This window comes from Stenotrophomonas indicatrix, from assembly GCA_041545745.1.
GTDB lineage: Bacteria > Pseudomonadota > Gammaproteobacteria > Xanthomonadales > Xanthomonadaceae > Stenotrophomonas > Stenotrophomonas indicatrix_A.
In genome coordinates this window covers 880,793-1,106,547 of record CP168152.1, presented here as the reverse complement: position 1 = coordinate 1,106,547, position 225,755 = coordinate 880,793, and the positions used below count along the sequence as shown (strand labels likewise).

At 66.1% G+C, this 225,755-nt stretch carries 216 protein-coding genes, 13 tRNA genes and 1 other RNA gene (2 of these 230 running past the window's edge); 104 read left to right on the top strand and 126 right to left on the bottom strand.

Annotation, left to right across the window (positions count from 1 at the left end; translation table 11 throughout):
• Together ACEF39_RS05115 and ACEF39_RS05110 are read left to right on the top strand one after the other, a co-directional pair.
• A protein-coding gene (locus tag ACEF39_RS05115; RefSeq protein ID WP_500287174.1) for a glycoside hydrolase family 97 protein crosses the window boundary here: on the top strand, positions 1-381 show its final stretch. It extends 1,677 nt beyond the left edge of the window; the window shows 381 of its 2,058 coding nt (coding positions 1,678-2,058); its start codon lies beyond the left edge, outside the window; the stop codon is at positions 379-381.
• A 225-nt stretch (positions 382-606) separates the two neighbouring features.
• The gene (locus ACEF39_RS05110) at positions 607-3,366 is read left to right on the top strand and encodes a TonB-dependent receptor (RefSeq protein WP_500287173.1); all 2,760 of its coding nucleotides are present in this window, start codon (positions 607-609) and stop codon (positions 3,364-3,366) included.
• Positions 3,367-3,717: 351 nt separating this feature from the next.
• Here ACEF39_RS05110 and ACEF39_RS05105 read toward each other — a convergent pair whose 3' ends face one another.
• Positions 3,718-5,331, bottom strand: a complete 1,614-nt coding sequence (locus ACEF39_RS05105; protein WP_500287172.1) for an alpha-glucosidase family protein — start codon at positions 5,329-5,331, stop codon at positions 3,718-3,720.
• 215 nt (positions 5,332-5,546) lie between these two features.
• Between ACEF39_RS05105 and ACEF39_RS05100 the strand changes: the two genes are divergently transcribed.
• Positions 5,547-6,545 (top strand): polyprenyl synthetase family protein, encoded by a 999-nt coding sequence (locus ACEF39_RS05100; protein WP_483022942.1) that lies wholly within the window; start codon positions 5,547-5,549, stop codon positions 6,543-6,545.
• A 62-nt stretch (positions 6,546-6,607) separates the two neighbouring features.
• On the opposite strand, the gene ACEF39_RS05095 is transcribed toward ACEF39_RS05100, so the two are convergent.
• Positions 6,608-7,393 (bottom strand): dienelactone hydrolase family protein, encoded by a 786-nt coding sequence (locus tag ACEF39_RS05095; RefSeq protein WP_500287171.1) that lies wholly within the window; start codon positions 7,391-7,393, stop codon positions 6,608-6,610.
• 128 nt (positions 7,394-7,521) lie between these two features.
• Between ACEF39_RS05095 and ACEF39_RS05090 the strand changes: the two genes are divergently transcribed.
• Entirely contained in the window at positions 7,522-8,109 is a 588-nt protein-coding gene (locus tag ACEF39_RS05090; protein ID WP_500287170.1) for an SMI1/KNR4 family protein, read from the top strand.
• A gap of 112 nt (positions 8,110-8,221) precedes the next feature.
• On the opposite strand, the gene murD is transcribed toward ACEF39_RS05090, so the two are convergent.
• The 3 genes from murD to ACEF39_RS05075 form a co-directional block, all read right to left on the bottom strand.
• A complete protein-coding gene (gene murD / locus ACEF39_RS05085; protein ID WP_500287169.1) occupies positions 8,222-9,631 on the bottom strand; it encodes a UDP-N-acetylmuramoyl-L-alanine--D-glutamate ligase in 1,410 nt (469 codons plus the stop codon).
• Positions 9,612-10,964: a UDP-N-acetyl-alpha-D-muramoyl-L-alanyl-L-glutamate epimerase gene (gene murL, locus ACEF39_RS05080; protein WP_500287168.1), complete on the bottom strand. Its 1,353-nt coding sequence runs from the start codon at positions 10,962-10,964 to the stop codon at positions 9,612-9,614. The genes murD and murL overlap by 20 nt, the downstream gene beginning before the upstream one ends.
• A 90-nt stretch (positions 10,965-11,054) precedes the next feature.
• Complete coding sequence (locus ACEF39_RS05075; RefSeq protein WP_500287167.1) at positions 11,055-13,649, bottom strand: bifunctional aspartate kinase/diaminopimelate decarboxylase; 2,595 nt, start codon at positions 13,647-13,649, stop codon at positions 11,055-11,057.
• Between the two features lie 75 nt (positions 13,650-13,724).
• Between ACEF39_RS05075 and ACEF39_RS05070 the strand changes: the two genes are divergently transcribed.
• Entirely contained in the window at positions 13,725-14,597 is an 873-nt protein-coding gene (locus ACEF39_RS05070) for a PhzF family phenazine biosynthesis protein (RefSeq protein WP_500287166.1), read from the top strand.
• Between the two features lie 94 nt (positions 14,598-14,691).
• Positions 14,692-15,570, top strand: a complete 879-nt coding sequence (locus ACEF39_RS05065; protein ID WP_500287165.1) for a PhzF family phenazine biosynthesis protein — start codon at positions 14,692-14,694, stop codon at positions 15,568-15,570.
• Positions 15,571-15,652: 82 nt separating this feature from the next.
• On the opposite strand, the gene ACEF39_RS05060 is transcribed toward ACEF39_RS05065, so the two are convergent.
• Positions 15,653-16,084, bottom strand: a complete 432-nt coding sequence (locus ACEF39_RS05060) for an OsmC family protein (protein ID WP_019659396.1) — start codon at positions 16,082-16,084, stop codon at positions 15,653-15,655.
• Positions 16,085-16,454: 370 nt separating this feature from the next.
• Here ACEF39_RS05060 and ACEF39_RS05055 point away from each other — a divergent pair, with 370 nt between their 5' ends.
• The 4 genes from ACEF39_RS05055 (at position 16,455) to ACEF39_RS05040 (ending at position 18,742) form a co-directional block, all read left to right on the top strand.
• The gene (locus tag ACEF39_RS05055) at positions 16,455-16,853 is read left to right on the top strand and encodes an HU family DNA-binding protein (protein WP_500287164.1); all 399 of its coding nucleotides are present in this window, start codon (positions 16,455-16,457) and stop codon (positions 16,851-16,853) included.
• Between the two features lie 304 nt (positions 16,854-17,157).
• Positions 17,158-17,466, top strand: coding sequence for a DUF3861 family protein (locus ACEF39_RS05050; protein ID WP_500287163.1), 309 nt, complete (start codon positions 17,158-17,160; stop codon positions 17,464-17,466).
• 170 nt (positions 17,467-17,636) lie between these two features.
• A complete protein-coding gene (locus tag ACEF39_RS05045; protein ID WP_500287162.1) occupies positions 17,637-18,065 on the top strand; it encodes a hypothetical protein in 429 nt (142 codons plus the stop codon).
• Between the two features lie 80 nt (positions 18,066-18,145).
• On the top strand, positions 18,146-18,742 hold the full coding sequence (locus tag ACEF39_RS05040) for a YceB family lipoprotein (protein ID WP_500287161.1): 597 nt from the start codon (positions 18,146-18,148) through the stop codon (positions 18,740-18,742).
• Between the two features lie 72 nt (positions 18,743-18,814).
• Here the strand turns inward: ACEF39_RS05040 and ACEF39_RS05035 are convergent, their stop codons facing one another.
• Entirely contained in the window at positions 18,815-19,357 is a 543-nt protein-coding gene (locus ACEF39_RS05035; RefSeq protein ID WP_500287160.1) for a type 1 glutamine amidotransferase domain-containing protein, read from the bottom strand.
• Positions 19,358-19,529: 172 nt separating this feature from the next.
• A complete protein-coding gene (locus ACEF39_RS05030) occupies positions 19,530-19,997 on the bottom strand; it encodes an SET domain-containing protein (protein WP_500287159.1) in 468 nt (155 codons plus the stop codon).
• 210 nt (positions 19,998-20,207) lie between these two features.
• On the opposite strand from ACEF39_RS05030, the gene ACEF39_RS05025 reads away from it, so the two are divergent.
• The 5 genes from ACEF39_RS05025 to ACEF39_RS05005 all read left to right on the top strand — a co-directional run bounded on the left by ACEF39_RS05025 (position 20,208) and on the right by ACEF39_RS05005 (position 25,508).
• Positions 20,208-20,663, top strand: a complete 456-nt coding sequence (locus ACEF39_RS05025) for an SUF system Fe-S cluster assembly regulator (protein ID WP_025873978.1) — start codon at positions 20,208-20,210, stop codon at positions 20,661-20,663.
• A 17-nt stretch (positions 20,664-20,680) separates the two neighbouring features.
• A complete protein-coding gene (gene sufB, locus ACEF39_RS05020) occupies positions 20,681-22,156 on the top strand; it encodes a Fe-S cluster assembly protein SufB (RefSeq protein ID WP_500287158.1) in 1,476 nt (491 codons plus the stop codon).
• Between the two features lie 72 nt (positions 22,157-22,228).
• Positions 22,229-22,993, top strand: coding sequence for a Fe-S cluster assembly ATPase SufC (gene sufC, locus ACEF39_RS05015; RefSeq protein ID WP_025873980.1), 765 nt, complete (start codon positions 22,229-22,231; stop codon positions 22,991-22,993).
• Entirely contained in the window at positions 22,993-24,255 is a 1,263-nt protein-coding gene (gene sufD, locus ACEF39_RS05010) for a Fe-S cluster assembly protein SufD (RefSeq protein WP_500287157.1), read from the top strand. Before sufC ends, sufD begins: the two co-directional genes overlap by 1 nt.
• Complete coding sequence (locus ACEF39_RS05005) at positions 24,252-25,508, top strand: cysteine desulfurase (protein ID WP_089239368.1); 1,257 nt, start codon at positions 24,252-24,254, stop codon at positions 25,506-25,508. Before sufD ends, ACEF39_RS05005 begins: the two co-directional genes overlap by 4 nt.
• 68 nt (positions 25,509-25,576) lie before the next feature.
• Here ACEF39_RS05005 and ACEF39_RS05000 read toward each other — a convergent pair whose 3' ends face one another.
• The gene (locus tag ACEF39_RS05000) at positions 25,577-26,227 is read right to left on the bottom strand and encodes an REP-associated tyrosine transposase (RefSeq protein WP_500287156.1); all 651 of its coding nucleotides are present in this window, start codon (positions 26,225-26,227) and stop codon (positions 25,577-25,579) included.
• Positions 26,228-26,438: 211 nt separating this feature from the next.
• On the opposite strand from ACEF39_RS05000, the gene ACEF39_RS04995 reads away from it, so the two are divergent.
• From ACEF39_RS04995 to ACEF39_RS04935, 13 genes are all read left to right on the top strand, one after another.
• Positions 26,439-26,978: a GNAT family N-acetyltransferase gene (locus ACEF39_RS04995; RefSeq protein ID WP_500287155.1), complete on the top strand. Its 540-nt coding sequence runs from the start codon at positions 26,439-26,441 to the stop codon at positions 26,976-26,978.
• Positions 26,975-27,307, top strand: a complete 333-nt coding sequence (locus tag ACEF39_RS04990; protein ID WP_230112789.1) for a non-heme iron oxygenase ferredoxin subunit — start codon at positions 26,975-26,977, stop codon at positions 27,305-27,307. The genes ACEF39_RS04995 and ACEF39_RS04990 overlap by 4 nt, the downstream gene beginning before the upstream one ends.
• Before the next feature lie 160 nt (positions 27,308-27,467).
• Positions 27,468-27,875: a hypothetical protein gene (locus tag ACEF39_RS04985; protein WP_500287154.1), complete on the top strand. Its 408-nt coding sequence runs from the start codon at positions 27,468-27,470 to the stop codon at positions 27,873-27,875.
• 154 nt (positions 27,876-28,029) lie between these two features.
• Positions 28,030-30,312: a TonB-dependent receptor gene (locus ACEF39_RS04980; RefSeq protein ID WP_500287153.1), complete on the top strand. Its 2,283-nt coding sequence runs from the start codon at positions 28,030-28,032 to the stop codon at positions 30,310-30,312.
• Positions 30,313-30,382: 70 nt separating this feature from the next.
• Positions 30,383-31,102, top strand: a complete 720-nt coding sequence (locus ACEF39_RS04975; protein WP_500287152.1) for a tetratricopeptide repeat protein — start codon at positions 30,383-30,385, stop codon at positions 31,100-31,102.
• 10 nt (positions 31,103-31,112) lie between these two features.
• Positions 31,113-31,790, top strand: a complete 678-nt coding sequence (locus tag ACEF39_RS04970) for a Fe2+-dependent dioxygenase (RefSeq protein ID WP_500287151.1) — start codon at positions 31,113-31,115, stop codon at positions 31,788-31,790.
• A 172-nt stretch (positions 31,791-31,962) separates the two neighbouring features.
• Positions 31,963-32,358 carry a hypothetical protein gene (locus ACEF39_RS04965; protein WP_500287150.1) on the top strand — a complete coding sequence of 132 codons (396 nt, stop codon included), beginning with the start codon at positions 31,963-31,965 and terminating at the stop codon, positions 32,356-32,358.
• A 148-nt stretch (positions 32,359-32,506) separates the two neighbouring features.
• Entirely contained in the window at positions 32,507-34,927 is a 2,421-nt protein-coding gene (locus ACEF39_RS04960) for a TonB-dependent receptor domain-containing protein (RefSeq protein ID WP_500287149.1), read from the top strand.
• 329 nt (positions 34,928-35,256) lie between these two features.
• The gene (locus ACEF39_RS04955; RefSeq protein ID WP_100551751.1) at positions 35,257-35,895 is read left to right on the top strand and encodes a PepSY-associated TM helix domain-containing protein; all 639 of its coding nucleotides are present in this window, start codon (positions 35,257-35,259) and stop codon (positions 35,893-35,895) included.
• Between the two features lie 41 nt (positions 35,896-35,936).
• Positions 35,937-36,455, top strand: coding sequence for a DUF2271 domain-containing protein (locus ACEF39_RS04950; protein ID WP_500287148.1), 519 nt, complete (start codon positions 35,937-35,939; stop codon positions 36,453-36,455).
• A 120-nt stretch (positions 36,456-36,575) separates the two neighbouring features.
• Positions 36,576-37,379: a DUF4198 domain-containing protein gene (locus ACEF39_RS04945; RefSeq protein ID WP_500287147.1), complete on the top strand. Its 804-nt coding sequence runs from the start codon at positions 36,576-36,578 to the stop codon at positions 37,377-37,379.
• A gap of 55 nt (positions 37,380-37,434) precedes the next feature.
• Positions 37,435-38,406, top strand: a complete 972-nt coding sequence (locus ACEF39_RS04940; protein WP_500287146.1) for an FAD:protein FMN transferase — start codon at positions 37,435-37,437, stop codon at positions 38,404-38,406.
• Complete coding sequence (locus ACEF39_RS04935) at positions 38,403-40,007, top strand: sulfite reductase subunit alpha (RefSeq protein WP_500287145.1); 1,605 nt, start codon at positions 38,403-38,405, stop codon at positions 40,005-40,007. Before ACEF39_RS04940 ends, ACEF39_RS04935 begins: the two co-directional genes overlap by 4 nt.
• Before the next feature lie 206 nt (positions 40,008-40,213).
• Here the strand turns inward: ACEF39_RS04935 and ACEF39_RS04930 are convergent, their stop codons facing one another.
• The 4 genes from ACEF39_RS04930 to ACEF39_RS04915 all read right to left on the bottom strand — a co-directional run bounded on the left by ACEF39_RS04930 (position 40,214) and on the right by ACEF39_RS04915 (position 43,335).
• Entirely contained in the window at positions 40,214-40,822 is a 609-nt protein-coding gene (locus ACEF39_RS04930; protein WP_500287144.1) for a HutD/Ves family protein, read from the bottom strand.
• Between the two features lie 34 nt (positions 40,823-40,856).
• Positions 40,857-41,585, bottom strand: a complete 729-nt coding sequence (locus ACEF39_RS04925) for a murein L,D-transpeptidase catalytic domain family protein (RefSeq protein ID WP_500287143.1) — start codon at positions 41,583-41,585, stop codon at positions 40,857-40,859.
• Positions 41,586-41,602: 17 nt separating this feature from the next.
• On the bottom strand, positions 41,603-42,670 hold the full coding sequence (locus ACEF39_RS04920; protein WP_500287142.1) for a L,D-transpeptidase: 1,068 nt from the start codon (positions 42,668-42,670) through the stop codon (positions 41,603-41,605).
• Between the two features lie 338 nt (positions 42,671-43,008).
• Positions 43,009-43,335, bottom strand: a complete 327-nt coding sequence (locus ACEF39_RS04915; protein ID WP_265953371.1) for a ComEA family DNA-binding protein — start codon at positions 43,333-43,335, stop codon at positions 43,009-43,011.
• 198 nt (positions 43,336-43,533) lie between these two features.
• On the opposite strand from ACEF39_RS04915, the gene ACEF39_RS04910 reads away from it, so the two are divergent.
• From ACEF39_RS04910 to murU, 4 genes are all read left to right on the top strand, one after another.
• Entirely contained in the window at positions 43,534-45,027 is a 1,494-nt protein-coding gene (locus ACEF39_RS04910) for a M20 family metallopeptidase (protein ID WP_500287968.1), read from the top strand.
• Between the two features lie 69 nt (positions 45,028-45,096).
• Entirely contained in the window at positions 45,097-45,366 is a 270-nt protein-coding gene (locus ACEF39_RS04905; protein WP_089239335.1) for a GlsB/YeaQ/YmgE family stress response membrane protein, read from the top strand.
• Between the two features lie 63 nt (positions 45,367-45,429).
• A complete protein-coding gene (locus tag ACEF39_RS04900) occupies positions 45,430-46,455 on the top strand; it encodes an aminoglycoside phosphotransferase family protein (protein WP_500287141.1) in 1,026 nt (341 codons plus the stop codon).
• Positions 46,456-46,466: 11 nt separating this feature from the next.
• A complete protein-coding gene (gene murU, locus ACEF39_RS04895; protein ID WP_500287140.1) occupies positions 46,467-47,177 on the top strand; it encodes an N-acetylmuramate alpha-1-phosphate uridylyltransferase MurU in 711 nt (236 codons plus the stop codon).
• Positions 47,178-47,746: 569 nt separating this feature from the next.
• On the opposite strand, the gene hda is transcribed toward murU, so the two are convergent.
• From hda to ACEF39_RS04880, 3 genes are read right to left on the bottom strand one after another with little or no spacing between them, the layout of a single operon-like run.
• Positions 47,747-48,454: a DnaA regulatory inactivator Hda gene (gene hda / locus ACEF39_RS04890; protein WP_500287967.1), complete on the bottom strand. Its 708-nt coding sequence runs from the start codon at positions 48,452-48,454 to the stop codon at positions 47,747-47,749.
• Positions 48,454-49,626, bottom strand: coding sequence for an AI-2E family transporter (locus ACEF39_RS04885; protein WP_500287139.1), 1,173 nt, complete (start codon positions 49,624-49,626; stop codon positions 48,454-48,456). The genes hda and ACEF39_RS04885 overlap by 1 nt, the downstream gene beginning before the upstream one ends.
• Positions 49,623-50,768: a DUF2066 domain-containing protein gene (locus tag ACEF39_RS04880; RefSeq protein WP_500287138.1), complete on the bottom strand. Its 1,146-nt coding sequence runs from the start codon at positions 50,766-50,768 to the stop codon at positions 49,623-49,625. Before ACEF39_RS04880 ends, ACEF39_RS04885 begins: the two co-directional genes overlap by 4 nt.
• A gap of 99 nt (positions 50,769-50,867) precedes the next feature.
• Here ACEF39_RS04880 and purM point away from each other — a divergent pair, with 99 nt between their 5' ends.
• The 7 genes from purM to ACEF39_RS04845 all read left to right on the top strand — a co-directional run bounded on the left by purM (position 50,868) and on the right by ACEF39_RS04845 (position 55,776).
• Positions 50,868-51,926 (top strand): phosphoribosylformylglycinamidine cyclo-ligase, encoded by a 1,059-nt coding sequence (gene purM, locus ACEF39_RS04875; protein ID WP_500287137.1) that lies wholly within the window; start codon positions 50,868-50,870, stop codon positions 51,924-51,926.
• A gap of 22 nt (positions 51,927-51,948) precedes the next feature.
• Positions 51,949-52,446 carry a hypothetical protein gene (locus ACEF39_RS04870; protein ID WP_500287136.1) on the top strand — a complete coding sequence of 166 codons (498 nt, stop codon included), beginning with the start codon at positions 51,949-51,951 and terminating at the stop codon, positions 52,444-52,446.
• Positions 52,443-52,865 carry a hypothetical protein gene (locus ACEF39_RS04865; RefSeq protein ID WP_500287135.1) on the top strand — a complete coding sequence of 141 codons (423 nt, stop codon included), beginning with the start codon at positions 52,443-52,445 and terminating at the stop codon, positions 52,863-52,865. The genes ACEF39_RS04870 and ACEF39_RS04865 overlap by 4 nt, the downstream gene beginning before the upstream one ends.
• 94 nt (positions 52,866-52,959) lie before the next feature.
• Positions 52,960-53,571: a DUF2238 domain-containing protein gene (locus ACEF39_RS04860; protein ID WP_500287966.1), complete on the top strand. Its 612-nt coding sequence runs from the start codon at positions 52,960-52,962 to the stop codon at positions 53,569-53,571.
• Positions 53,568-54,224: a phosphoribosylglycinamide formyltransferase gene (gene purN / locus ACEF39_RS04855; protein WP_500287134.1), complete on the top strand. Its 657-nt coding sequence runs from the start codon at positions 53,568-53,570 to the stop codon at positions 54,222-54,224. The genes ACEF39_RS04860 and purN overlap by 4 nt, the downstream gene beginning before the upstream one ends.
• Positions 54,225-54,292: 68 nt before the next feature.
• A complete protein-coding gene (locus ACEF39_RS04850; RefSeq protein WP_500287133.1) occupies positions 54,293-55,090 on the top strand; it encodes a DUF3108 domain-containing protein in 798 nt (265 codons plus the stop codon).
• Positions 55,091-55,092: 2 nt separating this feature from the next.
• On the top strand, positions 55,093-55,776 hold the full coding sequence (locus ACEF39_RS04845) for a DUF3108 domain-containing protein (RefSeq protein WP_500287132.1): 684 nt from the start codon (positions 55,093-55,095) through the stop codon (positions 55,774-55,776).
• Positions 55,777-55,882: 106 nt separating this feature from the next.
• Here ACEF39_RS04845 and ACEF39_RS04840 read toward each other — a convergent pair whose 3' ends face one another.
• Genes ACEF39_RS04840 through ACEF39_RS04830 form a run of 3 tightly spaced genes read right to left on the bottom strand, consistent with a single transcriptional unit; the run spans position 55,883 to position 57,720 of the window.
• The gene (locus tag ACEF39_RS04840) at positions 55,883-56,197 is read right to left on the bottom strand and encodes an EF-hand domain-containing protein (protein ID WP_500287131.1); all 315 of its coding nucleotides are present in this window, start codon (positions 56,195-56,197) and stop codon (positions 55,883-55,885) included.
• Complete coding sequence (murA, locus tag ACEF39_RS04835) at positions 56,194-57,468, bottom strand: UDP-N-acetylglucosamine 1-carboxyvinyltransferase (RefSeq protein ID WP_500287130.1); 1,275 nt, start codon at positions 57,466-57,468, stop codon at positions 56,194-56,196. The genes ACEF39_RS04840 and murA overlap by 4 nt, the downstream gene beginning before the upstream one ends.
• A 21-nt stretch (positions 57,469-57,489) precedes the next feature.
• A complete protein-coding gene (locus tag ACEF39_RS04830) occupies positions 57,490-57,720 on the bottom strand; it encodes a BolA family protein (protein ID WP_025874014.1) in 231 nt (76 codons plus the stop codon).
• Between the two features lie 54 nt (positions 57,721-57,774).
• On the opposite strand from ACEF39_RS04830, the gene ACEF39_RS04825 reads away from it, so the two are divergent.
• From ACEF39_RS04825 to ACEF39_RS04745, 17 genes are all read left to right on the top strand, one after another.
• Complete coding sequence (locus tag ACEF39_RS04825) at positions 57,775-58,776, top strand: KpsF/GutQ family sugar-phosphate isomerase (RefSeq protein ID WP_500287129.1); 1,002 nt, start codon at positions 57,775-57,777, stop codon at positions 58,774-58,776.
• Between the two features lie 66 nt (positions 58,777-58,842).
• The gene (locus ACEF39_RS04820; RefSeq protein WP_500287128.1) at positions 58,843-59,391 is read left to right on the top strand and encodes a KdsC family phosphatase; all 549 of its coding nucleotides are present in this window, start codon (positions 58,843-58,845) and stop codon (positions 59,389-59,391) included.
• Complete coding sequence (gene lptC, locus ACEF39_RS04815) at positions 59,388-59,963, top strand: LPS export ABC transporter periplasmic protein LptC (protein ID WP_089239303.1); 576 nt, start codon at positions 59,388-59,390, stop codon at positions 59,961-59,963. The genes ACEF39_RS04820 and lptC overlap by 4 nt, the downstream gene beginning before the upstream one ends.
• Positions 59,964-60,068: 105 nt before the next feature.
• Positions 60,069-60,599 (top strand): lipopolysaccharide transport periplasmic protein LptA, encoded by a 531-nt coding sequence (gene lptA, locus ACEF39_RS04810; protein ID WP_500287127.1) that lies wholly within the window; start codon positions 60,069-60,071, stop codon positions 60,597-60,599.
• The gene (gene lptB / locus ACEF39_RS04805) at positions 60,599-61,318 is read left to right on the top strand and encodes an LPS export ABC transporter ATP-binding protein (RefSeq protein WP_025874019.1); all 720 of its coding nucleotides are present in this window, start codon (positions 60,599-60,601) and stop codon (positions 61,316-61,318) included. Before lptA ends, lptB begins: the two co-directional genes overlap by 1 nt.
• Before the next feature lie 40 nt (positions 61,319-61,358).
• A complete protein-coding gene (locus tag ACEF39_RS04800) occupies positions 61,359-62,798 on the top strand; it encodes an RNA polymerase factor sigma-54 (RefSeq protein WP_500287126.1) in 1,440 nt (479 codons plus the stop codon).
• Between the two features lie 58 nt (positions 62,799-62,856).
• Positions 62,857-63,174, top strand: a complete 318-nt coding sequence (gene hpf / locus ACEF39_RS04795; RefSeq protein WP_004147311.1) for a ribosome hibernation-promoting factor, HPF/YfiA family — start codon at positions 62,857-62,859, stop codon at positions 63,172-63,174.
• A 21-nt stretch (positions 63,175-63,195) separates the two neighbouring features.
• Positions 63,196-63,648, top strand: coding sequence for a PTS sugar transporter subunit IIA (locus tag ACEF39_RS04790; protein ID WP_032977285.1), 453 nt, complete (start codon positions 63,196-63,198; stop codon positions 63,646-63,648).
• The gene (hprK, locus tag ACEF39_RS04785) at positions 63,645-64,595 is read left to right on the top strand and encodes an HPr(Ser) kinase/phosphatase (protein ID WP_500287125.1); all 951 of its coding nucleotides are present in this window, start codon (positions 63,645-63,647) and stop codon (positions 64,593-64,595) included. The genes ACEF39_RS04790 and hprK overlap by 4 nt, the downstream gene beginning before the upstream one ends.
• A 27-nt stretch (positions 64,596-64,622) precedes the next feature.
• Positions 64,623-65,507 (top strand): RNase adapter RapZ, encoded by an 885-nt coding sequence (gene rapZ / locus ACEF39_RS04780; protein ID WP_500287124.1) that lies wholly within the window; start codon positions 64,623-64,625, stop codon positions 65,505-65,507.
• A gap of 401 nt (positions 65,508-65,908) precedes the next feature.
• On the top strand, positions 65,909-66,301 hold the full coding sequence (locus ACEF39_RS04775) for a PTS sugar transporter subunit IIA (protein ID WP_500287123.1): 393 nt from the start codon (positions 65,909-65,911) through the stop codon (positions 66,299-66,301).
• Positions 66,294-66,563, top strand: coding sequence for an HPr family phosphocarrier protein (locus tag ACEF39_RS04770; RefSeq protein WP_025874024.1), 270 nt, complete (start codon positions 66,294-66,296; stop codon positions 66,561-66,563). Before ACEF39_RS04775 ends, ACEF39_RS04770 begins: the two co-directional genes overlap by 8 nt.
• Before the next feature lie 2 nt (positions 66,564-66,565).
• Positions 66,566-68,335 (top strand): phosphoenolpyruvate--protein phosphotransferase, encoded by a 1,770-nt coding sequence (gene ptsP / locus ACEF39_RS04765; RefSeq protein ID WP_500287122.1) that lies wholly within the window; start codon positions 66,566-66,568, stop codon positions 68,333-68,335.
• Positions 68,336-68,517: 182 nt separating this feature from the next.
• A complete protein-coding gene (mgtE, locus tag ACEF39_RS04760) occupies positions 68,518-69,879 on the top strand; it encodes a magnesium transporter (protein ID WP_025874026.1) in 1,362 nt (453 codons plus the stop codon).
• Positions 69,880-69,890: 11 nt separating this feature from the next.
• Positions 69,891-70,157 carry a hypothetical protein gene (locus ACEF39_RS04755; protein WP_089239293.1) on the top strand — a complete coding sequence of 89 codons (267 nt, stop codon included), beginning with the start codon at positions 69,891-69,893 and terminating at the stop codon, positions 70,155-70,157.
• A 70-nt stretch (positions 70,158-70,227) separates the two neighbouring features.
• A complete protein-coding gene (locus ACEF39_RS04750) occupies positions 70,228-71,025 on the top strand; it encodes a carboxylesterase family protein (protein ID WP_500287121.1) in 798 nt (265 codons plus the stop codon).
• A 132-nt stretch (positions 71,026-71,157) separates the two neighbouring features.
• A complete protein-coding gene (locus ACEF39_RS04745) occupies positions 71,158-71,649 on the top strand; it encodes an REP-associated tyrosine transposase (RefSeq protein WP_500287120.1) in 492 nt (163 codons plus the stop codon).
• An 81-nt stretch (positions 71,650-71,730) separates the two neighbouring features.
• Here the strand turns inward: ACEF39_RS04745 and ACEF39_RS04740 are convergent, their stop codons facing one another.
• Genes ACEF39_RS04740 through ACEF39_RS04730 form a run of 3 tightly spaced genes read right to left on the bottom strand, consistent with a single transcriptional unit; the run spans position 71,731 to position 73,724 of the window.
• Complete coding sequence (locus ACEF39_RS04740; protein ID WP_500287119.1) at positions 71,731-72,681, bottom strand: aspartate carbamoyltransferase catalytic subunit; 951 nt, start codon at positions 72,679-72,681, stop codon at positions 71,731-71,733.
• Between the two features lie 16 nt (positions 72,682-72,697).
• Positions 72,698-73,165, bottom strand: a complete 468-nt coding sequence (ruvX, locus tag ACEF39_RS04735; protein WP_025874031.1) for a Holliday junction resolvase RuvX — start codon at positions 73,163-73,165, stop codon at positions 72,698-72,700.
• On the bottom strand, positions 73,158-73,724 hold the full coding sequence (locus ACEF39_RS04730) for a YqgE/AlgH family protein (protein ID WP_025874032.1): 567 nt from the start codon (positions 73,722-73,724) through the stop codon (positions 73,158-73,160). Before ACEF39_RS04730 ends, ruvX begins: the two co-directional genes overlap by 8 nt.
• Positions 73,725-73,805: 81 nt before the next feature.
• Here ACEF39_RS04730 and ACEF39_RS04725 point away from each other — a divergent pair, with 81 nt between their 5' ends.
• Together ACEF39_RS04725 and ACEF39_RS04720 are read left to right on the top strand one after the other, a co-directional pair.
• On the top strand, positions 73,806-75,593 hold the full coding sequence (locus tag ACEF39_RS04725) for a DUF4153 domain-containing protein (protein ID WP_500287118.1): 1,788 nt from the start codon (positions 73,806-73,808) through the stop codon (positions 75,591-75,593).
• Complete coding sequence (locus ACEF39_RS04720; RefSeq protein ID WP_500287117.1) at positions 75,590-76,135, top strand: DNA-3-methyladenine glycosylase I; 546 nt, start codon at positions 75,590-75,592, stop codon at positions 76,133-76,135. Before ACEF39_RS04725 ends, ACEF39_RS04720 begins: the two co-directional genes overlap by 4 nt.
• 82 nt (positions 76,136-76,217) lie before the next feature.
• Here the strand turns inward: ACEF39_RS04720 and ACEF39_RS04715 are convergent, their stop codons facing one another.
• On the bottom strand, positions 76,218-76,925 hold the full coding sequence (locus tag ACEF39_RS04715; RefSeq protein ID WP_165780962.1) for a YitT family protein: 708 nt from the start codon (positions 76,923-76,925) through the stop codon (positions 76,218-76,220).
• Positions 76,926-77,249: 324 nt separating this feature from the next.
• Positions 77,250-77,462 (bottom strand): DUF4287 domain-containing protein, encoded by a 213-nt coding sequence (locus ACEF39_RS04710; protein ID WP_500287116.1) that lies wholly within the window; start codon positions 77,460-77,462, stop codon positions 77,250-77,252.
• Positions 77,463-77,674: 212 nt separating this feature from the next.
• Here ACEF39_RS04710 and ACEF39_RS04705 point away from each other — a divergent pair, with 212 nt between their 5' ends.
• Entirely contained in the window at positions 77,675-78,574 is a 900-nt protein-coding gene (locus ACEF39_RS04705) for a LysR family transcriptional regulator (protein ID WP_089239281.1), read from the top strand.
• 49 nt (positions 78,575-78,623) lie between these two features.
• On the opposite strand, the gene ACEF39_RS04700 is transcribed toward ACEF39_RS04705, so the two are convergent.
• The 3 genes from ACEF39_RS04700 to ACEF39_RS04690 all read right to left on the bottom strand — a co-directional run bounded on the left by ACEF39_RS04700 (position 78,624) and on the right by ACEF39_RS04690 (position 82,029).
• Complete coding sequence (locus ACEF39_RS04700) at positions 78,624-79,607, bottom strand: aldo/keto reductase (protein ID WP_127564924.1); 984 nt, start codon at positions 79,605-79,607, stop codon at positions 78,624-78,626.
• A 141-nt stretch (positions 79,608-79,748) separates the two neighbouring features.
• A complete protein-coding gene (locus ACEF39_RS04695) occupies positions 79,749-80,912 on the bottom strand; it encodes a PilT/PilU family type 4a pilus ATPase (protein WP_049467229.1) in 1,164 nt (387 codons plus the stop codon).
• Between the two features lie 79 nt (positions 80,913-80,991).
• On the bottom strand, positions 80,992-82,029 hold the full coding sequence (locus ACEF39_RS04690; RefSeq protein WP_004147099.1) for a type IV pilus twitching motility protein PilT: 1,038 nt from the start codon (positions 82,027-82,029) through the stop codon (positions 80,992-80,994).
• Between the two features lie 87 nt (positions 82,030-82,116).
• On the opposite strand from ACEF39_RS04690, the gene ACEF39_RS04685 reads away from it, so the two are divergent.
• On the top strand, positions 82,117-82,794 hold the full coding sequence (locus tag ACEF39_RS04685; protein ID WP_500287115.1) for a YggS family pyridoxal phosphate-dependent enzyme: 678 nt from the start codon (positions 82,117-82,119) through the stop codon (positions 82,792-82,794).
• A 16-nt stretch (positions 82,795-82,810) separates the two neighbouring features.
• Positions 82,811-83,632: a pyrroline-5-carboxylate reductase gene (proC, locus tag ACEF39_RS04680; RefSeq protein WP_500287114.1), complete on the top strand. Its 822-nt coding sequence runs from the start codon at positions 82,811-82,813 to the stop codon at positions 83,630-83,632.
• Positions 83,633-83,687: 55 nt separating this feature from the next.
• Here proC and ACEF39_RS04675 read toward each other — a convergent pair whose 3' ends face one another.
• Positions 83,688-84,563 (bottom strand): LysR family transcriptional regulator, encoded by an 876-nt coding sequence (locus ACEF39_RS04675; RefSeq protein WP_500287113.1) that lies wholly within the window; start codon positions 84,561-84,563, stop codon positions 83,688-83,690.
• 98 nt (positions 84,564-84,661) lie between these two features.
• On the opposite strand from ACEF39_RS04675, the gene ACEF39_RS04670 reads away from it, so the two are divergent.
• Positions 84,662-85,264 carry a short chain dehydrogenase gene (locus tag ACEF39_RS04670; RefSeq protein ID WP_340571467.1) on the top strand — a complete coding sequence of 201 codons (603 nt, stop codon included), beginning with the start codon at positions 84,662-84,664 and terminating at the stop codon, positions 85,262-85,264.
• A gap of 37 nt (positions 85,265-85,301) precedes the next feature.
• Here ACEF39_RS04670 and soxR read toward each other — a convergent pair whose 3' ends face one another.
• Positions 85,302-85,736, bottom strand: coding sequence for a redox-sensitive transcriptional activator SoxR (gene soxR, locus ACEF39_RS04665; protein ID WP_500287112.1), 435 nt, complete (start codon positions 85,734-85,736; stop codon positions 85,302-85,304).
• A gap of 29 nt (positions 85,737-85,765) precedes the next feature.
• Between soxR and ACEF39_RS04660 the strand changes: the two genes are divergently transcribed.
• A complete protein-coding gene (locus ACEF39_RS04660; RefSeq protein WP_500287111.1) occupies positions 85,766-87,187 on the top strand; it encodes an MFS transporter in 1,422 nt (473 codons plus the stop codon).
• Positions 87,188-87,290: 103 nt separating this feature from the next.
• On the opposite strand, the gene ACEF39_RS04655 is transcribed toward ACEF39_RS04660, so the two are convergent.
• The gene (locus ACEF39_RS04655) at positions 87,291-89,333 is read right to left on the bottom strand and encodes an esterase/lipase family protein (protein ID WP_500287110.1); all 2,043 of its coding nucleotides are present in this window, start codon (positions 89,331-89,333) and stop codon (positions 87,291-87,293) included.
• A complete protein-coding gene (locus ACEF39_RS04650) occupies positions 89,330-90,307 on the bottom strand; it encodes an Lnb N-terminal periplasmic domain-containing protein (RefSeq protein WP_500287109.1) in 978 nt (325 codons plus the stop codon). Before ACEF39_RS04650 ends, ACEF39_RS04655 begins: the two co-directional genes overlap by 4 nt.
• A 166-nt stretch (positions 90,308-90,473) precedes the next feature.
• On the opposite strand from ACEF39_RS04650, the gene ACEF39_RS04645 reads away from it, so the two are divergent.
• Both ACEF39_RS04645 and ACEF39_RS04640 read left to right on the top strand, forming a co-directional pair.
• A complete protein-coding gene (locus ACEF39_RS04645) occupies positions 90,474-90,878 on the top strand; it encodes a GFA family protein (protein WP_500287108.1) in 405 nt (134 codons plus the stop codon).
• A 377-nt stretch (positions 90,879-91,255) separates the two neighbouring features.
• The gene (locus tag ACEF39_RS04640) at positions 91,256-93,349 is read left to right on the top strand and encodes a TonB-dependent siderophore receptor (RefSeq protein WP_500287107.1); all 2,094 of its coding nucleotides are present in this window, start codon (positions 91,256-91,258) and stop codon (positions 93,347-93,349) included.
• Here the strand turns inward: ACEF39_RS04640 and ACEF39_RS04635 are convergent.
• Positions 93,333-94,847: an MFS transporter gene (locus ACEF39_RS04635; protein ID WP_500287106.1), complete on the bottom strand. Its 1,515-nt coding sequence runs from the start codon at positions 94,845-94,847 to the stop codon at positions 93,333-93,335. The genes ACEF39_RS04640 and ACEF39_RS04635 overlap by 17 nt on opposite strands.
• A 106-nt stretch (positions 94,848-94,953) precedes the next feature.
• Between ACEF39_RS04635 and ACEF39_RS04630 the strand changes: the two genes are divergently transcribed.
• Complete coding sequence (locus ACEF39_RS04630) at positions 94,954-95,850, top strand: LysR substrate-binding domain-containing protein (RefSeq protein ID WP_500287105.1); 897 nt, start codon at positions 94,954-94,956, stop codon at positions 95,848-95,850.
• 463 nt (positions 95,851-96,313) lie between these two features.
• Here the strand turns inward: ACEF39_RS04630 and ACEF39_RS04625 are convergent, their stop codons facing one another.
• From ACEF39_RS04625 to ACEF39_RS04615, 3 genes are all read right to left on the bottom strand, one after another.
• Positions 96,314-97,201 carry a LysR family transcriptional regulator gene (locus tag ACEF39_RS04625; RefSeq protein WP_500287104.1) on the bottom strand — a complete coding sequence of 296 codons (888 nt, stop codon included), beginning with the start codon at positions 97,199-97,201 and terminating at the stop codon, positions 96,314-96,316.
• Between the two features lie 39 nt (positions 97,202-97,240).
• A complete protein-coding gene (locus ACEF39_RS04620) occupies positions 97,241-98,122 on the bottom strand; it encodes an SDR family NAD(P)-dependent oxidoreductase (RefSeq protein WP_500287103.1) in 882 nt (293 codons plus the stop codon).
• 96 nt (positions 98,123-98,218) lie between these two features.
• Complete coding sequence (locus tag ACEF39_RS04615; RefSeq protein WP_500287102.1) at positions 98,219-99,082, bottom strand: DMT family transporter; 864 nt, start codon at positions 99,080-99,082, stop codon at positions 98,219-98,221.
• Positions 99,083-99,215: 133 nt separating this feature from the next.
• On the opposite strand from ACEF39_RS04615, the gene ACEF39_RS04610 reads away from it, so the two are divergent.
• Positions 99,216-100,607: an aminotransferase-like domain-containing protein gene (locus tag ACEF39_RS04610; RefSeq protein ID WP_500287101.1), complete on the top strand. Its 1,392-nt coding sequence runs from the start codon at positions 99,216-99,218 to the stop codon at positions 100,605-100,607.
• A 33-nt stretch (positions 100,608-100,640) separates the two neighbouring features.
• Here the strand turns inward: ACEF39_RS04610 and ACEF39_RS04605 are convergent, their stop codons facing one another.
• The gene (locus tag ACEF39_RS04605) at positions 100,641-101,093 is read right to left on the bottom strand and encodes a hypothetical protein (RefSeq protein WP_500287100.1); all 453 of its coding nucleotides are present in this window, start codon (positions 101,091-101,093) and stop codon (positions 100,641-100,643) included.
• Between the two features lie 138 nt (positions 101,094-101,231).
• On the opposite strand from ACEF39_RS04605, the gene ACEF39_RS04600 reads away from it, so the two are divergent.
• Positions 101,232-101,915 (top strand): class I SAM-dependent methyltransferase, encoded by a 684-nt coding sequence (locus ACEF39_RS04600; protein WP_500287099.1) that lies wholly within the window; start codon positions 101,232-101,234, stop codon positions 101,913-101,915.
• Between the two features lie 15 nt (positions 101,916-101,930).
• Here ACEF39_RS04600 and smqnr read toward each other — a convergent pair whose 3' ends face one another.
• The 19 genes from smqnr to ACEF39_RS04505 form a co-directional block, all read right to left on the bottom strand.
• Positions 101,931-102,578 carry a SmQnr family pentapeptide repeat protein gene (smqnr, locus tag ACEF39_RS04595; RefSeq protein ID WP_500287098.1) on the bottom strand — a complete coding sequence of 216 codons (648 nt, stop codon included), beginning with the start codon at positions 102,576-102,578 and terminating at the stop codon, positions 101,931-101,933.
• A gap of 201 nt (positions 102,579-102,779) precedes the next feature.
• Positions 102,780-104,333, bottom strand: coding sequence for a PepSY domain-containing protein (locus tag ACEF39_RS04590; protein WP_500287097.1), 1,554 nt, complete (start codon positions 104,331-104,333; stop codon positions 102,780-102,782).
• Positions 104,334-104,344: 11 nt separating this feature from the next.
• Positions 104,345-106,483 (bottom strand): TonB-dependent receptor, encoded by a 2,139-nt coding sequence (locus ACEF39_RS04585; RefSeq protein ID WP_500287096.1) that lies wholly within the window; start codon positions 106,481-106,483, stop codon positions 104,345-104,347.
• Positions 106,484-106,601: 118 nt separating this feature from the next.
• Positions 106,602-106,988 (bottom strand): DUF2946 family protein, encoded by a 387-nt coding sequence (locus tag ACEF39_RS04580; RefSeq protein ID WP_500287965.1) that lies wholly within the window; start codon positions 106,986-106,988, stop codon positions 106,602-106,604.
• A 204-nt stretch (positions 106,989-107,192) separates the two neighbouring features.
• Positions 107,193-107,573, bottom strand: a complete 381-nt coding sequence (locus ACEF39_RS04575; RefSeq protein ID WP_500287095.1) for a tautomerase family protein — start codon at positions 107,571-107,573, stop codon at positions 107,193-107,195.
• 400 nt (positions 107,574-107,973) lie between these two features.
• Positions 107,974-108,048, bottom strand: a tRNA-Val gene (locus tag ACEF39_RS04570).
• A gap of 265 nt (positions 108,049-108,313) precedes the next feature.
• Complete coding sequence (locus ACEF39_RS04565) at positions 108,314-108,667, bottom strand: PilZ domain-containing protein (protein ID WP_025874071.1); 354 nt, start codon at positions 108,665-108,667, stop codon at positions 108,314-108,316.
• Positions 108,664-109,620 carry a DNA polymerase III subunit delta' gene (locus tag ACEF39_RS04560; protein ID WP_099819206.1) on the bottom strand — a complete coding sequence of 319 codons (957 nt, stop codon included), beginning with the start codon at positions 109,618-109,620 and terminating at the stop codon, positions 108,664-108,666. The genes ACEF39_RS04565 and ACEF39_RS04560 overlap by 4 nt, the downstream gene beginning before the upstream one ends.
• Positions 109,617-110,282, bottom strand: a complete 666-nt coding sequence (gene tmk / locus ACEF39_RS04555) for a dTMP kinase (protein ID WP_099819205.1) — start codon at positions 110,280-110,282, stop codon at positions 109,617-109,619. Before tmk ends, ACEF39_RS04560 begins: the two co-directional genes overlap by 4 nt.
• The gene (gene mltG / locus ACEF39_RS04550) at positions 110,279-111,340 is read right to left on the bottom strand and encodes an endolytic transglycosylase MltG (protein ID WP_223484770.1); all 1,062 of its coding nucleotides are present in this window, start codon (positions 111,338-111,340) and stop codon (positions 110,279-110,281) included. The genes tmk and mltG overlap by 4 nt, the downstream gene beginning before the upstream one ends.
• A gap of 225 nt (positions 111,341-111,565) precedes the next feature.
• Complete coding sequence (locus tag ACEF39_RS04545) at positions 111,566-112,930, bottom strand: aminodeoxychorismate synthase component I (RefSeq protein WP_500287964.1); 1,365 nt, start codon at positions 112,928-112,930, stop codon at positions 111,566-111,568.
• A 92-nt stretch (positions 112,931-113,022) separates the two neighbouring features.
• On the bottom strand, positions 113,023-114,285 hold the full coding sequence (fabF, locus tag ACEF39_RS04540) for a beta-ketoacyl-ACP synthase II (RefSeq protein ID WP_500287094.1): 1,263 nt from the start codon (positions 114,283-114,285) through the stop codon (positions 113,023-113,025).
• A gap of 145 nt (positions 114,286-114,430) precedes the next feature.
• Complete coding sequence (gene acpP / locus ACEF39_RS04535) at positions 114,431-114,670, bottom strand: acyl carrier protein (protein ID WP_025874077.1); 240 nt, start codon at positions 114,668-114,670, stop codon at positions 114,431-114,433.
• Positions 114,671-114,822: 152 nt separating this feature from the next.
• Complete coding sequence (gene fabG, locus ACEF39_RS04530; protein ID WP_500287093.1) at positions 114,823-115,566, bottom strand: 3-oxoacyl-ACP reductase FabG; 744 nt, start codon at positions 115,564-115,566, stop codon at positions 114,823-114,825.
• Between the two features lie 82 nt (positions 115,567-115,648).
• A complete protein-coding gene (gene fabD, locus ACEF39_RS04525) occupies positions 115,649-116,593 on the bottom strand; it encodes an ACP S-malonyltransferase (RefSeq protein WP_500287092.1) in 945 nt (314 codons plus the stop codon).
• A 148-nt stretch (positions 116,594-116,741) separates the two neighbouring features.
• Positions 116,742-117,524, bottom strand: a complete 783-nt coding sequence (locus ACEF39_RS04520; protein WP_500287091.1) for a BUD32 family EKC/KEOPS complex subunit — start codon at positions 117,522-117,524, stop codon at positions 116,742-116,744.
• A gap of 73 nt (positions 117,525-117,597) precedes the next feature.
• A complete protein-coding gene (locus ACEF39_RS04515) occupies positions 117,598-118,575 on the bottom strand; it encodes a beta-ketoacyl-ACP synthase III (RefSeq protein WP_089239156.1) in 978 nt (325 codons plus the stop codon).
• Between the two features lie 91 nt (positions 118,576-118,666).
• On the bottom strand, positions 118,667-118,861 hold the full coding sequence (gene rpmF, locus ACEF39_RS04510; RefSeq protein ID WP_025879386.1) for a 50S ribosomal protein L32: 195 nt from the start codon (positions 118,859-118,861) through the stop codon (positions 118,667-118,669).
• Between the two features lie 107 nt (positions 118,862-118,968).
• The gene (locus ACEF39_RS04505) at positions 118,969-119,478 is read right to left on the bottom strand and encodes a YceD family protein (RefSeq protein WP_088101178.1); all 510 of its coding nucleotides are present in this window, start codon (positions 119,476-119,478) and stop codon (positions 118,969-118,971) included.
• 114 nt (positions 119,479-119,592) lie between these two features.
• Between ACEF39_RS04505 and ACEF39_RS04500 the strand changes: the two genes are divergently transcribed.
• Positions 119,593-120,165 carry a Maf family protein gene (locus tag ACEF39_RS04500; RefSeq protein ID WP_500287090.1) on the top strand — a complete coding sequence of 191 codons (573 nt, stop codon included), beginning with the start codon at positions 119,593-119,595 and terminating at the stop codon, positions 120,163-120,165.
• 28 nt (positions 120,166-120,193) lie between these two features.
• Here ACEF39_RS04500 and ACEF39_RS04495 read toward each other — a convergent pair whose 3' ends face one another.
• Positions 120,194-122,035: a glycosyltransferase family 39 protein gene (locus ACEF39_RS04495; protein ID WP_500287089.1), complete on the bottom strand. Its 1,842-nt coding sequence runs from the start codon at positions 122,033-122,035 to the stop codon at positions 120,194-120,196.
• 44 nt (positions 122,036-122,079) lie between these two features.
• On the opposite strand from ACEF39_RS04495, the gene ACEF39_RS04490 reads away from it, so the two are divergent.
• Genes ACEF39_RS04490 through ACEF39_RS04475 form a run of 4 tightly spaced genes read left to right on the top strand, consistent with a single transcriptional unit; the run spans position 122,080 to position 126,446 of the window.
• Complete coding sequence (locus ACEF39_RS04490) at positions 122,080-123,033, top strand: AAA family ATPase (protein WP_500287088.1); 954 nt, start codon at positions 122,080-122,082, stop codon at positions 123,031-123,033.
• 2 nt (positions 123,034-123,035) lie between these two features.
• Positions 123,036-123,980, top strand: coding sequence for a DUF58 domain-containing protein (locus tag ACEF39_RS04485; RefSeq protein WP_500287087.1), 945 nt, complete (start codon positions 123,036-123,038; stop codon positions 123,978-123,980).
• Positions 123,973-125,922, top strand: a complete 1,950-nt coding sequence (locus tag ACEF39_RS04480) for a transglutaminase TgpA family protein (protein WP_500287086.1) — start codon at positions 123,973-123,975, stop codon at positions 125,920-125,922. Before ACEF39_RS04485 ends, ACEF39_RS04480 begins: the two co-directional genes overlap by 8 nt.
• Positions 125,919-126,446: a Slp family lipoprotein gene (locus ACEF39_RS04475; protein ID WP_089239146.1), complete on the top strand. Its 528-nt coding sequence runs from the start codon at positions 125,919-125,921 to the stop codon at positions 126,444-126,446. Before ACEF39_RS04480 ends, ACEF39_RS04475 begins: the two co-directional genes overlap by 4 nt.
• A gap of 103 nt (positions 126,447-126,549) precedes the next feature.
• Here ACEF39_RS04475 and ACEF39_RS04470 read toward each other — a convergent pair whose 3' ends face one another.
• The 4 genes from ACEF39_RS04470 to dnaX form a co-directional block, all read right to left on the bottom strand.
• Positions 126,550-126,909, bottom strand: coding sequence for a histidine triad nucleotide-binding protein (locus tag ACEF39_RS04470; RefSeq protein ID WP_089239144.1), 360 nt, complete (start codon positions 126,907-126,909; stop codon positions 126,550-126,552).
• Between the two features lie 66 nt (positions 126,910-126,975).
• Complete coding sequence (recR, locus tag ACEF39_RS04465; protein ID WP_025879377.1) at positions 126,976-127,575, bottom strand: recombination mediator RecR; 600 nt, start codon at positions 127,573-127,575, stop codon at positions 126,976-126,978.
• Between the two features lie 111 nt (positions 127,576-127,686).
• Positions 127,687-128,007 carry a YbaB/EbfC family nucleoid-associated protein gene (locus ACEF39_RS04460; protein ID WP_025879376.1) on the bottom strand — a complete coding sequence of 107 codons (321 nt, stop codon included), beginning with the start codon at positions 128,005-128,007 and terminating at the stop codon, positions 127,687-127,689.
• 6 nt (positions 128,008-128,013) lie between these two features.
• Positions 128,014-130,098 carry a DNA polymerase III subunit gamma/tau gene (gene dnaX / locus ACEF39_RS04455; RefSeq protein ID WP_500287085.1) on the bottom strand — a complete coding sequence of 695 codons (2,085 nt, stop codon included), beginning with the start codon at positions 130,096-130,098 and terminating at the stop codon, positions 128,014-128,016.
• Positions 130,099-130,238: 140 nt separating this feature from the next.
• On the opposite strand from dnaX, the gene ACEF39_RS04450 reads away from it, so the two are divergent.
• A tRNA-Ser gene (locus tag ACEF39_RS04450) sits at positions 130,239-130,331 on the top strand.
• 277 nt (positions 130,332-130,608) lie between these two features.
• On the opposite strand, the gene ACEF39_RS04445 is transcribed toward ACEF39_RS04450, so the two are convergent.
• Positions 130,609-131,403 (bottom strand): isocitrate lyase/PEP mutase family protein, encoded by a 795-nt coding sequence (locus ACEF39_RS04445; protein ID WP_500287084.1) that lies wholly within the window; start codon positions 131,401-131,403, stop codon positions 130,609-130,611.
• A 122-nt stretch (positions 131,404-131,525) separates the two neighbouring features.
• Between ACEF39_RS04445 and ACEF39_RS04440 the strand changes: the two genes are divergently transcribed.
• Complete coding sequence (locus tag ACEF39_RS04440; RefSeq protein ID WP_500287083.1) at positions 131,526-131,969, top strand: GNAT family N-acetyltransferase; 444 nt, start codon at positions 131,526-131,528, stop codon at positions 131,967-131,969.
• Positions 131,970-131,993: 24 nt separating this feature from the next.
• Here the strand turns inward: ACEF39_RS04440 and ACEF39_RS04435 are convergent, their stop codons facing one another.
• A complete protein-coding gene (locus ACEF39_RS04435) occupies positions 131,994-132,311 on the bottom strand; it encodes a DMT family transporter (protein WP_500287082.1) in 318 nt (105 codons plus the stop codon).
• A 299-nt stretch (positions 132,312-132,610) separates the two neighbouring features.
• Between ACEF39_RS04435 and ffs the strand changes: the two genes are divergently transcribed.
• Positions 132,611-132,707: signal recognition particle sRNA small type (ffs, locus tag ACEF39_RS04430), an RNA gene on the top strand.
• A gap of 77 nt (positions 132,708-132,784) precedes the next feature.
• On the opposite strand, the gene ACEF39_RS04425 is transcribed toward ffs, so the two are convergent.
• The 3 genes from ACEF39_RS04425 to ACEF39_RS04415 are packed head-to-tail and all read right to left on the bottom strand — an operon-like array spanning position 132,785 to position 134,687.
• Positions 132,785-133,174 (bottom strand): nuclear transport factor 2 family protein, encoded by a 390-nt coding sequence (locus ACEF39_RS04425; RefSeq protein WP_500287081.1) that lies wholly within the window; start codon positions 133,172-133,174, stop codon positions 132,785-132,787.
• Complete coding sequence (locus tag ACEF39_RS04420; RefSeq protein ID WP_100551683.1) at positions 133,171-133,938, bottom strand: MBL fold metallo-hydrolase; 768 nt, start codon at positions 133,936-133,938, stop codon at positions 133,171-133,173. The genes ACEF39_RS04425 and ACEF39_RS04420 overlap by 4 nt, the downstream gene beginning before the upstream one ends.
• The gene (locus ACEF39_RS04415; protein ID WP_089239126.1) at positions 133,938-134,687 is read right to left on the bottom strand and encodes a 3-deoxy-D-manno-octulosonic acid kinase; all 750 of its coding nucleotides are present in this window, start codon (positions 134,685-134,687) and stop codon (positions 133,938-133,940) included. The genes ACEF39_RS04420 and ACEF39_RS04415 overlap by 1 nt, the downstream gene beginning before the upstream one ends.
• Positions 134,688-134,707: 20 nt before the next feature.
• On the opposite strand from ACEF39_RS04415, the gene ACEF39_RS04410 reads away from it, so the two are divergent.
• The gene (locus tag ACEF39_RS04410; protein WP_500287080.1) at positions 134,708-135,754 is read left to right on the top strand and encodes a glycosyltransferase family 9 protein; all 1,047 of its coding nucleotides are present in this window, start codon (positions 134,708-134,710) and stop codon (positions 135,752-135,754) included.
• A 118-nt stretch (positions 135,755-135,872) separates the two neighbouring features.
• On the opposite strand, the gene ACEF39_RS04405 is transcribed toward ACEF39_RS04410, so the two are convergent.
• Positions 135,873-136,277: a DUF6165 family protein gene (locus ACEF39_RS04405; protein ID WP_032977378.1), complete on the bottom strand. Its 405-nt coding sequence runs from the start codon at positions 136,275-136,277 to the stop codon at positions 135,873-135,875.
• Between the two features lie 222 nt (positions 136,278-136,499).
• A tRNA-Ser gene (locus ACEF39_RS04400) sits at positions 136,500-136,590 on the bottom strand.
• 168 nt (positions 136,591-136,758) lie between these two features.
• On the opposite strand from ACEF39_RS04400, the gene ACEF39_RS04395 reads away from it, so the two are divergent.
• Complete coding sequence (locus ACEF39_RS04395) at positions 136,759-137,463, top strand: PP2C family protein-serine/threonine phosphatase (protein WP_099819184.1); 705 nt, start codon at positions 136,759-136,761, stop codon at positions 137,461-137,463.
• A 100-nt stretch (positions 137,464-137,563) separates the two neighbouring features.
• On the opposite strand, the gene dnaQ is transcribed toward ACEF39_RS04395, so the two are convergent.
• From dnaQ to ACEF39_RS04380, 3 genes are read right to left on the bottom strand one after another with little or no spacing between them, the layout of a single operon-like run.
• Positions 137,564-138,292 carry a DNA polymerase III subunit epsilon gene (dnaQ, locus tag ACEF39_RS04390; protein ID WP_025878156.1) on the bottom strand — a complete coding sequence of 243 codons (729 nt, stop codon included), beginning with the start codon at positions 138,290-138,292 and terminating at the stop codon, positions 137,564-137,566.
• Between the two features lie 4 nt (positions 138,293-138,296).
• Entirely contained in the window at positions 138,297-138,749 is a 453-nt protein-coding gene (rnhA, locus tag ACEF39_RS04385; protein WP_025878155.1) for a ribonuclease HI, read from the bottom strand.
• 12 nt (positions 138,750-138,761) lie between these two features.
• A complete protein-coding gene (locus ACEF39_RS04380; RefSeq protein ID WP_500287079.1) occupies positions 138,762-139,406 on the bottom strand; it encodes a methyltransferase domain-containing protein in 645 nt (214 codons plus the stop codon).
• 11 nt (positions 139,407-139,417) lie between these two features.
• On the opposite strand from ACEF39_RS04380, the gene gloB reads away from it, so the two are divergent.
• Positions 139,418-140,182, top strand: a complete 765-nt coding sequence (gene gloB, locus ACEF39_RS04375; protein WP_500287078.1) for a hydroxyacylglutathione hydrolase — start codon at positions 139,418-139,420, stop codon at positions 140,180-140,182.
• Positions 140,179-141,381 carry a lytic transglycosylase domain-containing protein gene (locus tag ACEF39_RS04370; protein WP_500287077.1) on the top strand — a complete coding sequence of 401 codons (1,203 nt, stop codon included), beginning with the start codon at positions 140,179-140,181 and terminating at the stop codon, positions 141,379-141,381. Before gloB ends, ACEF39_RS04370 begins: the two co-directional genes overlap by 4 nt.
• Before the next feature lie 435 nt (positions 141,382-141,816).
• Here ACEF39_RS04370 and ACEF39_RS04365 read toward each other — a convergent pair whose 3' ends face one another.
• The 17 genes from ACEF39_RS04365 to ACEF39_RS04285 all read right to left on the bottom strand — a co-directional run bounded on the left by ACEF39_RS04365 (position 141,817) and on the right by ACEF39_RS04285 (position 153,022).
• Positions 141,817-143,772 carry a peptidyl-prolyl cis-trans isomerase gene (locus tag ACEF39_RS04365; protein ID WP_500287076.1) on the bottom strand — a complete coding sequence of 652 codons (1,956 nt, stop codon included), beginning with the start codon at positions 143,770-143,772 and terminating at the stop codon, positions 141,817-141,819.
• A gap of 185 nt (positions 143,773-143,957) precedes the next feature.
• Positions 143,958-144,034 (bottom strand) — tRNA-Asp (locus ACEF39_RS04360).
• A 107-nt stretch (positions 144,035-144,141) separates the two neighbouring features.
• A tRNA-Asp gene (locus ACEF39_RS04355) sits at positions 144,142-144,218 on the bottom strand.
• Between the two features lie 89 nt (positions 144,219-144,307).
• Positions 144,308-144,384, bottom strand: a tRNA-Asp gene (locus tag ACEF39_RS04350).
• A gap of 25 nt (positions 144,385-144,409) precedes the next feature.
• Positions 144,410-144,484, bottom strand: a tRNA-Val gene (locus ACEF39_RS04345).
• Positions 144,485-144,495: 11 nt separating this feature from the next.
• The gene (gene hbs / locus ACEF39_RS04340; RefSeq protein ID WP_004146343.1) at positions 144,496-144,768 is read right to left on the bottom strand and encodes a non-specific DNA-binding protein Hbs; all 273 of its coding nucleotides are present in this window, start codon (positions 144,766-144,768) and stop codon (positions 144,496-144,498) included.
• A 218-nt stretch (positions 144,769-144,986) separates the two neighbouring features.
• Positions 144,987-147,440 carry an endopeptidase La gene (gene lon, locus ACEF39_RS04335; protein WP_500287075.1) on the bottom strand — a complete coding sequence of 818 codons (2,454 nt, stop codon included), beginning with the start codon at positions 147,438-147,440 and terminating at the stop codon, positions 144,987-144,989.
• A gap of 142 nt (positions 147,441-147,582) precedes the next feature.
• Positions 147,583-148,872 (bottom strand): ATP-dependent Clp protease ATP-binding subunit ClpX, encoded by a 1,290-nt coding sequence (clpX, locus tag ACEF39_RS04330; RefSeq protein WP_099819177.1) that lies wholly within the window; start codon positions 148,870-148,872, stop codon positions 147,583-147,585.
• A gap of 126 nt (positions 148,873-148,998) precedes the next feature.
• The gene (clpP, locus tag ACEF39_RS04325; RefSeq protein ID WP_025878142.1) at positions 148,999-149,625 is read right to left on the bottom strand and encodes an ATP-dependent Clp endopeptidase proteolytic subunit ClpP; all 627 of its coding nucleotides are present in this window, start codon (positions 149,623-149,625) and stop codon (positions 148,999-149,001) included.
• 76 nt (positions 149,626-149,701) lie between these two features.
• Positions 149,702-150,997 (bottom strand): trigger factor, encoded by a 1,296-nt coding sequence (gene tig, locus ACEF39_RS04320; RefSeq protein ID WP_089239108.1) that lies wholly within the window; start codon positions 150,995-150,997, stop codon positions 149,702-149,704.
• 192 nt (positions 150,998-151,189) lie between these two features.
• A tRNA-Leu gene (locus tag ACEF39_RS04315) sits at positions 151,190-151,274 on the bottom strand.
• A 123-nt stretch (positions 151,275-151,397) separates the two neighbouring features.
• The gene (locus ACEF39_RS04310; protein ID WP_500287074.1) at positions 151,398-151,742 is read right to left on the bottom strand and encodes a hypothetical protein; all 345 of its coding nucleotides are present in this window, start codon (positions 151,740-151,742) and stop codon (positions 151,398-151,400) included.
• A 457-nt stretch (positions 151,743-152,199) separates the two neighbouring features.
• Positions 152,200-152,275, bottom strand: a tRNA-Lys gene (locus tag ACEF39_RS04305).
• 150 nt (positions 152,276-152,425) lie between these two features.
• A tRNA-Lys gene (locus ACEF39_RS04300) sits at positions 152,426-152,501 on the bottom strand.
• Between the two features lie 79 nt (positions 152,502-152,580).
• Positions 152,581-152,657 (bottom strand) — tRNA-His (locus ACEF39_RS04295).
• 173 nt (positions 152,658-152,830) lie between these two features.
• A tRNA-Arg gene (locus tag ACEF39_RS04290) sits at positions 152,831-152,907 on the bottom strand.
• A gap of 38 nt (positions 152,908-152,945) precedes the next feature.
• A tRNA-Pro gene (locus ACEF39_RS04285) sits at positions 152,946-153,022 on the bottom strand.
• Between the two features lie 181 nt (positions 153,023-153,203).
• Here ACEF39_RS04285 and ACEF39_RS04280 point away from each other — a divergent pair.
• Positions 153,204-153,962 (top strand): Bax inhibitor-1/YccA family protein, encoded by a 759-nt coding sequence (locus ACEF39_RS04280; protein WP_089239090.1) that lies wholly within the window; start codon positions 153,204-153,206, stop codon positions 153,960-153,962.
• Positions 153,963-154,058: 96 nt separating this feature from the next.
• Positions 154,059-154,691 (top strand): flavin reductase family protein, encoded by a 633-nt coding sequence (locus tag ACEF39_RS04275; RefSeq protein WP_500287073.1) that lies wholly within the window; start codon positions 154,059-154,061, stop codon positions 154,689-154,691.
• A gap of 4 nt (positions 154,692-154,695) precedes the next feature.
• Here ACEF39_RS04275 and ACEF39_RS04270 read toward each other — a convergent pair whose 3' ends face one another.
• The 6 genes from ACEF39_RS04270 to grxC all read right to left on the bottom strand — a co-directional run bounded on the left by ACEF39_RS04270 (position 154,696) and on the right by grxC (position 159,434).
• Positions 154,696-155,457 carry a sulfite exporter TauE/SafE family protein gene (locus ACEF39_RS04270; RefSeq protein ID WP_500287072.1) on the bottom strand — a complete coding sequence of 254 codons (762 nt, stop codon included), beginning with the start codon at positions 155,455-155,457 and terminating at the stop codon, positions 154,696-154,698.
• 26 nt (positions 155,458-155,483) lie between these two features.
• On the bottom strand, positions 155,484-156,392 hold the full coding sequence (locus ACEF39_RS04265; RefSeq protein WP_500287071.1) for a LysR family transcriptional regulator: 909 nt from the start codon (positions 156,390-156,392) through the stop codon (positions 155,484-155,486).
• A gap of 53 nt (positions 156,393-156,445) precedes the next feature.
• Positions 156,446-157,189: a cysteine hydrolase family protein gene (locus ACEF39_RS04260; protein ID WP_500287070.1), complete on the bottom strand. Its 744-nt coding sequence runs from the start codon at positions 157,187-157,189 to the stop codon at positions 156,446-156,448.
• A 181-nt stretch (positions 157,190-157,370) separates the two neighbouring features.
• Positions 157,371-158,375, bottom strand: coding sequence for an isocitrate dehydrogenase (locus ACEF39_RS04255; RefSeq protein WP_500287069.1), 1,005 nt, complete (start codon positions 158,373-158,375; stop codon positions 157,371-157,373).
• A 379-nt stretch (positions 158,376-158,754) separates the two neighbouring features.
• On the bottom strand, positions 158,755-159,147 hold the full coding sequence (locus ACEF39_RS04250) for a carboxymuconolactone decarboxylase family protein (RefSeq protein WP_005408260.1): 393 nt from the start codon (positions 159,145-159,147) through the stop codon (positions 158,755-158,757).
• Entirely contained in the window at positions 159,144-159,434 is a 291-nt protein-coding gene (gene grxC / locus ACEF39_RS04245; protein ID WP_025878124.1) for a glutaredoxin 3, read from the bottom strand. Before grxC ends, ACEF39_RS04250 begins: the two co-directional genes overlap by 4 nt.
• 146 nt (positions 159,435-159,580) lie before the next feature.
• On the opposite strand from grxC, the gene ACEF39_RS04240 reads away from it, so the two are divergent.
• The 10 genes from ACEF39_RS04240 (at position 159,581) to lpxH (ending at position 176,729) form a co-directional block, all read left to right on the top strand.
• Positions 159,581-161,227, top strand: coding sequence for a M48 family metalloprotease (locus ACEF39_RS04240; RefSeq protein ID WP_500287068.1), 1,647 nt, complete (start codon positions 159,581-159,583; stop codon positions 161,225-161,227).
• Between the two features lie 116 nt (positions 161,228-161,343).
• Entirely contained in the window at positions 161,344-162,033 is a 690-nt protein-coding gene (phoB, locus tag ACEF39_RS04235) for a phosphate regulon transcriptional regulator PhoB (RefSeq protein ID WP_025878121.1), read from the top strand.
• A gap of 105 nt (positions 162,034-162,138) precedes the next feature.
• Positions 162,139-163,470 carry a phosphate regulon sensor histidine kinase PhoR gene (phoR, locus tag ACEF39_RS04230; RefSeq protein ID WP_089239075.1) on the top strand — a complete coding sequence of 444 codons (1,332 nt, stop codon included), beginning with the start codon at positions 162,139-162,141 and terminating at the stop codon, positions 163,468-163,470.
• Between the two features lie 4 nt (positions 163,471-163,474).
• Positions 163,475-165,562, top strand: a complete 2,088-nt coding sequence (gene ppk1, locus ACEF39_RS04225) for a polyphosphate kinase 1 (protein WP_312785686.1) — start codon at positions 163,475-163,477, stop codon at positions 165,560-165,562.
• A gap of 501 nt (positions 165,563-166,063) precedes the next feature.
• Complete coding sequence (ppx, locus tag ACEF39_RS04220) at positions 166,064-167,590, top strand: exopolyphosphatase (RefSeq protein WP_312705687.1); 1,527 nt, start codon at positions 166,064-166,066, stop codon at positions 167,588-167,590.
• Positions 167,591-167,908: 318 nt separating this feature from the next.
• A complete protein-coding gene (locus ACEF39_RS04215) occupies positions 167,909-170,836 on the top strand; it encodes a TonB-dependent receptor domain-containing protein (protein WP_500287067.1) in 2,928 nt (975 codons plus the stop codon).
• A gap of 330 nt (positions 170,837-171,166) precedes the next feature.
• A complete protein-coding gene (locus tag ACEF39_RS04210; RefSeq protein ID WP_500287066.1) occupies positions 171,167-174,091 on the top strand; it encodes a TonB-dependent receptor domain-containing protein in 2,925 nt (974 codons plus the stop codon).
• A gap of 166 nt (positions 174,092-174,257) precedes the next feature.
• On the top strand, positions 174,258-175,403 hold the full coding sequence (locus ACEF39_RS04205; RefSeq protein ID WP_500287065.1) for a glycosyltransferase family 4 protein: 1,146 nt from the start codon (positions 174,258-174,260) through the stop codon (positions 175,401-175,403).
• Complete coding sequence (locus ACEF39_RS04200; RefSeq protein ID WP_025878111.1) at positions 175,384-175,923, top strand: phosphatase PAP2 family protein; 540 nt, start codon at positions 175,384-175,386, stop codon at positions 175,921-175,923. The genes ACEF39_RS04205 and ACEF39_RS04200 overlap by 20 nt, the downstream gene beginning before the upstream one ends.
• Positions 175,924-175,982: 59 nt before the next feature.
• Positions 175,983-176,729, top strand: a complete 747-nt coding sequence (gene lpxH, locus ACEF39_RS04195; protein ID WP_500287064.1) for a UDP-2,3-diacylglucosamine diphosphatase — start codon at positions 175,983-175,985, stop codon at positions 176,727-176,729.
• An 87-nt stretch (positions 176,730-176,816) separates the two neighbouring features.
• Here the strand turns inward: lpxH and ACEF39_RS04190 are convergent, their stop codons facing one another.
• The gene (locus ACEF39_RS04190; protein WP_500287063.1) at positions 176,817-178,070 is read right to left on the bottom strand and encodes a M12 family metallo-peptidase; all 1,254 of its coding nucleotides are present in this window, start codon (positions 178,068-178,070) and stop codon (positions 176,817-176,819) included.
• A gap of 220 nt (positions 178,071-178,290) precedes the next feature.
• On the opposite strand from ACEF39_RS04190, the gene ACEF39_RS04185 reads away from it, so the two are divergent.
• A complete protein-coding gene (locus tag ACEF39_RS04185; RefSeq protein WP_500287062.1) occupies positions 178,291-179,763 on the top strand; it encodes a T6SS phospholipase effector Tle1-like catalytic domain-containing protein in 1,473 nt (490 codons plus the stop codon).
• A 141-nt stretch (positions 179,764-179,904) separates the two neighbouring features.
• Here ACEF39_RS04185 and ACEF39_RS04180 read toward each other — a convergent pair whose 3' ends face one another.
• From ACEF39_RS04180 to ACEF39_RS04150, 7 genes are all read right to left on the bottom strand, one after another.
• Complete coding sequence (locus ACEF39_RS04180; RefSeq protein ID WP_500287061.1) at positions 179,905-180,729, bottom strand: ferritin-like domain-containing protein; 825 nt, start codon at positions 180,727-180,729, stop codon at positions 179,905-179,907.
• A gap of 10 nt (positions 180,730-180,739) precedes the next feature.
• Entirely contained in the window at positions 180,740-182,206 is a 1,467-nt protein-coding gene (purF, locus tag ACEF39_RS04175; protein WP_025878104.1) for an amidophosphoribosyltransferase, read from the bottom strand.
• Between the two features lie 30 nt (positions 182,207-182,236).
• Positions 182,237-183,016: a CvpA family protein gene (locus tag ACEF39_RS04170; protein WP_500287060.1), complete on the bottom strand. Its 780-nt coding sequence runs from the start codon at positions 183,014-183,016 to the stop codon at positions 182,237-182,239.
• 46 nt (positions 183,017-183,062) lie between these two features.
• Positions 183,063-184,082, bottom strand: a complete 1,020-nt coding sequence (locus tag ACEF39_RS04165) for an SPOR domain-containing protein (protein WP_500287059.1) — start codon at positions 184,080-184,082, stop codon at positions 183,063-183,065.
• An 81-nt stretch (positions 184,083-184,163) separates the two neighbouring features.
• On the bottom strand, positions 184,164-185,435 hold the full coding sequence (gene folC / locus ACEF39_RS04160; protein ID WP_500287058.1) for a bifunctional tetrahydrofolate synthase/dihydrofolate synthase: 1,272 nt from the start codon (positions 185,433-185,435) through the stop codon (positions 184,164-184,166).
• Positions 185,436-185,477: 42 nt separating this feature from the next.
• Entirely contained in the window at positions 185,478-186,122 is a 645-nt protein-coding gene (locus ACEF39_RS04155; protein WP_140224725.1) for a histidine phosphatase family protein, read from the bottom strand.
• Between the two features lie 224 nt (positions 186,123-186,346).
• Positions 186,347-188,509 carry a S46 family peptidase gene (locus ACEF39_RS04150; protein WP_500287057.1) on the bottom strand — a complete coding sequence of 721 codons (2,163 nt, stop codon included), beginning with the start codon at positions 188,507-188,509 and terminating at the stop codon, positions 186,347-186,349.
• Between the two features lie 398 nt (positions 188,510-188,907).
• Here ACEF39_RS04150 and tdh point away from each other — a divergent pair, with 398 nt between their 5' ends.
• Positions 188,908-189,930 carry an L-threonine 3-dehydrogenase gene (tdh, locus tag ACEF39_RS04145; RefSeq protein WP_032952044.1) on the top strand — a complete coding sequence of 341 codons (1,023 nt, stop codon included), beginning with the start codon at positions 188,908-188,910 and terminating at the stop codon, positions 189,928-189,930.
• A 186-nt stretch (positions 189,931-190,116) separates the two neighbouring features.
• Here tdh and ACEF39_RS04140 read toward each other — a convergent pair whose 3' ends face one another.
• Positions 190,117-190,809 carry a TorF family putative porin gene (locus ACEF39_RS04140; protein ID WP_089239045.1) on the bottom strand — a complete coding sequence of 231 codons (693 nt, stop codon included), beginning with the start codon at positions 190,807-190,809 and terminating at the stop codon, positions 190,117-190,119.
• A gap of 210 nt (positions 190,810-191,019) precedes the next feature.
• Here ACEF39_RS04140 and kbl point away from each other — a divergent pair, with 210 nt between their 5' ends.
• The gene (kbl, locus tag ACEF39_RS04135) at positions 191,020-192,225 is read left to right on the top strand and encodes a glycine C-acetyltransferase (RefSeq protein ID WP_500287056.1); all 1,206 of its coding nucleotides are present in this window, start codon (positions 191,020-191,022) and stop codon (positions 192,223-192,225) included.
• Positions 192,226-192,312: 87 nt separating this feature from the next.
• Here the strand turns inward: kbl and ACEF39_RS04130 are convergent, their stop codons facing one another.
• From ACEF39_RS04130 to ACEF39_RS04115, 4 genes are all read right to left on the bottom strand, one after another.
• The gene (locus ACEF39_RS04130; RefSeq protein WP_500287055.1) at positions 192,313-192,651 is read right to left on the bottom strand and encodes a hypothetical protein; all 339 of its coding nucleotides are present in this window, start codon (positions 192,649-192,651) and stop codon (positions 192,313-192,315) included.
• An 85-nt stretch (positions 192,652-192,736) separates the two neighbouring features.
• Positions 192,737-193,546, bottom strand: coding sequence for a pseudouridine synthase (locus ACEF39_RS04125; protein WP_500287054.1), 810 nt, complete (start codon positions 193,544-193,546; stop codon positions 192,737-192,739).
• A gap of 20 nt (positions 193,547-193,566) precedes the next feature.
• Positions 193,567-194,073, bottom strand: coding sequence for a hypothetical protein (locus tag ACEF39_RS04120; RefSeq protein ID WP_500287053.1), 507 nt, complete (start codon positions 194,071-194,073; stop codon positions 193,567-193,569).
• 217 nt (positions 194,074-194,290) lie between these two features.
• Positions 194,291-195,379 (bottom strand): OmpA family protein, encoded by a 1,089-nt coding sequence (locus tag ACEF39_RS04115; RefSeq protein ID WP_500287052.1) that lies wholly within the window; start codon positions 195,377-195,379, stop codon positions 194,291-194,293.
• A 358-nt stretch (positions 195,380-195,737) separates the two neighbouring features.
• Between ACEF39_RS04115 and ACEF39_RS04110 the strand changes: the two genes are divergently transcribed.
• From ACEF39_RS04110 to ACEF39_RS04090, 5 genes are all read left to right on the top strand, one after another.
• A complete protein-coding gene (locus ACEF39_RS04110; protein ID WP_500287051.1) occupies positions 195,738-196,757 on the top strand; it encodes a zinc-binding alcohol dehydrogenase family protein in 1,020 nt (339 codons plus the stop codon).
• 141 nt (positions 196,758-196,898) lie between these two features.
• Positions 196,899-197,540: a membrane protein YczE gene (gene yczE, locus ACEF39_RS04105; RefSeq protein WP_500287050.1), complete on the top strand. Its 642-nt coding sequence runs from the start codon at positions 196,899-196,901 to the stop codon at positions 197,538-197,540.
• A gap of 103 nt (positions 197,541-197,643) precedes the next feature.
• Positions 197,644-199,674, top strand: a complete 2,031-nt coding sequence (locus ACEF39_RS04100) for an oxidoreductase (RefSeq protein ID WP_500287049.1) — start codon at positions 197,644-197,646, stop codon at positions 199,672-199,674.
• Between the two features lie 299 nt (positions 199,675-199,973).
• On the top strand, positions 199,974-200,432 hold the full coding sequence (locus ACEF39_RS04095) for a cell wall hydrolase (RefSeq protein WP_025878087.1): 459 nt from the start codon (positions 199,974-199,976) through the stop codon (positions 200,430-200,432).
• 86 nt (positions 200,433-200,518) lie between these two features.
• Positions 200,519-201,130, top strand: a complete 612-nt coding sequence (locus ACEF39_RS04090; RefSeq protein ID WP_500287048.1) for a glutathione S-transferase N-terminal domain-containing protein — start codon at positions 200,519-200,521, stop codon at positions 201,128-201,130.
• A gap of 65 nt (positions 201,131-201,195) precedes the next feature.
• On the opposite strand, the gene ACEF39_RS04085 is transcribed toward ACEF39_RS04090, so the two are convergent.
• The 6 genes from ACEF39_RS04085 to ACEF39_RS04060 form a co-directional block, all read right to left on the bottom strand.
• A complete protein-coding gene (locus tag ACEF39_RS04085) occupies positions 201,196-202,239 on the bottom strand; it encodes a suppressor of fused domain protein (protein WP_500287047.1) in 1,044 nt (347 codons plus the stop codon).
• 46 nt (positions 202,240-202,285) lie between these two features.
• The gene (locus tag ACEF39_RS04080; RefSeq protein WP_500287046.1) at positions 202,286-202,789 is read right to left on the bottom strand and encodes a hypothetical protein; all 504 of its coding nucleotides are present in this window, start codon (positions 202,787-202,789) and stop codon (positions 202,286-202,288) included.
• Positions 202,790-203,012: 223 nt separating this feature from the next.
• Complete coding sequence (gene prpE / locus ACEF39_RS04075; RefSeq protein ID WP_500287045.1) at positions 203,013-204,893, bottom strand: propionate--CoA ligase; 1,881 nt, start codon at positions 204,891-204,893, stop codon at positions 203,013-203,015.
• Between the two features lie 633 nt (positions 204,894-205,526).
• A complete protein-coding gene (locus ACEF39_RS04070; RefSeq protein ID WP_500287044.1) occupies positions 205,527-206,141 on the bottom strand; it encodes an RluA family pseudouridine synthase in 615 nt (204 codons plus the stop codon).
• 124 nt (positions 206,142-206,265) lie between these two features.
• Positions 206,266-207,252, bottom strand: a complete 987-nt coding sequence (locus tag ACEF39_RS04065; protein WP_500287043.1) for a malate dehydrogenase — start codon at positions 207,250-207,252, stop codon at positions 206,266-206,268.
• A 124-nt stretch (positions 207,253-207,376) separates the two neighbouring features.
• Positions 207,377-207,868, bottom strand: a complete 492-nt coding sequence (locus tag ACEF39_RS04060; RefSeq protein ID WP_025879436.1) for a peptidylprolyl isomerase — start codon at positions 207,866-207,868, stop codon at positions 207,377-207,379.
• A gap of 239 nt (positions 207,869-208,107) precedes the next feature.
• Here ACEF39_RS04060 and typA point away from each other — a divergent pair, with 239 nt between their 5' ends.
• Genes typA through ACEF39_RS04045 form a run of 3 tightly spaced genes read left to right on the top strand, consistent with a single transcriptional unit; the run spans position 208,108 to position 212,098 of the window.
• Positions 208,108-209,955, top strand: a complete 1,848-nt coding sequence (gene typA, locus ACEF39_RS04055) for a translational GTPase TypA (RefSeq protein ID WP_312786918.1) — start codon at positions 208,108-208,110, stop codon at positions 209,953-209,955.
• An 11-nt stretch (positions 209,956-209,966) separates the two neighbouring features.
• Complete coding sequence (locus ACEF39_RS04050; protein WP_312106276.1) at positions 209,967-210,434, top strand: DUF2127 domain-containing protein; 468 nt, start codon at positions 209,967-209,969, stop codon at positions 210,432-210,434.
• Positions 210,435-210,475: 41 nt separating this feature from the next.
• Positions 210,476-212,098: an amidase gene (locus ACEF39_RS04045; RefSeq protein WP_500287042.1), complete on the top strand. Its 1,623-nt coding sequence runs from the start codon at positions 210,476-210,478 to the stop codon at positions 212,096-212,098.
• Positions 212,099-212,164: 66 nt separating this feature from the next.
• Here the strand turns inward: ACEF39_RS04045 and ACEF39_RS04040 are convergent, their stop codons facing one another.
• Both ACEF39_RS04040 and ACEF39_RS04035 read right to left on the bottom strand, forming a co-directional pair.
• Positions 212,165-213,304, bottom strand: coding sequence for a mechanosensitive ion channel family protein (locus tag ACEF39_RS04040; RefSeq protein WP_500287041.1), 1,140 nt, complete (start codon positions 213,302-213,304; stop codon positions 212,165-212,167).
• Positions 213,305-214,281: 977 nt separating this feature from the next.
• Complete coding sequence (locus ACEF39_RS04035; RefSeq protein ID WP_500287040.1) at positions 214,282-215,673, bottom strand: class II 3-deoxy-7-phosphoheptulonate synthase; 1,392 nt, start codon at positions 215,671-215,673, stop codon at positions 214,282-214,284.
• 222 nt (positions 215,674-215,895) lie between these two features.
• Here ACEF39_RS04035 and ACEF39_RS04030 point away from each other — a divergent pair, with 222 nt between their 5' ends.
• Positions 215,896-218,022: a TonB-dependent receptor gene (locus ACEF39_RS04030; RefSeq protein WP_500287039.1), complete on the top strand. Its 2,127-nt coding sequence runs from the start codon at positions 215,896-215,898 to the stop codon at positions 218,020-218,022.
• Between the two features lie 151 nt (positions 218,023-218,173).
• Here the strand turns inward: ACEF39_RS04030 and ACEF39_RS04025 are convergent, their stop codons facing one another.
• From ACEF39_RS04025 to rplF, 12 genes are all read right to left on the bottom strand, one after another.
• Positions 218,174-218,680: a disulfide bond formation protein B gene (locus ACEF39_RS04025; protein ID WP_089239011.1), complete on the bottom strand. Its 507-nt coding sequence runs from the start codon at positions 218,678-218,680 to the stop codon at positions 218,174-218,176.
• 193 nt (positions 218,681-218,873) lie between these two features.
• The gene (rplQ, locus tag ACEF39_RS04020) at positions 218,874-219,257 is read right to left on the bottom strand and encodes a 50S ribosomal protein L17 (RefSeq protein ID WP_025879321.1); all 384 of its coding nucleotides are present in this window, start codon (positions 219,255-219,257) and stop codon (positions 218,874-218,876) included.
• 197 nt (positions 219,258-219,454) lie between these two features.
• Entirely contained in the window at positions 219,455-220,453 is a 999-nt protein-coding gene (locus ACEF39_RS04015) for a DNA-directed RNA polymerase subunit alpha (RefSeq protein ID WP_025879320.1), read from the bottom strand.
• Between the two features lie 55 nt (positions 220,454-220,508).
• A complete protein-coding gene (gene rpsD / locus ACEF39_RS04010; RefSeq protein WP_025879319.1) occupies positions 220,509-221,138 on the bottom strand; it encodes a 30S ribosomal protein S4 in 630 nt (209 codons plus the stop codon).
• A 15-nt stretch (positions 221,139-221,153) separates the two neighbouring features.
• Positions 221,154-221,543 (bottom strand): 30S ribosomal protein S11, encoded by a 390-nt coding sequence (gene rpsK, locus ACEF39_RS04005; protein ID WP_004145443.1) that lies wholly within the window; start codon positions 221,541-221,543, stop codon positions 221,154-221,156.
• Positions 221,544-221,554: 11 nt separating this feature from the next.
• Positions 221,555-221,911, bottom strand: a complete 357-nt coding sequence (gene rpsM, locus ACEF39_RS04000) for a 30S ribosomal protein S13 (RefSeq protein WP_025879318.1) — start codon at positions 221,909-221,911, stop codon at positions 221,555-221,557.
• 346 nt (positions 221,912-222,257) lie between these two features.
• Positions 222,258-223,625, bottom strand: a complete 1,368-nt coding sequence (gene secY, locus ACEF39_RS03995) for a preprotein translocase subunit SecY (protein ID WP_025879317.1) — start codon at positions 223,623-223,625, stop codon at positions 222,258-222,260.
• A 7-nt stretch (positions 223,626-223,632) separates the two neighbouring features.
• The gene (gene rplO / locus ACEF39_RS03990) at positions 223,633-224,076 is read right to left on the bottom strand and encodes a 50S ribosomal protein L15 (RefSeq protein ID WP_089239007.1); all 444 of its coding nucleotides are present in this window, start codon (positions 224,074-224,076) and stop codon (positions 223,633-223,635) included.
• Positions 224,077-224,080: 4 nt separating this feature from the next.
• Positions 224,081-224,272, bottom strand: coding sequence for a 50S ribosomal protein L30 (gene rpmD, locus ACEF39_RS03985; protein WP_089239005.1), 192 nt, complete (start codon positions 224,270-224,272; stop codon positions 224,081-224,083).
• On the bottom strand, positions 224,265-224,807 hold the full coding sequence (gene rpsE, locus ACEF39_RS03980) for a 30S ribosomal protein S5 (protein WP_025879314.1): 543 nt from the start codon (positions 224,805-224,807) through the stop codon (positions 224,265-224,267). The genes rpmD and rpsE overlap by 8 nt, the downstream gene beginning before the upstream one ends.
• Positions 224,808-224,967: 160 nt before the next feature.
• Positions 224,968-225,321, bottom strand: a complete 354-nt coding sequence (gene rplR, locus ACEF39_RS03975) for a 50S ribosomal protein L18 (RefSeq protein ID WP_025879313.1) — start codon at positions 225,319-225,321, stop codon at positions 224,968-224,970.
• A gap of 85 nt (positions 225,322-225,406) precedes the next feature.
• Positions 225,407-225,755, bottom strand: partial view of a 50S ribosomal protein L6 gene (gene rplF / locus ACEF39_RS03970; RefSeq protein ID WP_089239003.1) — the 3' portion only. It continues 176 nt past the right edge of the window; only the last 349 of its 525 coding nucleotides appear in the window; the start codon falls outside the window, past its right edge; its stop codon occupies positions 225,407-225,409.

Below are 225,755 nucleotides of genomic sequence, written 5' to 3'. Positions count from 1 at the left end.
GACCTGCCCGAGCACTACCTGCAGCACCGCGACGCGTTCCGCTTCATCGAGGACGTCGCGGTGGACTGGGAGCAGAGCCGCGTGCTCGATGGCGAGGTCGGCGACTACGTGACGATTGTGCGCCGCGACCGCAACAGCCGCGACTGGTTCCTCGGCAGCATCACCGATGAGAACGGCCGCGTGCTGCCGGTGTCGCTGGGCTTCCTGGAGCCGGGCGTGCGTTACCGCGCCGAGATGTACCGCGATGGCGACGGCGCGGATTTCCGCAGCAATCCCTTCGCCTTCAAGCGCGAAACCCGTGAGGTCAGCAGCACCGATTCACTCACCCTGATGCTGGCGCCTGGCGGCGGGCAAGCCATTCGATTCACGCCGTTGGATTGATGAACGCCCCCGCGTGACGTTCGCCGGGCATGGCCCGGCGCTACCGTGGCGGGGATATGAAAGCGATTACATCCCTGCAAACGCCATTGAATACGTATGCAGGGTGATTCCCACGAAGAACGCGCTGCCTACCATAGCGGCGACGACAGCGGCCACCGCGTCGCACGTCCTCGACACCATCGGGACGACCACGAATCGCACTACAACATTGCCTGGGAGGGGAAAATGTTGAACCACAAGCGCAGTGCGCTGAGCATCGCGTTGGCCGTCGTACTGACGCCATCGCTGGCAGCAGCACAGTCCACGCAGACCACCACCACCCCGCCGACCGGCACCGCCGCCACCAACCTGGATACCGTGCAGGTCACCGGCATCCGTCGCGGCATCGAAAGCGCCATCGCGACCAAGCAGGACGCCACCTCGGTGGTCGAAGCGATTTCCGCCGAAGACATCGGCAAGCTGCCCGATGTCAGCATCGCCGAATCGATCTCGCGCCTGCCCGGCCTCGCCGCGCAGCGTGTGGCCGGTCGTGCGCAGGTGATCAGCGTGCGCGGCCTGTCGCCGGATTTCGCCACCACCCTGCTCAACGGCCGTGAAGTGGTCAGCACCGGCGACAACCGTGGCGTCGAGTTCGACCAGTACCCGTCCGAGCTGGTCAACGGCGTGACCGTGTACAAGACCCCGGATGCGGCGCTGGTCGGCCAGGGCCTGTCAGGCACCATCGACATGCAGACCGCACGTCCGCTCAGCTTCCCCGACCGCGTCATCGCCGTCAGCGGCCGCTACCAGAAGAGTTCGCTGGGCCGCGCCGCCGACACCGATCCGTACGGCAACCGCTTCAGCGCCAGCTACATCGACCAGTTCCTGGACAAGACCCTCGGCATCGCCATCGGCTACGCGCACAGCGACATGCCGATCCAGGAAAACCAGGTCGGCCTGTACGAGCCGTGGACCACCGAGCACACCACCAACGGCAACCGCCCGGGTGTTGCCGCTGGCACCTACTTCACCGATGGCATCAAGGCGCTGCGCCGCACCGGCAACAACAAGCGTGACGGTGTTATGGCCACGATCCAGTTCCGGCCGAACAACAGCTGGACCAGCACTTTCGACGCGTTCCATACCGAGGCGGAGCAGATCGACACCGCCAACCAGTTCGAGCTCAACCTGAGCAACTACAACGGCAACTACACCCCCGGCCTGCTGGTCAGCAACCCGCAGGTCAACGCCAATGGCACCTTCACCGGCGGCACCGCCAGTGGCGTGTACCCGCTGGTGCGCGGCATGTACAACAAGCGCAAGGACAAGATCGATGCGTTCGGCTGGAACAACGAGTTCACCTTCGGCAGCGTCAAGCTGGTCGCCGACCTGAACTATTCCAAGGCCACCCGTGACGAGCTGAACCTGGAAAACAACCTGCAGCTGACCCCGATGCCGCAGCTGGATACGGTAGGTGTGCAGTTCCGCCAGGATGGTTTCTCGCAGATCAGCCCGGGCCTGGACTACTCCAACCCGGACGCGCTGTTCCTGACCAACACCATCTACGGTTCTGGTTACGGCAAGGTGCCGAAGGTGGAAGACCGCCTGAAGGGCGGCAAGCTGGCCGCGACCATCGCCCTGCCGGAAGCAATGGCGTCCTGGGCACCGGACCTGGATATCGGCGTGAACTATGCCGACCGCCGCAAGGTGAAGACCCAGTCTGAAGGCAACATCCTGCTCGGCGCGCAGGGCGATGCCAACATCGCATCGGATCTGCAGTACCGCCCGGTCAACCTTGGATTCGCCGGTCTGGGCACCATCCCGGCCTGGAACGTGCCGGGCGCGGTCGGTCGTTACATGACTTTCAATCCGGTCGACAACCTCGACTACCTGATTCCCAAGTCGTGGACGGTGCAGGAAAAGATCACCACCGCCTGGGCGCGCCTGAACATCAACACCGACATCGGCGTGGTCGGCGTGCGCGGCAACATCGGCGTGCAGATGCAGCACACCGACCAGAGCTCGGACTCGCGCTACTGGGACAGCTCGCAGGCGGCCGGCAACAACATCCAGCCGTACTCCGATGGCCGCAAGTACAACGACTGGCTGCCGAGCTTGAACCTGGCCTTCATGTTCCCGCACGAGCAGACCCTGCGCTTTGCTGCAGCCAAGCAGGTCGCCCGCCCGCGCGTGGACCAGATGCGGGCCGGACTGGAGTTCGGCGTGGATACCGGTACCGGCCGCCCCGGCGGCAGTGGCGGCAATCCGCTGCTGGATCCGTGGCGCGCTACCGCGCTCGACCTGTCCTACGAAAAGTACTTCGGCGAGAAGGCCTACGTGGCTGCCGCGATCTTCTACAAGGACCTGAAGAGCTACGTCTACACCCAGTCGGTGGACAACTACGACTTCACCGGGCTGCTGGGCAACTATGTGCCGCCGCCGGGCATGGTGGTACCGGTGCTGCCGACCGGTACCTTCTCGACCCCGCAGAACGGCAAGGGCGGTACGCTGAAGGGCCTGGAGCTGACCGCATCGTTCCCGCTGGACATGCTGACCGACAGCCTGCGTGGCTTCGGCGTGCAGGCCAGCGCGACCTTCAACAAGAGCGACATCCAGATCCTGGATCCGGAAAGCGCGTCCAGCGTGGGCACAGACCCGATCAGCCTGCCCGGCCTGTCCAAGCGCGTGTACAACTTCACGGCTTACTACGAGCGCAGTGGCTTTGAAGCACGCGTCAGCCAGCGCCGTCGTTCGGACTTCATCGGCGAGATCGGTAACTTCAACGGCAACCGCACCCTGCGTTACGTGGTAGGCGAGAACGTGACCGATGCGCAGATCAGCTACACCTTCAGCGACAGCAGCAGCCTGCGCGGGCTGACCCTGCTGCTGCAGGGAAGCAACCTGACCAACGAGCCGTACCGCACCTACGCCGGCACCAAGGATCGCCCGCTGGAATACATCGAGTGGGGCCGCACCTACATGCTGGGCGTGAACTACAAGTTCTGACCTGCACGGTAGTGCCGGCCGCTGGCCGGCAATCCATCGGAAACCCGCTGCGCAGGCAGCGGGTTTTCTTTTGCACGAGTGCCGCGACGGCCTCCGGTGGGTCATCGGCAAGGCCCATCCACGCATGGCGTGGATCCACTGACATCGGTGCACCGTTGCCACGTGTGGATACCGATCACCGCCACGTCGCCCCCGGTGGACCCACGCCATGCGTGTATGCCGATCACCGAAGCATCGCCTCTCCAGTAGATCCACGCCATGCGTGGATGCTCTACACCGGAACCACGCCCACAAAAAAGGGACGGGGCGCTTCGGCCCCGTCCCCGCAAGTACCGCCACCGGAGAAATCGGTCAGCTGCGTCGTGCGCAATACACCGCGCGCGGCGGCAGCTGGAGTTCGTTGCCCTGTACCCTCCCGGCATCCGGGCCCGGTACGGCCACCTGCTGCCAGGTACCCGCCGGCAGCGGATGGGTCACCGCCTCGGCCGACAGATTGAAGGCCAGCAGGAGAGTTTCATCTGCAAGCATACGCTCGAACAGCAGCACTGGCTCGGCACTGTCCAGGAACCGGATATCTCCGTGCAGCAGCGCCGGCTGGGTACGGCGCCAGGCCAGGAAGCCGCGGAAGGCCGACAGCACCGACTGCGGATCCTGCGCCTGCACCGCCACGGCCGCCGCCTGGTGCTCGGCCGGGATCGGCAGCCACGGCTTTCCGGTAGTGAAGCCGGCCAGCGGCGCGTCGATCCACGGCAGCGGCGTGCGGCAGCCATCACGGCCCTTGAAGTTCGGCCAGAATGTGATGCCGTACGGGTCCTGCAGCGCCTCGAACGGCACGTCGGCCTCGGCCAGGCCCAACTCCTCGCCTTGGTACAGACAGACCGAACCACGCAGTGAACACAGCAGCGCCACCAGCATCCGCGCCAGGCGCGGGTCGGCCGGATGGCCACCCCAGCGGCTGACCGCCCGCTCCACATCGTGGTTGGACACCGCCCAGCACGGCCAGCCTTCGGTCATCGCCGCTTCCAGGCGCGAAACGGTGTCGCGGATGTAGGCCGCGCTGTAATCGTTGACCAGCAGCTCGAAGCTGTAGCCCATGTGCAGGCGGCCATCCTGGGTGTATTCGGCGGTGGTCGCCAGCGAATCCTCCGAGGAGATCTCGCCCAAGCTCACCGCCCCCGGGTACTCGTCCAGCAGGGCGCGCAGCTGCTCCAGGAACGGCAGGTTCTCCGGCTGGGTGTTGTTGTAATAGTGGTACTGGTAGGCGTACGGGTTGTCCGCGCTGAAGCCGCGGCCGACGCGCTTGTCGGCCGGCTTGGGCGGGTTGTCGCGCAGCTGCGCGTCATGGAAGCAGAAGTTGATCGCATCCAGGCGGAAGCCATCCACACCCCGGTCCAGCCAGAAGCGCACGTTGTCCAGGGTCGCCTGCTGCACCTGCGGGTTGTGGAAATTCAGGTCCGGCTGGTCCACCAGGAAGTTGTGCAGGTAGTACTGCTCGCGGCGCGGCTCCCACTGCCAGGCACCGCCGCCGAACAGCGACAGCCAGTTGTTGGGGGGCGTGCCGTCTTCGCGCGGATCCACCCACACATACCAGTCCGCCTTCGGGTTGCTGCGGTCCTGCCGGCTCTCGCGGAACCAGGCGTGCTCGATCGAGGTGTGACTGAGCACCTGGTCGATCATCACCTTCAGGCCAAGACCATGCGCCTTGGCCAGCAGCCGGTCGAAGTCGTCCAGGCTGCCGAACAGCGGATCGACATCGCGGTAGTCGGCGATGTCATAGCCGAAGTCGGCCATCGGCGATCGGAAGAACGGCGAGATCCAGATCGCATCCACGCCCAGCGCGGCGATATGGTCCAGGCGCTGGATGATGCCGGGCAGGTCGCCTACCCCGTCGCCGTTGGCGTCGAGGAAACTGCGCGGGTAGATCTGGTAGATGACGGCTCCGCGCCACCATGGATAGTGCGACATCGACAGCCCCCCTCCGGGCATGCGGGACCCGCCAGAAGCGGGCTGAAAACCAACTCCCGCAAGCTTAGCGGCGGCCCGGGACGATGGCGCTGCCTGCATACGTATTCACGCCGGACGCAGTGTTCGGCAGTCCGCAGCGGCGGCCTGGGAACCGGTTTCCTCCCCAATTCACAGGCAACGCCTATAATCAGGGATGAGCCTGAAAGCCTGATCGCATGACCATCACCGAAGACACCCGTCCCGCCCTGGGCCTGTCCCAGATCCAGTCGCTTGCCGCAGCCGACATGGCTGCCGTCGATGCCCTGATCCGCCGCCGGCTGTCCTCGGATGTGGTGCTGATCAACCAGATCGCCGACCACATCATTTCGGCGGGCGGCAAACGCCTGCGGCCGATGCTGGTGATGCTGGCCGGCCATGCGGTCGGCGGCGCCGGCCCCGAGCACCACCAGCTGGCCGCGATCATCGAGTTCATCCACACCTCCACCCTGCTGCACGACGACGTGGTGGACGAATCCAGCCTGCGCCGCGGCCGCAGCACCGCCAATGCGCTGTGGGGCAACGCGCCGAGTGTGCTGGTGGGTGACTTCCTGTACTCGCGCAGCTTCCAGCTGATGGTCGAGCTGGACCGGATGTCGGTGATGCAGATCCTGGCCGACACCACCAACCGCATCGCCGAAGGCGAAGTGCTGCAGCTGCTGCACGTGCACAACCCGGACACCGACGAAGCGGCCTACCTGCGCGTGATCGAGCGCAAGACTGCGGTGCTGTTCGCCGCAGGTACCCGCCTGGGTGCACTGGCCAGCGGCGTCGATGAAGCCACCCAGCAGGCCCTGTACGACTACGGCATGCACCTGGGCTACGCGTTCCAGATCGCCGATGACGTGCTGGACTACTCGGCCAACGCCGACGAGCTGGGCAAGAACCTCGGTGACGACCTGGCCGAGGGCAAGGCCACGCTGCCGCTGATCCACGCGATGGCCCATTCGGACGAGGCCACCCGCCAGCGCCTGCGCGCGATCGTGCAGAACGGCGACGCCTCGGCAATGCCGGAAGTGCTGGCCGCGATCCACGCCACCGGTGGCCTGGACTACAGCCGCCGTCGTGCCGAGGAATATGCCGAAGCCGCCGAGCGCGCGCTCGACGGCCTGGCCGACAACGATGCCGTCGCCGCCCTGCGCGGCCTGGCCCGCTACGCGGTACAGCGCTCGCATTGATGAAGGAGTGCCGACCAACGGTCGGCACGGAAACATCGGTGGGTGCCGACCGTTGGTCGGCACTACATGAAACGCTCCTCGAAGAACTCATCCAGCGCCTTCCAGGCCCGCTTCGCTGCACGCTCGTTGTACTGGCAGCCCGGCGGGCTGTTGGCATCACGCTCGGCAAAGCAGTGCACCGCACCGCTGTAGTTGGTGAACTCCCAGTCCACCTTGGCCGCATCCATTTCCTTCTGGAAGCTGCCGATATCCTCGGCGGTCACGCTCCTGTCGTCGGCACCGTTCAACACCAGCACCGACGGATGGCTGCCGCCGGCCTGGGCCGGCAAGGGCGACCCGAGCCCGCCATGCAGGCTGACCACGCCCGCCAGCGGCGCGCCGGCGCGGGCCAGTTCCAGCACCGTGGTGCCACCGAAGCAGAAGCCCACCGCGCCGATCCGGCTGGGGTCCAGCGGTGCCTTGCCCGCCTGCGCCTTCAGCACGGTCACCGCCTCCAGTGCCCGCGCCCGCAGCAGTGGCCGGTCATTGCGCAGCTTGGTCGCCACCGGCCCGGCCTCGGCATCGGTCTTCGGTCGCACGCCCTTGCCGTACACATCGGCCACCAGCACCACGTAGTCATCGCCCGCCAGTTGCTTGGCCTTCTCGATGGCCGATTCGTTCACGCCCTTCCAGTTCGGCACCATCACCAGGCCGGGACGCTTGTCAGCATCTCCATCGTCATAGACCAGCACGCCACTGAAGGTCGTGCCCTGGTGCTTCCACTCCACCGGCTGCGTCTTCATCGCCGCCCACGCTGGCATCGCTGCCAGCCCCAGTACCATCGCCACACCGCAACGCCAACGGTTCATGCGCCTGCTCCAGAAAAAGGGGACGGAGGGGATTAAGCCGTATTCACCCCTCCCGCGTCGCATTCTGCATTGGCGGCGTGACGCAGGTGTGGTTGGATACGACCTGATCCCCTCCGTTCCTTTTCTGCATGAATCTTGTCGAACGCTTTCTGTCTGGACTGACCGCCCGCTTGCCCGAGGACGATGCGCCGCAATGGGCGTGGACCGAAGGCGCCAGCGAGGCCGACCTGCAACGGCTGCGCGCGCAGTGGCCGCAGGTGCCCGACAGCCTGGTAGAGCTGCTTTCGCGCGTGGACGGCACGCACTTCCGCGACTATCCGAAGGGCGAGGTCTGCGTGCTGATGCTCGGCTCGGACGTGGGCGACTACCCGTACTACCTGCGCTCCATCGCGCAGATCTTCGAAGACCAGCGGCAGTGGGACGACAGCATCCGCTCCATCTACGAAGAGTGGCTGGAAGAGGAACCGGAGATCCTCGGTGCCGGCATCGATGCCGACCTGCCGATGAGCTGTCGCCTGTGTTTCTCGCACTGCATGAACAACGGCGGCACCTCGATGCTGTATCTGGATTTCGACCCGGCACCCGGCGGCAGCGTCGGCCAGGTGGTGCGCTACCTGCACGACCCGGACAGCTACGCGGTGATCGCCCCCAGCTTTGATGCGTACCTGCAGCAGTTGATTGATCGCGATTACGCGTTCATCAACGAAGACGAATGAAGGCAGCCGAGCGTGGGCTCGGCTCTACAGTAGATCCACGCCATGCGTGGATGGATTCACGCGGTATCCCGTTGGGGTCAGAGCCCTTTCCTGCGGAAAGGGATCCGACCCCTCAGCCGATCCCGATCCCCGGAATCGCGCTGATGGTGTCCGGGTCGAACCCGGCCAGTTCGGCGAAATGCCGCCCGCGTGCAACGTAATCCCGGTAGGCGCCATAGCTCGGCGCCCCTGGCGACAGCAGCACCACTCCACCCTGCCGGCCCAGTGCGCGACGCGCCAGCGCCACCGCATCAGGCAGATCAGCGGCCGCATGCAGGCCGAAGCGACCGGCATCGGCCAACGGCTGCAGCATCGCGTGGATGCGCGGGCCGTTGCTGCCCATGGTCACGATTTCCACCGGCGGCACGTCATGCGCCATGTGCTGCATGAAGTCAGTCCAGTCCAGGCCACGATCATGCCCGCCCACCAGCAGCGCGATGCGCTGGCCGGCGAAGCACTCCAGCGCCGCAAGGCTGGCATGCGGCGTGGTGCTGATCGAATCGTTGATGTAGGTGAGGCCATCGGCCTCGCCAATCCGCTGCAGGCGGTTCGGCAGCGGTCGGAAATCCTGCACGGCCGGCGCCAGCGCCACCGCGTCCAGGCCCAGCGCCTCCAGTGCGGCCAGCACCGCGCACAGGTTGCCGCGGTTGTGTCGACCCGGCAGTGGCGTATTGCGGGTATCGAACACCGCCTGCTCGCCGCGATGGACGATGTCGCCGCGCATATGCCAGCCCTGCGGCTGGTTGAACCAGACCACCTCGCTGGCGGGCAGCGACAGCGCGGCCAAGTGCGGGTCTGCGGCATTGAGCACGGCAACGCGCGGTGCGGCGCCGGTCACCAGCTGCAGCTTGTCTTCGATGTAGCGTTGTTCGCTGCCGTGCCAGTCCAGATGTTCCGGGAACAGATTCAGCACCACGGCCACCTGCGGGTGCGCACCACTACGCGCGACCTCGCCGGTCTGGTAGCTGGACAGCTCCACCGCCCAGTACGCGGGCGCCGGTTGCGGGTCCAGCACTTCCAGCAGCGGTAGGCCGATGTTGCCGACCAGACCGGTGCGACGCCCGGCTGCGCGCAGCAGGTGCGCGATCAGCGCGGTGGTGGTGCTCTTGCCCTTGGTACCGGTCACGCAGATCGTGTCGCGCACGGTGCCATCGGCATCGGCATGTTCGGCAAACCACAACGCCGTGCCCCCAATGAAGACGGTACCCTGCTCCGCCGCCGCCAACGCGATCGACAGATACGGACTGATCCCTGGCGACTTGATCACCACCTCGAATGAAGCCAGCGCTTCGGCTGTGGGTTCGCCGCGTACATCCAGCGCGCCCTGCGTTTCCGCACGTGCGGCCTCGACCTCGCCGGCCGGGCAGAACAGGCTCAGGCCAAGCGATGGCAGGCGCGCGCGCAGCACTGCAAACGCAGCACGCCCCTCACGCCCCCAGCCCCATAGCGCTACGCGCTTGCCTTCAAGCTGCGAAATCTTCACGCACCCGTTCCCACAGCGTCGCCGGAATACGATGTTCGCCCTGCAACTGCATCAGCGGTGCCAGCTCCAGTTCGGCCGCATCCAGCTGCGGTCGGATTTCATTGCAGAAACGCTTCACCAGCGCGTCTTCCTTCCACTCCGGGCGCTGCGCCAGGGTCGCCATCGCCGCACGGGATTCGCGGCCTTCGCCCACGCATTCGAACGGCTTGTGGTCCTGGAATTCCAGCAGCGCGTCGAAGCCACCGGCCTGCTCGATGTCATCCAACAGGTTGCGGCCGAAGATGCGCACCAGGCGGGTCTTCGGCATGAACGGGGCCAGCGCCAGGAACACGAAGTGGCATTTCGGGCAGACGCCGCACCAGCGGTTCACCGGGCGCTCGCCAAGGATGTGGAAGTTGCGGTTGCAGCTGGAGAAATGCGCGTCGTAGAAATCGCTCTTGGCGAACTGGCGGGCCACCGCCAGCTCCGACATCGGTCGCAGCAGCGAGTAGTACTGCAGGTCGGCGGCCACCTGGTTCTGCACGTACACGCCGAAGGCCTGCTCGAACGCCCAGCCCTTCGACCACTGGTGGTTGACCTCGCCGGTGCCCGGAATCTGGCTGCCGTAGCTGGCCGAACGTTCGTTGGAGAACACCACCTGGTCCACGCCCTGCAGCAGCGCAGCCAGCACCATGATCGCCGAGTTCACCGCAGTCACCGGGATGTGGCCGTTCCATGCGCCCTGGCGGTTGAGCTCGAACAGCTCCGGCGCCAGCGCGCGACCGAGATTCAGCGTCGGCAGCCCGGTGCGCTCGGCACAGGCACGGATCAACTGCGAACCACCAATCCAGGTCACCGTCTCGTCCACGCCGGCGCGACGCAGTGCTTCGATGCTGACCAGCGAATCCTTGCCGCCACCGATGGCCACCAGCGCATGCGCCTGCAGGCCCAGCACCGGTGCCTGCACCGTTTCGCCCTGCACCGGCAGGCGGAAGCGCCCACGCAGGTTCAGGCCGTTGCGATAGGCGAACTCACCCAGGCCGTTGAGATAGATGGTCTCCACCAACGCAGCGGTATCGGCATCGATGCTGTAGCTGTCGATGCTGACCGTATCGGGCACACCGGCCTTGTAGTAGCTCACACCGGCAATCAGGTGCAGCAGCCGCAGCGCGCGCTGCACGGCGTCGGCACGGGCCGGCTCCAGCACGAACGGGGCGCCGGGCACGGTAACGGTTTCCACCATTTCCGGGCCGTCATCGAAGGCGTAGACCAGCTTGGCCACGCCGGTGTCCGCGGCGAATTCGCAGCGGACGAAGCGGAAGCGGGAAACCTGGTGTTTATCGAAAGCAGTCATGGTGAATCCAGTTCAAGCACGGTCAGGCACGTGCCCGCGCGCAGGCGCGGGACGTGTCGGTGGGCGGGTGCAGGGCGCGGAAGGCGGCGATCATTCGATCACGTCCTCGCGCGGCATCGCCCGTTGGTTGTAGGTGTTGGACATCACATAGCCGTAGGCACCGGCGTCGGCGATCAGCATCACATCGTCCGGCGCGGTCGACACCGGCAGCTTGCGGCGCTTGCCGAACACATCGCTGGATTCGCAGATCGGGCCGACCACATCGAACGCTGCTTCGGCGTAACCGCCCTGGCGGCTGAGGTTTTCGATGTCGTGCCAGGCGTCGTACAGGGCCGGGCGCATCAGCGTGTTCATGCCCGCATCCAGGCCGACGCGGCGTACGCCGTCCTTCTCCACCACCTGGGTGGCATGGGTCAGCAGCACGCCCGATTCGGCCACCAGGAAGCGGCCCGGTTCGATCGCCAGGCGGAATGCCGGATGCAGCGCCTTGACCTCGGCCAGGCCCTCGGCCCAGGCGTCCAGGTCGAACGGCTCGTCTTCGTCGCTGTAGGGAATCGGCAGGCCACCACCGATATCGATGGTGTGCACGCTGCCGATACGGCGCGCGAAGCCAGCCAGCTCGTCACACATCAGGCGCCAGTGCTGGGCGGTTTCCACGCCGCTGCCAAGGTGCGCATGCAGGCCGACCACACGGGTGCCCAGCTCGGTGGCCGCGCGCACGAACTCGTCCACGCGCGCGATCGGCAGGCCGAACTTGGAGTCCTTGCCACCGGTGCGGACCTTGGCGTGGTGGCCTTCGCCACGGCCCAGGTCCACGCGCAGCCACAGCTCGCGGTTGCGGAACAGGTCCGGCCAGCGTTGCAGGGCTTCCACGTTGTCGACGGTGACGGTCACGCCCAGCGCGAACGCCGCTTCGTACTCGCTGCGCGGGCAGAAGCTGGGGGTGAACAGCACGCGCTTGGGCGACAGTTCCGGAATGGCCTGGAACACATGCTTCAACTCACCGTGCGACACGCACTCCAGGCCGAAACCTTCGGCTTCCAGCAACTGCAGGATGGCCGGATGGCTGTTGGCCTTGATTGCGTAATAACGCTGGTCGATCGGCTTGATCGCCGCCAGCGCACGGGCACGCGCCCGCACAGTGGGCAAGTGGTAGACGTAGCGCGGGGTGCCGGCATCGGCCAGCTGCAGCAGGTGCGCACGCTGGCCGCGCCACCAAGGCGTACCACGCGGACGCACGGTGCCGGCGATTTCGCGCCAGCGCGGGCCGAACACTTCGGTCTCTTCCACCGGCATCGCGCCGCTGTCGATCAGCTCGGCGTGCAGGATCGGCAGCAGGCCGTCAGCATCGGCCTCGTCGATGACGAAGGTCAGGTTCAGGTCGTTGGACGACTGCGAGATCATGTGCACGCGCTCACGACCGAAGGTCGCCCACACGTCCGACAGCTTGTGCAGCAGCGAGCGCATGCCCAGGCCGACCAGGGTGATCGCCGCGCACGGCACGATCACCTTGACCTTGCAGATCTGCGACAGATCCGCCGACAGCGCGGCCAGCACATCGGTGTTGACCAGGTTCTCGGACGGGTCCAGCGACACGGTGACGTTGGTCTCGGCCGAACCGATCAGGTCCACCGACAGGCCGTGCTTCTTGAACAGGCCGAACACATCGGCAAGGAAGCCGACCTGCTGCCACATGCCGATGCCTTCCATCGACACCAGCACGATGCCGTTGCGGCGGCTGATTGCCTTCACGCCCGGCACCGGCGCGGCGTTGCCGTCGATGCTGGTACCCGGCAGTTCCGGGCGCTCGGTATCGAGGATCGCCATCGGCACGCCCGCATCGCGGCACGGCTTGATCGAGCGCGGGTGCAGCACCTTGGCGCCGGTGGTGGCGATTTCCTGCGCTTCGTAATAGTCCAGGCGGGTCAGCAGACGCGCGTCCGGCACGTCCTTGGGATTGGCGCTGAACATGCCTGGCACATCGGTCCAGATCTCCACGCGGCTCGCGCCGAGCAGCGCACCAAAGTACGCCGCCGAGGTATCCGAACCGCCGCGACCGAGAATGGCCGTGCCACCGTCGGCATGACGCGAGATGAAACCCTGGGTGATCAGCAGGCGCGTGGGCTGGGCGCGGAAGCGCTGCGCCCATTCCGCATCGGCACGCCACTGGCAGTTCACCGACAGGCGCTGCGACCAGTCGCTCTGGTTCGGCTGCGGCGGCAGCGCGTCCAGCCACTGGCGCGCATCCATCCAGCCGAAATCCAGGCCGCTGGCACGCAGATAGGCCGCGCCCAGGCTGGACGACAGCAGTTCACCCTGGCCCAGCACTTCGGCCTGCCAGTCCAGCGGTCGGCTGGGCGCACGCGGGTCGTCCAGCAGGCCCTGCAGCGCGGCCAGCCGCTCGGCCAGAACCTCCGCGCCCAGGCCCAGCTCGTCCAGGAAGGCCTGGTGGCGTTCGACCAGCGCCGCCACGCGATCGCGGCTGTCCGGCGCGCCATCGGCAATCGCGGTCAGTTCATTGGTGACCCCGGACAGCGCCGAAACCACCACCAGAACGCGCGAACCGGTTTCTTCGGCCCGTTTTTTCGCCAGCTTCCCGATCGTGTCCCAACGGTGGCGACGCGACACCGAGGTGCCGCCGAACTTCAGTACGATCCAACGATCGACAAGGGGGGAAGCTGACATGGATAGGCTATGTGTAATGTGGGGAAGCCGCCCTTGGGGGCGGAACCTTCGATTCTAAGCCCAATACACCCGTCAATGACCGCCTACCGCTACCTGCAGCTCGATGTCTTCGCCCACCACCCCGGTACCGGCAACCCACTCGGTGTCGTGTTCGACGCGGATGGGCTGTCCACCGACCGCATGCAGGCCCTGGCCGCCTGGCTGAACCTGTCCGAGACCGTGTTCTTCCTGCGCCCCACCGCTGCCGGCGCCGACTACCACGTCCGCATCTTCACCCCTGCCAGCGAGCTGCCCTTTGCCGGCCATCCCAGCGTGGGTGCCGCCTGGGCAGCGGTCGCCTGCGGCCTGGTGCAGCCACGCGACGGGGCCCTGGTACAGCAATGCGCGGCCGGCCTGCTGCCGGTGCAGGTCACGGGCCCGGCCAACGCGCCCACCATCCGGCTGGCCAGCCCAGCAGCGCGCCTGCTGCCGACAGCACCGGGTGCCGTCCCGGAAGCGCTGCGCGCCGTCATCGCCGAGGGCCAAGGCGCCGAACTCTGGGAAAACGGCCCGCGCTGGTGGCTGCTGCCGCTGCGCGATGCCGACGCCGTGCGCACGCTGGTACCGGACATGGCGGCCCTGCGCGATTGGAGCATGGCCACCGATGCGCTCGGCGTAGCCGTGTTCGCGCTCGACCCCGGTACCGACCATGATCTGGTGGTGCGTGCGTTCTGCCCTGCGGATGCGCCCAACGTGCCGGAAGACCCGGTGACCGGCAGCGCCAACGCGCTGATCGGCGCCTGGCTTCGGCAGCGTAATGCCCTGCCCGGCAAGAACGGGAGCTATGTGGCCAGCCAGGGCCGCGAGGTCGGCCGCGACGGCCTCGTCCAGGTTACCGTCGACGTGCAGGGCACGGTATGGGTCGGTGGTCAGGTGCAGCCGGTGATCGACGGCCACATCCGCTGGTAGCGCCGGGCCACGCCCGGCGGCCTGCCGCGCTGCGCGCTCGCGGGGCATGGCCCCGCGCTACCCTATGCGGCCTGTTTCCTGGAGTCCCCGCCTGATGTCCGCACGCCGTTTCCTGCAGCTGGATGTGTTTTCCCCGCGCCCGGGCGCTGGCAATCCGCTGGCTGTCGTGCTCGATGCCGAAGGCCTGGACGACGCGGCGATGCAGGCCATCGCCCGCTGGACCCGCCTGCCTGAAACGACCTTCGTGTTCCCCCCGCAGGCCGCCGGCGCCAGCTACCGGCTGCGCATGTTCAGCCCGCAGAAGGAAGTGCCGTTCGCCGGTCATCCCAGCGTCGGCACTGCCCATGCAGCGCTGCAGGCAGGCATCGCCATGCCGGTCGACGGGATACTGATACAGGACGGCATCGCCGGGGCGCTGCCACTGCGCGTGACCGGCGAAGGCGCACAGCAGCGCATCGCCATCCGTACGCCGCGTGCACAGCTGGCCGAGACCGCGGCAGCCAACGATCCGCGCCTGCAGCCCGCCTTGCAGGGCTGGCCGCTGGGTGCGCTGCCGCCGGCCCGCATGCAGGGCGGCCGCAGCTGGTGGGTCGTACAGGTCGCGGATGAGGCAGCGTTGCGCGCCCTGAACCCAGACTGGGATGCGATCGCCACGCTGGCCGAATCGACTGACAGCATGGGCGTGTTTGCCTATGCCTTTGCCGATGGCAGCGAAGGTTACGACCTGGCCGTACGCGCCTTCGTCGGCAATGGACGCCGCTTCGAGGATGCTGCTTCAGGCGCGGCCAACGCCGTGCTGGCGGCTTGGTTGGACCTGCGCGATGCCCTGCCGCGCGGCCGCCAGCCCTTCGAAGTCAGCCAAGGCCGCGAAGTCGGCCACGATGCGCGCCTGACCCTGTTGGTCGATGAAGACGGCGAGGTCTGGTCCGGTGGACAGGTGCAGACGGTGATTTCCGGCACCATCGACTGGTGACTGCCCACACGCCGTAGCGCCGGGGCCATGCCCGGCGTCTTTCCGCTGCGCTCGCCGGGCATGGCCCGGCGCTACCGCCTTCTCAGCCCAGCTCAGCTTCCAGACTGATCGGCACTGCGCTCAGTGCCTTCGAAACCGGGCAGTTCTGCTTGGCGTCATCGGCAATCGCACGGAACTGGGTCGCATCGATTCCCGGCACCACCGCCTTCACTTTCAGCCGGATCTGCGACAGCTGCGGGCCGCCTTCCATCGACAGATCGACCTTGGCTTCGGTATCCAGCGAGGTCGGGGTGAAACCGGCTTCGCCGAGCTTGGCCGACAGCGCCATGGTGAAGCAACCGGCGTGCGCGGCGGCGATCAATTCTTCGGGATTGGTGCCCTTTTCATCACCAAAGCGGCTGTTGAAGCCGTAGCGGGTTTTGTCCAGAAGACCACTCTGCGGCGTGCTCAACTGGCCCTTGCCCGACTTCAGGTCGCCTTCCCAATGCGCCGTAGCGTGTCGCGAGATTCCCATGTCCTGCTCCGTTGTAGCTGTGATGAACCGATACCCTGGCACGCGCCGCGTTAGCCCTGCGTCGCCTCGCCGCATGCGGCGCGCCTGTCCCGAGCCAGCGAGTGGACACTTCTTCACCAGCAATCCGACGATTTTTCCCTTGTTTTCAGTCATTTCGCCCATCCATTCGAAAACAAGGACATCGCGATGCAGTGCACCACGGCGCCTGCTTCCCCCACTGCCGGCCATGTACTGAATCGGCCTGGATATGAAAAAACATGCACTTTCAGCGCTCCAGGCTATTGGCGGCGCCCGAGAGTTGCCCTACATTGCGCTTGCCGACGGGGTTCGGCGCCGACCAAACAACCAACCGTTCACGGAACAGGAAACCATGGCAAAGACCGCTAAGAAGGCTGCCCCGAAGAAGGCAGTGAAGAAAGTCGCGACGAAGGCAGCCGCCAAGCCGGCCGCTCCGAAGCCGATCAAGGAAGTGCTGACCAAGTCGGGCCTGGTTGCACACATCGCTGAAGTCTCCGGCGTTGTCGCCAAGGACGTCCGCGCTGTGCTGGCCTCGCTGGAAGGCGCTGTCGCCGCTTCGGTGCACAAGAAGGGCGCAGGCTCGTTCACCCTGCCGGGCCTGCTGAAGATCAGCACCGTCAATGTGCCGGCCAAGCCGAAGCGCAAGGGCATCAACCCGTTCACCAAGGAAGAGCAGTGGTTCGCCGCCAAGCCGGCCACCACCAAGCTCAAGGTTCGCCCGCTGAAGAAGCTCAAGGACGCTGCGCTCTAAGCGCGCGCCCTGCAGCGGATACCTGACGGGACGGCCTTGGCCGTCCCGTTTTTTTTTGCCCGCACCCACGCACGCACTGCAGTAGATCCACGCCACGCGTGGATGCCGTTCCCTGCGACCCCGCAACACAGCGTTTCCCGCGCCCACGCAATCACCTGCACAGGCCCGTCGCCCATGGCCTCACCGCTGTTTTTCCAGTGCAGCAACGAACCGGGTGGAACACTGCGTGCAGCCCCGGCCATCGCCGCCGGCCAATGCCTTGCCTAAGGTGGACACATTCCTCCCCACCAGCGCGAGCACCCCCATGGCCAGCCCCTCCACCCGCTACCGGATCTCGGTGACCCCGATCGAAAAGGACGGGCACCAGTGCACCGGGCGCTGCACCATCGAACTGGAACATCGCGCCAGCCGCGACCTGATGCGCCTGCTGGAATCAGCCCCGCGCACGGCCGGCCTGAGCGGCGATGAGCGTGCCACCCTGGTGGTGGCCACCCAGTTGCTGCGTGACATCGTGCAGCGCTATGCCGACACAGACGGCCATGCGCTGGCGGCGATCGCCGCACAGGTGCTGCCGGCATTGGATGCATTGGAGCAGCTTCCCTCTTCGCGCTGAGCCGCCCCCGACCGCTACACTGCCGCCTTCCAGGTCGCCTCGGGGAGGAGGCAGACATGCGCGGTTTTATTTCCTTGTTGATCCCACTGCTTGTGGTGGGGTGTTCCAACCCACCCCCTCCAACCGAATCCGCCACCTCGGACTCAGCCGCCGCTGCAACCGCCCCTGCCGTGCAAACGACGAAGGCGGCATCGGAAGCAGCTACAGTCGACGCGATCGCCATCGACCCGCTGTATGGCGCCGTTGCCATCGGCAGCGAATCGCCCGCGGGAATGCTCAACCGCTACATGCTCGACCTGCTCAACCAGAACAAGGCGCGCAGCGATGCGGCCTGGGCCTATGCCCCGGCCGACCCGCGCCATGCTGACGACGCCGTATTGCGCCTGCTGCCCGACGTGCGCAATCTGCGCCTGGACAGTGACGTGGCGGTGCCACGCGACGATGGCCAGCCGCCGCACCTGCTGGAAGTGCCGGTGAAGATCCGCGCGGTAACCGCCGAAGGCACCTTCCGCTACCACGGCTGGTATCGCGTGCAGCCCAGTGCTGACGGTCGCGCCTGGCAGATCCAGTCGGCCAGCCTGCAGCCAACGCTGGACTGAACCGTTGCAGCCGTGTGTACCCGCGATTCAGCGGGCAAAGCTACTCTGTAGGCCTCTTCGATCCTTCTTCGGTCACCGCCATGCGCCTGCGTTCCCTGATGACCCGTCTTGCCGCCTCGACCGTGCTGATTGCTGCCGCGATCGGTGCGCAGGCCGCCCCTTCGATCTCCGGTCGTGAACTGGCGGTTGGCGCCAGCGACGTGCAGCAGTATCTGGACGGCAGCTTCCCGCGCACCCAGGACGCACTGGGCGGCCTGATCGCGCTGACCATGAGCCACCCGCAGCTGAGCCTGCCGGCAGGCGAACGATTGAACCTGGGCATGGACGTGGCGCTGGCCACCGCGGGCGGCAATCCGGCCACGCTGGGCACGGTGAAGCTCAGCAGCGGCCTGCGCTATGACGCGCAGACCCAGGGCTTTCACCTGCAGCAGCCGACCGTGGATGATTTCACCCCGGCCAACCAGGGCGGCCGTCTCGACTCGCGTACCCGCGGCCTGCTGAACGCATGGCTGAGCGACTACGCCCAGCGCGAACCAATCTACAAGCTGGACCCGGCCGTGGCCGGCCTGCTCGGTGCCCTGCAGGTGCAGTCGGCGCAGGTGAAGAACGGCAAGCTGGTGGTGACCTTCAACCAGGACCTGGGCAACCTGGTGCCGGCCGGCGTGCTGGGCAAATAAGGTAGTGCTGGCCGCTGGCCGGCAATACTTTCACGCACGTGCCGGCCAGCGGCCGGCACTACCAGCACAACGTCACGCCGCCAGCGCTTTCACCAGCGCCTCGCTGAAGGCCGGAATGTCGTCCGGCTTGCGGCTGGTGATCAGGTTGCCGTCCACCACTACTTCCGCGTCGCGCCAGCGCGCGCCGGCATTGGTCAGATCCTGCTGCAGCGACGGCCACGACGTTACCTCGTGTCCCTTCGCCAGCCCGCTGTTGATCAGCAGCCAGGGGCCGTGGCAGATCGCCGCCACCGGCTTGCCGGCATCGGCCACGCCGCGGATGAAGTCCAATGCCGCTTCATTGGTGCGCAGGGTATCCGGATTGATCACGCCGCCGGGCAGCACCAGCGCATCGAAGCGGCCGGCATCGGCCTCATCCAGCGGCTGATCCACGGCGACCGGATCGCCCCAGTCCTTGGCCTTCCAGCCCTTGATGCTGGCCTCTTTGGCCGGCGAGACCACGCTCACCCGCGCGCCCTCTGCTTCCAGCAAGCGCTTGGGCTCGATCAGTTCGGATTGTTCGAATCCGTGCGTCGCAAGGATGGCGATCTGCTTGCCGCGTAGACGCTGTGCCATGTCGTGCTCCAGATGAGGGGGAGCGGACAGGGTGGGCGAATGCGCATTGAACGGCGGTGACCCTGCCGTGCACGGCGGGTGCAGAAACGCGCGGGTAGCGCCGGGCCATGCCCGGCGGCTTCTGATTCCGCCCGCGCTTCGCGCTCGCCGGGCATCGCCCGGCGCTACCGGATCAGCGCTTGGGCTGCAGCATCGTGCCGGTGCACTTGGGCGAGCCGCAGCGGCACTCCCAGATCTTCTTCAGCTTGGCGGTATGCCGCTCGGCCAGGGTGATGCCGTAGTTGTAGGTCAGTTCTTCACCGGCCTTGATATCGCGCAGTGCCTCGATGAAGACCTTGTCGCCGCGGCTGTCACCGTCTTCGTCTTCCTCGATCACCGCTTCGCAGTTCGGGTCGCAGCTGTGGTTGATCCAGCGCGCGTCGTTGCCTTTGTAATTGGCATCGATCACCCAGTCATCGTTGAGGGTGAACAGGAAGGTATGGCCACTTTCCACATCGCCACTGTCATCGGCATCGACATCGCCGTGGCTGCGCAGCAGGCCCCTGTACTGGATCACGCGCTCGCCCTGCTTGATCGGGGCCACGGAAAACACACCGTTGCCGTGGATGGCGGACTTGCGGGCTTGGATCTTCTTGGGCATCGGCAAGAGACGTTTGCAGCGAAAGGAACGTTGATTCTCGCCCATTCCGGGTGATTGCGAAAATCACCCCCATGCCCCAGCATGTCGCCCCGTCGGCCGCCCTCGGCCGCCGACCCGCAGCCGGCCCCAAGCGCCCGCTGAATGGCCGGGTTGGATGCCGGCGAATAAAAGCGTACAATTTCAGTCCGCTTTAAGAACCACTCGCATCCCATGTTGCGCGTCACCAAGCTCACCGATTACGCCACCGTCGTACTGACCGTGCTCGCCGCCCGTCCGGGCGAGGTGCTCAGTGCCACCGAGCTGGCCGAATTCACCGGTCTGGAGCCGCCCACCGTCAGCAAGGTGCTCAAGCCACTGGCCCAGGCCGGCCTGGTCGAAGGCCTGCGCGGTGTCCGCGGCGGCTACCGGCTGACCCGTCCATCGATCGAGATCTCGCTGTTTGAAGTGGTCGAAGCCATGGAAGGGCCGTTGGCCCTGACCGAGTGCAGCCACGACCACCACCAGTGCGGCATGGCGCCCAAGTGCGGCGCGCGCAGCAGCTGGCGGCTGATCAACGACGTGGTCTCCGAGGCCCTGCGCGATGTCAGCCTGGCGCAGATCCTGCCCCCTCTTCCCCTTGTCGACGAAGAACAGCGCCGCACCATCGCTGTCGACGTCGTCTCCTGATCCGTAGGCAGCCCCCCATGGCCACCGAAACCATCGAAACCGTCGCCAGCGACGACACCCCCAACCGCGAGATCCATGAGCAGCTCGGGCGCAAGTATGCGGCCGGCTTCATCACGGACATCGAATCGGACTCCCTGCCGCCGGGCCTGGACGAGGACACCATCCGCGCCCTGTCGGCCAAGAAGGAAGAGCCGGAATGGATGACGCAGTGGCGCCTGGACGCCTACCGCCACTTCCTGACCATGCCGATGCCGAATTGGGCCAAGCTGCAGATCGCCCCGATCGACCTGCAGGCGCTCAGCTACTACTCCGCGCCGAAGGGCCCGAAGTACGCCTCGCTGGATGACGTGCCGAAGGAACTGCTGGACACCTACGACAAGCTGGGCGTGCCGCTGCACGAACGCGCCAAGCTGGCCGGCGTGGCCGTGGATGCGGTGTTCGATTCGGTCTCGGTGGGTACCACCTTCCGCAAGGAACTGGCCGAGAAAGGCGTGATCTTCTGCTCGATGTCCGAAGCCATCAAGGAACACCCGGAACTGGTGCGCCAGTACCTGGGCACCGTGGTGCCGGTCGGTGACAATTATTTCGCCGCGCTCAATTCGGCGGTGTTCTCCGATGGCAGTTTCGTGTTCATCCCCAAGGGCGTGCGCTGCCCGATGGAACTGAGCACCTATTTCCGCATCAACGCTGGCCACACCGGCCAGTTCGAACGCACGCTGATCATCTGCGAGGACAAGGCGTACGTGTCCTACCTGGAAGGCTGCACCGCGCCGATGCGTGATGAGAACCAGCTGCATGCCGCCGTGGTCGAGCTGGTGGCGCTGGAAGATGCCGAGATCAAGTATTCCACCGTGCAGAACTGGTACCCGGGCGACGAGAACGGTGTCGGCGGCATCTACAACTTTGTCACCAAGCGTGCCGAATGCCGTGGCGCGCGCAGCAAGGTCACCTGGACCCAGGTCGAGACCGGCTCGGCGATCACCTGGAAGTACCCGTCCTGCGTGCTGCTGGGCGACGACTCGGTCGGTGAATTCCACTCGGTGGCGCTGACCCATCATCGCCAGCAGGCCGACACCGGCACCAAGATGATCCACGTCGGCAAGCGCACCAAGAGCAAGATCATCAGCAAGGGCATCAGCGCCGGCCGTGGCCAGAACACCTACCGCGGCCTGGTGAAGATCGACCGCAATGCCGACGGCGCGCGCAACTACACCCAGTGCGATTCGCTGCTGATCGGCAAGCAGTGTGGCGCCCACACCTTCCCCTACATCGAGGTGAAGAACCCGGGCGCCACCGTCGAGCACGAGGCCACCACCTCGAAGATCTCCGACGACCAGCTGTTCTACTGCCGCGCCCGTGGCATCAGCCAGGAAGACGCGGTGTCGATGATCGTCGACGGCTTCTGCAAGCAGGTGTTCCGCGAACTGCCAATGGAATTCGCGGTGGAAGCCAAGAAGCTGCTGGAAGTCTCGCTGGAAGGTTCGGTGGGCTGATCGCCCGCACTGCCCTCGCACAACGCATTCTTTTTACCGGCGGGCCCCGGCCCGCACCACGGAAACCCCACCATGCTGAAGATCGAAAACCTCCACGCCCGCATCGGCGACAAGGAAATCCTCAAGGGCCTGTCCCTGGAAGTGAAGCCCGGCCAGGTGCACGCCATCATGGGCCCCAACGGCGCCGGCAAGTCCACCCTGGGCAATGTCCTGGCCGGCCGTGACGGCTATGAGGTCAGCGAAGGCAGCGTGCAGTTCGAAGGCGTCGACCTGCTCGACCAGGACCCGGAAGCACGCGCCGCTGCGGGTCTGTTCCTGGCGTTCCAGTACCCGGTGGAAATCCCCGGCGTGAACAACACCTACTTCCTGCGCGCCGCGCTGAATGCACAGCGCAAGGCGCGCGGCGAGGAAGAACTGGATTCCATGCAGTTCCTCAAGCTGGTACGGCAGAAGCTGGCCGTGCTGCACCTGAAGGACGAACTGCTGCACCGTGGCGTCAACGAAGGCTTCTCCGGCGGCGAAAAGAAGCGCAACGAGATCTTCCAGCTGGCCGTGCTCGAGCCGAAGTTGGCGATCCTGGACGAAACCGATTCGGGCCTGGACATCGATGCACTGAAGAGCGTGGCCGACGGCGTCAACGCGCTGCGCAGCGCCGACCGCTCGTTCCTGGTCATCACCCACTACCAGCGCCTGCTGGACTACATCAAGCCGGACGTGGTGCACGTGCTGGCCGATGGCCGCATCGTCAAGAGCGGCGGCCCGGAGCTGGCGCTGGAACTGGAAGCGCACGGCTATGACTTCCTGAAGGACCGGGTCGTGCCCGAGGCGGCGGTCTGATGAGCGCCCTGCTCGATTCCATGGCCCAGGCCTTCTGCGGCAGCGATGCGCGCCGCGAAGTGCTCGACAGCGTGCTGCGCGACGGCCTGCCCGGCGCACGCAGCGAAACCTGGAAGTACACCTCGTTGCGCCAGCTGGAGCGTCGCAGCTTCGCGGCTGCTCCGCTGGCGCCGGCGCTGCTGGATGCCGCCGTGCTGGAGGACATTCCCTCGCCGCGCCTGGTTTTCGTCAATGGCCGCCTCAACGACGCGCTGAGCGACGTGCAGGGCCTGCCGGCCGGCGTGCAGCTGGAGACGTTGTCCTCCGCACTGGCCGCTGGCGAGGATGCCGTACGCTTCCTCGGCCGCCGCTATGAGCGCAGTGACGAAGTATTCGCCCGCCTCAACGCTGCCCTCGCCGATGAAGGCGTGGTGCTGCGCGTGGACGACGGCGTGCAGGTCGAGGCGCCGCTGCAGCTGGTGTTCGCCAGCGTCGCCGGCGACACCGATCTGGCCTGGCACCATCGCCACCTGATCGAACTGCGTGCCGGCGCCAGCCTCGGCGTGGTCGAGCACCGCTTCAGCGTCGGTGATTCGGCGCACCTGGACAACACCGTGCTGCACGCCCACGTCGCCCGCGATGCGGTGCTCAAGCACGCCCGCGTGCAGGCGGGCAGCGCGCGCCAGACCAGCTTCCTGCGCACCGACGCGGTGCTGGCCAAGGACGCGCAGTACCACCGTGTGGACCTGGAACTGGGTGCAGCGCTCAGCCGCCACGAACTGAACGTGCGCCTGGAGGGCGACAACGCCCAGCTGACCGCCAATGGCGTGCTGCTCGGCAACGGCCGTCGCCACGTCGATACCCGCCTGGGCATCGACCACATCGCCCGCGACACCAGCGCCGAGCTGCAGTGGCGTGGCGTGGCGGCGAACCGCAGCCGCGTGGTGTTCCATGGCGGCATCCAGATCCGTGCCGGCGCCGATGGCACCGACGCCAACCTGTCCAACAAGAATCTGCTGCTGTCTGCCGACGCCGAAATCGATACCCAGCCGACGCTGGTGATCGACGCCGACGAAGTGAAGGCTGCACACGGTGCCACCGTCGGCCAGCTCGACGCCAACGCGCTGTTCTACCTGCGTTCGCGCGGCCTGCCGCAGGCCCAGGCACAAGCGCTGCTGAGCGCCGCGTTCTGCCACGAGCCGCTGAGGGTGCTGCCGGAAGCGCTGCGCGAACAGCTGGCACGCCGGCTGGACAAGGCCCTGGCCGAGGCGGGCGTGGCATGAACCTGTCCACCCCGCGTCCGATCGAAGCACCCGCCGACGCGCCCGACTGGGCGCGCGTGCGCCTGGACTTCCCGCTGCTGATGCGCGAAGTGCACGGCAAGCCGCTGGTCTATTTCGACAACGCCAACACCGGCCAGAAGCCAGTGCAGGTGATCGGCGCGGTGGACGAGTTCTACCGCCGCTACAACGCCAACGTCAGCCGTGCGGTGCACGCGCTGGGTACCGAGGCCACCGACGCCTATGAGGGCGCGCGCAACAAGCTGGCCCGTTTCCTCAACGTGCGCAGCAACGATCTGGTGCTGTGCAGCGGCACCACCTTCGCGATCAATCTCGTTGCCTACTCCTGGGCCCTGCCGCGGCTGAAGGCTGGCGACGTGATCCTCATTTCGCGCATGGAGCATCACGCCAACATCGTGCCGTGGCAGCTGGTCGCCCAGCGCACCGGCGCGACCATCCGCGTGGCCGAGATCACCCCCGACGGTGCGCTGGACCTGGATGCGCTGCGCGCGGCGATGACCCCCGAGGTCAAGCTGCTGGCCGTGGCCCACGTCTCCAACGTGCTCGGCACCATCAACCCGGTGCGCGAGATCTGCCGCGAAGCGCGCAAGCGCGGCATCGTCACCGTAGTCGACGGCTCGCAGGCCGCACCGCACCGCAAGGTCGATGTCACCGCCATCGGCTGCGACTTCTACGCCATCACCGGCCACAAGATGTGCGGCCCGACCGGCACTGGTGCGCTGTGGGCCCGTCGCGAGCACCTGGACGCGATGCCGCCGTTCCTGGGCGGCGGAGAGATGATCAAGGAAGTCAGCTTCGACGGCACCGTGTTCAACGACGCCCCGCACAAGTTCGAAGCCGGCACGCCCAACATCGCCGGCTTCATCGGCCTGGGCGTGGCCGCCGACTATCTGCAGAACGTCGGCCTGGACCATGTGGAAGCGCGCGAAGCCGAGCTGCTGGCGCACTTCACCGAAGAGCTGCGCCGGGTGGATGGCCTGCGCATCATCGGCGAGGCACCGGAGAAGGCCGCAGTGGTGTCGTTCCTGATCGACGGCGCGCACGCGCACGACCTGGCCACGCTGCTGGATTTGGAAGGCGTGGCCGTGCGTTCCGGCCAGCACTGCGCGCATCCGCTGCTGCAGTACTACGGCGTGGCGGCGACCTGCCGTGCCTCGCTTGCGTTCTACAACACGCACGAAGAGATCGAGCGGTTCATGACCGCGTTGACGAAGGTGCGGAAGTTGCTGGGCTGAGCCCTCAGCCGGGGTCAGAGCCCTTTGCTCGCAAAGGGATCCGACCCCAGCAGAGCGGCAGACCGGGGTCAGAGCCCTTTCGCACCGCGAAAGGGCTCTGACCCCATCAGCTTCCCAGCGCACCGCCGCTGCGACTGCAGCGCTCCACGTATCTCCGCCAGATCACCCGCAGGAATACCCTGCTCGATGAACTCGGCGTAGCGCCTGCGCCGCTCATCCACTTCAGCCGCAATCAACTCGAACGCCGAATGCGGCACGAGAAGTGCATTCGTCCTGCCCTCCGCGTTTGCCCGATAGCTCGACCAGCGATAGTCCCCGGGATGCTTCACCATCCCTGCACGAACGGGATTGAGTTCGATATAGCGCTGGCAGGCAAGCAGGTAGCGATCCGTGACCACCAGCGTCGAGTGAAAGCGCCCCTCCCACAGAGTTCCCGTGCGGCCGTGCCGATCATTCACACGGCGCACGTAGGCACGATTTACCGCCTGCATCATCCGCGACAGCCCGCCGGAAGCATCGGGCGTGACCAGCATATGGATATGGTTGTTCATCAACACATAGGCGTGGACCCGGCATTGCTGCTGGTCTGCGTGATGACACAGCAGGCGCAGATAGGCGACCCGGTCGCCATCAGCGAGGAACACTACTTGGCGATTGTTGCCACGCTGGACCACATGTTGCGGGTAGCCCGGTGCATCGATGCGACGCGGCCTGGGCATGAGCGTCTCCGGAAGCCAAGGGGTCAGAGCCCTTTGCTGCGCAAGAGGATCTGACCCCGAGCATCTGCCGATTCCGCGCCCGTGCCAGTCGGTCCATGACCCGTCGTTGAGTCGGTAGACGCCGGGGTCAGAGCCCTTCTGCGCCGCAGAAGGGATCCGACCCCGGCAATCCCCCATTTGCGCCCGCCCCCACCCCACCTAAAATGCCCCCATGAGCACCCTGACCTTCCGCGCCGCCACGTCGGCCGACATCCCCGCCCTGATCACCCTGGTCACCTCGGCCTACCGTGGCGACGCCAGCCGCGTCGGCTGGACCACCGAAGCCGACCTGCTGGACGGCGCCCGCGTCGACGCCGAAGGCATCCAGGGCGACCTGGACCGTCCGCGATCGACCATCCTGCTGGCCGAACGCGACGGCCAGCTCGTGGCCTGCGCCCACGTCGCCGACGTCGACGGCAAGGGCTACTTCGGCATGTTCTCGGTTGATCCGGCCCAGCAGGGCGGCGGCGTCGGCAAGCAGTTGATGGACGCCGCCGAAGCCCATGCCGCGCAGGAATGGAACGTGCCGGTGATGCAGATGACGGTGATCGACGTGCGCGACGAACTGATCGCCTTCTACGAGCGCCGCGGCTACCAGCGCACCGGCATCAAGAAACCGTTCCCGTATGGCGACGAACGCTTCGGCATCCCCAAGCGCGACGACCTGCGCTTCGAGATCCTGGAAAAGCCGCTGGCCGGAGCCACCGCGTGAGCGAGGCCTGGACCTTTGTCTGCGCCGGCGCCGACCTGCTGCCGGGCGAAATGAAGAGCGTGTTCGACGAAGTCACCGGTACGCCGATCGTGGTGTTCAACCTCGACGGCGAACTGTACGCGCTGGAAGACCAGTGCACGCATGAGGAATTCGAGCTGTCCTCGGGTGAGTTCAACACCGCCGAAGGCAGCGTCGAATGCGTGCTGCATGGCGCGCGCTTCGACGTGCGTGATGGCCGCGCCCTGTGTGCGCCTGCCTACACGGCGGTGCCGAAGTTTCCGGTGAAGCGCGAGCACGACGCGGTGTGGACGCGCGACGACCGCGATTGAAGCCAGGGGCATCCACCCATGGGGTGGATCTACTGGAACAGCCTGAGGGGCCTTTCAGGGACCCTGCGGGCCACCCGGAACCGGCTGCCCGTCTCGTACATGCGAATCATTATCGTTGATGTTATCCTACGTAACATCTTCGTAACGCCCCGCCTGCGCCATGGCTTCGTCCGCGCCCACCGCCACGCTGTGCCAGCTTGCCCGTCAAGGGTGGCCGTTGCTTGTGGCCGCACTGCTGACGCTGCTGCTGGGCTGGTCGGCGCTGCACGAAGGACGCGGCGGTGGCCACGCCGCCAACGCGGGCTGGCAGGCGCATCTGCACGATATCGAGCAGGTCGCTCCGCTGCCGGCCCCTTCCGGCGACGAATGCCCACACCACGCGGCCCCCGCCCCGGAACCTCCGGTGGATGGTGAAGGCGGCACGCCCTGCGCCAGCACTGCGCCGCCGCGTGCTGCGCTGGTGGCCCACATCCCGTTGTGGCACTCCGATGCCCTGCGCTGGCAGCTGCACGACCCCTCGCTGCGTCTGAATCCCGGCCACGCACCTCCGGCACCGCTCGCCATCTGAGGCGTCCTGCGGCCGTTGCCGTGCGCCTGATTGCGTTTCCGGCCAGCCGAGCATGGCTCGGCTCTACAGAACCCACCTCCTGCCTGCCGCCGCGCGCCCAGCCGTGCTGGCCGGCCCTCGCTCATTCCCTATCCAAGCCATCGCCAACCTACCCATGACCCACATCAAGACCCGCAAGTACGCACCTCGCGTTTCAGTACTGGCCACCGCCACCCTCGCCGCCGGCTTCGCGCCGCTGGCCGCACAGGCGGCCGACGACGCCGGCGCCAGCAAGGCCACCGAACTGGACAAGGTCCAGGTGCGCGGCAGCTGGTTCAACCCGTCCTCGCCGAAGTTCACCGCTGCGCTGCTGGACACCCCGAAGTCGGTCTCTATCGTCTCGGAAAAGCTGATCGCCGAAACCGGTGCGACCAACCTGCAGGATGCGCTGCGCATGGTTCCGGGCATCACCTTCGGCGCCGGCGAAGGCGGCAACCCGACCGGTGACCGCCCCTTCATCCGCGGCTTCGACTCGCAGAGCAACATGTTCGTCGATGGCCTGCGCGACGTCGGTTCGCAGACCCGCGAAGTGTTCGACCTGGAGCAGGTGGAAGTGGTCAAGGGCCCGAGCTCGGCCTACGGCGGCCGTGACTCCGGTGGTGGCAGCCTCAACCTGGTCAGCAAGACCCCGAAGCTGAAGAACGAGACCACTGCCAGCATGGGCATCGGCACCGACAGCTACGCACGCGGCACCGTGGATGCCAACTACGTGCTGGGCGATGGCATCGCCGCGCGCCTGAACCTGATGAAGCACGAGTCGGACATCGCCGGTCGTGACGCGGCCAACGTCAGCCGCTGGGGCATCGCGCCGTCGATCGCGTTCGGCCTGAACGGCCCAGCGCAGCTGATCGCCAGCCACTACCACATGCAGAGCGACGACCTGCCTGACGCAGGCGGCTTCCCGTATGGCAACCCGAACGGTGCGCCGGTATCGAAGTGGGTCGACGGCCGCCCGATGGTGCCCGACCGCAACAACTACTACGGCCTGGTGGACCGCGATTTCCAGCGCACCCGCGCCGACATCAGCACCCTGGACGGCAGCTACGACTTCGGCGACCACAAGCTGCGCAACATCGCGCGCCTGGGCAACACCAGCAACGATTACCTGTGGACCCAGCCGGACGACAGCCAGGGCAACCCGAACAACTACGGCACCTTGTGGCGCCGTACCAACAGCCGCGCCGTCGACGTCAAGAGCTTTGCCGACCAGCTGAGCCTGACCGGTGCGTTCCAGACCGGTGCACTGAAGCACAGCTACAGCGCCGGCCTGGAATACAGCGATGAAAAGATGACCCGCGGCAGCTACCTGATGACCCCGGGCACCAGCAACCCGCTGACCAACAGCAGCAAGTGCCCGACCACCGGCGCTGCCACCGGCTACAACTGCACCAGCTTCGACAACCCGAACCCGAACGATCCGTGGGCGGCCACCCATGCGGTGTACCGCAGCGACAAGGCGCTGGACGTCGAGCAGCGCACCAAGACCAAGTCCGCTTACCTGTTCGACACCATCGAACTGAACGCGCAGTGGATGATCAACGTCGGCCTGCGTTACGACGACTTCTCCACCACCCTGACCACCCCGGTGGCCGGCAAGGCGCCGACGCGCGTGCGCAACGACAATGACTTCCTGAACTACCAGGCCGGCATCGTCTTCAAGCCGACCGCCAACGGCAGCATCTACCTGTCCTACGGCACCTCCTCCACCCCACCTGGCATGGACGGTGGCGATGGCTCGGATGGCCTGAGCGCAACCGTGGCCGACCTCAAGCCGCAGGACACCAAGAACCTCGAACTGGGCACCAAGTGGGACCTGTTCGACAACCGCCTGAACCTGACCGCGGCGATCTTCCACACCGTGATGGACAACGCGCGCGTGACCGTGGACAACGGCACCAGCCAGAACGCCGGCAAGAAGGAAATCAACGGTGTGGAACTGGGCTTCACCGGCCAGTTGACCGACGCCTGGAGCCTGTACGGGGGCTACACCTACCTGGATTCGGAACTGAAGGACAACGGCTTCGTCTGCGCCGTGTCCGGTCGTACCTGCCCGTCCAACATCTACGTGCCCTCGCCGTACAACGGCAACGTGTTCCCGAACACCGCCAAGCACAGCGCCACCCTGTGGACCACCTACCGCTTCCCGTTCGGCCTGACCGTCGGCGCCGGCGCCAACTACTCCGACAAGCAGTACGGTGATGTCGCCAACACCAAGTGGATCCCCAGCTACACCCGCTTCGATGCGATGGCCAGCTACGCGATCCAGGACAACATCAGCCTGCAGTTGAACGTGCAGAACCTGGCCGACAAGACCTACTTCACCAAGGCCTATGCTTCGCACTACGCGAGCATCGCCCCGGGCCGTTCGGCCACCCTGGCACTGAACGTGAAGTTCTGATGTAACCCGCAGCACCCACACGGCGGCAGGATCTCCTGCCGCCGTTTTTGTTTCCGGCGATACTCAGCGCATGGCTTCCAACACCCCGTTTGATTCCGACGCCCTGGCAGACCTGCTGCTGCACGACCCGCAGGCTGCCTTCGTGCGCGTGCGCGATGCAGCTCAGGCCGGGCAGGTCGAGGCGCAGCTGCTGCTGGCGCAGATGTACATGGAAGGCAAAGGCACGCCGGAAGACGCTGCTGCCGCCCTGCTCTGGTACGAGACCGCGGCCAACAACGGCGCGCCGATGGCGATGAACATGCTCGGTCGCTGCCATGAGCTGGGCCAGGGCACCACCGCCAATCCTTCGCTTGCAGCGGTCTGGTACCGGCGCGCGGCCGACACCGGGCTGGACTGGGGCCTGTACAACCTGGCCAACCTGCTGGCCACCGGCCGTGGCGTGCCGCAGGACCGTGTACAGGCACTGGCGCTGTATACCCGCGCCGCTCACATGGGCCACGCCAAATCGATGAACCTGCTGGCCCGGCATCTGGAGGATGGGCTGGACACCGGACGCGATCCGCAGGCCGCGCTGGGCTGGTATCGGCGCGCGGCCGAGGCCGGCGATTTCCGCGGCCAGGCCAACTACGCCTCCATCCTTCTGCAGGCCGGTGAAATCGAACAGGCCATGCATTGGCTGCGGTTGGCACTGCAGCACGGCAGTCCTGCGTTCCTGGCGCATATCGTGCCCGAGCTGGCCGCCTCACCCCACCCGCAGGTGCGCGCCCTGGTCGCACCATCCGCTTGCTGAGGACTTCCGCATGCTGCTGCACATCCCCGACATCCTCAGCGCCGGACAGGTGGCTGACATCCGCCGCAGGCTCGACGCAGCCGACTGGACCGATGGCCGCGAGACTGTCGGCCACCTCGGCGCACAGGCCAAGCACAACCAGCAGCTGCCGGAAGCTGCACCGCTGCGCCGCGAACTGGGCGAAACCATTCTTGTCGCGCTGGCACGGCATCCGCTGTTCTTCAGCGCCGCGCTACCATTGAAGTACCTGCCGCCGCGCTTCAACCGCTACAGCGGCGGCGGCACCTACGGCTTCCACGTCGATGGCGCGGTGATGAACCTGGCCAACGGCGAGCAGCTGCGCTCGGACATCTCCTGCACGCTGTTCCTGTCCGACCCGGACGAGTACGACGGCGGCGAGCTGATCATCAGCGACACCTACGGCGAGCACGAGGTGAAACTGCCGGCCGGTGACCTGATCGTGTATCCCTCCAGCAGCCTGCACAAGGTCAACCCGGTCACCCGCGGTGCGCGCGTGGCCTCGTTCTTCTGGGTGCAGAGCATGATCCGCGACGATGTGCAGCGTCGCCTGCTGTGGGAGATGGATACCTCCATCGAGCGCCTGCGGCAGACCAATGGCGATGCCGACGCGGTGCTGCAGCTGACCGGCGTGTACCACAACCTGCTGCGACGCTGGAGCGAGGTCTGAACCGATCAGGCCACCCCTGCGGCAATTTGGCAATCATTCTCATTTGCAACGGCTAACGGGTCTCATTACAATCACATCCCGTTGACGCCGGATGTCCCGGCCACCCAGGGATCTCCGCTTGCGTCGCCCATTCCGCCCTCGCCCGCTTCGGCTTGTACAGTTCGGCACCGCCATGCGCGGCCGTCGGCCTGCGCTGGCCGGCCTGCTGGCGTGGGTGGCGATGTTGACGCTGTTGCTGGGCACCCTGCCGCTGCTTCCGGCAGCCCATGCTGCCGCGCCCTTGGCGCTGCAGCAGCCGCTGGAGGAGCGCGGCGGCGACGGCCCTTTGCAGGAAGAAGCGCCGGCCAAACTGCGGCGCTGCGCTTCGGCACCGGCCAGGTCCACGGACAAGCCGATCCCGCCGCTGTTGCTGGCCAGCCACTGGCTGCGTACCGAACTTGATCTGGTTCCCTCCGCGTCGGCTCCGTCCGGCGCGCGTCCGCACTGGCCGTTGGCCGCACCAGACATGCCCTGGGCAGATGCGCCCGGGCGCCGCCAGCAACGCGGCCAGGCGCCGCCGCTCGCCTGATCCACGGCACGCCGTGACCGCCTGCGCGGTTGCGACGGCTCGCCGCTGCCTGTTTCGCCCCTGCCGCCCCTGACCGGGCCATCCCTGCCCTGCCGTGCGCGCTCCGCGCCCGGCATCGGGCTGTCTTGCATCCTTCGAGGTATCTGCCATGGCCCAGCGCCATCGTGTCCGTTCGTCCCTGTCCCGCCATCTGTTGACCAGCGCCGTGCTGGCCGCCGTCGCGGCTCCCGCCTACGCCCATGGCGACGCTTCCGGCGCACCCCAGACCCTCGACAAGGTAGTGGTCACCGCCGCTGGCTTCGAGCAGAAAGTAGTCGATGCACCGGCCAGCATCAGCGTGGTCAGCCGCGAAGAGCTGAGCAAGCGCCCCTACACCAGCCTGGTCGACGCCCTGCGCGACGTCGAGGGCATCGACGTCGGCCTGGAAGCCACCGACAAGAACGGCCGCGCCACCATCTCCATGCGCGGCCTGCCGTCCGAGTACACCCTGGTGCTGATCGACGGACGCCGCCAGAGCAACGCCGGTCAGCTGTATCCGAACAACTTCGGTGGTGGCCAGTTCGCCTACCTGCCGCCGCTGGATGCGATCGAGCGCATTGAAGTGGTGCGTGGCCCGATGTCCACGCTGTACGGCTCGGATGCGATGGGCGGCGTCATCAACATCATCACCCGCCGCAACCAGGACAGCTGGCACGGCGCGGTCACCCAGGGCTTCACCGTGCAGCAGGACGATCAGTTCGGCGATGCGCGCAGCACCGACCTGTACCTGAGCGGTCCACTGGTCAAGGATCGCCTCGGCCTGGCCGTGCGCGGCAGCTACTACGACGCCAAGGCATCCAATCCCGAATGGGATGCACTGACCCTGCCCGACGGCACGCTGTGGGAGCGCAGCATCGGTTTCGGCGGCGGCGGCAAGTCGGTGGCCAACACCAACTGGAACACCGGCGTGCGCCTGAACTTCCACGTCAACGACGACCACGAACTGTGGCTGGACTACGACGTCTCGCGGCAGAAGTACGACAACAGCGAGGGCCAGACCGGCACGCTGGACAGCCTGGCCAGCCTGTGGCGCGTGGGCAACGCGGTGATTCCGAACCCGAATGGCAACGGCACCGTCACCCGCCGCGTGGTGCAGCCGCGCGTGGGCTACACCGCCTACCAGCGCTATGAGCGTGACCAGCTGTCGCTGACCCATCAGGGTCGCTACAGCTTCGGCACCTGGCAGACCTCGCTGACCCACAGCAAGAGCAACAACCTCGGCCGCTCGCTGCCGCTGACCCTGGACGAGCGCGCCGGCCTGCAGACCCTGTGGAACGACGTCTGCCGCCGCACCGGTGCCGCCAACAACTGTGCCGCCAGCCGCAACAACGCGCTGGGCGCACTCAACGCCAGCGAACAGGCACGCCTGCAGGCGTTCCTGCCGCGTCCGCTGCGCACCATGGAGCTGGAAGGTTATGTGCTGGACACCATGCTCGATCTGGACTTCGGCGCGCACAAGCTGACCGTGGGTGGCCAATACAACGACACCGACATGGTGGACGGTGTGTTCGGCATGGACGGTGCCGGCTACCGCAGCAACACCAAACAGAAGCACCGCATGTGGGCGCTGTTCGCCGAGGACAACTGGTCGCTGACCGACACCCTGACCGCCACCTTCGGCCTGCGCTACGACGACCACAACATCTTCGGCAGCCACCTCAGCCCGCGCGGCTACCTGGTCTGGAATGCCACCGATGCGTGGACCTTCAAGGGTGGCGTCAGCACCGGCTACAAGACCCCGCGTCCGGACCAGCTGTTCCCGGGCATCACCGGCTTTGGTGGCCAGGGCGTGCTGCCGCTGGTGGGTTCGCCGAACCTGAAGCCGGAAACCAGCACCAACTACGAGCTGGCTGCGTACTACGAGGGCCAGCGCTGGGGCTTCAACGTCACCGGTTTCATCAACAAGTTCGAAGACAAGATCGCCAGCGGCGGCACGTTCCCCAACTGCGAGGTGGCACCTGCAGGCAGCGGCTACTGCGTGGACATCGGCCCGGGCTGGGCGTCGCTGGGCTACAGCACCTTCACCCAGAGCGTGAACATCGACAAGGCCGAAACACGTGGCGCGGAACTGGCCGGCCACGTCGACCTGCTGGACAACCTGCAGCTGCGCGGCAACTACACCTGGACCAAGAGCGAGCAGACCGCGGGTTCCGGCAAGGGCCTGCCGATCACCGGCACCATGCCGGCCAAGCACATGGCCAACGCCAGCCTCAACTGGCAGCTCAACGATGCGATCAGCCTGTCGTTGATCGGCGAAGGCCGCTACGACCGCTACCGCGACACGATCCTCGATGTCGCCGGTGCCAGCCACACCCGCTACTACGAGGACTACACGATCTTCCACCTCGGTGGCAGCTGGAAGGCGACGCAGTGGCTGACGGTCAACGCGCGGGTCAACAACCTGTTCGACAAGAACTTCGTTTCGCAGTCGTGCCTGCTGACCAGCCCCAGCGAATACAACTGCGTGGACGACTACGCCACCAAGGACCAGCGCCGCAGCTACTGGATCTCGCTCAACGCGAAGTTCTGATCGTCGCTCTGGTGGGTGCCGACCTTGGTCGGCACCGCCCTGACTTGGTTGGTGCCAACCTTGGTCGGCACCGCTCCATCCACGCATGGCGTGGATCTACTGCCCATACCGAACCTGGACGGCGCTCCATCAACGCATGGCGTGGATCTGCCGGTCAGCGGTAGTGGTAGTGCCGGCCGCTGGCCGGCAACCGCGCGATGTTTTCAGGTGTCATGGGATTGCCAGCCAGCGGCCGGCACTACCCCTTCAGGGATACACAACGACATCTAATTGCGAGCAATTCTCATCAATGATGTAATGGCCAGTATTCATCCGTCCCGAACCGTGCCGTGAGCCGTCCAGCATCCTCCACCGTGCAGCAGCAACAGAGCCGCGGCTTCTGGCTGCGTACCCTGCACCAGTGGCACTGGATCAGCTCTGCTGTGTGCCTGATCGGCATGCTGCTGTTCGCGGTAACCGGGCTCACGCTGAATCATGCGGCGAAGATCGAGGCCAAGCCGCAGGTGCAGAACCAGCACCTGGAACTGCCGGCCGACGTGCGCGGCCAGCTCGGCACACGCGAGGACGGCAACGCGCCCATCCCGCGCCCGGCCCGGCAATGGCTGGATGAGCAGCTGGGCATTTCCATCGGCGGCCGACCCGCCGAATGGTCAGCCGAGGAAATCTATCTGTCGCTGCCACGCCCCGGTGGCGACGCCTGGCTGAGCATCGACCGCGAAACCGGCGCAGTCGAGTACGAATCGACCTCGCGCGGCGCGGTGTCCTACCTCAACGACCTGCACAAGGGCCGCAATGCCGGCCCCGCGTGGGGCTGGTTCCTGGACGTGTTCGCCGTGGCCTGCCTGGTGTTCTGCATCACCGGTCTGTTCCTGCTGCACCTGCATGCGCGGCAGCGACGCATGACCTGGCCGCTGGTCGGCCTGGGCCTGATGATTCCGCTGCTGATCGCCCTGCTGCTGATCCATTGAACTTCCACCGTGATTTCCATCCGTTTCTCCGGAGCCGCCCCATGCGCGTCACCCTGACCATCGCCCTCAGCGGCCTGCTGGCCACCTCGCCGGCCTACGCCACCACCCTCGACATCAACGTCGAAGTGCCCAAGCTCAACGTGGCCGAGTACCACCGCCCGTATGTGGCGGTGTGGCTGGAAGGCGCCGACCAGAAGGTCGCCGCCAACCTGTCGGTCTGGTACCAGCAGACCAGCAACAGCGAAGGCCATGGCACCAAGTGGCTGCCCGACCTGCGCCAGTGGTGGCGCAAGAGCGGTCGCACCCTGCAGATGCCGGTGGACGGCGTGACCGGCCCCACCCGCCCCGCCGGCAAGCACGCGCTGTCGTTCAACGACAAGCAGCCGGCGCTGAAGCAGCTGGCCCCGGGCAACTACACCCTGGTGGTGGAAGCGGTGCGCGAAGTCGGCGGCCGTGAACTGCTGAAGATCCCCTTCACCTGGCCGGCCACCGCCGCACAGAACGGCCGCGCGCAGGGCGCCACCGAACTGGGCCAGGTCACCCTCGCCGTCAAGCCTTGATTTCCTGACCGGGGTCGGATCCCTTCCGCAGGAGGGGCTCTGACCCGATCGCCATATCCTCGGGGTCAGAGCCCTTTCCTTTGGAAAGGGATCCGCCCCCTTCCAACTGGAGTCTTCCGCATGAAGCGCACGCTCGTCCTCGCCGCCGCTCTGGCCGCTGCCCTTCCCTTCTCTGCCCTGGCCCACAAGGCCTGGCTGCTGCCCTCGCAGACCGTGATCGCCGGCAACGCGCCGTGGATCACCGTCGACGGTGCGGTCTCCAATGACCTGTTCTATTTCAACCATGTGCCGCTGCGCCTGGAATCGGTGGTGATCACCGCCCCGGACGGCAGCACCGTGCAGGCGCAGAACGCGGCCACCGGCAAGTACCGCAGCGTGTTCGACGTCGAGCTGAAGCAGCAGGGCACCTATCGCATCGCCTCGGTCAACGACGGCCTGTCGGCCACCTATGAACTGAATGGCGAGCGCAAGCGCTGGCGTGGCACCGCCGCCACCTTCGGCGAACTGCCCAAGGATGCCAGGAAGCTGGAAGTGAGCCAGTCGGTCGGCCGCGTGGAGACCTTCGTCACCAACGGCGCGCCGAATGACACCGCGCTGAAGCCGACCAACCGCGGCATCGAACTGGTGGCCGTCGGCCATCCAAACGACCTGTTCGCCGGCGAAGAAGCCACCTTCCGCGTACTGGTCGACGGCAAGCCGACCGCGGGCCTGGAGTTTGAGATCGTGCGCGGCGGTACCCGCTACCGCAATGCGCAGGAAGAGCAGAAACTGACCAGCGACGCCAAGGGCGAGATCAAGGTGACCTGGCCGGAAGCCGGCATGTACTGGCTGGAAACCGGCACCGAGGACAAGAAGACGTCGGTCAAGCAGGCCGCAAAGCGTCGCCTCAGCTACGTCGCCACGCTGGAAGTACTGCCGCAGTAAACGCATCGCGGCGATACCCGGCACGCCCGGGTATCGCCGACTGCCACGCACGCCCATGACCTCTACCGCACTCGACATCGCCCGGCTGGGTGGCACCACCATGGGCACCACCTGGAGCGTGTCACTGGTCGCACCGCGTCAGCGCGACCTGCATCCGCTGCACGCTGGCATCCAGGCGCGCCTGGATGAAGTGGTCGCACAGATGAGCACGTGGGAAGCGGGCTCGGACCTGAGCCGCTACAACCGTGCCGACGCGGGCCGCTACTGCGTGCTGCCTGCCGAAACACGCCATGTACTGGCCTGCGCACAGGCCATCGCCGCCGCCAGCGACGGCGCCTTCGACCCCACCATCGGCCCACTGGTGGCGCTGTGGGGCTTCGGTGCGCATGCCGGCGAACGGCGTGCACCCGACACCGCGACGCTGCAGGCAACCCGTGCACGCTGCGGTTGGCAACACCTGCACTGGCAGGACGATGCGCTGCTGCAACCCGGCGGCCTGGAATTGGATCTCTCGGCGATCGCCAAGGGCTTCGGTGTCGACCACGTCGGCGCCTGGCTGCGCGGCCAGGGTATCGATGCCGCACTGATTGAAGTCGGTGGCGAGCTGGCGGGCTACGGCCGCAAGCCCGACGGCCAGCCGTGGCGCGTGCTGGTGGAGTCGGCGCCGGAAGAAGATGCCCACACCGATACGCCACCGCGTGTACTGGCGCTGGAGGGAAAAGCCGTGGCCACCTCCGGCGATCGCTGGCACCAGTATCAGGACGAAGGCGTTGCCTACAGTCACAGCCTCGACCCACGCAGCGGCACGCCGGTGCGGCAGGTCGCAGCCGCCGTCACCGTGGTCGCCGACGATGCGATGCACGCTGACGCCTGGGCAACCGCACTGACCGTGCTCGGTCGCGACGCGGGCATCGCGCTGGCAGAGCGCGAAGGGCTGGCCGCGCGCTTCCTGGAACGCGCCGCTGACGGCCCACGCGAAACCCTCAGCAGCGCCTTCCAGCGGCTGCTGGATGAGCAGGCCGCATGAGCAGGCGTTTCTCGCGCGCGACCTTTGGCAACGTCGTGGTGCTTGCCCTGCTGGCCGTTATTGGCGGGGCGCTGCTGCGCCTGCACCTGGGCGAAGCGTGGTGGCAGGGTGCGCCGTCGTCTCGGCAGTGGGGCATCGCATTGGCCGCCACCGCGCTGTATTCACTGGCGTGCGCGGTGGTGTGGTGGCGCAGCCGTCCACGCGATGACACGACCGAAGGCGAAAACCAACCGATGCTGCTGGTCTGGTCCAGCCAGACCGGCTTCGCCCGCGAACTGGCCGAGCGCAGTGCGCAGGCTCTGCGCTCGGCCGGCATGCCGGTGCGCCTGCGTGGCCTGCACGACGTAGATGCGCCCCTGCTTGCGGACAGCGCGCGTGCACTGTTCATCGTCAGCACCACCGGCGAAGGCGATGCACCCGACCACGCCCTGCCCTTCCTGCGCCGGGTAATGACCACGCCGCCGCCCCTGGGCCACCTGCAGTACGGCGTGCTCGCGCTGGGTGATCGCAGCTACGGCCACTTCTGCGCGTTCGGCCACCAGCTGCACGACTGGCTGCGCCAGCAGGGCGCACATCCGCTGTTCGATGCCATTGAAGTCGACAACGCCGATCCCGCCGCCTTGCGCCACTGGCAGCAGCTGCTCGGCCAGCTCGGCGGCGGCGTCAGCGAACTGCCCGATTGGACACCGGCCGAGTACCAGCCGTGGACACTGCTGCAGCGCATGCACCTCAACCCCGGCAGCGTCGGTGGTCCTGTCTACTGGCTGCGCCTGCAGCCACCGACCGACAGCAGCGCCCACTGGCAGGCGGGCGACATCGCCGAGGTCGGTCCGCAGCATGCCGAACAGAGCACGCGCGACTGGCTGCATGCGCAGGGCTTCGATGCAGGCACGGTATTGGATGACGGGGATACGCTGTTCGCCCGCGTCGCGCGCTCGCATCTGCCTTCATTGGTTGCAGCGGGCGATCTGCCTGGATTATTGGCGGCACTGCAGCCGCTGCCGCATCGCGAATACTCCATCGCCTCGGTGATGGGCGACGGTGCGGTGGAGCTGCTGCTGCGCCGCCAGCTGCGTGCCGATGGCACACCGGGCGTCGGCAGTGGCTGGCTGTGCGACCACGCCGCCATCGGCGAGCCGGTGCGGATGCGCCTGCGCCGCAACGAGAATTTCCACGGTGTCGCCACCGAGGTTCCGCTGCTGCTGATCGGCAACGGTACCGGTATCGCGGGCCTGCGTGCACACCTGCACGAACGCGCACGCGTTGGCGGCGGCCGAACCTGGTTGTTGTTCGGCGAACGCTCGGCCTCGCATGATTTCCACTTCGGCGATGAGCTGCAGGCGATGCTCGCCAACGGCGCGCTGACCCGCCTGGATACGGTATTCAGCCGTGATGGCGGCGCGCACCGCTACGTGCAGGATCGCTTGCTGGCCGAAGCATCCACGCTACAGCAGTGGGTCGATGAAGGCGCAACGATCCTGGTCTGCGGCAGCCTGCAGGGCATGGCCCCGGCAGTGGATGCGGTGATCGAGCAGGTGCTCGGTGCCGCCGGCAAGGAAGCGCTGCTACTGGCCGGTCGTTACCGGCGCGACGTGTATTGAGCGAACGTGTGGGGTAACCCGCCTCCTGGTGGGTGCGAACCTTGGTTCGTACCATGCGCTTTATCGGCCGTCACATCCACGCATGGCGTGGATCTACTGAACGGCTCCGTGCCGCGGTATCGGCTGCCACATCCACGCATGGCGTGGATCTACTGAACGGCTTCACGTCCCGGTATCGGCTACCGCATCCACGCGCCGACGATGGCTCAGCCGCCCGCAGCGCTCACCCGTATCGCCAGCAACTCCCCGCCGCCCTGCAGCGCATGCCGCTGACGCTCACCGGCGGCCAACCACGCGGTATCGCCGGCCTGCATCGCAGGCAATCCGCTGTCCGTGCCAAACGTGGCCTGGCCACCCAACAGGTGCAGGGCCCACGCCACACCTGGTTCGCAGAAGAAGAACATCGGCCCGACCAATGGCCGGTGCAGCAGCTCGGCCTGCAGCAGTCCGCGCTTCCACATCAGGTTGAAATCGTGGGTGGTGCCGTCGACCAGCTCGCCGTGCAGCGCTGCTTCGCCGGCAAAACGCACGCGGCCATGCGGTGGCAGCACCTCGGCCACGTGGCCGTCCTCGAATCGCAGGCGCACGCCATTACCCTGCAGCAGTACCAGTTCGCGCTCGACGCCCGGGAACGCGGAAAACGCGGCGTCCTGTTCGATTTCGGCCACTGACAGGCGCAACGCCCAGTCATCACCCTGCGCTGGCAACCGCAGGATCTCGCGGGTCCAGCCGAGGCCGTTGCGCCAGCGTTCGCGGCGGTAGTCCAGGTTGGAAATAACCTGGCTCGGGGTCTGCAGCAGCGAGTCGATGTTCATGCGCGCATTGCATCATGCCGCGTGCCACAACGCATCACCGCGTTGCAATACCCGCCGCCGTACCGCAATCGCCACCCAGCAGCTGCGAGTGCTTGAGCCAGTCCTGGTCAGGGTAGTACGCGAACACCATCGTGCCGCCCCGCAGCGCGTCGATCAGCGGCTTGGCCACCGACAACCGCACCGCCGGACAGCCGAGACTGCGCCCCAACCGCCCCTGCAACTGTGCGGTGGAGGGATTCACATACGGCGCACCGTGGATGACGATGGCGCGCTCGCGTGCACGATCATTGAAACCCGGCTCCAACCCTGCCAGGCGCAGCGAATAGCCGTTGCCACCCATGTAGGTTTCCTGCGCGGTGAACGCGCCGAGGCTGGACATGAAGCTGCCATCGCGGTTGGAGAAATGCTCGGTGCGGTTCTCGCCACTGTTGCGGCCGTGCGCCACCCACTCCTCGAACAACAGCCGCTGGCGGGCCAGGTCGAAGACCCACATCCGCGGCTCGGTGGACGGCCGCGAGTAATCGATCACGCTCAGGCGCTCACCGCTGACACCCAGTTCCGGTCGCTGCAGCGCGCAGCGCATGGCGTGGGCGGCCAACTGCAGAACCCGACGGTCGGCCTTCGGCGCGGTACGTGCCAACTGCGCAGCGAGATCGTCGGCGCTGATCGCTGTGGCGACACGCGTCCGTGCCCCGGCCGGGGCACTGGCAGTGGTCGCAAGCAGACCAAGGGCGGCCAGCCAGCACAGGCGGAAAGCAGACATGGGCACGCAGGGAGGTCTCAGGATCCCTTGAGGGTGGACGCTGGCGGCTCCGATTCCAAGACCGGCTGCATACCCGATTCAGCCGCGCTTGGGCGCACCGCCGGCAGCGAGGTGACCAGCAGGGTCGTACCCGGCACCAGCACCTGGTACAGCTGGCGGGCGAAATCGGCCGGCAGCGCCATCGGCAGCGATGGGGTGGCCAGCAGGTCCGGCGTGGCCTGGGCGCGGTCCTGGCCCAACAACGGATAGGCCGTCCACTGGTGCAGGCGCTGCTGCGCATCAAGCGGGCTGGGCGTATCGCTGTAGCCCTGGCCCATCACGAACAGAGTGGTGCCCTGGAACGCCGGCAGCGCGTCGGCCTTCAACGGCGACTCACCGATCATCACCCCGTCGCGCAGCACGTACAGGCGCTGGTCGTGCAGGCTGACCAGGATGCCGACCTGACCGCTGGGGGCGGCCGCATCATCCCACCACGCCTTGTCCGGGGCGCCGGCCTCGCCTTCCGGCAGGGCCTGTCCGCGCGCATTCACCGGCGCCAGCACGGCCGGATAGGCCAGCGTCATCGGCGCGCTCTTGGCATCGGCCACCACCACCGTATCGCCGCGTTTGGTTTCGCTGAACAGCTTCTGGGCGAAGGCCTGCGGCAGGCGCACGCAGCCATGCGAGGCCGGGTGCCCGGGCAGGCTGCCGCCGTGAAGCGCGATACCGTCCCAGGTCAGCCGCTGCATGTACGGCATGGGTGCGCTGTTGTAGAGGTTGGAACGGTGGTCCTTGTCCTTCTGCAGGATGGTGAACACACCGGTCGGCGTCTCATGGCCGATCTTGCCCGAGCTGATCGTGGTCAGGCCGATGGCGATGCCGTTGCGGTACACGTAGGCCCGTTGCTCATCCAGGCTCACCACCAGCACGATCGGCCCGGCCGGCGAAACTTCCGGATGCCACAGGTACTCGCCGGGCTTGAGGTCGGTCGGCCCGCGCACTTCGGACGTCGTCGTCGCGACCGGCTTGGAGGGTGCGGCCGCGTGCGCGGCGCAGGGCAGTGCCAGCGCGGCGGCGAGCATCAGGGTCAAACGGTGCAGGTGCATCCAGCAGGTTCCATTCCATGCGAATGGCCTCACCGTACACCATGGGCGCGTGGTGGCTGCGCCAAAAGAAATTGCCCGGCGACACAGCCATGTGTCGTACCGGGCAATCGTCACGTCCCTGTCGGCCTGCTGCCACCCCCTCGCATCCTGCGAAGCGGGGGCGGCGTTGCATCCTGCACGCGGCCGCGTCTGTCCTGTTTGTATCTCAGCCCCTTCCACAGGTCTGTGATGCCACCATCCTGGTGATTGGTGCCGCATCCCTGCGACGGTCGGTGGTTACGGGCATCCTGTCCGCAGCCAGTGGACCTGCATCCTGCCGGTCCCGACGTTTCCTGTTGTCAGCGCCTGGGTACGGTTCGCACCGGTACCGATCCGGGTACCGGATCCGCAGGCAACATCGTGTTGCCAACGGTGATCCGCCGTCGATTCCGTTCGACGATCGATGTCCCTATCCCTTTAACCTGCGTCAGGTCCTCGACGCGGTGAAACGGGCCGTGTCTGCGCCGGTGCTCGACGATCGCCGCGGCCTTGGTGGCCCCGACCATCGTCAATCCCTGCTGCAGCGCCTGGGCATCGGCCCGGTTGATGTCAATCGGCTCGGCAGCTTGCGCTCCCGCGATCCACACTCCCAGCACCAGCGCCCTAAACACGACAAACCAAGGCACGACGTATATCTCCTTGTGGTTCTGACCGTCCCGACCGGCAATCCCGTCGGTCGAAACAGTGTCCGTCACCACATGTACACAGCGTATCGGGTTCACGGATTTCTAAAAGCCAGCCAAATACCCGACGTGATGTAGGGAAAACCCTACCCTTGGCCGAGGCGTAGAATGTCAGGATCAGCCATGCAACCGGAGTTTCAGATGGACAGCGCCAAGCTCGGCCAATTCGTCAATGACAAGTGGGACAGCGAAATCGTCCCGCAGTTGGTCGACTACATCCGCATTCCCAACAAGTCGCCGATGTTCGACGCCAATTGGGTGCAGAACGGCTACATGGAGCAGGCGGTCACCCTGATGGAAACCTGGGCCAAGGCGCAGGAACTGCCCGGCCTGAAGGTCGAGGTGGTGCGCCTGGAAGGCCGTACCCCGCTGATTCTGCTGGAAATTCCGGCTACCGGCGCCGAAACCGGCGACGACACCATCCTGCTCTACGGCCACCTGGACAAGCAGCCTGAGATGACCGGCTGGGACGACGACCTCGGCCCGTGGACCCCGGTCCTGCGCGGCGACAAGCTGTATGGCCGTGGCGGCGCCGATGACGGTTACGCCATCTTCGGCTCGCTGGCCGCGGTGCTGGCGCTGCAGGCCCAGGGCCTGCCGCATGCCCGCTGCGTGGTACTGATCGAAGCCTGTGAAGAGTCGGGCAGCTACGACCTGCCGGCCTACGTCGACCACTTGGCTGACCGCATCGGCAAGCCGTCGCTGGTGGTCTGCCTGGATTCGGGTTGCGCCAACTACGACCAGCTGTGGTGCACCACCTCGCTGCGCGGCCTGACCGGCGGCAACTTCTCGGTGAAGGTGCTCAACGAAGGCGTGCACTCCGGTGATGCCTCCGGCGTGGTGCCGTCCAGCTTCCGCCTGCTGCGCCAGCTGCTGTCGCGCATCGAGGACCAGGACACCGGCCGCATCCTGATCGAGGGCATGAACGTAGAGATCCCGGCCGAGCGCCTGGAGCAGGCCAAGCGCGCCGCCGATGTGGTCGATACCGCGATCTTCGAGAAATTCCCGCTGGTCGACGGCCTCACGCCGATGAACGACGACCTGACCGAGCTGGTGCTCAACCGCACCTGGCGCCCGGCCCTGTCGGTAACCGGCATCGGCGGCATGCCGCCGCTGGAATCGGCCGGCAACGTGCTGCGCCCGCATACCGCGGTGAAGCTGTCGCTGCGCCTGCCGCCGACTGCCGATGGCAAGACCTGCGGCGAACTGCTGAAGGAAGCACTGCTGCGCGATCCGCCGAACGGCGCGCAGGTCACCCTGGACCTGGAAAAGGCCTCCACCGGCTGGAACGCGCCGGCGATGGCACCGTGGCTGACCAAGGCCATCGACGATGCCAGCCAGACCTTCTTCGGCAAGCCGGCGATGTACATGGGCGAAGGCGGCTCGATCCCGTTCATGGGCATGCTGGGCGAGAAGTTCCCGGGCGCCCAGTTCATGATCACCGGCGTGCTCGGCCCGCACTCCAACGCCCACGGCCCGAACGAGTTCCTGCACATTCCGATGGGCAAGAAGGTCACCTCGTGCGTGTCCAAGGTGATCAGCGAGCACTACGCGGCAAGCCTGCGTGGCGAGACCAGCGGTTCGCCGGTGGCCGCCGACAGTGGCACCCGCAACGGCGACCACGGCTGCTGCTGATCCAGCACGCAGTGACGGACGCAGCCCGGCCTTGCTAGGCTGCGTCCATCCTTCGAGAGCACTGATTGCATGAACGGTCTGTTTGGCAGCACCAGCTGGCTCTACATCATCCTGGTCGGCTTCTTCGTCGGCCTGCTGGGACGCTTTTTCATGCCCGGCAACAACCGCATGGGCTGCCTGTTGACCATCGTGCTGGGCATCATCGGCGCGCTGCTGGCCGGCTGGTTCGGCCAGTACATGGGCTGGTACGCACCCGGTGAACCGGCCGGCTTCCTCGGCGCGGTCGTGGGCGCGGTTGTCGTGCTGGCGATCCTGCGCCTGTTCAGCGGCCGCCGCTGAGCCGCCCCCCCTTCCCATTCTGTCCCCGACGTTGGCGCGCCCGGCGCGCCCGGATATGCCTGCATGACCGAACCCGCCTCTGATCCCCAGCGCAGCGCACAACGCCTGCAGTGGGCCCGTACCCAGCTGGACGATGGCAACGCCGTGGTCGAACGCGCTTCGGTCGACGCTGGCATGCGCAGCTACTGGCGCACCACCAGCCAGCTCGGCAGCCACATCGTCATGGATGCCCCGCCGGGGCTGGAAGACCCCACGCCGTGGCTGCGCATGCGCGGCCTGCTGCACGATCACGGCCTGCGCGTGCCCACCTTGCTTGCCCAGGACCTCGACGCCGGCTTCCTGCTGCTGGAAGACCTGGGCGGCCCGACGCTGGCGAAGATCCTCGACGAACGCAATGCCGACGAGTGGTTCAGCCGCTCCATCGAACAGCTGCTGCGCCTGCAGGCGATCCCGGTGCCGGCCGATTTCGGCCAGTTCGGCGAAGCGCTGCTGCAGCGTGACGCCGGCCTGTTCGATGAGTGGTTCCTGCAGCGTCATCTTGGCCTTGAACTGGACTGCGGCGAGATCGAAGGCCTGCAGCTGGTTCACCGTCGACTGATGGGCAACGCGCTGGGCCAGGCGCAACTGATGACCCACCGCGACTACATGCCGCGCAACCTGATGCCGGTGGAGGACGGCCCGGCCGTGCTGGATTTCCAGGACCTGGTGCGTGGCCCGATCGCCTACGACGCGGTGAGTCTGTTCAAGGATGCCTTCCTGAGCTGGCCGCTGCAGCGCGTGGACGAATGGCTGGCGCAGTATCACCAGCGCGCATGCGATGCCGGCCTGCCGGTGCCTGACCGTGCCACCTTCCTGCGCGATGCCGACTGGATGGGCATCCAGCGCCACGTGAAGATCCTCGGCCTGTTCTGCCGCCTGCGCTACCGCGACAACAAGGGCCATTACCTGGACGACGCGCCGCGCTTCATCGCCTACCTGGATGAGGTGTTGCCGCGCTACCGCGAGCTGGCGCCGTTGCAGCAGTTGCTGGACATGCGGATCAAACCGGCACTGGCCGAGCTGGCCGCGCCGATGCGCGTGCTGCGCTGAAGGCCGCATCGATGAAGGCTCTGATTTTCGCCGCCGGCCTGGGCGAGCGCATGCGTCCACTGACCCTGCACACGCCCAAGCCGCTGCTGGCAGTGGCCGGCAAACCATTGATCGTGTGGCACCTGGAACGGTTGGCTGCGTTCGGCATCCGCGACGTGGTGATCAACACCGCATGGCTCGCCGAGCAGTTTCCGGCCACATTGGGCGATGGCCGCCAATGGGGCCTGCAGCTGCATTTCATGCACGAAGGCGATACCCCGCTGGAAACCGGTGGCGGCATCCTCAATGCACTGCCGGCGCTGGGGGACGATCCGTTCCTGGTGGTGAACGGCGATATCTGGACCGATTTCGATTTCGCCACGCTGCCGCGTGAACCGGCCGGCGAAGCGCATCTTGTGCTGGTCGACAACCCCGCGCAGCACCCCGCCGGTGACTACCGGATGGACGCGCACGGCGTGCTGCACCACGACCGCGAAGGTCCGTGCCTGACCTATGCGGGCATCGGCATCTATCGACCGTCGATCGTGGCCGATTGGCGCGCGGTGATCGGCGAGGCAGCGGGCAGCGAGCGTGTGCCACCGAAGTTCTCGGTGGTGCCGTTGCAGAAGCATTTCATGGCACAGGGGCGGATCAGCGGTCAGCATCATCGCGGTCGCTGGACCGATGTCGGGACCGTTGATCGCCTGCGCGCGCTGGACGTTGAGTTGGCCGCGAACGGCTGAGCCCCTCGTGGTTGGACGTCTTCAGAGCAGAAGCCTTGCTTGGCCGGGCGGGATGGGCTGCGCAGGGGGCGCTGCAAGTACGTCCATGTAAGCTCGGTCGCCGCATCCATGCGGCTCACGCCCCTGCGCAACCCACCCCGCCCGGCCTCTGACAGTTTCCGTGTGCGTCCAACCACGGAAGAAAGAGAGAAAAGCAGAAGCGGCTCGCTTCGCTGCGCTTGCTCTGGTGACGACCAACGGTCGTCACCCACCACAAGCGGAGCACGTCAGATCCAAGGCAATTCTTCCCCGGAAAGTCTCATCCACGCATGGCGTGGATCTACGTGTCGACCAAGGTCGACACCTACCCACAGCCGCGGCCAACTGTCGAAGGCGGGGTGGCTCAGGTTGCGGGGGCGTGAGCGCCATGGATGGCGCGACCGAGGCTACATGGACGTACTTGCGCCGTCCCCCGCGACCTGAGCCACCCCGCCATCCCACGGATAGCGAGCTTTTGCTGTTGACGTTGACGTTGACGTTGCTTCGGCTTCAGGGTGCAGGGCGCAGCCCTGCCTAAAACTCAACACCCCTCAGTAACGAGGACGGCCTTCTTCCAGTACCTGGCGCAGGAACGGCACGGTGATCCGCCGCTTCGCCGCCAGCGATTCGCGATCCAGCCAGTCCAGCAGCGTGATCAGCCCACCCAGCTCGCGCCCGGTGTGCGACAGCAGCCACTCGATGGCGGCCTCGTCAATCGCCAGCCCACGGCGCAGCGCGCGCTCGCGCAGCACCGCCGCGCGCCCTTCCTCGTCCAGCGGCTGCAGCAGCACACGCACGCATTGGCCCAGGCGCGAACGCAGGTCCGGCAACACCAGGCCCAGTTCACCGGGCGACTTCTGCGCGGTGTACAGCACCGTCACGTCGGCAGCACGCGCCCGGTTGTGGAAATCGAACAGCGCGATCTCGTCCTCGCGGTTGCCCGCTACCGCATCCAACCCATCCAGCGCCACTAGCTCGCGCAGCTCCAGTCCTTCCAGCGCCACCCGCACCCGGCCAACCACACTGGGCAGGGGCACGTAGGTCGGCAGGCGCCCGGCCTGCTCGGCGCTGGAACACATCGCCAGCGCCTGATGGGTCTTGCCGGTGCCGGCCGCGCCTTCCAGGTAGATCCAATCGTGGCTGGCCCCTACCGCGATGGCACGCAGCTGCGCCAGCGCGCCGTCCGGCGCACCGATGAAGCTCTCCAGACGCTGGTCCCGCGGGTAATGCAGGGCCAGCGGAAGTTGCGGCACACCAATCACTTCAGTTCCGGACCCTTGTCGTTGCCAGGCACGATGATATGGGGCTGGTCGATCACCCCATCAAGCACGATCGCGGGCTTCTCGCCGGCATACAGCTCACTCTGCCGGTAGCGCTGGTGCGCATAGCGCAACAGGACGTTGGTCACCGCCGCCACCGGCAGCGCCAGCAGCATGCCCAGGAAGCCGAACAGCTGGCCACCGGCCATCACCGCGAAGATCACCGCCACCGGGTGCAGGCCGATCTTGTCGCCGACGATACGCGGAGTCAGCACGTAGCTCTCCAGCAGCTGGCCGACGGTGAACACCACGCCCACCAGGATCAGCAGCTTCAGGTCGAACCCCTGCGCCTGCACCAGCGCGGCCACGATTGCCATCACGATGCCGGTGGTCGCCCCCAGGTAGGGGATGAAACTGATCAGGCCGGCGATCAGGCCGATCAGCAGGCCCAGCTTGAGCCCGACCAGCGACAGGCCACCGGCATAGATCACGCCCAGCGCCAGCATCACCAGGAACTGCCCGCGGATGAACGCACCGAGCACTTCATTGGATTCACGTGCCAGCGTGGTGATCGTGCCGATCTGGTTGCGCGGGATCACCGATGCCACGCGCTCGACCAGCTTGTCCCAATCACGCAGGAAGTAGAACGCCAGGATCGGCAGCAGCAACAGGTTGACCACCCAGGTGACCACCGTGAAGCCCGAGCGCGATACGTAGCCCATGAAGGTCGTGGCGAATCCGCCGGCCTGCTGCCAATGGCTGCGCACCCATTCGATAACACGGTCCGGATCCAGCCACTGCATCACTTCCAACCCGGTCTTCTGCTCGAACCAGGGAATGCCCTTCTGCATCAGCCAGGCCTGCGCCTGCGGTGCCGCTGCGATCAGGGTGGTGATCTGGCGCTCGATCATCGGCACCAGCACCAGCAGCAATGCGGTGATGACCAGCACCATCGCCACGAACACCAGCACCACACCGGTCATGCGCGAGCGGCCGGTGGCCTCGATGCGGTCCACCAGCGGATCGCCCAGCCAGGCCAGCGCCAGCGCCAGCACGAACGGGGTCAGGATCGGTGCCAGCAGCCAGACGATCCAGCCGATCAGACCGGCCAGCAGGATGTACTTCAGCCTACGCAGGAACTGCGCGATTTCCGCTTCCGGGGACAGGATCATCGCAGGCGGTACTCGTTGCTGACCGGCGCCGGTACCGGTGCCGGTGCACCGGTCGTATCGTCGATCGGCGTCGGCAGGGCCGGCAGTGTCGCCGACGGCACCAGCACGCCGTTGTCGCCGAGCATGCGGTTGAAACCGGCCAGGCCGGTGGTCATTTCCAGATTCAGTTCCAGATGATCGGCAGTCGCGCGCAGCGGGGTGACGTTGCGCACCACCGCCACTTCACGCAGGCCGGCAGCCAGGCGCAGGTATTCATCCGCGCTATTGATGCCAGTCACCACCACGCGGTAGGTGCCCGCCTGGCCGGTGGCCGCACCGGCCTTGGCGTAACGCTTGACCAGCGCGTCGGCAGCGCCATCGGCACCGGCGGCCATCGCGCGCATCGCGTTGGCGTCCTTGCTGGTCCACTTGTTCAGTTCACGACCGTTGTCGACGAACACCCAGTCCGCCTGCCAGCCGCCATTGGCGCGGTAGAGCTTGCCGATCAGCTGCATCGGCGGCGAATAGCGAGACGAGGCCCGGGCGACAGCGGCGCTGTCCTGGCGCCAGATGGCACCGGCCAGAGCCTGCTCGGCGGCGCCACCACTGGGCAGGCCGAGCTTGTAGCCGCGCTCGATGGCCCGGCTCAGCAGCGGCCGCGCGGCGTTGGCCTGCTGCACGCTGACCAGACGCGGACCGCTGCCATCATCGACGGCAAGCCACAGCACCGGCTTCGGTCGTGGCTGCGGCCACAGCGGCAGGCCCAGGGCCGACACCAGACCGTCCACGTCATCCTCGCGGAAGCGGGCGACCAACAGGGTACGGAAGCTCGGCGCACCGCTGGCGCCCACGCTCTGGTCCTGCTTGTAGTCGTAGCTGGCCACGTAGTCCTTGGCATTACGCAACGCCTGGACCACGCCGGGGCGGGACATGACGCTGCGATCACCGGACAATTTACCCAGTACCACGCTCAACGCGCGGGCAAGTGCGCCGTTGCGGTCAGCCTCGGCTTGGCTGTTGACGGGCACTTCGGCCTCGTACGCACCACTGGCAGTGGCAACATCCCCTTCGGTTCGCATGCCGCTCTGGGCCATCGTGGCCACCGGCAAGCACAGCGCAAGGAGCAGGGTCAAAAACGGGCTGCGGCGCATCAGGACATCCATTGGCTCGACGTATCCGGGGGAATTGTTGCCCGAATACGGCCTTTGCGCCAATGCGGCCTGTTAAAATCGGCGATTCAACCCCTGCCAGCGCCGACGCCCGTGACCAACAGCCCGTCTTCCGCCCCTTCCCCCCTCACCTACCGTGACGCGGGTGTCGACATCGACGCCGGCAACGAGCTGGTCGAGCGGATCAAGCCCCTGGTCAAGCGCAGCTTCCGTCCGGAGGTGATGGGCGGCCTGGGCGGCTTCGGCGCCCTGTTCGACCTGTCCAACAAGTACCGCGAGCCGGTCCTGGTGTCCGGCACCGACGGCGTCGGCACCAAGCTGAAGCTGGCCCACCAGCTGAACCGCCACGATACGATCGGCATCGACCTGGTCGCCATGTGCGTGAACGACGTACTGGTGCAGGGCGCCGAGCCGCTGTTCTTCCTGGACTACTTCGCCACCGGCAAGCTGGACATCGACACCGCCGCGGCAGTCGTGGGCGGCATCGCCAATGGCTGCACCGAGGCCGGCTGCGCCCTGATTGGCGGCGAAACCGCCGAGATGCCCGACATGTACGCGCCGGGCGAGTACGACCTGGCCGGCTTCACCGTTGCTGCAGTCGAAAAGAGCGAGCTGAAGGACGGTGCTCATGTCGCCGCCGGCGACGTGCTGATCGGCATCGCCTCGTCCGGCCCGCACTCCAACGGCTATTCGCTGGTCCGTCGCATCTACGACCGCGCCGGCCGCCCGGCCGAACTGGAGCTGGAAGGCGGGGTCAAGCTGGTCGATGCGCTGATGGCCCCCACCCGCCTGTACGTCAAGCCGATCCTGTCGCTGCTGAAGTCGCATGGCGATGCCATCCACGGTATGGCCCACATTACTGGTGGCGGCCTGACCGAGAACATCATCCGCGTGGTGCCCGAAGGCCTCGGCCTGGACATCCAGGCCTCGTCGTGGACCCTGCCGCCGGTGTTCCAGTGGCTGCAGAAGGAAGGCGCAGTGGCCGACAGCGAGATGTGGCGCACCTTCAACTGCGGCATCGGCTTCGTGCTGATCGTGGCCCCGGACCAGCTGGAGGCCGTGTCCGCTGCGGTCAAGGCGCAGGCCCTGGAGCACTGGACGATCGGCCAGGTGGTCACCGCCCAGGGCGGCGAGCGCGTCCACATCGCCTGATCCACTGGACAAAGGAACCCGCATGGACGCATCCCCTCCCTTGTCGCCGCCACCGGCTCCGCCGGTGCTGCCGCCGAACGCGGCCGTGCCGGTGTTCGGCCCTCAGGACGCCACCCAGCTGCGCCAATTGGCGATCGGCCACTACGTGGTCGCTGGCCTGATGGCGGTGTTCTCGCTGATCTTCATCCTGCACATCGTGCTGGGCATCGCCATGCTGTCCGGCTCGCTGCCGATGAAGCCCGGCGGCGAACCGTCATCGCCGGAAGAGCAGCAGTTCGTCGGCTGGCTGTTCACCGTGATGGGCATCTGCATCGTGCTTGGCGGGCTGACCCTGGCCGGCTTCGTCGCCTATGCCGGCCGCTGCCTGTCGCAGCAGCGCCGCTACCTGTTGTGCATGATCGTGGCGGGGCTGTCGTGCCTGTTCACCCCCATCGGCACCATCCTCGGCGTGTTCACCCTGGTCGTGCTGCTGCGCCCGCAGGTGAAAGCCGCCTTCGCTGGCCAGGCGGGTGTGGCATGAACGATGGACTGAACCCACCGCCGCTGCCCAGGCAGACCCTGGCCGATCTGCAGACCACCAGCCACCTGCACAACCTGAAGATCCTGTTCTACGCACTGGCAGGCTTCCATTGGCTGGCAGCGCTGGTATTCCTCGGTTTTGTCGGCATTGTCGCCTTCGAACGCGGCATGGATGACGGCGCGGTGCTGGCGACGGTGTACGGCGCGGTGTCGCTGCTGGCCATCGGGCTGGGCTTCCTGCAGCTGCGCACCGCGCGCCTGCTTGGCCAGCGCAGCAACCTGCCCTGGTGTCGCGCCGCGGCCTGGGCAGCAGTGCTTGCCGGCCCGCTGGGCATGGCGCTGACTGCCTACGCGGTGTATTTCCTGCGCAAGCCGGAGATCGCTGCACTGTTCGACCGCGGCGACCACGTCAGCGTCTGAGCTGGCAGGCGCATGTTCCGTCCCTTCTGCTGATCGCTCCGACATGTCCATGCCCGCTGCCCCCACGCTCGCCCGCAACCGCGTCACCCACTCACTGTCGGCATCGAAGAAGGCCGCCCTGGTCGCGGTGCTGGGCATATTCGCCGCAACCTGGATCCATCCGCTGTGGCCGCTCGAGCAGACGCTGCACAGCTCGCTGACCGTGATCGGCCTGCTCGCCCTATGGTGGGTGGACCGGCGCTTGCAGCTGGGCAACGGTGCGTTCATTGCCATCTGCGGCTTCATCGCCATCCACTGCGTGGCCGCGCGCTGGCTGTATTCCAACGTGCCGTATGACGCCTGGCTGCAGGCGCTGCTGGGATGGTCGCCGGACGCAGCCTTTGGCTGGCAGCGCAACCACTTCGATCGCCTGATCCACTTCCTCTATGGCGTCTGCTTCACCCCGGCGTTGCTGCAGCTGGCGCGACATGCCTGGCCTGCGCTGCGCATCGGCCAGGCATTCACCCTGGCACTGATGGCGGTGATGTGTTCCAGCCTGGTGTATGAGTGGCTGGAATGGGGCATCGCCCTTGCCCTGTCGCCGGAAGCAGCCGAGGCCTACAACGGTCAGCAGGGCGACATGTGGGACGCGCATGCGGACATGCTGCTGGCGACCCTGGGCAGCCTGTTGCTGTGGCCGTTGGTGCGCCGGAGCCCGGGGCGATGAACATCTACCGCATCGCTGTGCTGGCATCCGGCCGCGGCAGCAACCTGCAGGCCATTGTTGATGCCATCGCTGCAGGGCGGCTGCAGGCCGAGGTTGTCGGTGTGTTCTCTGATCGTCCCGATGCGACCGCGCTGGAGCGGGTGGCAACGGATCGACGCTGGGGACATGCACCGAAGGAATTCAGCGACCGCGCCGCCTACGAGCTGGCACTGGGTGATGCGCTGGCAGCGGCCGCTCCGGACTGGATCGTCTGCGCTGGCTACATGCGCATCCTTGGTGCCGATTTCGTGCAGCGGTTCAATGGCCGTCTGGTCAACATCCATCCCTCGCTGCTGCCGCTGCACAAGGGCCTGCACACCCATGCACGGGCGCTTGAGGCCGGTGACGTCGAGCACGGTGCCAGCGTGCACCTGGTGGTGCCGGAACTGGATGCCGGCACGGTGCTGGCGCAGGCCCGGGTTCCGGTGCTTGCCGGCGATGACGCGCAGACCCTGGCCGAACGCGTGCTTGCGGTGGAGCACCCCCTGCTGATCGCGACCCTGGAGCTGCTCTGTGCAGGCCGCCTGGCTGAACGGGAAGGCCAGCCGACACTCGATGGTCACCCCCTGTTTAGCCCCTTGGCTCTAGATTCCGCCGGAAACCTGAACCGGTAACGCCCGTGCACACGCCCCGCTGACTGCGGGGCTGGCATCCTGCCCCCCTCCTGCGGTTCCTGTCGGCCATGAAGACCTCGTCCCTGCTGCGTACAACTCTGCTGCTGCCGCTTGCCGTCCTCGCCTGTGCGGGCTGGGGCCAGGCAACAGCGCCTGCTGCGCCGGCACCTGCCGAGGTGGCACCGCCGGTGTTGCCTGCCCTGGCCTGGGAGCCGCCGCCGCTGCAGCCGTTCAGCGCGACCTACCAGGCGTTCTACAAGGGCAAGGAAGCGGGCGATGCAACCATGCAAGTCACCCACACCGGCGGCAGCCAGTGGCGGGTGGACATGCAGGTGGTCGGCCGTCGCGGCTTTGCCAGCGTGCTCGGCCTGAACATCGAGCAGAGCACGGTGTTCGAAGAGCGCAACGGTGTCTATGCGCCACTCAGCCAGAGCACGGTACGCAAGGGCCTGTTCCTGGGCAAGAAGGCCGTCGGCACCTACAACTGGCAGGCCGGCACCGCGCAGTGGAGCGGCGACGTGAAGAAGGATCGCGCGCAGCCGATTCCACTGCAGGCCGGCGACCAGAGCGCGCTGCTGATCAACCTGGCGATCATGCGCGACGCGCGTCCCGGCGCGGCCATGCACTATCGCTACGTCGACATGGGCAAAGTGCGCCAGCACGATTACCAGGCCGCGCCGCAGACCGAGAACGTCGAGGTCGGCGACCTGTCCTACAACGCGCTGCGGGTCTATCGGACCAACGGCGGCAACAACGAAACCATTCTCTGGATCGCCAACGGTGTCCCCACCCCGGTGCGCATCCTGCAACGCGAAGACGGCGAAGATCGCGTCGATCTGCGCCTGATCGAATACCAAGGAGTCTGAGCATGAACACCCTGACCCGCCCCCTGACCTGGATCGCCGCTGCCGCATTGTCGGTGGTCAGCCTGCCGGCCATGGCCCTGCAGCCGTTCAAGGCCGACTACCTGGCCAGCTACATGGGCATGCAGGCCAATGGCAGCATGACCCTGGCCAGCGAAGGCACCAACAAGTGGCGCTACAGCCTGCAGGTCAAGAACCAGCTGGCCGACCTGAGCCAGAGCACGGTGTTCGAGGAAGTGCGCGGGCAGCTGCGCCCGCTCAGCAGCCAGGATCGCTCGGCGTTGCTGGTGAAGAAGCGCAATGTGCAGGCGAACTACAACTGGACCAGCAATCAGGCCACCTGGACCGGCGACATCAAACCGGACCGCGCCGGACCGATCGCCCTGAAGGCCGGCGACATGGACGCGCTGCTGATCAACCTGGCCATCGCCCGCGACCTGGCTGCCGGCAAGCCGCTGACCTATCGCATGGTCGACGAGGGCCGCATCAAGAACATGACCTACCGCGTGGTGGGCAAGGAAGCGGTCACCGTCGGCGGCAAGAGCTACGAGGCGACCAAGGTCTCGCGCGTCGACGGCAACAAGGAGCTGATTGCCTGGATCGTGCCGGAGTTCCCGGTGCCGGCGCGCATGCTGCAGCGTGAAAGCGGCCGCGATGCGCTGGACCTGACCATCAAGGCGATGAACTGACGCACGAATCGGTAGTGCCGGCCGCTGGCCGGCATCCATTCGTGGGGTTGCCGGCCAGCGGCCGGCACTACCAAATGAAAAACGCCCGCTTTCGCGGGCGTTTTTTTTATTTCTTCGGCGCTTCCGCCGGCTTGAACTCGGTGCGGCAGTCCACCCGGATCTGCTCGCCCGAGGATCGGCGCACGAACGTGCGGCAATGGCGGTTGCCGTCCTGGCTGTCGTTGACCGCCACCGCGTAGAACGACTGGATGATCTCGTCACGGGTTACCGTGCCATCGCCATTCCAGTCCATGTCCTTCTGCTCGATGCCCTTGGTGATGGCGATGTTGGCGTACCAGGCGTAGCCCAGCCACGCCAGTACGATCAGCACCAGCACCAGCAGCGCCTTGCGGCGACGGCTGAACCTGCCGCGCAGGATCATGCGGCCACGCGCCGGATGGTGGCGCCGAGCGAAGACAACTTCTCTTCGATGTTCTCGTAGCCGCGATCAAGGTGGTAAATGCGATCGATGGTGGTATCGCCATCGGCCATCAGGCCGGCCAGGATCAGCGACGCCGATGCGCGCAGGTCAGTCGCCATCACCGGTGCACCGCTCAGGCGTTCGTGACCACGCACGATGGCTGTGTGGCCTTCCACCTGGATGTCCGCGCCGAGGCGCAGCAGTTCGTTGACGTGCATGAAACGGTTCTCGAAGATCGTTTCGTTGATCACGCCCACGCCGTCGGCTACGCAGTTGAGCGCCATGAACTGCGCCTGCATGTCGGTCGGGAACGCCGGGTACGGCGCGGTGGTCAGGTTGACCGCCTTCGGCCGCTTGCCGTGCATGTCCAGGGTGATGCTGTCTTCGCTGGTCTCGATGGTCGCACCAGCTTCCACCAGCTTGGCCAGCACCGCGTCCATGGTGTTCGGGCGCGCACGGTTGACGGTGACCTTGCCGCCGGTCATCGCGGCGGCTACCAGGAAGGTGCCGGTTTCGATGCGGTCGGGCAGCACTTCATGGCGGCCACCGGACAGGCGTTCGACGCCCTCGATGACCAGGCGGGCGGTGCCCAGGCCTTCAATCTTCGCGCCCAGTGCGATCAGGCACTGCGCCAGGTCGGTGACTTCCGGTTCCATCGCTGCGTTGTCGAGGATGGTGGTGCCTTCGGCCAGCACTGCGGCCATCAGCACGTTCTCGGTACCGGTCACGCTGACCATGTCGAAGGTGAAGTGGCCACCCTTCAGGCGCTTGGCGGTGGCCTTGATGAAGCCGTTCTCGACCACGATGTCGGCACCGAGTGCCTGCAGGCCCTTGATGTGCTGGTCGACCGGGCGCGAACCAATCGCGCAGCCGCCGGGCAGCGATACTTCGGCCGCGCCGAAGCGGGCCAGCAGCGGGCCCAGCACCAGGATCGAGGCGCGCATGGTCCTGACCAGCTCATACGGCGCCACATGCTGGTTGACCGGACGCGGGTCGACCACGATCGCACTGCCACGCGACAGCGTGCCCTGGTCGATGGTCACGTTCGCGCCCAGTTCGCCCAGCAGCTTCACCGTGGTGACCACATCGTGCAGATGCGGCACGTTGGTGATCTCCACCGGCGCGTCGGCCAGCAGGGTCGCGCACAGGATGGGGAGGACGGCGTTCTTGGCGCCGGAGATGCTAACTTCACCGTGCAGCGCAGCGCCGCCGGTCACAACGATCTTGGCCATGTATTGGGGATCTTCTGCGGTTCAGCCGGCTTCGGCCGGGGTCACGGTTTTCAATGCGAGCGCGTGGATCGCGCCGCCCATCAGGTCGCCCAGAGTGGCATACACCATCCGGTGGCGGGCCAGCGGCAGCTTGCCGGCAAAGGCCTCGCTGACCACGGTCGCTTCGAAATGCACGCCATCGTCACCCTGCACGTCGGCGCGGGCGCCGGGCAGGCCGGTTTCGATCAGATTGCGGATGGTGTCGGCGTCCAACGGGCTTTCCTAATAAAATGTGCGTCCATTCTACTTCCGCTGCGTGGCGTCCGCATGGCTGAATCCCTGTTGCCCCCCCGTTCCGTCGACCCTGCCGCCCTGGTCGCCAGTGGCCGCCGCGTGTTCGAGATCGAACGGCAGGCGCTGGACGCCGTGGCCGACCGCCTCGGCGACGCGTTCCAGCAGGCCTGCCGGGCGATCCTGGGCAGCCGCGGCCGGGTGGTCGCCACCGGCATGGGCAAGTCCGGCCATGTGGCACGCAAGATCGCCGCCACCCTGGCCTCCACGGGCACCCCGGCGTTCTACGTGCATCCGGGCGAGGCCGGCCACGGTGACCTGGGCATGATCACCGAGGACGACGTGGTGCTGGCCCTGTCCTATTCGGGCGAATCGGATGAGCTGCTGATGCTGCTGCCGGTGCTCAAGCGCCAGGGCAATGTGCTGATCGCCATGACCGGCCGGCCGCAGTCGAGCCTGGCCAGCGCCGCCGATTTCCACCTGGATGTGAGCGTGCCGGCCGAAGCCTGCCCGCTGGCGCTGGCGCCCACCTCCAGCACCACCGCCTCGCTGGCGATGGGAGACGCGCTGGCGGTTGCCCTGCTGGATGCACGCGGCTTCACTGCCGACGATTTCGCCCGCTCGCACCCGGCCGGCAGCCTCGGCCGCCGCCTGCTGCTGCACATCACCGACGTCATGCACACCGGTGAGGACCTGCCCAAGGTCGATGTCGGCGCCAGCCTCAGCGAAGCGCTGATGGAGATGAGCCGCAAGCGCTTGGGCATGACCGCCGTGGTCGACGACCAGGGCGTGCTGATCGGCCTGTTCACCGACGGCGACCTGCGCCGCGCGCTGGACACCGATCTGGACGTGCGCACCGCCAGGATCGCCGATGTGATGACCCGGCAACCGCGCACCATCAGCGCCGACAAGCTGGCGGTAGAGGCTGCCCGGCTGATGGAAACCCACAAGATCACCGGTCTGATCGTGGTCGACAGCCAGGGCCGCGCGGTCGGCGCCCTGAACATTCATGACCTGTTGCGGGCCCGGGTGGTTTAACCGACAGTCCGTAGACCCCATTCAGTCTGTACCAACGAGCCCGCAACCACCGAGTCCGATGCCCTGATGCCCTGGTCCCCCCTGCCCGCCTTCCCCGCCCACCTGCATGCCGTTGCGGCCGGTATCCGCCTGGCCTGCTTCGACGTGGACGGCACCCTCACCGACGGTCGGCTGTACTACGACAAGGATGGCAACGAGAGCAAGGCGTACTTCGTGCAGGATGGCCTGGGCCTGAAACTGCTGCAGCAGCACGGTATCCACCCCGTGCTGATCACCGCGCGCAACAGCCAGTCCGCGCTCAAGCGCGGCGCCGACCTGGGCATCGACACCCAGATTGCCGTCGGCGACAAGCTGGCCAGCGTGCAGGCGCTGTGCGCGCAGCACGGCATCGGCCTGGAGCAGGTGGCCTTCATGGGTGACGACCTGCCGGACCTGGCGCCGCTGGGCGCGGTCGGCTTGGCCGTGGCCCCGGCCAATGCCCATCCGTGGATCGCCGAGCGCGTGCACTGGATCACCCGCGCCGACGGCGGCCGTGGTGCCGCGCGCGAGCTGTGCGACGTGCTGCTGGCCGCGCAGGGCCGCCTGGACGCCGTGCTGGCGAGGTTCGGCGCATGAATGCCCCCACCTTGAACTGGCGGATGATCCTCGGCGTGGGCCTGCTGCTGGCGGCCCTGCTGAGCAGCTGGGCCGCGCTGCGCAACCGTGAAAAGGCACCTGTCGTCGAGGGCCAGGACGCCGGTGTGGACTACATCCTGCACGACTTCCAGATCGTCGCCCTGGACGAACACGGCAAGGAATCGACCACCCTGCGCGCGCCCCTGCTGGAACGCCAGCGTGGCGACCAGACGCTCAACATCACCACCCCACTGTTCGAAATGCCCGACAAGGACGGCAAGCACTGGACGCTGCGCGCCGAGACCGGCTGGCTCAGTGCCAAGGGTGACGAGATGAAGCTGCGGGGCAACGTCGCCGGCGACAGCCCGGCCGATCCCGGCGTGGTCCCGACCACCTTCCGCACCGACCACCTGGACGTGTTCCCGAAGGACAACCGCGCCCGTACCGATGCCCTGGTGACCATGACCCGCCCGGGCATGGAGCAGTCCGGCGTCGGGTTCGAGGTGGATTCGAAGAACAACACGTATCATTTCCTCAGCCAGTCCAAGGGCCGTTACACGCCCAAGCGCTGATTCCGCCGCCCGCCCGCGACGTCTTCCCGACAGGCGCGAAGCAGGCAGCCCCCACCCGCAGCCCCCGGTCCCGCCGGAGGGCCACCACCGGTAGAACGGACCCCGATGAAGATTCCCTTTGCAGCCGTGCTCGCACTCAGTCTTCTTGTCCCCGCTGTCGCCTTTGCCAAGTCGACCGACCGCAATGAAGCGATGAACATTGATTCCGGCGCGCAGTCCGGCACCCTCACCGGTGATGGCAAGACCGTGCTGTCCGGTGGCGTGATCATCACCCAGGGCACCCTGGACCTGCGTTCGTCCGAGGCCGAGATCTATCTCAAGGGCGGCGAAGCGGTGCGTGCGGTGTTCACCGGCAAGCAGGCCAAGATGAAGCAGCAGCTCGACGATGGCAGCTGGATGGATGCGGTGGCCGACCGGATCGACTACGACATCACCACCGAGATCATCACCCTGACCGGCAACTACAAGGTCACCAGCGCGCGCGGCACCAATGCCGGCCAGCGTATGGTCTACAACACCCGCAGCGGCGAAATGAACTCCGGCGGCGATGGCAGCCGCGTGCGCACCGTGATACCGCCGAAGAACAAGACGCCTGCGGCCGCCCCGGCTGCGACGCCGGCGGGAGGCAAGAAGTAATGCTCGTCGCCACTGGCCTGCGCAAACGCTACAAGCAGCGCGAAGTCGTCAAGGACTTCGGGCTGACCCTGGACGCCGGTGAAGTGGTCGGCCTGCTCGGTCCCAACGGTGCCGGCAAGACCACCTGCTTCTACATGATCGTCGGCCTGGTCGGAGCCGATGCCGGCAGCATCGTGCTGGACGGCAAGGACATCACCGGCGACCCGATGTACACCCGCGCCAAGCAGGGCGTGGGTTACCTGCCGCAGGAACCGTCGGTGTTCCGCAAGCTGACCGTGGCCGACAACCTGCGCCTGGTGCTGGAACTGCGCGAGGATCTGGATTCGGCTGGCCGCGAGCGCGAACTGAACAGCCTGCTCGACGAACTGCAGCTGGGGCACGTTTCAGAACAGCTCGGCGCCAGCCTGTCCGGCGGTGAGCGCCGTCGTTGCGAGATCGCCCGTGCACTGGCCGCCAAGCCGCGCCTGATCCTGCTCGATGAACCCTTCGCCGGTGTCGACCCGATCTCGGTCGGCGAAATCCAGCGCATCGTCACCCATCTCAAGCAACGCGGCATCGGTGTGCTGATCACCGACCACAACGTGCGCGAGACCTTGGGAATCTGCGACCGCGCGTATATCCTCGCTGAGGGCACGGTACTGGCCCAGGGCTCGCCGGAGGCGATCCTGGACAACGCCGACGTGCGCCGCGTCTACCTTGGGGATTCCTTCAAGCTGTAACCGCGGCCGCCGGGCCCTCTCCCTTCCGTTCGGCACAGGCATGAAGACTCGGCTGCAGACATCGTTGGGACAGCAGCTGGTGCTTACGCCCCAGCTGCAGCAGGCGATCAAACTGCTGCAGATGTCCACGACCGAGCTGGAGCTGGAAATCGCCCAGGCGGTGGAGAGCAATCCGCTGCTGGACTGGTCCGACAGCAGCGACGAAGGCGCCGGTGTCGACAATGACGGCAGCAGCGACGACGCGGGCGGCGACAATGACGCCCCGCCTGACAACACTGAAAGCAGTGGCGACGACTGGGCGCCCGCCGAACTGGACTGGAGCAGTGGCGGCAGCGGCGGTAATTTCGATGATGACGACGACAACGGCAGTGCTGCCGAACGCGTCGCCGAAACCGAAACCCTGGCCGATCACCTGCTGTGGCAGCTGCACCTGACCCACCTGTCCAACCGCGACCGCAGCATCGGGGCGGCACTGATCGACTCGCTGGAAGACGATGGCTATCTGCGCGAGCCGCTCTCGGCCATCGCCGAAGCGCTGCTGCCGGCGATCCACGCCGGCGAAGACGAAATCCTGACCGTGCTGCACCAGATCCAGCGCTTCGACCCCGTTGGCGTGGCCGCACGCAGCCTTGGCGAATGCCTGCAACTGCAGCTGGACGTGCTTCCTGCCGATACCCCGTGCCTGGCCCTGGCCCGGCAGGTTGCTGCCGGCCCACTGGAACAATTGCCGCGCTCGGGCGTGACCGGCCTGGCCCAGCAGCTGAAACAGCCGCTGGTCGAGGTCGAGACCGCCGTGGCCCTGCTGCGCTCGCTGGACCCGCGCCCCGGCACCCAGATCGCCCCGCTGGCCCAGGACACCTACGTGGTGCCCGACGTGGTCGTATGGCGGCAGAATGGCATCTGGCGCGCTGCGTTGGCCGCCCATGCCGGCCCCAGGCTGGTGATCCACCGCGGTTACGAGCAGATGATCCGCCGCTGCGGTGACGCCGATGCCGGGTACCTGCGCGGCCAGCTGCAGGAGGCGCGCTGGCTGCTGAAGGGCCTGCAGGCGCGGGGCGAGACGCTGCTGCGGGTAGTGCGAAGCCTGATCCAGCAACAGGCCGGCTTCCTGGAATTCGGCGAACAGGCATTGCGCCCGCTGACCCTGCGCGAGATCGCCGGCGAACTGGGCCTGCACGAATCCACCGTGTCGCGCGCGATCGCCCGCAAGCACGTGCGTACGCCACGCGGCACCCTGCCGCTGCGCGCCTTCTTCGCCTCGGGCATCGACACCGACGGCGGTGGCGAAGCGTCCAGCACCGCCATCCAGGCCATGATCCGGCGCCTGATCGATGACGAGAACCCACGCAAGCCGCTTTCTGACGCCAAGCTGGCTGACCTGCTCAAAACATCGGGAATCCCAGTAGCGCGGCGTACCGTGGCGAAGTATCGTGAGGCCATGAACATCTCCGCCTCGCACGAAAGAGTCAGAATCGTTTGACGCGCCGCCGCGCCCGGCGGAGAGGTTCATTGGCACATCCGATCAAAGGAGAAACCCGATGCGCATCGAAACGTTTGGCAAAGATGTCGAAGTCACCCCGGCCCTGCAGTCCTATGTAGAGGAGAAGCTGGCCCGGATCGGCAAACACTTCGACCAGCACTGCGAAGCGCGGGTGACCCTCAAGCTGCAGAAGACTGAACACCACGTCGATGCCAGCCTCAATATTCCGGGTCAGACCCTGCACGCTGAAGCCAATGCGCAGACCATGTATGCGGCAATCGACCTGCTGGCGGACAAGCTTGACCGCCTGGTGATCAAGCACAAGGAGAAAAAACAGCAGCACGCACCGCTGCCGGTGGGCGACAATGGTGGCTGATCGCCACCGCTCCCCGCAGACATGCCCCTGACTGACCTCCTGGCGGCCGTGCAGACCCAGCTCTGCACGGCCACCGACCGCGACAGCGTCCTGCAGGCCGCGGCCGGATTGCTGGCCTGCCGCCAGGCCAACGCCGAACAGATCTATCTCAACCTGTGCCAGCGCGAAGCGTTGGGCAGTACCGCGATCGGCTACGGCATCGCCATCCCGCATGGTCGTGCGCCGACCCTGGATCGCCCCCGTGGCGCGCTGCTGCGTCTGCAGACCCCGGTCGATTTCGGTGGCGACGAGCCGGTGGACCTGGTGTTCGCCATGGCCGTTCCCGCCCACTACACCCATCAACACCTGATGCTGCTGTCCGAGCTGGCCGAGCTGTTTTCCGCGCCCTGCATCCGCCAGGCGCTGCGCGAAGCCGGCGACGCACGGGAGCTGCGCCAGGCCCTGGACCTGACCCCACCGGCGAGCGCCGCATGAATACCAGCATCACTGCCCGCGAACTGTTCGAACAGCAGCGTGAGCGGCTCGGCCTGCGTTGGGCAGCGGGCAAATCCGGCGAGAAGCGCGAGCTGGAGGCCGGCAATACGGTCTCGCGACGCCCTTCACTGGCCGGCTATCTCAATGCGATCTATCCCAACAAGGTACAGATCCTAGGTACCGAGGAACTGTCCTGGCTGGACGCGCTGGAACCACGCCAGCGCTGGGAGACCATCGAGAAAATCATGCAGTCGCACCCACTGGCGCTGGTGCTGACCCGCAACCAGCCGTGCCCGGAAGACCTGCGCGCGGCCGCCGATGAATCCGGCACGCCGCTGTGGCTGTCGCCCAAGCGCGGCCACGAACTGCTCAACCATCTGTCCTACCATCTGGCCCGGACGCTGGCGCCGCGGGTGATCCTGCATGGCGTGTTCATGGAGATCTATTCCATCGGCGTGCTGATCACCGGTGAAGCTGGATCGGGCAAGAGCGAGCTGGCCCTGGAACTGCTCAGCCGCGGCCACCGCCTGGTGGCCGACGACGCCCCCGAGTTCACCCAGATCGCCCCCGACGTGCTCGATGGCACCTGCCCGGAGCTGCTGCAGGACCTGCTGGAAGTGCGCGGCCTGGGCGTGCTGAACGTGCGCGAGATGTTTGGCGACACCGCTGTAAAGAAGAACAAGTACCTTCGGCTGATCGTCCACCTGACCAAGCCGATGACCGAGCCCACCCCCCATGGTTATGAGCGCCTGACCGGCGACTCGGGCACGCGGCACGTGCTGGACCTGGACGTGCCGCTGATCACCCTGCCGGTGATGCCCGGCCGCAACCTGGCCGTTCTGACCGAGGCGGCCACCCGCCTGCACATTCTGCGTACCAAGGGTATCGACCCGGCGGCGATGTTCATCGCCCGCCACAGCAACCTGCTGGAACGGCGAGCGCCCTGACCTCCCTGCCCTTCGAAGAGCCCGTCCATGAGCACCGTCAGTCCCACCGCCCCGACCCTGATCATCGTCAGCGGCCTGTCCGGCTCGGGTAAATCCGTCGCCCTGAAGACCTTCGAGGACCAGGACTACTACTGCTCGGACAACCTGCCGATCCAGCTGCTGCCGGATTTCGTGCGCAATGTGCTGAGCCACCACGACGGCGCGACATCGCGCCGGTTGGCGGTGGGCATTGATGTACGTGGGCAAAGCGACCTGACCCAGTTGTCCAGCTGGCGGCAGCTGGCTACCGATGCCGGAGTGGACGCCAAGGTGCTGTTTTTCGAGGCCAACGACGAAACGGTGCTCAAGCGCTATGCCGACACCCGTCGCCGGCACCCGCTGAGCCAGCTGGGCCTGTCGTTGCCGGAAGCGATCGCCCGCGAGCGCGAACTGATCGCGCCGCTGCGCCGCGAAGCCGATGCGGTGATCGATACCAGTGCGTTGAACGTGCATCAGCTGCGGCGCCGGATCATCACCGAATTCGCGATGGGCCATGCCACCCGCCTGTCGCTGCTGTTCGAATCATTCGCCTACAAGCGCGGCGTGCCGGCCGAGGCCGACTTCGTGTTCGACGCGCGCGTGCTGCCCAATCCGCACTGGGATCCGGAACTGCGCGCGCTGAGCGGTCGCGAACCCGGCGTGCGCGACTACCTGGAAGCGCAGCCGGATGTGCAGCGCTACCTGGCGCAGCTGATGGATTTCCTGGATACCTGGCTGCCCAAGCTGGGCGATGGCACCCGCAGCTATGTGACGGTGGCCTTCGGCTGTACCGGTGGCAAGCACCGCTCGGTGTTCCTGGCCGAACGACTGGCCCGCCATGCGCGTGAGATGGGCTGGGAAGACGTGGCGACGTACCACCGCGAGCAGGATTGAGGGGGGGTCGGCCGGGCTGCGCCCGGCACCCGCAGAAACCACGGCAACGTCAACGTCAAACGCCTGCATTTCGTGGGATGCGGGGCGGTGTGGGGCTGCAGGACGCGCCGTAAACCCGTCCCTGGGGGCTCGATGGCGCCATCCTTGGCGCCAACGGTCCTGCAGCCCCACACCGCCCCACCTCTGACAGATTTCCGCTGCTGTTGGTGGGTGTCGACCTTGGTCGACACGGTAGATCCACGCCATGCGTGGATGGATCTCTGTCAGGCATCGAAAAACGGATGGGGTCGGAGCCCTTTTTCAACGAAAAAGGGCTCCGACCCGAGCAACACTGAATACGGGACACAGTGCCCCTCTCCTGCTGCTATCGCCAATTCACCTTGACCTGTTAACGTGCAGTAATGACCTGTGGCATTCTCCTCGTAACACATCCTGGGGTCGGGATCGCCCTGCTCGACGTGGCGACCCGGCTTCTGCGGCAGTTGCCGTTGAAAACCGAAGCTTTCGAAGTACCGTTCGACGCAGACCTGGATGCTCTGCTCCCGCCCGCCTCGGCCGCTCTGCGGCGGGTCGATGGGGGTGAGGGCGTACTGATCCTGACCGACCTGTACGGCGCCAGCCCTGCCAACCTTGCCGGGCAGCTGGCCCGGTTGGGAACCCCGGTTCGCCGGGTGTCGGCGCTGAGTCTGCCGATGTTGCTGCGGGTGATGAATTATCCGGAACAGGGACTGGATCAACTGCCTGCCACTGCGGCGGCGGGCACCCGTAATGGAGCGATAGTCGACGATGCTTGAACGAGAACTCACTGTGAGCAACCGCCTGGGCCTGCATGCCCGGGCCACCGCCAAGCTGGTGCAGACCCTGGCGCCGTTCCGCTGCAACGTGACCATGGCCGCCAAGGGCCGTGAGATCAACGCCAAGAGCATCATGGGCGTAATGCTGCTGGCGGCAGGGCAAGGCACACCGGTCACCATCCGCATCAACGGCGAAGACGAAGTCGCGGCGATGGACGCGGTGGTCGACCTGTTCGAGCGCCGCTTCGACGAGGACAACTGAGCGTGCCGCGCGCGCGCGCCGGCCAAGCCCCCACCGGCCAACGGCCGGTACAGCTGCTGGCCGGACACGGCGCCGCCCGCGGTACGGCAATGGGCCGCGCCCGCGTGCGCCTGCCGCATGCACTGGAAGTAGCCGAACAGCGCGTCACCCCTTCCCAGATTGAATCCGAGCTGGCGCGCCTGCACCGCGCCGTGGACGCGGCGCGCACGGAAATGCACGAGCTGCGACAGCGCCTGCATGGTGCGCTGAACCAGGAAGTGGGCGAGTTCCTCGACCTGCATGCACTGCTGCTGGACGATCCCGAACTGCTGTTCGGCCTGGACGAACTGATCCGCAGTGGTCCCTACAGTGCCGGCTATGCATTGCGCCTGCAGCGCGACCGCTTGGCCAAAGTCTTCGATGGCATGGACGATGCCTACCTGAAGAGCCGCATGGACGACCTCGACCATGTGATCGGGCGCATCCATGCCTTCCTGCAGCCCGAGCGCCCGGCAGCGGTAAAGGGCTTGGCCGGCGAAATCCTGGTCTGCGACAACATCGCCCCTTCCGAGCTGGCCCAGCTGCAATCGCACGGTGTGGTCGGCATCGTCACCAGCGCGGGCAGCGCGCTTTCGCATAGTGCGATCCTCGCCCGCAGCCTGCACCTGCCGTTGATCGTCAACGTGCCGCAGCTGCTGAGCAAGGTGATCGACGGCGATGTGCTGATCATCGATGGCGCCGACGGCAGCATCACCGTCAACCCGCAGGCCGACAACCTGCGTGACTACCGCGCACGCCTGAAGGAGCACGCGCGCGAGCAGCGCGAGCTCGGCCGCCTGCGCAGCAAGCCCAGCCGTACCCGCGACCAGGTCGACATCGCCCTGCTGGCCAACGCCGAATCGCTGGAAGATGTGACCCAGGCGCATGCGCTGGGCGCCCACGGCCTGGGCCTGTACCGCACCGAATTCCTGTTCCTGCAGCGCAACGAACTGCCGGACGAAGAAGAGCAGTTCCAGACCTACCGCGATGCGGCACTGGGCATGAGTGGCCGCCCGGTGACCATCCGCACCCTCGACCTGGGTGCAGACAAGGCCGACCGCACCGGCCTGACCCTGAGCAACGAGGAAAACCCGGCGTTGGGTCTGCGCGGCGTGCGCCTGTCGCTGGCCCGGCCCAAGGTGGCCGACACCCAGATGCGCGCGATCCTGCGGGCCTCGGCCTACGGCAAGCTGCGCGTGCTGGTGCCCATGGTCAGCACCCGCGACGAACTGCTGGCGGTACGCCGGCGCATGCTGAAGCTGGGCGAGCAGCTGCGCGCCGAGGGCCACATGGTGGCCGAGCATGTACCGCTGGGTGCGATGATCGAAGTACCCGCCGCCGCGCTGGCGCTGGAGAGTTTCATCGACCTGGTCGACTTCCTGTCGATTGGCACCAATGATCTGGTGCAGTACCTGCTGGCCGCCGACCGCAACAACGAAGCACTGGGCGAACTGTATTCGCCGCTGCACCCGGCCGTGTTGCGCCTGCTGCAGATGGTGATCGAAACCGGCGCGCGCCATCGCATTCCGGTGGCGGTCTGCGGCGAAATCGCGGGCGACGCACGGATGACCCCGCTGCTGCTGGCGCTGGGCCTGACCGAGTTCAGCCTGCACCCGGGCACCCTGCTGGAAGTACGCCGGGCGGTGCGTGATGCCGACCTGGGTGCCCTGCGCGCCCGCGCACCGAAGCTGCTCGGCATGCGTGACCGCCGCGGCATCGAGCGCTGGCTGGCGTTGGTGGCGGACGCGTCCTGACGCGTCGCGCACGTGGGGGTCAGATCCCTTTTCCTGCGGAAAAGGGATCTGACCCCGCACCCGGTGGCCGCAGGCCGCCGGGGTATGCGCTGAAACATCCCCTTGCGATAATGACGCGCTGAACACCCCTGTTGCCGCATCCTTGCAAGGATCGCGGCTTTTCTTATCCCGCGGGAGCTGCGATGGCTGAGGCTGTACGCCACGACAAGACTGCGCGCCAGTTGCGGATGCTGTCCGATGCACTGGACAGCGGTCGGCTGGGACCGGTACGCCGTCTGGTCAATACCCTGGCACCGGCCGAGATCGGCAACCTGCTCGAATCGCTGCCACCGGGCAAACGCGAGATCGTCTGGGGCCTGGTCGATCCGGAAGACGACGGCGAGGTACTGGTCCACGTCGGCGACGACGTGCGCGAGAGCCTGCTCGCGGACATGGACCCGGACGAGATCATCGCCGCGGTCGAAGACCTGGACATCGACGATCTGGCCGACCTGGTCGAAGACCTGCCGGACACGGTCATCGACGAAGTGCTCAAGTCGATGGACCGCGAGAACCGCGAGCGCCTGGAGCAGGTGCTGTCCTACCCCGAGGACAGCGCCGGCCGCCTGATGAACCCGGACGTGGTGACGGTGCGCGCCGACGTCAACGTCGACGTGGTGCTGCGCTACCTGCGCCTGCGCGGCGAACTGCCCGACCACACCGATCACCTGTTCGTGGTCAGCCGCCGCCATCAGTACCTGGGACGCGTGTCATTGGCCTCGCTGGTAACCCACGAAGACACCACGCCGATCAACCGCCTGATCGACGATGAGCAGCCTGCCATCGATGTTGGCGAGAGCGACCAGGAAGTGGCGCGGCAGTTCTCCGACCATGACTGGATCTCCGCGCCGGTGGTGGATGACAACAACATCCTGATCGGCCGCATCACCATCGATGACGTGGTCGACATCATCCGTGGCCAGGCCGAGCACCAGGCGCTGGGCGCCGCCGGCCTGGACGAGGATGAGGATCTGTTCAGCCCGGTCTGGCGCGCAATGCGGCGCCGCCTGATGTGGCTGTCGGTAAACCTGTGCACGGCCTTCCTGGCGTCCAGCGTAGTCGGCCACTTCGAAGGCACCATCGACAAGCTGGTCGCACTGGCCGTGCTGATGCCGATCGTCGCCGGGCTCGGCGGCAACGCCGGCACCCAGGTGCTGGCGCTGATGGTGCGCGGTCTGGCGCTCGGCCAGGTCGGCAGTTCCAACGCACGCACGCTGCTGTGGAAAGAAGTGCGGGTCGCGCTGCTCAATGGCGTGGTGCTCGGCTCGGTACTGGGCCTGATCGTACTCGCCTGGTTCCACTCGCCCGGGCTCTCGGCCGTGATCGCCATCGCGCTGACCTGCAACCTGTTGTTCGCGGCACTGGCCGGCGTGCTGGTGCCCCTGGGCCTGAAGCGCTTCGGCTTCGATCCGGCGCTGGCCAGCGGCATCTTCCTGACCGCGGTGACCGACTCGATGGGCTTCTTCACTTTCCTCGGCCTGGCCACCATGGTCCTGCTGCACTGACTGGAACTGCCATGGCAACGACAATCGAAAACTACTTTGCGCCGGGTTGGCGCGACCAGCCTCACACCTGTGCCGCCTGCGAGTGGAAAGGCAGTTCGCGGGCAATGGTGATGGAACTGGACGAGGACGCCACCGAGTATGTGTGCCCGGTGTGCGAGAACCCATTGCTGGTGGTGCTGCACCCGGACATGGCGCAGGTGCAGGCCGCGGCCGCAGGCGGCAATGCCGAAGCACAGGAGCAGCTGCAGATCATCGCCAGCTTCCCGCGCCCGCAGTGATGCGGCGCACGATGCCGGGCCGGTCGCAGCGCACTACCATCGAGGCGACATCGCCCTCATGGGAATCGCCATGCTTCGATCGTTCTTGCGCTGGCTGCCACTGCTGGCTCTGCTGATGATGGCCGGGTGCGCCAGTACGCCGCCGGGCGCGCGCGGCCACTTCGAGGCACGTGCGGTGAAGGTGGACGGCGAAACCGCCTACTACCAGGTGTTCATTCCAGCCAAAGCCGCACGCGCGTCTGGGCCGCTGCCGGTGGTGCTGTTCCTGCACGGCTCCGGCGAGCGCGGCGGCGATGGCGTGAAACAGACCCACGCGGGCCTGGGCCCGTACCTGCGCCGACACGCCGGCGACTTCCCCGCGCTGGCGGTGTTTCCGCAGGCACCCGGCCGTGAAGAATGGAGCGGCCGCAACAACCGTGTGGCGATAGCGGCACTGGACGCCACGATTGCCGAATTCGGCGCCGACCCTGCAAGGCAGTACCTGACCGGGATGTCGATGGGCGGCTACGGCAGCTGGAACATCGCCCTGGATGACCCGAAGCGCTTTGCCGCGATCGTGCCGGTCTGCGGCGCGGTGCTGGCCCCGCGTGCGGTGCGCCCTACCCTGCTCGTGGAGCAGGTGGCGCGTGAGACCGATCCCTACACGGTGATCGCCCAGCGCCTGCAACGCACCCCGATCTGGATCTTCCACGGCGCGCTGGATGATGTGGTGCCGCCGGATGACGACCGCCGGCTGCATGCCGCGTTCCAGACCGCCGACGCGCGTGACGCACGCTATACCGAATACCCCGACGGCAACCACAACGCCTGGGATGCCACCTACGCCGATGCGGCGATGTGGGCGTGGCTGTTCAAGCAGAAGCGCTGAGCGCTTGCTCCGGTAGAGGCCAACCTTGGTTGGCCCCATTCTGGTAGATGCCATCCTTGGTTGGCACTAGCCTACCCAAGATCAAGCCATTCCCCGATGTCCGTCGCAAGCATGTCCGCCCAAGCTTGCGCCATGCAAAACGTCCGCCTCCTGCTCGGCCGCCGCTCCAGCATCAGCCTCAGCTACATCCTCACTACCGTCGTGGATCGCCGCGCGCCCCTGTTCGCCAACGCCGCCGCCGCAGCCCTGGCAATCCAGGAATTCCAGAGGCTGGATCAGGAAGGCTTCACCCGCTCGATCGCCTACGTGGTCATGCCTGATCACATTCACTGGCTGGTCGAACTGCGTGCGGGAACACTGGAAACCGTCATGAAGCGCTTCAAATCGCGCACGGCGCAGCAGGCAAACCGATTGTTGGGAAGGGGCGGGCGCTTCTGGCAGGCCTGCTACCACGATCATGCGATCCGCTCGGACGAATCGTTGTACCGGCATGCGATGTATCTGATGGGCAATCCGATCCGGGCGGGTCTGACGACGCAGTTGGGGCAGTATCGGCACGCATGGTGCGAGTGGGAGCTCGAGGCCTTGGGTGATCGGCCGGAGGCGTTCAGCACGGACGGATAGTGCCAACCAAGGTTGGCATCTACCAAAGCAGTGCATGTTGCCAACCGAAGTCGGCACCCACCCAATCGGGACCCGGGGCAATCAACCCAGCAGGGTTTCCAGCACGGCCATGCGTACGGCAACGCCGTTGGCGACCTGGCGCAGCACCCACGACTGCGGGCCGTCGGCCACGTCGTCGGTCACTTCCACGCCGCGGTTGATCGGGCCTGGGTGCAGCACGGCGGCATCCTTGCCGGCGCGGGCCAGGCGTGCGGTGTTCAGGCCGTACTGCGCGTGGTACTGCTCCAGCGACGGCACCAGCCCTTCTTCCATGCGCTCGCGCTGCAGGCGCAGCATCATCAGCGCGTCAACGCCTTCCAGCATCGCGTCGAAATCATCACCCACCACGCAGCCCTTCAGGGTGTCGTCGTCCGGCAGCAGCGACTGCGGGCCGCACACGCGGATCTCGCCCACGCCCAGCGTGCGCAGCGCATGCAGGTCGGTGCGGGCCACGCGCGAGTGCTTGACGTCGCCGACGATCACCACCTTCATCTTCGAGAAGTCCGGGCCCTTGGCCTGGCGCAGGGTCAGCATGTCCAGCAGGCCCTGGGTCGGGTGTGAGCTGCGACCGTCGCCGGCGTTGACCAGCGCGGTGCCCTCGCCCGCCACGGCAGCCAGCGCCGCCACGGCGCCGTCGTCCGGGTGGCGCACGACGAAACCACGCACGCCCATCGCTTCCAGGTTCTTCAGTGTGTCGCAGGCAGTTTCGCCCTTGCGCGTTGACGAAGTGGAGGCGTCGAAGTTCAGCACGTCCGCACCCAACCGCTGCGCCGCCAGATGGAACGAGCTGCGGGTACGGGTGGAGGGTTCGAAGAACAACGTGCACACCGCCGATCCGCCCAGCACGTGGCGCTTGTTGCCGACACGACCGACCGCGGCATCGCGGATCTGGCCGGCGCGGTCGAGCAATTGCAGCAGGGTGTCGCGGGGCAGACCTTCAAGCGTCAACAGGTGGCGCAGGCGGCCGGAGTCATCGAGTTGCTGGGCGGTCATGGCGGGGTTCGTATCGTCAGGGAATGGGAATGGCGTCGTCCGGCGACGACAACCAGCGGTCGATGATCACCGCCGCAGCCACGGCATCGAGGGCGGCCGCATCGCGGCGACGCTTGCGCCCTTCGGCGCGCTCGACGGCGAAGCGGCGGGCGGCCTCGACCGAGCTGGAACGCTCGTCGATCATCACCACCGGCAGTTTGAAACGTTCCCGCAGCTGGCGGGCAAAGCCCTGCGCGCGCTTGCGGTTGGGCTGGTCCTGGCCGTCCAGGGTCAGCGGATCGCCAACCACCAGGCCATCGGGCTTCCATTCCTTGAGCAGGCGTTCGATCGCCGCCCAGTCGGGACCATTGCCGTGCACATCGACCACGGCCACCGCGCGCGCATGCGCGGCGAACGCACTGCCGATCGCTACACCGATGCGGCGCGAGCCGACGTCGAAGCCGAGCACGGTGCCATCGCGGCGGATGAGGGCCGGTTCAGACATGGCCGCTGTAATCGGTCAGCCGGAACAGATCAACGCCAATGCGCGAGGCGGCACCCTGCCAGCGCTGTTCCAGCGGCAGCTGGAACACCAGTTCGGCGTCGGCCGGCACGGTCAGCCAGCTGTTCTCGGACAGTTCGCTTTCCAGCTGGCCGGCACTCCAGCCCGCGCAGCCCAGGGTGACCACGGCGTTGGCCGGGCCTTCGCCGCGCGCCATCGCCTCGAGGATGTCACGCGAGGTGGTCAGGTACAGGCCGTCACCGACGACCAGGCTGGAATCCCACGCGCGCGCGTCGTCATGGATGACGAAGCCACGCTCGGGATGCACCGGCCCGCCATTGAGCACCGGACGCGCCTGCAGGACGCCATCGCCGGTAGCGATATCCATCTGCGCCAGCACTTCGCCCAGGGTGTACTCGGAAGGCTGGTTGACCAGCACCCCCATTGCCCCGTTCTCGTCGTGCTGGCAGATCAGCGCGACGGTGCGGGCGAAGGTGGCGTCGATCAGCGACGGCAGCGCCACGAGCAGGTGATTGGCGAGGGAAGTCGGCGTTACTGGCATGGGCGTCATTCTAACCGCTGCGGCCGGATGCGGGCGCGAAGGGATGGGCTAGGATGGTGCGATTCCATGGAGGATTGAGCGATGCAACAGGATGCTCCGCTGCCCTGGTCGACCCGCAGCATGATCGTACTGATCGCGCTGCTGCAGGGTCTGGCCTTGTACGCCGCACAGGAACTGGCGCCGCACTGGCCCTTCCACGATCTGGCCTACCGTTACAGCTGGAACGCCTGGGTACTGACTGTACCGTCGGCCATCGCCCTGACCCTGGGCCACCTGCGTGACCGGCGCCTGTGGCTGCACGCCCTGCTGGCCTCGCTGCTGGTGATCGCGCTGGCCGCATGGGTTGGCTGGAATCTTGCCGGCGTCGAAAACATCTGGGTTGCTTCCCTGCGCGATCCGCTGTCGATCAGCCTGGCCATCGCCGCCTTTGTGCTGTTGCCATGGTGGCAGTTCCGTCTGCAGCACGGGCATTGGCGCGCGGACTACCCGGCGCTGTTCGAGCGGGCGTGGCAGAACGGGCTGATCCTGTTGGTCGCGGCGTTGTTCACCGGCCTGGCCTGGATGCTGTTGTGGCTGTGGGCGGCGCTGTTCTCGGTCGTGAAAGTGGACTTCTTCCATCATCTGTTCAGGGAGCGCGCATTCGTCGCCCTGGCGACCGGTACCCTGGCCGGGTTCGGCGTGCTGATCGGCCGTACCCAGCATCACGCCATCCAGATCATCCGCCAGGTGTTGTTCGCACTTTGCCGCGGGCTGCTGCCGCTGCTTTCGTTCATTGCGGTGCTGTTCGTGATTTCACTGCCGCTGACGGGCCTGGCCTCTCCAGGTGGCTATCGCTCGCAGGCGCAGGAGCTGCTGACTCTGGCAGTGCTGCTGGTATGCATGGTCAACGCGGTCTACCAGCGCAGCGGCATCGACCGCCCCTACCCGGCGATGCTGCGCCGGGTGGTCGAGGCCAGTCTGCTGGTGCTGCCGGTGTACACAGGCGTGGCGCTGTACTCGCTGGCGCTGCGCATCGGCCAGTATGGCTGGACCATCGAGCGCTTCTGGGGCGTGGGTGTTGGCGTGCTCACCGCCGGTTATGCCGCAGGCTATGCGCTGGCGGTGGTGCGCCGGAACGAGCGCTGGTTGCAGGGCATCGAACCGGTGAACCGGGTGATGTGCTGGGCCGTGCTGGCCTTGGCCGTGCTGGGTAATACGCCGCTGTTGGATCCAGCACGCATCGCCGCCCGCAGCCTGGCCGAACGTGTGCGTGCCGATCCCTCCACACTGACGGTCAATGACAGCCGCCAGCTGCGGCAGTACAACGGGCGCCCCGGCGTGGATGCGCTGCGCGCGCTGCAGCAGGACCCAGTCATCCAGGCCAACCGGCGCGCAACGGCGATCATCGCCCAGCAGATGAAGGGGGAACGCGGCGCCAGCTATACCCTGGAGGACTACGTGGAGGCGGGTGTCTACGACCTGCCGACGCTGAAGCAGCGCATCACCCTGGCCAAGGGCAGCGCATCGCCACCGGACACCTGGTGGACGAGCGTGCTGGAGCATATGAATGCAAGCGACTGCGTGAAGGAAGACAACGGCTGCATCGCCCTGCAGCGCGATCTGGATGGCGATGGCCAGCAGGAGGTGCTGCTGTGCAAGGAGGGCCGCAGCCGGGGGCCGGAGTGCGCGCTGCATGTCTGGCAGGACGCCCAGTGGCGGGAGGCGGCCGAGGTAAACTTCCGCGAAGACGATGGCAAGGCGGCGGACCAGGCGCTTCGCGACGGCCAGCTACGCATCGCGCCCAGCCGTTGGCCCGATCTTTCGCTGGGCGACCAACCGGCTGACATCCACCACTCCCATGACTACGGCAGGATGAAGGACAAGCAATGAGCGGATACTGCCGCATCGCCCCGGGCCACCCGGTACACGAGTACTACCATGCCAACGAATATGGTTTCCCGCAGCGCGACGAGCGCGAACTGTTCGAGCGCCTGCTGCTGGAGATCAACCAGGCCGGCCTGAGCTGGGAAACCATCCTGAAGAAGCGTGAGGGATTCCGCGCGGCCTATGACGCCTTCGACGTCGATCGCGTCGCCGCCTATGCCGAGCAGGACATCGAGCGCCTGCTGTCGGACCCCGGCATCATCCGCAACCGATTGAAGGTGCTGGCGGCGATCCACAACGCGCAGGTGATCCAGCAGCTGCGCCAGAGCCACGGCAGCTTCGCCGCGTGGCTGGACGTGCACCACCCTCGCAGCAAAGCCGACTGGGTGAAGCTGTTCAAGAAGACGTTCCGCTTCACCGGCGGCGAGATCACCGGCGAGTTCCTGATGAGCCTGGGCTACCTGCCGGGCGCGCACGCCGAGGACTGCCCGGTGCACGCCAAGCTGCTGAAGCTGGCGCCGCCGTGGGTGCAGGCATCCGCTGGGTAGTGCCGGTCGCTGGCCGGCAGACCTTCGGAGAACGCTAAGGGTGATCGTGTTGCCGGCCAGCGGCCGGCATTACCTTTATCTGTCAGACGCCCATGTAACGGCCCGGGCGGTGGTTGAACATCAGCACCAGGCTGAGCACCACCGCACCGATGGCCGAGTACATCACCTTCGACGGCGACAGCACGAAGAACGCGGCCACCATCAGGCACGCATCGAAGGACATCTGCACCTTGCCGGCACTCCAGCCACGGGTGCGCTGCAGGTACACCGCTAGGATGCCGATGCCGCCGAGGCTGGCGCGGTGGCGGATGAAGAACAGGATGCCCAGGCCGGACAGCGCGCCACCGACCAGCGCCGAGTACAACGGCGCGATATGCGAGAAGTCGGCCCAGCGCGGCAGGATGTCGGTCAGCAGACCGCAGGCGGTGACCGCCGCGAACGTCTTCAGGGTGAATTCCCAGCCCATGCGGCGCACCGCCACCCAGTAGAACGGCAGGTTGACCAGCACGAACACCAGGCCGAAGTTCCAGCCCATCGTGTAATGCAGCAGGAACGCCATGCCGGCCATGCCACCAATCATCAGCCCGCTCTTGGCGAAGATCGCCAGGCCCAGTGACGCCACCAGCATCGCCAGCACCATGCCCTGCGCGTCTTCGGCGACCGAGTGGCGCAGTGCCTTCTCGTCGGCGGGGGTACCGGCAACATCGGGCGGCGGGGTCAGCGGGCCAGCGGTGACCAGGTGGCCGTCAGCGTCGTCGCACGGCGCCGGGCCATGGGATTGGAGGGACATACAGATGGGGGCACTACGGGTGGGGAGCGGTATTAGACACGATCTGCATGACAGTTGCAGATGAAATCGTTCAGTTGGGGATGCCGGCGAACGGCGCAGCCCCTCGTGGCTGGGCGGCGTAATGCAATTCAGTGGCTTGGCCGGGCGGGGTGAGGCTGCGGGGGACGCCGTGAATCCATCCCTGGAGGCTTGTCCGCGGCATCCATGCCGCGGACACCCCCGCAGCCTCACCCCGCCCGGCCTTGGATAGGTTCCGTGCGCGTCCAGCCATGTAAAGAGATAAAAAAGCAAAAGCGGGTCGCTGCGCTCGGTGGAGCGGTGGGTTCAGCGCTGGGTGGCCAGGTGGTGGGCGACCAGGGCGTTTGCGTGGCCATGGCCCAGCCCATGCTCGGATTTCAGGAAGCTGACCAGCTCCATGTGCTTCAGTCCCGGCTGTTTGGCCAGCAGCCCCAGCCAATGCGCCACCGGCTGCCCGTAGGTCTTCTCGATGGAAGGAAAGTAGGACGCTGGGCCCTTGGGTTTGCTGTCGGTGCTCATGTGCTGCTCCCTGTTGTCTGGAAAGTACCCATTCGACGAACCACGGAACCACAAATCGACATGGCGCATCTGCCGACCAGCGCCGGCATCACCGGGCACGCGCATCCACGCATGGCGTGGATCTACGTGTCGACCAAGGTCGACACCTACCAACCGCCTCGGGAACCTGTCGACAGCGGGCGCCGGGCGCAGCCCGGCCGTATCATCCCCTCATGCCGCGTGAAAACCTCAACGACCTGCAAGCCTTCGTCCACGTCGCCCGCGAAGGCAGCTTCACCAAAGCCGCCGCCCAGCTGGGCGTCTCCCAGTCCGCCCTCAGCCACGCCATGCGCGGGCTGGAAGAACGGCTGGGCGTGCGCCTGCTGACCCGCACTACCCGCAGCGTCGCCACCACCGAGGCCGGTGCTCGCCTGCTGGAAACGCTGGCCCCGCGCCTGGCCGAGATCGAAGACGAACTGGCCGCACTGGCCGAATACCGCGAGCGGCCCGCAGGCACCATCCGCATCAACGCCACCGGCCACGCCGCCGAGTACCTGGCGTGGCCAAGGCTGGCACCGCTGCTGCAGCAATACCCTGACCTGAAGGTTGAACTGACCACCGATTACGGCCTGGCCGACATCGTCGCCGAGCGCTACGACATCGGCATCCGTCTCGGTGAGCGCCTGGCACGCGACATGGTGGCGCTGCCGATCAGTCCGCCGCTGCGCATGCGCGTGGTGGGTGCACCGTCGTACTTCCGCCAGCACGTGGCGCCGGTGCATCCGCACGATCTGGCCGGGCACAACTGCATCACCCTGCGCCTGCCCACCCATGGCGGCCTGATGCCGTGGGATTTCGGCCAGGACGGCAACGAGCTGAGCATCCGCGTCTCTGGCCAGTGGACCTTCAACACCATGGGCATGACGCGGGCGGCAGCGCTGGCTGGCAGTGGCCTGGCCTGGCTGCCTGAGGACCAGGTGCAGGCGGCCCTGCAGGAGGGCCGGCTGCAATCAACACTGGATGACTGGTGCCCGCACTTCGACGGCTACTACGCGTACTACCCGTCGCGCCGGCATGTCACCGTGGCGATGCGCACCGTGCTTGATGCGCTGCGCGGGCCGATGATGGATTGAGGAGTGCGGACCAACGGTCCGCACCCACCACAGAACGCACCCACTGCGATCAGCCCTTGGCCTGTGCTGCACGCTGTGCGTTGTAGCGCTCGCCGACGATGGCGATCTCCTGCAGCGTCTGCGCGATACGCTCCAGCTCGGCCGGCGACAACTGCAGGTCGGCGGCGGCCAGGTTCTCTTCCAGGCGGTGGATCTTGGTCGTACCCGGAATCGGCACGATCCACGGCGCCTGCGCCAGCAGCCAGGCCAGCGCGACCTGTGCCGGGGTGGCACCCCGCGCCGCCGCGATTGTGGTGATGCGGTCAACCAGCGCTTGATTGGCGCGACGCGCTTCCACTTCGAAGCGGGGCACGGTGTTGCGGAAATCGTTGTCGGCGAAGGTGGTGTCGGCGTTGATCGCGCCGGTCAGGAAACCGCGACCCAGCGGACTGAACGGGACGAAGCCGATGCCCAGTTCCTGCAGCGCCGGCAGCAGTTCGCGTTCCGGCTCGCGCCACCACAGCGAGTACTCGCTCTGCACTGCAGCCACCGGCTGCACGGCATGGGCGCGACGCACCGTGGCGGCACTGGCTTCGGACAAACCGAAGTGGCGCACCTTGCCCTCGGCGATCAGGTCACGCACGGTACCGGCCACATCCTCGATCGGCACGTTCGGATCCACACGGTGCTGGTAGAACAGGTCGATATGGTCCGTACGCAGGCGCTTGAGGCTGGCTTCGGCCACCGCGCGGATATTCTCCGGACGACTGTCCAGGCCGGTGTCGACCTGTGCGTTCTTGAAGCCGAACTTGGTGGCGATCACCAGCTTGTCGCGGTGCGGTGCCAGCGCCCTGCCGAGCAGGTCTTCGTTGGTATACGGTCCGTAGACTTCGGCGGTGTCGAAGAAGGTTACGCCGCGTTCGACCGCCGCATGCAGCAGGGCGATGCCCTGGCTCTGCTCGACGGCGGGACCGTAGCCGTGGCTCAGGCCCATGCAGCCCAGGCCCAGGGCGGAGACTTTCAGGCCGCTGCGGCCGAGTTCACGTGTCTGCATCGTCGTGCTCCAGTAGGGGAGCGATGACGATACGCCTGCAGGGCCGGCGGATTGAACGACCTGGATGGCAGTCGGTCATGACTGGATTTCATGAATGCCGCCCTGCCACCATCGCACCGGCACCGCTGGCCGGCGCCTTTGTTAACGGACCTCTGAAATCTCCACGCCATCCAGCCCCTGCGACAGGGTGCGGGCATCGCCGCCCTGGCTGAGCTTGATGCGCAGGCGCACTTCGTTCTGCGAGTCGGCGTAGCGCAGTGCGTCCTCGTAGCTGATCTCACCGGCCTGGTACAGCTCGAACAGGCTCTGGTCGAAGGTCTTCATGCCCAGCTGGACCGATTCCTTCATCAGCTCCTTCAGCTTGTGGATCTCGCCGTCGCGGATGTAGTCCTGCACCAGCGGCGTGCCCAGCAGGATCTCCATCGCGACCTTGCGCGAGCGGCCATCCGGCGAAGGAATCAACTGCTGCGCGACCACGCCCTTGAGATTCAGCGACAGATCCATCAGCAACTGGTTGCGGCGATCTTCCGGGAAGAAGTTGACGATGCGGTCCATCGCCTGGTTGGCGTTGTTGGCGTGCAGCGTGCACAGCACCAGATGGCCGGTTTCAGCGAAGGCGATGGCATGGTCCATGCCCTCGCGCGTGCGCACTTCGCCGATCATGATCACATCCGGCGCCTGGCGCAGGGTGTTCTTCAGCGCGGCTTCCCAGCTGTCGGTATCGATGCCGACTTCGCGCTGGGTGATGATGCAGCCCTCGTGCTTGTGCACGAATTCGATCGGGTCTTCGATGGTGATGATGTGCCCGGTCGAATTCTGGTTGCGGTAACCGATCATCGCTGCCAGCGACGTGGATTTACCGGTACCGGTAGCGCCGACGAACAGGATGATGCCGCGCTTGGTCATCGCCAGCGTCTTGATGATCGGCGGCAGGCTCAGCTCTTCCACGGTCGGGATGCGCGTCTCGATGCGACGCAGCACCATGCCGACCTGGTTGCGCTGGTAGAAGCAGCTCACACGGAAGCGGCCGACGCCGGACAGGCCGATGGCGAAGTTGCATTCGTGGGTCTTTTCGAACTCCTCGCGCTGCGCCGGCGTCATCACGTTCAGCACCAGGTCGCGGCTCTGCTGCGGCGTCAGCGGTGTCTGGGTGATCGGCGAGATCTTGCCGTTGACCTTGATCGCCGGCGGCATGCCAGCGGTGATGAACAGGTCCGAGGCGCGCTGGTGCGCCATCAGCTTGAGGAACGAGGTGAAATCGATGGTGGTCGCGGTGGTGTTCACGGCGGGCTCCCAATGGGGCATGTACCAGGAATCGGTCGGTGGAGGAAACAGCTCGGGGCCGGCGGCGTAGTGGTACGCCCCGCTCCGCCATTGCCTCGCCTTACTCGAACAGACGCTTGTCCTTGGCGTATTCGCGGGCCTGGTTGCGAGTGATCAGGCTGCGCTTGACCAGGTCCTGCAGGTGCTGGTCCAGGGTCATCATGCCGTACTGCTGGCCGGTCTGGATGGCCGAATACATCTGCGCCACCTTGTCTTCGCGGATCAGGTTGCGGATGGCCGGGGTGCCGACCATGATTTCCCACGCGGCGGTACGACCGCCACCAACCTTCTTCAGCAGCGCCTGCGAAATGACCGCGCGCAGCGATTCGGACAGCATCGAGCGCACCATCGGCTTTTCGCCGGCCGGGAACACGTCGATGATGCGGTCGATGGTCTTGGCCGCCGAACTGGTGTGCAGGGTGCCGAACACCAGGTGGCCGGTTTCCGCGGCGGTCAGCGCCAGGCGGATGGTTTCCAGGTCACGCAGTTCGCCGACCAGGATGATGTCCGGGTCCTCACGCAGCGCCGAGCGCAGCGCCTCGTTGAAACCATGCGTATCGCGATGCACTTCGCGCTGGTTGATCAGGCACTTCTGCGAGGTGTGCACGAATTCGATCGGATCCTCGACAGTGAGGATATGTCCGTATTCGTTCTTGTTGATGTAGTCGATCATCGCCGCCAGCGTGGTCGACTTGCCCGAACCGGTCGGGCCGGTCACCAGGATCAGGCCCTGCGGCTGCTGGATCACCTCGCGGAACAGCGGCGGGCAGGCCAGGTCTTCCAGGGTCAGCACTTCGGACGGAATGGTACGGAACACCGCACCGGCGCCACGGTTCTGGTTGAACGCATTGACACGGAAGCGCGCCAGCGACGGGATCTCGAAGGAGAAGTCGACTTCGAGGAATTCCTCGTAATCGCGGCGCTGCTTGTCGGACATGATGTCGTACACCAGCGCGTGGACCTGCTTGTGGTCCAGGGCTGGAATGTTGATCCGGCGAACATCGCCGTCCACGCGGATCATCGGCGGCAGGCCTGCGGACAGATGCAGGTCGGACGCTTTGTTCTTTACGGAAAACGCCAACAGCTCGGCGATATCCATGAGCGGCTACTCCCCAATAACGGCTTCGACTGGAAGGATCTTTCCCCGGGCGGCAGTATAGCCTCCTGATTGAACGGAACGCGTTACGTGGCCACTCCCCTGCCCCAGATCCTGAGCAACCTGCACAACGCCGCCGATGCCGCAGGGCGGCCACCGCCGCGCCTGCTGGCGGTGTCCAAGACCCAGCCGGCCGAGGCTGTCGCGGCCCTTGCCGCGCAGGGCCAGACCGCCTTCGGCGAGAACTACGTGCAGGAGGCGCTGGCCAAGATGCAGGAACTGCAGCAGCTGGGCCTGGAATGGCACCTGATCGGCCACCTGCAGTCGAACAAGGCCGAACCGGTGGCCACGCACTTCGACTGGGTGCAGAGCGTGGACCGGCCCAAGCTGGTCGCCGCGCTGGCCCGTTACCGCCCTGCTGAACGTGACCCGCTGAACGTGCTCATCCAGGTCAACATCGACGACGAATCGAGCAAGCACGGTTGTGTGCCGGAGGACCTGGAGGCGCTGGCCACGGCCGTCGCCGCCGAACCCAACCTGCGGTTGCGCGGCCTGATGGCGATTCCTGCGCCATGGCCCGAGGCCGAGCGCCGGCGCGATGCGTTCGTGCGCATGCGCACACTTTTCGAGGCGCTGGCGGCCCGTCATCCGCAGGTGGACACCCTGTCGATGGGCATGAGCAGCGACTACGCTGAAGCCATTGCCGAAGGTGCCACCCTGGTGCGCATCGGCACCGCCCTGTTCGGCGTGCGTCCGCGCCCGGCCTGATTCCAAGGAGATTCCCATGGCAGCTGATTCCATCACCTTCATCGGCGGCGGCAACATGGCCCGCAGCCTGATTGCCGGCCTGATCCGGCAGGGTGTACCGGCCGCGCACATCCACGTGGCCGAACCGGTGGCCGAACTTCGCGAAAAGCTGGCTGCCGATTTTTGCGTGCAGACCCATGACAACGCGACCGACGCGGCAGCACACGGCGATACGTGGCTGCTGGCGGTGAAACCGCAGGTGCTGCGCGATGTCTGCCAGTCACTGCAGGTACTGGCGCAGGCGCAGAAACCCTTGGTGATCTCGATCGCCGCCGGCATCACCAGCCCGCAGCTGCAGCGCTGGTTGGGTGGCTCGCTGCCGGTGGTGCGCGCGATGCCCAACACCCCGGCCCTGCTCGGTGCCGGGGTAACCGGCCTGTATGCCACGCCAGCGGTGGATGCGCAGCAGCATGCGCAGGCCGAGCGCGTGCTGGCCAGCGCGGGACGCACGGTGTGGATCGACGACGAAGCGCAGATGGATTCGGTCACCGCCGTATCCGGTAGTGGCCCGGCCTATGTGTTCCTGCTGGCCGAAGCGATGGAAGCGGCGGGTATCGCACAGGGCCTGCCTGCAGAGGCAGCGCGCACGCTGGTGGTGCAGACGCTGCTGGGCGCCTCGCGCATGCTGGATGAAGCCGGTGAAAGCCCGGCCGAACTGCGCCGCCGGGTGACCTCACCCAACGGCACCACCCAGGCGGCGATCGAGAGCTTCCAGGCCGGCGGGTTTGAAGCGTTGGTGGACAAGGCACTGCGTGCAGCGCAGGTGCGTGGGCAGGAGTTGTCTGCGGCCAATGATTGAAACAGGTGTGCCGACCAACGGTCGGCACCCACCGTCATCCACGCGCGGCGTGAATCTACGTCCCCAGCTTGGCCATGACGAAATCGACGAAACACTGCAGTCGCGGTCGAGGGCGCCGGTCGGGCAGGTAGATCAGGTGCATCGGCCGTGGCTCGGGCAGATGGTCGCGCAATAGTGGCTTCAATCGTCCTGCCGCGATTTCACCGGCAAGCAGCGCGGTCGGCTGCAGTACCAGGCCCGCGCCCGCCACGGCCGCTTCGCGCAGCGCGTAACCGTCATTGCTGGTCAACCGCGCTTCCCAATCGACCTGTTCGCCATTGGCCAGCTGCCAACCGTGACCGCCGCGCCAGGCCAGGTGGCTCAGGCAATCATGTCCTTCAAGATCGGCAGGCGTGCGCGGCGTTCCGCGGCGGCGCAGGTACGACGGTGATGCGCACAGGCTCATCGCATACGGCGGCAGCGGCCGCGCCACCAGTTCCTGCGACGGCAGCGGACCGACGCGGATGGCGGCATCGAAGCCATCCTCGATCAGATCGATGCGGCGATTGCTCAGGTCCAGTTCGAGGTTCAGCAGCGGCTGTGCCCGCAGGAGCTCGGCCAGCAATGGCGCGAGTACACAACTACCCCAGGTTGTCGGCGCACTGACCCGTAACAGTCCGCGTGGCTGCACCTGCAGCCCGGCCACGTCCGCCTCGGCCTGCTGCACCTGTTCCAGCACCTGCCGGCAGCCGGCCAGATAGGCATTGCCGGCCTCGGTCAGGCGTTGGCGCCGGGTGTTCCGTTGCAGCAGCGCGGTGCCCAGGTGCGCTTCCAGCTGCTGGATGTACTTGCCGACCATCACCGACGAGACCTGCAGCTGGCTGGCAGCAGCGGAAAAACTGCCGTACTCGGCCACGGCGATGAAGGCCTGCATGCAACGCAAGGTATCCATTGCAAACCCATGGTTAGGAATATGCGAATCATACGCCCCTTACCAAACCAACCGGCGGCGGCGCAGACTGCGTCCATCCCCTCTCGCAAGGAGCTGTCATGAAGATTCTTCTCGTCGGTGCCAGCGGCACCCTCGGCCAGGCCGTTGCCCGCCACCTGGGCCAGCAGCACGAGATCCTCGCAGCCGGCCGCCGCAGCGGCAGCCTGCGCGTGGACCTCACCGACGACGCCAGCGTGCGCGAGCTGTTCGCGCAGACCGGCCCGGTCGATGCAGTGATTTCCACCACCGGCAAGCTGCATTTCGGCCCCCTGCAGCAGATGACACCCGAACAGTTCAACATCGGCCTGCAGGACAAGCTGCTCGGTCAGGTGCGTCTGGCACTGGCGGCGCAGCACCATCTCAACGCGGGCGGCTCGATCACCCTGACCAGTGGCATCGTCAGCGCGCAGCCGATCCGCGATGGTGCCAATGCCACCGCCGTCAACCATGCACTGGAAGGTTTCGTACGCGCGGCGGCGCTGGAGCTGCTGCCGCGCGGGCTGCGCATCAACGTGGTCAGCCCGAACGTGCTGGTGGAATCGATGGAGGCCTACGGTCCGTACTTCCCCGGCTTTGAAGCAGTAACCGCACAGCGCGCGGCGCTGGCATTCCAGCGCGCGGTGGAAGGCATCCAGAGCGGCGAAACCATCACTGTCTGGTAACGAGCGTGCCGACCAGGGTCGGCACCCACCAGCATGGTCAGCCCCAGCGCATCGGGCCGTCGCCGCGCTCGCCGAGCACATCATCCGGATTGGCCAGGCGGCAACGTTTCAGTGACAGGCAACCGCAGCCGATGCAGCCAGTCAGCTCATCGCGCAGCAGCTGCAGCATGTGGATGCGTTCCTCAAGCTCCACCTGCCAGCGTGCCGACAGCTTGGCCCAGTCGGCCTTGGTCGGCGCCCGCCCCTGCGGCAGGCTCTCGAACGCACGTGCCACCGCTTCCAGCGGCATGCCCACGCGTTGCGCCACGCGGATCACCGCCAACCGGCGCAGCACATCGCGGGCGTAGCGGCGCTGGTTACCCGACGTGCGCAGGCTGCTGATCAACCCCTTGCGCTCGTAGAAATGCAGCGCAGAGATCGCCACGCCACTGCGGCGGGCGACATCGCCGACGCTCATGTCCTGTGCCAGCATCGATTGACCTCAACTTTGGTTGAGGTGGCATGCTGCTACCATCGCCGCCAGATGACAAGCGCGGCCCGTCCGCCACCCGCAGGAACCCGATGCCATCCCCCGCTGCCACGGCCGATCCGGCCGATTCCTCCATCCTGTCCGCGCGCTACCGCGCCACCACCGTGGGCATGGTCGCCCTGGTTTCCCTGCATGCCTTCGAGGCGCTGGCGGTAGCCGCTGCGATGCCGACCGTGGCCGAGGCACTGGACGGCCTGCGCCTGTATGCGCTGGCCTTCGGTGGCACGTTGGCCACCAGCGTGATCGGCATGACCCTGGCCGGCCGCTGGGCCGACCGCCACGGGCCAGCACGGCCGCTGTGGTGGGGCTTGGCCTGCTTCGTACTGGGCCTGCTGCTGGCGGGCTTCGCGATGCGCATGGGCATGCTGGTGGCCGGACGCCTGCTGCAGGGCCTGGGCGCTGGAGCCATCTCGGTCTCGCTGTACGTGATGGTCGGCCGTACCTATCCCGAACATCTGCGGCCGAAGGTATTCGCCGCGTTCTCCGCCGGTTGGGTGGTGCCCTCGATGATCGGCCCGGCACTGAGCGGGGTGATCGTGCAGCATCTGGGCTGGCGCTGGGTGTTTCTGGCGGTGCCGCTGCTGGCGATACCGGCCGGCCTTCTGCTGCGACCGGCGCTGGCGCGCATGCAGGCTGCAGCCACGGATGTTGCCGATGATGGCCGCAGCAATATCGTGCGCTGGGCCAGCGGCGCCTCCCTGGCTGCCCTGCTGCTGTATCTGGGCGGGCAACAACAGGGCGTACCGGCACTGCTGTGCATCGGCGTGGCGATGCTGGCGCTGCTGTTCTGCGTGCATCGCCTGTTGCCCGCCGGCACCTTGCGCCTGCGCCGCGGCCTGCCCAGCGTGATCGCACTGCGTGGCGTGGCCGCTGCCGCGTTCTTCGCCTGCGAGGCCTACCTGCCCCTGCTGCTGCAGCGCGAGCGTGGGCTGTCGCCCAGCTGGGCCGGTGCCGTACTGAGCCTGGGTGCACTGGGCTGGTTCACCGGCTCGTGGCTGCAGGGCCACCAGCAGCGCGGCTGGTCGCGCCAGCAACTGCTGCGCGCCGGCACGCCGCTGATGACCTTGGGCATCGCCGCCACGCTGGCGGTGCTGTTCACTGCGGTACCACTGCCGGTCGCCCTGGTCGGCTGGACGCTGACCGGCTTCGGCATGGGCATGATCTACGCCAGCCTGTCGGTGCTGACGTTGTCACTATCACCGCCGCACGAGCAAGGCGCGAACACCTCGGCCCTGCAGTTGAGCGAAGCGCTGTCGGTGACCACCGCACTGGCGGTATCCGGCGCGCTGTTCGCGTTGTTCGTGGAAAGCGCCCCGCATACCGGTTACATCCTGTGCCTGGCCATCACCCTGGGCCTGGCCGCGTTCGCCAGCGTGATCGCCAGGCGGGTGTAGACGCGCCGGAGAACGGTAGTGCCGGCCGCTGGCCGGCATCATCAGGATGCTTCTACCCACGCGGAGGTTGCCGGTCAGCGGCCGGCACTACCGCGGCGCCCCGTCATGGCGTCGCCACCGTGCCCACTTCATCGATGTCCTGGTGCAGGATGCGGCGCACTTCCAGCACCGCCTGCGGCGTCTCCTGCACGCTGTGGCCGGAAATGATCACCTTCTCCGACAGCGCGCCGGGCAGGTGCGAACTCCAGTACGGCACCAGCCCATCGTCGGATTTCTCCACCGGCAGTTCCGGTTTGCGCTGGGCGATGATCGAGTGGTACTTCAGGCCCGGCGTGATCGGCAGCTGCGCAGCGGCTTTCACGAACGGGTCGCTGGCCTTGAGGTTGTCGATGCTGTTGGGAATCTTCGGCTTGGCCGTGCCATCCACCTGCTGCTCAGCCTGTGCCAGTGCAAGGAACACATCCTCGAACTTGCCGAGGATGGTCAGCGGCAGGCGAACGAGGCGGCCGATCAGGCGGCCGACCTTGTTGCCGGCGATGTCCGTGCCCTGGTGCGGGGCCGCGATGAAGATCGCACGCTCCACGTTCGGTTCGGCCTTGAAGTGCAGCAGCGGACCCAGCTTGGACTGCACCCGCTTCAGGCGTTCGCCCTTCAGGTCATAGCTGGCCAGCAGATCGTTCCACAGCACATCACCCGAGTCGCTGACCAGCAGCCGCGCCAGCACGCCGCCCATGCTGTGGCCGATGTAGACCATGTCCTTGGAAGCCCGCGTGCTGCCATTCGGGTCGAAGTGCTGCAACGTGTCGTTGAATGCGTTGGCGATCTCGTAGCGGTTCAGCGCGATCGGCGCATTGGTCGGGTAGTACACCTGCCACACCTGGAACTGCTGGCGCAGCTCGGGGTCACCCATGATCTCGTTGGCCAGGTTCACCCATGCTTCCGGGCTGCTGCCCAGGCCATGCAGCATGAAGATGATGCGGCGGTTCGGATCCCACGGCTGCATCAGGTAGATATGCGGCTCACCGATGCCCTCGCTCATGCCGAACAAGGTACGCAGCGACTGCGTGGCGAACCCGCTCTGCGCCAGCCATAGGCCGTAGGCGGCAGTGAAGTTGCCCGCCAGCGGCACCTCTTCGCCATGCAGGCTGATGCGCTCGGTCGCCTCGGGCGAATAACCATCCAGCAGCACCTGGCGGGTGCGCATCACATCCTCCAGCGTGCTGCCTTCAAAACGCAGCAATGCCGTGACGTTGATCGAGGACATCTCGCTGTACTCGGGCACCGAATCATCGTGCTGGTGGCGGCGTCCGCGGCGGACACCCTCCTCCTGCTCGTCCCTGGTGGCTTGCGCCTGTGCCGTTTCGGCCTTGGCCCCTTCCGCGGCGACGGCGGGCACCACCAGCTTCGGCGGGTCCATCACCATCACCAGCTCGGCACCGAAACCATCGCGGCGATAGGTGCTGCGCATGCCGACGAAGCTGACGGTGCCCGCCGGCACCAGCTGCTTGGGGATGCTCTTCAGCGACAGCCGCTGGAAATCGGAAGCCAGCGTCCAGCTGCCTGCCGACACCGGCTTGGTGTAGTCCTCACCGGCCAGCGCTGCAGCACGGGCCCGCGCGAACAACACCACGGCGGCCTTCTCGGCAGCGTAGTTGTAGTAATCGCGCACCTGCGTCTGCCGGTCCTCGAACGCGCGATCGGAGGGTGAGCGTCCGCTGTAGAACAGATAGGCGTAGCCATAGCGCGCCGCCTCCAGCCATGCATCAAGCGCTGCATCGCTCATCGGCGGCTCGTTGGCCGCCTGCTTCTTCGGCGTCAGTGCCAGCGCCGCCTTCACCCACAGCTCGGACAGCGTCGACAAGCGCTGCTCGACGTTGAGGTCATCGGTCATCAACAGCGTGCTGCGGCAGACCAGGAAGTCCTTCTCGCACTGCGATTCGTCCAGCCCGGCCGCACTCAGCGTCTCGCGCGAGGCGGGGCTGAGCTTGCCGGTGTTGAGCACGTCGGCACGCTTGTTGACCAGGTAATCGCTGGACGCCACCTGCTTGACGGTGACCATCGCGCAGCCGCTGCCACCCAGCAGCAGGAAGGCAGCCAACAGCGTCGGCAGCACGCGCTGCCAGCGGAACAGGATCATCGGGGTCATTGCGGCGGGTCCTGCTCGGTGCCGGGGATGCCCTGGCGGATCACGGTGGAGAAATCATCGTCGGGGGCCATCTTCAGCGCGCGCTCGGTGATGCGGCCCTTGGCATGCAGTTCGGCGTACGGCACGCCAGGCGTGAGCGCGCCCACCTCCTGCGCGTACTCGGCCAGGTAGCCCGAGGCCAGCAGCCGGTAGTCCAGCGGCAGGCGCGGGGCGATATGCCGCGCCAGATCGAAGACGATCGTGGTGCAGTTGCTGGTCAGCGTGTTGTAGAAGCCGGGCTTGGCATCAAGCTGGCGTGCCTGGTCGATGTAGGCAGCGAACAGGGTCTTGAGCTGGTTGCGGTCCATGCCGTGCAGGCGGTACAGGTAGACATCCTCGCCGCGCGCGTTGGTGCGGGTGCGGATGATGTCGGTTTCCTCGGAGGCGACCAGGGTCATCTCGAACTTGCGGAAGAAGCCGCCCAGCGCCGAGAACGATTCACCGCGCTCCTTGCGGATTTCCAGCGAGAACACCAGGTGGCGCCCGTCCTCGAATCCGAACGAGATCAGGGTGTGGGCGATCGCCGGGCCCATCCAGTACGACAGCACCAGATCGGCCGAACGCAGCTGGTCGAGGTCGTAGCTGCGGCGCACCCAGCGCGCGTCGTAGTCGGTCTCGGTGCGCCAGGTGAAATCGCGCACGTTGTCCAGCACCACGTGGCGGCCATCGAAGGATTCCACGTGCAGGCGCTGCGCCACGTCATCGGCCCAGTCGCGGTCCTGGCGCGGGGTCAGCAGCAGCCACCACAGCCCCGCAAGGGCCAGAGCGCCGGCAAAGCCCGCCCACAGCCTGCGCGTGCCACGGCCGCGCGCCACCTGCCAGGCCGCCCAAGCGGCGGCCAGCAACCACAGCAACGCCACAGCGCCGCCCAGCCAGCCCGGCCCGGGCATCTGGTAGGTCAACAGACCGGCCACCCACAGCGCCAGCAACACCATCACACATCCTGTCATCCATCGTCCTGCGGCTTTCACTGGCATCCTGTCGAGGTCCCGGGGCGGCATAGTTAGCCACAAGCCGCCTCATGGCGACATCTACAACCGGTTCAGGCTGCCCCCGGCAGGGGCCATACTGACACCCACCAAGGGCGCACAGGGAGCAGAGATGGGCATCACCACCGTGGCCGGCGTCGCCGTGCAGGCGCAGCACCGGGCCAGTTGTCATTGCGGCACGGTCGAGCTGCTGCTGGAGCTGCCCGAGGGCATCGTCGACCCGCGCCGCTGCGACTGTTCGATGTGCCGGCGCCGCGGTGCCATCGCCGCCAGCGTGGCACGGGAGGGGCTGCAGATCGTGCGTGGCCAGACCCATCTGCGCCTGTACCAGTTCAATACCCACGTGGCCGAGCACTACTTCTGCGGCATCTGTGGCATCTACACGCACCACCGCCGCCGCTCCAACCCGGACCAGTACGGCTACAACGTGGCCTGCCTGGAAGGCATCGATCCGTTCGCGCTGGGAACGATTCCGGTCAACGACGGAGTGAACCACCCCGCTGACCGTACCGGTTAGTGCCGGCTGCGCCGGGGCGGCGCGATCTTCTGCCACGGCGCCATGCTGGTCCGGCCGACGCGCAACGGACGCTTCAACGGCGTTCGACGCACGGGCGTGTCCGTTGCAGGTGGCAGCGTCTCGGCGGGCATCCCAGAGCGTGGGGGCCTGAGTCGGTCAAGCAACCACATGGCAGGTCTCCGTGGGGGACGGGGACGCTCTACCCTACCGATGCTCAGGCCAAGGCCGGGTGAGGGCGCCGCGGCAGGCAGATGACAACCCCACAATACCCATGACCCCCATGTGCCGGCCACACCCCGATGTAATTGGGAATCATTTGTATTTGACTCTGTGCATCCGGATAATCCGCCGTCACTGCCCATGCCGGATTCCTCACCATGCCCGCCCTGCCGTCGCGCCGCCCGCTGCTGTACACGCTGTTCCTGCCCACCCTGCTGGCGTCGGCCATCGCCCAGGCCCAGGACGGCACTGCGGCCCGGACCCTGGACAAGGTGACCGTGGTGGCCGAGCGCGCCAGCACCGCGACCAAGACCGACACCGCCCTGACCGAGACGCCGCAGGCGATCAGTGTGGTCACCCGGCAGTTGTTCACTGATCGCGGCGCACACAACCTGCAGGAAGTGCTGCGCTACAGCGCCGGCGTCACCGCCGACGCCTGGGGCCTGGACACTCGTAATGACGCCAGTTCGGTACGCGGCCTGGACCCGGTGCAGTATCAGGATGGCCTGCGCCGCAGCTACGGTTTCAGCCCGTTGGCGCGCCCGGAGGTATATGGCCTGGAACGGGTGGAAGTGCTGCGCGGCCCGTCGTCGGTGCTGTACGGCGCGGGTGCCACCGGCGGCATCATCAACGCGATGAGCAAGCGCCCGACCTTCGGCGCCGCCCGCGGTGACGTCGGCCTGCAGCTGGGCAGCTTCGATCGCCGGCAGCTGCAGGGCGACATCGGCAGTGCCTTGAATGACGAGGGCACGGTTGCCGGGCGTATTGTCGGTCTGGTCCGCGAATCGAACATGCAGACCGATGTCCTCAAGGACGACCGCGTCTATCTGGCGCCATCGATCAGCTGGCGCGGCGAACGCAGTACGTTGACCCTGCTGGCCAGCTACCAGCACGACAAGACCGGCTCCAGCCAGCAGTTCCTGCCGCTGGCCGCCACCCTGCACGCAGCGCCCGGTCGCCGCCTGGATCCGACCACCTTCATCGGCGATGCCGGTTTCGACCGCATCGATTCGCGCGTGTACAGCCTGACTGCCCTGTTCGATCATCGCTTCAACGATGCAGTCAGCCTGCGCTCGGCGGTGCGCTACATCGACGGCAAGACCACCCTGCAGCAGTTGTATGTGGACAGCTACAGCAACCCGGAAAACCCCTTCATCGATGCCGACCGGCGCGTAGTCAACCGAACCGCCTACGGCACGCAGCCGGACATCCAGGTGCTCAGCGCCGACAACGCGGTGCAGTTCGACTTCGCCACCGGCGCCTTCCAGCATCTGCTGCTGGCCGGCGTGGACTACAGCCAGTACAAGGAGCAGCTGCAGCGGCTGGATGCCACCGGCACGCCCATCGACGTCTACGCGCCGGTATCGATCGCCCCGACGGTACGTGGCTGGGAGCGCCAGCCGGACCAGGAGTCTTCCCAGCTGGGCGTGTATGTGCAGGACCAGATCCGCTGGGCCGATCGCGTGTCGCTGGTGCTGGGGGCGCGTCGCGACCATGCTCGTTCAAAGACCGAAGGCCAGCCCAGCCAGACCGACAATGCCACCACCTACCGTGCCGGCCTGATCGGTGAGCTCGGCGGCGGCGTGTCGCCATACCTGAGCTACAGCGAATCGTTCCTGCCGGTGTCCGGCCAGGATCTGTTCGGCAGTACATTCAAGCCAATGCGCGGACGCCAGGCCGAAGGCGGCATCAAATGGCAGCCGGCCCGCAACATGCTGTTGACCCTGGCCGCCTACCGCATCACCGAGACCAACCGCCAGACCAACGACCCGGACAACGTGCTGAACGTGGTGCAGACCGGCCAGATCCGTTCCAAGGGCGTGGAGCTGGAAGGCCAGTTCCAGTTCGCCAACGACCTCACCGTCACGGCAGCCTTGGCGCGCAACGAAGCCGAGGTCAGCCGCAGCAACTTCGCACTGGAAGTGGGCGAACGCCTGAACGATACCCCGCAGGACCTGGCCTCCGCCTGGGTGTCCAAGGGCTTCCAGCTGGATGACGCCGCGCGGATGAAACTTGGCCTGGGTGTGCGCCATGTCGGCAACACGGTGTCGCTGGGCAACGGCGGCCGCGTCATCACCCCCAGCTACACCCTGGCCGATGCGCTGGTGGAAGTGCAGGTAACCAACTGGACCTGGGCCTTGAACATCACCAACCTCACCGACAAGCGTTACTACGCGCCGTGCCGCACCTTCGGCGATTGTTTCGCCGGCTACCCGCGTGTGGTCACCGGCACCATCAGCTATCGGTTCTGAGCTCGGCAACGGCCGTTGACCGCCGCAGCAGCATATGCAGCAGCACTGCACTGCCAGCGGTCAGTGCTGACAACACGTGCAGCAGTTGCGCCAGCGCCTCGCTGCTGGCGCGCTGCAACTGCAGGGCCGTTGATCCCGGCAGCAGCGACTGGGCCGAATGCAGCGCGCCGGTAGCCAGATAGGCCGCCGCCCTGCCCAGAGCCGGAGCGGATGCATCCGGCAGGCGGTGGCCGATGAGCATCGCCAGCAGTGCGGTCACCGCGGCCAGTGCGATGCCCTCGCCCGCTACCCGTACCGTGCCGAAGATCCCCGCCGCCATGCCCGCGCGTTGCACCGGCACCACACTGACCGACAACCCGTCCATCAGCCCCCAAGGCAATGCGGTGCCTGCACCGATCAGTACCAGCGGCGGGATCCATTGCACAGGCAGCGGATGTACCGCCTGCCGCGACAGCAGGTACAGACCCAGCGCGCAGAGCAGCAACCCAGCCACGCACAGGCGCGTGCTTCCCATCCGGCCGGCCCAGCGCGCAGCCAGCACTGGCAGCACCAGCATCGGCGCCGACAGCGCCAGCATCTGCACGCCGACGGTGGCGACACCCTGGCCATGCACGCCCAGCAACTGCAGCGGCAGCACCACCAGCAGCACCACATAACCGAAGCAGGTTGCCACCGGCAGCAGCTGCACTCCGACGAATGCCCGCTGTGCGAACAGCGAAAGATCCAGCAACGGCGCCGTCTTCCTACGTTCGATCAGCACGAACGATGCCGCCAGCAGCAGGGTCGCCAGCGATGCCCACCACACCCGCGCTGCGTGCAGGCCGAATTCGCCCAGCCACAACAGCGCCAGGGTCAACATGCTCAGCATCAGGCTGAAAGCCAGCATGCCCGACACGTCCAGCAGCCCGGCCCGACCGCGGCTCTCCGGCAACACGCGCGCTGCCAGCACGCACGCCAGCAGAGCCAGTACACCGCCGGCGGCAAACACGCTTCGCCAGCCCAACGCCTCAAGCAACGCGCCCGCAAGCAGCGGCCCCAGCGCCAAGCCGGCGCCGAAGGTCGTGCCCAGCAAAGCAAACACACGCGTCCGGGCCTGGCCGTGCCACGCCTGCGCCAACGCCGCGCTGCCCGACGCCAATGCTGCAGCAGCGCCCACGCCTTGCAGACCGCGCGCCAGGTCCAGCCAGAACATATCCGGCGCCATGCAGACGAAGAACGTCGCCAACGCGAAGCCACCGCTGCCCAGCAGGAACAACCGGCGCCGCCCATAGCGGTCCGCCAGTCCTCCTGCCGCCAGCAGCAGGCTGCCGAAGCTGAGCATGAAGGCGTTGGTTACCCAGGCCAGCGAAGCGGGCGAACTGGCCAACTGGACGGCCAACACCGGCACCGCGACAGCGCCGGCCGAGAACGACAATGGCAACGCGAGCGCTGCCAGACACACCGACACCAACGCCCAACGCCGTTGTACGGGCTGGGATTCCATCAAGAAACGGGCCATCGGGGTCTCCTGCAAACGGGACCATTGATGATGGCCAGGCTGCGATCCGAGAAAAACAGACTCAAAGGCATTTGATTACGGCCACATGTTCCGCAATCATTCCGCCATGGACTCGATTTCCGCACTGCTCGCCTTCGTCCGCGCCGCCGAGGCCGGCAGCATTGTCGGCGCCGCGCGCATGCTGGGACTGTCCGCTTCGGCAGTGGGCAAGCGGATCGCCCGCCTGGAGCAGGACCTGGGTACGCGACTGTTCCACCGCACCACGCGCCGCATGCACCTTACCGACGAAGGTGACCTGCTGCTGCAGCGCTGCCGCCGGGCATTGGATGAACTGTCCGAGGCCCAGGCTGATCTTGCGCAACGCCAATTCGCTCCGCGTGGCCTACTGCGGATTGGCCTGCCCACCATCGGCTACCGTTTTCTGCTGCCGGTGCTGCCCGACTTCCAGCAGCGTTACCCGCAGGTGCAGTTGGAACTTGATTTCAATGACCGGCTCGTTGATGTAGTGAGCGAAGGACTGGATGCGGTGATACGCAGCGGTGAACTGGCCGACTCCAGCCTGATGTCGCGGCGCCTCGGCAGCTTCCATTTCGTGCTGTGCGCTGCGCCGGCCTACCTGCGAACACACGGCTGGCCGCAGTCGCTGCCGGAACTGCGTCCGCTGCAGGCGGTGCGTTTCCGCTTCCCGACCACCGGCACGCTGCAGCCCTGGAGCCTGCCCGGCGTCGATGGCGACGCCGGCGCCGCTCTGGCGACGGCGATGACCTGCAACAACATGGAAGCGCTGCTGGCCGCTGCAATCGGCGCCATGGGCGTCGCCTGGATGCCCGACTTCCTGGCGGCCGAAGCACTGGCCGATGGCCGGTTGCAGCAGGTGTTGCCGATGATGGAGCCGCAGTGCGGGCAATTCTCACTGCTCTGGCCCGGCAATCGTCACCCCAGCGCGCGCCTGCGGGTGTTCATCGATTACATGGCCGAACATCTGTTCACCCGTCCCCGTTGAGCAGACAGGTGCACCGCCCGCCGCCGCTCCCCATGCACGACGCGCATTGCCACCCCCGAGGCAAGCGCCATCAGCGCATTCGTGGCTGACCACGAACAGGCGGCGGGCGATGCGGGTTGGCGTACCGGACAACTCTGGGACTGACCGGCGGATCATTGCGATCCCCACACATCGCCCACCACGGACAGCGGGTCACGAGATCCGAAGGCGCCATCCGTGCGCCTGCCGATCACGTGCCAGAGTTGATTATGGGACGCCAATCCCAGTCGGCCGATGATGGCCGACGGGGACATGCTGGTCGCTGTCGGCGAGGCGGTATGTAGGGGTTATCCGCGCCTGTGCATCAGGCGTGCTGCGGACACGATTCCCAGCATGGAACTGCGGGCCGAATCACATTCCAGAGGCGCACACGACGCCGGCCGCTGTCCTACCCGCGCGTGCAGCACGGAAGCTCGGCCGGCAATCACGACAGTACTGGTTGTGCTGCCATCGCCAGAAAATTCTGCAGCACCGGCGTCGGCGATTCCGGGCGCATGCAGAACTTCAGTTCGAACGCAGCGTTGCCGCCGTCCAGTGGCCGATAGACGATTTCTTCGGGACGGAACCCGGTCATGCTTGCTGGCACGATTGCCACGCCCGCTTCCACGGCCACCAGCGACAGCACTGCGTGCATGCCCTGCGCTTCCTGCACGACCCGTGGCGTGAAGCCGGCAGCGGTACACAGGCCCAGCACCTGCGCATGGAAGCCGATACCTTCAGCAGAGGGCCATGAAACGAACGACTCGTCCACCAGGGCGGCGACGTCCAGCCGTTGCTGTGCGGCCAACCGATGCGCGCGCGGCAGGGCAATGGCCAGTCGATCATGGTCGAACGCCTGCAGATGCAGCTCTGCGGAAATGATCGGTGGAATCAGGATGCCGAGGTCGATGCGCCCTTCGCGCAGCCACTGTTGCTGCTGCCGCGAGGTGGCTTCGTGCAGATGCAGCTGCACCTGCGCAAACGCATGACGGAACTGGCGGATCAGCGCCGGCAGGCGCCCGTAGAGTGCGCTGCCGACATAGCCTAGGCGCAGGCTGCCGGTCTGCCCTGCCGCCGATTCGCGCGTGCGCTGCAGCGCCTGTTCGGCCTGTTGCAGCGTCGCGCGCGCCTCCACCAGCAGTGTCTGCCCCGCCGCGGTCAGGCCCAGCGTGCGGTTGCCGCGTACGATCAGCCCGGTACCCACCTCGTCTTCCAGGCGCCGCATCGCCGCCGTCAATGGCGGCTGCGACATGTGCAGGCGTGCAGCAGCGCGATGGAAGTGCAGTTCTTCGGCCACCGCCACGAACTGGCGGAGCAGGCGCAGATCGATCATTTCATCGCAGGCAGGTGGAGACCCGCCTAGGGTACGCGTTCAACCGCGCGCGTCGACACTCGGTCGTGCAATGACCGGCCACTGCAAGGCCACCGATTCGATGCTGTCCGCTGCCACCGCATGCAGGTCGCGCGGATAGGTCACGTGTTCGGCTTCCTGCAATCGCAATGCATGGAACTGGCCGTTGCTGGCCCGCAGGGTCCAGCCACCCTGCCGGCAACGCGTGGAAGCAAGGAAGGCGACCCCGGGCGCGACCGCCTCTGGATGCAGTTCATCCGGCTCCCCCTCGATACCCCACATGCGGGTCTTGGCCACCGGCGATACCGCGTTGACGACGATGCCGTGTTCGGCACCTTCCAAGGCCAGCACATTGACCAATCCCTGCGCAGCCAGCTTGGCCATCGCGTAGCCGCATAGGCCTCGCTGCGCATACTGCGGGTACAGCGCGCGATCGGAGGTGGTCAGCACGATGCGGCCGCCGCCAGCAGCACGCATCGCAGGCCATGCCGCCTGTGCCAGCCACAGCGGTGTCTTCGCCGCCAAGCACAGCATCTGCTCCAGCGCATCGTCTTCCACCACTTCGATACCGGCATAGGCCACCCAGCCGGCGTTGTGGATGATGAAGTCCAGGCGACCGTGGCGCCGCAGAATGTCCTGCACGAGCGCATGGCAACCATTGCGCTGGTTGATGGGGCCGCTGGCGGCTTCGACCGGCAGGCCCTGGGCATGCAGTGCTGCCACCGCTTGGGCGATGCGCTGCGGATCGGTACCCGTGCCGTCCGTTGCGGCGCCCACGTCATGCATCACCACGTGCGCGCCACGCTGGGCCAGCAGGCGGCTGTAGGCCAGGCCGAGGCCGCCGGCGGCACCGGTCACCAGACCCACCTGGCCTTCGAACGAGATACTGGAATTGGGTTTCATCCAGCCAGCATCGGCGAGCGGCATCCTCCTGGGCCAATACTGTTTGCACGCCCGCGCGATACGCCAACGGTATCGCACGGCGATAAGGCTGTGCTGTCAGCGGCTGAAGCGGCGGGCACCGGCCACGCAGATCACCGCTGCCACGGTCACCAGCAACATGCCGGCGCTGACGGTCTCGTGCAGCAGCAGCGCCGCCAGCGCCAGGCCGAAGAACGGCTGCAGCAGCTGCAGCTGGCCGACCGCAGCGATACCGCCCTGGGCCAGGCCGCGATACCAGAACAGGAAACCGACCAGCATGCTGAACACCGCCACGTACCCCAGCGCCCACCAGGCCGACGCGGCGACCGCCGTGAACGAGGACGGGCGCATCGCCACCATCAGCGGCAGCATCACCGGCAATGCCAGCAGCAGTGCCCAACTGATCACTTGCCAGCCACCCAGATGCCGGGCCAGGCGGCCGCCCTCGGCATAGCCGAGTCCGCACACCACGATCGCCGCCAGCATCAGCAGGTCGGCCTGCACAGAAGCCTCGATGCCGTTGCGCGCGGCGTAGCCGACCACACAGGCGCTGCCCAGCAGCGAGAACACCCAGAACGCCGGGCGTGGCCGGTCACCGCCACGCAGGACGCCGAATACCGCCGTGCTCAGCGGCAGCAGTCCGAGGAACACAATGGTGTGTGCCGAGGAGGCGTGGCGCAGGGCGAACGCGGTCAGCAAGGGGAAGCCCACCACTACGCCCAGGCTGACCAGCACCAGACCGGGCAGATCACCTCTGACCGGGCGCGGCTGGCGCAAAGCCAGCAGCAGCACCAGCCCCAGCAACGCGGCGATGCTGGCGCGTGCGGCGGTGACGAAGCTGGCGTCCAGCTCCATCACTGCCAGGCGGGTGGCCGGCAACGAGCCGGCGAAGATCACCACACCGATGAAGCCATTGATCCATCCGCTTGCCGACCGTTCCACACCCTGCTCCAGAAATGCCGGGCAATGGCCGGCCGTGCCCGTCATTGGGCCACCAGGCACGGGCGATACACAGCTACAATCCAGTACAGTCACAAGTAACTGTACTGCCCACAATTCCCTTACAGTCACGCGCATGTCCCGACCGCCCAGCCGCATCGACAGCGTCATCCACGCCGTCCGCGCCCGAATCAGTTCGCGCCTGGATGGCCCGGGCAGCCGCCTGCCCTCGGTGCGCGCGCAGGCCACGGCGATGGGCGTTTCCGTGTCCACCGTGGTCGAGGCCTACGAACGATTGGCGGCCGAGGGCGTGATCGCCGCGCGCGCCGGCTCCGGCTTCTACGTGGCCGGCCCGGCAGCACCGCTGGCGCTGGCCGAAATGGAACCGCGCCTTGATCGCGCGGTGGACCCCTTGTGGGTATCGCGGCAATCACTGGAAACTCCGCCCGGCCACCTCAAGCCCGGCTGCGGCTGGATGCCCAGTGACTGGCTGTACCACGATGGCCTGCGCCGTGGCCTGCGCCGCATGGCCCGCGCCGACGCCGCACACCTGGTCGACTACGCGGGGCCGCTCGGCCTGCCGGCATTGCGACAGACGCTGCAGCGACGCGCGGCCACGCTGGGCATCGAAGCATCGATGGAGCAGCTGCTGCTGGCCGAATCGGGGACGCACGCGGTCGACCTGATCTGCCGCTTCCTGTTGAAGCCCGGCGACTGCGTGCTGGTCGACGACCCCAGCTATTTCAATTACCACGCGATGTTGAAGGCCCATCAGGTACAGGCCATCGGCATACCGTACACGCACACCGGGCCGGACCTGCAGGTGTTTGCCAGCGCGCTGCAGGAACACGCGCCGCGCCTGTACATCACCAACGCCGGGCTGCACAACCCGACCGGCGCGGTGCTGTCGGCGACCACTGCACATCGCCTGCTGGGCCTGGCCGAACACAGCGAACTGATCATCATCGAAGATGACATCTTTGCCGACTTCGAGCTGCGTCCGGCGCCGCGGCTGGCAGCGCTGGATGGATTGTCGCGGGTGATCCATGTCGGTAGTTTCTCCAAGACCATCTCGGCGGCATCGCGCTGCGGCTACATCGCCGCACGCCCTGACTGGATCGAGGCACTGACCGATCTGAAGCTGGCCACCAGCTTCGGCGGTGGGCACCTGGCCGCGCACCTGATGCAGATCGCACTCACCGATAGTGGCTACCGCCGCCACATGCAGTCGGTGCGCACGCGCTTGGCCGATGCACGCAAGCACACGCTGCGGCAGGTGCAGAAGCTGGGCATCACGCCATGGCTGCAGCCCGATGCCGGGCTGTTCCTGTGGTGCCAGCTGCCCGACGGTCGTGATGCATCGGCGGTGGCACGGCAGTGCCTGCGCGAAGGCGTGGTGGTGGCGCCGGGCAATGCCTTCAGCCAGTCGCAGAAAGCTGCTGATTACGTGCGATTCAATGTGTCGCAGTGCCAGGACCCGAAGATCTGGCAGGTGCTTGGGAAGGCGTTGCAGACGCGAGAGGGATGACTGGCGATTGACCGGCTGTTGACTACCCCGGGCTCAATCAGCGAGGTAGGTCTCTGCCGGGATGTCCAGAAGCTCCGGACCCGAAAGCGTCGCGCCCTGCAGATCAACTCCGGCGTTCAAGGCGTTGTCGATCGCATTGAGCAACGAACTCCGCTGGCAGATCGCCTTGAATGCAGCGCGCGGACCTTCGTGGTACATGGCCAGGGCGCGCTGCAGGCCATCGACGAATACCGGTTCGCGATCGAGCGGCAGTTCATGCAGCTCACCCTGCGCGTCGGAGGCGGTGAATGTACCGGGCAACTGCACGCCCAGTTCCATATGTCCGATCAAGGCCATGGCGAAGGCTTCAGGCAACCACACCAGCAGGCGGCGCATCGGCCCGTGTTCGCTGCCGAGCGCGAGCAGTGCCCGCTCGGCCTGCTCCTCATCCACGTCCTCCCGTCCGAGCAATGTCAGCGCCAGTTCGAAGGCTTCCGTCGATGGCATCGGGGGTGTGCGAGGGTCCATTCGCGATCTCTGGAATGCAGGCAGGCGCAGACCTTAAGCAAAGGCGGGCGTTCATGCAATCGACACTTGCGCAGCGCGGTAAAGTGGACGTTCGCCATTGCTGCAGGAATGCTTCCGATGTCCTTCTCCGATCCCCACGCCGTCGCCCGCTATGCCGACGGTCCGCTGCGGCAGGTGCCGGGTTTCCTCGGACTGCAGCAGATGACCCACCTGCTGCTGGCCGAACATGTGCCCGACGATGGCCAGGTGCTGGTGCTCGGCGCCGGTGGCGGCCTGGAGCTCAAGGCCTTCGCCGAAGCGCATCCGCAATGGCGGATGCTCGGCATCGACCCGGCCGCGCCCATGCTCGCGCTGGCCGAGCAGACCCTGGGGCCATTGATGGCGCAGGTCACGTTGCTGGAAGGCTACATCGACGATGCCCCGCAGACCGTCTTCGACGGCGCCACCTGCCTGCTGACCCTGCATTTCCTCACCGTTGAGCAGCGCCTGCATACCCTGCGCGAACTGCGGCAACGGCTGCGACCGGGTGCGCCGCTGGTGGTCGCCCACCACAGCGTGCCGCAGGACGCAGACGGCAAGCATCGCTGGCTGCAACGCTACGCCGCATTCGGCGAGGCCTCCGGTATTCCACGTGCCGATGCGCAGCGCGCGGTCGCCGCCATCACCGAGCGTCTGCCGCTGCTGTCGCCCGAGCAGGAAGTGGCGCTGCTGCAGGAGGCTGGCTTCGAGAACGTGGAATTGTTCTACGCCGGCTTCAGCTTCAAAGGATGGGTGGCCTACGCGCCGGCCACACCGGCATAGCACCCCGACGCACGCTCAAGGCACCACAGTAATGCCGATCCGCTGCATCAGCAGCGCCACCTGCTGCACATCCAACGTGGCGCCACGCAGATTGGTGCTGCGCACGTCCAGCTCGCCCAGTTCGGAGTTGGTCAGGTCGCAATCGGTGAAGTTGGCCGTGTTCCAGTCGATGCCATCGAACTGGCCGCCGGACAGATCCGACCCTGCAAAACTGGCACCGCTGACGTTGGCCCCGTCCCAGCGGTTTTCCCACAGCTCGCACTTCTCCAGCGTCACCCGCGAGAAATTGGCATAACGCAGGTTGGTCTTCTTGATGAAGGCGCTGCAGAACCAGCTTCGCGTGGTGATCTGGTTCATGAAACTGGCGTTGCTGAAATCGGCGCCCTGCGCGCGGCACTCGCTGATTTCCAGCCCCAGCGCCTTGATGAAGTTGAAGTTGCACATGCTGATGTCGCACTGGCGGAAGCTGGCTTCCTTCAACGTGGCACCACTGAAACGGCACCCGGTGCGGGTGTCGGCGTCGTAGAAGCCGCAGTTCACGAACTCGGTGGCGGTGAGGTCAGCGCCGGAGAAATCGCACTCGAGGAACTGCTGGTCGACCACCTTCCGGCCGGTGAACTGATCGGCGCCGATGCGCTGCTTGTGGTGAACGGTGGAAGACATGCAGGGTTCCGTGCCGGGAGCCCTGCCATGATGCCGCGCCCGACGGTCCTTTGGTAGGGCGCGGCCACCCCGGTTCACGACTGCTGCAGCCAGGATGTGTACAGCACCAAGGCGGGCTCTTCAGCGGCCCGGCGGATCGGTCGATGCACGCGAGCGCGGCTGACGTCCCTGTCATGTGCTGGAGAGCGCGGGCGTCCACCATCAGAGGAGAGGCAGGTCTCTACGACTGCGCTCAGAGAACGGAGCATGCCAATGACGCTTGCGTCGGAATGTCATCCGCAATCGCCGATAGCCGATCACCGTGGCCGTCGTGCACAGCGCGGTGCCCGCCAGACTGAGCAACAGCAGCACGACCAGGCGGCTGTTCTGCTGCCGCAGCAGCGCGGGTAGATCCCAGCTGTGCAGGAAGGAAAACAGCCAGCGACCCGCACGCTCGCGCTTGCCCATCGTCAACAGCGGATCTCCGGTAGCCAGGTCGACATAGACGCGGGTTGCTTCAGCATCATCGAAGTCAGCCATCGCCACCGGAAAACGACGTACTGCGGCGCCATTCATCGCCTCCGCAGTGCGCGGATAGAAGTAGGCATCGGGCGCCTGCAGTAGGGTGAATCTGCGCAGGCGCGCGTCTGACATCGCCTCTACCCTGCCTTGCAGCCAGTCTGCACCGAATGCAGTGGACACCTGCAGTGCGCCGCCCCGCTCTCTGACCACGCGCGAATCGGCATTGCCATCCAGCACCACCGCGAACAGTTCACCGCCGATGCGTCGCCACTGGATCTCGACCGGCACGAACTGCGCCGTATGTACTGCAGCCAGTACCGCAGCTGGCTGCGCGATGACACCAGTACCCCCCGGCACTTCACCCTGATAGCGCGCAACGTCGAGCGAGGCGCGAGAGCTGCTGAACACTCCAAGCGGGTTCATCGACATCAACCCGCTGAAGATCCAGGTGAACACGAATGCGCTCGCCATCAAGCCGATCAGGTGATGCCAGCGCATCCACGGCTCCTGGTACGGCGTCTTCGACCCAGACCGGTACTGCCCGCGAAATCGCCAGCGCCAGATGCCGGCCACGATCCCGCTGATCGCGGCCACGGTGCACAGCGCCGATAGCACGATCATCGTCCAGGTCCATATCGGGTCCACCGACTGCATGCGCAGGAAGTACAGCCAGTGCAACCACGCACCCACATAGTTCCAGCGCTGCTGCAGGCGCGGTGCATCCAGTACGACTTCGCCGGTACGCGAGGACACGTAGACATCACCAGGCTCTGCGCCACCCACACCGACGCGATACAGCGGTCGATGCGGATCCAGCGCGCGCGAATGCGTCCAGCGGTCTTCGTCCAGCGGCATGGCGCCAACGAAGGCAGGCCCACCGGCGAACTGCGCGGCGGAGACTTCGGCCAGCTGCGCCGATACAGGCGGCAATGCCTGCCCGGTAAGCGCCGACCACGCGCCCATGTTCGCCCCGGAGCGCACCGCGTAGGCGGGTTCGCCACGCAGCGTCGTCAACACGATTCGCTCAGGCTCCTGTCGCACGGCGTCCGGCAGCACGGAAAGTGCCTGCCAACCGCGCGCGTCGGCCAATGCGGGCAGCGCGGCCAACCGCTCCGCTGGCGTCAGCTTCGGGTAGCCCACGAACAGCATCACCATGCCGCTGACGAACCACAGCAACATCAGCAGGCACCCACCGATGCCCAGCCAACGATGCACCAGGTAGGTCCAGCGCTTGGCAGTGGAGCGCAGCGACATGGCGGCCCTCCTCAGAAGCGGTGGTCGAAGGTGAATTCGACGCGCCGGTCGGCGCCCAGCAGCCACTGCGTGCTGGTGTAGTACGCCGTGGCGTAGTACGCCTTGTCGAACACGTTGAACACGCGCGCGGTCAGCCGTGTGCGCGGCGCGGCCTGCCAGGTCAGGGCCAGATCGGTGGTGGCGTAACCCGGAAGCTGCGGCGTGTTGGCATTGTCGGCATAGCGCTTGCCCACGTAACGCACGCCACTGGCCACGCTCCAGTCGGGCTGGAACTGCCAGCTCAACCAGACGTTGGCCAGGCGCTCGGCCACGTTCGGCGGCACGTTGCCATCACGCGAGACGATCACCGCCGGCGTGCCGGTGGCTTCCAGGAAATCCTCGAACTCGGCCTTGAGCACGGTCGCGTTGGCATCCAGCGACCACTGCGGCGCGAAGGCCCAGTTCAACGAGGCTTCGATTCCCTTCGAGGCCTGTGCACCCACCTGCACGCGACGGTCCGGTTGCAAAGGGTCACGGCTGAGCAACCCGGTCTTGCGGATGCGATAGGCCGCCAGCGTCCACTCGCCTCCGTCGAAGGCTTGCTTCATGCCAACCTCGATCTGCTTGCCCTTGGCCAGATCGAACGCGCCGTTGGCCGGGCTGATCATCAACAGACCACTGACCGGGTCGGCCGCCTGCGAGTACTGTGCATAGAGGGTCAATGATGGTTGCAGCGCGAAGACCGTGCCCGCGCGCCAGCCGGTGCTGATGTAGGTCCTGGAGAACGCACGCTGGCCGCTGACCAGGTCATTGCGGTCGATCGTCGCGCGATCGTGGCGCACGCCAGCAAGCACCGACCAACGCTCGCTCAGTTCCAGCCGGTCCTCCAAGAACAACGCGACCTGCTCGGCGCTGTTGCGGTAGCGCGGCAGGTTGGGGGCATCGCTGACGAACCCGCCGGGCACCGGGTTGAAGGGATCCACCGGCCCCGAGCTGCCCGCATAGGTGTTGTTGGTGTGCTTGAAATGCGCACGGTTGGCATCGAAGCCAACGGCGAAACTGTTCGGCAGACCACCTGCATTGCCCAGCAGGCGCAGCGTGGAGGTCAGTCCGGTCTGGTCCTGGTCGTGGGTGATCTGGGTGTTGCCGGAACGATCGATCAGGCCGGTGCGATCGTTGTAGACATAGGCCTCGGCGTTGCGCCAATCGCGCTGGCTGTCGATCTGGTAGGCGCGCGTGCGCCACTCCACGTTCTCGTTCGGTGTCCACAGCGCATCGAGCTGGGTCCAACGGTCGCGGAAACGGATCACGCTGTCGGCCACGTTGTAGTTCTCGTGGCGCAGTGCATCCAGTTGCCGCCCATCGATCAACGGCGTACCGAAGTAGCGCATCGGCTTCTGGTAGCCCTGCGCATGGGCCAGCGTGAACTGCAGATCCGCCCGTGGCTGCCACAGCAACGCACCGGAAAACGTAGCATCGCCGTTGTGGCCGCGGTCGACCCAGCCGCTGCTGTAGTTGCCGCTGACGTCCACCCGGTAGGCCAGCGCCGGCGTGAGCGCACCGCCACTGCCGAATCCGAGGCGCGCAGTATCTTCGCTGCCCACGGTGACGCTGACCTCGTTCTCGATGGCACCGCGCGAAGGTTTTTTCGGCACGATGTTGACCACGCCGCCGATGGCGCCATCACCATGGATGACCGAGGCCGGCCCGCGCAGCACTTCGATGCGCTCGATCGACCAGGTATCGAACGGAAAGGTGATGCCTACGCCGCCGTACTGGCGTAGACCGTCGTACAGGCGCATCACCGAGGCGCCATCGGTGAAGCCACGGCTGGACAGCGCACTCAGGCCGTTGCCCGGATGGGGCATGGCACTGATCGCGCCGGCCCGGGTGATCGCGTCGTTGAGATTGGAATCACCGCGCTGTTCCAGCTGTTCGCGTGAAATCACCGTCAGGCTGGCCGGCGTCTGCAGCACGCTCAGCCCGAGCGACGAACCGGTATTGGCGGTGGAGGACAGCGCACCGCTGCGGGTATCGACCACGCGGACGGTATCCAGGGTGATCGGCGCCACGGCATCTGCGGCAAGCGCAGGCGTCGCCTGCAGGAAGGACGCGCACAACGCAGGCAGCGTCGCCCAGCGTAGCGGGGCGAAGTTGGGGGTGGTTTTCATGTGTTCACGGCATGCAAGGCCGCCCCGTACTGCGAGGCAGCAGAAAGAAAGGCGCACGCAGTAGTGCCAGGCCAGGCCTGGCAACCAGGAAACATCAATCAGCGCGTGCGCGAAGCGCTCAGAAGGCCAACAGCACCGGTGGCCCACGCGCTCCCAACGTGCCGCAGATCGGCTGCGGCAACGTCTGCACCGCACCGCGCAGCGCGCGGCACACCGGTGCCAGCGGCATCATCAACAGCAGCGCCGCCACCAGCAGGGTGATCAGTCGTGCGGCGATCAGGCAGTAGTCGCAGTCCACGCCCATCTCGTGGTCGGCGTGTGGATCAGCCGGCGGCTTCGGTGCCGCTTCGCCATGCTGCATTGCCATCGCGTGGTGGTCGTGATGCCCTTCCATCGCGTGCTGCGCGTGCAGGGTGTGGTCCATGACCGCCACCGGTGCAGCAACAGCAACGTGCGCATGCGCCAGCCAGCGGCTCACCAGCGGGGCAAGCAGCACCAGCAGCATGGCAAGCCATGCCAAGGTCTGGAACCGGCGGTGGAGAGCAGAGCGGCGCACGCGGCCATTCTACGAGCCCGGGGCCAACCTTGGACCATGTTCAGGGTTTACCTGCTGCGACACTGTGACGCAGGGCTCTGGCACCCACATGGATGAACACGTCGCGACGGATCCCCCAGTAGATCCACGCCATGCGTGGATGCGCTTCGCGCATCAACTCACGTACTGCGCCTGGCCGTTACCGAACGACCAGTTCTCCTGCTTCACTTCCACCAGATTGATGAACACATCCTCGCGGCGGATCCCCACCGCCGCGTGCAGGCCATCGACAATACCGGCATACAGCGCCTTCTTCTGCTCCAGCGTGCGTCCTTCGCTCCAGGTGATCTGGATGCAGATGAAATCATCGGTGCGGGCGATGCCCAGGTAACCCGGGTCGAACACGAGTGTGCCGGCGCCGTGCTCCTGGAAGATCTGGAAGCGATCGTTTTCCGGCACGCCGATCGCGCGCATGGCCTGGTAGATGGCTTCGCCAACGCGCTGGCGATACTCGACGGATTTACCTTTGCGAAGATCGATACGGGCGAGCGGCATGGTGGCACTCCAAGGATGGGAGGGGGCGCGGCAATGGGCCGAGACTACGCTAGGCAAGAGCGGCGGAACAGCGCATGGATGGAACCCTCTGCCTCCATCCATGGCATGTGCCGTGCCGGCGCTGCACGGTGTGCGAGTGCTACCCCGCATGGAACGGGGAACGCATGATGTGTCTGGATGTTGTTGCGAACGTTCCCTCGTGGTCGATCTTCTGCACGTAGTACAGCACCCATGCGTGGACCGGTATTCCATCGAAGCGATCTGCTGCTGGCCGCACGCCAGATCGCGCATGCCGTGCAGATAAGCCCCGGGGATGCGATCGCACTCGGGAAAGGAGCCCGGTTGAATTACAGGCAACAAAAAAGCCCCCATCGCTGGAGGCTTCTTTCGTTCTGCAACATGGTGGGCGGTACAGGGATCGAACCTGTGACCCTTGCCGTGTGAAGGCAATGCTCTACCGCTGAGCTAACCGCCCGGTGTGTTGCTGAGCCGCTCATTATAGGGCGGTATTTCAGGGCGTCAACACCTTTTCACATCGTGTTTCCCGGCCCATTTCCCCGAATCAGCCAGGCATGGCCCGGCTCTACCGGGGAGGGCAATCCGCACCCCTCACATCGTATGCGTGGGCTTGTCCGAACCAGTCAGGCCGGCCAGGATCGTCTCGATCTTGTGCCGCACCGTCTCGCCTTCCTGTCAGCCAGGCATGGCCTGGCTCTACCAGGGAGGGCAATCCGCACCCCTCACATCGTATGCGTGGGCTTGTCCGAACCAGTCAGGCCGGCCAGGATCGTCTCGATCTTGTGCCGCACCGTCTCCCCTTCCTGCCCGTCCGCCAGCTGCACGCCGATGCCGGCCGTGCGGTTGCCCTGCGCGCCGGCCGGGGTCACCCAGATCACCTTGCCGGCCACCGGCAGGCGCTCGCTGGAATCGGGCAGGGTCAGCAGCAGGAACACCTCATCGCCCAGGAAGTAGCGCTTGGGCGTGGGCACGAAGATGCCGCCATTCTTCACGAACGGCATGTACGCGCTGTACAGCGCGGCTTTGTCCTTCACTGCCAGGGACAGGATGCCCTGGCGGGCGTTGCTGGCACTCATCGATTTCCCCTTGCGGCAGGCCGCTCGTTCACCTTGTTCCAGGCCAGCAGCAACTCGACCACCGCAAGGTCTGCGCGCACGGTAGTGCGCAGCAGGTCGCGGGTGCGGTTGGCCGCATCGAACCAGGCTGCAAGCTTGTGCAATCGCTCCGGCGTGGTCAAGGCATCGGTGCTGGCCTGGGCCAGCGCCAGGTCGGCAGCGAAGCGCAGGCGCAGCGCCGCGTTGTCATCGGCGCACCACTTCTGCGCCAGCTCCACTGCGCCGGTCTTGCCGGCGGCCAGCTGTTCCAGCTCGCGGCCGACGTCGCGACGCAGGCTCAGGCCATCTTCGCGCAGCCAGTTGTCGGCCTGCCCAGGATGACCGCGCGCTGCATCCAGCGCCTCACGCGCGGCCGCTTCGCTGTGGCCCTGCTGCTGCAGCCAGGCCAGCGCTTCCTCGCGCGGCGGCAGCTTGAATTCCAGGCGCTGGCAGCGGCTGCGCACGGTCTGCGGCAGGCGCGCCGGGTCGCTGCTGATCAACCACAGGTAACGCCCGGGTTGGGGTTCTTCCAGGGTCTTCAGCAGCGCATTGGCGGCCGAACGGTTGATGGCATCGGCCGGGTCGACGATCACCACCTGCGCCACGCCGTACTGCGGGGTCAGCGCCAGCTTGTTGGTGATCTCGCGCACCTGCTCGATCACGATCTCGGTGCGCAGCTTGTCGCCGCTCTTGTTCGGAATGAAGCTGATCAGCTGCAGGTCGGGATGCGTGCCGGCGGCAATCAGCTGGCGGGTGCGGGTGGCGTGCGCGGCATCGCCGCGTGCCAGCACGTGGTCGGCCAGCGCCAGGGCCACCTCACGCTTGCCCAGCCCGGCCGGGCCACAGATCAGCAGGCCGTGGCCCAGCCGATCCGCATCCAAGGCGGCTACGGTCTGGTCGAACGCGCGCTGCTGCCAGGGCGAGAACGTACTCATGCGCCCTGCCCTTGCTGCAGCCAGCGTTCGACACGCGCGACCACATCAGCAGCCACGCGCTCCTGCACCTGCCCGGCATCGACCAGCGCGAAGCGCTGCGGATCCTGCTGTGCGCGGCTGCGGAATACCTCGCGCACGCGCTGGAAGAAATCGTCCTGCTCGCTCTCGATGCGGTCCGGCCACAGATCGCGACCGTTGGCACGCGCACGGCCAACGGCCACGTCCACGTCCAGCAGCAGGGTCAAACCGGGCAGCAGGCCGACGGCGCGGCGCTCCAGGTCGGCAATCCACTGCGGGTCCAGGCCGCGGCCACCGCCCTGGTAGGCATAGCTGGAATCGGTGAAGCGATCGCTGAGCACGTAGGCGCCGCGCTGCAGCGCCGGCTGGATCACCTGGCGCACATGTTGCGCGCGGGCGGCGAACACCAGCAGCAGTTCGGCCTCGGCGCTGAGCGGTTCGGCAGCAATCTCGGCATCGGGCTTCAGCACCAGCCCGCGGATGCGCTCGGCCAGCGGAGTACCACCGGGTTCGCGGGTCAGCACGACCTCATGGCCATGGCGGCGCAGGCACTCGCGGATGGCGTTGATGGCCGTGGTTTTGCCCGCGCCCTCGCCGCCTTCCAGGCTGACGAAACGGGGATGGCGAAGCAGCGCGGAACTCATTGCGCCGGGGTCTCCTGGGTGCGTTGCTGGCGCAGCTGCTGCAGGTAGCGGGCTACGGCGGCGTTGTGTTTGTCCAGGCTGGGCGAGAACACGTGTGCGCCACTGCCATCGCCCACAGCGACGAAGTACAGCGCATCGCCCGGCGCCGGTTGCGCAGCAGCCATCAGCGCGTCGCGGCTGGGCATGGCGATCGGGGTCGGGGTCAGGCCAGAGCGGGTGTAGGTGTTGTAGGGCGTATCGGTGGTCAGGTCGCGGCGGCGGATGTTGCCGTCGTACGCCGCGCCGATGCCGTAGATCACGGTCGGATCGGTCTGCAGGCGCATGCCGATCTTCAGGCGGCGCATGAACACGCCGGCAATCTGCGGTCGCTCGCTGGCCAGCGCGGTTTCCTTTTCGATGATCGACGCCAGCGTCAGCAGCTCGTAGGGCGTGTTGATCGGCAGATCCGGGGCGCGGCTTTCCCAGGCTTCGTCCAACGCCTTCTCCATTGCGCCGTGGGCGCGCTTGAGCACGTCCAGGTCGCTGTCACCGCGCTGGTAGACGTAGGTCTCCGGCAGGAACCGGCCTTCCGGATGCTGGCCGGCGAAACCGAGGCGGTCCATCAGCGCGGCGTCATCGAGATTGTCGGTGGTGTGCAGCAGCGGATCGGCGCGTTTGAGCGCGGCGCGCAGCTGGCGGATGTTCCAGCCTTCGATGATGGTGACGCGGTGCTGCAGCACCTTGCCCGCGCGCATGCGCAGCAGTAGCTCGCGCGGGGTCAGGTCATTGCTCAGCGCGTACTCGCCTACCTTCAGCTTGCCGGCGGCATCGAGCTGGCGCGCCAGCAGCTGCCACTGGGTGTCCTGGCCCTCGTCCACGCCGGCCTCGCGCAGCTTGCGCAGCACGCTGTTCATGCCATCGCCACTGGCGATGACCACGCTGTCCGCACTGGGGGTCAACGGCACGTCGGCAAACTGGCTCTGCTTGTAGAAGAACCACGCGCCCGCGCCGGCCACGATGGCGGCCAGCACCAGCAGCAGCGTTACCACCAACAGACACCCGCGCTTGGCTCCCGCCATGGACTACCTCTGAACTCGATTCCGTCGTGCAGGATACCGTGCCGCTGGTGTGGGGTCATGACCGGGTGCCACGCGTCCGTGCCGACCAACGGTCGGCACCCCCCCACCATCACCAGTAGATCCACGCCATGCGTGGATGAACGACCATGGAAGCACCCGTGCCGACCAACGGCCGGCACCCACCAGGACCGGTAGCGCCGGGCCATGCCCGGCGGCGGCGATCGATCAACCCTGCTGCCCCAGCGCCCGCAGCAGCCCTCGCGCCTTGGCCCGGGTTTCGTCCAGTTCCTTGTCCGGGTCCGAGTCGACCACGATGCCGGCACCGGTACGGAAGCTGACCTCGCTGCCATCCACTTCGGCGGTGCGGATCAGGATGTTCAGGTCCAGGTCGCCATCGCGGTTGAGCCAGCCGAACGCACCGGTGTACGCGCCGCGCGGCACCTGCTCCAGCTCGCTGATGATCTGCATGCAGCGCACCTTCGGGCAGCCGGTGATGGTGCCGCCGGGGAAGGTGGCGGCGATCACTTCGCCCGGGGTCACGTCCGCGCGCAGCTGGCCACTGACGTTGCTGACGATGTGGTGCACGTGGGCGTAGCTTTCCACGGTCATCAGCTCGTCCACGACGACCGTGCCGGGCAGGCAGATGCGGCCCAGGTCGTTGCGCTCCAGGTCGATCAGCATCACGTGTTCGGCGCGCTCCTTGGGATGGCCGACCAGCTCCCGGATGCGCGCGGCATCGTCGTCGCCCTCGAAGCGCGGGCGGGTGCCGGCGATCGGGCGGGTCTGCGCATGGCCGCCATGCACCGATACCAGCCGTTCCGGCGACGAGCTGACCACATGCCGGCCGTGCGCACTGAACAGGCCGGCAAACGGTGCCGGATTGGCGCGTCGCAGCTGTGCGTACAGCGCCTGCGGCATGACCGGCGCTGCGAAGTGCGCGCTCCAGCGCCGCGACAGGTTCACCTGGAACACATCGCCGGCGCGCAGGTACTCGATCACCCGGCGCACGCCATCGGTAAAGCGCTGCGGCTCGTCTTCGCTGACCGATTGCGGCGGTTGCCAGCCCTGCCCGGCCTGCGGCAGTTCGCCGGCCACCAAGGCGACCAGCGTGTCCAGCAGCGCCCGCTCGCCCGCCTCTGCAATGAGGAAACTGGTGTCGGCCTGGTGGTCATGCAGCACGGCGGCCGGGCAGCGCAGGGCGAGCGCGGTCGGGTGTCCGTCATCGCGTGCGCGCGCCGGCAGTACCGGTTCGACCTGGCTGGCCACTTCGTAGTCAAGCATCAGCGCCCAGCCACCGCGGAACGGCAGCGCGTGGCCGCCATCATGCGGCAGCCGCTGCGCCTGCCATGCGCGATCCAGCGCCTGCAGGAAACTGCCGGGCTGCAGCGCACCGTGCTGGTCGCGCACCTGGCCATCGGCGTCCAGCTGCAGGGTGTCGCCCTGCGCGGCCAGCAGCAGGCTCCAGCGGCCCTGCGCGGTCCCCGAGGCGGTGGACTCCATCAGCAGCGGGAACCGCGCCGGGTCGCGCTGCTGCAGGGCCAGCAGGTCGATCGGGTGTGGCAGCGGATGAATCAGCGGGGCGTGGGTCATGGCGGCCAGTTCGGGAGACGGATACACGGAAGCCGCCTTGCGGCGGCCTCGTGGTTGGCGGAGTCGAGCCTGGCTCGACGCTGCCGGTGCGATCAGACGCGCTTGAAGATCAGCGTGCCGTTGGTGCCGCCGAAGCCAAAACCATTCGACATCACCACATCGACCTTGGCCTGGCGTGCTTCGTTGGGCACGTAGTCCAGGTCGCAGCCTTCGCCCGGCTGCTGCAGGTTGATGGTCGGCGGAATCACGTTGTCGCGCATTGCCAGCACCGAGAAGATCGCTTCCACGCCGCCGGCAGCGCCGAGCAGGTGGCCGGTCATCGACTTGGTGGAGCTGACCATCATCTTGTAGGCGTGGTCGCCGAAGGCGGTCTTCATCGCCATGGTCTCGCCGAGGTCACCCAGCGGAGTCGAGGTGCCATGTGCGTTGAGGTAGCCGACCTGTTCCGGGGTGACACCCGCGTCCTTCAGGGCCATGGCCATGCAGCGTGCAGCGCCTTCGCCATTCTCGCTCGGCGCGGTCATGTGGTACGCGTCGGAGCTGGCGCCGAAACCGGCCAGCTCGCAGTAGATCTTCGCGCCACGTGCCTTGGCGTGCTCGTACTCTTCCAGGATCAGGATGCCGGCACCGTCGCCCAGCACGAAGCCGTCACGGTCCTTGTCCCACGGGCGCGAGGCCTGTTCCGGAGCGTCGTTGCGGGTGCTCATCGCCTTCATCGCGCAGAAGCCGCCCAGCGCCGTGGGCGAAGAACCGCGTTCGGCACCGCCGGCCACCATCACGTCCGCATCGCCGTACTGGATCATGCGCATGGCGGTGCCGATGGAATGGTTGGAGGTGGCGCACGCCGAGACCGCCGAGAACGACGGGCCCTTCAGGCCGCTGATGATGCTCAGCTGGCCCGGCAGCATGTTGATGATGGTCTTGGGCACGTAGAAGGGAGAGATCTTCTTCCCTTCGTGGAATTCGATGGTCTGCTCTTCGATGCCGAGCAGGCCGCCGATGCCGGCGCCAACGATGACGCCAATGCGGTCGGCGTTGGCGTCGGTGATCTCCAGGCCCGAATCATGCAGGGCCATGAAGGCGGCACCGAGGCCGTAATGGATGAACGGGTCCATCTTCTTGGCATCCTTGCCGCTGACCCGGTACTTGCCGAACAGTTCGTTGTCGGCGGTGATGTCAAAGCCTTTGACCTCACCTGCGATCTTGGTGGTGAACCGTTCCAGGTAGGCATCAGAAACGTTGGTCAGCGGACCGATGCCCGAACGACCGTGGGTGATGCCTTCCCAGCTGCTGGCCAGATCATTGCCCAACGGCGAGACCATACCCAGGCCGGTTACGACGACGCGACGCTTCATTGCTGATTCTCCTGACCCGAACGTTCTTTGCGGGTAACGCGGTTTACTTCAGTGTGGTACGCAAACACACGGGGCCGCAAACAGCGGCCCCATGGGGTGTCGTGCGCGCCGAGCTCAACGCCCGCGCGCGCACTGACGTCCTGCATCAGGCCTTGACGTGGGCCGTGATGTAGGTGATCGCAGCCTGCACGGTGCTGATCTTCTCGGCCTCTTCGTCCGGGATCTCGCACTCGAATTCTTCTTCCAGCGCCATCACCAGCTCGACGGTGTCCAGCGAGTCAGCGCCCAGGTCATCGACGAACGATGCGCTGTTGGTGACTTCTTCTTCCTTGACGCCAAGCTGTTCGATGACGATTTTCTTGACGCGTTCTTCGATGGTGCTCATGGGATATCGCTCCAGATGGAGTAGTGGTTCAAAAGTGGTCGCCATCAAAGGCGATGGCCGTGGGATAGTGTAGTGGAAACCGGCGCGACCTTGCATTGCAGCAAAAATCCTCGCAGATCAACCACTTGCGGCGCGATCCCTGCGCCCCTTGCTTACGGCATGTACATGCCGCCGTTCACATGGAGAGTTTCGCCGGTGATGTAGCCGGCAGCCGGGCTGGCCAGGAAGGCCACCGCATGGGCGATGTCCTCCGGCGAACCCAGGCGTTCGAGGGCGATTTCGCCGATCAGCGCGGTCCGCGCTTCTTCCGGCAGCGCCTTGGTCATGTCGGTGTCGATGAAGCCCGGCGCGACCACGTTGACGGTGACGCCGCGCGAGCCGATTTCCTTGGCCAGCGACTTGGAGAAACCGATGATGCCGGCCTTGGCGGCGGCATAGTTGGCTTGGCCGGCGTTGCCGGTCACGCCCACCACCGAGGCGATGTTGATGATACGGCCCTTGCGTGCCTTCATCATGCCGCGCATGACGGCCTTGCTGGTGCGGAACACGCTGGTCAGGTTGGTGTCGATGATCGACGCCCAATCGTCTTCCTTCATGCGCATCAACAGGTTGTCGCGGGTGATGCCGGCGTTGTTGACCAGGATCGAGATCGGGCCGAATTCCTTGGCGATACCGTCAAGCACGGCGTCGAGCGCGGCAGCGTCGGTGACGTTCAGCGCGCGGCCGTGACCACCGTGGGCGGCCAGGCGCTCGCCGATCGCAGCGGCGCCGGAATCGGTGGTGGCGGTGCCGATGACGGTGGCGCCCTGGGCGGCCAGCAGATCGGCGATGGCGGCACCAATGCCACGGCTGGCACCGGTGACCAGTGCGATTTCACCCTGCAGGGGCTTGCTCATGATGTTTTCCTCAGGCTGGGGCGGCCGCCGCACCCGTGCCGCTTGCTGCGGCCACCGGCACGGTCGGCAGGAACAGGGGCAATCAGGCCGACCACGTCTCGCGGGCGGTTTCGAAGTCGCCCGGGGTGGCCAGGGAACGGCCGTCGATGGCCTTGTCGATGCGCTTGACCAGGCCGGTCAGCACCTTGCCCGGACCACACTCGGCGATCCGGGTGACGCCACGCGCGGCCAAGGCCTGCACGCAGCCGGTCCACTGCACGGGCTGGTACAGCTGCTGCACCAGCGCGGTGCGGATCGCGTCCACGCCGTCGTGCACCTTGGCGTCGACGTTCTGCACCACCGGCAGCTGCGGCAGCTGCCAGGACAGGCCGGCCATCACTTCAGCCAGACGGTTGGCAGCTTCGCGCATCAGCGGGGTGTGCGAGGGCACGCTGACGGCCAGCTTGACCGCCTTGCGCACGCCCTTCTCGGCCAGCAGCGCCAGCGCACGGTCGACCGCGGCAGCGTCGCCGCCGATCACGATCTGGCCCGGCGAGTTGAAGTTGGCCGGAACGACCACCTGGCTGCCGGCGGCTTCCGCGCAGACGTCCAGCACCAGCTGGTCTTCGGCGCCGAGCACGGCGGCCATCGCGCCGACACCGGCCGGAGCGGCTTCCTGCATCAGCTGGCCGCGCAGGCGCACCAGGTGCGCACCGTCGTGCAGGCTGAGGGCGCCAGCGGCGACTAGGGCGGTGTACTCGCCCAGGCTGTGGCCGGCCAGAACCGACGGACGCGGACCGCCCACGGCGTTCCAGGCGCGCCACGCGCCGATGCTGGCGGCCAGCAGGGCCGGCTGGGTGTATTCGGTACGGTTGAGCATTTCCTCCGGGCCACCCTGGGACAATGCCCACAGGTCGACGCCGGCACCATCGGATGCCTCGGTGAAGGCCTCACGCACCTGCGGGTGCAGTTCGGCCAGCTCGGCCAGCATGCCCACAGACTGCGAGCCCTGACCGGGGAAGACAAAAGCGAGGGTGGATAGGGTCACGCGGTCATCCGCTTGTTGCAATCGAAGCGGGCCATGATAAGGGGGAACATGCCGTGTCGTCTGTACGTGCGCGTATGCACGGCGTATGGAACATGGGCGGGGTCGGATCCCTTTTCCTGCGGAAAAGGGATCCGACCCCAGCCGATGGTCAGCAGAGCAGCTGCAGGATGTCCAGCTCGCCGTCGGCAAACCAGTCCATGCACAGGCCGACCGCCATCAGCAGGCCCAGCGTGGTGGCGCCGTGGGTGATGAAAATGGAGTGGGCCAGCGCACGCGCCGAGCGCCCCAGCTTCATGCACACCCGCGCCAGGCGCTGCAGACGGCCACTGACGGCGTGTACGTGCGCACGCACCGGTGCCTGTACCCCGCTCATCGCCTCGGCCATCATCGTCTGCAGGCTTTCGGGGCGGTCGGCGTAGTACTTGGCAACGCCATAGCCGAACATCAGCCAGTCACGCGCCTGTGCCTCGGCCAGGTCCATGACTTCCAGGGGATCTTCTTCGAAGTCGATGAATCCGACGTTCTGGCCATCCCAGGTGAGGTTGCGCGGCAGTGGCTGGCCGAAATAGGCGCCACGCGCGTGCGCTTCGGCAATGGCCTGCATCGCTGCAGCCACGAGGCGATCGCGGCCGGCATCGTTGGCCTCGCGCAGGCAGGTATTGAACGAACTGCCGTTGTCGCCGATCACCAGCGCGGCATGGCCGCTGCCGATCACCGCGGGAACATTTACCCCCTGCGCCTGCAGTTCCGCCAGCCGGCGGGCCTCGGTTTCGCGCGCGGCGTCGCCACCGCGGTGGGGCGGCGGGCGCAGGGCGTCGAGATGGAACCGGCGGGCAACAAAATTGAGCAGGCCCAGGGCCACTGCTCGGCTTCCTTCGCCGTACTGCTTCAGCCAGGCGCGCTGCCCTTCGATGACGATGGGCTCAACCATGACAGTCTCCTATAACGCATTACGGCCCCAGAGGGGCCGTAACGACGGTTTCACGTTGTCGTAACTCGCACTATCAATAGCGCAGCAGTGCCGAACCCCACGTGAAGCCACCACCGAACGCTTCCAGCAGCAACAGCTGGCCGCGCTCGACCTTGCCGGAACGAACAGCAGCATCCAGTGCCAACGGCACCGAGGCGGACGAGGTATTGCCATGCTTGTCGACGGTGACCACCACCTGGTCCATCGACATGTCCAGCCGCTTGGCGGTGGCTTCGATGATGCGCAGATTGGCCTGGTGCGGGATCAGCCAGTCCAGGTCGGACTTGGTCAGGCCATTGGCGTCCAGGGTTTCGTCCACGACCGAGTCCAGCGCCTTGACGGCGTACTTGAACACGTCGTTGCCCTTCATGTTGATGGTGCCGCCACCGTTGTTGCCTTCACCGAAACCGACCGAGACGCCGACCGGATTCCACAGCAGCTCTTTCTTGCTGCCATCCGAATGCAGATGGGTGCTGAGGATGCCGGTTTCTTCGTCGGCCTTGAGCACGACCGCGCCCGCGCCATCGCCGAACAGCACGCAGGTGGTGCGGTCTTCCCAGTCGACGATGCGGGTCAGGGTTTCCGCACCGATCACCAGCACATGGCGGGCATCACCGGAACGGATGAATTTGTCAGCCACGCTGAGCGCGAACACGAAGCCCGAACAGGCCGCGTTGACGTCGAAAGCGGGGCAGCCGCTCACACCGAGCTTGGCCTGGATCAGGCACGCGGTGGAGGGAAAGATCAGATCAGGGGTGGTCGTGCCGACCACGATCATGTCGAGCTGCGACGCGTCGATACCGGCCGCTTTGATCGCACGCAGCGCGGCCTGGTAGCCGAGATCGCTGGTGGTTTCGCCTTCGGCAGCGATGTGCCGTTCACGGATACCGGTGCGCGTCTGGATCCACTCGTCCGAGGTCTCGACCATTTTTTCCAGGTCGGCATTGGTCAGGACTTTTTCCGGCAAATAACTACCGGTGCCCGCGATCCTCGAGTAGATCCGCTTGCTCATCATGTTTCCTGTTGCACGAGCCGCCGTTCACCGGCGTGCCCGGGAAAGAAGGCGAAGGCCGCTGCCCAGCGGGCAGCGACCTTCCGGCACATCAGTCTTCCTGGACAGCCGAAGACTTGGTCTGGATGACCTTCTTGCCGCGGTAGAAACCGTCAGCAGTGATGTGGTGACGCAGATGCACTTCGCCGGTGGTCGGGTCGGTCGACAGCTGCTTGGCGCTCAGGGCGTCATGCGAACGACGCTGGCCACGACGGGACGGGGTAACACGGGATTTCTGGACAGCCATGGGATTGCTCCAAACTCGGTTCGTTTTGCTTCGTCGTTTCGTCGCACAGGACGCCAGCGTCCAGCACACTTTTCGCTTTCGCCGCAGCCGCCGACGACAACCGGCTGCTATTGTTTTTTCAATGCCGCCAACGCCGCAAACGGGTTGGCCTTTTCAATTTCTTCTTCAGTCGGCGCCCAGTCCTTGTCGACTGCCTCACCGTACGGTGACAGGGGTACCACCGGTACCGCCAGCACCAGTTCGTCCTCGACCAGGTCCAACGGACGCAGCTGGCCATCTTCCGGCACCAGCAACGGCTCGTATTCCTCCGGCAAGGACGATTCCTCGTCCTCGTCGCGGATCAGGCCAAGCCTCTGCGTCATCTTCACCGGCAACAGGAAGCGCTGCATGCTGCGCTGACAGGTCAGCGGCAACGCGGTATCGATGCTGAGTTCCACATAGGATACCCGCAAGATCTCGTCGCGACCGAATTCGAGCGAGTAATTACACTCGCCTTCGGTATCTGCGACAAGCCCCTGCAGGCGAGTCAATTCAGCCAGGGAGACCTGACCGTCGAAGCGCCTTCGCGCTACGACCATCCGCCAGGCATCCAGCGTTTCGGGTACGTTCGCGGACATAAGCCGCCGAATATTAAGGATCGGCAGGTCACGTGTCAAATGACTGCCATGAAAGGCTTGCTGTGGCTGGCTGTGCCGGGCCAGACTGCCGCGCCCCGCCCCCGGAATTCCCGCATGCCTGCCCTGGTCCTGGCCTCCACCTCCCGCTACCGCCGCGACCTGCTGCAACGGCTGGGGTTGCCCTTCGACTGCGCACGCCCGGAGGTGGATGAGACCCCGCAAGCCGACGAGGCCCCGCTGGCGCTGGCGGCACGCCTGGCCAGCGCCAAGGCGGCCGACGTGGCCGCCCGCCACCCCGGCAACTGGGTGATCGGCTCGGACCAGGTGGCGGACCTGAACGGTCAGCCGCTGGGCAAGCCGGGCACGGTCGAGGCGGCCTGCGCGCAGCTGGCGGCAATGTCCGGGCAGACGGTGCGCTTCCACACTGCCATCAGTCTCACCTGTGACGGAGAATCCTTCACGGCAATGGATCTGACCCAGGTGCGCTTCCGCGCGCTGCAGGCACCGGAGATCGCCCGCTACGTGGCCATCGAACAACCGCTGGACTGCGCTGGCAGCTTCAAGTGCGAAGCCCTGGGCATCAGCCTGTTCGACGCCATCGACAATCGCGACCCTACGGCCCTGATCGGGCTGCCGCTGATCGCACTGTGCGGATTGCTGCGCCGGGCCGGATTCGCGGTGCCGTAACCCGGCCCGCTACATGCGGCACCATGCCTCAGCGCTTTTCCACGACGAACGGCTGTTCCTGCCACTGCTCCACGCTGCCATCGCGACCATGCAGACGCAGGCCCAGCCAGTGTTTTCCCGGTGACAACGTAGCCGTATCGAGCGTTGCATCGAAACCGACAGCCGGATGCTGCGGGTCGGTGCTGTCTGGCCAGGCATGGCGGATATCGAACACCCGCCCGTAGGTGGCGTCGCCGATCGAACGACCATCCACCAGTACTTCAACCCGCGACAGGCCGACACCTTCCTTGAATGCCCAGCCCTTGATCGCCAGCGTGCCGCTCACCACGTCGCCGCTGGAGGGGGCGTCCAGCCAGGCCAGTGCGGGGGACACGCATGACCCCTGCGCACGCTGCACCGGCAGGCGGAAGAGCAGGAAGCGCTGGAATCCATGATCGTTGCTGACCACGCGCGGTGGCGGCAGCGGCCCAACCTGTTCGCAGATGGCGTGATAGCGGGTGAGCAGATCGCGGAAGCGCTGATCGCTGGGCGACAGCACCAGCAGCATCGGCACGTCACGCTCGCCCTCATGCACCTGGTTCCATTGCGCCAACTGCGCGGTACGGCCGTGCTTGTCGTTGAGTGGATGCGGCAGCACTTCGATGTCACCGCGGCCCAGCTGGAAGCCCAGTTCGGCGCCCACCTTGAAGTTGCCGGCCAGTACGCGGCTGCCTTCAGGCATCTGCTGCAGCTCTTCGCGGACCGCAGCAGCCAGCGGCTGCCAGCCGGCGAAGTTGCGCGGGTAGTACTTGTCACCGGCCAACTGCTCGCGCAGCGATGACGAGGACGCCATCAGGTAATAGCCAAAGGCCAGCACCATGCCCAGTCCGGCCAGCCACCAGCCGGTACGCCGCAACCAGCGCGGCCAACCGTTGAGTATCACCGGCACCGCCACCAGCAGGGCCAGGTAGCCCGGCAATGGCCAATGGAAGCTGATGCGCTCGACGTCGGTGAAGAAGCCCAGTGCGAAGATGCCAAGCGTCGATACACCGCCGACCAGACCGAAATAGCGCCACTGCACGCGCGCACCGCCGCCACTGCGGGTACCCGCCAGCGCCACCTTCCACATCGCGATGCACAGGATGGGCGTCACCAGCATCGGCTGGATCACCAGGAACCACAGTCCGCGCCACTCGAACGCCCACGGGTGTCGCTCGACCACCTGGAACTTCAGACCAGCATCGTGATTGTCGGCATTCCAGGCCAGCAGCGGCAGCCATGCCAGTACGCCAACGGCCAGGGCCACCCAGACGCGTGGATCAGTCAGCATGCGCCGGCCCTGCGGCAGCGCCAGCAGGGCAACGAAGCCGACGCCGATGACACCGATGAAACGATAGTGGCTGAGCGCGCCGATCAGCAGGCCCAGCGCCAGCTTCACCGCCGAGGAGGCGTCGACGTTGCGCAGCAGGCGTGCACCGGCGTCCAGGCACAGCACGGCTGCCAGCGCCATCGGCACATCGGGTACGGCCAGCAGACCCAGCGTGGCCGACAACGGCATCAGCAGCGTCAAGCTGCCGGCCTGCCAACCCGCAACGTTGCCGAACCAGCGCGCCGCAATGCGCGATACCAGCAATGGCAGCACTGCACCGATGGCCAGGAACGGCAGGCGCAGCGCAAGCACATGCTGGCCGCCAAGCTCCACACCCAGCCGGGTCAACCAGGCCGTCAGCCCCGGCAGGTCCGAATAGGCTGCAGCCAGATGCTGGCCTTCCTGCCAGTAGAACGCCTCATCGACGAACAACGGCAGGCGCGCGGCCACGACCAGCTTGGCCGCTGTGACGAGCGTCCATAACCAGAGAAAAATCGTACGTGCGCGCTGTTCGCCCTGCATTGCTCTATGGATAGAATCGACCGGTTACCGAACTTGAGACGACCATGACAGCTTCGTCCCCCATGCCCAGCATGCTAACCGATCAACTGCGTCAGTCCCTGCGCAATGCGCAGGACCAGGTCAATGCACTGGTGCTGGGCAAGGTGCAGGAGGTTCGACTGGCCTTCGTGGCCCTGCTCTCTGGCGGCCATCTGCTGATCGAAGACCTGCCTGGTCTCGGCAAGACCACATTGGCCCATGCCTTGGCCAGCAGCCTGGGGCTGAGCTTCCAACGCGTGCAGTTCACCTCCGACCTGCTGCCGGCCGACGTACTGGGCGTATCGGTGTATGACGCCGGCAGCCGCCAGTTCCAGTTCCACCCCGGGCCGGTCTTCACCCATGTGCTGCTGGCCGACGAGATCAACCGGGCGCCGCCGCGCACACAGAGTGCGCTGCTGGAAGCGATGGCCGAGCAGCAGGTCACCCTCGATGGCCAAACGCATGCCCTGCCCGATCCGTTCTTCGTGATCGCCACGCAGAACCCGGTGGATCTGTCGGGCACCTTCCCGCTGCCCGATTCGCAGCTCGATCGTTTCCTGCTGCGGCTGGCAATGGGGTACCCCAGCGTGCAGGCGGAACGTGAGCTGCTGCGCGGCAGTGATCGTCGCGACCTGATCGCCCGCGCAGTGCCCCAGCTGGACGATACCCAGGTGCGTGCATTGCGCGAAGCGGTCGGCCAGGTGCATGTCAGCGACGCGCTGGTGGACTACGTGCAGGCACTGCTGACCCGCAGCCGCCAGCACGCGGGCGTACGCGTGGGATTGTCACCGCGCGCCGGCCTTGCCCTGCTGCGCGCAGCCAAGGCACATGCGTTGCTGCTCGGCCGTGGCCACGTGGTGCCCGAAGACGTGCAGACCCTGTTCGTGTCGGTGGCCGGCCATCGTCTGGTGGGTGAAGCCGAGTCGAGCACGGGGCCGGCGCTGGCACGCGCGATCCTGCAGACTGTCGCGGTCGATTGAAGATGGCATCACATGCCCGGCGACTGCTGCAGCTGGCACGCCCGCGCACGCCGGAGTCGTTGCCGCAGCGGCTGGACCGACGGCGCATCTATGTACTGCCCACCCGCTTCGGCCTGTTTGTGGCCTGCCTGCTGGTCGCGATGCTGCTGGGCGCGCTGAACTACAACAACAACCCTGCGTTGTTGCTGGCGCTGCTGCTGGCAGCGGCAGCGATCGCCAGCGCCATCGCTGCGCACCTGCAGCTGTCGGGTGTGCAGATCGACGCGATCTCCGCCGAACCGCTGCCGGCCGGACAACCGCTGCGCCTGCGCGTGGACCTGTCGCTGCGCGACCCGCGAGCGCGACACGGCCTGCACCTGCAGCTGGGCGACAGCGAGGCGTGGCTCGACCTGCCCGCGCAGGGCCGCGGTGAGGCCGAGCTGGAAGTGCCCAGCGAACGCCGTGGTTGGCTGGAACTGCCGCGTATCCGCCTGTCCACCACACAACCACTTGGCCTGGTCAGGGCGTGGTCATGGGTGTGGCCGGAAGAACCCCTGCTGGTCTACCCGCTGGCCGAAGCGAAGGCGTCGCCGTTGCCGCAGCAGGGCAGCGATCCCCTGCACACCCGCGCCCACGCCAACGGCGAGGAACTGCATCAACTGCGCCCGTATCGCGCTGGAGATCCACCCCGCAGCATTGCCTGGAAACACTCCGCGCGCCGCGACGCGCTGCTGGTACGCGAATACGAGAAGCCGATAGGCATCGAAGTGGTGCTGGACTGGCGCGCGCTGGCCCCCTTGGGCCAGGAGGCCCGCATCGCGCGGTTGGCACGCTGGGTCGACAGCGCGGAGCGCGAAGGCCGTCGCTACACGCTGCTGCTGCCGATGCACCCGCCGATCGGCCCTGGCCAGGGTGCCAGCCACCACCATCTGTGCCTGCGCGCGCTGGCGTTGCTTCCCCATGACTGAGCCTGCCCTGCTGCTGGACCGCAACACCCGCACATGGACGCTGGCCAGCGCCGCACTGGCCCTGTTGCCGCTGCTGCTGCAGCTGCCCACCATGCTGGCCGCGTTGATCGCTGTGGCAGCACTCGTCACTGCAGCACTGTCGCAGCGTGGCATGCTGCCGATGCCGGTGCGCGTACTGCTCGTGCTGGGCATGCTCGCCGCCATCGCCTGGCAGATGGGTGCGGTGCGCCCGGGCCGGGATACTGGCTGCGCGCTGCTGGCGGCGATGCTGGCGATCAAGTCCAGCGAGCTGCGTACCCTGCGCGATGCACGCAGCCTGCTCGGCTTCGCCCTGTTTTCACCGTTTGCTGCCTTCCTGCTCGACCAGGGGCCGCTGACCACCGTGCTCGCCGTGCTCGCCGGCGTCAGCGCCCTGATTGCGCTGCAGCGGCTGGCGCAGGGTGAAGGCCGCAGTACGCCACCGCCGCTGTCCGCACAGCTGCGCGGCGTCGGTCGCCTGCTGCTGATCGGCCTGCCGCTGGCGCTGGCCTGCTTCTGGCTGTTCCCACGATTGGCCACGCCGCTGTGGGGCATTCCCGAACGCGCTGTCGGCACGCCCGGGCTGTCGGACACGATGGAGCCGGACAAGTGGCTGGACCTGATGGCCGACGATACCCCGGCCCTGCGGGCGCAGTTCTTCGGCGCGGTTCCAGAGCCGGCACAGCGCTACTGGCGCGGGCCGGTACTGACCCAGTTCGACGGGCATGTCTGGAGACGCGACCGCCGTACCGAACGTTTGCCGCCTGCCGTCGTGGAGCACGGCACGGAGGGCTGGGACTACCAGATCGATTACGAACCCACCGACCGTCGCCAACTGGTTGCGTTGGATCTCCCTACGGCCGCACCGGAAGGCAGCCGGCTTGACGCAGCCCTGAGCCTGAGCAGCGACCGCCCGTTGTCCGCGTTGAGCCGCTGGCGGCTGCACTCGGCCCCACCGCAGCGCTTCGATGCCACGCTGTCGACGTACCAGCGCCGCGCTGCGCTGCAGCTGCCGGAAGGCTTCAACCCGCGCACGGCAACCCTGGCGCGACAGTGGCGGCAGGAAGCCGGAAGCGATGATGCAGCGGTGGTCCGTCGCGCCTTGGCGTGGATCACCGCGGATTTTTCGTACACGCTGGCGACACCGGCCCCCGGGCGTGATCCTGTCGATGCATTCCTGTTCGACTACAAGGCCGGCTACTGCCAGCATTTCAGCTCTGCCTTCGTGGTGCTCATGCGCAACGCCGGCATTCCGGCGCGTGTGGTCACCGGGTTCGCCGGCGGCACGCGCAACCGGATCGGCGACTACTGGGTACTGCGGCGGATGGACGCACACGCCTGGGCCGAGGTGTGGCTGCCGCAACGCGGCTGGGTGCGCATCGACCCGACAGCAGCAGTAGCACCCGAGCGCATCCTGGACACGCTCGACGACCGTCTGCAGGCCGGGGCCGATACCGGACTACAGCAGCGCTGGCTGCAGCTGGGCCAGGTCGGCGACTGGATGCGCAGGGGCTGGAACGAACTGGTGCTGTCGTTCGACGCGCGCCGCCAGCAGCAGCTGCTGCAACCGTTTGGTCTGGACGATCTGCAGCCGGGACAGCTGCTGACCGGCTTCGTGATGGCGGTGTCGCTGGCGCTGGCCTGGATGGCGTGGCTGCTGGCCCGTGGCGAACGCGAGCGCGACCCGCTGCTGCGCGCCTGGCACCGGCTGGGGCTGCGCTATGCGCGGCTGGGGCTGGGCCGCGAACCGCACGAACCCGCCCTGCGCTGGGCACACCGGGTCCACGGGCAACGCCCCGACCCGGCCCTCATCACACTCAGCCAGCGTTTCGCTGATGCACGCTACGCTGGCACTTGTAACGAGCTCGCCCCATTATTGCGGGACCTGCGCAGGCATCGCCCGACTTCCGGAGCCTCCCCATGAATACCAAGTTCCTCCTCACCGCCGTGGCCGCCCTTGCCCTGTCGGCCTGCGCCACGGCCCCCAAGCCGCTGCAGGGACAGTTCAGCCTGGTTTCCCCGCGCGACTCGGTTGCCACCCAGCAGGTCGGCACGCCGGTGCGCTGGGGTGGCCGGATCATCGAAACCAAGCCCGGCCAGGGAGAGACCTGTTTCCAGATCATCTCGCGGCCGCTCAACGGTAGCGGCCGCCCGAACACCACCTCCTCCGATGCCAGTGACGGCCGCTTCATCGCCTGCCGTGCCGGCTTCTACGACCCGGCCGTGTTCGAAGCCGGCCGCGACGTGACCTTCATCGGCAAGATCGATGGCTACGCCAACACCCGTATCGGTGATTACGACTACCGACTGCCGAAGCTGGCGGCCGACGTGATCTATCTGTGGCCGGAGCAGCGCCAGGTCGATGTCGTGCCCTACCCCTACGGACCGTGGGGCCCGGGCCCGTATGGCCCGTACTGGGGTGGTTACCGCGGCTGGGGCTGGTGGTAGTCCAGGCCCGGTACGCATGATGTAGAAGGCCGCCCATCGGGCGGCCTTTTTCGTCAGCAGTGCATCAACGACAGTAGATCCACGCCATGCGTGGATGGCTCCATCAACGCCCCGGTGTACCGAAGTGACCCAGCGGTGCGCCAGCCAGCAGGTGCATGTGGATATGGAACACGGTCTGCCCGGCATCTTCGCGGCAGTTCATCACGATGCGGTAGCCGTCCTGCGCGAAGCCTTCCTGCCGCGCGTACTCGGCGGCGGCCAGGGCCAGCTTGCCGATCAGGTGCGCCTGTGACGGCTGCAGGTCATCAAGGGTCGGGATGATCTCGTTCTTCGGAATGAACAGCACGTGCACCGGCGCCTGCGGCGCGATGTCCTTGAACGCCAGCACGTCCTCGTCCTCATAGACGATGGTGGCCGGGATCTCGCGACGGATGATCTTGCTGAAGAGGGTTTCGCTGCTCATGGACGGCCTCGGCGGGGTGTTTTCCGCATTGTAGGCCGGTAACACCGGGGCACGCCCGGCATCGACTCAATCGCGCACTTCGCTGCGGGTGCCGAACGCGTGCGACAGCGTGCCGCGATCGACGTACTCCAGCTCACCGCCGAGGGGCAGGCCCTGGGCCAATCGACTGGGCCGCACCTGGCGGGCGCGCGCCAGCTGCGCGAGGTAGTGCGCGGTGGCTTCGCCTTCGACGGTGGCGCTGGTGGCAATGATCAGCTCCTGCACTTCTGCTTCCGCCAGGCGCTGTTCCAGCTGCTCCAGACCCAGCTCGCGCGGGCCGATGCCATCCAGCGGCGACAGGCGCCCCTGCAGCACGAAGTAGACACCGCGATAGCCGGTAGCGTTCTCGATCGCCAGGCGGTCAGCCGGCGATTCCACCACGCACAGCTGGCTGCGCTCGCGGCTGCCATTGGCGCAGGTCGGGCACAGTTCGGTTTCGCTGAAGTCGCGGCACTGCGCGCAGTGACCGATGCGTTCGACCGCCTGCGCCAGCGTCTCGGCAAGGCGCTTGCCACCTTCGCGCTCGCGTTCGAGCAGGTGGTAAGCCATGCGCTGTGCCGTCTTCTGGCCTACGCCAGGCAACACCCGCAGTGCATCGATCAGTTGTTCAAGCAGGGGTGCGGACACGGCGGCGTGTTCTGTAGAGCCGAGCGTGCTCGACTGGAAATTGCGGGCAGTCGAGCACGCTCGACGCTACACAGTGCGTGGCACCCGGCAGTGCGGGTGCCATGCAGGACATCAGAACGGCATCTTCATGCCCGGCGGCAGCTGCATGCCGGCGGTGGCCGAACCCATCTTCGACTTCGACTCGGCGTCGATCTTGTTGGACGCATCGTTGAAGGCGGCAGCGATCAGGTCTTCCAGCATTTCCGGATCGCTGGCAAGCGATGGATCGATGCGCACCTTGCGGCACTCCTTGGCACCGGTCAGGGTGACGCTGACCATGCCGCCACCGGCGCTGCCGGTCACTTCGATCTTGGCGATTTCTTCCTGGGCCTTCTGCAGGTTTTCCTGCATCTTCTGGGCCTGCTGCATCAGTTGGGCGATATTGCCGCGCATGTCGTCTTACTCGTCAAAAGAACGGATGGAATCGGAAACAACCCGGGCGCCATGCTGCTGGATCAGCAGCTGGACTTCCGGATCGTCCATGAAAATGGCCTCGGCAGCCTGCTGCCGTTCGCCACGCTGGCGGTCGGCACGCTGGTGCAGGGTCTCGGCCGGGACCTGCTCGGTTTCCACGGTTTCGACCACGATCTTCAGCGCGTGGCCAAGGGACTTTTCCAGCACCTCGCCCAGCGCTGCCAGCGCGCGCTCGGAGCGCAGGTATTCAAATCCGGGCGAAAGGCCCAGTTTCAAGACCCCATGCTGGCAACTGATGAAGGCCGCGTTGGCCGCAAGCTGTCGCGATGGACCACTCAGGCCACTGTTGGCGACCAGGTCGAGCCAGTCCTCGGCACAGGCCAGCTCGCTGACGCTGCCTGCCGGCGAGGCTTTTTCCTTTGCCGCAACCGGTGCCGGGGCGATGTCGATACCTTCGGCACGGAACGGGCGTTCCGGCATGGCAATGGCTTCTACGACCGGTTGCGATGCCGGCGCTGGCGGCTCGTGCCACGGGGCGACCATGGCCGCGTCGGGCGTAGCCATCTCGGCCGCCAGCGCTTCATCGCGCGCGCCAACCTCATCGGTCGCCCACGGCGGCAGATCGTCTCCCTCGACCGCCGCCTTGGGCGTGGCCGCCTCGGGAGCCAACCGCACCTTCATCGGCGGTGGAGACTCGGGCTCCTCGACCGGAACCGGCTCGGGGTCAGGGATCGGATCCGGTTCGCGGGCAGGTTCGGGTTCGGGTTCCGGATCAGGTTCACGCGGTGGCGCCGGGTTTGGCGTCTGTGCGGTTACCTCCGCCAGCATCGGTGCCGCAGCGGCAGGACTGGCGACGACGGCTTCCTGCGCCGCAGCGGCCGCCGGAGCAACCCCTTCAAGGCCGCCAGCTCCGCCGCCACCAACCTGGCCCATACCGGTCGGTGCGCTGCCACCGGAGGATTCAGGCGTACGCGGCACCGACGGCACGGCAGCCGCAGGCCGGAACGCCAGCATGCGCAGCACGGCCATTTCAAAGCCGGCGCGCGGGCTGGGCGCCAACGGCAGATCACGACGACCGTTCAAGGCCATCTGATACCAGAGCTGGACCACTTCCGGGCGCAGGCGCTCGGCGAACACGCTGGCATCAAGTCCTTCGGCAGCGGCGGACGCGCCCGGCACCAATTGCTGCACCTGGATGCGGTGCAGGCCCTCGGCCAGCGCATCAAGCACACCGCTCCAGTCCGGCGAGAACTCGGCCAGGGCGGCCACCACCTGCAGCAGGCGCGGGCCATCGCCCTCGGCCAGGGCATCGAGCATGGCCGCCACCTGGGTGCGGTCGACCGTGCCCAGCATGGTGCGCACCACGTCCTCGCGCAGCGCACCGCCGGCGTAGGCGATGGCCTGGTCGAGCAGCGACAGGCCGTCACGCAGGCTGCCGTCGGCGGCCTTGGCCAACTGCACGATGGCGGTCGGGTCCGACTCGATCTCCTCGGCGGTGAGGATGCGGGTCATCTGCCCCTGGATCTGATCCTCATCCAGGCGCTTGAGGTTGAACTGCAGGCAGCGGCTGAGCACGGTGACCGGCAGCTTCTGCGGGTCGGTGGTGGCCAGCAGGAACTTCACATGCTCCGGCGGCTCTTCCAGCGTCTTCAGCAGCGCGTTGAACGCAGCCTTGGACAGCATGTGCACTTCGTCGATCAGGTACACCTTGTACTTGCCACGTGAGGGCATGTACTGCGCGTTCTCGATCACCTCGCGCACATCGTCCACGCCGGTATTGGACGCGGCATCGATTTCCAGCAGGTCGATGTAGCGACCGGCGTCGATGTCCAGGCAGGCCGCGCACTGGCCGCAGGGATCGGCACTGGTGCCCTGCTCGCAGTTCAGCGACTTGGCAAAGATGCGCGCGATCGTGGTCTTGCCCACGCCGCGGGTACCGGTAAACAGGAACGCGTGGTGGACCCGGCCGCTGTCCAGCGCATTGCTGAGCGCACGGACCACGTGTTCCTGGCCCACCAGCTCGGCAAAACGCTTCGGACGCCACTTGCGGGCAAGGACGAGATAGGACATCAGGCCACCGTCTTTCATCGGATGTTCCATTGTGCCACGCCTGTCCAGCCCTCTCGCCCTGCAAACCAGTGCTTGTGTACTGCCGCGGCGCCCGCTAGAATTTGCGCCCCTGCTGAGGCGTTTGCCGATGGCAGGGATCCGGAGAGGTGTCCGAGTGGTTGAAGGAGCACGCCTGGAAAGTGTGTAAGCGTCTAAACCGCGCTTCGGGGGTTCGAATCCCCCTCTCTCCGCCAGATAACTGAAAAAGGCTGCCCGAAAGGGCAGCCTTTTTCAGTTATCTGGCGCGGGACGCGAATTGCGCTGCGCGCGCTTCGCCCCAAACGTTGCTGCGCAACGTCTGGGCCCCTCCCTTTGCCTGCCTCTCCCCGCCCCTGTCGGGGCAGCCCCTCAACAGAGGGGCTTGTTCCTCCAGATACGGCAGTAGATCCACGCCATGCGTGGATGTCTCGGCCCGGTCGAGTCGACTACCCGCCCATGCCCCAGCCTCCCGCTGCCCCGTCCCCAGCGCCCTCACCTTTCGCTGAACAGCTGGTTCAAGGCCGCATAGCCCGGCGCCCCCTCCGGCATCGCCATCGCGTCGCGGAGAAAATCCTTGGTCGCCGCAGCCATCGCCGTCCATGCGTGCATGAACAACGCGGGCCCTGCGCTCAGCCGCCGCACGCCGGCCTGCGACAGCGCAGCAAACGACGCCATCCCCGGCAGCCACATCAGGTTGAGAGGCAGCGACACGGCACCAGAAACGGCCGCAGCCTCGTCCAGCGCGCGCAGCCCCGGCACGAAGCCGCCGTCGGCACCGGCACGCGCATAGGCCTGCAGCCGATCAATGCTCATCCCCACTGCCTCATCACCTTCGGCCAGGCCGCGCAGATACACATCGGTGCGCGCATTGATGAACAGTGCTCGCCCGCCAAGCGCAGAACGGATGGCGCTGATCTTGGCCACCAGCGCCGCAGGGCTGCCAGCGCCGTCTTCGATGTTGATCCCGACCGCACCCGCTTCCACCAGGCGCAGCACCCGCGCAGCGACCACGTCGGGGGCATCGCTGTAGCCGTCCTCGATATCGACAGTGACCGGCAACGAGGTAACGCCAACGATTTCGGAAACCCGTTGCAGCAGCGCGGTATCAGGCAGCGCACCGCCATCGGCATGACCGCAGGACCACGCCATCGCAGCACTCGACGTTCCCACCGCGAGAGCCCTCTGCTGCTGGACCAGGCGGGCGCCACCGGCATCCCATACATTGGGCAGCACGTAAAGATCCGCACCTTGGTGAAGTTGAACAAAACTGGCGTGAGCGTTTGACATGGAACCTCCTGATGACGGGGACGCGCAGTCTGCGCCCGAACCGGTTTCCGGGCTCGCCATGTTCGGACATCAATGGTCCGGACTCCCGCACAATGTGCCCGCCACCACGATGACGTGCATTCATGACATCCCGCCCCTACCACTGCCGCGACATCACCGCCTGCCTGTCGATCTTCGACAGCAACATGCCCACCTACTTCGCACCGGCAGAGCGGGGTGACTTCGAGCGTTTCCTGCATGAACACGCCGCGCAGTGCGCATTCCAGGTGATCGAAGTCGAGGGCCAAGTGGTGGCCTGTGGCGGCCTATGGAACTGCGGCGAAGGCAGCGCCAGCTTCTGCTGGGGCATGGTCGAACGACGTCGCCACAGACAGGGGCTGGGACGCGCGCTGGCAGTGGCCCGCTTGCACCAGGCCGAAGCAGATCCGTCGATCCAGCGCATCACGCTCAGCACCAGCCAGCACACGCAGGGCTTCTATGCAGGCCTCGGCTTCCAGGTGCTGCGCGTGGTGGCCGACGGCCACGGCGCCGGGATCGACGCCGTGGAGATGGAGCGGGTGCTGTAGCCTCCCGCCCCCCCTTGCCCGGCCTCAACTGCTGGAGAGTTTCATCAGCACCAGGCCGGCGACGATCAATACCGCTGCACCAATCCGCATCGGGCTGACCTGCTCGCCCAGGAACACGATGCCGACCACGAAGGCACCGACCGCGCCGATGCCGGTCCAGATCGTATAAGCGGTGCCCAGCGGCAGACTGCGCATGGCGACGGCCAGCAGCCAGAAGCTGGCGATCATGCCGACGATGGTGATGATGGTGGGGGTGAGTTTGGTGAAGCCTTCAGACTGCTTCATCGATACGGCCCAGACGATTTCCAGCAGGCCGGCAAACAACAGATAGATCCAGGCCATGACAGCCCTCCTTTGGTAGGGCCAGGCCGTCCTGGTCATTGAATCCCGATGTGGGGGAGGTCGTTCCTCCTGCGGCCGGATTCTAGCAACGGCGGCAGCCCTGGGCCGATGCCGCAGGCAACGGGTTACATCGGATTCAGCGCGTGAAGCTGGCGTCAGCGCCCATGCCTGCGTTAGAATGCGCGTCTGCCATCGGTCAACGGATGCGCAGTCCGGCTGTGGTCTCCGGCGCACGACGCGCTGCTTCCCCTGGTCCGTGAATCGGCCGCCTCCGGGCGGCCAACGTCTCTATGGTGGCCCCGTCGGCCCCTCGCGACGCTAGGTCGAAAACTCCGCCAGGGCCGGAAGGCAGCAACGGTATCGATCGACGCGGGCGCCGAGGTCAGCCGGCGGGGCCACCGCCTTTTCGGGCGATACCCCGCCCTGGTAGATGCCAACCTTGGTTGGCGCCCTTCGCCGGGCATGGCCCGGCGCTACCGTGCCTCGGGCGTGCCCTGATGGAACACCATCCGCCAGCCCGTCGAATGCAGGCGCCACAGCGAGCTGCGCAGCACCCAGCGCTGCGGTTGGCCATCAACGTGAGAGCGGCTGCGGTAACGCACCTGGGCCAGGCCCTCTGCCAGCATCCACACGGCGTACCGGTCCGATTCGATCACCACCTGCGCACGCTCCAGCGGGATCTCTTCCAGCGCTGCCTCACGGCCATAGCACCGTCCAGAGCTGCCGATCTCGCTGAAATCCTCATCCAGCAATGCCGCCAGACGCTCATGGTCTGCGCGCACCTGCGGGCAATGCAGTGCGCGTTCCAGCCTCTCCAGTTCGGCGGCCAGCGCCGGCGTTGCGGCGTGGCCAGCGCTGCTCACGGCGGATCCTGCGCCAGTACGTGCGGGGCGGTCGGCGGGGCCAGCACAACGCACTGGCCGGGCTGTGCCACCCGGTGCCCGCGCGCGGCCAGAGCCTGGCCATCGGCCACGCTGGCGTAGTGGTACAGCATCATCCGTGCCTGCAGCTCGGCGCTGTACTCGCGTTCCAGGTCATCCACCCCGGTGTGCGAAGGATTGCCATGCAACCCGCAATCGTGGGCGATCAGCTCATTGTCATTGGCAAAGCGCGCCAGCATTTCCGGAATCGGCCGGGTATCGCCGCTCCAGGTCAGCGCGCCCTGCAGCCGCAGGCCATAGGCTGTCTCCGGCCAGTGATGGCGCACCGGGAACACCTCCAGGCGCACGCCCTCGTGCCAGAACGCATCGCCCACCACGATCAGTTGGAAGGCATCCCAGAAGTTGGCGCCGCCCTCGGCCAGCACGTTCGGGTAATCGCCGATGCGCTTGTGCAGCAGCGGCACCACCGTGGCCGGCACATACAGGCGCACCTTGCCGCGCCGCTGCGCGCTGAAGAAGGTGTCCACGAACAGCCGTTCGAAACCCGCCACATGGTCCAGGTGTACATGGGTGACGAACAGCGCCTGTGGCATATGCCCGTAGTGCGCCTTGAAGGCAGTCAGGCCTTCACCGCCACAGTCGATGGTCAGCCACGGCCGGCCATCACGCTCGATTACCGACATCGGCGAACCCAGCTCGACCGCCGACGCATTGCCGACGCCGAGGAAACGCAACGACCAGTCCATCAGGTGCCCCGGTTCCAGGCCATGTCATAGGCGCGACGCAGGCGCGCGTAGTCTTTTTCCACGTCTTCCACGCTGCGCTCGCCGCGCAGCTTGATCAACGAGCGCAGCAGGCGCTTGAGATTGCGCTCGCGCCAGGCGGTGGCCGGGATGCGGATCACCCCGCGATCGAAGTCGATCAGCCAGCCATGGCCGTTGCCGTCGAACAGGATGTTGTGCGCATTGAGATCGGCATGGTCCAGCCCGGCACGGTGGAAGCGCGCGATCATCCGCCCGGTTTCTTCCCACGGCGCCCCGCGCCCGGCCACCAGTGCGCGGTCGGCCAGCGAGCGTACCCCTTCGATCCGTTCCATCAGGATCGCAGCGCGGTAGCGCAGCCCCTCACGCATGTAGAAGGCGGCAATCGGCCTGGGCACCGGCAGTTTCTTCTCGCGCAGTGCGCGCATCAGCCGGAATTCGGCAAAACTGCGGGTCCGGTCCGCCCCCCGCCAGATGTACTGGTCGTGGCTGATCCGGGCCGCCAGCCCCCCGCGCAGGTAGTGCCGCAGCACGCTGGGACCGAACGGCGCATCCACGAACCAGGCACTGCCGCGGCCGCCCTCACCCACCGGCCGAGCCTTGCCGGCCCAGTGCTGTGGCGAGAACAGACCGATGTCGGCTTGCCGCAGCCGCTCGCGGTCGAACAGAATGGCCCCGATGCCGCGACCCTCGCGGCATGGCGTCAGCGCTTCATTGGCGTCGAATGCGACCATTCCTTTGAGTCTAACAACACATGGCATCAGCGTCCTCTTCCTTGTGTCTTCTGCGCCTGTCCGCTCTTGGCGATGTGACCCACGTAGTGCCGCTGGTGCGCACCCTGCAGGCCGCGCGCCCGGATACGCCGATCCACTGGATCATCGACAAGGTCGGGCAGAAGCTGCTTGATGGCCTGCCGGGCGTCACCTTCCATGCCTACGACAAGAAGACCGGCATGGCCGGAGTGAAGGAGCTGCGCAAGCAGCTGCCGCCCGGGCGTTTCGAGGCCCTGCTGCAGATGCAGGTGGCGTTCCGCGCCAACGTGCTGTCGGCCTTCATTCCCGCAGATCGCCGCATCGGGTACGACCGCAGCCGCTCCAAGGACCTGCACGGCCTCTTCATCAACGAACGAATCCCTGATCGCCCGGGCATCCATGTGCTCGATGCCATCGGCAGCTTCTGCGAGCCGCTGGGCCTGCGCCAGACCGACGTCAGCTGGGATCTGGCCGTGCCGCAGGCCGCCTATGACTGGGCCGCTGCGCAATGGCAGGACGATGGCCGGCCGGTGCTGATGATCTCGCCGTGCTCCAGCCACGTGCGCCGCAACTGGTACGCCGACCGCTACGCCGAGGTCGCCAACCATGCCGTCACGCGCGGTTGGCGGATCGTGCTGTGCGGTGGTCGCAGCGAACTGGAGCGCAGCATGGCCGACGCCATCCTGGCCCAGCTGGATGTTCCGGCGCTGGACCTGGTCGGCAAGGACACGCTCAAGCAGCTGCCGGCCCTGCTGGCGCGCGCCAATCTGGTGATGACCCCGGACTCTGGCCCGATGCACATCGCCAATGCGATGGGTACCAAGGTGCTGGGCCTGCATGCGGCCAGCAACCCGAACCGCAGCGGCCCCTATTCGGACCGCCGCTACTGCGCGGACCGCTACGACGACGCGGCGCGCAAGTACCTGGGCAAGCAGGCCGCCGACCTCAAGTGGGGCACCAAGATCGAATTCGACGATGTGATGGAACTGATCACCGTCGAGGACGGCATTGCCGCGTTCGAGCGTTACGTCGCCGACCATCTGGGATGAGCGGCGGGCCAGGCGACTGAGCGCCGCCTACTGGGCGCGGACATTGGTCCGCACCGTCCCGCAGCCCGGGAGATCCATCCACGCATGGCGTGGATCTACTGCGTCGGGCCGGCCGGGATTACGCGCGCTGCGTGTAATCCTGGTAGGACTTCTCTTCCACGTACGCCGAACCCAGCGCCAGGTTGATCGCCTTCTTGATCCGTGCGCGTTCGTCGTTGCGCAGGTACACGCTGCGCGCCAGGTCGATGAACCCCTGATCGAACGCCTGCGCCTTGTCCTTCAGGCGGATGTCGTCCTCGATCTCCCACAGCTGCTCGTTGACCGCCTTCAGCTCGGCGCGCAGCTTGGCGATGTCCTTCACTGCCGCCGGGTGCGCCATCCACGTGGTTTCCAGCGCGGACAGCTCCTTGCGTACGTTGGCCAGCTTGCCTTCGTCACTGATGCGCTCGGACTTGATCTGCAGGATCGAGATCTTGTCCAGCAGCTCGCCGAATGAAACGGGAACGAGGATTTCAGCGGTCATGGGGAACGCTCCAGCAAATGATGCACACATGGTAACCCGCCGCACGCGAACGCCATCCACGCATGGCGTGGATCTACTGAAGCATCCGCGGGGAGAGGCCGGCAAAGGGAGGGGGGCCGAACGTTGCATCGCAACGTTTGGGGCGACGCGCGAAGCGTCGTCGCATCCCCGCGCCAGATTAAAAAAGAAGGGCTGCCTTTCGGCAGCCCTTCTTTTTTAATCTGGCGGAGAGGGGGGGATTCGAACCCCCGAGGCGCTATAAACGCCTGCCTGATTTCGAGTCAGGTACATTCAACCGCTCTGCCACCTCTCCAGATGTTCCCCGGCGAACCGGGGACGCGCATCATACGAGGAAGCGCGGCTGACGACAAGTCATTACGCCCGATGAAGTGAAATTTTCCTGACTGCATGGCTTGCCGGATGTCCGCTTGGCCGTGATGATGCCGTTCTCCCCGGCATTACCCCGTCCCCAGCAGCCACCATGATCGAATTCGGACACCTCACCCACCCCGGCCTGCGCCGCGAGCTCAACGAGGACACCTATTACGGTGACGGCGAGCTGGCCCTGTGGCTGGTAGCCGACGGCATGGGCGGGCACGCCTGCGGTGAGGTGGCCAGCGCACTGGCGCGCGAGACCATCGTCCGCGAGATCCGCCGTGGCGCGCCGTTGGCGCAGGCGATCCGCACAGCCGACGAAGAGATCATCCGCGCCTCGCGCCGGCGCAACGACAGCCTGCCGATGGGCACCACCGTGGTCGCTGCACGGGTGCAGGGCAACCGCTACGAAGTCGCCTGGGTCGGCGACAGCCGCGCCTATCTGTGGCGCGATGGCCAGCTTGCCCAGCTCAGCCAGGATCACAGCGTGGTGCAGGAACTGGTCGCGCAGGGCAACCTGACCGCCGAGCAGGCGCGCGCCCATCCGCACCGCAACGTGGTCACCCAGGCCCTGGGCGTCACCGACCCGGCTCACCTGAACGTGGCGACCACCAGCGGCGAACTACGCCCGGGCATGCAGTTGCTGCTGTGCAGTGATGGCCTGACCGAAGAAGTGGATGACCGAGGCATCGCCCGCACCCTCGCCTTCGACGATGCCAGCGCCCAGGAATGCGTGGACAGCCTGGTCGCCACCGCCCTCGACGGCGGCGGCTCGGACAACATCACCGTGATCCTGGTGCGCTGCCACTGAGCAACGGCATCCACGCATGGCGTGGATCTACAGTAGAGCCACGCCATGCGTGGCTGCATTTCGCACCTGTCATTCCGCCATGCGTAGCTGCCGCGGTCGCCTACGCGCTCGCAGCCTCTTCCACCTTCGGACCGTCCCACAATGCGTGGCCGGCCTTCTTGCGCAGCCGCTCCAGGCGCGCCGCATGCGCTTCCTGCTCCGACGGCGTGGCCACCACGCGCGGGCGCGGCAGCAGCTTGGACGCATCGAACGCCTGCAACGCCGCAGCGCCGCCGGCATCATCATCGCCCAGCCCGAAGCCGATCTCTTCCTGGCCCGAGGTCAGTGCGATGTACACATCGCCCAGAATCTGCGCATCCAGCAGACCGCCATGCAAGGCGCGGTGCGAGTTGTCCACGCCCAGCCGCTTGCACAGGGCATCCAGCGAGTTGCGCTGGCCCGGGAAACGCTCGCGCGCAAGCGCCAGGGTATCGATCACCGTGCAGCGATCGGTGATCTTCCCGTACTGCTCCCCCAGCAGGGACAGCTCATTGTCGAGGAATCCCAGATCGAACGCGGCGTTGTGGATGATCAACTCGGCGCCATCGATGAAGGCAAGGAACTCCTCCACGACCTGCGCGAACTCCGGCTTGTCGGCCAGGAATTCCAGGGTCAGGCCGGTCACTTCCTGCGCCCCCTGTTCGAATTCGCAGTCCGGCTTCAGGTACTGGTGATAGGTGTTGCCGGTCGGGCGGCGCTTGAACAACTCGACGCAGCCGATTTCGACGACGCGGTTGCCCTTCTTCCACTCCAGGCCGGTGGTTTCGGTATCAAGGATGATCTGACGCATGGGCTCAGTTTACCGGGCTGCCGTCGCGGATCTGGATCGCGGCGTTGCGGGCCAGGGTATCCACGCGTTCATTGTCCGGGTCGCCGGAGTGGCCTTTCACCCAGCGCCAGTCGATCTGGTGCCGCAGCGTGGCTGCCTGCAGGCGCTCCCACAGCTCACGGTTCTTCACCGGATCACCGCCGGCGGTCTTCCAGTTCTTGCGGATCCAGCCCGGCAGCCACTGGGTCAGGCCCTGCCGTACGTACTGCGAATCGGTGTAGAGCACGATCTCGCAGGGTTCGGTCAGCGACTCCAGGCCGGAAATGGCCGCCATCAGCTCCATCCGATTGTTGGTGGTATGCGCTTCACCACCGCTCAGTTCGCGCTCATGCCCCTTGTAACGCAGCAACGCCGCCCAGCCGCCGGGGCCGGGATTGCCGAGGCAGGAACCGTCGGTGTGGATTTCGATGGTTTTCAATACAACTCCAGATCAGGTAGCAACGGTGCCGTGCCAGCGCACGGGCAACGGGGTCGGCCCGGGCAGGGCCAGCGTGCGTTTTTCGGCGTGGAACAGGCAGGCGGCGCGCAGGGGGGCCCAGCCGCCGCGATGGCGGCCGCCGGCACCCTGCCACATCGGCCCCAGGTAACGCGTGTCCTCGCATTCCAGCCCGTGGCGCTGCAGCAGCTGGCGGATCCGCTGCGGCGTGCGTACCGCCAGCCCGTGCTGGCGCCAGCGGGTGCGGAACGGGCTGAACGGATTGAGGCTGGTCAGCCACAGGTGGCCACCGGGCATCAACACGCGCTCGCATTCGTCCAGCAGTTGGTCGGCATCACCGACGGTCACATGCTGAAGCACGATGGCGTTGACGCTCTCGTTGGGCAGCGGCAACGGCAGCGCGCAGCGGGTATCGCCAGCGTAGCCAGTGCCCTCGCGATGCAGCCGCAGGCCACGCCCGCCCAGCTGCGCGTCAGCCAGCCAGGCGGCACTGGGAGCGATCCACAACCAGGGCCGGGTCGGCAGCAGCGACAGCTGTGGCAGCAGCAGTTGCCGTTCGAGCACGCGCAAGGCCTCCGCCGGTTCGCTGTCGAACCACGGGGCCTGGCTCGCTTGACGGGTGCTCTGCAGCGCGGGCATGGTCCAATTCTATGCGACTGACTGCCCTGCCCGCATTTGCGGACAACTACATCTGGATGCTGATTGCCGACGACGGTGCTGCCGTGGTCGTCGATCCCGGCGATGCTGCACCGGTACTGGCGCTGGCTGCCCAAGGCGTGCGCGTGGACACCATCCTGCTCACCCACCACCACGACGATCACATCGGCGGAGTGCCGGCGCTGCAGGCGCGTTTCCCCGGCGTGCGCGTGATCGCGCCGGTCGAAGAGCGCATCCCGATGGCCACCGAGCGGGTCGGCGAAGGTGAACGTGTTCAGGCACTGGGACGGATGTTCCACGTACTATCCGTCCCCGGGCACACCCGCAGCCACATCGCGTTTCACACCGCTGAACATCTTTTCAGCGGAGATTCGTTGTTCAGCCTGGGCTGTGGACGCCTGTTCGAAGGTACGCCGTCCCAGCTGCTGGCATCAATGCGCAAGCTGGGTGCCCTGCCCGCGCAACTGCTGCTGTGTTGCGCTCACGAGTACACCGTGTCAAATGCCGTCTTCGCGCGGCATGTCGACCCCGCCAACGCTGCCTTGTTGCAGCGCCAAGAGGAGGCTTTGGCCATGCGCCGCGATGACCGTTCCACCCTGCCAGTATGCCTGGCCGATGAAATCGCCTGTAATCCGTTCCTGCGTACCCACACTGCGCCCATCCGCGCGGCCGTGTCGGCACACCTGGGGCGCGAGGTCGTGGACGACGTCGACGTCATGGCCGGTCTCCGGCACTGGAAAGACGGCTTCCGCGCATGAGTCGCCGAAGTCTGCCGCTGGCCCTGGGTCTCGTCCTGGGGTTGGCCGGAACGGCCGGCGCACAATCGCTGGGCGCCGGCATCAGCCAGAACCTGACCGCCGCCTCGGCCCTGCCGCTGGATCCGTCAACGCTGCCGGCCGCATCGGTACGCAACGGCCAGGAGATCTTCTCCAGCTTCCGTGATGGCCTGGCCGAACCCAGTTGCGACGCCGAGGCCACCAGCCCGCGCTGGCAGAAGCAGTTCGCCCACGCCCCTTCGCGGCTGGCCAACCAGGATGACGACGCGCTGGTGCTGTTCGGCTATGTGGTCGAAGAACTGCGCAAAGCCAACCTGCCCACCGAATTCGCCCTGATTCCCTTCGTCGAAAGTGGTTATCGGCCCAATGCCCGCAACGGCAGCGGCCCGACCGGCCTGTGGCAGTTCATCGCCACTACCGCACGCAACCATCGCGTGCCGATGAGCAACAACTACGACGGCCGGCTGTCGGCAGTGGAGTCCACCCAGGCCGCCGTGCGCTACCTGAAGACCCTGCATGGCATGTTCGGCGGTGACTGGCGCCTGGCCACCATGGCCTACAACGCCGGCGAGTACCGCGTGCTGCAGTCCATGCGCAAGGCCGGCATGAATGCGCAGAACGCCAAGCCGGCCGGTCTGCCCGGGCTGTCGCCGGTCACCCATGCCTACGTCGAGAAACTTCATGCTCTGGCCTGCGTGCTGGAAGACGTGGAAGACCAGCCGGGCGTGATGGCCTCGCTGGACCGCACCGTGCCGGTGCTGAAGGACCACACCCTGCCGGCAGGCACCAGCGTCCAACAGTGGGCCGCGCAGCGCGCCCTGGACCCGGCGAAGATCGCCCGCTTGAATCCGGCACTGGCCGCCGGCAAACGCCCCTCGGGCACGGCCCGCCTATTGGCCCCGGTCTCGGCGTCCAACGCGAACGTTGCCGACATCGCCAGCACGGCCGTTGCCACCGCACCGGCCAGCACCGCCAACATCGCGCCGAGCCCGCAGGTGGCAAAAGTGGTCGCGTCGGCTGCTGATCGCCCGCGCAACCGCCGCCACACCGTGCGCAACGGCGAATCGGCATGGACCATCGCCCGCCGCTACGGCATGCCGGTGAAGGCACTGTTGTCGCTGAACGGCCTGAGCGGCAGCAGCGTGCTGAAGCCGGGCGCGGTACTGCGCGTCGAAGACTGAGGTCGGCGCGGCGCTGCCGCGCGGTTTCCGGCCAACGGCGGAGCCCCTCGCGGGTGCCGGATCGCTCGTATGCGGCCGGGCAGGTGGGCTGCGCAGGGGCCGCTGCAAGTACATTCCTGTAAGCTCGGCCGCCGCCTGCTCGCGTGCGCTGTCCTGCGCACACGGCAAGACCGGGGTTGGGCGTCCTACCCAACCCGCCCGAGGCATGCCTCGGGCCCATGCGGCTCACGCCCCTGCGCAGCCCACCTGCCCGGCCGCGGACAAATTCTGGTGGCACCCACGGATTGGAAGATGAAGAGCAGGGGCAGGTCGCTTCGCTTCTGGTAGCGGCCGACCTTGGTCGGCACTCATTGCTCGGGTCACGGTTTGATCGGGGTTGCGACAACAAAAAAGGCCCGGCAATGCCGGGCCTTTTCGTTCCTGCTCGCCAGAGGCTTACAGGTTCGCTTCGGTGGTCTGCACCAGGAAGCGCTTGCGCATGGCGTCGATGTAAGCCTTGGCAGCAGCCATGCCGTCGATCTGGCTCAGCTGGTCCTTCAACTGCTTCTGCTGCTCGGCGGTCACTTCCTTGATGTCACCCGGGTTGACCTTGTTCACCGCGAAGACCAGTGCATGACCGTTGACGTCGACCTTGCCGTAGCTCGGCTTGCCTTCGGCAGGCAGCGGCGCACTGAAGATCGCGCGGTTGATCTCCGGGGTCGGCACCGGCTGGCTGCGCGGCAGGCCCGGCATCGGGCTCAGCTGCAGCTTCTCGCTGGCGGCCAGCGACTGCAGGGTCGCGCCCGCCTTCAGCTTGGCCAGCAGGGCATCAGCAACCTTGTCACCAGCCTGGCGCTGACGGTCGGCACGGATCGCGGCAATCACCTGCTCACGGGCCTTGTCCAGCGGCATCGCCTGCTCCGGGGTATGCGCGGCAACACGGATCACCACACTGTGGTTGCTGCTGCCGCCCAGGGCGATCGGATCGCTGGCGGTACCGTCCTGCACCAGGACATCGGAGAAGGCAGCACGCAGCACGGCCGGATCAGCGGCAATGCCGGTGGCGGTCGTGCGCGTGATCGGGCCCAGCGTCTGCATCGACAGGCCGACATCCTTGGCGGCTGCGGCCAGGTCGCTCGGGCTCTTGTTGATGGCATCAACCAGGCGGCCGGCCAGATCGTTGAAGCCGCGCTCGCCATCAGCCTTCAGCTGCTCGGCAGCCAAGGTGTCACGCACTTCTTCGAACGACTTGCCCTCGCCGCCACGAACCGCAGCAACCTTGATGATGTGGAAGCCGAAGTCGGTCTTGACCGGGCCGATCACTTCACCGGCCTTGGCGCCAAACAGCGCGTCTTCAAACGGCTTGACCATCGCGCCACGTTCAACCCAACCCAGGTCACCGCCCTGCGCCTTGGAACCGGGATCTTCCGAGTTCGCCTTGGCCAGCGCGGCAAAGTCGGCACCGGCGGCCTTTGCTTCAACCGCCAACTTGGCGGCCTTGGCTTCAGCGCCGTCACCGGTGATCAGGATGTGCGCCGCCTGGCGCTGTTCCGGCGTGGTGAACTTGGCCTTCTCGTCTTCATAGCGCTTGCGCAGGGTCGCCTCGTCGGCCGCGGTCGGCGCCGGCAGGTTCGCACCATTGAGCTCGACATATTCCAGCGACACCGATTCGGCCTGGCGGAAATCCTTGCCATGGCTGTCGTACCACTGCTTGATCTGCGCATCGGTCACCGGCGCGGTATCAACCGGAACTTCCGGCAGCGCGGCCAGTTCCACATCGCGGGTCTCGCCCAGCAGCTTCAACAGACGCTCGGTCTCGGCCTGGGTGACAAAGCCGGAGTTCTGCAGGCCCGACGGGATCACCGACTGCTGCAGGCTCTCACGCACCAGTTCCTGGAACTGGGTCGGCGTGCGCGGCGGATTGCCACCGGCCAGGGCCAGACGGTAATTGCTCTCGCTGAACTTGCCATCGGCGCCCAGGAAGCCCGGGATGGTGGTGATGTACTCGCGCACAGCGCCGTCGCCAATCACGACACCGGCCTGCTCACCGACCAGGCGCACGACCTGCTCGTCGATCAACTGGTCGAGTACGGCCAGCTTGTTCTCGGTGCTTTCGAACGCGCGCGGATCGAAGTTCTCGCCCTGCTGCTGGCGTTCGCGCATGCGTTCCTGCTCGAAACGGGTGCGGAAGTCCTGTGCGCTGATCTCATGGTGCTGCCACATCATGCGCACCGGCCACCATGACGGTGCCGAGCGCCACCAGGTCGGCGGCGCCGAAACCTTGGCGACGTTCTGTGCGCCGACGCCACCGAGGTAGCTGTTGTCGATGACGAACAGGAACGGAATCATCAGCAGCCCCAGGATCACAGTGACGATCCAGCCTGAGGTCTTGTCGCGGAGTTTCTGCAGCATGGTGAGGAATCACAAGGCTTGATTGGCGAGCCCGGCAGTGTAACCCGCTTCGCGGCGTGGACCAAAAGCAGTGCCGACGGGGTCTGGCGCCCCCCTGCCCCGGTGATCGACATGATCACGCGCATCAAAAGATGAAAAACGACACAAAGAAAAAGCCCCCGACTTGCGTCGAGGGCTCTTAGAGTTGGCGGAGCGGACGGGACTCGAACCCGCGACCTCCGGCGTGACAGGCCAGCATTCTAACCAGCTGAACTACCGCTCCGCGCTTGAAACTTTGCAGGCGCTCAGTATATCCGAAGACTTCCTGAAAACCTACCCCGCTGAACACTTTTTTCAAAGTTTTTTCACGAGGATTTAAGGGTTTTGCAATGGCGGAGCGGACGGGACTCGAACCCGCGACCTCCGGCGTGACAGGCCAGCATTCTAACCAGCTGAACTACCGCTCCGTATTGCAGACCTCTTTGTTTTCTCTGCAACCGGGTGGTTGGAGAGAAAACAAGGCCCCCAGCTTTTCGGCCGGGGGCCTCGTTGAAAATGGCGGAGCGGACGGGACTCGAACCCGCGACCTCCGGCGTGACAGGCCAGCATTCTAACCAGCTGAACTACCGCTCCACATTTCAAACTTACCGCGGTGCTGTGGTGGGTGCTGAGGGTTTCGAACCCCCGACCCTCTCCGTGTAAAGGAGACGCTCTACCGCTGAGCTAAGCACCCCAGCGAGCCGCTTAGTTTACAGCATCCTTCAGGGCCTTACCAGCCTTGAACGACGGATTCTTCGAAGCAGCGATCTTGATGGTGTCGCCGGTCTTCGGGTTGCGGCCGGTGCGGGCAGCACGGTCGCGGACCTGGAAGGTACCGAAGCCAACCAGGGTGACCGCATCGCCGTCCTTCAGCGCCTTGGTGACGGCAGCAACGACGGCATCGACAGCGCGGCTGGACTCGGCCTTGGTCAGGTCGGCAGCTTCAGCAACGGCATCGATCAATTCGGTCTTGTTCATTCTTTACAACTCCTTTGGCGGTGGGTTCCGCGTATTCGACAGGGAAGCAACCGCACGACGTCTGCATGCGGTTGCCATGTGGAAACGGTTCGCCGAATTCAGTGAGCGCTGACTGCGATCACTCATTCGCGAGTGCTGCTTTTATACCAGCGCCCCTACCCCCACGCAAGCTGGAAAGCCAGCAACGACGCGGGTTTCAAGCATTTCGACAGGACGCATCAATGCTTGACGCGCGCGTTTCCACTCGGTTTGGCCTTGCTGCGCACCGTGACGCGCTGCGCACTCTTGCGTGTCTTCTTCGGTGCCAGCGGACGTTCCAGCGCCAGATCGAGCACTTCCTCGATGTACTTCACCGGCACGATCTGCAGATCGCGGGTGACGTTGGCCGGAATGTCGGCAAGATCCTTGCGGTTCTCATCGGGGATGATCACCGTGCGGATTCCGCCGCGCAGGGCTGCGAGCAACTTCTCCTTCAGGCCGCCGATCGCGGTGACGCGACCACGCAGGGTGATTTCGCCGGTCATCGCCACGTCGGCGCGCACGGCGACCTTGGTCAGCATCGACACCAGCGAAGTCACCATCGCCGCACCGGCACTGGGACCATCCTTCGGCGTCGCACCATCGGGCACATGCAGATGCACGTCGTGCTTCTGCAGGAAATCCACATCGATGCCGAAGCGCTCCGCGCGCGAGCGCACCACCGACAACGCCGCCGACGCCGATTCCTTCATCACGTTGCCGAGCTGGCCAGTCAGGATCAGCTGGCCCTTGCCCGGTACCAGCGTCGATTCGATCTGCAGTAGATCGCCACCGACTTCGGTCCAGGCCAGGCCCGTGACCAGGCCGATCTCGTTCTCTTCTTCGGCACGGCCGAAGTCGAAGCGACGCACGCCCAGGTACTTGTCCAGGTTCTTGCTCGACACGCTCACCAGCGCCTTGGACTTGCGCGCACCCTTCTTCGCCTTCGCCACCGGCTGCGGCCCGCCCAGCGCGATTTCCTTCACCACCTTGCGGCAGATCTTTGCGATCTCGCGTTCCAGGTTGCGCACGCCGGATTCGCGTGTGTAATAGCGCACGATGTCCTGGATCGCATCGCTGCCGATCTCCAGCTCTTCCGGCTTCAGGCCGTTGGCCTTGATCTGCTTGGGCGACAGGTAACGGGTGGCGATGTTGAGCTTCTCATCCTCGGTGTAACCCGGGATGCGGATCACTTCCATGCGGTCCAGCAGCGGGCCCGGGATGTTGAGCGAGTTGGACGTCGCAACGAACATCACTTCAGACAGGTCCAGGTCCACTTCCAGGTAGTGGTCGTTGAACGCGTTGTTCTGCTCGGGATCCAGCACTTCCAGCAGCGCCGAGGACGGATCGCCGCGGAAATCCATCGACATCTTGTCGATCTCGTCCAGCACGAACAGCGGGTTCTTGCTGCCGACCTTGTTGAGGTTCTGCACGATGCGGCCCGGCATCGAACCGACATAGGTACGACGGTGGCCACGGATCTCGGCTTCGTCGCGCACGCCGCCCAGCGACATGCGCACGAACTTGCGGTTGGTGGCCTTGGCGATGGACTGGCCCAGCGAGGTCTTGCCCACGCCCGGCGGCCCGACCAGGCACAGGATCGGCCCCTTCATCTGCTTCACCCGCGACTGCACCGCCAGGTATTCAAGGATGCGTTCCTTGACCTTCTCCAGACCGTAGTGATCGGCATCGAGAGTGTCCTGCGCAGCCTTCAGGTCCTTGCGCACCTTGCTGCGCTTCTTCCACGGCACGCCCAGCAGCCACTCCAGGTAGTTGCGCACGACCGCCGCTTCGGCAGACATCGGCGACATCTGCTTGAGCTTGTTGAGTTCGTTGCGCGCCTTGGTTTCCACCGGCTTGGGCATGCCCGCTTCGGCGATCTTGCGGGCCAGCTCTTCCAGTTCGCCCGGCGCGTCGTCAAGGTCACCCAGCTCCTTCTGGATGGCCTTCATCTGTTCGTTGAGGTAGTACTCGCGCTGGCTCTTTTCCATCTGCGACTTCACGCGGCCGCGGATGCGCTTTTCCATCTGCTGCACGTCGATCTCGCCGTCGACCAGACCGACCAGCATCTCCAGGCGTTCGCCCACGGCCAGCGTTTCCAGCAGGCGCTGCTTGTCCGACAACCGCACGCTGATATGCGCGGCGATGGTGTCGGCCAGGCGGGTCGGCTCATCGATGCCGGCCAGGGTCTGCAGCAGCTCCGGTGGCAGCTTGCGGTTGGTCTTGACGTACTGCTCGAACAGCGACATCAGCGAGCGGGCGATGGCCTCGATCTCGCGCGGCTCGCGTGCGTCGGTGGCGTCGATTTCCACGGCCTGGCCGTGCAGCGAGCCATCGCGTTCGCTGACGCTGGTCACCTGCACGCGCGACAGGCCTTCGACCAGCACCTTGATGGTGCCGTCGGGCAGCTTCAGCAGCTGCAGCACCTGCGCCAGGGTGCCGACCTGGTAGAGGTCGGCGGCCTGAGGGTCATCGGTCTCGGCCGACTTCTGCGCCAGCAGCAGGATGCGCTTGTCCGCTTCCATCGCCTGCTCCAGCGCGTGCATGGACTTGTCGCGGCCGACGAACAGCGGGATGACCATGTGCGGGAATACCACTACGTCGCGCAGCGGCAGGACCGGCAGGTCGAGGGTCTCACTTGGGGAACGGGCCATGGGGGCTCCAGGGAAGGGGAAAACCGTCTCCGGGAGGGCATCTTCCGGAGACAAAAAAAGCCGATGGCCCCGTTATGGGGCCATCGGCTTTCAGATGCAAGACGTTCCGAGAAAATTCTTTCTATTCAACAAGTTGAAAGAATCATTCGGCGCCAGCGGCCTTCTGTTCAGGGGCCGGTGGGGTCTGGTAGATCAGGTACGGCTCGGACTTGTGCTCGATCACCGATTCATCTACGACAACCTTGCTGACGTTCTCCTGCGAAGGCAGGTCGTACATGGTGTCCAGCAGGACCGATTCGACGATGGTACGCAGGCCACGGGCGCCGGTCTTGCGCTTGAGCGCCTTCTTGGCGATGGCCGACAACGCGTCCGGACGGAACTCCAGTTCGACGTTCTCCATCTCGAACAGCTTCTTGAACTGCTTGGTGATGGCGTTCTTCGGCTCGGTCAGGATGCGGATCAGGGCCGGCTCGTCCAGCTCCTCCAGGGTCGCGACCACCGGCAGGCGGCCCACGAACTCGGGAATCAGGCCGAACTTGATCAGGTCTTCCGGCTCGACTTCGGCCAGCACCTTGCCCACTTCCTGCTTGCGCTCGCTGCTCTTCACCTTGGCGCCGAAACCAATGCCGCCGGCGTCGTTGGAACGCTGCTGGATCACCTTGTCCAGGCCGGCGAACGCGCCGCCGCAGATGAACAGGATGTTCTTGGTGTCCACCTGCAGGAATTCCTGCTGCGGATGCTTGCGCCCACCCTGCGGCGGAACGCTGGCCACGGTGCCTTCGATCAGCTTCAACAGGGCCTGCTGCACGCCTTCGCCGGACACATCGCGGGTGATCGACGGGTTCTCGCTCTTGCGCGAGATCTTGTCGATTTCATCGATATAGACGATGCCCTGCTGTGCCTTCTCGACGTCGTAGTCGCACTTCTGCAGCAGCTTCTGGATGATGTTCTCCACGTCCTCGCCCACGTAACCGGCTTCGGTCAGCGTGGTGGCGTCGGCCATGGTGAACGGCACGTTGAGCAGGCGGGCCAGTGTTTCGGCCAGCAGGGTCTTGCCCGAACCGGTCGGACCGACCAGCAGGATGTTCGACTTCGCCAGCTCGACTTCGTCGTTCTTCTGGCGGCTCTCGATGCGCTTGTAGTGGTTGTACACGGCCACGGCCAACGTCCGCTTCGCGCGGTTCTGACCGATCACGTACTGGTCGAGCACCTCGAGGATCTCGCGCGGCTTGGGCAGCGAACTGCGTGCCGACTGCGCCTTTTCCTCAAGCTCTTCACGGATGATGTCGTTGCACAGCTCCACGCACTCATCGCAGATGAACACGCTCGGACCGGCAATCAGCTTGCGCACTTCATGCTGGCTCTTGCCGCAGAAAGAGCAGTAGAGGATCTTGCCGGTGTCCGTGGAACGACCTTGGCGGTCTTCGCTCATGCTTCGCTTACCCAGTTACGCCACCCGCTGAACGGGGGTTCGATTCGAGAATAACACAGGGCCGGAGGGACATCAGTCCACCCGACCCTGCAGGAACGGGGCCTGCCATGGCCCCGTGAGTGCCGGTCAGCCGGCCTGGATCGACTCTTCCGGACGACGCTCCAGGACCTGGTCGACCAGGCCGTAGGCGACCGCATCGACCGCGCTCTTGAAGTTGTCGCGCTCGGTATCACGCGCGATGGTCTCCAGCGACTGGCCGGTGTGCTTGGCCAGCACTTCGTTCAGGCGCGCACGCAGGGTCAGGATCTCGCGTGCGTGGATGTCGATGTCGGTGGCCTGGCCCTGGAAGCCGCCCAGCGGCTGGTGGATCATCACCCGCGAGTTCGGCAGCGCATAGCGCTTGCCGGCTGCACCGGACGCCAGCAGCAGCGCGCCCATCGAGGCGGCCTGGCCGACACAGATGGTGCTCACGTCCGGCTTGATGTACTGCATGGTGTCGTAGATCGCCATGCCGGCGGTGACCACGCCACCCGGCGAGTTGATGTAGATGCTGATGTCCTTTTCCGGGTTTTCCGCTTCCAGGAACAGCAGCTGCGCCACCACCACGTTGGCCATGTGATCGTCGATCGGGCCAACCAGGAAGATCAGGCGCTCCTTCAACAGGCGCGAATAGATGTCGTAGGCACGCTCGCCGCGGCTGGTCTGCTCGACCACCATGGGAACCATGTTCAGGGCTTTGGTTCGGTTGTCCATTTCGTGAGGTACCTATCTTGGGGGGAAACACCCCCGCGCCAGGGTTGGCGCGGGGTATCCGGCAATCCGCCAGGGATTACTGGCGGATCGCGTCCTGGAACGACAGCTTTTCTTCAGTGTGCTGGGCGCGCTCGGCGATCCAGTCGATCACCTGCTCTTCCATCACGCGGTTCTGCAGGCCAGACATCAGCTGGGGGTCGTTGCGGTACATCTCAATGACCTGCTCCGGCTCTTCGTAGGTCGAAGCGATCAGACGCATCGTTTCATTCAGACGCTTCGGCTCCAGGCGCAGGTCGTTGCTGCGGGCCACTTCGCCGACCACCAGGCCGACCAGCACGCGCTTGGCAGCGGCGTCCTTGAAGCCTTCGTGGGCATCGGCCGGGATCTCGCCCGGGTTGCGGCCGCTGCGGCGGATCTGCTCGACCTGCTGGGCCAGCATGGCGCGGGCTTCGTTCTCGACCAGGCGCGGCGGCATTTCCACCGAAGCGTAGGCCGCGATCAGCTGCTCGCCGACTTCACGACGCAGACGGTTCATCAGCGCGCCCTTGAGCTCGCGCTCGAGGTTGGCGCGGATGTCGCTGCGGAACTGCTCGACGTCGCCGCCCTTCACGCCGAAGCTCTTGATGAAGGCTTCATCGACGGCCGGCACGACCGGCTCGGACACGTCGGTGACCTTGACGGTGACCTGCACGGTCTTGCCCGCCAGCGCCGGCACGCGCCAGTCAGCCGGGAACTCGACGTCCAGGGTCTTCTCTTCGTCCTTGGTCATGCCGACCAGGCCCTGCTCGATGGTCTCGAACATCATGCCCTGGCCGAGCACGATGCTGCCCTTCTCGGTGCCTTCCGCCGGCAGGCGCTCGTCACCGGCCTGCGACCAGGTTTCCAGTGCGACCAGGTCGCCGTCCTGTGCGGCACGGGTGACCGGCGACCAGCTGCGACGCTGGGTCTGCAGGTTCTCGATCATCTGGTCGATGTCGGCATCGGTGATCTCGGCGGTGTGGCGCACGACGGTCAGCTTGCTGACGTCGATATCACCGAAGTCCGGCACCACTTCGACGGTGGCCACGAAGGAGAACTCGCCCTCGTCACCCTTGTCGATGCGCGGGCTGCCGACGATGCGCAGGTCGTGCTCGCGCACGGCGGCGTCGAAGGTTTCGCGCAGCAGGCCGTCAAGTGCCTCGCCACGGACCTGCGCGCCGAAGCGCTGCTCGATCACCTTGGCCGGCACTTTGCCCGGGCGGAAACCCTTGATGCGGGTGGTGCGGGCGATTTCGCCCAGGCGGCCGTTGATGTGGCTCTGCAGACGGTCTTCCGGCAGCGAGAAGCTCAGGCGGCGTTCCAGGTTGCCGATGGTTTCGATCGAAGCTTGCATGTTGACTCCTGCCACCGGTGGCGCCCTGGCCCCCGGCTCGATGATGGATGAAACGGTTGTAAGGACACGACGTCGTTGACGCGCCTGCTTGCCGCAGCCCTTTAGTTTCGCCCAATTCGGGCGGCGCCGCCAGCATGGCGGGGCGCAGGGGTTGACGCGGAATGCCCGACTGGGCGGGGGGACGGGCCGGCCTGGTGCGAAAGGGGGGACTCGAACCCCCACGCCTTGCGGCACTGGAACCTAAATCCAGGGCGTCTACCAATTCCGCCACTTTCGCGTGGCCGGCTCAGGTGTTCATTGTTGCAGGCGGGGGCGGAAAGCGGAAGGCTTCCACAAAACTGAATACGCCACTTGATAGAGAAAGCGGCCCGGGCGGAGGGTGCCGACCCGGGCCACCGGATCAATGCGCGGGCTGCACCTGCCCCGACGCCGCACCATCGCTGCCTACCGCAGCATCGCGCTTGCGGGCCTCAAGCGTCGCGCCGTCTTCAGAGCGCTTCATTTCAACAGCATCCGCAGGCACCCCCTCCCCCGTCGCTTGGGCCGGACGCATTGCCATCGCCGTGTCGACCGGCTGCGCGGGGACATGCTCGACATCCGCAGCGCGCTCCACCGTCTGCGCGTGATCCGGCGCAGCCCCGGCAGTGGTGGCGTCGTCCGCCCTGCAACCTGACAGCACGATCACCGCCAGGCCGGACAGCATCAGACCCACAGCTCTGTTAATGGCCATCAAAGCATTCCTCATACATGCGCCTTCGACGCGGAACACCTATTGGGAGCGATGCCGATGGCAACCGGTGAGAAGCAGCTCACAGCATTGAACATGCCGATGACGCATTCGCCGCTGATTTCAGCCGTGCTTCAGTAGATCCGCGCCATGTGTGGATTGCGCGCTTCGTACAGCCTTCATCCACGCAGGGTGCGGACCTACCAATGCTGTCGAAGGCAAGAAAAAAGCCACTTGGCGGACCAAGTGGCTTTCGTCTGGTGGGCTGTCAAGGATTCGAACCTTGGGGACGCGGCTGCGCATTCGCGCTACCGCCCCACGCGCTGCTGCGCACCGCGCGGGCCCCTCTCACCAACACCCACATCCCCCCGGCTTCGCCGCGCCCCCTTGACTCAAGGGGGCTATCCTCCAGCCGGCTCCACGCCAGCGGAGACATAAAGAAAAAAGCCACTTGGCGGACCAAGTGGCTTTCGTCTGGTGGGCTGTCAAGGATTCGAACCTTGGACCTATTGATTAAGAGTCAACTGCTCTACCAACTGAGCTAACAGCCCGAAATCGGGGGGCGAATTATGACCCGATCCGCGAGGGCGTTGCAAGCACTTTCTTCAACCTGGTTGAAACAAGCACTGCAACCAGCGATCCATCGCGAAGGGTTACATCTGAAGAAAAAAGCCACCGGGCGGACCCGATGGCTTCTGTCTTGGTGGGCTGTCAAGGATTCGAACCTTGGACCTATTGATTAAGAGTCAACTGCTCTACCAACTGAGCTAACAGCCCCTGAAACTCAGGCGCACATTGTAGCGTGCACTCTGTTTATTGCAATACCGTTTCGGCGTTGCCGATGCGGTTGAATCAGTGGGGTGGCTGAGGGGATTCGAACCCCCGACCACCGGAATCACAATCCGGTACTCTAACCAACTGAGCTACAGCCACCACTGAAACTTTCGCTTCACCGTCGATACTGCCGACGTTGCCGCTTGATACGTTGCCCGAGGACTGTCACCGAAGTTCCGGTCCGCCGAAGCGAGTCCGACATTCTGGTGGAGTCGCCAGGCTTTTGCAAGCACTTCTTCACATCCGCCAGCTGCGTTCCGGTGCCGCACCAATGGCGCGCCCGACAGGAATCGAACCTGTAACCGCCGGCTTAGAAGGCCGGTGCTCTATCCAGTTGAGCTACGGGCGCCCGAACCGGAACGGCGTCCAATCCGACGTGACGTGGATTGGTCGGGGTAGAGGGATTCGAACCCCCGACATCCTGCTCCCAAAGCAGGCGCGCTACCAGACTGCGCTATACCCCGGTGTTGCAATCCCCTCGGGCCTGGACCCGGGGAGCTGACCATTGTGGCCAAGCGTCGTGCGAACTGTCAACGCGCAATCCCCGCCCTACCCCGCGATGACCACCAATTACGCAGCCATCGGCTATGCTCGCAGCCAGCGGCCGGATGGCCGAATCGCCCCCTTTTCGCACGGAGACCTCGCATGCGCAGCGGCAACCCGGCTCTTTCCGAGTCGACCTTCCTCGATCTGGCCAGTGGCTCGGTGGTGACCAGCCCCGACCAGGCCATGACCATCAACGGCACCGTCAACAAGACCGGCCTCCTGCTGCTGTTGACCGTACTGACCGCCGCCTTCGCCTGGAACCAGAGCGTGGACGACTACGGCCAGGTGATGGCCGGCGCCAAGCTGTACGCCATGGGCGGCGCGATCGGCGGCCTGGTGCTGGCCCTGATCACCATCTTCAAGAAGGAGTGGTCACCGGTCACCGCGCCGATGTATGCGCTGGTGGAAGGCCTGTTCCTGGGTGCGATTTCCGCGCTGTTCGAACTGCGCTTCCCGGGCATCGTGTTCCAGGCGGTGCTGCTGACCTTCGGCACCTTGTTCGCATTGCTGATCGCCTACCGCAGCGGCGTGATCAAGGCCACCGAGAACTTCAAGCTCGGCGTGGTCGCTGCCACAGGCGGCATCGCCCTGCTGTACCTGGCTTCGTTCGTGTTGTCGTTCTTCAACATCCAGGTGCCGCTGATCCATTCCTCAAGCGGCTGGGGCATCGCCTTCAGCCTGTTCGTGGTAGTCGTGGCCGCGCTGAACCTGGTGCTGGATTTCGACTTCATCGAAACCGGCGCGGCCCAGCGCGCGCCGAAGTACATGGAATGGTATGGCGCATTCGGCCTGATGGTGACCCTGGTCTGGCTGTATGTGGAGTTCCTGCGCCTGCTGTCGAAGATCCAGCAGCGCTGATCCAGTCCATGCCGTAAACGACAAGGCCGCGGTCCGTCGGGATCGCGGCCTTTTTTTGTAGCGTCGAGCACGCTCGACTCCTCCGGAAACACGCCCATGGCAGACACCCTCCCTCGCCGCTTCCACAGCTATCGTCCGGCCGACGGCCATCGCCTGCCACATGATCCGTTCAACGCCATCATCGGCCCGCGCCCCATCGGCTGGATCTCCAGTCGTGACGCCGAAAGCAATGTGAATCTGGCGCCCTACAGCTTCTTCAACGCCTTCAACTACACCCCGCCGATCATTGGTTTCAGCAGCCAGGGGCGCAAGGATTCGCTGCGCAACATCGAAGCCACCGGCGAGTTCGTCTGGAACCTCGCCACATTCGATCTGGCCCAGGCAATGAACGAAAGCTGCCGCGCAGTCGCGCCCGAAGTGGACGAGTTCGCATTGGCGGGGCTGACACCACTGGCCTCGGAGCAGGTTGCACCGCCGCGCGTGGCGCAGAGCCCGGTAAGCATGGAGTGCCGCTGCACGCAGATCGTGCGTCTGCGTGATGCGGCCGGTAACGACACCAATGGCTGGCTGGTACTGGGAGAAGTGGTCGCCGTGCATATCGATACGCGGTTGCTCGTCGACGGCATCTACGACACTGCAGCGAGCGACACCATCCTGCGCGGCGGCGGACCGGCCGACTATTTCCGGATCACCGCCGACCACCGCTTCCGCATGCTGCGGCCCGCCTGAGCCCTCATCCCGCCGCCCCACGGGACAGCAGCAACGGCAACGACGAGGCCAGCATGGCAACGCCGGAGGCCGTCAGCAGCCCCAGCACGATCTGCCGGAAACGCGCTTCACTGATACCGACATACAGCTTCGCCCCCAGCAGCGTTGGCACCAGCATCGCCGGCGCGACGATGGCGAAGTACGGCAGCATCTGCCGGCTGACCATGCCGGTACCGACATAGGTCGCCATGGTCACCGCCAGCATCGCCAGGTTGAAGTTCTGGATGACCGCGCGCTGCTCGTCCTTGCCGAAGCCACGCAGCGTGCTCCACAGCGTCGGTACCGGTCCGGCAAAGCCGCCGATGCCACTGAGCACACCGCCGGCCATGCCGGCCAGCGCGTCGCCGAACCGGCCGCCAACGGTGACCGGTGGCAACGAACGCGCCATCAGCATCACCGGGCACCACAGCGCCAGGAATCCTCCCAGCAGCGCCTTGAACCAGACCATGTCCAGCAGTGGCAGCACCAGCACGCCAAGCGGAATGCCCGCCAGCCCGCCGAGCACGAACGGCAGCAGCAAACGCAGGTTGAAGCCACGGCGCACGGTGAACACCGCCAGCAACTGGCCGACCAGCGCGCCGAACACCGACAGCGTCGCCGCAAGCCGGGGATCCAGCCCCCACGCCCAGAACGACATCGCGACCATGCCGAACGCGAAACCCGACAGGCCCTGTACGAACCCCGCGACGATCGCACCCAGCGCGACCAGCAGATACACCGACTCCATCCCCACTCCCCACCGCTGCCGTGCGACTACCCTGCCGCACCCGACGCTGCAGCGTAATGCGCGGCCAGATGATCGACCAGCGCGCGCACCTTCGGTGCCAGCGCGCGCGCATGGGGATACAGCGCGAAATAGCAGCGCGTGCCACCGCCCCAGCTGGGCAGCACGCGGATCAACCGGCCGGCGCGCAGGTCTTCCTGCACCGTGAGCGCGGTGAACAGACTGATGCCCATGCCGGCCAGCACGGCCGCATACAGTGCCGGCGTGGCGTCCACGCGCAGTCGTTGACCGGCTTCCACGCTGACGATGGCAGCGCGCGGCCCGTGCAGCTGCCACGGCGTGATCGCAGCAACCGGGTTGAATGCCAACAACGTGTGGTTCTGCAGATCGGCAACCTGTCGAGGCAGTCCATGCCGGGCCAGGTAGGCTGGTGCCGCAACCAGGATGCGCGGGCAGCGCGCCAGTTCACGGGCGACCAGTTGGCTGTCAGGCAAAGACGGTGCGATGCGCAGGGCCAGATCGAAGCCACCGCCAACCACATCGACCAGCTGATCGTCGGCCGACAGTTCCAGTGCCACCTGCGGATAGCGCGCCAGGAAGCCAGGCAGCCAATGCGGCAACTCCTGGCTGGCGACCACCTGCGGCACGCTGACCCGCACGCGCCCGCTGGGCTGGGCCTGGCCGGCCCGCGCACGGTCATCGGCGGCCTCCAGCCGGTCAAGCAGCGCCACCGCCTCGCGGTAGTAGTCGCGCCCGGCCTCGGTCAGCGACAGCCGCCGGCTGTTGCGATCCAGCAGCCGCACCTGCAGGTGCTCTTCAAGTTGACGCAACTGCCGCGACATCGCCGAATGGGTGGTATCCAGCCGCTCGGCGGCGGCAGTGAAACTGCCTGCATCGACGATCGCGCGCAGGGCTCGCAGGGCGGCGAAATGATCCATCGGGAGGTGACTCCAGTCGGCGGGGCCCGCAGGCTGCGGACCCCGCCAGCTTATCAAGTGCCGTTGCCTGCCTTGCGCACCGGCAGGGCCAGGATCGCCGAGGTGGTCATGACCTCGCCAAAGGCATCCTCGATCTGCGCCAGCGACGCCTCATGCAATGCGCGATGGCCGATGGTCCCGCCATTGGCCAGATCCAGATCACGGCTGGCAGAGGCATCGGAGGCGACGATCACCCGATAGCCGCGCGGCGCTGCAGCGGCATCGCGCGCAGCACCGGCAACGCAGGCATGGGTCTGTAGGCCGGTGACGATCAGGGTGTCGATACCGGCGTCCTTCAGCGCCTTGTCGAGCACTGCCGCCGAGGTACCGGCGAACACGCTGACGTTGTCCTTCTGCACCACGGTCTCGCCCTTGCGCGGCTGCATGTCACGGTGGAAGGCGGCGTTGACGCTACCCTCTGCGAACAGCGGCGCGCCGGCCGGCAACACGTGCTGCACATGGATCACGCGGATGCCGTTGGCATCGGCGAAGTCGACCACGCGGCGCGTCTGCCGCAGTGCCGTCATGCCATCGGGAATGACCATGCGACCACCGGCGAAACCGGCTGCGGCGCTGGCGTCGAAATACTCGTTCTGGAAGTCGATCACCAGCACGGCCGTCTTCGCTGCGTCGAGCGAGGTGGCCGCCGGGGCGCCGACCATATGGCGGATGGTGGGGTGGACCGGCTCGGCGGCGACAACCGGGGCGGTGGCAGCCATGCCGATCAGGCCGGCCAGGCCGAAAGCAGTGAGGTTCATGGTCAAGCTCCTGTGCGAGGGAAAGTGGAAACAGGATGAGGAGCATTGAGTGCACGAACCAGCCGCCTTCAAGCACACAATCTGTGCGAAATATGCACAGATCGTTTCTGTGGAGGTGGCCAAACGCAGCGGGGCGCCCGAGGGCGCCCCGCTGTGGATGCAATCGGAGTCGAACCGCCGCTTACAGGCGGCTGGCGATCGCCTTGGCGAAGCCCATCGTGTTGCCGGTGCCGCCGAGGTCGCCGGTCAGCGAATCCTTGGCCTCCAGCGTGGCGACGATGGCCTTGCGCAGGCGCTCGGCATTTTCCGGCTGGCCGACATGGTCCAGCATCTGGGCCGCTGCCAGCAGCAGGGCGCACGGATTGGCCTTGCCCTGGCCGGCGATGTCCGGCGCGGTGCCGTGCACGGCTTCGAAGATCGCCGCGTTCTCACCGATGTTGGCACCCGGGGCCAGGCCCAGGCCACCAACCAGACCGGCACACAGGTCGGAAATGATGTCGCCGAACAGGTTGGTGGTGACGATGATGTCGAACTGTTCCGGACGCATCACCAGCTGCATGCAGGCGTTGTCGACGATCATTTCCTGGAACTCGATGTCCGGGTACTTGGCCGCCACTTCGCGCGCCACGGCCAGGAACAGGCCCGAGGTCGACTTGATGATGTTGGCCTTGTGCACGGCGGTGACCTTCTTGCGGCCGGTGCTGCGGGCCAGCTCGAAAGCGTAACGCACGATGCGCTCGGAACCCTTGCGGGTGATGCGGGTGCCGGAGAAGGCGGTCTCGCCGTCGGCCGACACTTCCTGGCCTTCAGCCAGATACGCACCTTCGGTGTTCTCACGAACGGTGATCAGGTCGACGTTTTCAAAACGCGACTTGGTGTTCGGGAAGGTGTGGGCCGGACGCACGTTGGCGTACAGATCGAAGTGACGGCGCAGGCTGACGTTGATCGAGGTGAAGCCGCCACCGACCGGCGTGGTCAGCGGGCTCTTCAGCGCGACCTTGTTGCGCGCGATCGATTCCAGGGTCACCGCCGGCATCAGATCGCCGTGCTTCTCCAGGGCCACCAGGCCGGCGTCGGCGTCTTCGTACTCCAGGCCAGTCTTGAGCTGGTCGAGCACGAACAGGGTGGCGTCCATGATTTCCGGGCCAATGCCGTCGCCGCGGATGACCGTAATTTTCTGCGTCATTGATCGATGTTCCGAACAGGGGGAAAAACGCCGTCCGGACGTGCCCGGAAACGCCGGCGCAAAGGAAGTTTCACCCGCAATTATGCCTGAGCCGGGGCCGAGGTCCCAAATAGACCATGGTCCCAGTCCCGGCTCAGGCAGAATTGCCCGCGCATTCCTCCTCTACCCCCGCCTGTCGGCGCGCCCCTGCAAACCGCTCTGCGGCTTGCCCGCGCATTCCACCTTATCCCCGCGCCTACCGGCGCGCCCCCTTGAACAACAAGGGGGCTCCTGGTCAGGGAGATCGCGGGGAAGGCCCCTGCGCGCGGGCGGTAGTGCCGGCCGCTGGCCGGCACCACCGGGAAGGGCGCAAGGTCCCGGTTCCCGGCGCTCGTCGGGCTCAGTGCTCGTGGGCTGCCGGGGCGGCGGCGCCACCTTCCAGCTGGTCGAGGAAGTCCACCGCGCGGCGCAGATGCGGGATCACGATCGAGCCGCCGACCACGAGGCCGACCGAGAAAGTCTCGAAGAACTCCTCGCGGGTAACGCCAGCGTCCTTGCACTGGGCCACGTGGTAGCTGATGCAGTCGTCGCAGCGCAGCACCATCGAGGCCACCAGGCCCAGCAGCTCCTTGGTCTTCACGTCCAGCGCGCCGGCCTGGTAGGTCTGCGTGTCCAGCGCGAAGAAGCGGCGCACCACCTGGTTCGGCTCGCCCAGGATGCGTTCATTCATGCGCTTGCGGAAATCGGTGAACTCGGCGATCCGGTCTTTGCTGCCGTCATCGGCCGCGCTCATGCCTGGCCCTGCCCGGCCAGCAGCGGCTCGAGCTTGCCTTCACGATGCAGGGCCATCATGTCGTCGTAGCCGCCGACATGGACGTCGCCCACGAAGATCTGCGGGACGCTGGTACGGCGGGTCTTGGCCATCATCTTCTCGCGCTCGACCGGGTCCAGGTCGATGCGGACCTCGGTCCATTGCTGGCCCTTGCTCTTGAGGAAGTTCTTGGCGGCCACGCAGTACGGGCAGACAGCGGTGGAATAGATGGTGATGGCGGGGGTAGCGCCGGCGGACTGGGCTGTCACGGGAAACTCCACGATGGATCGACGGTCCATATATGGTACCGGTGCGCTGGAATTTCCACGCCACGCCCGCAACACTGTGGATTGATTAACGAATGGTTGCCCCCTGCCCTGCCACGCTGGGCAGACCCTGCCCGAGGACCGACCGCTTGCGACCCCTGCTGCTCACCGCTGCCCTGACCCTGGCCCTGGCCGCCCCGCTGGCGCAGGCCCAGGAGAAGCTGCCGGACATCGGCTCCTCGGCGGGGGAACTGCTGACCCCGGCCCGCCAGGCCGAGTACGGCGCGATGATGCTGCGCGAGCTGCGCAACTACGGCTACCTGCTGGACGATCCGCTGGTCAACGACTGGCTGCAGACCATGGGCACCCGCCTCGGTTCCAACAGCGACCAGCCGCGCCAGCCCTACACGTTCTTCGTGATGAAGGACCGCCAGATCAATGCCTTCGCCACCCTCGGCGGCTATATCGGCGTCAATGCCGGCCTGGTATTGACCGCCGAGCGCGAGGACGAGGTAGCGGCGGTGCTGTCGCACGAAATCGCCCACGTCACCCAGCAGCACGTGTTGCGCGGGGTCGAACGCGCCCAGCGTGACCAGATCCCGATCCTGCTGGGCATGCTGGCGGCGGTGGTTGCCGCCCAGGCCAGCAACAGCTCCTCCTCGGGCAACGCCACCATGGCTGCGATCAGCTCGGGCATGGGCCTGATGCAGCAACGGCAGATCGACTACACCCGCTCCAATGAATCCGAGGCCGACCGGCTGGGCATCCGCACGCTGTCGCGCAGCGGCTACGACGTGGATGCGATGGCCGGCTTCTTCGAGCGCATGTCCTCGGCGATGCGCGGCAATGATGGCGGTTACAGCGTTCCTGACTTCCTGCGCACCCACCCGGTCAACACCACCCGCATCAGCGAGGCCAAGGCCCGCGCCGAACAGATGAAGAAGGACACGGTGCTGCTGACCACGCGCACGCCCAGCGGTGAGCGCAAGGAACGGGTAGACCCGGCCGACCCGACCCTGGGCGATCCGCTGCTGCGCGGCATCAACCCGCTGCTGCCCAGCAGCGTGCTGCGGGTTCCGATCGGCCAGCTCAGCCGCGGCGCCAGTGGCGATTTCAACTGGGCCCGTGAACGCCTGCGCGTACTCAGCGCCGACAGCCCGGCCGAACTGCAACGCGAGTACGCCGATCTTGCGCGGCGGCAGAAGGATGGCCTGGACGACGCCCAGCGTTATGGCCAGGCACTGGCCACGATGCGCGGCGGCCGCAGCGGCGCCAGCGAGGCCCGGCAGACGTTGACCGATCTGTTGAAGACCCATCCGGACAGCCTGTGGGTCGCCCTGGCCCTGGCCGAGGCCGAATCACGCACCGGCCAATCCACCCAGGCCAATGCGCGCTTCGAGCAGCTGCTGCACGAACACCCCAACAGCCGGCCGGTTGCCCTGACCTATGCCGAGATCCTGAACGAGCAGGGAGGCCAGGCCGCGGGCCAGCGCGCGCAGGCCATGCTGCGCCCGCTGCTGTCGCAAAGCGGTAACGATCCGGTCTTCCAGCAGCGCTACGCCCGCGCCAGTGAACTGGCCGGTGACAGTGTCCGCGCCAGCGAGGCCTATGCCGAGGCGGCGTTCCTGGGCGGACGCCCGGAACAGGCCCTGATGCAGCTGCAGGCACTCAAGCGCAACCCCGCCCTGGACTACGTCGGTCGGGCCCGGGTGGATGCGCGGATCGAGTCGATTACGCCCACCGTGCTCGAGCTGCGCCGGCAGGGTGTACAGGACCCGGATCTGGACCGCCGCTGAGTGCGGCATGACCGGCAGATGGCAGGAATGCCAGATGCCGGTCATGCAGTCACAAACATGTCATCAAACCGTAGTCTACTGGCACCACTCCAGTAACTGAGCCCTACGGTGCCCTCGTGCAGAAACGCATCCTGATCGTCGATGACGAGCCCGCGATCCGCGAAATGGTCGCCTTCGCCCTTCGCAAGGGCGATTACGAACCTGTCCACGCCGGTGACGCCCGCGAGGCCCAGACCGCCATCGCCGACCGCGTCCCCGACCTGATCCTGCTGGACTGGATGCTGCCCGGCACCAGCGGCCTGGACCTTGCCCGGCGCTGGCGCAAGGAAACCCTGACCCGCGAAGTGCCGATCATCATGCTGACCGCGCGCGGCGAAGAAAACGACCGCGTCGGTGGCCTCGAAGCCGGTGTCGACGATTACGTGGTCAAGCCGTTCTCGGCGCGCGAACTGCTGGCGCGTATCCGCGCGGTCATGCGCCGCGCCCGCGACGATGACGAGGACGGCAGCGTGGCGGTGGGCGCGATCCGCATCGACGGCGCCGCCCATCGCGTGTTCGCCAACGACCAGCCGGTGCCGATCGGCCCGACCGAATACCGCCTGCTGCACTTCTTCATGACCCACCCCGAGCGCGTGTATACCCGCGCGCAGTTGCTGGACCACGTGTGGGGCGGCAGCGTGTATGTGGAAGAACGCACCATCGACGTGCACATCCGCCGCCTGCGCAAGACGCTGGAACCGTTCAACGCCGAGAACATGGTGCAGACCGTGCGCGGCGCCGGTTACCGCTTCTCCACCGCAACCTGAGCCTCGTCGTGCCGGCGCCGTGCACCCCACAGTGCCGGCGTCGGCAACTCTGCTATAACTTCCGGTTCACCTGCGTGAACCGCCGCAACCCACGACGAGACCGCAATGCCCCGCCACATCCGCTCTGCCTGGTTGAAGACACTGGCCACCGTGGCCATCGTGTTGCTGTTGGCCGGTCTGGTCGGATGGTTCACTGGCCACCTGTGGCTGTGCATCGCGCTGGCGGCACTGGCGACGCTGGTCTGGCACTACTGGCGCCTGCGCCGCGTGCTGCGCCGGCTGACCGCGCGCCAGCGCTGGGATACTGCCGCCGAAGGCACCGGCGTCTGGAACGAGCTGGACCGCCTGCTGTACCGCAACCAGGTGGAGATGCGCGTGCGCAAGCGGCGCCTGCTGGACATGCTGCGCAGCTATCGCGCTGCAGCGGCCGCGCTGCCCGACGCCGTGGTGGTGCTGGACCGCAACAGCCAGCGCGTGCAGTGGTTCAACGAGGCAGCCACGGCCCTACTCGGCCTGCACCATCCCGGCGATCTGGGTGAAGCCCTGGTCGAACGCCTGCAGCCGATGCCGCTGGCCCATTGGCTGGCTGGTGGCCGCAATGCCGAACCGATCCTGGACGTGCCCTCGCCGGTCGATCCTGCGATCCGCCTGAACCTGCGCCTGATTCCCTATTCGTCCGACTACTGGCTGCTGATCGCCCGCGACGTCAGCAAGCTGCTGCGCCTGGAACAGGTGCGCCGCGATTTCGTGGCCAACGTTTCACACGAACTGCGCACCCCGCTCACCGTGGTCCACGGCTACCTGGACATGATGGACCCGGAGGATTTCCCGGGAACCGGACCGATGCTGGAAGAGATGCGCAAGCAGAGCCAGCGCATGGCCCAGCTGGTGGAAGACCTGTTGACCCTGTCGCGGCTGGAATCGCAGGAACACAGCGAGGCCGAGACGGTCGCCATGCAGCCCATGCTGGCCACGCTGCGCCGCGAAGCCGAAGCGCACAGCCAGGGCCGACACCAGATCAGCATCGATGACCTGGCTGGCGTGGACCTGCAGGGTTCGACCAAGGAACTGCACAGCGCGTTTTCCAACCTGGTCACCAACGCGGTGCGCTACACCCCGGCCGGTGGCCGCATCGCGGTGGAGTTCCGCCGCGAGGGCGACGGCGTGGTGCTGGCGGTACGTGACACCGGCTACGGTATTCCTGCCACCCACCTGCCGCGCCTGACCGAACGTTTCTACCGTGTCTCCAGCAGCCGCTCGCGCGAAAGCGGCGGCACCGGCCTGGGCTTGTCGATCGTCAAGCACATCCTCGGTCTGCATCACGCACGCCTGGAAATCGACAGTGAGGTCGGCAAAGGCTCGGTGTTCGCCTGCCATTTCGATGCCGACCACGTGCGACCGCGTGAATCCGCCCCCCTGACCTCCTTCGAAGAATGACGCCATGAGCAGCCTCGGATCCCTCCCCCTCCCCGTGAGCACGGACAGCGATCCGTTGCGCGACCCGGCGCTGTACATCAACCGCGAACTGTCGCAGCTGGATTTCAACTTCCGCGTGCTGGCCCAGGCGATGGACCCGCAGGTGCCGCTGCTGGAGCGCCTGCGCTTCATGTGCATCTCCTGCACCAACCTGGATGAATTCTTCGAGATCCGTGCCGCTGCGGTCCGTCATGCGCAGGAGTTCGGCCTGCCGCCGGCACCGGATGGCATGAGCCCGCAGGCAATCCTCAATGCCATCCACGAGCGCGCCGCCGAGCTGGTGGACCAGCAGTACCGCTGTTGGAACCAGACGCTGCGTCCGGCGCTGATGGAGGCCGGTATTGGTGTGCTCGGCCGCAACTCCTGGACCCACCGCCAGAAGCGCTGGCTGCGTGCCTACTTCCGCAACGAGATCATGCCGGTGCTGTCGCCGCTGGGCCTGGATCCGGTGCATCCGTTCCCGAAGATCCTCAACAAATCGCTGAACATCGTGGTGGTGCTGAAGGGCACCGATGCGTTCGGCCGCACCGGCCACCTGGCCATCGTGCGTGCGCCGCGTTCGCTGCCGCGGATCATCCAGCTGCCGGAAAAACTCGGCGGCCCGCAGAACTTCGTGTTCCTGTCCTCGGTGCTGTCCACCTTCGTGGACGAGTTGTTCCCGGGCCTGGAAGTGCTGGGCGCCTATCAGTTCCGTGTCACCCGCAACTCCGAGCTGGTGGTGGACGAGGAGGAAGTGGAAAACCTGGCGCTGGCCCTGCGCGACGAGCTGGTGGACCGTGGCTATCGTCCTGCGGTGCGCCTGGAAATCGCCCACGACATGCCGCGCGACATCGTCCGCACCCTGCTGCAGAACTTCGGCCTGACCGAGAACGCGGTGTACCGCATCGATGGACCGGTCAACCTCAACCGCATCATCCAGCTGTACGACCTGATCGCGCAGCCGGACCTGAAGTATCCGCCGATGACCCCGCGCACCCTGCGCGACAGCGACGGCATCTTCGAGACCACCGCACGCAAGGATCTGCTGCTGCACCACCCCTTCGACGCGTTCGCTGCAGTGCTGGACCTGATCCGCCAGGCCGCACTCGATCCGAACGTGCTGGCGATCAAGCAGACCCTGTACCGCACCGGCAAGGATTCGCTGATCGTCGATGCACTGATCCAGGCGGCACGCGCCGGTAAGGACGTGACCGTGGTGGTCGAGCTGCGCGCGCGGTTCGATGAAGAAGCCAACCTGGGCCTGGCCGATCGGCTGCAGGAAGCCGGTGTGCAGGTGGTGTACGGCGTGGTCGGCTACAAGACCCACGCCAAGATGCTGCTGATCGTGCGCCGCGAGGGGCGCAAGCTGCGCCGCTATGTGCACCTTGGCACGGGCAACTACCACAGCGGTACCGCACGCGCCTACACCGACCTGAGCCTGATCACCGCCGACGCCGACATCGGCAACGACGTGCACCTGCTGTTCCAGCAGTTGTCCGGGCTGGCGTCGAAGATGAAGCTCAAGCGCCTGCTGCAGTCGCCCTTCACGTTGCACACTGGGATCCTGGCGAGGATCGAGCGCGAGACGCGCATCGCCGCGGCCGGGCGACCGGCGCGGATCATCGCCAAGATGAACGCCCTCAACGAAGCGCAGGTGATCCGTGCGCTGTACGCCGCCTCGCAGGCGGGGGTGCAGATCGACCTGATCATCCGTGGCGCCTGCACCCTGCGCCCGGGCGTACCGGGCGTGTCGGACAACATCCGCGTGCGCTCGATCGTCGGCCGTTTCCTGGAACACAGCCGGGTCTACTGGTTCGGCAACGACGGCGCACCGGAGCTGTACTGCGCCAGCGCCGACTGGCTGGAACGCAACCTGCTGCGCCGGGTGGAAACCTGCTTCCCGATCCTCGACCCGGCGCTGGCCAAGCGGGTTTACCGCGAGGTGCTGCAGAACTACCTGGACGACAACCTCAACGCCTGGGAGCTGGATGCCGAGGGCATCTACCACAAGCGTGCCCCGGCCCACGACGAAGCCCCGCATTCGGCGCAGATGGCGTTGATGCAGGGACTTTGATCCGGTAGGTGCCGACCTTGGTCGGCACGTTTGGTTTCATCCACGCATGGCGTGGATCTACCGTGTCGACCAAGGTCGACACCTACCAACAGCCGCGTGAACCTGTCGAAGGTCGACACATGCAGGGTCTTTGATCCGGTAGATGCTGACCTTGGTCGGCACGTTTGGTTTCATCCACGCATGGCGTGGATCTACTGTGTCGACCAAGGTCGACACCTACCAAGAGTGGGCAATGCCATTCCGACAGATCGCGGAGATCTGTCGAAGGCGGGGTGGGTCCGGTTGCGGGGGTGTGAGCCGCATGGATGCGGCGCCCAAGCCTCCATGGACGGATTCACGGCGTCCCCCGCAACCGGACCCACCCCGCCCTCCCACGGATACCCCGCTTTTGACGTTGACGTTGATTCGGCGGGTGCAGGGCGCAGCCCTGCCGCACTCCCCCCACAAAATGTGAAGCCCGCGCGGTGACGAGTTCACCGCCCCTTCGGCTAACATTCGCCCATGCCGCATACCACCACGACTCCGCCCGCATTGCAGGATGGCGACCTGCTGGCCGCCATCGACCTTGGCTCCAATAGCTTCCACATGGTCATCGCGCGTTACACGCTTGGCCAGCTGCGGGTGATCGACCGCCTGCGCGAGACCGTGCGCATGGCCGATGGCCTGGATGGCAAGGGCGGACTCTCCGCCGCAGCCCGACAGCGCGCGCTGGAATGCCTGGCCCGGTTCGGCCAACGCATCCGCAACGTCCCACCGCATCGCGTGCGTGCGCTGGCCACCAACACGGTCCGTCAGCTGCGTTCGCCGCAGGCCTTCCTGATGCCGGCCGAGACCGCGCTCGGGCATGCCATCGAAGTGGTCAGTGGCCGCGAAGAGGCGCGCCTGATCTATCTCGGCGTGGCCCATGCGCAACCGCCCAAGCCCGACCAGCACCGTCTGGTGATCGACATCGGTGGCGGCTCGACCGAGTTCATCATCGGCAAGGGCATGCAGACCCTGGAGCGCGAGAGCCTGCAGGCCGGGTGCATCGCCAGCACCCGTCGCTTTTTTCCGGGCGGCAAACTCAGCAAGAAGCGCTGGAAGGACGCGCTGGCCGAGATCGGCCGGGAGTTCCAGCCCTTCGCCAGCAAATACCGCGCGCTGGGCTGGCAGGAAGCACTGGGCTCGTCCGGCACCCACAAGGCCATCAGCGAAATCTGCGCGACGATGAAGCTGAGCAAGGGTGCGATCACGGCCGAGGCACTGCCCCAGCTCCGCGATGAGCTGCTGAAGGCCAAGAAGATCGACGACATCGTGCTGCCTGGCCTGTCCAGCGATCGCCGGCCGATCATCGCTGGCGGCATCCTTGTGCTGGAGGCCGCCTTCCAGGCGTTGGGCCTGGAGAAGCTGCTGGTCAGCAAGGCTGCAATGCGCGAAGGCATCCTCTATGACATTCTCGGCCGTGCCGGCGACAACGACCCGCGCGATGAATCGGTGGCCGCCCTCACCCATCGCTATGGTATCGATACGGTGCAGGCCGGTCGCGTGCAGGACACCGCACTGTCGTTGCTGGAGCAGGTGCAGGAACGCTGGAAGCTGGACGCCGATGACGCACGCATGCTCGGCTGGGCCGCGCGCCTGCATGAACTGGGGTTGATGATCGCCCACAGCGGTTACCACGTGCATGGCAGCTACGTGCTGGAAAACTCGGACATCGCCGGCTTCTCGCGGCAGGAACAGCAGATGCTGGCGACGCTGGTGCGTAATCACCGCCGCGGCATCAGCAAGACTGCCTTCGATGCCATTCCCGAACGCCTGCTGCTGACGGCACGACGCCTGGTTGCCTTGTTGCGCCTGGCGGTACTGCTCAACCGCGCGCATGAAGACGCACCGCTGCCGGCACTGGAACTGACCGCCGACGACGGCCGCCTGTCGCTGATCGTGCCGCAGGCCTTCATTGATGCACGCCCGTTGCTGCGCGCCGACCTGATCGGCGAGACCGAAGGCATCGCCGGGCTGGGCATCCAGTTCCGTCCGTTCGTGGTCTGAGCAGGGCGCCGGGACGCCGTCCGATCGCTGGCCGGCGCCCGATTACATTTCGTTACAGTCCGCGCAATCGACCGCCAATTCCTGCTGCAACGCAGCAGCTGGCGGTGGCCGTGCCTGCCGCGTCTTCACGTAAACCCCTGCTTTTGTTCACATTTCGTGAAACCACGTGATTTGTAGCGACACAAACCGACACACGCTCTTTACAGGGCATTAACCAACGAGACTACTATCGGGTCATCGGCTCGGTCCTGGACCTGCCGATTCCTTCGACGCCCGTTTTGGCGTCCGTTGCACGACCCGAGAGAGAGAGAGCTCGTCATGACTTCACGCACCACCGCACTGGGGCAGGCCATCCGCTACGCCCTGGCAACCACTGCGACGCTGGCTGCGCTGCCCGCGTTCGCCCAGAGCAGCAGCACCGCCTCGCCGACCAACCTGGACCGCATCGAGATCACCGGTTCACGCATCCGCCAGGTGGACGTTGAAACGTCGCAGCCGGTACTGGCGCTGACCCGCGCCGACATCGAGCGCCAGGGTTTCAGCTCGGTGTCGGACATCCTGCAGAACGTGACCGCGATGGGCAGCCCGACCATCAGCCGCGCCAACGTACTGTCGGCCGGTGAGGATGCTGGTGGTACCTACGTGAACATGCGCAACCTGGGCACCCAGCGCACGCTGGTGCTGGTCAACGGCAAGCGCCTGGGCATCAGCACCTCGGGCTACCAGGACGTGTCGACCCTGCCCGTGTCTGCGGTCGAACGCATCGAAGTGCTGAAGGACGGCGCCTCGGCCATCTACGGCTCCGACGCGATGGCCGGCGTGATCAACATCATCACCCGCACCAACGTCAACGGCGTCACCGCCAATGTCTACCACGGCCAGTACAGCGAGGGCGACGGCGCCCGGGATCGCGTCGACGTGGTTGCCGGCTGGTCCAACGACCGCTTCTCGGCCACCTTCGCTGCCGAACACTCGGAAGAAAAAGCCGTGTGGGCACGTGACCGTGGCTTCAGCCGATACGGCAACACCGACCGCCACCCGACCGATGGCTGGACCACCAACAGCCAGTGGGGCCAGTTCTACGGCGTGAAGGGCGGCCCGGGCTGCACCAAGGCAGCCGGTTGCGACTACGCGCTCAACCGCGGCAGCGACCCGACCAACCCGGCGAACTACCACTTCACCGACCCGACCGCGTTCACCGGTGACGTCAGCAACACCAATGAACAGATGCACCTGAGCTACCCGATCAAGCGTGATTCGCTGTACTTCTCGGGCACGGCCAACATCACCGACAACGTCCGCTTCAAGGCCGAGCTGGGCTACAACAAGCGCTCATCGACCCGCGTCACCGCCGGCTATCCGTTCGACACCGCCACCGCCAAGATCAAGGGCATGTCGGCCGACAGCTACTTCAACCCGTTCGGCAACCAGCATGGTTACGCCAAGCCCACCGATGTGAGCTGGAACCGCCGCCTGTGGGAAGTGCCGCGCACCAGCACCAGCGAGCTGAAGACCTACCGCGCCGTGGCCGCGTTCGAGGGTTCGTTCGATATCGGTGAGCGCTACTTCGATTGGGAAGTGGGCTACCAATACAACAAGAACGAACTGCGCCAGAGCACCTTCGGCAACCTGCACAAGGGGCGCGTCGAACAGGCTACCGGCAAGTCCTACCTGAACCCGGCAACGGGCAAGGTCGAGTGCGGTGCGCCGGGCGCGCCGATCGCCAACTGCATGCCGTGGAATCCGCTGGTTCCTTATGGCGTGGAAAGCCCGTATGGCATGACCAACAACCAAGCCCTGCAGGACTGGCTGTTCCCGCCGGAGAACGCGACCGGCCGCACGACCTCGAAGAACGCCTTCGCCACCATCAGTGGCAGCCTGTTCACCCTGCCGGCCGGCGACCTGGGCTTCGCCTTCGGCGTCGAAAACCGCGAGGAAACCGGCAAGTTCGTACCGGACCCGCTGGCGCAGACCGGTGCCACCACCAACCTGGCCGCTGGCCCGACCGGTGGCTCGTACAAGGTGCAGGAAGCCTACCTGGAGTTGAACGTGCCGGTGCTGGCCGACCTGCCGGGTGCGCGTGAGCTGAGCTTGAACGCGGCGACCCGCTTCTCGGACTACAACACCTTCGGCAATACGCTCAACAGCAAGTTCGGCTTCAAGTGGAAGCCGATCGACCAGCTACTGGTGCGTGGTACCTGGGCCCAGGGCTTCCGCGCTCCGACCATTTCCGATCTGTACGGCGGTGGTTCGGAAACCTTCGCCAACTTCTCCGACCCGTGTGACAGCAAGTACGGCTCGGCCCGCAGCAGCGCCGAAGTGCGCGCCAGATGTGCACGCGACATCGCCGACGTTGCCAACTTCCGCCAGCTGGACAACCGCAACCAGCCGACCGAAGGTTCCGTCGCAGCTACGCCGACGCCGTTCACCTCCGGCTCGAACCCGGACCTGAAGCCGGAAACCTCGACCAGCCGCACCTTGGGCGTGGTCTGGAGCCCGACCTTCATCAGCAACTTCAACGTTTCGCTGGACTGGTGGAAGATCCGCATCGATGACACCATCGTCGACGACAGCCCGAACCAGATCCTGATCGACTGCTATGAGCAGGGCCTGGCCGACCGTTGCGCGCGCTTCACCCGCAACGCGACCACCGGCATCGTCACCGGCCTGAAGTTCGGCAACCGCAATGCCGGCTTCATGGAAACGGAAGGCTACGACATGGACCTGACGTACCGCCTGGATACCGACTACGGCAAGCTGAGCACCTCGTGGTCGACCACCTACGTGGCCAAGGACGTCTTCCGCTCGTCCAACGACAGCACGATCGTGCCGACCGTCAACAACGGCATCGCCACCAACACCGGCATCGGCTTCCGCGTGCGTTCGAACCTGACCGTGGGCTGGGATCTGGAGAACTTCGGCGTCAGCTGGACCGCGCGCTACTATTCCAGCGTCAAGGAACAGTGCGTCAACCCGGGCAAGTACGCCGATGAGTGCTCGGACCTGAACGTTGCAGCTCCCTGGTACAAGGGCACGCGCAACTACAACGAACGTGGTTCGGTCACCTTCCACGACGTCCAGTTCCGCTACAACCTGCCGTGGGATGCCACCGTTTCGGTCGGCGCCAACAACGTGTTCGACAAGCAGGGCCCGGTCATGTACACCAAGCCGCGCTCGGTCTTCTCCTACTACGGCGGCTATGACATCGGTCGTTTCATCTACATGAAGTACACCCAGCGCTTCTGATCCACGCGCTGGCGCAACACCATGACCACGGCCCTTCGGGGCCGTGGTTTTTTTGTGCCTGCGCAGGTTGTCGCCATCCACATCGGTCTTGACGCTTCCAATCCGGCACGTGGGCCCGGGCAAGCCCTCAGCCGGAACACCACATGACCGAGCAATCGATTGATTCGATTCCGCTTTGTGCAAAAGCGTCATCACCGATCCGGGCGCTTTCGTCGCTTTCCTCTACTCCTCTCTGCGGGCCTTCACTAGGTTTGAACGTCCACCGCCCGCGGTGGAACTGGCGCAGCCCTGCTTGGCCGCGCACCGATGAATTGGAAGAGAGAGAGACCCATGACCATCCGTATTCCCGAACTTGGGTTGGCGATCCGTCGAGCGCTTGCGGTGACAGCCACCACTGCGTTGGCCGTTCCCGCATTCGCCCAGCATTCCGTTGAAGCCACCACCCTGGACCGCATCGAGATCACTGGCTCGCGCATCCGCCAGGTCGATCTGGAAACCGCACAGCCTGTGCTGACCATCAGCCGCGCTGACATCGAGCGGCAAGGCTTCAATTCCGTCGCCGACATCCTGCAGAACCTCACCGCAACCGGCAGCCCGGCACTGAGCCGCGCCAGCCCGCTCAGCGCTGGCGAAACCGCCGGTGGCAGTTACGTGGACATGCGCGGACTGGGTGCGCAGCGCACGCTGGTGCTGATCAATGGCAAACGCCTGGGCATGACAACCAGTGGTTACCAGGACGTCTCCAGCATTCCTGCCGCTGCCGTGGAGCGCATGGAAGTACTGAAGGATGGCGCATCGGCCATCTACGGTTCCGACGCCATGGCCGGCGTGATCAACATCATCACCCGCCGCAACGTCGAGGGCGTGACCGCCAGCGTCTACCATGGCCAGTTCAGCGAAGGCGACGGCGCCCGCACCCAGTACGACGTGGTTGGCGGCTGGTCGAATGAACGCGCCTCGATCAGCCTCGCCGCCGAGCATGTCGAAGAAAAGGGCGTGTGGGCGAGGGACCGGGACTTCAGTGCCTACACCTATACCGATCGTCATCCGGACGATGGTTGGACCACGGTCGGCCAGTGGGGCCGCATCACCGGCTTCAAGGGCCCGGGCTGCAGCAACAGCCGTGGCTGCAGCTATTCGCTCGACCGTGGCAGCCAGCCGGGGGGGCCGGACAGCTTCCATCTCAGCGACAACACGCCGTTCACCGGTGATGTCAGCAACAGCAACGAGCAGATGCACCTGCAGACACCGATCAGGCGCGACTCGATCTTCGTTGACGCGCGCGTGGATCTGAACGACCAGGTCCGCTTCAACACTCAGCTGGCCTACAACCAACGCACCACCAGGCGCCAGGTCGCCGGCTACCCGTTCCAGTCCGGCGCAGCCGGCATCACGCCGATGTCCGTCGACAGTTGGTTCAATCCGTTCGGCAGCCATCACGGCTACGAAACGCCCAGCGACGTGCACTGGAACCGCCGCACGTGGGAGATTCCGCGCGTCAGTACCAGCGAACTGACCTCCTGGCAGGGCGTGGCTGCGTTCGAGGGCAGCTTCGCGTTCGGCGGTCGCGATTTCGACTGGGAAGCCGGCTACCAGTACAACCGCAGCGAACTGACCCAACGCGCCACCGGCAACCTGCACAAGCAACGCGTCGCCGATGCCACCGGGCCGTCCTTCTACAATCCGGCCACCGGCAAGGTCGAGTGCGGTACACCGGAGGCGCCGATCAGCGGGTGCAGGCCCTGGAACCCGCTGGTGCCCTATGGCCAGGATGATCCCTATGGTCTGACCGGCAACCCGGAACTGCAGGACTGGTTGTTCCCTGAGGAACTCACCCGCGGCCGTACCACTACCCGCAACCTGTTCGCCAACCTCAGCGGCAGTCTCGCCACCCTGCCTGCAGGTGAGCTGGGCTTCGCAGTGGGTGCGGAGAGCCGCCGCGAGGATGGCCGCTTCATCCCCGATGCGCTGGCACAGACCGGTGCCACCACCAATCTGGCCGCAGGCCCCACCGGCGGTGGCTACCGTGTAGACGAGGCTTATCTGGAGCTGAGCGTGCCGGTGCTGCGCGACCTGGCCGGTGCGCGTGAGCTGAGCCTGAGCGCCGCTACCCGATACTCGGACTACACCACCTTCGGCGGCACCCTCAACAGCAAGTTCGGCTTCACCTGGAAGCCGATCCACCAGCTGCTGGTCCGCGGCACGTGGGCCCAGGGCTTCCGCGCACCGACCATCTCCAATCTGTATGGCGGTGGTTCTGAAACCTTCACCACCGGCTTCCGTGATCCCTGCGACACCGTCTACGGTGCTGCGGCGAGCAGTCCGGAAGTGCGTGCACGCTGCGCCGCCGACATCGCCAATGCCGACAGCTACCGCCAGCTCGGCCAGGGCAACGAGCCGATCACCGGCAGCAGTGGACAGACACCCCTCCCCTTCACCAACGGCTCCAATCCGGATCTGGAACCGGAGACCTCGACCAGCCGCACACTGGGCCTGGTCTGGAGCCCGACGTTTGCCGAAGGACTTCACATCGCACTGGACTGGTGGAAGATCCGCATCGAGAACACCATCGTCGCAGACCATCCCAACAACATCCTCCGCGACTGCTACGAGTTGGGCATCGCAGAACGTTGTGGCAGTTTCACCCGTGACCCGGAACTGGGTATCGTCGACAAGCTCAGTTACGGCAACCGCAACAGTGGTTTCCGCCAGGCAGAAGGCTATGACCTGGAGATCGGCCACAAGGTCGAAACCCGCTGGGGCACGCTGCGCGCCGATTGGAGGACAACCTATGTGGTTGCCGCCGAGGAACGGACCACCAACGAGGCGGATGTGCCGCCGATTCCCAGCAATGGCATCGCCACCAACGGAGGTATCGGCTTCCGGGTCCGCTCCAACGCATCGCTGGGCTGGGAGCAGGGCAACCTGGGCCTCACCTGGAGCCTGCGTTACTTCTCCGCCGTCAAGGAACGCTGCCTGGACGCAAGCGGCCATCCGGACGAATGTTCCGATCCGGACCAGCGCGCGCCCTGGTACAGCGGCAGCCGCGATTACAACCGACGCGGCTCGGTCACGTTCCATGATGTACAGGCGCGCTACAACCTGCCATGGAACGCCACCGTTTCGATCGGCGCCAACAATGTGTTCGCCCGCCAGGGACCGATCCTGTACAGCCAGCCCAGTTCCAACTTCTCCTACTACGGCGGCTTCGACATCGGTCGCTTCGTCTACATGAAGTACCAGCAGCGCTTCTGATCCACACGCTGGCGCAACGCCACGACCACGGCCCTTCGGGGCCGTGGTTTTTTTGTGCCCCTGAACTACGCAGACATCGCCTTGCCTGGCCGTCATCGCGCTGTCGCAAAGCGGTCATGTCGGCTACATCGCCAGGCCTGAGCATGCGTAAAACCGGAGGCCCGCCATGCGCTATGCCATCGTCACCGAAACCTACCCGCCGGAGATCAACGGCGTCGCACTGACCGTGCAGGGCCTGGAGCAGGGATTGCGCGCCGCCGGCCACGAGGTCGACCTGATCCGTCCACGACAGGTCAGCGAAGCACTGGATGCGGCGCCGGATACCCTGCTGGTACCGGGCGCGGCCTTGCCGCGCTACCCCGGCCTGCGCTTCGGCCTGCCGGCACCGATCCGGCTGGGCCGGCACTGGCGGCAGCAGCGCCCGGATGCGGTCTACGTGGCGACCGAGGGCCCACTGGGCTGGTCGGCGCTGCGCACCGCACGGCGCCTCGGCATTCCGGTGGCTACCGGATTCCACACCCGCTTCGACGAATACCTGCCCGACTATGGCGTGGCGTGGCTGCAGTCGGCGGCAATGCGCTGGATGCGCCGCTTCCACAACCAGGCCGACGCGACCCTGGTGCCCACCCGCGAACTGCAGGAATTCCTGACCGAGCAGGGTTTCGAGCGTGTGCGCCTGCTCGCGCGAGCGGTCGACAGCCAGCAGTTCGACCCGTCGCGCCGCGACCCGGCACTGCGCGAGGAATGGGGTATCGATGGCACGGGCCTGGCGGCGATCTACGTTGGCCGCATTGCCGCCGAAAAGAACCTCGGCCTGGCGGTGAAGGCCTTCCGCAAGCTGCAGCAGGTGCGCCCGAAAGCACGCTTCATCTGGGTCGGCGATGGCCCGGCGCGCGAGAAGCTGGCGCATGAGAATCCCGATTTCATCTTCTGCGGCATCCAGCGCGGCGATGCCCTCGCCCGCCATTTCGCCAGCGGCGATCTGTTCCTCTTCCCCAGCCGCAGCGAGACATTCGGCAACGTGACTCTGGAAAGCATGGCAAGCGGTCTGGCCACGGTCGCTTTCGACTACGGCGCGGCCCGCGAGTACCTGCGCAACGGCGAGAACGGTGCGGCAGTGGATGACGACGAGCAGTTCGTGCAGGCAGCAGTACAACTGGCTGCCGATGACGCCCTGCGCCGCGAACTGGGTGGCAACGCGGCACGGGCGATGAAGCGGCTGCACCCACAGCAGGTGGTGGCGGAGTTCGAGAGCCTGTTGGCGGAACTGGCCAGCGCGCGGAGGAGCGGACATGCGCACCACGCCGCTTGAACTGCTGGCCGGCCGCGAAGCACGGTTGTGCCGCCGTGCCAACCACTACTGCCGACGTCGCCGCGTGCGGCGCGTCTTTTCGATCATCAGCCGGCTCGGCGATGGCGTGTTCTGGTACGTGTTGATGGGCGCACTGGTACTCATTGATGGCTTCGACGGCCTGCGCGCATCGGTGCACATGGCCGCCACCGGGCTGGCCGCGCTGCTGCTGTACAAGGGGCTGAAGCGCTGGACCCGGCGACCACGGCCGTACGCGGCCGACCTGCGTATCCGTGCCTGGGTGGCGCCGCTGGATGAGTTCAGTTTCCCGTCCGGCCATACCCTGCACGCGGTGTCGTTCACCATCGTCGCGCTGGCCTACTACCCCTGGCTGGCACCGCTGCTGGTGCCGTTCACCTTCGGCGTGGGCCTGTCACGCGTAGTACTGGGCCTGCACTACCCGAGTGACGTTCTGGCCGCCACCGGCATCGCGGCACTGCTGGCCTCGGCCAGCCTGGCTTGGCTGCCGTTGCCGGTGTGATGCACAGCGACTGCGCAGGGCCCTGCGCTACCGGCAAAGCGATGCCCTAGAATATCCGCATGACCACGCTGTTCATCTCCGATCTGCATCTGGACCCCAGCCGTCCGGCCATCACCGACCTGTTCCTGCGCTTCCTGCGCGAGGAGGCCCCCGGCGCCGACGCGCTGTACATCCTTGGCGATCTGTTCGAAGCCTGGATCGGTGATGACACGCCCTCGGCCGCAGCCGATTCGGTGGCCGATGCACTGAAGGCACTGTCCGACAGCGGCGTGCCGGTCTTCTTCATCCGCGGCAATCGAGACTTCCTGCTGGGCGAAGACTATGCCCGCCGCGCCGGCCTGCGCATCCTGCCGGACCCGTGCATGATCGAGCTGTACGGTCGCCCGGTGCTGCTGCAGCACGGCGACCTGCTGTGCACCGATGACATTCCCTACCAGCAGTTCCGCGCCCAGACCCGCGATCCTGTCTTCCAGGCGCAGTTCCTGTCGCAGCCGCTGGAAGCGCGCATCGCCTTCGCGCAGAAAGCACGCGATGCCAGCCAGGCACGCCAGTCGGAAATGAAACAGGGCGACCGTGCGCAGTTTGAAACCGTCACCGACGTCGCCCCGGGCGAAGTGGAAGCCACGTACGTGCGCCACGGTGTGGACACGATGATCCATGGCCACACCCATCGCCCGGCGATCCACACCCTGCAGGCCGGCGGACGCAGCTGCACCCGCATCGTGCTGGGGGACTGGTACGAACAGGGCTCGGTGCTGCGCGTGGATGCCAACGGCTGGACCCTGGATACGCTCAGCCGCGACTGATGGATCGCAGGGTGCCAACCAAGGTTGGCATCTACCAGAGCAGGTGCACCCGCCCGGGTAGACGCCGACCCTGGTCGGCGCTTGGCCTCAGCGGAAGGCCGCGATGGTGGCCTTGGTATTGACCAGCACGCGCTGGTTGTCGGCACTGCTGGCGATGCCCATCGGCACGCCGTTGTAGCTGATGTTCGGATTGGACCAGTAGTTCAGCCGCGGGCAGCCGGCCGAGCAGTCGTAGGCCATGATCGTGCGCCAGCGCGACCCGCTGGCCGGCTCATAACGATAGCCATGGCCATAGGCATACGGTGACGTGCTCGGATCACTGGCGATATCGTGACGCGCGCTCTGCAGATGGCCGATTTCATGGGCGAAGGAGTAGTAGCCGGTGGCGCAATCCCAGTACACCGCAGCAAACGCGGTCGATGCAGTGGAACCGATGCCCGATGCCAGCCCGCAATAGCTGGTGTTGTTGATCAGCAGTACGCCTACGTCGGCAGCGGTGTTGTTGCGGCTGTTGTGGATGCTGTCCATGTAGCCGTCGCTGGTGCCACGGAAGCGCGACAGGTCGGTGGTGAAATTGCCGGACTCGGTGTAGCTGGTGGTTTCATAGCCGGCCAGCTGCAGGGTCAGGCCCACGTTGCTGTTGGTGTAGCCCCGGTTGGATTCGGCAACGGCCAACTGCACCAGCGACTGCATGTTGCCACCATAGGCAGCTACTGCAGCGTTGGTTGCCACCACCAGCACGCGGATGGTCGCCGGACTGCCCGGCGAGGCCTGCGCGGTGCCGAGGCGATCATTGGCCGGCATGGCGATCTTCGGCAACTGGTTGTAGTCGGCCGGATGGTCGGCCGGCATCCGCGATTCATCCACCTCGACCAGCACGTGGCGATTGCCCAGCGGGCGCAGTCGATACAGTTTGCCGTCCTTGCGGATCGAGCCGGTGAGGGTATTGCCCGAGCGCACCAAAATCAGCGAATTGCCCGGATCGTCCTGGCCATTGGACGTGGCCGCCTGCAGGCGATCGGACGGCGCGCGCAACTGGCCGTACCAGATGCTGCCACCATCGGGCAGCGCTTCGACTTTGCTGCGAACGGCCTGCACCTTCTGCCCGAGCAGCTCGAATTCCAGCTGCGGCTGCGCGATGGCGGCAGCATCGACACGCACTTCCTGTACGGCGGCGGTGGACGGGGTGGCCAGCAATCGCCCCAGTGCCGGCTCGCTGGTGGCCGATGCACGGCTGAGCACGGTGACCGGCTCGAACAGCGGCGTCGCGTGGGCGGCCGCCGCTACCGACAATCCCAACAACAGACCACCTGTCGCTCTACCTATCGATCTGGACATCATCTTGTCGCTCCTTGGAGTGAAGTAGACAGCGTTGATGCAGCACGGCCCGGAGTGCCGGGTTCGGCCATCAGGCCTGCGCAGGGCGTGTGAATTCAATAGACAAGAGGAATGGAAATCGCGATCTGTGATCGACCGCATCTGCGTTCAGTCAGGTCAAAAGCATCAGTACACTTCGCCAACACGCGGCTTTCGCGCTACCGTGACGTGGCCACGACAGGGGATGCACATGGCGCCAGCGCAGCACAGCGGTGAAACAAGGGCTGACCCGGGCCTGCTGCGGATCGGCCTGTTCTTCGACGGCACCCGCAACAACGCGCACAACCTGGCGCAGGGCCACCGGCAGACGCCGCGACCGCGCCCCGCCCTGCTCCGCGCCGATGATGATTCGACCTACCAGAGCCGGTTGACCAGCAGCTACGACAACGGTGCCACCAACGTCGCGCGCCTGCATCAGTTGTATCCGGACAGCCGGCGCACGCCCGGCAGCGTACCTTCGCTGGCGATCTATGTTGAAGGCGTCGGCACCCGCGATGATGCAGAGGACGACCTGATCGGTCTGGCTTTCGGGATTGGCGCCAGCGGCGTGCAGGCGAAGGTGCAGCGTGCATTGCAGGTGCTGCTGCCGGCGGCATTGTCGGCTCTTGCGTCGCAGTGGCGCGCGCCCCTGCACAGCGTGCAGCTGGATCTGTTCGGCTACTCGCGTGGCGCGGCCTCCGCGCGCGATGTGGCCAACCACCTGCGCGGGTGGGATGCCACGCGCTGGCGGCAGCTGCTGCTGCAGGCGGGGCTTCCGTGCAGCACCGACTTCGCCCTGCCGCGTCCGACGCTGCGCTTCATCGGCCTGTTCGATACGGTGGTCGCCGTCAACGGCGGCCGCGCCGACGAGCACCCCCGCATCGCGCTGCCCGCGGGCATCGCCGAGGCTGTGTTGCAGCTCAGCGCGCGCGATGAGCATCGCCAGCACTATGCGTTGACCACGGTGGCACCGACCCATCCCGAAATCGCACTGCCCGGTGTGCACGCCAACATCGGAGGTGGCTACGACCAGGTGGAGGAAGGGCCCAAGCTGCTCAGCCGGCCGCGACGGCAGCAGCTGCGCCGGCCCGGCGTGGAGGACTACCAGACGCCGCCACTGGCCCTGCTGCAGGCGACGACCGCCTACGCGGAAGCACAGGCCGACGCCGAACGCTGGCGGCAGCAGCTGGGGTTGAACCCGAAGGAAGTGTGGGTTGATGTCTGGCACCAGTGGCAGCAGCAGCGACGCGCGGGCAGCCGCAGCGTGCTGATGTCGCCGGTGCTGTATGTCACCGCTGCAGTGGTGCTGCACCGGCGCATCGATTGGCGCTATCAGCTGGTTTCGCTGCAGGTGATGCAGAAGCATGCCATCGATGCCGGCGTGACCTGGACCGCCGACGCCGCCGAAGTGGCGGGTTGGGAGTTGCCCGGCGCGCTGCAGCCGATCGCGCGCCGCCTGATCGCCGGCCAGCCACTGACCCCGACGCAGGAAGCGTTGCTGCGTCGCCGCTACCTGATGCAGTCCGCACACTGGAATTTCGACGCGTTGGGCGATACCGCCCTGACCTACACCGCCGACGCCGGTGTCAGCGAGTTGCCGTATCGCCCCGGGCCGGGGTTGTTCTACATCAACCGGCCAACGGTGGATGGCAGGCGCGTGGTGTTGCCGAACGCGTGAACTGCATCCACGCATGGCGTGGATCTACTGAAAGCGCGCATGGCGTGGATCTACTGGGGTGGCGGGTGGACCTCATCCACCGGGGCACCGGCCTTGCAGTAGATCCACGCCATGCGTGGATGATGGATCAACCGACGCCGGTCAACCCGCCTGTTCGATCAAATTGGCCAGCTCGTCGCCATCGAACCCGGCCAGCAGGCGGGCCTCGAGATTGAACGGCCCGTGCAGATAGCCACCAGCATATTCAACCAGCAATTCCTTGAAACGTGCACGTGGCTCGACGCCGGCGCGCTCGCAGTACCAGCGGAACCAGCGCGAACCGGCAGCAACGTGTGCAACCTCCTCGCGCAGGATCACTTCCAGCACATCGGCGGTTTCACCGTCACCGACATTGCGCAGCTTGTCGATCATGCCCGGGGTCACGTCCAGCCCGCGCGCTTCCAGCACGCGCGGCACCAGCGCCATGCGTGCCAGACCATCGTGTGCGGTCTTCTCGCACATTTCCCACAGGCCGTTATGCGCAGGGAAATCGGCGTACTCATGGCCGTGTGCCAGCAGGCGCTCGCGCAGCAGCATGAAGTGCCGCGATTCGTCGTCGGCGCAGCTCACCCAGTCGGCATGGAATGCAGCCGGCAGACCGCGAAAGCGGTACACCGCGTCCCAAGCCAGGTCGATCGCATTGAGCTCGATATGGGCAATGGCATGGATGAACGCCGCGCGCCCCTCCACCCCGCCCAGGCCGCGCCGGGGCACTTCGCGCGGATGCACCATCAGCAGCTGCGGCGGTCGGCCCGGCATGCGGATCGGTTCGGCGTCCGGCGCATCCGCCGGCACCTTCAGCCGGCCGGCGCGGAACGCACTGGCGTAGGCCTGGGTCAGTGCGACCTTGCGCAGGGGATCGGCTTCGGCCAGGCACTGCTGCGCGGCGCGCAGCAGATTGCCGCCGACGTCAGGCACGTCGATCACCGCCTGGACCTCAGGCGCGGCGCTTGTGCTTGGCGTCGTCCGAACGCAGCTGCTGGATGCGCTCGAAGTACCCCGGCTCGATGCCCGTCGGGTAATGGCCGTTGAAGCACGAGGAATCGAAGTTGCGCAGCGCCGGATTGCCTTCGCTCACCGCCGCTTCCATGTCTTCGATGTCCTGGTAGATCAGCCAGTCGCAGCCCAGGTGCGCTTCGATTTCCTCGATGCTGCGGTTGTGCGCGACCAGTTCTTCAGCGGCCGGCATGTCGATGCCGTAGATGTTCGGGTAACGCACCGGCGGCGCGGCGCTGGCCAGGTAGACCTTGCGTGCGCCGGCGTCACGCGCCATCTGCACGATCTGCTGGCTGGTGGTGCCGCGCACGATCGAGTCGTCCACCAGCAGCACCACGCGGTTGCGGAACTCCAGGTGGATCGGGTTGAGCTTGCGGCGCACCGATTTCACCCGTTCGCCCTGGCCCGGCATGATGAACGTGCGGCCGATGTAACGGTTCTTGATGAAGCCTTCGCGGTACTTCACCCCGAGCACGTTGGAGATCTCCAGCGCGGCATCGCGCGAGGTGTCCGGGATCGGGATGATGGTGTCGATGTCGTGGTCCGGGCGCAGGCGCAGGATCTTCTCGCCCAGCTTGATGCCCATGCGCATGCGCGCCTTGTGCACCGACACGTTGTCGATCATCGAATCGGGGCGTGCGAAGTACACGTACTCGAAGATGCACGGGGTGTGTTCGGCCGGCTCGGCGCAGATTTCCGAGAACAGCTCACCGCGCGCGGTGATCACCAGCGCTTCGCCCGGCTGCACGTCACGCACGCGCTGGAAGCCCAGCACGTCCAGCGCGGCCGACTCGGAGGCCACGATGTATTCGTCACCCTCGGCGTGGCTGCGCTTGCCCAGCACCAGCGGGCGGATGCCATGCGGATCGCGGAAAGCGACCAGGCCCAGGCCCAGCACCACGCTGACCACCGCATAGCCGCCCTTGCAGCGGCGGTGCACACCGGCCACCGCGCGGATGGCGGCTTCCGGGCTGAGCTGGCGCTGCTGTTCCAGTTCATAGGCGAACACGTTCAACAGCACTTCGCTGTCCGAATCGGTATTGACGTTGCGGCGATCCTGCTCGAACACCTGCTGGCGCAGGTCCTCGGTGTTGATCAGGTTGCCGTTGTGGGCCAGCGCGATGCCGTACGGCGAATTGACGTAGAACGGCTGTGCCTCGTCCATGCCTTCCGAACCGGCGGTCGGGTAGCGCACATGGGCGATGCCGACGCTGCCTTCCAGGGTGGACATGGTGCGTGCATCGAAGACATCGCGGACCAGGCCGGTGGCCTTCTGTACCCGCAGGCGGCTGCCGTTGACGGTGGCGATGCCCGCCGCGTCCTGGCCGCGATGCTGGAGGACGGTCAAGCCGTCATACAACTGCCCGGCGACGTTCTGGTTGCCGACGATTCCGACGATGCCACACATGATGCGAGGTCTCCGCTGGGCTGTGCCCAGTTACAAGGAAGGTGGCCGTACCTGGCCAGAGTTGTCGCCGCGTCTGCGGTCGACATTGGCCGGGTCGTCCGGCTCGATGCTGCCCGGTAGTGCTGGGGCGTCCGGGCGCACTTCGGCCGGATCGTATGCCTCGCCCTGTTCCGCCTTCGCAGGCCGCAGCCATCCGCTGCCCGCCACTATCTGACCGAGTACGCCATTATCGCCTGTCGCCCCCGGCTTGCCCACTCCGGCGCCGGCGCTCTTGCCCAGCTCCATCAACGCAGATGGGGACAGCGCGTCCATCGGCAAGGCCTTGGGCAGCAGGTCGGTGCCCGGCACCTGCCACTGCGGCAGCTTGCTGTTCATCCAGGCCACCGCCGGGTTCAGCACCGGGCGCAGCGCCGAGCCGCGCCAGGACGGTTCGGCGGTAAGTGGGGTGAAGCCGGCCAGCAACAGCAGCACGGCCGCGATCAGCCCGCCACGCACGGCACCGAGGACCCCGCCCAGCAGGCGGTCCAGGCTGCCCAGCATGTTGCGGTGGACGATGGCCTTGATGACCATGCCGATCACGGCGACCACGACCATCACGCCGATGCCGACGCTGAGGTAGCCACCGATGAAATGCTCGCCGCCGGGCGCGGCCGGTGCCGCCCACCAGCGTGCGGCGTCACTGCCGAAGGCGAAGGCCGCCCAGGCGGCCACCAGCCACGATACGGTGCCGATGACGATGCCGACGAAGCCGCGCAGCAACCCGAGCAGGGTGGAGGCGGCGATCACGATCAGCAGCACCACGTCGATCATGGCGCCCCGCTCCTTCGGCGGCGCTGGCAACGGGGCTGCGTACAGGTCATGGGTGCGGTCGTACCATGCCGGCCACGCCGACTTTGGCGGCGACCTGCGCCTTCAACTGTTCAGCATCGGCGCGGTTGGCCACCGGCCCGACACGGACCCGGTGCAGGCTGCCCTTCTCGGTGCGCACCTGCTCGACGAAGGCGCTGAAGCCTGCCGCGCGCACCTTGTCGCGCAGGGCGTTGGCATCGTTGGCCTGGCCGAATGCGCCGAGCTGTACGGCAAAACCCACTCCGCTGGCGGCCGGTGCGGCCGGCGCGCTCGGCGGCGTGGCCGGCTTGCTGGCGGTCGCTTCCGGCTTGGGCTCGGGCTTCGGTTCCGGCTTGGCCACCGGCTTGGCCGGCTCCGGCTTGGCGGCCGGCGTACTCGGCGGCAGGCTTTCACTGCGCACCGGGTTGCCGGTCGCCGACGGCGTAGCCGCCGCGACGGGCGTGCTGGCGCTCGGAGCGGGCGCCGGGGTGCTTGCCACCGGTGCGCTGGTCGAGGGCTTGGCATCGAGGGTGATGACTTCTGCCTTCACGTCGGCACGGACCTTCACCGCCTGCAGCCGGCCCGCTTCGGCCTGCGCACGATCGGCATACGGTCCTACCCGCACGCGCCAGGCCGGGCGACCGTTGATCGATGCAGTCTCGATGAAGCCCGGAAGCTGCGAGCGCTTCAGATAGGCGACCACCGCATCGGCATCAGCCTGGCTGCCGTAGGCGCCGAAGGTCACCGCGTAATTGCCGGCAGCGACCGCTGGCGAGGTGTCCACGGTCGGCGGTGCAGCCGGTGCGGCGGCCTCCTCGACGGGACGGGCCTGGCCGCTCTGCAACCCGGTGGCGCCACCGGCAGGCGCGACCAGCGGCAGTTCGCGGGTTTCGAACTGGCCATCGGCCGGCGCATCGGGCGCGGCGATCGGCACATTGGCCACACCGCTGTCCGGGGCCGGGCCCTTGACGAGCATCGGCAGGAAGATGACGGCCAAGGCCACCAGGACGATGGCACCAATCAGACGCTGTTTCAGGGGCGTATCCACGTAGGGCAGGCGGCAGGCTGGACGTTGCGGTCGATTATACGGGTGCGCGACCGGACGGCGTCGGTAATGGCTGAACGGCGGTCAGGCGTGGGCCTGCAGCCATTGCAGCGCAGCGGCGGCGGTATGGAAGGAGCCGAACACCAGTACCCGGTCGCCGCGCTCGGCACGGGCCAGAACCTTCGCCAGCGCCTGTTCAACCGTGTCGGCCAATGCCGCAGCAGCCGCAGCGGTATCGGCCAGGCGCGCCTGCAACTGCGCCGCGCTCTGCCCACGCGGACCATCCAGGCCGGCCAGGGTCCAGTCGCCCACTACCTCCTGCAGGGCCTGCACCACGCCCACCGCGTCCTTGTCCTGCAGCGCGGCGTACACCGCCAGGGTGCGCCCGGGGGTCGCCTCGGCCTTCAGCGCGCGCGCCAGCTGGCCGGCCGCCTGCGGGTTGTGGCCGACATCGACGCGGACCTGCACGCCATCGCGCTCGAACGCCTGCAGGCGCCCGGCGATGCGCGCTGCGGCCACGCCTGCGGCCCATGCCGCACGCGGCACCGGCTTGTCCAGCGCACGCAGCGCAGCAATCGCCGCACCGGCGTTGGCCAGCTGGATCGGCCCGGCCAGCGCCGGGGTCGGCAGCTCCAGGCGGGTGCCGACATCGCGCCAGCGCCAACGCTGCGCGTCGATTGGTTCATAGAAATAGTCGCTGCCACCGCGGATCGCATTGGCACCTACCAGGTAGGCGCGCGCCAGCACGCTCGACGGCGGATCGGTCTCGCCCAGGATCACCGGCTTCCAGCCGCGGATGATCCCCGCCTTCTCGGCACCGATGGCCTCGCGGTCCTCGCCCAGCCATTCGGCGTGATCGATGTCCACGGTGGTGATCACCGACACGTCGGCATCGACGATGTTGACCGCATCCAGGCGGCCGCCCAGGCCGACTTCCAGCACGGCCAGATCGAGATCGGCATCGGCGAACAACTGCAGCGCGGCCAGCGTTCCGTATTCGAAATAGGTCAGCGTTACATCACCGCGCGCGGCCTCGATCGTGTTGAACGCAGCGACCAGTGCGGCGTCATCGGCATCCTGGCCATCGATGCGCACGCGCTCGTTGTAGCGCAGCAGGTGCGGCGAGGTGTACGCACCGACCTTCCAGCCCGCAGCGCGCGCGATGGCCTCGATGAAGGCAACGGTGGACCCCTTGCCGTTGGTACCACCGACCACGATGGTGTGCCTGGCCGGCGAGCCCAGGCCCATCGCGGTGGCCACGGTGCGCACGCGCTCCAGTCCCATGTCGATCGTGGCCGGATGCTGGCGTTCAATGTAGTCCAGCCATTCGGCCAGAGTGGTCGGGGTGTTCTTCACGGCAAGGCTTCCAACAGGTGCAGGTGGTTCAGGGCAGAAGATTCAGAGTGCGCGGTGCTTGGCTTCACCGAAGAACGGCGTGTGGTGGGCGCAGTCGTTCAGGCGCACCACTTCCAGGCTGTCCAGATCGGCCCCTTCAAGCAGGTTGAGCGTGGTCGGTGCCTGGCGGAAGGTCCACAGCCGCGACAGCGGCAGGCCCAGCACCTTGCACAGGATCACCCGGTTGACCGCGTCATGAGCGACCACCAGCAGCGTGTCGTGTTCACCAAGACCTTCGGTGGCACGGGCCAGGCCGCGCCAGCTGCGCTCCAGCACCAGGCGCAGCGACTCGCCGCCCGGCATCAGCACGGTGTCCGGCTCATTGCGCCACGCCTGCAGGCGCGACGGATCTTTTTCGTTGATTTCGCTGGCCAGCAGACCTTCCCACTCACCGTGGGCGATCTCCTGCAGTTCCGGCTCGGTCAGCAGCATGTCGGCGCGTGCGGCGCCAAGGGCCAGCTGCGCGGTGCGCTGGGCGCGCGACAGCGGCGAGGCCACCGCACGGGTGATGTCCACCGACGCCAGGCGGGCGCCAAGCGCCTGCGCCTGGGCCTCACCGATGGGCGAAAGTGGGATGTCGATCTGGCCCTGATAGCGGCCTTCGGCGTTCCACGGCGTTTCGCCGTGACGGGCAAGCAGGATGCGCATGCGAACAAGGGGTCCTTGGGGGGAGGAGTTCCGGCGCAGTGTTCACATCCTGTGAAGTACGCGGAACAGGGATGATACCTGTTCGGCGGACCGGGCCGGACGGGGCATGAAAAAACCCCGCGACAGACGTCGCGGGGTTTCAGGAGTGCAGTAGATCCACGCCATGCGTGGATGCACCGCCCCGCAGTGTCTGCCGGGGTTGCCAGCCAGCGGCCGGCACGGCCTTACTTGGCCAGGTTCAGTTCCTTCAGCAGCTGCGGCGCCGGCGCCACTTCCTGCATGATCCACTGCATGTAGCGGCTGTCGACGGCGATCATGCGGGTCATCACCGGGTCGAACACCCAGTTGGAGCTGACCGATTCCCAGTTGCCGTCGAAGGCCAGACCCACCAGCTTGCCGTGCGCATCCAGCACCGGCGACCCGGAGTTGCCGCCGGTGATGTCCAGGTTGGACAGGAAGTTCACCGGCACCGAACCAATCCGCTTGTCTTCCAGGCCGCCATAACGCTTGGCCTTGACCGCATCCAGCAGCGCCTTCGGCGAGTCGAACGGATCTTCACCGGTTTCCTTCGCCGCCACACCTTCCAGGGTGGTGAACGGGGTGTACTTCACGCCGTCCTTGCCATAGCCCATGACGTTGCCGAAGGTGATGCGCAGCGACAGGTTGGCATCGGGGTAGACGAACTCGCCCTGGCTCTTCTTGTAGTCGGCCACGGCCTGCAGGTACAGCGGACGCGCAGTCAGCGATTCGCCTTCGCGGATCTTCTTCTTCTCTTCCTGCTTCAGCAGCGCCGGCATGACGGCCACCGCGTACTGGATGGCCGGATCATTGCTGGCTTCGAAGGCAGCGCGGTCGGCCTTGAACCACTTCAGGCGGTTGTCCAGGCTGCCCAGTCCGGTGCCACCCAGCTTGGTCACCAGCGACTTCACCGCAGTGGCATCGCTGCCGGCCAGCCACGTGTTCAACACTTCGTTGTCGCGCTGCGCGGCCGGCAGGGCCACGTACTGGTCGAGCCAGTAGGCCTGCAGCTGCTGGTCCATCTTCGCCACGTAGCGGCGATCCATCTGCTTCAGGCTGCCCTCGATGGTGGTCAGGTCGCGGTCCTGGTAACCCGCTTCGCGCTCGGCGTCGGGCTTGCTGCGCTCAATCGACAGGCGGTACAGGGTGATCGCCGCGCCCACCGCGGAGGTGTTGTTGAACTGGCCGACGAACAGGTCGCGCTCGCGCGTGGACTTGCTGGTATCCAGGTGCTGCAGCAGCTGCGCGTGCGCAGCCAGCGCCGGCTTGCCGGCAGCGCCCTGCTTCTTCAGCCAGGCCAGCACCGCCGCTTCTTCGGCCTGCTTCTGGCCGGCGGCATCGATGCGCTTGAAGCCTTCCAGCTGGCCCAGGTAGTTCTTGGCCACGTTGTTCATGCTGGCGGCGGTGGCGGCGTACTTCACCTTGACGTCAGCGTCGGCCTTGCCGGCGTCGGCGATCATCTTCAGCACCGCGTTGTAGTGGCGGGCGATGGTCGGGTAGGTGAAGCTGGCAGTCTCGTTGAACTCACCGGCCAGCGCGTAACGATTGGTGCGGCCCGGGTAGCCGGCCACCATCACGAAGTCGTCGGCGCCCAGCGGCGTATCGGCGAACTTCAGGAAGTGCTTGGGCTGGTACGGCACGTTGTCGGCCGAGAACGCCGCCGGCTTGCCGTCCTTGCCGACGTAGGCACGGTAGAAGGAGAAGTCACCGGTGTGGCGCGGCCACATCCAGTTGTCGACGTCGCCGCCGAACTTGCCGACGCTGCCCGGAGGTGCATAGACCAGGCGCACGTCCTTGATTTCCAGGTTGCGGAACAGGCGGTAGGTGTTGCCGCCGGAGAACGAATACAGGCGGCAGCGGAAGCCGGCATCGGCTTCACACGCGGCGACCTGGGCCTTGTCGAAGGCATCCAGCGCACGGCTGCGGGCCAGCGGGTCCTTGCCGGCGCCGGCGATGGCGGCCTTGGCCTGGGCGGTGACGTCGGTGATCTGGTCGAGCACGAACACGCGGGCATTCGGGCCAGCACTCAGTTCATCGCTGAGCCTGGGCGCGTTGAAGCCGTCCTTGATCAGGTTCTTCTGCGCGGTCGAGTTCAGCTGGATCGCGCCGTAGGCACAATGGTGGTTGGTGACCACCAGGCCCTGCGGGGAGACGAAGCTGGCGGTGCAGCCGCCCAGCGCGACCACCGCGCCCATCGGATCGCCGGTCAGGTTGGCCAGCTGTTCCGGGGACAGCTTGAGGCCGGCCTTCTGCAGCGGGCCGGCGATTTCCGGCAGCTGCTGCGGCACCCACATGCCTTCAGCGGCATGGGCGACCTGGACCAGCCCAAGGCTGGCGACGACGGAAAATGCAAGCAGGTTCGAGCGCATGGAGCGGCCCCTGGTAGTGGAACCTTCGATTGTAGCCCGCCGCCCTGCCCCGGCCCGAACCCCGGAAGTCATGGGCCCACCTCGCTCCACCGCGCGCAGGTCGGCCGCGCGCACGGGAACCGTCCAGAGGGGGCGTGGTCACCCTGGCCGGGACCGTTGGCGCCAAGGATGGCGCCATCGAGCACCATGGAGGGGCTTTTGCGTGTCCCGGCCAGGGTGACCACGCCCCCTCCCTCCGAATCAGGGAGGCGCTGGTGTCTGCAGTACGTTCGAAACGCCCGCCTGCGCACAGCTTTCGTTCCACCAATGCACCCGCAGCGCAACATGGGAAATCCGCGTGGCGCCCTATAATCCGCGCTTTCCCCCTGATGAGTTCCACCCCGATGGCGCAGCAAACGATGAAGGCCCTGGTCAAGCGCGAAGCGGCCAAGGGCATCTGGATGGAAGAGGTTCCGGTGCCTACCCCGGGCCCCAACCAGGTCCTGATCAAGCTGGAAAAGACCGCGATCTGCGGCACCGACCTGCACATCTACCTGTGGGACGAATGGAGCCAGCGCACGATCAAGCCGGGCCTGACCATCGGCCATGAGTTCGTCGGCCGCATCGCCGAGATCGGCCCGGGCGTGACCGGCTACGAGATCGGCCAGCGCGTGTCGGCCGAAGGCCACATCGTCTGCGGCCACTGCCGCAACTGCCGCGGCGGTCGTCCACACCTGTGCCCGAACACCGTCGGCATCGGCGTCAACGTCAACGGCGCGTTCGCCGAATACATGGTGATGCCGGCCAGCAACCTGTGGCCGATCCCCGACCAGATCCCGTCCGAATTGGCCGCCTTCTTCGACCCGTACGGCAATGCCGCGCACTGCGCGCTGGAATTCAACGTCATCGGCGAAGACGTGCTGATCACCGGCGCCGGCCCGATCGGCATCATCGCGGCGGGCATCTGCAAGCACATCGGTGCACGCAACGTGGTGGTGACCGACGTCAACGACTTCCGCCTGAAGCTGGCCGCCGACATGGGCGCCACCCGCGTGGTCAACGTCGCCAACACGTCGCTGAAGGACGTGATGAAGGAACTGCACATGGAGGGCTTCGACGTGGGCCTGGAAATGAGCGGCAACCCGCGCGCGTTCAACGACATGCTCGACTGCATGTACCACGGCGGCAAGATCGCCATGCTCGGCATCATGCCCAAGGGCGCCGGCTGCGACTGGGACAAGATCATCTTCAAGGGCCTGACCGTGCAGGGCATCTACGGCCGCAAGATGTACGAGACCTGGTACAAGATGACCCAGCTGGTGCTGTCCGGCTTCCCGCTCGGCAAGGTGATGACCCACCAGCTGCCGATCGACGATTTCCAGAAGGGCTTCGACCTGATGGAAGAAGGCAAGGCCGGCAAGGTCGTGCTGAGCTGGAATTGACCCTTCGGGTCAATTCCCCCGCAGGTTTCCTTATCCCCGCGCCGTCGGCGCGCCCCCTTGAACAACAAGGGGGCTCTCCCCCAGCCGGGGCGAGGCATGCTGCTGGAATTGAAAAAGGCGCCCATTGGGCGCCTTTTTCTTTGGTGTTGCCGGCCAGCGGCCGGCACTACCGTAACGCCTGCGGCGTTACTTTCCGACTGCCACGCTCAGCATCACCCGGCTGTGCGCCAGCTTGCCGGAGTTGTCGCGGCCATTGCCGTCGGTGCCGTAGTAGCCCAGGCCGACATTGAACAGGCCGAACTGGCGGGCGACGCCGACGTTCCAGTCGGTGTAGTCCTTGGCGATTCCGTCCTCGAAGGTGCTGCGACCGACGTTGGCGTTGAGCGTGAACTCCTTCGGCAGGCCCCAGCTGCCACCCAGGCCGAAGTACCAGCCATCGGTGCTGCTGTTCCACACATCGTTGCTGTAGGCCACCGTCAGCTTGTAGGTGTCGTCCAGCGTGGTGGTGGTGATCAGCTCGTTGTAGTTCTGGTGGCTGGACTTGAGGTAGGTGTAACGGTTCAACAGCACGTCGAAGTTGACGCGCTCGGTCACGTCCACGCCGTAGCCGATCAGGTAGTCGACCTCGGTCTTCGGATCGCCTGCGCCGAAGTCCACGCCCGAGCCCCAGACGCCGGCATACAGGCCAACCGGGCTGGTGTAGGTGAAGCCGGCCTGCAGGGTCGGATCCTCATCGGTCTGCGACACACCACGGAACAGGTAGTCCGAGACGGCGGTGACGTTCCAGCTGTACGGAGATTCGTTGTCCTGGGCGCTGGCGGCGAACGGCGCGAGGGTCAGGGCGGCGGCAATGGCGAGGCAGGCACGGGCGTGCTTCATGAGCGTCTCCGGTGGGGTCGGTGGCGTGGAAGGCGGGATCTGCAGCGGGCGCAGCAACCGGAGCCAGACAGCCTCGGTTCACGAATTTTTAACCCGTTTGCTATTGCGATGCAACATGTGCCGGCCATGGCGGTGCCCCCTACGCCCCGGTCCGCAGCCGTCGATGCCCGGTAGAATCAGTGGTTTCCCGTGCTGAGCCGAGCCCACGCCATGACCGACTCCTCCGCCCTGACCCGCCACTACGCTGAGGAACTGGACGCCATCCGCGCCCAGGGCCTGTTCAAGTCCGAGCGGATCATCACCAGCCCGCAGTCCGCCGAGATCACCCTGGAAGACGGCCGCAAGGTGCTGAACTTCTGTGCCAACAACTACCTTGGCCTGGCCGACCATCCTGACCTGATCCAGGCCGCGAAGGACGCGCTGGACAGCCATGGTTTCGGCATGGCATCGGTACGCTTCATCTGCGGCACCCAGGACCTGCACAAGCAGCTGGAGAAGCAGATCGCCGACTTCTTCGGCAAGCAGGACACGATCTTGTACGCGGCCTGCTTCGACGCCAACGGCGGCCTGTTCGAGCCGCTGCTCGGCGAGAATGACGCGATCATCTCCGATGCGTTGAACCATGCCTCGATCATCGACGGTGTGCGCCTGTGCAAGGCCAAGCGCTTCCGCTACGCCAACTGCGACATGGCCGACCTGGAGGCGCAGCTGCAGGCCGCTGATGCCGCCGGCTGCAGGACCAAGCTGATCACCACCGACGGCGTGTTCTCGATGGACGGTTTCATCGCGCCGTTGGACGAGATCACCGCGCTGGCGAAGAAGTACAACGCGCTGGTGCACATCGACGAATGCCATGCCACCGGCTTCCTCGGCGCGACGGGCCGCGGCTCGGCCGAGGTCAAGGGCGTGCTGGAGAAGATCGACATCATCACCGGCACCCTGGGCAAGGCCATGGGCGGCGCACTGGGTGGCTTCACCTGCGCCAGCGCCGAAGTGATCGAGCTGCTGCGCCAGCGTTCGCGCCCGTACCTGTTCTCCAACTCGCTGCCGCCGCACGTGGTCGCCGCCGGCATCAAGGCATTCGAAATGCTGGCCGCGGCCGATGACCTGCGCAGCACCCTGGCCGCGAACACCACCTACTTCCGCGAGAAGATGACCGCTGCCGGCTTCGACGTGAAGCCCGGCGTGCATCCGATCAGCCCGGTGATGTTGTACGACGCACCGCTGGCGCAGAAGTTCGCCGAGCGCCTGCTGGAAGAAGGCATCTACGCCATCGGCTTCTTCTTCCCGGTGGTACCCAAGGGCCAGGCGCGCATCCGCACCCAGATCAGCGCCGCGCACAGCCGCGAGCACCTGGACCGCGCGATCGATGCGTTCACCCGCATCGGCGTCGAGCTGGGCGTGATCAAGGGCTGATCACCGGCGGGGTCGGAGCGTGCCGACCAAGGTCGGCACCTACCGGAGTCTGATGACGTGCCGACCAAGGTCGGCACCCACCCGGCGCTACTTCTTCTTCTTCTTCTTGTCCTTGGGCTCGTCCTTGCTGGCGACCACCACCGGCTTGGCGGCAGCATCCTGCCCATTGCCCTTGGCCACGCGGATGCCATTGGCTTTCATCCAGGCATCGAACTGGTCGGCGGTCATCTTCTGGTCGCCGTTGCTCATCATGAAGCGATAGCTGCCGCGGCCATCCAGTTCCGGGGTCTTCACTTCAACCACCGGGGTCTCGGCCGGGCGATCGGCCTTGGCCGTTTTCTTGTGGCCGCCACAGGCCGTCAACATAACAATCGGCAACAACAGGCCGGCGCAGCGCAGGGTTTGCTTGAGGGTCGGGTGATACATGGGCAGGCTCCGTTCTGGACATTCGACAACCAGGCGCCCCCTGCGCCTGGAACGGTGGCCGGCAACCGCCGGCCGTGGGCATCACTCAGCCCGGTGCAGCGGCCCCCAGCCGCTGCTGGTCGCTGACCTCCAGCGCCCGCCACTGGCCCTTGCCGAGATCGCCGAGCGTGAGCTCTCCGATCGCGACCCGGACCAGGCGCAACACCTGCAGGTCGAAGGCCGCCAGCAGGCGACGGATATGGCGGTTGCGGCCCTCGTCGAGGACCACCTCCAGCCAGGCAGTCTTGTCGCCGCTGCGCAGCACGCGCACGGCCAGGGCGAGGAGGAACTCACCCTCGTCTTCGACACCGGCGCGCAGCGCGGCCAGGGTGCCGTCATCGGGCAGGTGATCCACCTGCACGTGGTAGGTCTTCTGCGGGCCGGTCTCCGGATCGGTCAGGCGCGCGGCCCACTGCGGATCGTTGCTGAACAGCAACAGGCCTTCACTGGCCTTGTCCAAGCGACCGACCGGCGCGACCCACGGCAGGCCGGCGCCATCGAAGCAGCGGTACACGGTGTCGCGACCACGCTCATCCTGCACGGTGGTAACCACCCCACGCGGCTTGTTGAGCATCAGGTACAGACGTTGCGGTGCGCCCATCGGCTGGCCGTCGACCTCGATCGGCGGCGCCGGGCTGGCAATCGGGAATTCCGGATCACGGACGATGCGCCCGGCGACGCGGACGCGGCCATCGGCGATCCAGCGCGCGGCCTCGCTGCGCGAGCACACACCGGCCTTGGACAGCACACGTGCCAGGCCATGGCGCACGCCAGCGGAAACCGCAGGGGGATTCGCACGCCCACGCGCAGCGTGGGAGCGGGCAGCGGGGGCAGCAGGTGGGCGGCGCGTGCGCAAGCCTCTGCTCCCCGCCGCGCTTACTTCTTGTCGACCGGCTTGGTCTCAGCCGGTACTTCGGCTGCGGCCGGGGTCACTGCCGGAACCGGGCGTGCCTTGACCACGCGTACGCCGCGCGCCTTCATCCAGGCATCGAACTCTTCGGCGGTCATGCGCTTGCCGTTCTGGCTCATGTCGAAGCGCCACGGCGTGTTGTCGAATTCGGTCTGCGGCTTGTAGGCAGCCGGATCATTCGGCTTCACCGCCGGCGCCCCCGGAATCGCCTTGGCGATGTTCTGGCAGCCATCGATGCGCAACCGCTGCAGCACCTGGTCCAGCGACTGCGACGGATCGTAGCTGCTGCCCAGCACGCCGCTGGCCATGCCCAACTGGCTGCTGCGGATATACAGCTCATCGGCCACCGGGGCGACGGCCGTGGCCGGCAACGGCAGCGGCGAAGCGCTGGTGTTGACCGAGCAATCGACCGCAGCGTGAGCAGCAGGAACCAGGGCCAGCGCCAGAACGGCAGCCGATGCAGAGCGCAGCATGAGGACATCCACGAAAGGAAGTGACGCGGCGAGTTTAGCAATGCCGCGTCATCTTTCAAGCGCCACTTTCAATGAATACGCCAACTCATTGGTTTCCTAGGCAAATTGCCGACAAACGGTCGCCACTGAAGCGCTGATTCATCATTCCGGACCGCACAAACAACAAGACCCGGCCGAAGCCGGGTCCTGCTGTGTCTTACTGGCAGAGCGTCAGAACTTAGTTCTGGACGTTCAGCTCGGTACGACGGTTCTTGGCGCGACCTTCCGGATTGTCCGAACCATCCGGGTTGGTGTTCGGCGCAATCGGACGGCTCTCGCCGTAGCCGATCGGACCGGCCAGACGGCCAGCGTCGACGCCGTTGGTGGTCAGGTAGTTGTACACCGCGGTGGCGCGGCGCTCCGACAGCTTCTGGTTGTAAGCGTCGGTACCCTTCGAATCGGTGTGACCGGCAACTTCAACGCGCAGATCCGGGTAACGCTTCAGGATCTCGGTGGCTTCGCTCAGGATGGCCACAGCGTCCGGACGCAGGTTCGACTTGTCGAAGTCGAAGTTCACGCCCTTCAGGTCGATCGAGACCGGCACCGGGCAACCGTCCGGACCGATGGTCTGACCCGGCTGCGAGTTCGGGCACTTGTCGTCGCAGTTGTTGACGCCGTCACCGTCGTCGTCCAGGTCGGCGCAGCTCGGGGCAACCGGAGCCGGAGCCGGAGCAGCAGCCACCGGGGCCGGGCCCAGCGGGATCACGACGCCGACCGAAGCCAGCACGTCGCCGAACCAGCTTTCGTCGCGCGCAGCGATGCTCTGGTCGTCGAAGTCAGCGCGGTAGGCCACTTCGGCGCGGACAGCAACGCGCTTGTCGAAGGTGGTCTGCAGGCCGACGCCGAGCTTGGCAGCCAGGTTGCCGTCCTTGCGGTCGGCCGGGCCGTTCGGGCCAGCGGCGTACTCTTCTTCAGACTTCTGGTAGCCCAGGCCGCCCACGATGTAGGGGTTCCAGCCGCGGCCTTCCTTGATGAAGTGGCGACGCAGATCGAACGACACGCCGTACTGCGACCAGTTCTGATCCTGGTTGGCGTCGAAGTTCGGGTTCTGGTAGTTCAGCTCACCATCCAGCGACCAGTTCGGGCTGATGAACTTGCCCAGACCCAGGGTCACGAACGGAGCGTCGTTGGTCAGACGGTCGTTATCCTGGAAGTTGAAGCCGGCCGAACCGGTCAGGTACCAGCGGTCATCGAACTCCTGCGCCGACGCAGCCTGGGCGAAAGCCAGACCGCCCAGCAGCGCGGCAGTAAGGATCTTCTTGTTCATTGAGTACAGCTCCTATTTCGGGGGTATGAAACCGGTAGAGGCATGGGCCAGCACTACTGCGTCGATGTTCAGACAGCCGATTCAGCACGCCACCGCCGCGAACATTATGCTCAGGCGGGTGAAGGCCATGTTAACAGTCCCGTAACATGTGAAGCGCTGCGCACGAGCGGCCACCGGTCCGACGTTGAAACCCTATACAGGATGATGAAAATCCGCAAGACCCACACACCACAAGGGTTTGGATGGGTTTAAGAGCCAGATGCGACAGTTTTGCCGCTGGTTATCGCAAAGCGGTTCAGCGCGCACCCATCGAGGTGAGGAACCTTATGATGCAGACAGGAACCGAGCTGGAGCCGCAATGAAAGCCGTCGCCCTGTGCCGTGAATCCGCCCCTGCCCTGCGCGACCTGGTGCTGCCACCGCCGTCGCCGCCGCGTGGCCGTGACCTGCTGATCCGTGTCGAAGCACTTTCCGTCAATCCCGTGGATGGGAAGCTGCGTGCAGGTACGTCAGCTGAGTCGCTGGATACCCCCCGCATTCTCGGCTGGGACGCGGCAGGCGTGGTCGAAGCCATGGGCGAGGAGGCCAGCCTGTTCGCCTCCGGTGACGAGGTCTACTACGCCGGAGACGTCACCCGCCCCGGCTGCAACGCGCAGTATCAGCTGGTGGATGAGCGACTGGTGGCGCGCAAACCGACCACCCTCGACTTCGCCGAAGCCGCCGCGTTGCCACTGACCACCCTGACCGCCTGGGAACTGCTGTTCCAGCGCATGCCCCTGCAGCTTGATGACCGCCGCCACGCGGGTCAGCGCCTGCTGGTGATCGGCGGTGCCGGCGGCGTCGGCTCGATGGCGATCCAGTTGGCCCATCACGCCGGATTCGAGGTCATTGCCACCGCCTCGCGTGACGCCTCGATCGACTGGTGCCGGCGGATGGGCGCCCAGCATGTCATCGACCATCGCCAGCGCCTGCTGCCGCAGCTGCAGGCGCTAGGCATCAACGAAGTGCAGGTGGCACTCAACCTGGCCGACACCGACCACTACTGGGACGAACTGGGCCAGCTGCTGGCACCACAGGGACATGTCGGCCTGATCGTCGAACCGCGCGGCCCGCTGCACATTGGCGATCCCTACAAGGCCAAGTGCATCGGCATCCATTGGGAATTCATGTTCGCCCGTGCGCGCTTTGCCACCGCCGACCGCATCGAGCAGCACCGCATCCTCAACCGCGCCGCCAGCATGATCGATGCAGGCCAGTTGCGCGGCACGCTGAGCGAGGTGCTGGGGCCGATCAATGCGGCCAACCTGGAAGCTGCCCACCAGCGCCTGGCCGGCGGCCGCACCATCGGCAAACTGGCGCTGGCCGGCTGGGACGACTGATTCACCGTTACGCGCCCCCGGTACGGCTCGACGCTGTGCCCGGCGCAGCCTGTGACGGTGGATTGGCCGGCATCTGTATCTATTGAATGGCCAGTTTCGAGGATAGGGTGGAAACAGATCCCCCTTTGCCCTGAGCCTGTCATGCCCACCGCCCTGCCCCTGCGCCTGCTGCAACTGATCATCGGCCTGTTCCTCTATGGCTTCGGCGCCTCGCTGATGATCCGCGCCGCCATCGGTGTCGCGCCGTGGGATGTGCTGTCGCAGGGCATCGCTGCGCAGACCCCGTTGTCGTTCGGCCTGGCCACCAACGTGATCGGCGCGCTGGTACTGCTGCTGTGGTGGCCGCTGCGGCAGAAGCCCGGCGTCGGCACCGTGCTCAACGTGATGTTGATCGGCCCCTCGGCCCAGTTCGGGCTTTGGCTGCTGCCCCCGGCCGTCGGCCTGGGCTGGCAGGTGGCGATGTTCTGCGCCGGCATGCTGCTGGTGGCGCTGGCCACCGGCCTGTACATCGGCGCAAAGCTGGGCCCTGGCCCGCGCGATGGCCTGATGACCGGGCTGCACGCACGCACCGGATGGCCGATCTGGAAGGTGCGGAGCCTGATCGAAGGCAGCGTGCTGCTGCTGGGCTGGTGGCTGGGCGGTGATGTCGGCGTCGGCACGCTCGCCTTCGCGCTGCTGATCGGGCCGCTGTGCGGGGTCACGCTTGGCTGGTTCGGGATCGGCCGAAGCCCGGCGGGTAGCGCCGGGCCACGCCCGGCGAGCGCGCAGCGCGGCCAGGGGTGATCGCGTCGCCGGGCATGGCCCGGCGCTACCGAGCGCGAGCCAGCCCTTGCCCCGGGCGCCGTTTCGCGGCACCCTTCGCGCTTCCGTACGCAAGCGTATCGACATGTCGCCAGCCAACGAAAGCGCCTACCCCCACCTGTTCGCCCCGCTGGACCTGGGCTTCACCCAGTTGCGCAACCGGGTGCTGATGGGTTCGATGCACACCGGCCTGGAAGACCGCGCGCGCGACTTCCCGCGCCTGGCCGCCTATTTCGCAGAGCGCGCCGAAGGCGGCGTTGGCCTGATCGTCACCGGCGGCTTCGCTCCCAACGTGGTCGGCTGGCTCAAGCCGTTCGGCGGCAAGCTGTCCTGGCCATGGGAAGTGCGCCCGCACCGGCAGCTGACCACCGCCGCGCACCAGCACGGCGCGAAGATCTGCCTGCAGCTGCTGCACGCCGGGCGCTATGCCTATCACCCGCTGTCGGTAGCGCCGTCGAAGCTGAAGGCGCCGATCAATCCGTTCACCCCGCGCGCCTTGTCGGCCAGCGGCGTCGAGCGGCACATCGCCGACTACGCACGCAGCGCGAAGCTGGCCCGCGAGGCCGGCTACGACGGCGTGGAAGTGATGGGCTCGGAGGGCTACCTCATCAACGAGTTCATCGCCCCGCGCACCAACAAGCGCAACGACCGCTGGGGCGGTGATGCCGGGCAGCGCATGCGCTTCGCGGTAGAGATCGTGCGTCGCATCCGCGAGGCCTGCGGTCCGGATTTCATCATCATCTACCGCCTGTCGCTGGTCGACCTGGTCGAAGACGGCAGCAACTGGGAAGAGATCGTGCAGCAAGCCCAGGCCATCGAAGCCGCGGGTGCGACGATCCTCAATTCCGGCATCGGCTGGCATGAAGCGCGCATTCCGACCATTGCCACGTCGGTACCGCGCGGTGCGTTCGCTGCGGTCACTGCCAAGCTCAAGCCACACGTGACGTTGCCGCTGGTGGCGACCAACCGCATCAACATGCCCGAGGTGGCCGAACGCATCCTCGCCGATGGCGGGGCCGACATGGTGTCGCTGGCACGCCCGCTGCTGGCCGATCCGCAGTGGCCGAACAAGGCCCGCGCCGGCCGTGCCGAGGCCATCAATACCTGCATCGCCTGCAACCAGGCCTGCCTGGACCAGGTGTTCGAGAACAAGCTGGCCAGTTGCCTGGTCAACCCGCGCGCTGCCCACGAGACCGAGCTGGTCTATACCCCGACCACCGCACCGAAGCGGGTGGCCGTGGTCGGCGCAGGGCCGGCCGGCCTGGCCTGCGCCACGGTCGCTGCCGAACGCGGCCACCACGTCACCCTGTTCGACGCCAGCGAGGAGATCGGTGGCCAGTTCAACGTGGCCAAGCGCATTCCCGGCAAGGAAGAATTCCACGAGACCCTGCGCTACTTCCGCCACAAGCTGGCCGAGACCGGCGTGCAGCTGCGCTTGGGCACCCGTGCCGACGCCGCCAGCCTGGCCGGTTTCGATGAGGTCGTGCTGGCCACCGGCATCGTGCCGCGCAAGGTCGACTTCCCCGGTGCCGACCACGCCAAGGTGGTGAACTACCTGGACGTGCTGCTGGGCCGGGTCGAGGTCGGTGCCAGCGCCGCCATCATCGGCGCCGGCGGCATCGGCTTCGATGTCGGCGAGTTCCTCGCCCATGACGGCCCTTCTCCATCGTTGGACCCGCAGCGCTGGATGGCCGAATGGGGCGTGGATGCCACCTTCGAGGCCCGCGGCGCACTGGCCCAGCCGGCCGTGGAAGCCTCGCCGCGCAGGCTGTGGCTGCTGCAGCGCAGCGCCGGCAAGCCCGGCGCGCGGCTGGGCAAGACCACCGGCTGGATCCATCGCGCCACGCTGAAGGCCAAGGGCGTGCGCATGCTGGGCGGGGTCGAGTACCTGGGCGTGGACGATGCGGGCCTGCGCATCCGCGTCGAGGGCAGCGAGCAGCTGCTGCCGGTCGACCACGTGGTGATCTGTGCCGGGCAGGAACCGCAGCGCGCGCTGCAGGCCGAACTACAGGCAGCCGGCATCGCTGCACAGCTGATCGGCGGTGCCGATGTGGCCGCCGAACTCGATGCAAAACGTGCCATCGATCAGGGCAGCCGGGTTGCCGCCGCGCTCTGATCAACACCTGAATGGGGGTCGGAATGTGATTTCCGTCACCGGCCCCCAAGCTGAATGTCAAGCCGGACGATTCAGGATGCGTTCGGCAATGCCCCCCTACCTTGCGCCATCTTTCCGCTCACCAGCCAGTTTCCGGTGAGCCGGTGCGGACCCCGCCGATCGATCCACGATCGTGTTCTTGGGGCCGCCCACGGGGCAGCCCCGATGGCCGCCTCCCCATGACGCCAAGTCGTACCCCGCCTCCAGCAGCCTGCGCTGCCGGAACCGTCAGGTGCGTCCCACACGGAGCAAGGAGTTATATGAAACTGGCCTGGATTCTCTGGCTGTCGCAGTTGCTGCCGCAGCCGGCCGCTGATTCATTGTGCTTGAGCACCACCGTCTACCTTGAAGCCCGCGACCAGACCCTGCGTGGCCAGCAGGCCGTGGCCGAGGTCGCCCTGCGTCGCCTCGACAGCGGCCTCTGGGGCGACTCGATGTGCCAGGTGGTGACCGCGCGCAAGCAGTTCGCCCCCACCATCGTCTCCCCCGGCACCCAGCTGGGCAACGATGCAGCCTGGAGTGAAGCGATGGACGTGGCCTTCGACGCCGAGCGCAACTGGGCGCTGCCGGCCGGCGAGCGCCGCGAGATCGTGCCCGGCGCCAGTCACTTCGCTGCGCTGGCGATTGCCAGCCCGAACTGGCGCAACGCCTACCAGGTGGCCACCATCGGCGATCACACCTTCTACAAGGTGCAGAACCTCAAGCCCCGGCAGTCGTAACGATCCGTTGCCAGCAGCAGCGTTGCTGCGCGCCGGTGGGCTCTGGGATAGTGGGTGTTTCCCGCCACACCCCGCCTGGAGTTCCCATGAAGCTGTACAGCAAGCCCGGTGCCTGTTCCACCGCCGACCACATCGCCCTGCAGTGGACCGGCCAGCCGTTCGAGGTCGAACTGCTGAACAAGGACACCCTGAAGGGTCCGGAATTCCTCAAGATCAATCCGGCTGGCGCCGTACCGGCGGTCGTCGATGGCGACTTCGTGCTGCTGCAGAACGCGGCGATCATGGGCTACATCGCCGACAGCTACCCGCAGGCCGGTCTCAGCGGCGATGGCAGCGCGCGCCAGCGCGCTGAAGCCACCCGCTGGCTGGCCTTCGTCAACTCCGACGTGCACCCGGCGTTCTCGCCGCTGTTCTCGCCGGGCAAGTTCATCGCCGATGAAGGGCGGTACGACGCGATCCGCGCCGCTGCACACAAGCGCCTGCGCGCGCTGTTCGAGACCGCCGACAGGCAGCTGGCCGACAAGCCGTGGCTGGCCGGTTTCCGCAGCTTCGCCGATCCCTACTTCTACATCACCCTGCGCTGGGCGGCCGGCACCAAGGTCGACCTGTCGGGCCTGGACAACCTGGCCGCCTACAAGGCGCGCATGGACGCCGATCCGGGCGTGCAGGCGGTGCTGAAGGCCGAAGGCCTGGCCTGATGGAACCGGGGTCGGATCCGTTCGCATCGTGAACGGCTCAGACCCCATCGGCTCCATCGATGCTGTCAGCCGATTTCGCGGATCACTTCGCCCTTCGCATCGCGCAGGAACGTCGGCACCACTTCAACCTGCAACGTGCTCGACACCGCGTAGGTTCCGCGTTCTGGCCGCACGTCATGCCAGGCCTGCAACGCCGCATCGTCCAGTGCCCAGCGCACGTTGTCGCCCTCGACCGCGGCGGCGCCATCGGTGGCAGGCATGAACTCCCATTGCCGTTCGCGGCTGACCAGCGTCAGTGACTTGCCGTGGCGCACGCGCAGTGGCAGCAGTTCACCCACGCTGCCGACCTGCCCCGCCCCCAGCACCAGCGTGGTGATGCCCGCCGTCTGCCGCCAGTCCAGCGTCTCGATGAACAACATGCCCGTACTGGATCCCTCACGCTCGCTGCCGGCCTGCACCTGCACGGCCAGCGCCGGATCGTCCAGCAGGTTGCCGCGCTGCAGATCGGTGATCCACAGCGGCATCGCCGGCTCGAGCACCTGCAGCACACCGCGCGTGGACCAGCGCTTGATCGCGTCCATTTCCTCGTCGGTCAGCCCCACCACCTGCAGGAACTGCAAATGTCCATTGGCGGTGTCGCGCGCCGGCAACTGCGGATCGGCAACGAACGCCAGGTGGCAAAGACGGGTGTCGGTCTCCAGCGCGATCGGGCCATTGGCGTTGAGGTGGTGGCCATCCTCGAACACATTGCCGCTGCTGAACACATAGCGCGCCAGATTCTGCAGCAGGTTCATCGGCCACGCAGGCGGCGTGCTGCCTGCATCCTCCCCCTTGTCCGCAACCAGGCGGAACGTCAGCTCGAAACCATAGCCACTGGTGGCCGCATCACTGCTCTCTTTTGCATACAGTTCGGAGAGACCATAGGTGACGTAGTGCCAATGCGGAACCGGTGCCTCCGCCCAGTACACGCTGATGCCGTCGAGCGGATCCTGGCCACCCAGCGTGTACGGCAGCGCGGTACCGAAGTGACGCGGCTCCTGGCCGGCGTACAGCGGCGCCAGCGCGGCATTGATCGCATCCCAACCAGGTGTATCGGTGTCGTTCTGCATGCGGGGCTCCTGGGCGGAAAAAGAGCGGACCACTTTACCCCGCGTGTCAGCCGGACACGACCTCGGCAGTGATCGGTGCCAGCGATACCTGGATCTCCTGCCACCAGCGCTGTGCCAGCGCCGGGCTGCGCGCCTTGCCGATCGCGGCGATCATTTCCGGGCACAGCCGTTCCAGAGTGACCGCGTCGGTACAGCGCTCGATCTTCAACTGCATGAAGTAGCCTTTCAGGCCGAGATGGCGGCGCACGGCATCGCTCATCGCATCGTACAACTGCTGGTACAGCGCCGGATCCTGCTCGCGGCCGCTGCAGAGTCCGCGCTGCGGGGCAGGTTCGGCCCTGCCGCCGACCACTTCGATCAGGCCGAGTGCGGCCAATTGCTCCAGCGCATCCTGCGGTGCGCGCAGTCCTTCGAACAAGCCGCGCAGTTCGCTTTCATCGCGCTGACCGTCAACCATCAACAGGATCGAACGCAGCGCCGCCGGCAGGCGACGGGCACGATCTTCGATTTCCTGGCGGCCAGCGGCCGTCTTGGCATGCAGCAGTGCCATAGCTCCCCCTTCCCTCGATGCGATACGCGTGCATGCCCTTGCGAGCACGCCCCCCTGTCCGCCATCCCCGGGTGGCACGCGCGTTCCCCGGCGCGTGCCGCGTGTTGCAGGTCGATGACAGGCGGAGCTTAGCGCATGTCCCGAGCCGCGAGGGTAGTGCCGGCCGCTGGCCGGCAACCCCACCCATCCTGAGGGTGCCAGCCAGCGGCCGGCACTACCTTGATCAGCGTCCCAGCGCGCGGCGGATCTCTTCCAGCGCGCCCGGGTCGTCCAGCGTCGACAGGTCGCCGGGGTCGCGCTGCTCGGCCAACGCCTGCAGCGAGCGACGCAGCAGCTTGCCCGAACGGGTCTTGGGCAGCGCGTTGACCACATGGATGTGCGCCGGTCGCGCCACCGCACCCAGCGACGCGGTCACCGTGGCCATCATCTCGGCCACCACTGCGGCCGGGTCTTCGCCATCGAGCCCCTGCTTGAGGGTGACGAACACCAGCGGCACCTGCCCCTTCAATTCGTCCTTCACCCCGATCACCGCTGCCTCGGCCACGCGCGGGTGACTGGAGATGGCCTCCTCGATCTCACGCGTGCCCAGACGGTGCCCGGCCACGTTGATCACATCGTCGGTGCGGCCGAGGATGAAGGTATAGCCATCGTCATCGCGGATGGCCCAGTCCAGCGAGCTGTACAGCAGTTCCTTGAAGTGACTGAAGTAGCTCTGCAGGAAGCGGCTGTCGTCATTCCAGACCGTGCTCATGCAGCCCGGCGGCAACGGCGGCGTCATCACCAGCACGCCCTTCTGCCCCGCAGCCACTTCTTCACCGGTGTTCTCGTCGATCACCTTCATCCGGTAGCCGAGATTGGGGAAACCCGGTGAGCCGAAACGCACCGGTTTCATGTCCAGCCCGGGCAGCAGGGTCAATGCCGGCCAACCGGTTTCGGTCTGCCAGTAGTTGTCGATGATCGGCTTGCCCAGCGCGTCGCTGATCCAGTGCGCGGTCGGTTCGTCCAGCGGCTCGCCGGCCAGGAACAGATACTTCAGCGCATCCAGGTCGTGCCGGTGGATGAAATCGGCATCGTGCTTCTTCAGCACGCGGATCGCCGTCGGCGAAGAGAACATCGTGCGTACGTTGTACTGCTCGCACAGCGCCCACCAGATACCCGGATCAGGGTTGGTCGGCAGCCCTTCATACAGCAGCGAGGTGCAGCCGCCGATCAACGGGCCATACACGTTGTAGGAATGGCCCACGGCCCAGCCGACATCGGAGGTGGAGAACATCACCTGTCCCGGCTTGCAGTCGAACACGGTCTGCATCGACTGCGCCATCGCCACCGCATAGCCACCGACATCGCGCTGCACGCCCTTCGGCTTGCCGGTGGTGCCGGAGGTGTACAGCAGGTAGCTGGGCTCGCTCGATTCCAACCATTGCACCGGCACATCGGTCTGCCCGATCTGCGCACGCAGGGTGGCGTACTCGACGTCGCGCCCTTCGATGCGTGGCTCGGCCGGGTCCAGCCCGCGCGAAACGATCAGTACGTGCGGCGGCGGATTACCGGCTTCGGCGCAGGCGGCATCGACCATCGCCTTGTACGGAATGAGCTTGCCGCCACGCATGCCGGCGTCGGCGGCGATCAGCAGCTTCGGCTTGGCATCGTCGATGCGCAGCGCGAGGTTGTGCGCGGCGAAGCCACCGAACACCACCGAGTGCACCGCACCGATACGTGCACAGGCAAGCATGGCGAACACGGCCTCGGCCATGTTCGGCATGTAGATCACCACGCGATCCCCGTGGCCGACACCAAGATGTTTCAGCACGGCGGCGAAGTCGTTCACTTCGCGATACAGCTGGCGATAGGTGATTTCGCGGGTGCTGTTGGTTTCGGTGGAGATGGCGACCAGCGCGAGCTGGTCCGGGCGGTCGGCCAGATGCCGGTCGACGGCGTTGTAGCAGAGATTGGTTTGGCCACCCACGAACCAGCGCCGGAACGGCGGGTTGCTGTAGTCGAGCACCTGTTGCGGTGGCTTGTGCCAGTGGATGCGCTTGGCTTCCTCGCCCCAGAATGCCTCCGGCTCGTCGATCGAGCGGCGGTAGGTTTCCTCGTAGTTCATGACGCAGCCCTCCCAGACAAAGTCATGGTTCGAGCATAGTCCGGCGCTGGCGCGCGGGCCGCCCTACCTTGGTAGGGGGTGTGTTGCCGGCAGGGCTGCGCCCTGCACCCGCAGAGGCCGGAGCGACGGCAACGGCAACAGCAACAGCCGAAGCAACAGCAACGGCAGATTCCGGGTTTGGCGGGGAGGGGGCAGATGGCGGGGGTCGCTGCAAGTACGTCCATGTAAGCTCGGTCGCGCCATCCATGGCGCTCACGCCCCCGCCATCTGCCCCCTCCCCGCCTCCGACAACTTCCCACCGCTGTTGGGCTGCTGTTGGTAGCTGTCGACCTTGGTCGACACGTAGATCCACACCATGCGTGGATGCTCTTCGTTCAATTGTCGAAATATTCGATTCCGATGGAGATTCATCCGGATATGGAGCGGAACGATCAGTCATCGGAAATCTGTCGAAGGTGGGGCGGTGTCGGATTGCGGGGTGTCAGCCGCATGGATGCGGCTGCCAAGCCTACAGGGACGTACTTGCGGCGTCCCCGCAATCCGACACCGCCCCGCCAACCCACGGAATGCCGCTGTTGCTGTTGCTGTTGCTTCGGCAGGTGCAGGGCGCAGCCCTGCCGATACACCTACTCTCTAGAACGGAGTCGCAGACTCGAACGCGAGCGCCTCGCCCATCAGCGGATGGCTGAACCGCAGCTCCCGTGCATGCAGGTGCACGCGCTGCGCGGCGTCTGCGCCGTACAGCACATCGCCGACGATGGGATGCCCGAGGCTGGCCATGTGCAGGCGCAACTGGTGGCTGCGGCCCGTGATCGGTTCCAGTTCAACGCGCGTGCGTTGCGCCGCGATGTCACGCGACAGCACGCGCCACCGGGTCAGTGCCGGCTTGCCGCGTTCGTGGTCGACCATCTGCTTCGGGCGGTTCGGCCAGTCGACGATCAGCGGCAGGTCCACTTCACCGGCATCATCTTCCAGCAGCCCCTGCACGATGGCTTCATAACGCTTGCCCACCTGGCGCTTCTCGAACTGCATCGACAGCGCCACCTGCATGTCCTTGCCGCGCGCGTGCAGCAGCAGGCCGGAAGTGACCTGGTCCAGGCGATGCACGGTCAGCGCATCGGCGTACACGGCCTGCAACCTCGCGACCACGCAGTCCTGGTTCTCCGCCGAGCGGCCGGGCACGGACAGCAGGCCGGCAGGCTTCTCGGCCACCAGCAGCGCGTCGTCGATGTAGTGCAGATGGATCATGTCGTTGCCAGGCGGTCCATACGAAAACGGGGAAGCCGAAGCCTCCCCATTTCCTGCGTACCGGCCAACGGCCGGTACCTATCCTGATGGAAAACGTGCCGGCAAGCTGCCGGCACAGACCGCATCAGCCCAGCAGGTGGGCGACGCCGGCGCGCTCTTCTTCCAGCTCGGCCAGGGTCTTGTCGATGTACTTCTGGCTGAAGTCGTCGACCGGCAGATCCTTGACCAGGGTGTACTCGCCGTTCTCGGTAGTGACCGCAAAGCCGAAGATCACGCCTTCCGGAATGCCGTAGGAACCGTCGGACGGTACGCCCATGGTGACCCACTTGCCGTTGCTGCCCAGCACCCAGTCGCGCACGTGGTCGATCGCTGCGTTGGCGGCCGAAGCAGCCGAGGACGAACCACGGGCTTCGATGATCGCCGCGCCGCGCTTGCCGACGGTCGGGATGAAGGTGTTGGCATTCCACTCCTGGTCGTTGATCGCATCGGCGATCGACGCACCATCGGCGGTGGCGAAACGGTAGTCCGGGTACATGGTCGGGCTGTGGTTGCCCCACACCACCAGCTTCTCCATGCCGGCGACCGACTTGCCGAGCTTGGTCGACAGCTGGCTCAGCGCACGGTTGTGGTCCAGGCGCAGCATGGCGGTGAAGTTGCGCGGGTTCAGGTCCGGCGCCGACTTCATCGCGATGTAGGCATTGGTGTTGGCCGGGTTGCCAACCACCAGCACCTTCACGTCACGCTTGGCGACCTTGTTCAGCGCGGCGCCCTGGGCGGTGAAGATCTTGGCGTTTTCCAGCAGCAGATCCTTGCGCTCCATGCCCGGGCCGCGCGGACGCGCGCCGACCAGCAGGGCGATGTCTGCGTCCTTGAAGGCGACTTCGGCGTCGTCGGTGCCGACCATGCCGGCCAGCAGCGGGAACGCGCAGTCTTCCAGTTCCATCATCACGCCCTTCAGGGCGGCCTGGGCCTTGTCGACCGGCAGCTCCAGCAGCTGCAGGATGACCGGCTGGTCCTTGCCCAGCATTTCACCGGAGGCGATACGGAACAGCAGGGCGTAGCCGATCTGGCCGGCGGCGCCGGTCACGGCAACACGAACAGGTGCTTTCATGGGGATTTCCTCTGCTAAGAAGCTAAGTAGCGTTGTAGAAGATGGCCGCGCGGGCGGGGATGGGCCTGGCGGGGCGGCCGAAACATCGAAACGGCCCCCTCTGCAGGGGGCCGTCGGGGGCGGATCAGGCGGCGAGGATCTTGTTCCACTCACCCACGCGCTCAGCCTGGGCGGCGAGCACGGCGTCGGTGTCGCCTTCCAGGGTGATCGAATGGATCACGTCGCCCTGCTTGACCGAATCAACGATCGCTTGGCCTTCCAGGACCTGGCCGAACACGGTGTGCTTGCCGTCCAGCCAATCGGTCTTGATGTGGGTGATGAAGAACTGGCTGCCATTGGTGTTCGGGCCGGCGTTGGCCATCGACAGCGAGCCGATCTGGTGCTTCACACCATTCTTCTCGTCTTCGAACTTGTAGCCCGGGCCGCCGGTGCCACGACCCTGCGGGCAACCGCCCTGGATCATGAAATCGGGGATCACGCGGTGGAAGATCAGGCCATCATAGAAGCCGCGCTTGACCAGGTTCACGAAGTTGGCGACCGTCAGCGGCGCCTTGTCGGCGAACAGCTCGACCTTGATCGGGCCTTGGGTGGTGTCGAAAGTGGCGATGAGGGACATGCAGATCCTTGGGATGCGGGGTGTGTAATCAGCCCCATAAGGATACACCTCCCCCGTGGCATGGGCGGCTTCGACCATCGGCGCAGGCAGGGCCTTCAGCCCGTGGACGGGCAGCGCCGGGAGCCAGGCTGAATGGGGACCTCGGCAGGTCTGAAATCCAGGTTTTCGCCAATCGTCAAGTTCGACGTATAATGTTGGACTTCTTTTTCCAAATCCGGCGCCGACTGGCCCCCTTTCGTATGTCCATCGAAAACCTTCGCAACATCGCCATCGTCGCCCACGTCGACCATGGCAAGACCACCCTGGTCGACCAGCTGCTGAAGCAGTCCGGCACCCTGTCCGAGCGTACCGTCCTCGCCGAGCGCGTGATGGACAGCAACGACCAGGAAAAGGAACGCGGCATCACCATCCTGGCCAAGAACACGGCCATCACCTGGGAAGACAAGAAGACCGGTATCAAGAACCGGATCAACATCGTCGACACCCCCGGACACGCCGACTTCGGCGGCGAGGTCGAGCGCGTGCTGTCGATGGTCGACACCGTGCTGATCCTGGTCGACGCGATGGATGGCCCGATGCCGCAGACCCGCTTCGTCACCCAGAAGGCCTTCGCGATGGGCTTCAAGCCGATCGTCGTGGTCAACAAGGTCGACCGTCCGGGCTCGCGTCCGGAGTGGGTGATCGACCAGGTCTTCGACCTGTTCGACAAGCTCGGCGCCACCAATGAGCAGCTCGACTTCCCGATCGTCTACGCCTCGGCCCTGAACGGCTACGCCGGCCTGGAAGACACCGTGCGCGACGGCGACATGACCCCGCTGTACGAAGCGATCATGCAGCACGCACCGAAGCCGGAAGTGGACCCGGAAGGTCCGTTCCAGATGCGCATCAGCCAGCTGGACTACAACAACTTCGTGGGCGTGATCGGCATCGGCCGCATCCAGCGCGGCACCCTGAAGAAGAACATGCAGGTCGCGGTGATCGACCGTGAAGGCAAGAAGCGCAACGGCAAGGTCGCGCAGGTGCTGGGCTTCCTGGGCCTGGAGCGCATCGAGCAGGACACCGCCGAAGCCGGCGACATCGTCGCCATCTCCGGTATTCCGGAACTGACCATCTCCGACACCCTGTGCCATCCGGAAACCCCGGAAGCGCTGCCGGCACTGACCGTCGACGAGCCGACCATCTCGATGACCTTCCAGGTCAACAACTCGCCGTTCGCCGGCAACAAGGACCTGTCCGGTGGCAAGTTCCTGACCAGCCGCCAGATCAAGGACCGTCTGGATCGCGAGCAGGTCCACAACGTGGCCCTGAAGGTCGAACAGCTGGAAGACGCCGACAAGTTCCTGGTCTCCGGCCGTGGCGAACTGCACCTGTCGGTGCTGATCGAGAACATGCGTCGCGAAGGCTACGAGCTGGCCGTGTCGCGCCCGGAAGTGATCATCAAGCAGATCGACGGCCAGGCCATGGAGCCGATCGAGCAGCTGGTGGTGGATATCGAAGAAGTCCACCAGGGCGGCGTGATGGAAAAGCTGGGCACCCGCAAGGGCCAGCTGAAGAACATGGAATCGGACGGCAAGGGCCGTGTGCGCCTGGAGTACCAGATCCCGGCCCGTGGCCTGATCGGCTTCCAGAACGAGTTCAAGACCCTCACCCAGGGTTCGGGCCTGCTGTTCCACGTGTTCGACCATTACGGCCCGAAGGAACAGGGCGCCATCGCCAAACGCCAGAACGGCGTGATGATCGCCAATGCCCCGGGCACCACGCCCGCGTACTCGCTGGGGCCGCTACAGGAACGCGGCAAGCTGTTCGCTGCTGAAGGCGACAACGTCTATGAAGGTCAGCTGGTCGGCATCCACTCCAAGGACAACGACCTGACCGTCAACGCCATCAAGACCAAGCCGCTGACCAACATGCGCGCTTCGGGCAAGGACGATGCGATCCAGCTGACTCCGGCGATCAAGTACTCGCTGGAACAGGCCCTGGACTTCATCGAAGACGACGAGCTGGTCGAGATCACCCCGAAGGAGATCCGTCTGCGCAAGAAGTTCCTGACCGAAAGCGACCGCAAGAAGAACTCGCGCGGCGGCTGATCCAGCGAACCGTGAGCCAGAACGGTTACAACCCGGATCCGCATCGGCATCCGGGCCTCCACGTCATCGCCTTGCTCGAAGCGAGCAAGGCGATGCTGGCGTTGCTGGCGGCCACCGGGCTGGAAATCCTCGGCCCGCAACCGCTTCGCGACGGCGTCAACGCCCTGATCCGGCGTTTCAGTCTGGACCCGGATCACGGCACCCTGCCCTCGTTGTTGAATGCGATCAATCCCGACGCAGTGCACCTGGCCGCAGCGGCGATGATCGGCTACGGCCTGCTGCACCTGGTCGAAGCCTGGGGGTTGTGGAAAGCCAAGGCATGGGCCTCCTGGCTGGGCTGCCTGACCGCCTCCATCTACCTGCCCTTCGATATCTACGCGATCGTCCGCCATCCCGGCTGGGCCTCGTGGACCGTGCTGGCGATCAACCTGATCGTCGTCTACGTGCTGGCGCGCGACCTGCGCAAGCGCCGCCGCTGAGCAGCCGCTACACTGGGGATCGGAGCCGTCGAAGCTGCCCCATGCGCCTGTCCTTGCCGCCCCTCCTGTCCTTCCTGATCGCCGCGTTGACTGCGGGGCTTGCGGCTGGCTGCAGCCCGGCCGCCTCCACCGCACATGCCGGTGAACCCAGCAACAACGTCATGCCCTTTCCCTACGCCGAGACCGAAGTCTCCGAACTGCAGGCGCGAATGGTCACCGGTGAGCTCGACAGCGTCACCCTGACCAGCGCCTACCTCAAGCGCATTGCCGCCCTCGATCGCGCCGGCCCTCGCCTGCGCGCGGTGATCGAACTCAACCCCGATGCCCTGAAGGACGCCGCGCAGCGCGATCAGGAGCGTCGCAGCGGCCGCCTGCGCGGGCCGCTGCACGGCATCCCGATCCTGCTGAAGGACAACATCAACGCCGCCCCCATGGCCACCAGTGCCGGCTCGCTGGCACTGCAGGGTTTCCGCCCCGCCGACGCCTATCTGGTGCGGCGCCTGCGCGAGGCCGGTGCGGTGGTGCTGGGCAAGACCAACCTCAGCGAGTGGGCCAACTTCCGCGGCAACGACTCCATCTCCGGCTGGAGCGCGCGCGGCGGCCAGACCCGCAATCCCTACCGCCTCAGTCATTCGCCGTGTGGCTCCAGCAGCGGCAGCGCGGTGGCCGTGGCCGCCAACCTGGCCAGTGTTGCGATCGGCACTGAAACCGATGGCAGCATCGTCTGCCCTGCGGCGGTCAACGGCGTGGTCGGCCTGAAACCGACCGTCGGCCTGGTCAGCCGCGAAGGCATCATCCCGATCTCCTTCAGCCAGGACTCCGCCGGCCCGATGACCCGCAGCGTCGCCGACGCCGCCGCCGTGCTGACCGCCATCGCCGGCCGCGATGACGCCGATCCCGCCACCGCGACCATGCCCGGCCGCGCCGTCTACGACTACACCGCACGACTGGATCCGCAGGGCCTGCGCGGCAAGCGCATCGGCCTGCTGCAGACACCACTGCTGAAGTATCGCGGAATGCCACCGCTGGTTGAGCAGGCTGTCGCTGAACTGCGCCGCGCCGGCGCCGTGGTGGTGCCGGTGGAACTGCCCAACCAGGGCGCCTGGGCCGATGCCGAGCGCATCGTCCTGCTGTACGAATTCAAGGCGGGACTGGAGCGCTACCTCGACACCTACCAGGCGCCACTGCGCAGCCTGGCCGGATTGATCGCCTTCAACGAGGCACACAAGGGCCAGGAACTGGGCCTGTTCGGCCAGGAGCTGCTGCAGGAGGCCGAGGCGACCCCTGGCCTGGGCGATCCCGTCTACATCCGCGCGCGCAGCGATGCGCGGCGCCTGGCGGGCCCGGAAGGCATCGACGCCGTGCTGGCATCGCAGAAGCTGGATGCGCTGATCGCACCGACAACCGGCGTGGCCTGGCCCCTGCGCAGCACCGGCGATGACTTCCCCGGCGAGAGCTACAGTGTGGCCGCCGTCGCCGGCTACCCCAGCCTGAGCGTGCCGATGGGCCAGATCGATGGCCTGCCGGCGGGGTTGCTGTTCATGGGCACGGCCTGGAGCGAACCGAAGCTGATCGAGATGGCCTACGCATATGAGCAGCGCACGCGCGCCAGGCGTCCGCCGCGCTTCGACACCGACGCATTGATCGAATCAGGCGATCCCTGACATGCGGTAGTGCCGGCCGCTGGCCGGCAACCCGACCCTTCCGGAGTTGCCGGCCAGCGGCCGACACTAGCGGTCCGACGGCTCCACCGGCGCGATGGCCGCTTCGCCATCCTCGGCACCGGGTGAACGCACGTCGGCACTGCCTGCACGCCGCATCCGCGGCATATCCAGCTCATCGTCCCGCTGCAGACGCGCGCGCACCTGCGGCAGCGATTGCGGATGCTCGCGCGCGAGGAAATCCAGCATGCGCTCGCGCACCAGGCAGCGCAGGTCGAACGCATCACCGGAACTGCGCGCACTGACCAGCAGCCGTACCTGGATCGCGCGCTCGCTGGTTTCGGTCACCTGGGTCACGCACACCCGTCCATCCCACAGCGGCTGGCCGTGGCAGATGCGTTCCAGCTCGGAACGTATCGCCGCGATCGGCGCGCGGTAGTCCAGCCAAAGAAAAGCCGTGCCCAGCAGGTCGGCACTGCGTCGCGTCCAGTTCTGGAACGGATGCTCGATGAACCATGTCAGCGGCACCACCATCCGCCGCTCATCCCAGATGCGCACCACCACATAGCTGCTGCCGATCTCCTCGACGCGCCCCCACTCGCCCTCGACGATCACCACGTCATCGAGCCGGATCGGCTGTGTCACCGCGATCTGCAGGCCGGCGATCAGATTGCCGAACACCGGTTTGGCGGCGATACCGGCTACCAGGCCGATGAGGCCCGCCGAGGCCAGCAGTGCGGTGCCGATCTTCTGCACCATCGGGAACGTCAACAGCACCAGCGAAGCACCGAGCACGATGATGCCGCCCATCAGCACGCGGCTGAGCACCCGCGTCTGGGTCTGGATGCGGCGCGCTTCGAGGTTGTCCGAGACATCGATGGGATGGCTGCGCAGGATCGCCCGCTCGCCCGCGGCCACCGCACGCACCAGCAGCCAGATGAAGCAGGCGGTCAGTGCAATGTGCAGCACGCGCAGCAGTTGATCGAGCGTGTGTTCCGGCAATGGCGTGGCCTGCAGCGCCGGCACCAGCAGCAGCAAGGGCAAGGCCAGGGCCAGTGGCGGACCGATCACCCGGCCGATGCGCGCGCGGCGCCGATCACGCCCGCGCAGGCGGCGGTACAGCGCCAGTACGGCCCAGGCCCCCAGGCCACCGACCACCAGCGCCGTACCGATCGGCCAAAGATACTGCTGCAGGTGTTGCCAGATCACTGCGCATTCTCGCTGTCTGCATCAAGGAGACAGCGTGGCGCATGCAGCATGAGCACGATGTCAGCCGTTCGTAAGCAGAATGTAGGCGGGGGTGTTCGGCAGGGCTGCGCCCTGCACCCGCAGAGGCCGGAGCAACAGCAACAGCAACAGCAACAGCAACAGCAACAGCAACGGCAACGGCAACGGCAACGGCAAAAGCCGGCATTCCGTGGGATGGCAGGGTGGGTCCGGTTGCGGGGGACGCCGTGAATCCGTCCCTGGAGGCTTGGGCGCGCCATCCATGGCGCTTACACCCCCGCAACCGGACCCACCCCGCCTTCGACAGATTCCCGCGATCTGTCGGAATGTCATGGCCTGCTCTTGGTGGGTGTCGACCTTGGTCGACACGTAGATCCACGCCATGCGTGGATGCTCTTCGTTCAATTGTCGAAATAATCGATTCCGATGGAGATTCATCCACGCATGGCATGAATTCATCAGCCACCGGAAATCTGTCGAAGGTGGGGCGGTGTCGGCTCGCGGGGTGTCCGCGGCATGGATGCCGCGGCCAAGCCTACAAGGACGTACTTGCGGCGTCCCCGCAATCCGACACCGCCCCGCCAACCCACGGATAGCCCGCTTTTGACGTTGACGTTGATGTTCATCCGGAAGGTGCAGGGCGCAGCCCTGCCGAAACACACTTCATGCGTGGATGCTCTTCAAATTCAATTCGAAATATTCGATTCCGATGCAGATTCATCCACGCAGGGAGGGAATCCATCAGACACCAGAGAACTGTCGAAGTCGGGGCGGTGTCGGATTGCGGGGTGTCCGCGGCATGGATGCCGCGGCCAAGCCTACAAGGACGTACTTGCGGCGTCCCCGCAATCCGACACCGCCCCGCCAACCCACGGATAGCCCGCTTTTGACGTTGATGTTGATGTTGATGTTGATGTTGATCCGGCAGGTGCAGGGCGCAGCCCTGCAGAAGCCAACCCTCAGCGCACCTGCTCCTGCTTGCGCACGATCGCCATCGCAATCTCCAGCGACTGCTCGTAGTTCAGACGCGGGTCTACGGTCGAACGATAGGCGCGTTCCAGGTCACGCTCGGTCAGTTCGCGCGCACCGCCGGTGCATTCGGTCACATCCTCACCGGTCAGCTCCAGATGCACGCCACCCAGACGGGTGCCCGCAGCCGCATGCAGATCGAAGGACATCTCGACCTCGCCGCGCACGTTGTCGAAGCGCCGCGTCTTGAAGCCGTTGGCGGTGCTCTCGGTATTGCCGTGCATCGCATCGCACACCCACAGCACGCGACGGCCATCGCGCTTGACCGCATCCAGCAACGGCGGCAACTTCTGCGCAATCTGCGCCGCGCCCATGCGATGGATGAAGCTCAGGCGGCCCGGCTCGTCATCCGGGTTGAGCACATCGATCAGACGCAGCAACTGGTCCGGCGTCACCGACGGGCCCACCTTGATCGCGATCGGGTTGCGCACGCCACGCAGGTACTCCACGTGCGCGCCATCCAGCGCGGCGGTCCGCATGCCGATCCACGGATAGTGCGTGCTCAGGTTCAACCAGCCCTGCTGGCGCGGCACCTGCCGGGTCAGCGCCTGCTCGTAGGGCAACAGCAGCGCTTCATGCGAGGTGTAGAAATCGATGCGGTTGAGGTTGTGCACGCGGGCCCCGGCCAGGGTCTCCATGAAGTGCACGGCATCACCGATCGAGGCCACCATCTTCTGGTACTCGGCGGCCAACGGCGAATGGCTCACCCATTCCAGGTTCCAGTATTCGGGATGGTGCAGATCGGCGAAGCCGCCATCGATCAGCGCCCGCACGAAGTTCATCGTCATCGCCGAATGCGCGTGGGCCTGCAGCATCCGCTTCGGGTCGGGCAGACGCGCCGCTTCGGTAAAGGCCGGCGCATTGATGACATCGCCACGGTAGCTGGGCAGGGTCACACCATCGCGGGTTTCGGTATCGGCCGAGCGCGGCTTGGCGTACTGCCCGGCAAAACGGCCGACGCGGATCACCGGCTGACGCAGGCCGTGCACCAGCACCAGGCTCATCTGCAGCAGCACCTTCAACCGGTTGGAGATCGTGCCCGATTCGCAGTCGCTGAAATTCTCCGCGCAGTCGCCACCCTGCAACAGGAAACGCTTGCCGTCCTGGGCGTCGGCCAGCTGCTGCTTCAGCGCCAGGATCTCCCACGAGGTCACCAGCGGCGGCAGCCGCTTCAGCTCGTGCAGCGCGGCATCCAGTGCCACCGGATCGGGATAGGTCGGCATCTGCAGCGCGGTCTTGCCCCGCCAGCTCTCCGGTGACCAGGCAGCGCCAGCAGCGATGGCGGCAGGATCGGGGGCGGGCGGAACGGCGGACAGGCTCATCACGGACATCCGGGGTGGGGGGCGGTCATGGTCGCAGAGCCAGCCGCTGACGCAAAGGGCCAGGCACCGCCATGACTGCCTGAACGGCGTGGAAAGGGGCCGCGTGATCGGCCAGAAACGGCATGGTCGCCACCGCTGGACAGGCGCATGATCGGCACGCAGTTGTTACGGAGTAACACTCCCTCATGGACCGGCCCCTTCCCTCTTCCCTGCCCATTTCCCATGAAGCCCTCCCTGCTCACCACCGCCATCACCTTCGCCCTGATCCTGGCCAGCCAACCCGTACTTGCCGCCGACACTGATTCCAGCGCGGCTGCGGTCAAGAACCTCGACGTGGTCACCGTCAGCGCCCAGCTCGACCAGGCCCGCAACGCCCTGTCCCCGGACATCGGCAGCAGCCAGTACCAGATCACCGCCGAGGACATCCAAAAGCAGCCTCTGGGCGCCTCCGCCCCGCTCAGCCAGGTGCTGCTGCAGGCCCCGGGCGTGGTCCAGGACTCCTACGGCGGCGTGCACGTGCGCGGCGACCACGCCAACCTGCAGTACCGCATCAACGGCGTACTGCTGCCCGAATCGATCTCCGGCTTCGGCCAGACCCTGGATGCCCGCACCATCAAGAGCATCCGCCTGATGGATGGTGCCCTGCCGGCACAGTTCGGTGAACGCACCGCCGCGGTGGTCGATATCACGACCCGCAGCGGGGCCGAGCTGGGCAACGGCGGCAGCGCCGGCATCACCGCCGGCTCGTTCGGCAAGGTCAACCCGAATGCCTCCTGGTGGGGCAACCAGGGCCGCTGGAGCTGGTTCCTGACCGGCAACTACGATCAGAACGAAGTCGGGCTGGAGAGCCCCACCAACTCACGCAAGCCGCTGCATGACGATACCCACCAAGGGAAGGCCTTTGCCGACCTGACCTATCTGGTCAACGACAACACCCGCCTGAGCGTGTTCGCCGGCTTCGCCAACAACCGCTTCCAGATTCCGGTCAACCCGGGGCAGACCCCGCAGTTCGGTTACCTGGACACCACCACCTTCGATTCCAGCCAGCTGGACGAAACCCAGCGCGAAACCACCCGCTTCGGCATGCTGGTGCTGCAGGGCACGCTGGGCCAGACCGCGTACCAGCTGTCGGCCGGCCAGCGCTACAGCGACGTGGCCTTCAACCCGGACATCGTCGGCGACCTGGTGTTCAGTGGCGTCGCCTCGCAGGTCCAGCGCAGCAACCGCGCCAACACCCTGCAGGCCGATTTCTCCACACCGCTGGGCGACAACCACACCTTACGCTATGGCCTGTATGGCAACTACGAACACGCCGCGGCCAACAACAGCAGCTGGGTCTTCCCGGTCGATGCCGATGGGCGGCAGACAAGCACCACGCCGCAGCTGATCCCGGACCGCAACGCCTTCCATGCCAGCACTGCCGCACTGTACGTGCAGGATGAGTGGCGGATAGGCGATGACTGGACGGTCAACTACGGCCTGCGCGGCGACCGCTTCAAGGCGTTCGGCCACACCGAGGGCCAGCTCAGCCCGCGCCTGGGCGTGGTCTGGAATGCCAGCGACAGCACCACAGTGCATGCCGGCTACTCGCGCTACTTCACCCCGCCCGCCAGCGAACTGGTTGCCGGCAGCGATCTGGCCCTGTTCGACGGCACCAGCAACCAGCAACCCGCCGGTGGCAGCAACACGCCGTTGTCCGAGCGCAGCGACTACTACGACATCGGCGTGTCACAGCAGATCGGCGACCACCTCACCCTCGGCCTGGATGCCTACGACCGCCGCGTCTCGCGCCTGCAGGACGAAGGCCAGTTCGGCGCCGCCTACATCTATTCCACCTTCAACTATCGGCGCGGCCACATCCACGGCCTGGAGTTCAGCGCCGACTACAGCAACGGGCCGATCAGCGCGTATTTCAACGCGGCCTACAACAAAGCCATGGGCACCCAGGTCATCACCAGCCAGTACAACCTCGATCCAGATGCATTGGCCTACGTACAGCAGAACTGGATCCATCTGGACCACGACCAGAAGCTGACTTCCTCCGGCGGCGTCAGCTACGCCTTCGCTGGCCACAACCGGGTGGGTGCGAACTACGTGTACGGCAGCGGCCTGCGTTCGGACATCGAGGGTGTGCCCAATGGCGGCGAGCTGCCGTCGTACCTTCAGGTCAATCTCAGCGCCGCGCATGACTTCAACGCCGACAGCGGCCATCCGCTGCATGTGCAGCTGGCCGTGCTCAACATGCTGGACCGCAGCTACCAACTGCGCGATGGCGGCGGCATCGGTGTGTTCGCGCCGCAATGGGGGCCGCGTCGCGGCGCCTATCTGAGCCTGCAGCAGGATTTCTGAGGTAGTGCCGGCCGCTGGCCGGCATCGCATGGGACTGCATCGCCCCCGGGGTTGCCGGCCAGCGGCCGGCACTACCGGAACGCAGTAGAGCCACGCCATGCGTGGCTGCCGATACGCAGTAGAGCCACGCCATGCGTGGCTCCAGACTGGGTCAGCGCTTGACCTTGCGCAGCGACACAACCAACGCCCACAGCGCCAGCAGCACGAACCACACGCCCGACCACATCGGCATGGTCAGACCGAGGAAGGTCCAGTCGATGTTGCCGCAGTTGCCGGTGCCGGTCAACACGGTGCGGAACACTTCCAGCGGCCCCATGGTCTCGCGCAGGAAGGCCAGTGGCGGGCCACAGGTCGCACCCATCTCCGGCGGCAGCATCTGCACGTAGACGTGGCGTGCGGCGATACCCACGCCCACGGCAGCGGCGATGAACGCGAGGATGCCGTAGGTCGCCCGCCCCGGACGGTTGGACGGCCCATGCAGGGCGCCGATCAGGAACAGCAGGCCCAGGGCGACGAACGCCAGGCGCTGGAAGATGCACAGCGGACACGGCTCCAGGCCCATCTTCAACTGCAGGAAGATGGCGTAGCCCAGCAGGCCCGCGCAGATCAGGAAGCCCAGCAGGAACTGGGCGCGGAAAGGCCAGCGCAGAGGATTCATCGGCAACGCTCGTGTAGTACGGACCGCAAGCGTAACCGAGAGTGCGCGCCGTTCGAACCGCCACAACGTCGCGCCCGTCGGAACGGTGCGGGGTCGGATCCCTTTGCGGATGCAAAGGGCTCTGACCCCGCAGAAACGGAAAAACCCGGCACGAGGCCGGGTTCTTCACCGAATGACGGGTGTAGCGCGTCGATTATTCTTCGACGGCTTCAGCCACGACCGGACGGTCAACCAGTTCGACGTAGGCCATCGGCGCGTTGTCGCCAGCGCGGAAGCCGCACTTCAGCAGGCGCAGGTAGCCGCCCGGACGGTTCGCGTAGCGCGGGCCCAGGATGGTGAACAGGTTGCCGACGGCTTCGTTGTCGCGCAGGCGAGCGAAGGCCAGACGACGGTTGGCGACGGAGTCGACCTTGGCCAGGGTGATCAGCGGCTCGGCGACGCGGCGCAGTTCCTTGGCCTTCGGCAGGGTGGTCTTGATCAGCTCGTGCTTGAACAGCGAGGCGGCCATGTTCTTGAACATCGCTTCGCGGTGGGCGCTGGTACGGCTGAACTTACGGCCGGATTTCTGATGACGCATGGTGATATTCCTTGGTTAATGATGTGGCTTTGCGGATCGTTGTCGCCTTCCTGGCGCTGCTGCTCGGACTGCGGTTGGTCCTGGCCATCCGTCCTGGACGACCTGCCCGCGAACCTTCGTTCGTCGTGGCGGTATTGCCTTGGTGCAATGGCCCCGTCGTTGCCGACGGGGCCATGCGGTCTTGCAGAAAGGCTATATCAGCCCAGCATGCCGTGGCTGGCGACGCCGGCCGGCGGCCAGTTCTCCAGCTTCATGCCGAGCGACAGGCCACGCTGGGCCAGCACTTCCTTGATCTCGGTGAGCGACTTCTTACCCAGGTTCGGGGTCTTCAGCAGCTCGACTTCGGTCTTCTGGATCAGATCGCCGATGTAGTAGATGCTCTCGGCCTTCAGGCAGTTGGCCGAACGCACGGTCAGCTCCAGATCGTCGATCGGGCGCAGCAGCACCGGATCCACGCCGTTGTTGGCCGGCTTCGCCGCACCGCGGTCGCGGTGGGTGAAGTCACCGAACACCGACAGCTGATCGCTGAGGATGTCGGCAGCGGTACGCACTGCTTCTTCGGCGTCGATGGTGCCGTTGGTCTCGATATCGATGACCAGCTTGTCCAGGTCGGTGCGCTGTTCGACACGAGCCGCTTCCACGGCATAGGCGACACGGCGGACCGGCGAGAACGAGGCATCCAGGACCAGGCGGCCGATGGCACGGGTTTCTTCGTCCGGACGACGACGCGCAGCAGCCGGCTGATAGCCGAAACCACGCTCGATCTTCAGACGCATGTTCACTGCCGTGTCCTTGGTCAGGTGGCAGATCACGTGGTCGCCGTTCAAGATCTCCACATTGTGGTCGACCTTGATGTCGGCAGCGGTGACAACGCCCGGACCCTGCTTGGACAGGGACAGAGTCGCGTTGTCGCCGGAGTGCATACGGATGGCCACGTCCTTCAGGTTCAGCAGGACTTCCAGCACGTCCTCCTGCAGACCTTCGACCGTGGTGTACTCGTGCAACACGCCGTCGATTTCGACTTCCGTGATGGCGAAGCCCGGGATGGACGACAGCAGCACGCGACGCAGGGCATTACCCAGCGTATGCCCGTAACCCCGCTCCAAAGGTTCGATAACGACCTTTGCACGGGTGTCGGTAATGCGTTCGATCTGCGGACCGCGAGGACGCAGAACCTGGTTGGCGGTAACCGTCATGTTGCGGGTTCTCCTAGTGAACCCCCGGCCGTCGCCGGGGGCTCTCCAATGTGAATTACTTCGAATACAGCTCGACGATCAGCGCTTCGTTGATGTCTGCAGGCAGATCCGAACGATCCGGAACAGCCTTGAAGATGCCGGAGAACTTGCCGGAATCCACTTCAACCCACGACGGGCTCAGGTCATGCTGGGCGGCGACGGTCAGGGCTTCCTGGACGCGCAGCTGCTTGGCAGCCTTTTCAGACAGAGCGATGGCGTCGCCAGCCTTGACCTGGTACGAGGCCAGGTTGACCGACTTGCCATTCACGGTGACGCCGCGGTGCGACACCAGCTGACGGGCAGCCGGACGGGTCACGGCGAAGCCCATGCGGTAGACAACGTTGTCCAGGCGGGTTTCCAGCAGCTGCAGGAGGTTCTCGCCGGTGTTGCCCTTCTTGGTCGAGGCCTTCTTGTAGTAGTTGCGGAACTGACGCTCCAGCAGACCGTAGATACGCTTGACCTTCTGCTTTTCACGCAGCTGGGTAGCGTAGTCGGACAGCTTGCCCTTACGGGCAGTGGCGCCATGCTGGCCGGGCTTCTGCTCCAACTTGCACTTGGAATCCAGCGCACGCGCCGGGCTCTTCAGGGACAGGTCGGCGCCTTCGCGACGGGCGAGCTTACAGGTAGGACCGATATAACGAGCCATTTCTTATCGCTCCCTTTAGACGCGACGCTTCTTCGGCGGACGGCACCCGTTGTGCGGGATAGGCGTCACGTCGATGATGTTGGTGATCTTGTAGCCGACGTTGTTCAACGAACGCACGGCCGACTCACGGCCCGGACCCGGACCCTTGATGCGGACTTCCAGCGACTTCACGCCGTAGTCCAGCGCAGCACGACCGGCCTTTTCGGCAGCCACCTGGGCTGCGAACGGGGTCGACTTGCGCGAACCGCGGAAGCCAGCGCCACCGGAGGTCGCCCACGACAGAGCGTTGCCCTGACGGTCGGTGATGGTAACGATGGTGTTGTTGAACGAAGCGTGGACGTGGGCAACGCCGTCGGTGACGACGCGCTTGATCTTCTTCTTGGTCTTAGCAGCAGGCTTAGCCATTTATATGTCCCTTACTTCCTGATCGCCTTGCGCGGGCCCTTGCGGGTGCGGGCGTTGGTACGGGTGCGCTGGCCACGCAGCGGCAGACCGCGACGGTGACGCAGGCCGCGGTAGCAGCCCAGGTCCATCAGGCGCTTGATCGCGATACCGATTTCACGGCGCAGATCGCCTTCCACGATGTACTTGCCGACTTCGGCGCGCAGGCGCTCGATTTCCGGCTCCGACAGATCGCGGATCTTGGTGGTCGAAGTGACGCCTGCGACTTCGCAGACCTTCTTCGAACGGGTACGGCCGATGCCGTAAATGCTTTGCAACCCGACCCAGACATGCTTCTGGGCTGGCAGGTTGACGCCTGCAATACGCGCCATGACGCGGTTCTCCAGCTGAGTGATGGCCGACAGCGCGCTCAAGGCACGCCGATCCGGCAGGATGGATCAAAAAAGTGAACCAGTGATACTAACAAGGTTCCGGTTTACTTGGAAGCCCGTGAAACCAGAGGTTTCATGAACCCGGCCCGGGGAGTGTGCCCAGGCTCCGGCGCCGGATGGGGTTGGACCTGGAGTTTCCTCCCGGGCCGCCCGCGCTACTCCAGCGCGGGACCACCTCATCACACCCCCACCCGGAACCGCTGCGGGGGCCGCCCTTCGTTTGTGTGGCCAGAGTCCGCGAAGCGGAGGACCATCACGTCAGGAAGACGAAAGTATAGCAGGCTAATCAGCCGCGAGCAAAACCACCGCGGTTGCCGCCCTTCAGGTTGGCCTTCTTCAGCAGGCTCTCGTACTGGTGGGACATCAGGTGCGCCTGCACCTGGGCGATGAAGTCCATCACCACCACCACCACGATCAACAGCGAAGTACCGCCGAAGTAGAACGAGGCATTCAGCTGCGTGCGCATCAGTTCCGGCAGCAGGCAGACGATCACCAGGTAAGCCGAACCGGCAGCAGTCAGTCGGGTCAACACGCCGTCAATGTAGTCGGCGGTGGCCTTGCCCGGACGGATGCCCGGAATCAGCGCACCCGACTTCTTCAGGTTGTCGGCGGTTTCCTGCGAGTTGAACACCAGCGCAGTATAGAAGAACGCGAAACCGGTGATCAGCGCAGCGAACACGATCATGTGCAGCGGCTCGCCCGGTCCCAGGGCATTGGCGACCTTCTGCAGGGTCTGGCCAAAGGTGCTCTGGTTGGCCGCCTGGCCGGACCACATGGCCAAGGTGGCCGGGAAGGCCAGCAGGCTCGAGGCGAAGATCGCCGGGATGACACCGGCCATGTTCAGCTTCAGCGGCAGGAACGAGGTCTGGTTCATGTACGCGTTGCGACCGCCCTGGCGGCGCGCGTAGTTCACCGTGATCCGGCGCTGGCCGCGTTCGACAAACACCACGAAGAAGGTGAAGGCGAGCACGACGATGGCGATCAGCAGCAGCTGGATGAACTGGATGTTGCCGTCGCGGTAGGCGTCGAAGGTGTGGATGACCGCGCCCGGCAGGCCCGCCACGATACCAGCGAAGATGATCAGCGAGACGCCGTTGCCGATGCCGCGCTCGGTCACCTGCTCACCAACCCACATCAGGAACATGGTGCCGGCGGTCAGTGCGACCACGGCAGTGAGCACGAAGCCCATGCCCGGCATGTACACGACCGGTGCGCCGGTCGGCGACACCTGGCCCTGCAGCGCCAGCGCGATCGAACCGCCCTGCACCACTGCGAGCAGCACGGCGCCGATGCGCGAATACTGGGTGATCTTGCGGCGGCCGGACTCACCTTCCTTCTGCATCGCCTTCAAGGCGGGGAAGATGTGCACAGCCAGCTGCATCACGATCGATGCCGAAATGTACGGCATCACGTTCAGCGCGAAAATGCTGAAACGGTGCAGGGCGCCGCCCGAGAACATGTTGAACATGTCCACGATGCCGCCGCCCTGCTGTTGCATCATGGCAAGCATGGCATCGGGATTGACGCCCGGCACCGGCACGTAGCAGCCGATGCGATAGACGATCAAAGCCCCGACGACGAACAGCAAACGTTGGCGAAGTTCAGTGAACTTGCCCATTCCGCCCGCGAGGTTACCGATGCCAGCTTGCGCCATGATTCTCTTACTCCGTTACGCTGCCGCCGGCAGCTTCGATCGCAGCCTTGGCACCAGCCGTGGCAGCAACACCCTTCAGGGTGAACGCCTTGGTCACTTCGCCCTTGACGACGACCTTGGCCTTCTTGGCAGTGCTCGGAACCAGCTTGGCAGCACGCAGGGCAGCGAAGTCGATCTCGCCGGCCGGCAGCTTGTCCAGCTGGTACAGCAGCACTTCAGCGGTGTCCTTGGCGATCGGCGAACGGAAGCCGATCTTCGGCAGACGACGCTGCATGGGGGTCTGGCCGCCTTCGAAGCCAGCCTTGATCTTGCCGCCACCCTTACGGGCGAACGAACCCTTGTGGCCGCGGCCGCAGGTCTTGCCCAGGCCGGAACCGATACCGCGACCGACGCGGGTACGTTCCTTGCGGGCGCCCGGTGCCGGGCTCAATTCATTCAGATGCATGGTCATTGGATTATTCCTCAACCTTGACGAGGTAGTGGACCTTGTTGATCAGGCCGCGAACCTGCGGGCTGTCCTTCAGTTCACGCACATCGTTCAGCTTGCCCAGACCCAGCGCACGCACCGACAGGCGATGACGCGCCTGGGCACCACGCAGGCCGCGAACCAGACGGACCTTGACGGTCTTGGTGGTTTCATTAGCCATGGTTGAGATCCTCCACCTTCTTGCCGCGCTTGGCCGCGATACGAGCCGGCGACTGCGCTGCAGTCAGGCCCTTCACGGTGGCACGCACCAGGTTGATCGGGTTGCGCGAACCGGTGGCCTTGGCCAGCACGTTCTTCACGCCCACTGCTTCCAGGACGGCGCGCATGGCACCACCGGCAATGACGCCGGTACCTTCGGAAGCCGGCTGCATGAACACGCGCGCTGCGCCGTGACCATCCTTGATGGTGTGCCACAGGGTGCCGTTGTTCAGATCGACGGTGACCTGGTTCTTGCGAGCCTGCTCCATCGACTTCTGGATGGCGACCGGCACTTCGCGGGCCTTGCCATAACCGAAACCGACCTTGCCTTCGCCGTCGCCGACAACAGTCAGGGCGGTGAAGGTGAACTGACGGCCACCCTTGACGGTCTTGCTGACGCGGTTGACCGCGACCAGCTTTTCGATCATGCCGTCGTCGACTTTCTCTTCGCGGTTACGGTCGCGATCGCGACCCCGCTGCTGACGTTCTTCTGCCATGTTTATTCCTTGGTTGTTGGGTTATGTACGGCTCGAGGCCGCTTATGGTTGTGGAGTGGTGCGTTGTTGCGGTGGGCCGCTGCAGAAGAGCGGCGCCGCCCAGCCTCACTCAGGCTGGCGAGCAGGCGGGCATGGGGACCGAAGTCCCCTGCCCTGATCCTTAGAACTGCAGGCCGGCTTCGCGGGCAGCGTCAGCCAGGGCCTTGATGCGGCCGTGGTAACGGTAACCCGAACGATCGAAGGCAACCTTCTCGACGCCGGCGGCCTTGGCGCGCTCAGCGACGATGCGGCCAACCTTGGCGGCGGCATCGGCGTTCTTGCCGTTCTTCAGGCCTTCCTTGATGTCGGCCTGGGTGGTGTTGGCAGCAGCCAGCACCTTCGAGCCGTCAGCGGTGAAGACCTGTGCGTACAGGTGCTGGCCGGTGCGCAGCACCGACAGGCGGGCCACACCGAGCACACGGATGTGGGCACGGGTCGACTTGGCGCGACGCAGGCGGGCGATGTTCTTGTTCATGATGTTTTTTCCTTGAAAGCTGAAGGTTGGGCTTTTCCCTGGAAAGTCCGCAATGGATGTGCGGGCTCTTGCGAGGGACTCGCGCTTACGCCTTCTTGGCTTCCTTACGGATGATGACTTCGTCGGAGTACTTCACGCCCTTGCCCTTGTACGGCTCCGGCTTGCGGAACGCACGGATCTTGGCGGCAGCTTCACCGACGGCCTGCTTGTCAGCGCCCTGCACCAGGATTTCGGTCTGGGTCGGGGTGGTGATGGTGATGCCTTCCGGCGCCACGAACACGATCGGGTGCGAGTAGCCCAGCGACAGGCTGAGGTCCTTGCCCTGCATCGCAGCACGGTAACCCACGCCGACCAGCTCAAGCTTGCGCTCGAAGCCTTCGGAAACACCCTTGACCATGTTGGACAGGATGGCGCGGACGGTACCGGTCAGCGGG

Coding starts and splice junctions, on each gene's coding strand:
- ACEF39_RS05110 (WP_500287173.1), top strand. CDS start 607: ATGTTGAACCACAAGCGCAGTGCGCTGAGCATCGCGTTGGCCGTCGTA.
- ACEF39_RS05105 (WP_500287172.1), bottom strand. CDS start 5,331: ATGTCGCACTATCCATGGTGGCGCGGAGCCGTCATCTACCAGATCTAC.
- ACEF39_RS05100 (WP_483022942.1), top strand. CDS start 5,547: ATGACCATCACCGAAGACACCCGTCCCGCCCTGGGCCTGTCCCAGATC.
- ACEF39_RS05095 (WP_500287171.1), bottom strand. CDS start 7,393: ATGAACCGTTGGCGTTGCGGTGTGGCGATGGTACTGGGGCTGGCAGCG.
- ACEF39_RS05090 (WP_500287170.1), top strand. CDS start 7,522: ATGAATCTTGTCGAACGCTTTCTGTCTGGACTGACCGCCCGCTTGCCC.
- murL (WP_500287168.1), bottom strand. CDS start 10,964: ATGACTGCTTTCGATAAACACCAGGTTTCCCGCTTCCGCTTCGTCCGC.
- ACEF39_RS05075 (WP_500287167.1), bottom strand. CDS start 13,649: ATGTCAGCTTCCCCCCTTGTCGATCGTTGGATCGTACTGAAGTTCGGC.
- ACEF39_RS05070 (WP_500287166.1), top strand. CDS start 13,725: ATGACCGCCTACCGCTACCTGCAGCTCGATGTCTTCGCCCACCACCCC.
- ACEF39_RS05065 (WP_500287165.1), top strand. CDS start 14,692: ATGTCCGCACGCCGTTTCCTGCAGCTGGATGTGTTTTCCCCGCGCCCG.
- ACEF39_RS05060 (WP_019659396.1), bottom strand. CDS start 16,084: ATGGGAATCTCGCGACACGCTACGGCGCATTGGGAAGGCGACCTGAAG.
- ACEF39_RS05055 (WP_500287164.1), top strand. CDS start 16,455: ATGGCAAAGACCGCTAAGAAGGCTGCCCCGAAGAAGGCAGTGAAGAAA.
- ACEF39_RS05050 (WP_500287163.1), top strand. CDS start 17,158: ATGGCCAGCCCCTCCACCCGCTACCGGATCTCGGTGACCCCGATCGAA.
- ACEF39_RS05040 (WP_500287161.1), top strand. CDS start 18,146: ATGCGCCTGCGTTCCCTGATGACCCGTCTTGCCGCCTCGACCGTGCTG.
- ACEF39_RS05035 (WP_500287160.1), bottom strand. CDS start 19,357: ATGGCACAGCGTCTACGCGGCAAGCAGATCGCCATCCTTGCGACGCAC.
- ACEF39_RS05030 (WP_500287159.1), bottom strand. CDS start 19,997: ATGCCCAAGAAGATCCAAGCCCGCAAGTCCGCCATCCACGGCAACGGT.
- ACEF39_RS05025 (WP_025873978.1), top strand. CDS start 20,208: ATGTTGCGCGTCACCAAGCTCACCGATTACGCCACCGTCGTACTGACC.
- sufB (WP_500287158.1), top strand. CDS start 20,681: ATGGCCACCGAAACCATCGAAACCGTCGCCAGCGACGACACCCCCAAC.
- sufC (WP_025873980.1), top strand. CDS start 22,229: ATGCTGAAGATCGAAAACCTCCACGCCCGCATCGGCGACAAGGAAATC.
- sufD (WP_500287157.1), top strand. CDS start 22,993: ATGAGCGCCCTGCTCGATTCCATGGCCCAGGCCTTCTGCGGCAGCGAT.
- ACEF39_RS05005 (WP_089239368.1), top strand. CDS start 24,252: ATGAACCTGTCCACCCCGCGTCCGATCGAAGCACCCGCCGACGCGCCC.
- ACEF39_RS05000 (WP_500287156.1), bottom strand. CDS start 26,227: ATGCCCAGGCCGCGTCGCATCGATGCACCGGGCTACCCGCAACATGTG.
- ACEF39_RS04995 (WP_500287155.1), top strand. CDS start 26,439: ATGAGCACCCTGACCTTCCGCGCCGCCACGTCGGCCGACATCCCCGCC.
- ACEF39_RS04985 (WP_500287154.1), top strand. CDS start 27,468: ATGGCTTCGTCCGCGCCCACCGCCACGCTGTGCCAGCTTGCCCGTCAA.
- ACEF39_RS04980 (WP_500287153.1), top strand. CDS start 28,030: ATGACCCACATCAAGACCCGCAAGTACGCACCTCGCGTTTCAGTACTG.
- ACEF39_RS04975 (WP_500287152.1), top strand. CDS start 30,383: ATGGCTTCCAACACCCCGTTTGATTCCGACGCCCTGGCAGACCTGCTG.
- ACEF39_RS04970 (WP_500287151.1), top strand. CDS start 31,113: ATGCTGCTGCACATCCCCGACATCCTCAGCGCCGGACAGGTGGCTGAC.
- ACEF39_RS04965 (WP_500287150.1), top strand. CDS start 31,963: ATGCGCGGCCGTCGGCCTGCGCTGGCCGGCCTGCTGGCGTGGGTGGCG.
- ACEF39_RS04960 (WP_500287149.1), top strand. CDS start 32,507: ATGGCCCAGCGCCATCGTGTCCGTTCGTCCCTGTCCCGCCATCTGTTG.
- ACEF39_RS04950 (WP_500287148.1), top strand. CDS start 35,937: ATGCGCGTCACCCTGACCATCGCCCTCAGCGGCCTGCTGGCCACCTCG.
- ACEF39_RS04945 (WP_500287147.1), top strand. CDS start 36,576: ATGAAGCGCACGCTCGTCCTCGCCGCCGCTCTGGCCGCTGCCCTTCCC.
- ACEF39_RS04940 (WP_500287146.1), top strand. CDS start 37,435: ATGACCTCTACCGCACTCGACATCGCCCGGCTGGGTGGCACCACCATG.
- ACEF39_RS04935 (WP_500287145.1), top strand. CDS start 38,403: ATGAGCAGGCGTTTCTCGCGCGCGACCTTTGGCAACGTCGTGGTGCTT.
- ACEF39_RS04930 (WP_500287144.1), bottom strand. CDS start 40,822: ATGAACATCGACTCGCTGCTGCAGACCCCGAGCCAGGTTATTTCCAAC.
- ACEF39_RS04925 (WP_500287143.1), bottom strand. CDS start 41,585: ATGTCTGCTTTCCGCCTGTGCTGGCTGGCCGCCCTTGGTCTGCTTGCG.
- ACEF39_RS04920 (WP_500287142.1), bottom strand. CDS start 42,670: ATGCACCTGCACCGTTTGACCCTGATGCTCGCCGCCGCGCTGGCACTG.
- ACEF39_RS04910 (WP_500287968.1), top strand. CDS start 43,534: ATGGACAGCGCCAAGCTCGGCCAATTCGTCAATGACAAGTGGGACAGC.
- ACEF39_RS04905 (WP_089239335.1), top strand. CDS start 45,097: ATGAACGGTCTGTTTGGCAGCACCAGCTGGCTCTACATCATCCTGGTC.
- ACEF39_RS04900 (WP_500287141.1), top strand. CDS start 45,430: ATGACCGAACCCGCCTCTGATCCCCAGCGCAGCGCACAACGCCTGCAG.
- murU (WP_500287140.1), top strand. CDS start 46,467: ATGAAGGCTCTGATTTTCGCCGCCGGCCTGGGCGAGCGCATGCGTCCA.
- ACEF39_RS04885 (WP_500287139.1), bottom strand. CDS start 49,626: ATGATCCTGTCCCCGGAAGCGGAAATCGCGCAGTTCCTGCGTAGGCTG.
- ACEF39_RS04880 (WP_500287138.1), bottom strand. CDS start 50,768: ATGGATGTCCTGATGCGCCGCAGCCCGTTTTTGACCCTGCTCCTTGCG.
- ACEF39_RS04870 (WP_500287136.1), top strand. CDS start 51,949: ATGGACGCATCCCCTCCCTTGTCGCCGCCACCGGCTCCGCCGGTGCTG.
- ACEF39_RS04865 (WP_500287135.1), top strand. CDS start 52,443: ATGAACGATGGACTGAACCCACCGCCGCTGCCCAGGCAGACCCTGGCC.
- purN (WP_500287134.1), top strand. CDS start 53,568: ATGAACATCTACCGCATCGCTGTGCTGGCATCCGGCCGCGGCAGCAAC.
- ACEF39_RS04850 (WP_500287133.1), top strand. CDS start 54,293: ATGAAGACCTCGTCCCTGCTGCGTACAACTCTGCTGCTGCCGCTTGCC.
- ACEF39_RS04845 (WP_500287132.1), top strand. CDS start 55,093: ATGAACACCCTGACCCGCCCCCTGACCTGGATCGCCGCTGCCGCATTG.
- ACEF39_RS04840 (WP_500287131.1), bottom strand. CDS start 56,197: ATGATCCTGCGCGGCAGGTTCAGCCGTCGCCGCAAGGCGCTGCTGGTG.
- murA (WP_500287130.1), bottom strand. CDS start 57,468: ATGGCCAAGATCGTTGTGACCGGCGGCGCTGCGCTGCACGGTGAAGTT.
- ACEF39_RS04825 (WP_500287129.1), top strand. CDS start 57,775: ATGGCTGAATCCCTGTTGCCCCCCCGTTCCGTCGACCCTGCCGCCCTG.
- ACEF39_RS04820 (WP_500287128.1), top strand. CDS start 58,843: ATGCCCTGGTCCCCCCTGCCCGCCTTCCCCGCCCACCTGCATGCCGTT.
- lptC (WP_089239303.1), top strand. CDS start 59,388: ATGAATGCCCCCACCTTGAACTGGCGGATGATCCTCGGCGTGGGCCTG.
- lptA (WP_500287127.1), top strand. CDS start 60,069: ATGAAGATTCCCTTTGCAGCCGTGCTCGCACTCAGTCTTCTTGTCCCC.
- lptB (WP_025874019.1), top strand. CDS start 60,599: ATGCTCGTCGCCACTGGCCTGCGCAAACGCTACAAGCAGCGCGAAGTC.
- ACEF39_RS04800 (WP_500287126.1), top strand. CDS start 61,359: ATGAAGACTCGGCTGCAGACATCGTTGGGACAGCAGCTGGTGCTTACG.
- hpf (WP_004147311.1), top strand. CDS start 62,857: ATGCGCATCGAAACGTTTGGCAAAGATGTCGAAGTCACCCCGGCCCTG.
- ACEF39_RS04790 (WP_032977285.1), top strand. CDS start 63,196: ATGCCCCTGACTGACCTCCTGGCGGCCGTGCAGACCCAGCTCTGCACG.
- hprK (WP_500287125.1), top strand. CDS start 63,645: ATGAATACCAGCATCACTGCCCGCGAACTGTTCGAACAGCAGCGTGAG.
- rapZ (WP_500287124.1), top strand. CDS start 64,623: ATGAGCACCGTCAGTCCCACCGCCCCGACCCTGATCATCGTCAGCGGC.
- ACEF39_RS04775 (WP_500287123.1), top strand. CDS start 65,909: ATGACCTGTGGCATTCTCCTCGTAACACATCCTGGGGTCGGGATCGCC.
- ACEF39_RS04770 (WP_025874024.1), top strand. CDS start 66,294: ATGCTTGAACGAGAACTCACTGTGAGCAACCGCCTGGGCCTGCATGCC.
- mgtE (WP_025874026.1), top strand. CDS start 68,518: ATGGCTGAGGCTGTACGCCACGACAAGACTGCGCGCCAGTTGCGGATG.
- ACEF39_RS04755 (WP_089239293.1), top strand. CDS start 69,891: ATGGCAACGACAATCGAAAACTACTTTGCGCCGGGTTGGCGCGACCAG.
- ACEF39_RS04750 (WP_500287121.1), top strand. CDS start 70,228: ATGCTTCGATCGTTCTTGCGCTGGCTGCCACTGCTGGCTCTGCTGATG.
- ACEF39_RS04745 (WP_500287120.1), top strand. CDS start 71,158: ATGCAAAACGTCCGCCTCCTGCTCGGCCGCCGCTCCAGCATCAGCCTC.
- ACEF39_RS04740 (WP_500287119.1), bottom strand. CDS start 72,681: ATGACCGCCCAGCAACTCGATGACTCCGGCCGCCTGCGCCACCTGTTG.
- ruvX (WP_025874031.1), bottom strand. CDS start 73,165: ATGTCTGAACCGGCCCTCATCCGCCGCGATGGCACCGTGCTCGGCTTC.
- ACEF39_RS04730 (WP_025874032.1), bottom strand. CDS start 73,724: ATGCCAGTAACGCCGACTTCCCTCGCCAATCACCTGCTCGTGGCGCTG.
- ACEF39_RS04725 (WP_500287118.1), top strand. CDS start 73,806: ATGCAACAGGATGCTCCGCTGCCCTGGTCGACCCGCAGCATGATCGTA.
- ACEF39_RS04720 (WP_500287117.1), top strand. CDS start 75,590: ATGAGCGGATACTGCCGCATCGCCCCGGGCCACCCGGTACACGAGTAC.
- ACEF39_RS04715 (WP_165780962.1), bottom strand. CDS start 76,925: ATGTCCCTCCAATCCCATGGCCCGGCGCCGTGCGACGACGCTGACGGC.
- ACEF39_RS04710 (WP_500287116.1), bottom strand. CDS start 77,462: ATGAGCACCGACAGCAAACCCAAGGGCCCAGCGTCCTACTTTCCTTCC.
- ACEF39_RS04705 (WP_089239281.1), top strand. CDS start 77,675: ATGCCGCGTGAAAACCTCAACGACCTGCAAGCCTTCGTCCACGTCGCC.
- ACEF39_RS04700 (WP_127564924.1), bottom strand. CDS start 79,607: ATGCAGACACGTGAACTCGGCCGCAGCGGCCTGAAAGTCTCCGCCCTG.
- ACEF39_RS04695 (WP_049467229.1), bottom strand. CDS start 80,912: ATGCCCCATTGGGAGCCCGCCGTGAACACCACCGCGACCACCATCGAT.
- ACEF39_RS04690 (WP_004147099.1), bottom strand. CDS start 82,029: ATGGATATCGCCGAGCTGTTGGCGTTTTCCGTAAAGAACAAAGCGTCC.
- proC (WP_500287114.1), top strand. CDS start 82,811: ATGGCAGCTGATTCCATCACCTTCATCGGCGGCGGCAACATGGCCCGC.
- ACEF39_RS04675 (WP_500287113.1), bottom strand. CDS start 84,563: ATGGATACCTTGCGTTGCATGCAGGCCTTCATCGCCGTGGCCGAGTAC.
- ACEF39_RS04670 (WP_340571467.1), top strand. CDS start 84,662: ATGAAGATTCTTCTCGTCGGTGCCAGCGGCACCCTCGGCCAGGCCGTT.
- soxR (WP_500287112.1), bottom strand. CDS start 85,736: ATGCTGGCACAGGACATGAGCGTCGGCGATGTCGCCCGCCGCAGTGGC.
- ACEF39_RS04660 (WP_500287111.1), top strand. CDS start 85,766: ATGCTGCTACCATCGCCGCCAGATGACAAGCGCGGCCCGTCCGCCACC.
- ACEF39_RS04655 (WP_500287110.1), bottom strand. CDS start 89,333: ATGACCCCGATGATCCTGTTCCGCTGGCAGCGCGTGCTGCCGACGCTG.
- ACEF39_RS04650 (WP_500287109.1), bottom strand. CDS start 90,307: ATGGTGTTGCTGGCGCTGTGGGTGGCCGGTCTGTTGACCTACCAGATG.
- ACEF39_RS04645 (WP_500287108.1), top strand. CDS start 90,474: ATGGGCATCACCACCGTGGCCGGCGTCGCCGTGCAGGCGCAGCACCGG.
- ACEF39_RS04640 (WP_500287107.1), top strand. CDS start 91,256: ATGCCCGCCCTGCCGTCGCGCCGCCCGCTGCTGTACACGCTGTTCCTG.
- ACEF39_RS04635 (WP_500287106.1), bottom strand. CDS start 94,847: ATGGCCCGTTTCTTGATGGAATCCCAGCCCGTACAACGGCGTTGGGCG.
- ACEF39_RS04630 (WP_500287105.1), top strand. CDS start 94,954: ATGGACTCGATTTCCGCACTGCTCGCCTTCGTCCGCGCCGCCGAGGCC.
- ACEF39_RS04625 (WP_500287104.1), bottom strand. CDS start 97,201: ATGATCGATCTGCGCCTGCTCCGCCAGTTCGTGGCGGTGGCCGAAGAA.
- ACEF39_RS04620 (WP_500287103.1), bottom strand. CDS start 98,122: ATGAAACCCAATTCCAGTATCTCGTTCGAAGGCCAGGTGGGTCTGGTG.
- ACEF39_RS04610 (WP_500287101.1), top strand. CDS start 99,216: ATGTCCCGACCGCCCAGCCGCATCGACAGCGTCATCCACGCCGTCCGC.
- ACEF39_RS04605 (WP_500287100.1), bottom strand. CDS start 101,093: ATGCCATCGACGGAAGCCTTCGAACTGGCGCTGACATTGCTCGGACGG.
- ACEF39_RS04600 (WP_500287099.1), top strand. CDS start 101,232: ATGTCCTTCTCCGATCCCCACGCCGTCGCCCGCTATGCCGACGGTCCG.
- smqnr (WP_500287098.1), bottom strand. CDS start 102,578: ATGTCTTCCACCGTTCACCACAAGCAGCGCATCGGCGCCGATCAGTTC.
- ACEF39_RS04590 (WP_500287097.1), bottom strand. CDS start 104,333: ATGTCGCTGCGCTCCACTGCCAAGCGCTGGACCTACCTGGTGCATCGT.
- ACEF39_RS04585 (WP_500287096.1), bottom strand. CDS start 106,483: ATGAAAACCACCCCCAACTTCGCCCCGCTACGCTGGGCGACGCTGCCT.
- ACEF39_RS04580 (WP_500287965.1), bottom strand. CDS start 106,988: ATGCTGCTGGTGCTGCTTGCCCCGCTGGTGAGCCGCTGGCTGGCGCAT.
- ACEF39_RS04575 (WP_500287095.1), bottom strand. CDS start 107,573: ATGCCGCTCGCCCGTATCGATCTTCGCAAAGGTAAATCCGTCGAGTAT.
- ACEF39_RS04565 (WP_025874071.1), bottom strand. CDS start 108,667: ATGAGTGCCAGCAACGCCCGCCAGGGCATCCTGTCCCTGGCAGTGAAG.
- ACEF39_RS04560 (WP_099819206.1), bottom strand. CDS start 109,620: ATGAGTACGTTCTCGCCCTGGCAGCAGCGCGCGTTCGACCAGACCGTA.
- tmk (WP_099819205.1), bottom strand. CDS start 110,282: ATGAGTTCCGCGCTGCTTCGCCATCCCCGTTTCGTCAGCCTGGAAGGC.
- mltG (WP_223484770.1), bottom strand. CDS start 111,340: ATGGCGGGAGCCAAGCGCGGGTGTCTGTTGGTGGTAACGCTGCTGCTG.
- ACEF39_RS04545 (WP_500287964.1), bottom strand. CDS start 112,930: ATGACCCACGCCCCGCTGATTCATCCGCTGCCACACCCGATCGACCTG.
- fabF (WP_500287094.1), bottom strand. CDS start 114,285: ATGAAGCGTCGCGTCGTCGTAACCGGCCTGGGTATGGTCTCGCCGTTG.
- acpP (WP_025874077.1), bottom strand. CDS start 114,670: ATGAGCACCATCGAAGAACGCGTCAAGAAAATCGTCATCGAACAGCTT.
- fabG (WP_500287093.1), bottom strand. CDS start 115,566: ATGAGCAAGCCCCTGCAGGGTGAAATCGCACTGGTCACCGGTGCCAGC.
- ACEF39_RS04520 (WP_500287091.1), bottom strand. CDS start 117,524: ATGGTTGAGCCCATCGTCATCGAAGGGCAGCGCGCCTGGCTGAAGCAG.
- ACEF39_RS04515 (WP_089239156.1), bottom strand. CDS start 118,575: ATGAGCAAGCGGATCTACTCGAGGATCGCGGGCACCGGTAGTTATTTG.
- rpmF (WP_025879386.1), bottom strand. CDS start 118,861: ATGGCTGTCCAGAAATCCCGTGTTACCCCGTCCCGTCGTGGCCAGCGT.
- ACEF39_RS04505 (WP_088101178.1), bottom strand. CDS start 119,478: ATGTCCGCGAACGTACCCGAAACGCTGGATGCCTGGCGGATGGTCGTA.
- ACEF39_RS04500 (WP_500287090.1), top strand. CDS start 119,593: ATGCCTGCCCTGGTCCTGGCCTCCACCTCCCGCTACCGCCGCGACCTG.
- ACEF39_RS04495 (WP_500287089.1), bottom strand. CDS start 122,035: ATGCAGGGCGAACAGCGCGCACGTACGATTTTTCTCTGGTTATGGACG.
- ACEF39_RS04490 (WP_500287088.1), top strand. CDS start 122,080: ATGACAGCTTCGTCCCCCATGCCCAGCATGCTAACCGATCAACTGCGT.
- ACEF39_RS04485 (WP_500287087.1), top strand. CDS start 123,036: ATGGCATCACATGCCCGGCGACTGCTGCAGCTGGCACGCCCGCGCACG.
- ACEF39_RS04480 (WP_500287086.1), top strand. CDS start 123,973: ATGACTGAGCCTGCCCTGCTGCTGGACCGCAACACCCGCACATGGACG.
- ACEF39_RS04475 (WP_089239146.1), top strand. CDS start 125,919: ATGAATACCAAGTTCCTCCTCACCGCCGTGGCCGCCCTTGCCCTGTCG.
- ACEF39_RS04470 (WP_089239144.1), bottom strand. CDS start 126,909: ATGAGCAGCGAAACCCTCTTCAGCAAGATCATCCGTCGCGAGATCCCG.
- ACEF39_RS04460 (WP_025879376.1), bottom strand. CDS start 128,007: ATGCGCGGCAATATCGCCCAACTGATGCAGCAGGCCCAGAAGATGCAG.
- dnaX (WP_500287085.1), bottom strand. CDS start 130,098: ATGTCCTATCTCGTCCTTGCCCGCAAGTGGCGTCCGAAGCGTTTTGCC.
- ACEF39_RS04445 (WP_500287084.1), bottom strand. CDS start 131,403: ATGTCAAACGCTCACGCCAGTTTTGTTCAACTTCACCAAGGTGCGGAT.
- ACEF39_RS04440 (WP_500287083.1), top strand. CDS start 131,526: ATGACATCCCGCCCCTACCACTGCCGCGACATCACCGCCTGCCTGTCG.
- ACEF39_RS04435 (WP_500287082.1), bottom strand. CDS start 132,311: ATGGCCTGGATCTATCTGTTGTTTGCCGGCCTGCTGGAAATCGTCTGG.
- ACEF39_RS04420 (WP_100551683.1), bottom strand. CDS start 133,938: ATGGACTGGTCGTTGCGTTTCCTCGGCGTCGGCAATGCGTCGGCGGTC.
- ACEF39_RS04415 (WP_089239126.1), bottom strand. CDS start 134,687: ATGGTCGCATTCGACGCCAATGAAGCGCTGACGCCATGCCGCGAGGGT.
- ACEF39_RS04410 (WP_500287080.1), top strand. CDS start 134,708: ATGGCATCAGCGTCCTCTTCCTTGTGTCTTCTGCGCCTGTCCGCTCTT.
- ACEF39_RS04405 (WP_032977378.1), bottom strand. CDS start 136,277: ATGACCGCTGAAATCCTCGTTCCCGTTTCATTCGGCGAGCTGCTGGAC.
- ACEF39_RS04395 (WP_099819184.1), top strand. CDS start 136,759: ATGATCGAATTCGGACACCTCACCCACCCCGGCCTGCGCCGCGAGCTC.
- dnaQ (WP_025878156.1), bottom strand. CDS start 138,292: ATGCGTCAGATCATCCTTGATACCGAAACCACCGGCCTGGAGTGGAAG.
- ACEF39_RS04380 (WP_500287079.1), bottom strand. CDS start 139,406: ATGCCCGCGCTGCAGAGCACCCGTCAAGCGAGCCAGGCCCCGTGGTTC.
- gloB (WP_500287078.1), top strand. CDS start 139,418: ATGCGACTGACTGCCCTGCCCGCATTTGCGGACAACTACATCTGGATG.
- ACEF39_RS04370 (WP_500287077.1), top strand. CDS start 140,179: ATGAGTCGCCGAAGTCTGCCGCTGGCCCTGGGTCTCGTCCTGGGGTTG.
- ACEF39_RS04365 (WP_500287076.1), bottom strand. CDS start 143,772: ATGCTGCAGAAACTCCGCGACAAGACCTCAGGCTGGATCGTCACTGTG.
- hbs (WP_004146343.1), bottom strand. CDS start 144,768: ATGAACAAGACCGAATTGATCGATGCCGTTGCTGAAGCTGCCGACCTG.
- lon (WP_500287075.1), bottom strand. CDS start 147,440: ATGGCCCGTTCCCCAAGTGAGACCCTCGACCTGCCGGTCCTGCCGCTG.
- clpX (WP_099819177.1), bottom strand. CDS start 148,872: ATGAGCGAAGACCGCCAAGGTCGTTCCACGGACACCGGCAAGATCCTC.
- clpP (WP_025878142.1), bottom strand. CDS start 149,625: ATGGACAACCGAACCAAAGCCCTGAACATGGTTCCCATGGTGGTCGAG.
- tig (WP_089239108.1), bottom strand. CDS start 150,997: ATGCAAGCTTCGATCGAAACCATCGGCAACCTGGAACGCCGCCTGAGC.
- ACEF39_RS04310 (WP_500287074.1), bottom strand. CDS start 151,742: ATGAGGAATGCTTTGATGGCCATTAACAGAGCTGTGGGTCTGATGCTG.
- ACEF39_RS04280 (WP_089239090.1), top strand. CDS start 153,204: ATGCGCAGCGGCAACCCGGCTCTTTCCGAGTCGACCTTCCTCGATCTG.
- ACEF39_RS04275 (WP_500287073.1), top strand. CDS start 154,059: ATGGCAGACACCCTCCCTCGCCGCTTCCACAGCTATCGTCCGGCCGAC.
- ACEF39_RS04270 (WP_500287072.1), bottom strand. CDS start 155,457: ATGGAGTCGGTGTATCTGCTGGTCGCGCTGGGTGCGATCGTCGCGGGG.
- ACEF39_RS04265 (WP_500287071.1), bottom strand. CDS start 156,392: ATGGATCATTTCGCCGCCCTGCGAGCCCTGCGCGCGATCGTCGATGCA.
- ACEF39_RS04260 (WP_500287070.1), bottom strand. CDS start 157,189: ATGAACCTCACTGCTTTCGGCCTGGCCGGCCTGATCGGCATGGCTGCC.
- ACEF39_RS04255 (WP_500287069.1), bottom strand. CDS start 158,375: ATGACGCAGAAAATTACGGTCATCCGCGGCGACGGCATTGGCCCGGAA.
- ACEF39_RS04250 (WP_005408260.1), bottom strand. CDS start 159,147: ATGAGCGCGGCCGATGACGGCAGCAAAGACCGGATCGCCGAGTTCACC.
- phoR (WP_089239075.1), top strand. CDS start 162,139: ATGCCCCGCCACATCCGCTCTGCCTGGTTGAAGACACTGGCCACCGTG.
- ppk1 (WP_312785686.1), top strand. CDS start 163,475: ATGAGCAGCCTCGGATCCCTCCCCCTCCCCGTGAGCACGGACAGCGAT.
- ppx (WP_312705687.1), top strand. CDS start 166,064: ATGCCGCATACCACCACGACTCCGCCCGCATTGCAGGATGGCGACCTG.
- ACEF39_RS04215 (WP_500287067.1), top strand. CDS start 167,909: ATGACTTCACGCACCACCGCACTGGGGCAGGCCATCCGCTACGCCCTG.
- ACEF39_RS04210 (WP_500287066.1), top strand. CDS start 171,167: ATGACCATCCGTATTCCCGAACTTGGGTTGGCGATCCGTCGAGCGCTT.
- ACEF39_RS04205 (WP_500287065.1), top strand. CDS start 174,258: ATGCGCTATGCCATCGTCACCGAAACCTACCCGCCGGAGATCAACGGC.
- ACEF39_RS04200 (WP_025878111.1), top strand. CDS start 175,384: ATGCGCACCACGCCGCTTGAACTGCTGGCCGGCCGCGAAGCACGGTTG.
- lpxH (WP_500287064.1), top strand. CDS start 175,983: ATGACCACGCTGTTCATCTCCGATCTGCATCTGGACCCCAGCCGTCCG.
- ACEF39_RS04190 (WP_500287063.1), bottom strand. CDS start 178,070: ATGATGTCCAGATCGATAGGTAGAGCGACAGGTGGTCTGTTGTTGGGA.
- ACEF39_RS04185 (WP_500287062.1), top strand. CDS start 178,291: ATGCACATGGCGCCAGCGCAGCACAGCGGTGAAACAAGGGCTGACCCG.
- purF (WP_025878104.1), bottom strand. CDS start 182,206: ATGTGTGGCATCGTCGGAATCGTCGGCAACCAGAACGTCGCCGGGCAG.
- ACEF39_RS04170 (WP_500287060.1), bottom strand. CDS start 183,016: ATGATCGACGTGGTGCTGCTGATCGTGATCGCCGCCTCCACCCTGCTC.
- ACEF39_RS04155 (WP_140224725.1), bottom strand. CDS start 186,122: ATGCGCATCCTGCTTGCCCGTCACGGCGAAACGCCGTGGAACGCCGAA.
- ACEF39_RS04150 (WP_500287057.1), bottom strand. CDS start 188,509: ATGCGCTCGAACCTGCTTGCATTTTCCGTCGTCGCCAGCCTTGGGCTG.
- tdh (WP_032952044.1), top strand. CDS start 188,908: ATGAAGGCCCTGGTCAAGCGCGAAGCGGCCAAGGGCATCTGGATGGAA.
- ACEF39_RS04140 (WP_089239045.1), bottom strand. CDS start 190,809: ATGAAGCACGCCCGTGCCTGCCTCGCCATTGCCGCCGCCCTGACCCTC.
- kbl (WP_500287056.1), top strand. CDS start 191,020: ATGACCGACTCCTCCGCCCTGACCCGCCACTACGCTGAGGAACTGGAC.
- ACEF39_RS04130 (WP_500287055.1), bottom strand. CDS start 192,651: ATGTATCACCCGACCCTCAAGCAAACCCTGCGCTGCGCCGGCCTGTTG.
- ACEF39_RS04120 (WP_500287053.1), bottom strand. CDS start 194,073: ATGCTGCGCTCTGCATCGGCTGCCGTTCTGGCGCTGGCCCTGGTTCCT.
- ACEF39_RS04115 (WP_500287052.1), bottom strand. CDS start 195,379: ATGAACAAGAAGATCCTTACTGCCGCGCTGCTGGGCGGTCTGGCTTTC.
- ACEF39_RS04110 (WP_500287051.1), top strand. CDS start 195,738: ATGAAAGCCGTCGCCCTGTGCCGTGAATCCGCCCCTGCCCTGCGCGAC.
- yczE (WP_500287050.1), top strand. CDS start 196,899: ATGCCCACCGCCCTGCCCCTGCGCCTGCTGCAACTGATCATCGGCCTG.
- ACEF39_RS04100 (WP_500287049.1), top strand. CDS start 197,644: ATGTCGCCAGCCAACGAAAGCGCCTACCCCCACCTGTTCGCCCCGCTG.
- ACEF39_RS04095 (WP_025878087.1), top strand. CDS start 199,974: ATGAAACTGGCCTGGATTCTCTGGCTGTCGCAGTTGCTGCCGCAGCCG.
- ACEF39_RS04090 (WP_500287048.1), top strand. CDS start 200,519: ATGAAGCTGTACAGCAAGCCCGGTGCCTGTTCCACCGCCGACCACATC.
- ACEF39_RS04085 (WP_500287047.1), bottom strand. CDS start 202,239: ATGCAGAACGACACCGATACACCTGGTTGGGATGCGATCAATGCCGCG.
- ACEF39_RS04080 (WP_500287046.1), bottom strand. CDS start 202,789: ATGGCACTGCTGCATGCCAAGACGGCCGCTGGCCGCCAGGAAATCGAA.
- prpE (WP_500287045.1), bottom strand. CDS start 204,893: ATGAACTACGAGGAAACCTACCGCCGCTCGATCGACGAGCCGGAGGCA.
- ACEF39_RS04070 (WP_500287044.1), bottom strand. CDS start 206,141: ATGATCCATCTGCACTACATCGACGACGCGCTGCTGGTGGCCGAGAAG.
- ACEF39_RS04065 (WP_500287043.1), bottom strand. CDS start 207,252: ATGAAAGCACCTGTTCGTGTTGCCGTGACCGGCGCCGCCGGCCAGATC.
- ACEF39_RS04060 (WP_025879436.1), bottom strand. CDS start 207,868: ATGTCCCTCATCGCCACTTTCGACACCACCCAAGGCCCGATCAAGGTC.
- typA (WP_312786918.1), top strand. CDS start 208,108: ATGTCCATCGAAAACCTTCGCAACATCGCCATCGTCGCCCACGTCGAC.
- ACEF39_RS04045 (WP_500287042.1), top strand. CDS start 210,476: ATGCGCCTGTCCTTGCCGCCCCTCCTGTCCTTCCTGATCGCCGCGTTG.
- ACEF39_RS04035 (WP_500287040.1), bottom strand. CDS start 215,673: ATGAGCCTGTCCGCCGTTCCGCCCGCCCCCGATCCTGCCGCCATCGCT.
- ACEF39_RS04030 (WP_500287039.1), top strand. CDS start 215,896: ATGAAGCCCTCCCTGCTCACCACCGCCATCACCTTCGCCCTGATCCTG.
- ACEF39_RS04025 (WP_089239011.1), bottom strand. CDS start 218,680: ATGAATCCTCTGCGCTGGCCTTTCCGCGCCCAGTTCCTGCTGGGCTTC.
- rplQ (WP_025879321.1), bottom strand. CDS start 219,257: ATGCGTCATCAGAAATCCGGCCGTAAGTTCAGCCGTACCAGCGCCCAC.
- ACEF39_RS04015 (WP_025879320.1), bottom strand. CDS start 220,453: ATGACGGTTACCGCCAACCAGGTTCTGCGTCCTCGCGGTCCGCAGATC.
- rpsD (WP_025879319.1), bottom strand. CDS start 221,138: ATGGCTCGTTATATCGGTCCTACCTGTAAGCTCGCCCGTCGCGAAGGC.
- rpsK (WP_004145443.1), bottom strand. CDS start 221,543: ATGGCTAAGCCTGCTGCTAAGACCAAGAAGAAGATCAAGCGCGTCGTC.
- rpsM (WP_025879318.1), bottom strand. CDS start 221,911: ATGGCGCGTATTGCAGGCGTCAACCTGCCAGCCCAGAAGCATGTCTGG.
- secY (WP_025879317.1), bottom strand. CDS start 223,625: ATGGCGCAAGCTGGCATCGGTAACCTCGCGGGCGGAATGGGCAAGTTC.
- rplO (WP_089239007.1), bottom strand. CDS start 224,076: ATGACCATGCATCTGAATGAATTGAGCCCGGCACCGGGCGCCCGCAAG.
- rpmD (WP_089239005.1), bottom strand. CDS start 224,272: ATGGCTAATGAAACCACCAAGACCGTCAAGGTCCGTCTGGTTCGCGGC.
- rpsE (WP_025879314.1), bottom strand. CDS start 224,807: ATGGCAGAAGAACGTCAGCAGCGGGGTCGCGATCGCGACCGTAACCGC.
- rplR (WP_025879313.1), bottom strand. CDS start 225,321: ATGAACAAGAACATCGCCCGCCTGCGTCGCGCCAAGTCGACCCGTGCC.